The sequence below is a fragment of the Nocardia gipuzkoensis genome, from assembly GCF_021183645.1.
Lineage (GTDB): Bacteria > Actinomycetota > Actinomycetes > Mycobacteriales > Mycobacteriaceae > Nocardia > Nocardia abscessus.
Genome location: NZ_CP089225.1, coordinates 288,358 through 517,039 on the forward strand (window position 1 = coordinate 288,358; position 228,682 = coordinate 517,039).

Here is a 228,682-nt window from a genome sequence, read left to right on the forward strand (position 1 = left end):
CATGATCAGCTGCTCCGGTGGCCGCGTATCGCCCCGTGCTAGAGTCCACAGCGGTTCGGGCTCTGCAGTCTTGCAACGAGTACCGGCACGCACCGTCATCGAAAGTCGATCCAGCTGATGCCGATTCCCCCTGCCCGCACACTCCGTTCCGGCGCCCCCGCGACGAACGGTGACCCGGCACGGCCCGGCGTGGACCGGCCGCACACGGTGTCGGTGGTGGTGCCGGTGTACCGAGGCGAGGACACGATCGCGGGTCTGGTCGCCGAGCTGCACGATCTCACGCGTCCCGTCGAGACTCCCGGCGGCACCACGTTCACCGTCACCGAGATCATCCTGGTGCACGACCACGGCCCCGACCGTTCCGACGTGGTACTGCAGGAACTGCAGCGGACCTATCCCACGGTGCGCACCGTCTGGCTCAGCCGCAATTTCGGCCAGGACGCCGCGACGATCGCCGGGATGTCCGTCGCGGCCGGTGACTGGATCGTCACCATGGACGAGGACGGCCAGCACGATCCCCGTTTCCTCAGCACGTTCCTGGACACCGCGCTGGCGCAGCGCGCCGATCTGGTCTACTCCAAGCCGAGCAACACCAGGCCGCACGGATTTCTGCGCAATCTGACCTCGCGCGGAGCCAAGCTGGTGCTCGCGACGCTGTTCGCGTTCCCGGATTCCACCCGGTTCGAAAGCTACCGGCTGATCCGCGGCGACATCGGCAGGCAGCTCGCCGAGGTCGCCTCCAACGGCGTCTACCTGGATGTCGCGCTGACCTGGGTGGTCGGCGCCGTCGCGCAGGCCCCGGTGGTGTTGCGCGCCGAGGGCAGGGAGGACTCCGGTTACAACTACCGCCGCCTGTTCTCGCTGTTCTGGAAGATGGTGCTGTGCAGCGGCACGCGCGGGCTGCGGCTGGTGAGCCTGCTCGGCGTCACGCTGGCGCTGGCGGGCGGCGTGATGGCCGCGATCGTCGTGTTCGAAGCGCTGACCACCGACGGCTGGGCTCCCGAAGGCTGGGCCTCCACCATCGTGGTGCTGCTGCTGTGCTCCGGTGCGGTGCTGTTCTCCCTCGGGCTCATCGCCGAGTACCTCGGCGTCGCGTTGCACATCCTGGTGGGCAAACCGCTCTACCTCACCGTCGAGACGCCGACCCCGCGTCCGGCCGATACTTCGCCACTGACCGCCGCCACCGCCAGCAGGGGGACCGACCGGGTTGAGCACTGACCGCGTCATCTTCAGCCGCCCGTTCCGGGCGCGCCGGGAACTAGCGAACCTGGAGGCCGTGCTGGCCTCCGATCACAGCCACGGCGACGGCCAGTTCACCGCGGCGGCCACCGCGAAGCTGAAGGCGATCACGGGCGCACCGCACGCCCTGCTCACCACCTCGTGCACCTCCGCGCTGGAGATGGCGGGCCTGCTGCTCGAGCTGGGCCCCGACGACGAAGTGATCGTGCCCAGCTTCGCGTTCACCTCCACCGCCACCTCGATGGCCCTGCGCGGCGCCACCTGCGTCTTCGCCGACATCGATCCGGCCAACGGGAACCTGGACCCGGAGTCGGTGGCCGCCGTGCTCAGTGAGCGGACGAAGGCCGTGGTCGTCATCCACTACGGTGGCGTCGCCGCGGACATGGCCGGGCTGCTGGCCCTGGCGAACGCGCACGGTTTCGCCGTTGTCGAGGACAACGCGCACGGACTCGGCGGCACCTGGCGCGGCAGGCAGCTGGGCACCATCGGCACGATGGGCACGCTCAGCTTCCACGACACCAAGAACGTGCACTGCGGCGAGGGCGGCGCGCTGCTGCTCACCGACGAGATCCTGATGGCGCGCGCGGAGATCATCCGGGAGAAGGGCACCGACCGGGCCCGGTTCCTGCGCGGGGCAGTGGACAAGTATTCCTGGCAGGACATCGGGTCAAGCTATCTGCCCAGCGAGCTGAACGCAGCCGTGCTCGACGCGCAACTGGACGAGTTCGACACCATCCAGGCCGGTCGTCACCGGGTCTGGGACGCCTACGCCGCCGCGCTGCCGGACTGGGCCGAGCGCAACGACGTGCGCCTGATGTCCGTACCGGCCGATCGCGGGCACACCGCGCACCTGTACTACCTGCGCACCCCGACCGAGCGCCGCCGCGACGACCTCATCGCGCACTTGGCCGCACGGGGCATCTCCGCGCCGTTCCACTACATTCCGCTGGATTCCAGCCCGGCGGGCTTCAAGCTGGGCCGCACACCGCGGCCGTGCGCGCGCAGCGCCGAGTTCTCCGGAACCGTCATCCGCTTGCCGCTGTGGCCGGATCTCAGCGACGCGCAGGTAGCGCGCGTGGTCGACGCGGTCACCGCGTTCACCGTGTGACCGTGCCGTCGCGTTGCGCCGGTATCCGGCGTCACGCGGTGAGCACGTAGAGCTTCTCCCGGCCGCCCGCGATGAGGGACCGGCGGGCCACCCGCGGTTCGTACGCGGTGAAGAGCGTGTCCAGCGTCCGCTCGGTGAAACGGTGCGCCTGCTCGCCGTCGCCCGCGTCGGTGAACCGCTTGCCGATCGTGGCCAGGAGCGGGTTGTCGCTGGTCGCCAGGTTGCGGATCGGTTCGGCGACGATCACCTGCCGGGTGGCCGCGGCGAGCATCCGGTCGATGAGGGGCTGCGGCTCGGGGAGGAAGTGGTAGAGGCTGGCCTGCATGATGACGTAGTCGGCGGTGGGCAGCGCGTCCTCGGCACGCAGATTCCAGACTTCGCCCCGCCCGCCCGCTTCGTTCACCCGCGCGACGAAGCGCTCGTTGAGATCGAGCCCGGTGTAGTCGACCGACTTGTGCCGCAGATAGCGGGTGTACAGCGTGGCCGGTCCGCAGCACAGGTCGACCACGCTCGCTCCCTGCGGGACCAGTTCCGCGATGGCGCGATACCGAGCCGTGTAGTGCTTGCCGTACAACCCACGCATCAGGACCTCGTAGACGGTCCCGTTGCGGTAAATGAGGCTCGTTCGCACAGACACTCACTATGCCATCGGTCGGTGAATCCGGCGCTTCGGCAACGTGAATCGAGTCAGTCACCCAGCAGCGTGCGCGCCTGGTCGTCCGTGAGGATCTCGTAGGCGTCCGACGCGCGGTTGTACCACCAGGTGTCCGGCCCCGGCTCCGGACGGCCCGCCGCCTGCACCGCCCGCGCGGAGGGGCGGAAGGACGGGCTGCGCGGGATGTCGTCCACCACGTACACCAGGTCGGGCCGCTGATCCGGTTCCAGTTCGCGCAACGCCTCGGTCACGTCCTTCGGTTCCAGCCGGAAACCATCGCGCACGCTCACCGCCGCCACCGCGAGGCAGTGGTCGCCGACATTGAGTCCGAAGGTGACTTCCATGTCGACCGCGGTGATGTCGTTGAGCACGTCGACGATCGGCTGACCGAACACCGGCCCTCGGCGGGTGTGGATCACCGTGTCGGTGCGGTCGACCAGCCAGTAGTCGCCGTCGCCGTCGCGACGGAACAGATTCTCCGTCGGCATCCACGAGTCGCCCGCCGCGAAGACCCCGCGCAGGCCGCCCGCGGAGAGGTCGACGCCGTCGGAGGCTTTGCCGATCAGCAGACCCACCTCGTTGTCCGCGCAGCGCCGGGCGAAGCCGGATCCGTCGACCAGGATGCGTTCGGTGAGCGGGTCGAAGGCGACCAGCTCCACCTTCGCCGTGCCGGGAACCGGCCTGCCCTTGCACCCGCGCTTCACGCCGGCCACGTTCGCCAGCACCACGTCGCCTTCGATCGAGGCGTAGAACTCCAGCACCCGGGCGGGCTCGAACTGCTCGACGGTGCGCCGCCACAGCCCCGCGGGCATACCGGACCCGATGAACAACCGGATCGGGTGGCGATGGCCGGACGGGAACACCTCGGCGTCGAGGATGTCGCGCAGCATGGTCCAGGTGTAGGTGACCACGGTGACGCCGTAGCGGTGCACCTCCTCGGCGAAGCGCTCCGGGTCCAGCGACCTGGCCAGCGCGATCCGGCTTCCGCCCGCGACCGCCCCGCCGAGACTGACCAGCAACCCGGACGAATGATGCAGCGGCGCAAGGCAGTACACCGTGTCGCGGCGATCGAGATCGGCCGTGGTGGCGGTGCCGAAGGCCGACAGCGCCCAGCGATGATTGGTGATGTACTTCGTCTCCAGCCGCTCGCCGGTGCCGGTGACGAGCACGAACGCCAACTCTCGCGCCAGGCCCGGGTCGGGCCGGTACCACGCGGGCACCCGCACCCGCGCCGGATCGATCTTCTCGAGGTCGATCAAACGGTCGCTCGCGGGCAGCGCGAGTTCGCGTGCGTCGCCGCCGCCGAGCACCAGCACCTTGGCGCCGGTCGCGGCGGCCTGCCGCAGGTTCTCCGGATCGGAGATCAGGACCTCCACGCCGGTCAGCTCGATCGCGTGGCTCAGTTCGCTGTTCGGGGCCAGCAGTACCGCCACCGCGCCCAGTCGCGACAGCGCCGCGACGGAGGCCAGCGCGCTGGGCCGGGTCTCCATCACCACGCCGACCCGCATCGCGGGGCGCACGCCCACCGAGATGAGGCCGCGCACCACGTTGTCGATGCGTGTGTTGACCGCCGCGTTGGTGTGTACCCGGTCGTCGAACAGGAAAAGGTCGCGCTGCGGCGCGCGCCGCGTCTGCTCGGCGAGCAACCGGCCGAGTGATACCCGGGTGTGCGGCTGGATCATGCCGAGGCGGGTCAGCCTGGGCAGTGCCCGCGCGGCTTCGCCGGCCAGCTCGATCGATCCGCGCACCGTGTTGTTCGCTATGCCCTCGAGCGCCTTGCCCACACCGGTGCCTGCTTCCGCGAGCGTCGCGGCGGTGTGCACCACCCGGGTCGCCGCCGACCGGGGGCGATTGCTCGGCACGTGGTCGGTCATCGGCACGATCTCGGCGGGCAGCGGCTTGTCGCCGTTCATCCACTCGAGCCACTGCCGCACCAGCGGCCAGGTGTGGTTGGTGGCCGTGCTTCCGGCCACCAGTCCGAAGTGCCCGGCGACCAACGTCGCCTCGTAGACCTCCGCGTTCGGCGCGGCGCGCACGATGCCGCGCACCGCCGCGGGCTGTCCGATGTCGTCGACCTCGCCGACGAACGCCAGAATCGGGCATTTCAGCTCGGCCAGCGAGATCGGGTGGTCGCGGATCACGAAACCGCCGAGCATCAGCCGGTTGTGCGCGACGAACTGCTTGAGCAGATCCGCCGCGGCCGGGCCCGCGTAACCGACCCAGCCGTCACTGTTGAGGAAGCGACGCTGGCGCTCCTTCGGCAGCAGCGCCTCGCGGTCGTGCAGCTGCCGGAGGAAGTCGATCCTGGACTTTGCCGTCTTCACCGGGTCCAGCAACTGGAAGCCGATCCGCACCATGGAGTCGGTGATCGGCAGCCGGGTGACCACGTGGTCGGCCAGGAAGTCGGCGACGTCGGAGACCATGCCGTAGGGCAGTCCGAACGGCATGCCCGCGACGATGTCGACCGGGCTGCCGAAGGTCACGATGCTGTCCACGCCCTTGCCGTACCGGTAGGCGGCGGTCTGGTAGGCGAACATGCCGCCCTGCGAGTAGCCCATCAGATGCACGCCGCTGCCGGTGGCCTCGTTGACGGTGTCGATGGCGCTGTTGACGGCCAGCACGTGGTCGGCGAGGTCGCGTTGCCAGCCGCCCTCCTCACTCGCGGGCGAGCCGAAGTCGACGACCCAGCAGTCGACGCCGCCGCGGTGCAGGATGCCGACGGCGCCGTCTTCGGCGTTCACGTCCCAGATGTCGGCGTTCACCATCAGCGGCGGGACCAGCAGGGCCACCGGACGCCCCGGCGTGGTGTCGTCGGGGAAGTAATGGCGCAACCGGTACATGCGCCTGCGCTCCACCACCTCGAACGGAGACGACGCGACGTCGTGGGTCAGCCCGCCGAAGCGGATGACCTCCAGGCCGTTCTGCGCGGTCGCCATCAACCGCTGCACCGAGCCGACCACATCCTTCGCACTCAACTTCACCATCGCTCCTGGCCCCTACCCTAGAACGTGACCCGCATCACACGCTGCGAGGTGTTCAGACGAGCTTTCCATAACACCTGTCCATTATGTGTCCGCTGTGACACGTCACATGCCGGGTTGTCGCGGTCGGCCCATTCGTGACATCGACCCACGCACCCGGGAACTCCCCGGCATTCACACGGATAGTACGGGCCTCGTCAGCACGCCATGCCGCCCTGCGGCCGACCTCGCGCGCACAGCACGCGGACCGGCATCGGATCGGGACGTCGTGGACGCACTCGATCCGGGCGTGGTAGCGCGCCCCCGGCGCACCGGCTCGCGCTACCGCCTTCCGGTCGCGGTGGCGTTCACGGCGACGAGACGTCGCGGCGGTGCGGCGGTGGCGGTGCGGTCCGTCCGCCGCGGCCGTCGAACCAATTGATCCACACGCCCTGCCCCCGCGGGTGATGACACGCAGCTAATTTTCTGCGACAACAAGGCAATTCGGGTCGCCGGTTCCGGATGCCACCCAGCGTTACCGCAATCGATCGCGTGTCGTAACCATCCGCGGCGTCTCGCGGCGATCTTCGAAATTCTCCTGTGCGCATCCGCTTTCGGCGTCTACCATCGAACATTGTCTGGAACGCCATGGTGCGTAGGCAAATTCGTTCGATGAGCTCTCCGCGGGCATGCCCGCTGCTGTTTGATGTGAACACCCAGCGACTCTGAACTATCGACGCCTCTGAATTCACCCTGCCCCAAACCCGTCACCGAGTCTCGGTGGCCGTCTCGAGGTGAGGACCACGCATGACCATTGAAATGCCAGTCCAAACGGAAAACAACGCGCGCAAGAGCCTGAGTACCAGTACGGCCGGGCTGCTCGCGCACACCACCAAGTCCGAACCGCAGATGCAGGGCATCAGCTCGCGCTGGCTCACCCGCGCGCTGCCGTGGACCCAGGTCAACGGCGGTGTGTATCGAGTGAACCGCCGCCTGACCCACACTGTGGGCAACGGCGAGGTGGAGTTCGTCATCGACGGCGGCACCGCCAAGGTCATTCCCTTGGAATTGCAGGAGCTTCCCGCACTGCGCGGCTTCGACGACGAGGAAGTCTTGCGTGGCCTCGCAGAGCGCTTCGAGCAGCGCGATCTCGAACCGGGAACTGTCGTAGCGGAATTCGGCAATCCCATGGATCAGATCTTGCTGGTCGTGCACGGCAAATTGAGCAAGATCGGTTCGGGCGAGTACGGCGAGCAGACCAAGCTCGGCCTGCTCGGCGGCGGCGGCTACTTCGGTGACACAATCCTGACCGAGCCGTCCGCGATCTGGCCGGTGACCATCAAGACGGTCACGAAGACGACCCTGCTGGTCCTGCCGCGGCAATCGCTGACCGAGTTCGTCGACAGCACGCCGGCGCTGAGCGAGCAACTTTCCCGCGTCGCTTCCGCGCCCAGTCATCGCCAGAACACCAAAGGCGAGGCCGACATCGAGATCTCGTCGGGCCACGCCGGCGAGCCGCTGCTGGAAGGCACGTTCGTCGACTACGACGCCTCCCCCCGGCAGTACGAGCTCAGCCTCGCGCAGAGTGTGCTGCGCGTGCACACCCGGGTCGCCGATCTGTTCAACGACCCGATGAACCAGGTCGAACAGCAGCTGCGCCTGACCATCGAGGCGCTCTACGAACGGCGGGAATACGACCTGGTCAACAACCCCGATTTCGGTCTGCTGCACAACTGCGATCTGAAGCAGCGCATCTACACCGAATCCGGCGCGCCCACCCCGGACGACCTGGACGAATTGCTCAGCATGCGCCGCAGCACGAAACTGTTTCTCGCACACCCGAAAGCGATCGCCGCGTTCGGTCGCGAATGCAGCAAGCGCGGGCTCTACCCGGATCCGGTCGAGGTGGACGGCCACCGGGTTCCCGCATGGCGCGGCGTACCGATCTTCCCGTGCGGCAAGATCCCGATCAGCGACACCCAGACCACCTCGATCCTGGCCATGCGCACCGGCGAGAAGGACCAGGGCGTGATCGGCCTGCACCAGACCGGGATTCCGGACGAATACGAGCCGAGCCTCAACGTGCGGTTCAAGGGCATCGATGACCAGTCGATCATCTCCTACCTGGTCAGCTGCTACTACTCGGCGGCCGTCCTGGTGCCGGACGCCCTCGGCGTGCTCGACAACGTCCTGGTCGCCCGGCAAGCGGACTGACCGGGGTGATGAGCATGTCGGTGCTCTCTCGCGCCGCGGCGGTGCAGGCGACCGATGAGGTCGCCGCGACCGTCGTCGCGCTGCTCACCAACACCCGGACGACCGCCCCCTCCGAGCTGTTTTCGGCGGGCCCGGCGGACCTTCCGGCTCCGGACGAACAGGCGGGCGCGGAACCCAGCCGCCTGCTCGGTCCGTCCGGCCTCGGCGCTGCCGCGCTGCTGCTTCCGGTTCCCGGCGGGGCACCCGCCACCCACCCGGCCGCTGCGCGCACCGCTACTCCGCCTACCGCCACCGGCGGTCCGGGGACGGCGGCGGCACCCGGCGACGTAGCGGGATCGGTCGTCCAGGCGGGACGGCTGCGGTTACCGACGGCGCCGCGCATCCCCGCCGGGCCGACCGGGCTCGGCACGGCGTCGGCGTTCCTCGGAGCACCCGGCATCGCGGCACTCATTCCACGAACCGGCCGCACCGAACCGGAGTCCGACGGCGGTCCCGCTCGAATTCCACGAGGGCCGACCGGCCTGGGCACCACACCGGTGCACCACAATCGACCCGATCCGATCCCGCCGCTGTACTGCCCACCACCACTGCGTGACGATCCCGTGCTCGCCGAGGCGGTCAACACCGGAATCGTGGAGTGGGCCAGGGACATCGGATTGTACGAGGGGCGGCTGGACGAGTTGCGCGACGCCGACTTCGGCCGGTTGATCATGCTCGCCCACCCGGACTGCGACGACGCGGACAAGCTGCTGGCGGCGGCGAAGTGCGCGGTCTCGGAATGGTCCGTGGACGACTACTACTGCGAGGAGGATGCCGACGACCGGGCCCCGGACGGCACCCCCTCCAGCGCCGAGGCCGAATTGGGTCCCCGGCTGGAACTGGCCGCCGCCGCCATGGATCCGGTGCACCTGCCCGCGCGTTACGCCGTCCAACTCGAGGCGGCTCTGGAGGCGGACCCGATCCTGCGCGCGTTCCGCACCTCCTTCGACCATCTGGCTCGCTACGCCCGCCCGGCGCAACTGGCCCGGCTGCGCACCGAGATCGCGGGCTGGTTCATCGCGCTCGGTGCGGAAGCGGGCTGGCGGGCAGCGGGACGGATGCCGCCGGTCTGGGAGTACCTCACCAACCGGCAACCACACAGCTTCCTGCCGTGCATGGCGCCGACCGACGTACTCGGCGGCTACGAGTTACAGGCCGCGGAGTACACCGATCCCGCGGTCCGCCGCGTGGTCACCACCGCGGCCCTGGCCAGCCAGATGGTGAACGACCTGTATTCGATGGCGCGCGAGGACCTTTCGAACGGCAGGGAGTTCAATCTGCCGACCGTCCTCGCCGCCGAGGAGCGCTGCTCGCGTCGCGAGGCCGTGCTGCGCACGGCCGAGGTGCACGACGAGCTGGTGCATCGGTTCGAACGTGAGGCGGCGCCCTTGGCCGCGGCAGGTTCGCCGGAACTACGCCGCTTCCTCGCCGGCCTGTGGGCCTGGATGGGCGGCAACCGTGCCTGGCACGCCGACAGCAAACGCTATAGAGACCCGCACTGAAGCAAGAAAAGCAGTACCGCACCGAGAGAGGATGATCGCGCATGACCATGCTCAACCCGGAGACCGGGACCGTTCTGCGTACCAGCTACCAGAAATCCGTCGCCGCGTACTGGAACAACAACCCGAACGACGACCGGGTGAACACCAAACTCGGTGAGGTCGACGGGCTCTACCACCATCACTACGGCATCGGCGATCCGGACCTGTCCGTGCTGACCGGTCCGGAGGACACGCGTGAGGAACGCATCGTCGCCGAACTGCACCGCCTGGAAACCGCGCAGGCGGATTTCTTGCTCGACCACCTCGGCGACGTCCGCCCCGGCGACCGGCTGATGGACGGCGGCTCCGGTCGCGGCGGCACCAGCTTCATGGCCAATCAGCGCTTCGGCTGCCAGGTCGACGGCGTGACCATCTCCGAATACCAGGTCGGTTTCGCCAACGACCAGGCCGCCCATCGCGGCGTCGCGGACAAGGTGAAGTTCCACTTCCGCAACATGCTGGGCACCGGGTTCGAGACCGGTTCCATGCGCGGCATCTGGACCAACGAGACCACCATGTACGTGGACCTGTTCGACCTGTTCGGTGAGTTCTCCCGCCTGCTGGAACCGGGCGGACGCTATGTGTGCGTCACCGGCTGCTCCAACGACGTCACCGGCGGCCGCTCGTCCTCGGTCAGCTGGATCGATGCGCATTACGGCTGCATGATCCATCCGCGCAGCGAGTACTTCCGCGCCATGGCCGAGAACGACCTGGTGCCGATCGCCGTGACCGAACTCACCGCGGCGACCATCCCCTACTGGGAGCTGCGCACGAAATCCGAGCTCGCCACCGGTGTCGAGAAGCCGTTCCTGACCGCGTACCGGGAGGGCAGCTTCCACTACCTGCTCATCGCCGCCGATAAGGTGAGCAGGTGACCGACACCCTCGCCCAGCAGTGCACCGACCGCGAGGCCCTACCCGTCGAGCTCGTCGACGACGCGGGGCGCGCGGTCGGCGCGTGCTCGGTCGCGGAGGCCCACCTAGCCCCCGGACGACTGCATCGCGCGTTTTCCGTGTTGCTGTTCGACTCGGCGGGCCGGGTGCTGTTACAGCAGCGTGCGGCGGTGAAGACCAGATTCCCGTCGCTGTGGGCCAACACCTGCTGCGGCCACCCCGCGCCCGGCGAACCGGTCACCACCGCGGCGGCGGTTCGCCTGGCCGAGGAGATGGGCTTGGCCGGCACGCTCACCGAGGCGGGGATCTACCGCTACCACGCGGCGGACCTCCGCACCGGCCGCGTCGAGTCCGAATGGGATCACGTGCTGATCGGACGGCTGGATATCGGGACGCCTCGTCCGGATCCGGCCGAGGTCGCCGACTATGCCTGGATCCAGCCGGACGCCTTACGCGACGCGCTGGCCGACAATCCGACGGCCTACACGCCGTGGCTGGCCGGGGTCCTCGACGTCGCCGAGCACGCGTACGTCACGAAACCCTCGGCACCCTGATCGTCCGCGATTCCCGGTCCGAGGCAGCCGCGCGCATTCTCGGCTGCGCACAGTCGAGCGCGATGCCGACCCGGCTGCCTCGATCCGGCCCGCGACGTCGTTTCGGCTTCCTCTTCGCGGCTTGTTGTCAGTCGGCATCCGAGCCTTTCCACTATGGTCGGCGGGCAGATCACATCGATAGATGCGCATATCCGTGTAACACCATGGACAGAAACTGAGAGAACTCATAGGAACGGCACAGGCTTTGGCCAGGACCGTTCTGCATCGTTGAAGCTGAAGTAGTTCTCGGTGAAGTGAGGTGCGTGATGGTCGAGTTCGAGGTCACCGGAACGACGGTGACGGTGCACGTGCGCGGTACGCATCAACTGCTCGCGCTGCGTGATCAGGTCACCTTCGATTTGTCCGACATCACCGCGCTCGGCTTGGCCGGAGTCGACCGTCGCCCGCCGTGGGTGCGCGCGCCCGGCACGTTCTTCCCGGGCGTGATCGCGGCTGGGACGTTCCGCGGCAAAGGCCGCAAGGAATTCTGGGACACCCGCTTCGACGGACATGCCATCCGTATCGACCTGGCGGGCGCCGATGTCACACGGCTCGTGGTCGACGTGGCCGACCCGGACGCCGAGTTGCGCAAACTCGCCACCGCCGTGGCCGCCTGATCGCTCAGGCGCCGAACGATCGCAGCGAGCCGGTGTACGGCTTGAGCGGCGGTGTGGCGAACTCTCCCCAGCCGGACTTGCGGAGACCGAGCGTGAGCAGCGATTGAACGGTCAGCGTCGCCGCCGTCACGCCGTCCACTACCGGCACGCCGACCTCGGCGCGCACCTGCGCACACAGATCGGCCATGCCCGCGCAACCCAGGACGATCGCGTCGGACGCGTCCGCCTCGACTGCCTGCCGGCACGCCTCGATGACGATCTTGCGTGCGTCCGGATCGGCGTCGAGGGCGAGCACAGGAATCTCGCAGGCGTGGATACCGCGGCAGAAACGCCGCATCCCGTAGCGTTCGGCCAGATCGGCGGCCCGGCCGACGGTCCGGCTGAGCGTGGTGACCACGCTGAACCCGCGACCGAGATGGGCGGCGGTGCGCATGGCGGCCTCGGCGATCCCGATCACCGGTCCCCTGGCCAGCTCCCGGGCGGCATCGAGGCCGGGATCGCCGAAACAGGCGAGCACGTATCCGTCGACGCCGTCGGCCTCACCACGCCGGATCGCGGCGAGCACGCCGGGGACGCTCAGCGCTTCGTCGTAGTGACTTTCGATCGAAGCCGGTCCCATCTCCGAGGTCACCGCGTCGAGCACGGTGCCAGGACCGGTGACGGCCCTGGCACACTGCTCGATCGTGTCGGTCATCGCCCGGGTGGTGTTGGGGTTGACCACACGGATACGCATCAGGCCGCGCTCTCCCGCACCGCCAGCCGCGTGCGGGTGGCCAGCACGAAGTACGCCACGAACCCGAGGCCGCAGCCGATGAACCAGCTGTACTGCGCAGCGGTGTACATGCCGGTGACGTCCTTGGCCAGCACCGGGATCACGGCGACCAGCGCGCCGACCGCCGTCGCGATGACGGCGGCGGGGTTGTACCCCCCGCGATACCAGTAGCGTCCACTGCTGGACATGGTGAACAGGTCGTCCACCACGACACGCTGCTTGCGCACCAGGTAGTAGTCAGCGATGAGCACACCGAACAGCGGGCCGATGAAGGCGCCCAGCACTTCTAGCGTGTAGTGGATGACCTCTGGGTTGTTGTAGAGATTCCATGGCGTGATCAGCACCGACCCGACCGCGGCGATCATGCCGCCCGCTCGCCAGCTGATCCGCTGCGGGTTGACATGCGAGAAGTCGAAGGCGGGCGAGATGAAGTTCGCGACGATGTTGATGCCGATGGTGGCGACGGTGAAGGTCAGCGCGCCGAGCACGATCGCGAAGGTGCTGTCGATGCGCGCCACCGTGGCGACCGGATCGGTGATCAGCTCGCCGTAGACCGGCACCGTCAGCGAGGCGGTGATCACCACCAGCAGCGAGAACAACAGGAAGTTCAGCGGAAGGCCGAGCAGGTTGCCGCGCCGCACCGCCGCGAAGGACTTGCCATAGCGGGAGAAGTCACCGAAATTCAGCATCGGCCCGGAGAAGTAGGAGACCACGAGCGCGATGGCGCCGAGCATCACCGGCACCGAATCCCAGCCGGTGTACCGCACAGCGCCGAGGCTCAGATCGATGGCGCCCCAGCCCGCCTTCGCGATCAGGTATCCGCACAGCAGAAACATCACCACGTAGACCGCGGGTCCGCAGAAGTCGATGAATCGGCGGATGGACTCCATGCCTCGCCAGAAGACGCAGGCCTGCACCACCCACAGCGTCAAGTAGCTACCCCAGCCGAGCAGCGACAGACCGAGGAACCCGTAGTCCTCGGCCACCGCGTAGGGCGCCAGGGACGGGAAAAGCTTCACCAGGACGACATCCAGCGCCGCTGAAGCGAGGAACGTCTGAATGCCGTACCAGGCCACCGCGATCAGCCCACGGATGATCGCCGGGATGTTGGCGCCCAGCACGCCGAACGCGCTGCGGCAGATGACCGGATACGGCACACCGGTCACCTGGCTCGGCTTCGCGACCAGGTTGCAGAAGAGATACACCACGGTGATGCCGATCAGCAGGGCCAGGAGCACCTGCCAACTGGCCAGACCTAGTGCGAACAGGCTGCCCGCGGTGACATAGCCGCCGACGCTGTGCACGTCCGACATCCAGAACGCGAAGATGTTGTAGGAGCCCCAGCGCTGCTCGCGCAGCGGCGCGAGGTCCTCGTTGGTGAGCCGCGGATCGTAGTCGGCGGGGGTGGTGGTCGCCGGCGCGAGGCCCGGCGCCACCGGAGCGATGGTTTCGGTCATGGTGTTTCCCGTCCGAAGGGTGAAACTGTGATCGAAACGACGGTAGGAATCGGCTATTGCCCGTCCGTTGCACCGTTATTGCCCGGCTATTGCGCAGCAGATATATCTTCCGGCGCGAGCAGCCCGGTGTCGGTGGGCAGCGTCGCGATCACGGCCTCCAGCCTGCGATGGTGCTGTCCGGCGGCGAGCAGCAGGCGATCGACGTCCCGGGCGAGGAACGCATCCAGCATCAGCGCGTGATCGGTGTGCAACCGCACTCGGTCCGCCCGGCCGATGTGCACCATCGACTGCACCGGCTCGGTGACGTTCCACGCCGATTCGAGCATGTGCAGCAGCCGGAACAGTCGCGACGGCCGGGTCAGCGCCACATGGAAGCTGCGCGACCCGCGGTGGTAGGCGGCCGGATCGTCGTCGCGAATCGCCTGCTCGAGACTCGCGTTCACCTCCAGCAGTTCGGCGCGGTCTGCGGCGGAATGGTTCATGGCGGCCGCCGCGAGCGAAGCCGTCTCCAACGTCTCCCGGACGATATACATCTCACGCAGCTCGGCGGCAGTCAGCTGAGCCACCACGTATCCGGCATGCGGCTCGTGCGTGACCAGCCCCTCCCCGATCAGGGTCTTGAGCGCCTCACGCACCGGAATATGGCTGACGCCGAACAGTTCCGCCACCTCGCGCAGCGGAATGACGGTACGGGGTGGCACCGCACCGTCGAGGATCACCCGGCGCAGTTCGCCGAGGATGATCCGCGGGCGGCCGGGCGAGTCGACAACCAACCTCGCGAGCAGCGCCGAACGTCGTCTCGGGGGCATGGCAACACGCTAGGCGAAGGGTGTTGCGTTCCCGGTCCTCCGTGTGACGGTCAGGAAACGTCTCACAGTACCGACCGGTCGCGTGGTGAATGTGGTCGAACTGGGTGTTCTGGCGGGGCGCGCACCGGTTCGACCCCAGGTTCGCGCGAAGCGAGACGTGGCATTGCCTGTTCGCGGCCGACTCATGTCCGAGCAGCGGCCGCTGTCAGCTGAGCCCTTCGAAGTCTCACTCGGCACACGATCGGGATCCCGCGCGAGATGCGTCCCCAGACGATGACGTCACTGCCCACGACCCCGCGACACCGCACGCCGAGGGTCACGGCACGGCGCAAGCCCAGGTAGCGAGGTTACGGCCACCGCGCAAGCCCAGGTGGCGAGTTACCGCCGGACGCCACCACACAGGCCCAACCGCCGGTTTCGAGCGAAGCGAGACCTAGCATTGTTTGTTCGCGGCCACCAGGGGGCCGCGAACACCCAGCGCCGGAGGCGCTGGAAAACCAACACAGAGGTTTTCGATGACAGTTTCGGCAGGACAGTTCGTCGAGCGCCGGTTCGCACGATTGGTCGCTGAGTTCGACCGGCTGTTCCGGCGGCCGTCCGACGGCGGCGGTGCGCTGGCGATCTATCTGCACGGCGAGCCGGTGGTCGACGTCTGGGCCGGGTATGCGCATCCCGACGTCCCGTGGGCGCGCGACACCGTCGCGATGGCGTATTCGACCGGCAAGGGTATCGCCAGCACGGTGGTGCACCGGTTGGCCGAGCGCGGGCTGATCGATTACGACGAGCCGCTTGCGACGTACTGGCCCGAGTTCGCGGCCGCGGGCAAGGAGCGCATCAGCGTGCGGGACATGCTGACCCACCGGGCCGGGCTGCACCGGTTACGCGGCCTGCTGCCGGGACCGATCGAGCGATTCTTCGATGACGACGCGGTCACCGCGGCGCTCGCGGCCGCCGCTCCCGATCCACGGCACAAGGTGACCAGCGGCTACCACGGCATCACCTACGGGCACCTTGCCGCTGAGCTGGTGCGCCGGGTGACCGGAGCGGAATTCACCGATGTGCTGCGCACCGAGATCGCGCAACCGCTGGCGGCCGAAGAGCTCTGGTTCCGGGTGCCCGCCTCCGAGCGCGGGCGCGTCGCCACGAATTTCCCGCGCCTGACGGTCGCGGGCATGAGCTGGGAGCGTGGCTCGCAACTGCTCGCCCGCACCCGATTCGCGGCCGCCGCCGATACCACCCCGGTGGGGTTCGCCGAACTGGTGGCCGACCCGCGCCTGCACGATTCGGTGATGCCGGGCCTCAACGGCGTTTTCTCCGCCCGCGCGCTGGCCCGTGTGTACGGCGCGCTCGCGGACGGCGGACAACTGGACGGATACCAATTGCTGCGCCCGGACACCATCGAGCAGATGACCCGGCGGCACGTGTTCACCCCCGACTACGTGCTGGCATTCCGCATCCCCTGGGCCCTCGGTTACCACGGCGTGCCGATGAAACCGTCCAAGGCCGAACCGATCTCGGCTTTCGGCCATTTCGGGCTCGGCGGCTCCGGCGGTTTCGCCGATCCGGCGACCGGTATGTCGCTCGGCTTCGTCACCAATCGCCTCGGCAGCAGGATCACCCCGCTCGGTGACGCCCGTCTGGCCCGGTTGGGCGCGCTGGCCCACAACCTCGCCCGAGCCGCCTGACCCGGCGTGACCGAGTGGCAGCATGGCGGTATGGAGTCGGTCGAGAAGTCCCGGATCGAGGCGGCCGCGCGACTGCTGGCCCCGGTGATCCGGCGTACGCCGCTGGTGGCGTCGCGGGTGCTGTCCGAGCGCGTGGGCGCCGATGTGTGGTTGAAGTGCGAGAACCTGCAGCGCACCGGATCGTTCAAGCCGCGCGGCGCCTACAACCGGATCGCGAATCTGCCGCAGGAGGCACGGGAGCGCGGCGTCGTGGCCGCGAGCGCCGGGAACCATGCGCAGGGCGTCGCGTGGGCGGCGTCGTCGCTCGGCATCGCCTCCACGGTGTTCATGCCGGTCGGGGCGTCGCTGCCGAAACTGATGGCGACCAAGGCGTACGGCGCGCAGGTGCGCCAGGTCGGTGAGACGATCGACGAATCACTGGACGCCGCAGTGGATTTCGCCGACCGGACCGGTGCGACGCTGATCCACCCGTTCGACCATCCCGACATCGTGGCCGGTCAGGCCACTGTCGGCGTGGAGATCGGGGAGCAACTACCCGAGGTCGGCACGGTGCTCGTCCCCACGGGCGGTGGTGGGCTCTTGGCCGGAGTCGCGGTCGCGCTGCGACATCTGACGCCGAACGTGCGCGTCATCGGAGTCCAGGCGTCGGAAGCGGCCGCATGGCCGGATTCGCTGGCGGCGGGCCGTCCGGTCCGCGTCGAGCGGATGTCGACGATGGCCGACGGCATCGCGGTCGGGCAACCGGGCATGGTGCCGTTCGGCGAAGTGGCCCAGCACGTTTCGCGCATCGTGACGGTGGACGAAGAGGCGCTGTCGCAGGCGTTGCTGCTGTGCCTGGAACGCGCGAAGCTGATCGTCGAGCCCGCGGGCGCCGCGGCGGTCGCCGCGCTGATGAGTCACACGCCGGAGGAACTCGACCTGCGCGGGCCGGTCTGCGCGATCCTGTCCGGCGGCAATATCGACCCCTTGCTGCTGACCAGGGTGATCGGGCACGGTCTGAGCGCGGCGGGCCGCTATCTCGCCGTGCGCGTGACGATCTCCGATCGTCCGGGCGCGCTGGGAGCGCTGCTCGCGGTGATCGGTAAGACGGGCGCCAGTGTCGTGGACGTGGCGCATTCGCGCACCGGGACCTGGCTGGCGGTGGACGAGGTCGAAGTGGCGCTCACCCTGGAAACGCGCGGTTCCGGCCACCGTGACGACGTGCTCACCGCACTCGCGAACGCCGGATACGCGGTCCGCGTAACGGATTGACCCGGCCGCCCTCGGCGGGCACGCGCCGAGTGCGGCGCGGCGAAGTCAGTGCGCGCCACCGACTTCCAAGGCCAGCACGCCGAGGATCACCAGCGCTATGCCGCCGACCTGCACAAGCGTCAACCGCTCGTCCAGGAACAGCACGCCGATCAGCGCGATCGCCGCGACGCCGACCGCCGACCAGATGCCGTAGGCGACCCCGATCGGCATGCCCCGTTTCAACGCCTGGGCCAGGAAGAAGAACGCCGCGCAGTAACCGACGACCACCACGATCGAGGGGACGAGCTTGGTGAAACCCTCGGAGAGCTTGAGCGAAACGGTCGCGGTCACCTCGGAGGCGATGGCCAAAGCGAGCAGGAACAAGGTCATTTCCGCAGCGTAGCCAGAGCCGCGGCGCGCGCACAGCCGTAGCTGTCCGTGGGCACAGCCGCTCCCCAGCACGGGGAATCGCGTTCCGGTGGCCGCGGTCACCGCATCGATACGATCGGCCGATGCGTAGCTCGGCCGTTGCGGTAACCGGTTTTCCCTTCGATGAAGTGACCTGCAACGAGTTGCCGTATGCCGAGCGCGACGAACGGTATCGGCGTTTGCACGAGTGGCCGGAGTCCAGCTTTGCGCACCGGTCCGGGCTGCGCATGATCTGGAAATACGCCGATGTGCGCGAGGTGCTGGAAGCCACCACACCGGGCATCTCCACCGCGAATTCGCTGGACCCATTGGTCGGTTACGCACGTATCGCGGCGACACCGCGCGCCCTCCCGCATTTCGTCCGGCACCTGGTTCCGCCACCCGCGAAGGCCACCGCCAACCTGGCCGACGACCGGTTGCACAAGCGCGTGTGGAACACCATGGCCGGACCGTCCGGGCATTTCACCATCTCCCCCGCCGATCGGCCCGCCCGGATCGCGGCGATGGTCGAGCACTTCCACGAGGCAGTACGAGACGCGGGATTCCGGCCCGGCTCGTCGTTGGACGTGACCGCGCTATCGATCGGCTACGCCGCAAGGACCGTCGGTGCGGCGGTCGGCCTGCCCGCGGCGGACTGGCCGCACGTGGCCGCCTGGAGCGGAGCGCAATCGGGACTGCTCGGCCGGGTGCTGCGCGGACGGGAACTGGCCGACGCGGTGAGCGCGCTCGGCTGGTTGTTCACGGTGAGCGGCAAAGCGGTGCGGGAGGGCCGGGGCAGCGAGGCGCCCGGATTCGCGCGCAGGCTCCGTGACGCCGGGCTCTCCCATCGGATCGCGGTGTCGGCCATGGCGAATTCGCTTGCCGCCGGAGTGCACACGGTGAGCGGCAGCATCCAGCAGGGCGTCCAGCGATTGCTCGGCGATCCGGAGCGGGCCTGGTGGGACCTGCTCGCCGAAACGGAGGGCGGCGCACGGGTCACGGCGAAGATCCTGCAACTCGATCCCGGGCTGGTGGCGTGGAAGCGTCAGACCAGGAAGCCGGTCGTGCTGTCCAGCGGCACGCGGCTGCCCGCCGGGCCGGTGCTGGTGCTGTTCGCCGCGGCCAACCGCGATCCGGAGGTCTTCCCGGACTGCCTGGCACTGCACGGGACCGGGAAGCTGCCGTTGACCTTCGGGTTCGGCAGACATGTCTGTCCCGGCAAGAGCATGGCGACACTGGCCGTCGAGGTATTTCTCCGGCAGCTGCGCGAACTCGCGCCGGAAGCCGAGATCGTGCCGGATTCCGGTGGCACCGCCCGGCGTCGCCGCGATCTGCTGTTCAGCGGCGCCGACATCACCATCGCCGGATAGACCGATTCGCCACACCGGTTCGCGGCCGACGGCATCCGGCGAGCGGAGTGGATTCAGCCGAGCCAGTCCCGCGCCGCTGCCGCCGCCTCGCGTACTTCCGCCAGCTGCGCCGCGACCTGGACACCGGCAGTACCGCCCCGGGCGTCGCGAGACGCGATGGACCCCTGCACGGTGAGCACCTCGCGCACCTTTCCGGTCAGCGCCGGGTCGACGGCGGCGAACTCCTCATCGGTGAGTTCGTCGAGGCCGACGCCGCGAGCTTCCGCGGCGCGCACGCACGCGCCCGCCGCCTCGTGCGCGACCCGGAACGGAACGCCCTGGCGGACGAGCCATTCGGCGATATCGGTGGCCAGCGTGAAACCGGCGGGCGCGAGTTCGGCCATGCGGTCGGTGTGGAAGGTCAGCGTGGACACCAGGCCCGCGATCGCGGGCAGCAGGAGTTCCAGTTGCGCGACCGAGTCGAACAGGGGTTCTTTGTCTTCCTGGAGGTCACGGTTGTAGGCCAGCGGTTGCGCCTTGAGGGTGGCCAGCAGGCCGGTGAGGTTGCCGATCAGCCTGCCCGCCTTGCCGCGGGTGAGCTCGGAGACGTCCGGATTCTTCTTCTGCGGCATGATCGACGAGCCGGTCGACCAAGCGTCGGCCAGGGTGACATAGCCGAATTCCGGGGTGCTCCACAAAATCACCTCTTCGGCCATGCGGCTCAGGTCGACGCCGATCATGGCCAGCACGAACGCGGCTTCGGCGGCGAAATCCCGCGCCGACGTGGCGTCGATCGAGTTCGCGGCGGCCGCGTCGAAATCCAGTTCGGCGGCGATCGCCTCGGGGTCGAGTCCGAGCGAGGAGCCCGCCAGCGCGCCGGAACCATAGGGCGACACGGCCGCGCGGCGGTCGAAGTCGCGCAGCCGGTCGAGATCGCGCAGCAACGGATGGGCGTGCGCGAGCAGATGGTGGGCCAGCAGCACGGGCTGCGCCGCCTGGAGATGCGTCTTGCCCGGCATCACCGCGTCCGGGTGCGCGGCCGCCTGCTCGACCAGCGCGTCGACCACCGCCAGCACGCCCGCGGCCACCCGGCGCACGCCATCGCGCAGCCACATCCGGAACAGCGTGGCCACCTGGTCGTTGCGCGAACGCCCCGCCCGCAACCGGCCACCGAGCTCCGCGCCGACCCGCTCGATCAGGCCGCGTTCCAGCGCGCCGTGCACGTCCTCGTCCGACTCGGCGGGACCGAACGCGCCCGAGGCCACGTCCGCCGCGAGGCGATCCAGGCCGTCCAGCATGCCGCCGAGATCGGTTTCGGAGAGCAGGCCCGCCTTGTGCAGCACGCGCGCGTGTGCCTTCGAAGCACGGATGTCGTAGGGGGCCAGCGCCCAGTCGAAGTGCGTCGACTTGCTCAGCGCGGCCATGGCCTCGGCCGGTCCGGAGGCGAATCGCCCGCCCCACAGCGCGCCTTGGTTCGTACTGCCGCTCATGCTGCTGTCCGCCTCTCCGGGTATTCGGGCTCCCCCGCCTCTCCGCGCCTTCAGGCCGTACGAGTCGGGAACGGGTGATTTGCGTTCAGGTCTTGCGTGGGATGCCGCCCGGGTTTGGGGCGTACCCGGTGAACTACCCATGTTCTTACGAGATCAATTGTCGTGGTCGCCCTGGTGTGGCCCCGGCGAGGGTCGCCTGCCGGACTCGTGCACCGCGATGAACTCGACGGTGGACACCATCGGACGCTCGACGTCTTCCACGAGAAGCAGCGGCCCGGCGCGCCGGAGCGAACGCGCTTACGTCCTGCGTGCAGATCGTTGCGGGTGTCGCCCTGGCTGCCCTGTTCAACGCACATCACGAAGGCCGACTCGGAGACTTCGACGTCGAACAAACAGCGTGCCGGTGCGCAGGGGCACCGGCACGCCTGGCGGTTACTTCTGGTTCAGGTCGCGGCGGGCGGCGACCTTGGAGGACAGGCCGTGGATCTGCACGAAGCCCTTGGCCAGCGACTGGTCGAAAGTGTCGCCCTCGTCGTAGGTGGCCAGGTTGAAGTCGTAGAGCGACTGCTCCGAGCGGCGGCCGTTCACCACGGCCGAGCCGCCGTGCAGGACCATCCGGATGTCACCGGAGACGTGCTGCTGGGTGTCGCCGATGAAGGCGTCCAGTGCCCGCTTGAGCGGGGAGAACCACAGGCCGTCGTAGGCCAGCTCGCCCCAGCGCTGCTCGACCTGCCGCTTGTAGCGGCCCAGCTCGCGCTCGATGGTGACGTGCTCCAGCGCCTGGTGCGCGGTGATCAGCGCGAGGGCGCCCGGAGCCTCGTAGATCTCCCGGCTCTTGATGCCGACCAGGCGGTCCTCGACCATGTCCAGCCGGCCGATGCCCTGGCGGCCCGCGCGGTGGTTCAGCTCGACGATCGCCTCCAGCACGCTGACCTGGCGGCCGTCGATGGCCACGGGCACACCCTTGTCGAAGGTGACGATCAGTTCGTCCGGGGCTTCGAAATTGACGGTCGGGTCGGAGGTGTAGTCGTAGACGTCTTTGGTCGGGGCGTTCCACAGGTCCTCGAGGAACCCGGTCTCCACCGCGCGGCCCCAGACGTTCTGGTCGATGGAGAACGGCGACTTCTTGGTCACGTTGATCGGCAGCGAGTTCTCCTCGGCGAAGGCGATGGCCTTCTCCCGGGTCCACGCGTAGTCCCGGACCGGGGCGATCACGTTCAGGTCGGGCGCGAGCGCGCCGATGCCGACCTCGAAGCGGACCTGGTCGTTGCCCTTGCCCGTGCAGCCGTGCGCGACCGTAGTCGCGCCGTGGAACTTGGCCGCCTCGACCAGGTGCTTGACGATGAGCGGACGGCTGATCGCCGACACCAGCGGGTACTGGCCCATGTACAGCGCGTTGGCCTGGATGGTGGGCAGGCAGTACTGGTCGGCGAACTCGTCGCGGGCGTCGATCACGATCGCCTCGACGGCGCCGCAGTCCAGGGCGCGCTGACGCACCACGTTCATGTCCTCGCCGCCCTGGCCGAGGTCGATGGCCACCGCCACCACTTCGGCGCCGGTCTCCTTGCCGATCCAGCTGATCGCGACGGAGGTGTCCAGCCCACCGGAGTAGGCGAGTACGACGCGCTCGGACATGTTCTGTGTGCTCCTCGATGTTTCGTGTGCGTGATACGGACCGGCTTCCCGCCACAGCGGCCCGCACGTCCTGCAAATGATTATGCACGACGATGCAAGCCCATTCATAATCGGGTGGGGTGTCGCCCTGTGCTGGGACAACAGCTCCTTCTACACCCTCGCACAGACACTGTCCTCCGCGCTCGCGGCGCATGCCCGCGGGCGAAAAGAGGCGGGCGCCGCGACCCGGGCCCCAGGTGAGCGCGGCGAAACGCCGCTGACTCAGCCGGGTTCGAGTCGCGCACGTCGCCGGAGAAATTTCAGCGCACGCAGGTGCGCCGACGGGCGGGAAGCCGCCTCCGGTGCGCCCGCCTCAGGCGAGCCGTTCGATCTTCGCGGCCACCTCGGCCCCGGTCAGCGGCTCGCGGGCGATGACGGCGATGGTGTCGTCGCCCGCGATGGTGCCGACGATGTACGGCAGTGCGGCGCGGTCGAGGGCGCTGGCCAGGTAATGCGCGGCGCCGGGCGGGGTGCGCAGGACCGCGATGTTGCCGCTGGCGTCGGTGGAGACCAGCAGGTCGCCGAGCAGCTTGGACAATCGGTCGGTGCCGCCGATGACGCCGCGGACGGGGCTGCCGTCCTCGGGCACCACGTAGACGCCCGCACCGCCGTCGGCGGCGCGCAGCTTCACCGCACCCAGTTCGTCCAGATCGCGCGACAGCGTCGCCTGGGTGGTCTCGATGCCCTCGGCCGCGAGCAGCGCCGCCAGCTCGGTCTGGCTGCGCACCGCGTGCGCCGTCAGCAGTTCGATGATGCGCGACTGCCGTCCGGCGCGGGTGCGCGCGATGGCCGGACCGCTTCGTCCCGATTCCGACTGCGAGACGCTCACGACCGCGCCTCGCTGGGGCGCGGGATCGGCGTACGCGGGTGAGCGCTGTGCCCTCGGCGCACTCGCTGACACTCCCTCACCTCCGCACCTCGCCGGGAACCGATTCGCCCGTTGGGCACGACAAGCACGGGGCATACCGGTGATGCGCGCGCCCTCGCTCACGCCGCGCCCGAGCGGAGCCGGTCACGCTCCGCTGCCGCATCCCGGCCTGACCGCTCACGACGAGCCCCCTGATCGTCGCTCGAGCAGCCAGACCAGCAGCGCTTTCTGGGCATGCAGGCGGTTCTCCGCCTCGTCCCACACCACACTGTGCGGCCCGTCGAGCACCTCGTCGGTGACCTCGTCGCCGCGGTGCGCGGGAAGACAGTGCAGCACGACGACATCCGGCTTGGCGTGCGCGAGTAACTCGGCGTTGAGCTGGAACGGCCGGAACGGACCGACCCGGTCCAGACCGTCGTTCTCCTGCCCCATGGAGGTCCAGGTATCGGTGACCAGCGCGTCGGCCCCCCACGCGGCGGCGACCGGATCACTGGTCAGCGTGATGGCGGCGCCGGTCTCGGCGGCCCGCTTGCGCGCGGCCTCCACGACCCACGGCTGCGGCTCGAACCCGGCGGGTGACGCGATCGTCACGTTCAGCCCCGCGGTGACGCCGCCGAGCAGCAGCGAGTGCGCCATGTTGTTGGCGCCGTCGCCGAAATAGGCGAGTTCACGGCCGGTCAGGTCGCCCTTGTGCTCGGCGAGCGTCTGCAGGTCCGCGAGTACCTGGCAGGGATGGAATTCGTTGGACAGCGCGTTGACCACCGGCACCGTGGCGGTGGCGGCCATCTCGTCCAGCCGGGACTGCTCGAAGGTGCGCCACACGATGGCGTCGACGTACCGGGACAGCACCCGGCCGGTGTCGCCGAGCGTCTCCTCCCGGCCCAGCTGGGTGTCGCGGCCGTCGACGACCACCGCGTGCCCGCCGAGCTGGGCGATGCCCATCTCGAAGGAGAACCGGGTGCGGGTGGAGTTCTTCTCGAAGATCACGCCGACGCCGCGCGGGCCGTCCAGCGGGCGGCGCGCGAACGGCGCCTTCTTGAGTTCGGCGGCGAGCGCGAGGATCTCGGCCTGCTCGGCCGGGCTGACGTCGTCGTCGCGCAGGAAGTGCCGCACGGGCTCGGAGGTCATTGCGCCGCAACCCCTTTCGCGTCCGCGAGCACGCTGTCGAGGATCTCCGGCAGGTCGGCGACGAAGTTGTCGGCCTGGGTCTCGGTGAGCACCAGCGGCGGCGCCAGCCGGATCACGTCGGGTTTGGCCGGGTTGACGAGGTAGCCCGCCTCCCGAGCCCGTGCCTCCACCTGCGCGGAGACCTCGTCGGTGAGCACGATGCCCAGCAGCAGGCCCGCACCGCGCACCTGATCGATGAGCGGGTGCTCCAGCAGCTCGATGCCGTCGCTGAGCCGCTTACCGACCGACTCGACGTGCGAGAGCAGATCGGTCTCGTCGATCGTGCGCAGCACCGCGAGCGCCGCCGCCGCACACACCGGGTTGCCGCCGAAGGTGGTGCCGTGCAGGCCGGGGGTGAGCAGATCGGCAGCCCGCCCGTTTGCCAGTACCGCGCCGATGGGCAGTCCGCCGCCGAGCCCCTTGGCCAGGGTGATCACGTCCGGCACGATGCCGACGGCCTGGTGGGCGTAGAACTTTCCGGTCCGGCCGATGCCGGTCTGCACCTCGTCCAGCACCAGCAGCGCCCCCTTGCGGGCGGTGATCTCGCGTGCCTTGGCGAGGTAGTCGAACGGCGGTACCACCACACCGCTCTCCCCCATGATCGGCTCGAGGAACACCGCGGCGGTGTCCTCGTCGACCACGGCGTCCAGCGCCGCGGCGTCGCCGTAGGGCACGTGCACGACACCGGGCGGCATCGGTTCGAAGGGGGTCCGCTTGGACGGCTGGCCGGTGAGGGCCAGCGCGCCCATGGTGCGGCCGTGGAAGGCCTCCTCGCACGCGACGATCTTGTGCCGCCCGGTCAGCCGGGCGATCTTGAACGCCGCCTCGACGGCCTCGGTGCCGGAGTTGCAGAAGAACGCCCGGCCCTCGCCGTCGCCGAAGTGCGCGAGCAACCGCTCGGCCAGCTCGACGACCGGCTCGCTGGCATACAGATTCGACACGTGCCCGAGCGTGCCCAGCTGCTGGGTGACCGCCTCCAGGATCGCGGGATGGGCGTGACCGAGGCTATTGACCGCGATGCCGCCGAGGAAATCGACGTAGCGCTTGCCGTCCGCGTCGTAGACCACAGCCCCCGCTCCGCGCACCAGCGCGACCTTCGGCGTGCCGTAGTTGTTCATCAGCGCGGCGGACCACCGCTTCTGCAGTTCAGCTGTGCTCATTGTTTCGTTCCGTCCGGTGCGCCGGACCCGCTCGGGATGAGCGGGGCGGGAGTCACCATCGTTCCGATTCCTTCTCCGGTGAACAGTTCCAGCAGCACGGCGTGCGGGACCCGACCGTCGATGACGTGCGCGGTCGGCACCCCTGCCGACACGGCGCGCAGGCAGGCTTCCATCTTGGGCACCATGCCCGCATCCAGGCGCGGGAGCAACTCGGCCAGCGCCGCCGTATCGATGCGGGAAGTCAGCGAGGACCGGTCCGGCCAGTTCGTGTAGAGGCCCTCGACGTCGGTGAGCACCACCAGTTTCTCGGCGCCGATGCCCTCGGCGAGCGCCGCGGCGGCGGTGTCGGCGTTGATGTTGTGCACCACGCCGTCGGCGTCCGGCGCGATGGTCGACACCACGGGGATGCGGCCCGCGCCGATCAAGTCGAGCACCGCGTCCGGGTTCACCTCGGTGACATCGCCGACCAGGCCGATATCGGTGGGCTCGCCGTCCACCTCGACGGTGCGGCGGGTCGCGGTGAACAGTCCGGCGTCCTCACCGGAGATGCCGACCGCGTACGGGCCGTGCGAGTTGATCAGCCCGACCAGCTCGCGGCCGACCTGGCCGAACAGCACCATCCGCACGACGTCCATCACCTCGGGGGTGGTCACCCGGAAGCCGCCGCGGAATTCGCCCTGCAGGCCGAGCTTCTTCAGCATCGCGCTGATCTGCGGGCCGCCGCCGTGCACCACCACCGGGTGCACGCCGACCGTGCGCAGGAACGCCATATCGGCGGCGAAGGCCTGCTTCAGATGCTCGTCGACCATGGCGTTGCCGCCGTACTTCACGACGACGACCTTGTCCCGGAACTTCTGCAACCACGGCAGGGCATCGGCCAGGACGTGCGCCTTGTCCAGCGCGGAGAGCCGGTGCAACACCTCACTGGTCATGAGCTGTAGGCCGAGTTCTCTTCGACGTAACCGTGCGAGAGGTCCGTGGTGCGGATGGTCGCGCTCGCGGAGCCGACGTTCAGCTCGATCAGCACCTCGATGTCGGTGCCGGACAGGTCGACCGCGCGGGCGCCGGGCGCGCCGACCCCGTCGATGCACACCGGCTTGCCGTTGAACGACACCGAGATCCGGTTCGGATCGAGCGTGACCGGAGCCATGCCGACCGCGGCCAGCACGCGACCCCAGTTCGGGTCGGACCCGAACAGCGCCGTCTTGACCAAGCTGTCGCGGGCGACGGTGCGCGCCGCGGCCACGGCCTCGTCCTCGGTGGCCGCGCCCGCGACGGTGACCAGCACCCGCTTGGTGACGCCCTCGGCGTCGGCCATCAGCTGGGCGGCCAGGTCGTCGCAGACCGCGAGCACGGCGGCGTCGAGTTCCTCCTGGCTGGGGGTGACCTCGCTGGCGCCGTTGGCCAGCAGCAGCACCGTGTCGTTGGTCGAGCAGGAGCCGTCCACGTCGAGCCGGTCGAAGGTGCGCGCGGTGGCGTTGCGCAGGGCATGGTCGAGCTGGTCGGCGGTGACCGCCGCGTCGGTGGTGAGCACCACCAGCATGGTCGCCAGCGACGGGGCCAGCATGCCCGCGCCCTTGGCCATGCCGCCGACGTTCCACTTGTCGCGATGGTGGAACGCCGCCTCTTTCGGCACGGTGTCGGTGGTCATGATGGCCCAGGCGGCGTCGGAGCCGCCGGACAGGCCGCCACCCATCTCGTGCACGATCTCGGTGATAGCGGGGATGAGCTTGTCCATCGGCAGCCGGTCGCCGATCAGCCCGGTCGAGCAGACCGCGATCTCGCCCGCGCCGGTCTCGGTGCCCCAGTTGCTCAGGGCGGCGGCCAGTTCCTCGGCGGTCTGGTGGGTGTCCTGGAAGCCGCCCGGTCCGGTGCAGGCGTTGGCGCCACCGGAGTTCAGGATCACCGCGCGCAACCGCTTGCCGGTCAGCACCTGCTGCGACCACAGCACCGGAGCGGCCTTCACCTTGTTGCGGGTGAACACGCCCGCGGCCGGGTATTCCGGCCCCTCGTTGAACACCAGCGCCAGATCCGGCTTGCCGCTGGCCTTGATGCCCGCGGCGATGCCCGCCGCACGGAAGCCGAGCGGTGCGGTCACGCCCTGGGTCCGGACCAGCTTGCCGCTGGCGATGTCGGCTGTCGTCACGGTGCCACTCCTACGGTGGAAAGTCCTGCGGTCTCGTCGAATCCGAGGGCCAGGTTCATCGATTGCACCGCGGCGCCCGCGGTGCCCTTGGTCAAGTTGTCGATCGCGCCGATCACCACGAGCAGGCCCGCGTCGGCGTCCACCGCCACCTGCAGGGTGACGGCATTGGAGCCGAGCACCGAACCGGTCTGCGGCAGCGTGCCCTCCGGCAGCAGGTGCACGAAAGGCTCGTCGGCATAGGCCTTCTCGTAGACGGCGCGGGCCTGCGCGGCGTCCACGCGAGTCGGCGCGGTGCAGGTGGCGAGGATGCCGCGCGGCATCGGCGCGAGCACCGGAGTGAACGACACCGCGACCTCGGCGCCGCCCGCGGCCGCGAGGTTCTGCGCGATCTCCGGCGTGTGCCGGTGCGCGCCGGCGATGCCGTAGGCCCGCGCCGAGCCCATCACCTCCGACCCCAGCAGCCCGATATCCAGCTTGCGGCCCGCGCCGGACGCGCCGCTCACCGCGACCACGTGCACGGCGGGCTCCACGATGCCCGCGGCGACGGCGGGAGCCAGCGCGAGGCTGGCGACGGTCGGATAGCAGCCGGGGACCGCGATCCGGGTGGCGCCGCGCAGCTTCTCCCGGCCGCCGGGCAGTTCGGGCAAGCCGTAGGGCCAGCTGCCCGCGTGCGTGCTGCCGTAGTATTTCTCCCAGACCTCCGGGTCGGTGAGCCGGAAGTCGGCGCCGCAATCGATGATCACCGTGGACTCGGGCAATTCGGCGGCGATGGCCCCCGACTGGCCGTGCGGCAGGCCGAGGAAGACCACGTCGTGGCCGGCCAGTTCGGCGGCGGTGGTCGGCGCGAGCACTCGATCGGCCAGCGGCAGCAGATGCGGCTGCAACTCCCCCAGTGCGGTGCCGGCGTTCGAGCCCGCGGTCAGCGCCCCGATGACGAGGCGCCCGGTTCGGTAGGCCGGATGCCCCAGCAGCAGACGCAACACTTCGCCGCCCGCGTACCCGCTGGCACCGGCTACCGCGACCCGCACGACGGGCCCGGGCGGGCGGGACGCATCCGAGGAATCAACCATGTGATGATTATGCATGACCATGCAAGCTCATTCACAGCCTGGGTTGCCGCGCCCGGTCACGACCACCTGATACCCGCCGCCTGGCCCACCAAACCGCGCGACCGAGACACCGTCGGCGGCCCGTCCTAGCCGGGCAGGCGCCCTGCGGCTGGCCATCGCGAGCGACCGAGACACCCGGCGCGAGCGACGTATGCCACGGCTCAGCGCAGCACCGCCGGGTCGATGCCCAGCGCTTCGGCCAGCCCGGCTTCGCCCCGCGCGGTGACCCGCACGGCACGGCCGCTACCGACGCCCTTGATCCACTCCAACTCTTTCAGGCGGCGGCACAGCTGTGCGCCTGCCGAGCCGCCGAGATGCACGCGGCGCTCGGTCCAGTCGAGGCAGGGCCTGGCCACCGGGCGTCGCGTGCCGCGCAGCGCGGCAGGGTCGACGCCCATCGAGCCGGTGAGCCACGCCGAGCCGGAATCGGTGAGGGCGAACCCGCCGTCACCGCGGAGCAGGCCACGCGCGGTCATGGCGTCGGTGATCGCCACGCCGAGCCGGCCCGCGAGATGGTCGTAGCAGGTGCGGCCACGAGCCAGCGCGGCGGCGACCGTGGCGGTACGCAAGCCGGTCACCGGGCGGCCGGACGGGTCGAGATGAGCGACCATGCCCTCGAGCAGTTCCGCGACCTGCGGACCGGCCAGCTGGACGTAGCGGTGCCTGCCTTGACGGTGTTCGACCAGCAGACCGCCGTCGCGCAGGCGGTCCAGATGCTCGGTCGCGGTGGACGCGGCGACACCGGTGTGACGCGCGAGCTCGCCCGCGGTCCACGCCCGTCCGTCCAGCAGGGCGAGGCAGATGTCGGCGCGCGTGCGGTCGGCGAGCAGGGCGGCCAAGCCCGCCAGTTCGGCTCCTCTGGTCGGCACCACTTCATGATGGCGGCCCCTCGTTTCGGCGGGCGCCGAAACGTCCCGTGGCTACCGTCGCCGCATGACTTCGTCTTCTCCTGCGCCCGGCGCGGCCACCTCGCCGACCAAGTTCGAGATCTTCCGCGGTCTGCATCACCGTGACCGGCCCCTCGTCCTGCCCAACGCCTGGGACTTCGCCTCGGCCGCGCTGCTGGCGACCGAGGGATTCCCGGCGATCGGCACCACCAGCCTCGGCGTGGCCGCCGCGGCGGGGCTGGCCGATGGCGTGAGCCTCACGAAGGCGGAAACGCTCGCTTGCGCCCGTCGCCTGGCGCGACTGCCGATCCCCGTGACCGTCGACATCGAGGGCGGCTTCGACGAGCGGCCCGGCGCTGTCGCGGATTTCGCCGAACAGCTCGCCGCCTGCGGGATCGCGGGCGTCAACCTGGAAGACGGCTGTGCCGGATCGGCGCTGGCGGCACCGGGGCACCAGGCCACACTGATCGCCGCGATCAAGGAACGCGCGCCGGAGTTGTTCGTCAATGCCCGTATCGACACCTACTGGCTGGGTCTCGATCACGGCTCGACCCACGCCCGCGTGCGACGGTACGAAGCGGCCGGAGCCGACGGCGTCTTCGTGCCGGGTCTGACCGCCCCGGAGCGCATCGAGCGGATCGTGGCGGCGACCGAATTGCCGGTCAACGTTCTCGCAACCGCCGCCGGACCCGGCATCGCGACGCTGACCGGACTCGGCGTGCGCCGGATCAGCACCGGATCACTGCTCTACCGCTCGGCGCTGTCGGCCGCAATGGAGGTCGCGCGCGCCGTGCGGGACGACGCCCCCATTGCGTCCGGCATCGTGAGCTATACCGATATTCAACGCCTCCTGCCCGCGCACACCAGGCCGTGAGCAGCGATTCGTCCGGATCTCGGAGAAATTTCCGCGCCGCTGTCGATCCGCCCCGGCTTCGTTCGTATAGGTGGTGAGACCGGCGCCGGGCCGGTCGCGGAAGGAGCGGAGATGAGCGAGATCATCGTGGTGGAACACCTCACCCTGGACGGCGTCGTGCAGGCCCCGGGGCGGGCCGACGGGGACGCATTCACCCCCGGCGGCTGGGCGCACCGGTACGACAGCCCGGTGCAGGCCGAGATCATGGGAAGGCACACGACGGCCCACGGGTGGACCGGCACCGGTGTCATCATCACCACGTACCGGCGCGGATGAGGAGGACGAGGCGATGAAGCACTACCTGCTCAGCATCTACCAGCCCGACGGCGAAGGCGTCCCGGACAACCTGGACGAGATCATGCGCGATCTCGGCGCGCTGAACGACGAGATGCGGGCGGCGGGAGCGTGGGTGTTCGCGGCGGGCCTGCACGCGCCGGGCACCGCGACCGTGCTGCACGCCCGAGGCGACGACGTGCTGATCACCGACGGCCCGTACGTCGAGGGCAAGGAGCACATCGGCGGGTTCACCGTCATCCGCGCCGCGGATCTCGACGAGGCGCTGGAGTGGGGCCGCAAACTCACCAGCGTCCTCACGCTGCCCATCGAAGTCCGGCCGATCCAGGGCGAATAGTTGAGCAGGCCCGTGACCGGCTCGGTCATCGAAGCGGTCTTCGCCGAGCACTACGGCCGTGCCGTCGCGAGCCTGATCCGCGTCTTCGGCGACATCGGCGTCGCCGAGGACGCGGTGCAGGACGCGTTCACCGCCGCCGTCCAGCGCTGGCCCGCCGACGGTCTCCCGCCGAGCCCGCCGGGCTGGATCATCACCACCGCGCGCAACCGGGCGATCGACCGCCTGCGCCGGGAAGCCGCCCGCGCCGATCGGCACGCCCAAGCCGCCCTCCTGCACGCCGAGGACGAGACGGAGCAGCCGGTGAGCGCCGTGCGTGACGACTGCCTCCGGTTGATCTTCACCTGCTGTCACCCCGCCCTCGCGCTGCCCGCGCAGGTGGCGTTGACGCTGCGGCTACTCGGCGGACTGAGCACCGCCGAGATCGCCCGCGCGTTCCTGGTTTCCGAAACGACCATGGCGCAGCGACTGGTTCGCGCCAAAGGCAAGATCCGCGACGCCCGCATTCCCTACCGGGTGCCCGCCGACCCGGATCTGCCCGCCCGGCTGCGCGCGGTACTCGCCGTGGTGTACCTGATCTTCACCGAGGGGCACACGGCCACCTCCGGTGCGCGGCTGGCCAGGGGCGACCTGTGTGCCGAGGCGATTCGGCTCGGGCGCCTGCTGGTCGAACTCATGCCGGACGAACCTGAAGGCGCCGGGCTGCTCGCGCTGATGCTGCTGAGCGAATCCCGCCGGTCCGCGCGCACCGGCACCGACGGGTCTCCGGTGCCCCTCGCGGAACAGGATCGCAGCCGGTGGGACCGCGATCTCATCGCCGAGGGGCACGCGCTCGTCCGGCAGTGCCTGCGCCGCAACCGGCCCGGACCGTATCAACTGCAGGCGGCGATCAACGCCGTCCACGCCGACGCACCCGTCGCGGCGGCCACCGACTGGCGCCAGATCCTGCGGCTCTACGATCAGCTGACCGTGCTCACGCCCAGCCCGATCGTCGCGCTCAACCGCGCGGTCGCGGTCGCCGAAGTGGACGGCCCGGTAGCCGCACTGGCACTGGTGGACGCCCTGGCCCTGGACGGCTACCACTTGTTCCACGCCATCCGCGCCGATTTGCTGACCCGGCTCGGCCGCGCCGCCGAGGCCACCGCCGCCTACGACTCCGCCATCGCCTGCACCGAGAACGCCGCCGAGCGAACCTTTCTCACGCGTCGCCGAGACAGCCGAAGTCGCCCGTAAGCGCGGGGCTTCGCCCTCGGTCGTCGACGGCGAGTCCACTCCGGCTGCGGTGTCCGCGACGCCCGAGTCGGCGATGCCCCCGACGCGTCCGGCCGGAGCAGCGCCGTTTCCGCCGCCGAGTCAGTGCTTCTGCACCACGCGCTCTCCTTCGCCGGGCTTCCAGATGGTGATGTCGAGGTGGTCGCCCGCTACCTCCACCGTCGACGCCCCGGTGAGTTCGGCGACGTAGAAGTGGTCGAACTCCTGACCTCGGATGTCGAAACCGGTCTCGTCGAACAGTTGCTGGGCGAAGCGGGTGTGCACGTCCCGGTCGGGGAGGTCCACGACGGTGCCGAACAGTTTGGCGTCGCCGTCGGACACGTTCGTGTCGACGGTGGCGGTGTGCAGGCAGAAGCGCGGATCCCGGGCGAGGTCGCGGAACTTGGTGGTGCCGGGCATCCCCGCGATCACGAGCAACCCCTCGAAGACCCGCGGCTCGATCGGGCTGATCCGCGGGTAACCGTCGGAACGGAGGGTGCCGAGCATGCAGAGATTCCCCGCCGCGCGGTGCCTGCGCAGGAAGACCTCGGCGATGTGCGGCGCTTCTTCGGTGAATCGGCTCCAAGTGGTCATGCCGAGGACGGTACGGGGAAACCTTGCCGTCTCCTGTCAGGGTTTCCGGCTAGTGTCGCGGGCATGCGGGCGAGTCGACTGGTGCAACTGCTTCTGCTGTTGCAGACCCGAGGCCGCCTGACCGCGCCCGAACTCGCCCGGGAACTGGAGGTCTCGGTGCGCACCGTCTATCGCGACGTCGAAGCCCTCTCGGCGGCGGGCGTCCCGGTCTACAGCGAGCCGGGCCGCGCGGGTGGCGTGCGGCTGCTGGACGGCTACCGCACCCGGCTCACCGGCCTCACCACCGACGAGGCCGACGCGGTGCTGCTGGCCGGCTTGCCGGGCGCCGCAGCCGATCTCGGCCTGGGCACGGTGCTGGCCACCGCGCAGTTGAAGGTGCTCGCCGCGCTGCCGCCGGAACTGCGCGGACGCGCGACGCGCATCGCCGAGCGGGTGCACGTCGACGCGCCGGGCTGGTTCCACCGGCCGGACGAGACGCCGACGCTCGCGACGATCGCCGACGCGCTCTGGCACGACCGCACGCTGCGCGTGCGCTACGGCCGCAAGGACACGGTGGTCGAGCGCTTGCTGGACCCGCTCGGGCTGGTGCTCAAGGCAGGCACCTGGTACCTGGTCGCCCGGAGCGGGCGCACGCCCCGCTCGTATCGGGTGGGCCGGATCATCTCCGCCGAACCGACCGGCGAATCATTCACCCGCCCGGCCGAATTCGACCTGCGCGCGCACTGGAGCGACGCCGCCGACGATTTCGCGCGTTCGATGCTGCGCGTCCGGGCGCGCTGCCGGATCGCCGCCACCCATCTGCGGTTGCTGAGGCTGATGAACGATCCGGCAGCGGTCGCGGAGGCGCAAGCCTCCGCGGGGCCGCCCGATGCCGAAGGGTGGGTCGAAGTGATCGTGCCGTCCGAGTCCTTCGAGGTGCTCGCGCACGCACTTCTTCCGCTCGGCGAGTTCGTCGAAGTGCTGGAACCGCCGCAGCTGCGCGCACAGCTCGCGGCGACGGCCGCCGCCATGCACGCGCGCTACTGCGGAGGTTAGGTCCGTCGCGCCGTCCGCGTTCGGCTAGCGCAGGGTGCGGAAGAACTCGCGTACGTCCGCGGTCAGCAGGTCCGGCGCCTCCATCGCCGCGAAATGACCGCCGCGGTCGAATTCGGTCCACCGGACGATGTTGTGCGCGTCTTCGGCGAGTTTGCGGATCGAGAGGTCACCGGGGAACAGTGCCGCCGCGGTCGGCACGTCGGACTTCCGCACCGGCGCTCCCCAAGCCGCGGATTCGCTGTAGAGCCGCAGCGAGGAGGCGAAGGTTCCGGTGAACCAGTACAGGCTGACATTGGTCAGCAGCGCGTCCCGGCCCACCGCGTCCTCGGGCAGTTCGATCGCCGGATTCGTGTACTGCCGGAACAGGTCGGTGATCCAGGCCAGCAGCCCGGCGGGCGAGTCCTGGATGCCGATCGCCAGCGTCTGCGGACGGTTGGCTTGCAGCGTCGCGTAGTCGTAGCGCGCATAGCTCTCCGGACCGGTCAGCGTGGCCAGCTTCGCCTGATCCTCCGGGCTGTACTCGGCCTGCGCACCCGCTGCGGACCACTCGCCCGCAGCCGCCGATTCCTCCGCCCCACCCCACGATTCGGCCTCGCCGCTGTCCCAGGCGGGGATCGTGATCGGACCGTTCACGTGCAGGCCCGCGAGGTGCTCGGCGGCGATATGACCCAACCGAGCGGCGATGAAGTATCCCGCGTCGCCGCCTTGCACGCCGTAGCGGTCGTAGCCGAGGCGCGCCATGAGCGTCGCGACCACCTCCGCGAACCGATCGGTCGAACCCGCACCCGGGTCCGGGGACACCTCGGAGAACGCGAAGCCCGGCAGCGAGGGCACGACCAGGTGGAACGCGTCGGCCGGGTCGCCGCCGTGCGCGCGGGGATCGCTCAGCGGTCCGAGCACCTCCAGGAACTCGACGAACGAGGCGGGCCAGCCGTGGTTGAGCACCAACGGCAGCGCATCCGGCTCCGGCGAGCGGACGTGCAGGAAGTGCACCTGCTGCCCGTCGATGCCGGTCACGAAGTGGGGCAGTTCGTTCAGCTTCGCTTCGACGGCGCGCCAGTCGAATTCGGTGCGCCAGTACTCGGCCAGCGGACGCAGATAGGACACCCGCATACCCTTGTCCCACTTGGCGCCGGGCAGGTCGTTCGGCCACGACGTGGCGGCGAGGCGGCGGTGCAGGTCGTCGATCTTCTCCTGCGGGATGTCGATGCGGAAGGGGCGAATGTCCTGGTCGGTAGTCATGTCACCCACGGTAGGAAGCACTTAGGACGCGATCGTTCCTAAGTTTCCGGCATTCTGGCGGAGTGCTCGAAACGTCGGCTCGCCTGCTCAAACTGCTGGCCCTGCTGCAGACCCATCGCGACTGGACCGGCGCCGAACTGGCCGAACGGCTCGGCGTCACCGGGCGCACGGTGCGTCGCGACGTCGATCGGCTCCGGGAACTCGGCTACCCGGTCCACGCCACGCAAGGCGCCGCCGGGTACCGCCTCGGCGCGGGGGCCGCGCTGCCGCCGCTGCTGCTCGACGACGAGGAAGCCGTCGCGGTGGCGGTGGGCCTGCGCGGCGCCTCCGCGGGCACCGTGACCGGGCTCGAGGAGGCGTCGCTGCGCGCGCTGACCAAGCTGGAACAGGTGCTGCCGCCCCGCTTGCGCCACCGGGTCCGCACGCTGCGCGGCGCCACCTTGCGCGTCGGCGCGCCCGGCAGCGAGGTCCGTCCGGATACCCTCCTGTCCATCGCCGAAGCGTGCCAGCGCCACGAACGGTTGCGGTTCGACTACCGCGCGCTCGACGGCGCGCCCAGTGTCCGCACCGTCGAGCCGCACACCCTCGTGCACTTCAGCAGGCACTGGTACCTGGTCGCCTGGGACGTGGACCGCGCCGACTGGCGCACCTTCCGTGCCGACCGGATCACCCCGCGAATCCCGACCGGTCCGCGATTCGCACCGCGTGAGCCGCCGGAAGGTGATGTCGCGGCATATCTTTCGATGCGGCTGTCCACCCGGGCCTGGCCGCAGCAGGCGACCGTACTGCTGCACGGGTCCGCGGAGTATGCCGCCGACCGCGTGTGGCCCGGGATGGGCGTGCTGGAGGCCGTCGACGACCACAGTTGCCGCTTGCTCGTGGGCGCGGAAACACCTGAGCAGCTGGTGTGGATGATCACCTCGGTCGATGTCGACTTCACACTGCTGGCCGGTCCGCCGGAACTCATCGAAGCCCTACGGGCCCAGGCCTCCCGATGCGAGCGAGCGGTGCGCGCCTTCCCCGCCGTAGCGGCCGCGGCTAGCAGCTCCAATCCAGGACGGAGGCGAGCGATCTGAGCTGCACCGAGTCGGGTATCGCCCGCACCACGGCGTCACGGAGCGCGGCGGCGGGCGGAAACGACAGTTGCGCCGCCGCGCCGAGCCGGCGGGAACGGGACGCGATCATCCGGGTGCGCGGCCGACGCTCCCGGTCGTAGCCGGCCAGGCCGCCGCCCTCGGCGGCCACCCTGCTCAGCACCACCGCGTCCTCCAGCGCCTGGCAAGCGCCCTGCCCGAGAGTGGGCATCATCGCGTGCGCCGCGTCGCCGACGAGCGCGATCCGCCCTGCCACGAAGCTTTTCAGCGCGGGCAGGTCGTAGAGGTCGTGCTTCAGCACCTCGGCGTCCCCGACCGCGGCGAGCAGAGCGGGAATCGGCTCGTGCCATTCGCCGAACCGGGCGCGCAGCTCGGCCGACCCGCCGCTCGGCGTTGCCTCGGGCATGTTCGCGGTGGCGAAGCAGTAGACCCGGCCGTCCACCAGTGGGACGTACCCGAAACGCTCACCCCGGCCCCAGCTTTCGCCCATCTCGGTGACCGGCTGGTGCGGCGTGACGACCACCCGCCAGGCGGTGTAGCCGCCGTAGCGTGGCCGCACCTCGCCGCAGACCGCACGGCGCACGACGCTGCGGATGCCGTCGGCCCCGACGACGACATCGCCGCCGGACGTTCCGGCCGAGTGCACGACCGTGCCGTCGATTCTCGCCTCGGCCACGGTGACGCCGGTGCGCACCGCCGCCGCCGGGATCGCCGAACGCAGTACGTCTACCAGGTCGGCACGGTGCATCATGATCGGGCTGCCGTACCTGGCCCGGATCGCCTCGGCGTCCATCCTGGTCAGCCACCGTCCCGCGCGGTCACGGATGCCCGCCGCCCCTTGCTCGACCGCGCGAGCCCGCACCTGGTCGCCCACGCCGAGCGCGTCGAGGGCGCGAAGGGCGTTGGGCCACAGGGACAGCCCGGCACCGACCTCGGCGATCCCGGCGGCGCGCTCGAGCACTTCGACGCGCCATCCCTGCCGCAGGAAGGCCACGGCCGTCGCCAGACCGCCGATGCCACCACCCACGATGAGTGCCTCGGGCATGGATTCCCCTTTCTCCGGACCGCTCGGCGAGCAGCTGCCCCGGACGATACTACGAATGTAGTACCCATGCCGGGACTGTCACTCGTATCACTACCGCTGTAGTATCGAGAGATGTCCACCAAGCGCGAACTCGTCTTGGACGCGGCGATCGAACTGCTGGGCTCCCGCGGCACCCGCGCGCTCACCCACCGCGCGGTCGACGAGGTCGCCGGCATGCCCGCCGGGTCCGCCTCCAACTACTTCCGCACCCGCGAAGCGCTGCTGATCGGGATCGCCGAGCGTCTCGAGGCACGCGACTACGCGGACTGGGAGACGCTCAACCGGCAACCCGCCCCCGGCACGATCACCGAACTCGTCGACGGCATGGCGGCCTTCGTCGTCCACGCGGCGCGGACCGACCGGGTGCGGACACTGGCGCGCTACGCACTGTTCCTGGAGGCGCAGACCATGCCCGCGCTGCGCGACACCGTCCGGCGCGGCCAACGCAGGCTGACCGAGTGGGCCGCGGGCCTGCTGGCGGAAGTCGGCGGCGATCAGGCGACGACCCGGATCTTGGTCGGCCAGTTCGACGGAATCATCCTGCACCAATTGGCGAACCCCGCGCCGGACTTCGATCCGCGCCCGGCGCTGGACCGGTTGGTACACGCTCTGCTCGCTTCGAACAGCTGACGACCGCGGCACCTGGCCTCGATCACGAACGGTTCGCACCACCCTGCGCGCAAGGCGATCCGCCCATTTCGTACCGGAGCGTCAGAAGAACGTGTGCAGGAAATCGACCACCCGCGGCACCGGAGCGTCGGCGTCATCGATCACGGGAATGAGCCGCCATTTGTCGAAGGCGGTGCACGGATGCGAAAGCCCGAGGCGCACCACCGCGCCGATCGGCAATTCCGTGGCGGCGCCGCGCGGCAACCGGAGGAACGCGTGCTGGTCGTTGAGCGCCGACACCGTCGCGTCCCTGTCCAGCGCGCCGCCCCCCGGTCCCGCGACGCGTTGCGGAATCGGCATCCCCTCGTCGAAAGGCAGATCGCGTTTGCCCGCGTCGAGCAGGGCCAACCCCGGCTCCGGGCGGGAAATGGTGCGCGCCCAGCCGTGCATCGCCGAGCGCAGTGGCCGCGTGCACTCAGGCGACGCCAGCGGCGACATGCCGGCGTAGAAGCCGTCGTCGTGGATGACGTACGCCCCCGAGCGCAGGACGACCGTCGTCGCGACACCCTGCCTGCCCTGCTCGTCGGAGAGCGGGGCCAGGTACTCCACCGCCAATTCCGGATAGGCGCTGCCACCGGCGGTCACGATCGCCGGACATCGGTATCGCCCGGCCGCGGCGAGTTCGCGGTGCAGACGAGCGAGTTCGCCGAGGTAGTCGCGCACCGCGCGGAGGCCGGGCGCGGTGCGGTCGTGCGCGAGCGCGCCTTCGTAACCACCCACTCCGGCGAGCCTCAACCGGGACGCCGCGTCGATTGCCCGCGCCACGGCATGCGCCTGGTCCACCGTGCGCGCGCCGGTCCGGCCGTGCGGGCCGCCGAGTTCCACGAGCACCCCGATCCGCTCTTGTCCCGGAACCTCGCACAGGTGCGCGTCCATCAGCGCGACCGTTTCGAGGCTGTCGGCCCAGCAGACGAACTCGAAAGACGGGTCACGCTCCAATTCCGCCGCCACCCAGCGCAATCCGACCGGATCGACCAGCGCGTTGGCCAGCAGGATCCGCGCGACGCCGAAGGATCGCGCCACCTGCGCCTGCCAGACGGTGGCCAGGGTGATCCCCCACGATCCCGCGGCGAGCTGGTCGGCCCACAGCCGCGGGGCCATCGTGGTCTTGCCGTGCGGCGCCAGCCGCACGCCCGCCGCGCGCACCCACTCGGCCATGACCGCGATGTTCGCCGTCACGGCGGCTCGATCGACGGTGAGCACCGGCGTCTCCAGCTGGTCGAGCGTCGGTGCGGTGGTGAGGAATTCCCGCACGCTGCGGCCCCAGGACGCGGGTGGCATGCCCTTGTGCTCGGGACCGATCCGGCGGTCCGCGAGCGCCGCTACGGCTGATTCATCGATCGACACGACGTTCCTTCCTACCGGAACCGGCTCGGCGGCTCAGCCCGAGTTGCGCAAGGCGGTGGCCAGGCCGTTCATGGTCAGCAGGATGCCGCGCTTGACCAGTTCGGAGTCGTCACCGGCGCGGAGGCGGCGCAGCAGCTGCACCTGCATCTGGTTGAGCGGCTCCAGGTAGGGGAAGCGGTTGTGGATGGACTCGGCCAGCGACGGGTTGTCGGCCAGCAGGTGATCGTTGCCGGTGATCGCGGCGTGCATGCGGGCGGTCCGGGCGTGTTCGTCGCGGATCATGCCGAAGATCTGCTCCCGCAGCGCCACGTCGTCCACGAGTTCGGCGTAGCGTGCGGCGATGTCCAGATCGCTCTTCGCCATCACCTGAGCCAGGTTGGACAGCACCGTGCGGAAGAACGGCCACCGGCGGTACAGGTCCGCCAAGGTCGCCAGGCGCTGCGGGTCGCCGCCGATCCACTCCTCCAGCGCGGTGCCGGTGCCGTACCAGCCGGGCAGCATCACCCGCGCCTGGCTCCACGACATCACCCACGGGATGGCCCGCAGGTCCGCGACCGAATTCGTCGGCTTGCGGGACGCGGGCCTGCTGCCGATGTTCAGGTCGCCGACCTCCGTGACCGGCGTGGATTGGCGGAAGTACTCGACGAATCCCGGCGTTTCGTGCACCAGCCGCGCGTACGCCGCGCGGGCGCGAGCGGCCAGGTCGTCCATGATGCCGTAGGACGGCTCGGCGTCGGCGCCGAGGCCCTCCACGTCCAGCAGGGTCGATTCGAGCGTACCGGCGATCAGCGACTCCAGATTGCGGTGCGCCGCACCGGGTTCCGCGTATTTGGCCGCGATCACCTCGCCCTGCTCGGTGAGCCGCAGCGAGCCGCGCACCGCACCCGCGGGCTGTGCGAGGATCGCGTCGTAGCTACGGCCGCCGCCGCGACCGACCGTGCCGCCCCGGCCGTGGAACAGCCGCAGCCGGATGCCGGTCTTGCGGGCGACCTCGACCAGGTCCAGCTCCGCCCGGTACAGCGCCCAGTTCGCGGCCAGATACCCGCCGTCCTTGTTGGAGTCGGAGTAGCCGAGCATCACCTCTTGGCGCATCCCCTGCGCGGCCACCAGCTCGCGATAGACCTGGACCTCCAGCGCCGCGGACAGCGTCGCCGCTCCGGCGCCGAGGTCCTCGATGGTCTCGAACAGCGGGACGATGCCCACCGGGCAGCTCGGCGGCCCGTCCGGCTCCCCCGGGTCCAGCAGCCCGCCCTCCTTCAGCAGCAGGGCGGCTTCGAGCAGATCGCTGACCGACGTGCACATGCTGATCACGTAGTTCGGCACCGCCTCCGCGCCCAGCGTGTCCACCACCTCCCGCGCGGCGCGGACGATGTCGAGTTCCTTGACCGCGAGTTCGCTCAGCCGTGCGTGCGGGCCGAGCAGCGGGCGCCGAGTGCGCAGTTCGGCGGCGAGTAGTTCCACCCGGCCCGACTCCGGCAGGCTCGCGTAGTCGGGATGCACCCCGGCCCAGGCCAGCAGCTCGGCGACGACCTGCTCGTGCACCTCGGAGTTCTGCCGCATATCCAGGGCTTGCAGGTGGAAGCCGAACGTTTCCACGGCGTAGCGCAAGGCGGCGAGGCGATCGTCGGCGATCAGGCCGTCGCCGCTGCGCCGCAGCGAGGCGTCCATGGCGTCCAGATCGTCCAGCATCGCCTGCGGGGACGGGTAGGGCCGCGCCCCGGAGTCCAGGCCGTTCGGCGGAACCTCGCCCAGCGCGGAGAGCGCGGTAGCGGTCAGCCGGGCGCGAACATGATGCAGCGCACGGCGATACGGCTCGTCGGCGTGCGTGGCCGGATCCGGGTAACCGGTCTCGGCGAGGGCGGCGACCTCCGGCGTCACCGTGACCAGGCGGGCCGACAGCGACAGCGTCTTCTCCAGTTCCACCAGCTCGCGCAGGTAACGCTCGAAAGCCACACCGGCCGCGCGGTAGGCGGCCTGACGCACCACATCGGCGGTGACGTACGGGTTTCCGTCGCGGTCGCCGCCGATCCACGAGCCGGGACGCAGGATCGGGCGCGCCAGCAGCTCCACTCCGGGCCAGCGCGAGCGCAGCGCGGCGCGCACTTCGGCGTTGATCGCGGGGATCACGTCGAACAGGGTGAGGTCGTAATAGCGCAGGCCCACCGAGATCTCGTCCTGGATGCGCAAGCGAGCCAAGCGGATCAGCGCGGTACGCCACAGGCTCAGTACCTGGCGACGGATTCGCAGCTCCAGATCGGCCCGCTCCCGCTCGCTCTCGGCGTAGCGCTGGCGCAGGCGCATCAACTCGGTGATCCGGGCCTGCGCGTCGAAGACGGTGCGGCGGCGCGTCTCGGTCGGGTGCGCGGTGATCACCGGCGACACCAGCGCGTCGGCCAGCAGATCGGCGACCCGGTCTCCGTCCAGCGCCGCCGCGTCCAGCCTGCGGTAGGTGGCCGCGAGTGAGGACTCCTGCGGCGGTTCGCCCGCCGACTCGTGCGCGGCACGGCGGCGGTCGCGCTGGATGTCCTCGGCCAGATTGGCCAGCAGCACGAAATAGCTGAATGCGCGGATGAGCGGAAGGGCGACCGCGATGTCCACACCGTCCAGCATCTCCGCGACGGCGCTGCGCTCGACCTCCTCGCGGCGTATACGGAACGCCTCGATGCGCACCCGCTCGATGAGGTCGAAGACTTCCGGCCCCTCGTGGTCGCGAATAGTGTCGCCGAGCACGCCACCGAGGAACCGGATGTCGTCGCGCAGCGGCCGGATGGCGTCCTGTGGGGTCTCGCTCATCGTTTCGCCCATGATCAGACAGTATTGCCCTGCGGCCTGCGTGGGTATGCGACGCGGCCCACACCGGCCGGGCCCCGGATCAGCCCGGGAGTTCGGAGAAGCGCAGGTGGTTGCCCCACGGGTCGCGGAATCCGCAGTCGCGTACCCCGTACGGCTGCGAGATCGGCTCCTGCGTCACCTCGACCCCGGCGTCGCGCAGCCGGGCGAAGGTCGCGTCCACCGCGTCGGTGGTGAAGATCAGCGTGCCCTGCGCGCCGTTGGCCAGCCGAGCCCGCGCCGCCGCGCCGGCGGCCTCGTCCGGCACCATCTCCGGGGTCTCCAGAATGAACTCGATACCCGGCTGCTTCGCGGGGCCGACGGTCACCCAGCGCCCACCGGCGAACGGCATGTCCGCGCGCACCTCGAGTCCGATGACGTCGCGATAGAACTGCAGGGCCTTGTCCTGGTCACCGACCAGCACGCCGATGTGGGTGAGGGCGAGGTCCGCGCCGTTGCTCATGATGATGCTCCTTGTCGTCGTTCGGGACGGGCAACAGTACAGACGCCGGACGCGCGGAGAATTCATCGGCCCCGAGCGCATGTCTCACGCGGTGAGCTGATCCGGGCGGTGCAGCAGTACCTGTTCCAGCAGCGAGACCAGCACCTCTTTGACCGAATCACGAGACCTGGCATCGCACTCCAGAACCGGAATCCAGTTCTCCAGCTCCAGCGCCTCGCGGACCTCGCCGAGGTCGAAGTGCGCGCTGCCGTCGAAGCGGTTGACCGCTACGACAAAGGGCGTGCCGCGTTCCTCGAAATAGTCCAGCACCGGGTAGCAGTCGTCGACACGGCTGGTGTCCACCACGATCACCGCACCGAGCGCACCGTCGACCAGGTCGTCCCACAGGAAGACGAAGCGGTCCTGGCCCGGCGTACCGAACAGGTACAGGATCAGCGAACTGTCCAGGGTGATGCGGCCGAAGTCGAGGGCGACGGTGGTCTGTGTCTTGTCCGCACGGTGTGCGAGGTCGTCCACGCCGACGGCCATCTCGGTCATCGCCGCCTCGGTCACCAGCGGCTCGATTTCGGAGATGGCTCCGATGAACGTCGTCTTCCCGACGCCGAAACCGCCGCTGATCACGATTTTCACCGAGGACGGCATGGTCGGCGTTCGCATGTCAGAGTGCCCGGACAAGGTCCCTGATCCTCTCGATGGCAGCGGCGGTGAGCTGGTCGGCGGCGCGCACGGTCACGTGTCCGGTCGCGGCCAGGTCGCTGACGACGACCTTGGCCACCCCGATCGGAACCCGCAGCGCGGTGCCGATTTCGGCGATGGAGTGCGGCTGCTGGCACAGCCGGACCAGGGTGAGCTGCTCGAAGCGCAGCGGTGCGGACAGCGCGGCGGGCTCGGCCCGCACCAACGTCTCGATGCGCAACCCGTCCAGCAGTGGCGTGGTGCGTCCGGCGGTGACCACGAAGGGTCGCACGAATCGATCGTCGGCGGCGGATTCGCGTCTCATCGCCGCAGCGTCTCGCGCAGTTCGGCAATGAGCGCGGGATCCAGCAGCGCGCCCGCACGCTCGGCGAGCACCGCCATCTCGTACCCGACCAGGCCGACGTCACAACCGCTGTCGGCGATCACGCCCAGGCAGCTGCCGTCGCCCAGGGCGGAGACGAGCAGGAAGCCGCGCTTCATCTCGATCATGATCAGCTTCAGACCGTCGAAGGAGTAACTGCGCGAGGCGCTTCGGGCGAGCCCGACCAGCCCGGACACCATGGCGGCGAGCCGGTCGGCGGAGATGCGGTCCAGGCCGTCGGACATGGCGATGAGCAGGCCGTCCGAGGAGACCGCGACCGCCTCGCGGACACCGTCGGTCTCGCGGACGAAGTTGGCCAGCATCCAATTGAAGGTGTGCGGGTCGGCGCTCGATATGTGGGTGGTCACCGGATCTCCTCTGCCATGGTCGCGGCGGGCTGGAATTCGTGCGCCGTATCGGCGGCGCGGACGAGGTCGTCCCGCGGGGCGGCGGCGTGCCTTCCGGGCGCGCCACGCTGATAGCCCGAGCGGAAGGCGGACAGCATGCCGCGGATCTCCTCGGGTGAGCGCTCGACCGCGGGTGCGGGCTCCGATCGGGGCACCGCGCTGGGCCGTGCACCCGTAGCGGCCGCGCGAGCTTTCTTGTTGCGTTTGACCAAGCCGTTCTTGGTGTGCCGCGTCACGGGTTCGGAGTCCGCTGCCGGGCTGCGCGACTCGAGGGCGGCGATACTCGGCGCGGCCGCCGGTTCCGTCAGCGTGGCGACGACCGGCGTGTAGGCCGACGACCCGGCGTCCGCCCAGGATCGAGCCGGTGCGCGAGCCACGGTCGATTCGACGGCAGACGGACGTGGCCTCGGCGAACTAGAACCGATCGGGAGCGCGGCGGCGCGTGGCGCGGGCTCACTCGGGTCGTCGCGCTGTAGCTGTCCGGCGTCGAGCATGCCCGACGGCAGCGTCAGGCGCGCGACGATCCCGCTCACCGGCGAGACGCTCAGCTCGACGCCGATGCCGAGCCGCTCGGCGAGCCTGCCGACGACGTAGTGGCCGAGATGGCGGGTCGGCGCGACGACGAAATCCTGTTCGCCGCGCAGTCGTGCGTTGGCCTGGGCCAAATGGTCGGCGGGCATGCCGACTCCGTGGTCGACCACCGCGAGCAGGTATCCGTTCGGCCCGGCGCGCCCGTAGATCTCGACCTCGAGGTCCGGGGGGGAAAAAGCGAGTCCGTTCTCGATCAGCTCCGCGAGCATGTGGGCCAGCTCGCTGGCCGCCGCGCCCGTGACGAGCACCTCGTCCATCCGGCGCAGCACCACCCTGCGGTAGTCGTCCACCTCGGACAGGCCCGCGCGGATCACGTCGCTGAGCGGGATCGGTTCGGCCCAGCGGCGCGGACTCGCCTCGCCCACCAGCACGAGCAGGCTCTCGGCGTTGCGGCGCATTCGGGTGGCGAGATGGTCGAGTTCGAACAGGTTCGACAGCGCCTTGGGATCGAGTTCCTCCCGCTCGAATTCGCTGATCAGGCCGAGCTGGCGGCGCACGAGGTTCTGGCTGCGGCGGGCCAGGCTGACCATCGACTCGGTGGTGTTGCGGCGCACCAGCGCCTGCTCCGACGCGAGGTCGAACGCGGTGGACTGCACCCGATCCAGAGCTCGTGCCACGGCGGCGATCTCGACGCTCGCGCCCGCCGGTGTCCGCACCGGAGCGGGCGGGTCCGGCGGGCGGGTGTCGTCGCCGGTGCGCCAGGCCGCGATCACGTCGGGCAGCCGCCGGCTCGATACGTCGTCGGCGTCCGCGGCCAGCATGGCCAGCGGCCGGACGATCGCGCGCACCGCGGAGACGACCAGCGCCACTTCCACCGCGATCGCCGCCAGCGCGGCGAGTACGAACGCGCCGAGGACCAAGGCGGCGTTGCGGCGCAACACCTCCGCGCGCGAGCCGATGTCGGCGCCGACCGCCTGCTGCACGGTGCGCTGCTCATCGATGACCCCGGTCATCCTGGCCCACCAGGTGATCGGGTCGACCGGACGCACCAGCGGCCCTGCGCTGGAGGCGATCGCGATGTTCTCCGACTCCGCGGCCCGGACCGCGCTCTCGCTGTCCAGCACGGCGTCCAACCGCGCCTGCTGGGCCGCGGTGGCGTCGCGGGCGAACGCGGCAAGACCGGCCAGCTTGGCCGCTCGGATGTCGAGGAACTGCACGTACTCGCCCGGCCCGAAAGCGCCGGCGGCGAAGACGCCGTTGAGGAAGCCGCGTTCGCGCGCCGTCTGTTCCTTGGCTTCGCCCAGCGCGTACAACGCTTGCAGACCGTGCCGGACCGCCGGATCGGCGGCCTGGTCGAGACCGAGGGACAGGTGGTTCAGCGCGTCGATGGCGTCGGTGTAGTACTGGAAGGCCGCCTGCCGGGCCGTTCGCCGCTCATCGATCCGGGCACGGGTCGCGTCCAGGTCGGTCAGCGGCCGGGCGGCCGCGCGCACCCGGTCCGCGCCGGGCGGGTTCTCCGCCATCGCACCCCGCAACTCGCGCAGCGCGCGGTCGACCGCGCCGCGCTGGTCGGCCACGGGCTGGAGCAATCGCCCGTCACCGCCGAGCATGCCGTTGGTCAGGCCGCGCTCGCGCTGCGCCTCGTGCACCAAGTCCTGCACCGCCAGCGCCAGCGATACCGCAGTCGCCGTGTCCCGGCTCCCGCGGTACGCGTCGGCCTCCCGCGCGACCATCGCGCCCAGCAGCGCGAGCACCAGAACCAAGGAGACGACGAGGATTCGAGCCAACTGTCCGCGAATGGTGCGGGGGCGGACGATGCCGCTGCCCGCCCCCTGCCGTTCGCCGGGCGTGGACAACCGTGTGCCGCCGGATAATTCCGGTCGTCGACGTGACCGCACCACCTCTGCTCCTCCGATCGGCCGCCGTGACCGCTGCACGGCGAGGACACGGAAATCAGGGGCAAACTTTCACAGGGCCTTCCCGGTGTCAACGCGAAATTCGGACAAAACGGACACTGTGCGCACTTCTAAACACACTGGCAACCAAGGGTTACCGGGCGCGACGAATCCGGCCTCCGCTCGGGTGTGGGTAGACGCCGAGTCACGCTGTCTTTTACCCGAGTTCGCCCGCCGCGAAACCCCTCGGCGCGACTCTGATACAGTCCGGCGCGACACACCGGAGGCAAGAGGGCGGGATGGCGCACCGAATCACGTTGGTTCCCTTGGCAATAGCACTTGTACTCGGACTCGCCGCCTGCGGCGACGAGTCCAGCGGGTCACCGGCGACGACCACCACGCAGGCCGCCGCGGGAACCGCCGCCGCACTGTTCGATCCCTGCACCGGCATCCCCGACAACGCGCTGACCAGCGCCGGACTCGATCCGGCGAGCAAGCAGGTCGGCGTCGGCGGCGTCAAGCAGCCCGGCTGGGAGATCTGCGGATGGAAGGGCGCCGACTTCACCCTCGGGGTCTTCTCCAACAACTCGTCCGTAGCCGAGTTCGAGCGCAAGCCGGGCAATGTCGATTTCCAGGACATCACGATCGCCGGCCGCCCCGGACGCCAGTTCCGCGTCGACGACGCCGCCAAGGACCAGATGTGCGACGTACTGTTCCCCGCCCGCCAGGGACTACTGCAACTGACGCTGGTCAACAAGACCGCGGGCCAGAACCCCTGTGACCGCCTGACGAGCGTCGGCGAAGCGATCGTCCCCGCACTCCCGAAGTAGCGGAGCATCCGCGGGGGCACACACTCCCGCCCAGCCGGGCAGACATCCGAGCGCCCGCGCGGTGGTCACATCACGGCGAAGCCGCAAGTGCCGAACGTTCGACCGCCCGCCACACGAACGGCAAACACCAGGCGATCACACCGGCCCAGCCGAGCTTTCCAGCGAAGCCACCCCCAGTGGGCTGTCGGCTCACATCCGAGCCACCGCCGCCTAGACGACGAGCAAGCGGCGAACATTCAAACCGCCAGTCACACCACCGGAAAACATCAGGCGACACACGCCGCGCCCTACGCGACCACACCGGCCCAACCCCAGGTTTCGAGCGAAGCGAGACCGAGCATGCGCCGTTCGCGGCCCGGCTCGCGTCCGAGCGGCCGCCGCGTAGGCGACGAAGGAGCAAGCGGCGGTCGCTCGGACGCGAGCCACACGGGGGCCGCGAACACCCAGCGCCGCAGGCGCTGGAAATCAAATACAGATCAAACACTCAGGATGTCGAGAACGGCGTCCGAGGTGTAGAACGGTGCGAGGCGTTCGCGGATCAGCCCGGCGAGCACGCCTTCTCGCTTCGCGCCCTCGATAACCGCCGGGCCGTAGCGCAGGATCTCCCTGGCGATGTCGTCACCGGTGAGCCCGAGTTCGGGCAGCATGGCGGCCAGGGTGTAATCGCCGTACTTGGTGAAGAACACCTCGACGCACTCGTCCACGAGCAGGCCGAAGTACTCCTTCTCCCGGGTGGTGACCGCGATTTCGTAGCACAGCAGCGCCAGCTCGTTCAGGTCGGCCTGGGTGAGGTAGTCGCGCAGCCCGCTGACCGGTTCGTCGGCGTGCAGATCCCAGAACTCCATCGCGGCGTCGTGCACCGGCGCGTCGCGCAGCATTTCCCGGATGGCGTTGTTGGTGCGCTTGAGCGCGAACAGCGCGCCCTTGCCCGCCAGATCGCCGACGAAGGTGCTGTCGGCGGCGACCTTCTTGGCGCGGTTGGCCGCGGACTGGCCCAGCGACATCAGCGACGAGACGCCCGGGATCTTCTCGGCGCGCTCCCGGTTGGCCTGCATGAAGTCGTTGATCAGCTTGTCCACGAACTTCGAGGCGACGGTGGCCACCAGCGGGCTCTCGGTGAGCCGGTCCAGGATGCGCTCCTGCGCCTGGTGCATGCCGAAGATCTTCTCCAGCAGCGCCTCGACCGGCTCGCGGTCGACCACCTCGCCGAGCCGGTAGTCGTGGTTGGCGGCGATGTGGTCGTAGATGGAGTCGGCGAACACCCCGACCATGTCGGCGATCACCGGGCTGCCACCGATCAGCTCGACGATGGTGCGTACCGTCTGCTTGGCCTGCTCGATCTCGACGACGTCCCGGAAGACCAGCGTGTCGGCGACGGCGAGCACCGCTTCGGTGTCGCGTGCGATCACCTCGGCGAAACGCTCACCACTCACCTCGGCGAGCAGGAATTCCACCTGGGCGTCCAGTAGCCGTTCGGCGATCTCACGCGGCTCGCTCATCGAATTCCACCCATCACTGCTCGTCCGGCGCGACCGGCCGGGATCACGGCTGGTTCGGGTCGACTTCGTTGTCGCGCAACGATTTCCGTATCCGGTCCAGCCGCTCACGCGCGGCCTTCTCGCGCGCCTGCCATTGTTCGTCCACGCTGCGCCCCGCGGGAGTCTGCCGGTCGAGTTCGCCCATCCCCTGCGCGGTGCCGTAGCGCTGCTCGACCTTATCGCGAACTGACTCGAAAGTAGGAACGCCGGAGGCCGAATACCCGCCGCTCGCGGCGCCACCCGGCATACCCGGCGGCGGTACCGGTACCGCCGGTACCGTGGAACTGCCGCCGACCTGGCCGGATACCTCCGTCGCCTGCCCGGGAGGCACGGGCGCGCCGGGCAGGGTGGCAGGAGTCACATCCGGCGCGACGATCGCATCACCCGTCTCCAGCAGCCCTATCAGCGCCGCGTGGACCGCCGCGAACCCGGGGCGCGCCGCCGTCGCGACCAGCAGGACACCAGCCAGCTCCGCGTCGGACAGGCCGGCCAACCGGCTCACGATCTCGCTGTCGTCACTCATACCGCCAGGCTACGCAGCCGGGACCCGAGCGCACACGGTTCACGACCGCACCTGCGCACCCGCCCAGTCGCGCACGAGGTCGTACCAGGCCGAGCCGCCGACCACGATCAGATCGTTGTGCCCGGCGCCGGGAAAGACGACGAGCCGTTTCGGCTCCCGCGCCGCGGCGTAGAGCCGTTGCGCGTGCCGTAACGGCAGCAGTTCGTCCTGATCGCCGTGCATGATCAGGACCGGAGCGCGCAGCGCGCGGATGCGGCGTTCGTTCGGATAGGCGTTCGGGACCAGCGGTGCGGGCAGGAACGGATACACCGAGCGGGCGGCGTCGCGCAGACCGGTGAAGGTGGACATCAGCATCACTCCGGCGGGCGGATGGTGTTGCGCCAGCTCGAGGACGACGCCGCCGCCCAGCGACTTGCCCAGGTACAGCACCCGGGCGGGGTCGACCCCGGGCCGGGCCAGCAATGCCTCGCGCGCGGCGCGGGCGTCGAGGTAGGTGCCGCGTTCGGTGGGCTTCCCGGTACTGCGACCGTACCCGCGGTAGTCGAAGGCCAGCACGTCGAAACCGGCCTCGGTGAGCAACGCGAAGATCGGCACCCGGTCGCCGATGTTGCCCGCGTTGCCGTGCGCGAACAGGATGTGCCCGATCGAATTCCGCGCGGGCATCCACCAGGCGTGCACGATCTCCCCGTCCGAGGTGGGCAGGGAGAGATCGGCGTACTCCATGCCGAGCAGCGCCGGGGTCTGCAGCACGGTCCGCTGCGGCAGGTAGGTCAGCGCGTTGAGGATCGGATCGGCCGGGTGTCGCATGACCACGTTCTTACTCTTGCGCGAGCGAGACCGGATCGAGCGGGGTCGAGGCCGTGCACCCTTCCGGCCGCACGGCCTCTGTTGCCGCGAAGACCCGAGTCAGCCGCGCAGTACCGCACCCACCGCGTCGGCCGCCGCCGCGACGGCTGCGTCGCGCGCCGCACTGGCCTCGTCTTCGGTGAGGGTCCGGTCGGCGGCGCGGAAACGCAGGGCATAGGTGAGCGACTTGCGGCCCTCGCCCGCCTGGGCGCCCTCGTACACGTCGAACAGCGCGATGTCCTCCAGCAGCTCGCCGCCGCCGGTGCGCAGCGCGGCCTGCACGGACGCCGCCGGAACCGTCTTCTCGACACTCACCGAGACGTCCTGCAGCACCGCGGGGAACGGCGACACCGTCGGCACCGGACGGGCTTCCCGCAGCGGCAACGCGTCCAGGTCGAGCTCGACGGCGCAGGTGCGCGCGGGCAGACCGGAACGTTCCAGCACGGCGGGGTGCAGTTCGCCCGCGTAGCCGACGACCGTTCCGTCGACCACCAGCTCGGCGCAACGGCCGGGGTGCCAGGGCAGATGCGCCACCGGACGGCGCTCGACGGTCACACCCGCCGCGTCGGCGACCGCGTCGGCGAGGGCGAACGTGTCGGCGGCCTCGACCGCACGGCCCGGCCCCCACGGCCCGCGCGGCTCGCGGCGTCCGGTGAGGACGGCGGCCACGCGCACCGGCTGGTGGGGCAGCGAATCGAGCAGTTCGGCGATCTCGTCGTCGGTGGGACGCCGGTCCACCGGGAGCGGCTCGACCGCCCTGGTGTTCGCCCCGGGCAGCACGACCTGCGCGATGCCGTAGATGGCGAGATCGCGCGCTCCCCGCGAGATGTTGCGGGCGGCCACCTCGAGCAGACCGGGCAGCAGTGTGGTGGCCAGTTCGGAACGCTCCACGTCCAGCGGGTTGAGCACCTTGGTGGTGCCACGGCGCGGATCGTCGGCGTCCAGACCCCAGGTGTCGAACACCCCGGCGGGCAGGAACACCGGCGGCGGAACCTCCACGGCACCCGCGAACGCCAGCGCGCGGCTGACGGCGCGGCGCCGGCGCTGAGCCGGCGTGAGCCCCTGACCGGCCGGTGCGGTGGGCAGCACGGAGGGAATCTGCTCCAGGCCCTCCAGCCGCAGCACCTCTTCCACCAGGTCGGCGGGCTGGGCCAGATCGGGCCGCCAACTCGGCGGAGTCACCACCAGCTGACCGTGCCCGGCCTCGCTGACACCGACCTCGACGGTGCAGCCGATCTGGGCCAGGCGGCGGGCCGACGTCCCGGTCGGGTACGTGACACCCGCGACCCGATCGGCCAAGTCGATGTCCATGCGAATGGGCTCGGCCGCGGGGACCGGAATACGGATGTCGGTGAGCACCGGTTCCACGGTGCCCCCGGCGATGTCGGCGAGCAGGGCGGCCGCCCGATCGAGGGCGGCGACGTTGATCTCCGGATCGACGACCCGCTCGTACCGCTTGCCCGCCTCGGAGACCAGCTTGTGCCTGCGCGCGGTCCGGTAGACCAGCAGCGGATTCCAGGTGGCCGCCTCGAGCAGGATGTCGGTGCTCTCCGCGCCGACCTCGGTGCTCGCCCCGCCCATCACGCCGGCCAGCGAGACGACGCCGGAATCGTCGGCGATCACCACGTCCTCGGCGTCGAGGGCACGCTCCACGTCGTCCAGGGTGCGCAGCTTCTCACCCTTGTTCGCGGCGCGGACCACCAAGCCGCCCGACACCTTCGCCGCGTCGAAGGCGTGCAGCGGCTGGCCCAGCTCGAGCATCACGTAGTTGGTGACGTCCACCGCGGGCGAGATCGGACGCACGCCCGACAGCAGCAGCCTGCGCTGCAACCACCAAGGGCTGACCGCCTTCGGATCGATGCCGGTGACCCGGCGTGCCGCGAAACGGGTGCACTGCGAGTCCGGCTCGACCCGGATCGGCCAGGCCTCCTGCTCGTGATCGGGCAGGGCCCGCACCGCGGGGTCGGCGTACTCGAGATCGAAACCGCAGGCCAGTTCGCGGGCCAGGCCGCGCACGGAGAAGCAGTAGCCGCGATCGGGCGTGATGTTCAGCTCGATGACGGTGTCGTCGAGACCGAGCAGCGCGTTGGCGTCGGTGCCCGGCTCGGCGGTGCCCGGCTCCAGCACCAGGATGCCGGAATGGTCCTTGCCGATACCCAGTTCGGCGACCGAGCAGATCATCCCGTTGGAGACGTGGCCGTAGGTCTTGCGCGAGGCGATCTGGAAGCCGCCGGGCAGTACGCCGCCGGGCAGCACCACGACCACCAGGTCACCGACCTCGAAATTCCGTGCACCGCAGACGATCTCTTGCAAGTCGGGCTTGCCGATGTCCACCTTGCAGAAGCGGATCGGCTTCTTGAACTCGGTCAGCTCGGTGATCTCGGCCACCCGGCCCACTACCAGCGGCGACTCACCGCCCGCTTCCGCGGCGCTCCCCTGCGGGCCCGCGACGCGCTGGAGCTTGTCGACCTCTTCGACTTCCAGCCCGACCCGGACGAATCCGGCGTCGAGCTCCTCCGGCGTCACCGACCACTCCGGGTTGGTGCGCTGGATGATGTCGGTCAGCCAGGACTGCGCTACTCGCACTTGTCGTTTCGCTCTCTCGATCGAAGGGTGGGGTCAGGACCGGATACCGAAGGGCAGCGTGAAGCGCACGTCGCCCTCGACGATGTCACGCATGTCCGGGATGCCGTTGCGGAACTGCAGCGTCCGCTCCAGGCCCATGCCGAACGCGAACCCGCTGTACACCTCGGGATCGATCCCGCTGGCGATCAGCACCTTCGGGTTCACCATGCCGCAGCCGCCCCATTCGACCCAGCCCGCACCGCCCTTCTTGTCCGGGAACCACACGTCCACCTCGGCGGAGGGTTCGGTGAACGGGAAGTAGTTGGGACGCATGCGGGTGCGGGTGTCCGGCCCGAACAGCGCCCTGGCGAACGCGTCCAGCGTGCCGCGCAGATGCGCCATGGTCAGGCCCTTGTCCACCGCCAAGCCCTCGACCTGCGAGAACACCGGGGTGTGCGTGGCGTCCAGCTCGTCGGTGCGGAAGGTGCGACCCGGGCAGACCACATAGATCGGCAGGTCGCGTTCCAGCATCGAGCGCACCTGCACCGGCGAGGTGTGCGTGCGCAGCACCTGACGCGAGCCCTCCGGCGCGATGTGGAAGGTGTCCTGCATGGTGCGCGCCGGATGGTCGGGCAGGAAGTTCAGCGCGTCGAAGTTGAAGTGCTCGGTCTCCACCTCGGGACCTTCGGCGACCTCCCAGCCCATCGCGACGAACACGTCGGCGACTCGCTCGGAGATGACCGTGATCGGGTGCCGGGCGCCGACCGCCACGCGGCGAGCGGGCAGCGTCACATCGATCGCCTCGGCGACCAGCACGGCGGCATCGCGCTCGGCGAGCAACGTGGCGCGACGGGCCTCGAACGCCTCCGACACCCTGGACCTGGCGACGTTCACTCGTTTGCCCGCGTCGGCCTTCTCCGACTTGGGCAGACTGCCCAGCGCGCGCTGCGCCAGGGCCAGCGGCGCCTTGCCGCCGAGGTGCTCGGTTTTCGCGACCGCGAGCGCATCCAGGTCGGCGGCAGCGGCGAACGCCTTCTCGGCGGCCGCCGCGGCCGCGGCCAGTGCCTCCTCGGTCAGCGCTGCGTTCTGCTCGCCTGCGTCGATGTCGTCGGCCACGATGCTCCGTCTCTCCCCTGGGGATCGGTTCGCGGGCACAGCTGATCGCCGGCCCGCATTGCTGCTGGTCGCATCGTATTCGATGGCCCGGGCGCGATTCACGCGGATTACCCGCCTGGACAGACCAGACGGTCTGTCGAGCGGGACCGATCCGTGGCCCGCACGGCGTGACGATACGGAGACCGGAGCGGATCGCCGAGGTCGTCGGCGTTCCGCGAAGCGCCTCGGGACCAGCGGAACGGCCCGGTGGCCGCACATGCCCGGTGCGCCCCTCGCCGTGCCGGAGCACAGCGAGGGGCGCACCGATCGGATCAGCTCGCCGCGGTGACCCGTCTCGGCAATAGCAGCGAGGTCAGCGCACCCGCCGCCACGATCGCCGCGCCGACCCAGACCGCGGGCACCAGGCCGTCCACGAAGCTCTGCGGCCCGAGGTAGGAACCGGAGCCGGCGAACACCGAGGCCAGCACCGCCACGCCCATCGCGACGCCCACCTCGCGGACCGTGTTGTTGGTACCCGAGGCCATAGCCTGGTCCTCCGCCGTCGCGCTGGCCATCACGATGGTCGAGGCGGGCGCGAAGGTCAGCCCCATGCCGACGCCCGCGAGCAGGAACGGTGCCACGTACGCGCCGTAGTCGACCTCCACCGTGGTGATCGCGGCCATCCAGGCCAGCGCGGCGGCCAGCAGCACCTGCCCGGTGGTGATCAACGTGCGCGCACCCACCCGGTCGACCAGCAGACCCGCGATCGGCGCGACCACCATCGGCGCCATGGTCCACGGCATGGTGCGCACGCCCGATTCCAGCGGGCTGTAACCCTGCACCACCTGGAAATACTGCGCGAGCAGGAAGATCGAACCGAACACGCCGACCGAGAAGGCGAAGCCGACCACGTTGCTCACGCTGAACGCCCGGGAACGGAACAACCGCAGTGGGAGCATCGGCTCGGGCACGCGCAGTTCCCAGACGACCAGCGCGACCAGCAGCACGGCGCCGCCCAGCAGCGCGGACAGCACGCTCGCCGAGGTCCAGCCGTCGTCGGCGCCGTGGATGACGCCCCACACGATCGCGAGCACGCCGCCCGCCGACAGCAGCAGCCCGGCCGGATCGAGGCGGCGGCTGCGGCCGTGCGATTCGGCGAGCACCCGCGCGGCGAACGGCAGCACGACCAGCCCGAGGGGCACGTTCAGCCAGAAGATCCACTGCCAGCTCAGCCCCTCGACCACCGCGCCACCGACCAGCGGGCCGAGTGCGACGCCGAGCCCGGCGATGCCGCCCCAGATGCCGATGGCCGCGTTGCGCATCCGTTCCGGGACGGCCGCGGACAACAAGGTCAGCGACAGCGGCATCACGGCGGCCGCGCCGAAGCCCTGCACCGCCCGCGCCGCGATCAACAGGCCGGGTTCGGTCGCGAGTGCGCAGGCCGCGGACGCCAGGGTGAACAAGGCGATGCCGAGCAGGAAGATCCGGCGCCTGCCGAGCCGGTCACCGATCGCGGACGCGGTGAGCAGCAGCGAGGCGAACGACAACGTGTAGGCGTTGACGAACCACTGCAGGTCGGCCAGTGAAGCGCCCAGCTCGGTGCGGATCACCGGCAGCGCGTTCGTCACCACGAGGTTGTCCAGCGTGACCATGAACATCGGGATACCGACCGCGGCCAGTACCGCGGCGAGCCTGCGACCGCCGATCGTGGTCACGGGCGCGACGACGGGCGCCGTGGCGAGTGGGAGGGTCTCGGTCATGTCCAGTCCTTGTTGTAATCGACTGATAACTAATGCCCAGAACAGTATGCATCGACTGATAACATGTCAAGACACCCCACCGACCAGCCGAAATGGAGCACGATGGCGACCAGGACCAGGATGACGGCCGACGAGCGCGGCGAGCAGGTATTGCGCGCGGCGGTGACCGCGTTCGCCGAGTCCGGTTACGCCGCCACCCGGACCGACGAGATCGCCCGGCGCGCCGGTGTGTCACAGCCGTACGTGATCCGCCTCTTCGGGACCAAGCAGAACCTGTTCCGTGCGGCCTTGCACCGCGTGTGCGACCGGATCGAGGTGATCTTCCGCACCGCCCGCACCGAGGCGGCGCCCGACGCGGGCCCCGAGGAAGCCCTGGCCGCGCTCGGCAACGGCTATTCGGTCTTCCTCGCCGAACGAGAACTGCTCCAGCTGCTCCTGCACGGTTTCGCGGCCAGCGCGGATCCGGCGATCGGCGACCAGGTCAGGGCCCGGTTCGGCAAGATCTACCAGCTGATCCGGGAACTCACCGGCGCGCCGGATACCGAGACGCGGCGCTTCCTGTCCACCGGGATGCTGCTCACCGTCATGAGCGCGATGCAGGTGGCGGGTCCGGACGCGGTGCCCGCGGCATGGGCGGAAGAAATTCTCCAGAACCTGAACACGCAGGGCGATTGACGATCCGAGATCGCTCCGCGACAGCGCCATTTCCCACCGCGGTTGCGCCCCGCCACCACACCTGCCGTTGCGCCCCGCCACCACACCTGCCGAACCCGCCTCCCGAGCGAAGCATGACCGAACTTCCCCCGTTCCCGGCCCGTCGCGTTCGAGCGGGCCGTCGCTCCCCTTGGTGAACCACGAGTACCGGTCGACCCACTGCTCAGCCACTCCAAGCCACGCGCACCAAGTCCTGAACTCAACTGCCCCGCGCCCAGCACACCCCGACCCCAGGTTTCGAGCGCAGCGAGACCGAGCATGCGCCGTTCGGAGCCATACAGGGGCCGCGAACACCCAGCGCCGCAGGCGCTGGAAATCAAAAACGGACACGCGAGTTCGCGTACAGGCAGATCGCGGCGGCGGTGGCCAGATTCAGGCTCTCGGCGCGGCCGCGGATGGGGATGCGGATGCGGTGGTCGGCGCGGCGCGCGACAGCGGGGTCCAAGCCGTGCGCCTCGTTGCCGAACAGCCAGGCGACGGGGGCGGTGAACAATTCGTCGGCGTCGTCGAGGTCGACTTCGCCGTTCGCCGCCGTCGCCAGGATCGTGATTCCCGCCGCGGCGATCGCATCGAGCGTCTCGCCGACGTCGCGGTGCCGGGCGATCGGCACGTGGAAGATGCTGCCCGCGCTGGCCCGCACGCACTTGCCGTTGTGCGGATCGACGGTGTCACCCGCCAGCACCACGCCGTCCGCGCCCACGGAATCGGCCACCCGCACGAGCGTTCCCGCGTTGCCCGGCTCGGCCACCTCGACCGGAACGGCCAGCATCCGCGGCTGCACGTCGAGGATGTGAGCCAAGGGCACGTCGAGCAGATCGCAGACCGCCACCAACCCCGGGGCCGTCACGGTTTCCCCGAGGTGCTGTGCCGCGCGATCACTGACCAGCGTGGTGCGGACCCCCGTGGCCGCGGCCCCCGCGATCAGCGCGTGGTCGCGTTCGGCGGCGGCCTTCGAGTAGAACAGCTCGTGGACGCGCCCGGTCTCCAGCGCCGCCGCGACGGCGTTGGCGCCTTCGGCGAGAAATCGTCCCGCTTTGCGACGCTGTGCGCTGCGATGCAGCTTCACAGCGGAAACGACCCGCGGATTGCGCTCGCTGAGCGCTTCCACGGGCCGTTCCGAAAGTTGTCCGTGTGCCAACGGATGCGACTCAGGCAGCCGGCGCGTTGACATCCTGCGGCAGAGCTGCCTTGGCGACCGCGACGAGACCGGCGAACGCCTCGGCGTCCGACACCGCGAGCTCGGCGAGGATCTTGCGGTCCACCTCCACACCGGCGGCCTTCAGGCCCTGGATGAAGCGGTTGTAGGTGATGTCGTTGATGCGCGCGGCGGCGTTGATGCGCGCGATCCACAGCTTGCGGAAGTCACCCTTGCGCGCCCGGCGGTCCCGGTAGGCGTAGGTGAGCGAGTGCAGCTGCTGCTCCTTGGCCTTGCGGTACAGCCGCGAGCGCTGGCCGCGGTAACCCTTGGAGGCCTCGAGGATGGAACGGCGCTTCTTCTGAGCGTTGACGGCCCTTTTGACGCGTGCCACTGGTCAGTCCTGTTCGATCTGGGGGCGCGGGGCAGCGCCCGGAAATGGGTCGGGGGTGGCGACGGAGGTGCTCCGGTCGCGGGATGCCGGTCGGTCTGTGCGCAGGGCGCGATCAGATACCGAGCAGCTTCTTCACGCGACGGACGTCGGCGGGCGCGACTACTTCCACACCGTCCAGACGGCGAGTCCGGCGGGTGGGCTTGTGCTCGAACAGGTGGCGACGGTTCGCCTGCTGGCGAAGCAGCTTGCCTTTGCCGGACACCTTGAATCGCTTCGAGGCGCCGCTGTGCGTCTTCATCTTCGGCATGGATTCCTCTATCTGTCGTCCCGGCGGTCCTGCGGGACCGCCGGTGTTCTGATCGGTGTTACTGCGGGCCGGCCGTCTCGGCCTGCTCCGCGGCGGGCTGACCGGCCGGTGCGGCGCTGGGCGCCGGACGCGGGGCCGACTCCTGCTGCGCCTTCACCCGGGTCTTCGCGCCCTTGTGCGGGGCGAGGACCATGGTCATGTTGCGACCGTCCTGCTTGGCCGAGGTTTCCACGAAACCGAGGTCGGCGACGTCGGACGCAAGCCGCTGCAGCAGCCGGAAGCCGAGTTCGGGCCGGGACTGTTCGCGTCCGCGGAACATGATCGTCACCTTGACCTTGGACCCGGCCTCGAGGAAGCGAACGACGTTGCGCTTCTTGGTCTCGTAGTCGTGGTCGTCGATCTTCGGGCGGAGCTTCTGCTCCTTGATCACCGTCTGCTGCTGGTTCTTCCGAGATTCGCGCGCCTTCTGCGCCGTCTCGTACTTGAACTTGCCGTAGTCCATGATCTTGCAGACCGGCGGACGAGCATCGGGTGCCACCTCGACCAGATCGAGGTCGGCTTCGAGGGCGACGCGTAGTGCATCTTCAACACGCACGATCCCAACCTGCTCGCCGCCAGGTCCGATGAGCCGAACCTCGGGAACACGGATGCGATCGTTGATGCGGGTCTCAGTGCTGATGGGGCCTCCTAGGTCAAGCGGTGTCGTCGGACGACCGCGCGCAATAACTGCAACCCCTGTTCAACACGAAGGCCCCGGTGCGATATTCCGCACACAGGGCCCGATGTCGACCGATCGCCGACCGCGAGCGAACTCGGGTCGACTCTCGTGTTCCGGTTCTCCGCGAGAACTCGGCACGAGAAACCCGCCCTCATGGGGCGGGTGACCGGACCGCTGGCCGTACGATGACTCGTCGGCAGCGGTGGGAGTCGGGCTCCACTTATCAGCCCCGAGGCAAGCCCGGGGCGGTCGTCAGCGGAAAGTCTAACATTCCGTTCGGCTATCGCCGAATCGGCCCGAAAATCCCTTGCCCGGCCGCCTCCTGAGTGCCACGCTCCCCCGGTGCGCACACCATGCCGTGACCTGCTGCGCTGGCAGTTCGACCTGACCTGGTCGCTGGCCGGGATCCATCTCGAGGCGCTCACACCGGAGGACTTCCTCTGGGAACCCGCCGAACTCACCTGGACGGTACATCCCGATTCCGAGGGCGTGTGGCGGCCGGACTGGGCCGACACCGAACCCGATCCGGTGCCCGTCCCCACGATCGCCTGGCTCACCTGGCACATCGGCTGGTGGTGGGGCTCCGCCATCGACCATGCCGAAGGACTCACCCCGCCCGCGCGGGAGGACGTGCACTGGCCCGGTGACGGCGCCGCGGCCATCGCCTGCCTCCGCGATCTGCACACCGAGTGGGTGCGCGTTCTGGACGGGCTCGCCGAGACCGACCTGGACCGCCCCAGCGCCTACCCGTGGCCCGCCGACGCCGGGCTGACCATCGCGCACCTGGCGGGCTGGGTGAACGCGGAGCTCATGAAAAACGTCACGGAGATCGGCCACCTCCGAATGCTGCGCGCGGCGTCGCTAGCCTGAAGACATGACCGACGAGCTCGACGCTTCCGTACGCGAACTGGCCGACATCCCCGCGGTGGAGGTGATCAGCCGCGCCGCCGTCATGTTGATGAGCTCGGCGGCGGAAAAGCTCGGCTTGGCCGACGAGGACCCGGACACCAGCCCGCGCCGCGATCTGGACGAGGCGCGCCGCGTGATCACCGCGCTGGCCGGTCTCGTCACGGCGTCGGTGGAATACCTGGGCCCGCACGCCGGACCGATTCGCGAGGGATTGCAGTCGCTGCAGCGCGCCTTCCGTGAGTCCTCCGCTCATCCCGACGAGCCGGGCAAGGGCCCGGGCGAGAAGTACACCGGCCCGGTCTACTGACGTTCCACCCAGGATTTCGCACCGCAGCAGGAAATTTATGGGCGGAATACCGATGCGGGACAACGATGTTTATGAAATTTCCCAACGGGTAGGGCACAGTGAGCCCATGGCTACTCGGATTCTTCTCGCTCCCGGATTCTGGCTCGGTGCATGGGCGTGGGACGAAGTCGCGCCCGATCTGCGCCGGCGTGGCAACGAGGTGCTGGCGCTCACGCTGCCCGGCCTGGAGGCCACCGACCCCGATCGGTTGTCGGCCACCCTGGAGTCCCAGGCCGAGGCCATCATCGGCGCGGTGCCCGCGGGCGAGAGCGTCGTGCTTGTCGCGCACTCCGGTGGTGCGGCGCCCGCCTATCTCGCCATCGACCGTGCGCCCGAGCTGTTCCGCCGGGCGATCTACGTCGACAGCGCGCCGCTGCCGAACGGGTTCGTCATCAATTCCGCGCTGGACGCCGCCGTGCGCGAATGGAACCTGCCGGACTGGTCCGAGCTGGAGGCCGAGGGCAGCAGCCTGGCGGGCTTGGACGAGACCGCCTTGGCGCGCTTCCGCGAGCGCGCCGTCTCCGAGCCGGCGTCCATCGCGGCCGCGCCGCTGCGATTGAGCGATTCGGCCGCGCGGCTGGCGGTCCCCACCACCGTGATCTGCAGCAGCATGACCGCCGAGCTGGTCAAGAAGCTGCGCGACAACGGTGAAGCGGCGATCTTCGCCGAACTGGCCCGCATCGACGCCGAATACGTCGACCTGCCCACGGGGCACTGGCCGATGTGGTCCAAGCCGAATGAGCTGGCCGAACTGATCCACACCATCGCCAACCGCTGACCCGAGCGGCGCGGCCCGTGCGATCCGGGCCGCGCCGGGCGATGGTCAGCCGACCGGCGCCGTCTTCTTCGCCACCCGTTTGGTCGCCTTCGCCGCCGCCTTCTTCGCCGGAGCCTTCTTCGCGGCGCTCCGCGGCGCGGGCCGCGCGTCCAGCACCTCTTTCAGGAACTGGCCGGTGTAGCTGTCCGCGACGGCCGCGATCTCCTCCGGCGTGCCCTCGGCGACGACGGTGCCGCCGCCGGAGCCGCCTTCCGGGCCCATGTCGATCACCCAGTCGGAGGTCTTGATGACATCCAGGTTGTGCTCGATGACGATCACCGTGTTGCCCTTGTCCACCAAGCCGTTGATGACGTTGAGCAGCTTGCGGATGTCCTCGAAGTGCAGACCGGTGGTCGGCTCGTCGAGGATGTACACGGTGCGGCCGGTGGACCGCTTCTGCAGCTCGGCGGCCAGCTTCACCCGCTGCGCCTCGCCACCGGACAGGGTGGGCGCGCTCTGGCCGAGGCGCACGTAACCGAGCCCCACGTCCACCAGGGTCTTGAGGTAGCGGTGGATCGAGGTGACCGGTTGGAAGAACTCGGCGGCCTCCTCGATGGACATGTCCAGCACCTCGGCGATGGTCTTGCCCTTGTAGTGCACCTCGAGGGTTTCCCGGTTGTAGCGAGCGCCGTGACAGACCTCGCACGGGACGTAGACGTCCGGCAGGAAGTTCATCTCGATCTTGAGCGTGCCGTCACCGGAGCAGGCTTCGCACCGCCCGCCCTTGACGTTGAACGAGAACCGGCCCGGCTGGTATCCGCGCACCTTCGCCTCGGTGGTGGCCGCGAACAACGTGCGGATCTTGTCGAAGACGCCGGTGTAAGTGGCCGGGTTGGACCGTGGCGTGCGGCCGATCGGCGACTGATCCACCTGCACCAGTTTGTCCAGGTGATCGAGCCCGTTGACCCGGGTGTGCCTGCCGGGCACCTGCCGCGCGCCGTTGAGCCGGTTCGCCAGCACCGTCGCCAGGATGTCGTTCACCAGCGTCGACTTGCCCGAGCCGGAGACGCCCGTCACCGCGGTGAGCACGCCGAGCGGGAACGCGACGTCGATGCCCCTGAGGTTGTGCTCGCTCGCCCCCACGACGGTGAGCTGCCGCTTCTTGCCGACCGGGCGGCGCACCAGCGGCACCTCGATCCGCTCCCGGCCGGACAGATACGCTCCGGTCAGCGAGTTCGGGTCGGTGAGCAGCTCTTCGTAGGGCCCGCTGTGCACCACGGTGCCGCCGTGCTCGCCGGCGTACGGGCCGATGTCGACCACCCAGTCCGAGGCGCGGATGGTGTCCTCGTCGTGCTCGACCACGATCAGCGTGTTGCCGAGATTGCGCAGCCGCGTGAGGGTCTCGATGAGCCTGCGATTGTCCCGCTGGTGCAGGCCGATGGACGGTTCGTCGAGCACGTACAGCACGCCGACCAGGCCGGAGCCGATTTGGGTGGCGAGCCGGATCCGTTGCGCCTCACCGCCGGAGAGCGTGGCGGCCGCGCGCGACAGCGTCAGGTACTCCAGGCCGACGTCGAGCAGGAAGCCCAGCCGCGCCTGCACCTCCTTGAGCACCTGCCCGGCGATCGCCGCCTCGCGCTCGCCCAGGGTGAGCGAGTTCAGGAACGCCGAGCACTCGCCGATGGACAGGTCGCTGACGTCGGCGATGGACTTCTTCTCGCCCGCGGCGGCGATGGTGACGGCGAGGATCTCCGGGCGCAGCCGGGCGCCGTTGCACACCGGGCACGGGATGTCGCGCATGTACCCGTCGTAGTGCTCTTTCATCTGCTCGGACTCGGTGCTCTCCATGCGCCGCTGCAGGAACGGCATCACGCCTTCGAAGTCCGCGTAGTACGAGCGCTTGCGCCCGTAGCGGTTGGTGTAGGACACGTGCACCTGGTCGGCGCTGCCCTCCAGCACCGCCTTGCGCGCCTTCGGCGGCAGATCCTGCCACGGGGTGTCCATGGAGAAGCCGATGGCATCGGCGAGACCGGACAGCAGCCTGGTGAAGTACTCGGCGGTCTGGCCACGCGACCACGGCGCAATGGCGCCTTCGTTCAGGCTCAGCGCCGGGTCGGGCACCACCAGTTCCGGGTCGACCTCCTTGCGGATGCCCAAGCCGGTGCAGTCCGGGCACGCGCCGTAGGGCGAGTTGAACGAGAACGAGCGCGGCTCCAGGTCCTCGATGTCGAGCGGGTGACCGTTGGGGCAGGCGAGGCGCTCGGAGAAGCGGCGCTCCCGGTCGTGCGCGTGCTCGTCGCGATCGACGAAGTCGAGCACCACGATGCCGTCGGCGAGCCGCAGCGCGGTCTCGATCGAATCGGTCAGGCGCTGCTTGGAATTCGGCTTCACCGCCAGCCGGTCGACCACGACCTCGACGTCGTGCTTCTCCTGCTTCTTCAGCTTCGGCGGATCGGTGAGCGGATACACCACGCCGTCGACCCGCACGCGGGAGTAGCCCTGGGTGTTGAGCTGGTCGAACAGGTCGACGAACTCGCCCTTGCGGGTGCGCACCACCGGAGCGAGCACCTGGAAGCGGATGCCCTCCTCCATCGCCAGCACCTGGTCGACGATCTGCTGCGGCGTCTGCTTGGCGATCAGCTCGCCGCACACCGGGCAGTGCGGCGTGCCCGCCCGCGCGTAGAGCAGCCGCAGGTAGTCGTAGACCTCGGTGATGGTGCCCACGGTCGAGCGCGGATTGCGGTTGGTCGACTTCTGGTCGATGGATACCGCGGGCGAGAGACCTTCGATGAAGTCGACGTCGGGCTTGTCCATCTGGCCGAGGAACTGACGCGCGTACGCCGACAGCGATTCGACGTAGCGCCGCTGCCCCTCCGCGAAGATCGTGTCGAAGGCCAGGCTCGACTTTCCGGAGCCGGACAGACCGGTGAACACGATGAGGCTGTCGCGGGGCAGGTCGAGATCGACACCCTTGAGGTTGTGCTCCCGAGCTCCGCGCACAGTGAGGCGTTCCGCCACAGGTCGTCCCTTCTCCTTCGTGTTCGGCGTCCAGACATACCCCCGGCCGCCATGCTAGGCATGGGCACCGACAAGTTTCGCGGACCGCCCGTCACCTCGACGAATGGCGGGAACCCGGCGGCCGGACGTTACGGATCGAGCCGGGGAAACAGGCAAGGACGCCTCCGTAGCATCGCCCTCCCGGCGTCCCTGGTCAACAGCGGGACGGCCCTCGTCATTCCCCTGCCGCCCGCCGCGACGACCGCGCGGCCGGAGGCGTTGACCGCGGCAACAGTCACGGGTGACCGGCGGTTGTCCGAGGGCCGCCTCGGCGCCGGGTGCTCGAGGTCACGCTCCGACGCGTGTGAGGAAGAACATGGCCGGTACCGCCACGGCGGTCCGGGCACCGGCACAGCGCTGCCCGGGGGTCGTCCAGCGGTCGGCCTCGGTCGAACGACTTCGCCGCGTGCGCACCGCCTGCCGACTACACTGACCTCGCTGTGCGCATCCCACCGGCCTCCCCGACTCCTTCATGACGGACGTCACCCCCGCCCTCCCGTCAACGGTGCTCGACACCCTGCGCGCCCTCGTGCGCGCGGCCACTCGCCTGGTCGACGCCCGCTACGGCGCGCTCGGCGTCCGCGGACACGATCGTCAGCTGGTCGAGTTCATCTTCCAGGGCATCGACGACACGACGCCCGCCCATATCGGCCGGTCTCCCGAGGGGCAAGGCGTGCTCGGGCTGCTCTTCCTGCACCCGGAACCGATCCGGCTGGACGATCTGTCGAAACATCCCGCTTCCGTGGGCTTTCCGTCCAACCATCCACGGATGGGCAGTTTCCTCGGCGTCCCGGTGCGGATCGGCGAGGAGATCTTCGGCAATCTCTACCTCACCGAGAAGGCGGGCGGGCAACCGTTCACCGACGACGACGAGGCCATCGTGCTGGCGCTGGCCGCCGCGGCGGGCATCGCCATCGAGAACGCCAGGCTGTACGAATCCGCGCGGACCAGGCAGGCGTGGATCGAAGCCACCCGGGATATCGCGACCGAGTTTCTCGCGGGCACGGCGCCGGACCTGGTGCTCGCGCAGGTGGTCGCGCGCGCCCGCGCGCTGACCGGCTCGCAGCAGGCGTTACTGGCCGTGGTCGCGCCCGTGACGCCGCCTGACGAAGCCACCGAACTCGTTGTGGCGCAATGGTTCGGTCCCGGCCCGGGCCCGGAGCGGGTGCGCATCCCCGGCACCGCCACCGGCACGGCGTTCACCGAGCGTGCGCCGGTGCAGGTGACCGACGCCGGAGCGGTCGATCTCGGCGCTCCGGTCGGCTCGGCGGGGCCCGCGCTGGTGCTGCCGTTGCAGACCGCGGATCTCGTGCTCGGCGTGCTGATCATCGTCCGCCCACCCGGTAGTGCCCCGTATTCCGGCGAACTGATCGAGCTGACCGCCGCGTTCACCGATCAGGCGGCGCTGGCCATGCAACTGGCCGAGACCCAGCGCAGGATGCGTGAACTCGACGTCCTCGCCGACCGCGACCGCATCGCCCGCGATCTGCACGACCATGTCGTGCAACGGCTGTTCGCGGTCGGGCTCGGGCTGCGGGCCACCGCGGCCCGCACCGACGACCCGGAAGTGCGGCAACGGCTTTCGGCGGAGATGGACGGTCTGCAGGAGGTCGTGCAGGAGATCCGCACCTCGATCTTCGACCTGCACGGCGGCGACCCGCTGCGGCGTCGGCTCGAGGACGCGATCCGCCAGCAGACCGCCGACGGCGCGTTCCGCACCAGCGTGCGGTTCTCCGGACCGCTGTCGGTCGTGGGCGACGCGCTCGCCGACCACGCGGAAGCCGTGGTGCGCGAATCGGTGAGCAACGCGGTGCGCCATTCCGGCGGCAACCGGCTCGCCGTCGAGATCACCGTCGGCGACGAGCTGACCGTTCTCGTCGAGGACAACGGCAAGGGCATGCCCGCGGACGTGGTGCCGAGCGGACTGGCCAACCTCGCGCAGCGCGCGAACATGTCCGACGGCCACTGCACGGTGCGGCCGGCCGAGAACGGCGGCACCAGGGTGCACTGGTCCGTGCCGCTGGCCTGACGATCAGACGGGCGCCACCACGGCCAGATCGCCGTCGTGCCGCCGGTACAGCAACTCGCCACGTCCGCTGTCCGGGTCGGTGCGGAACAGGAACGGCAACCCTTTGCGGCACAACATGTTCGCCGCTTCGGCCGAGTCCAGGCAGGCGGCCGGTTCGGCGTCGACGACGATCGGCGGGGTGCCCTGAACCATCTCCGGCGACCAGATCGGCGGATAGGTCGCCCGCTGGCGGATGAGCCGCGCGCCCGGCGCCGCCCAGTGCACCACCGCGTCCTCGCCGGTGTCGGCGTCGGTGAACAGATGGGCCTCGTAGTCCATCGCGTCCAGGACCGCGACCGCGTCGGCGGGCGTGCGGGTGGCGAGGCCGACCTGCTTGCGGCGCACGATCGGACGCGGCTCGCCGACCCAGGCCAGCGGGGGTCGGGCCGGATCCGGCCAGGTGCGCGGTTGTCCCGCGGCCAGGCGGGCCAGCCTGCGGTCCAGGCGCTCGGCGGCGAAGGTCACCGCGAATCCGCGTGGCCCGGTGACCTGGACCCGGGTGACGACGTCCCGGTTGCGGACATCGACCTGCACCACCGTGGGCCGCTCCGCGTCGGGCGGTGCGGTGAGACGCACCCGGGCGGGCGCGTCGAGATGGTGCCTGCGCAGGACGCGACCGATGGCTCGCACCGCCCGCGTCACGTCGATGGTGCCCACGTCTCCGCACGTGGTCACCGCCACTTCCGGGTCCGCGGCCGTCGTCCATTGTTCCGCCGCGTATCGCAGCTCGGAGGTGACCATCTGTATTGCCCCGCCTTCCAGATCGATCCGTTCGCACTCCCATGCCAGCACCGCGCTGGTGTGGCGAACAGGGCCGAAAGTCCCCTGCGGCGAAAAGGACTGTGGTAGGCGCGATTCAGGCGGCCCCGAGCACCACGACGGAGTTGTTGCCGCCCATGCCGAGGGAGAGCTTCGCGGTGAGACCGCCCTCGAACGCCGCGGGGCCGTCCAGCAGCCGTGGATGCGCGGGCGCGACGATCGGCGCGGCGGGCACGATGCCGCGGTCGTAGCCCAGCGCGGCCGCCGCCACCTCGACCGCGGCCGCCGCACCTTGGCAGTGGCCTGCCAGCGGCTTCAGCGCGTAGATGTGCGGGCGATCGGCGAACAGCCGCTCCAGCAGATGGTGTTCGGCCACATCGCACTGCCGCGTTCCGGTGCCGTGCGCGTTGAAATAACTCACGTCCGCGGCGGCGACCCCGGCGTCGGCGAGCGCGCGCCGGACGCAGTCGAGGATCTGCTCGTGCGTCGGGTCCACCGAGACCACGTGGTAGGCGTCGTTGGACATGGCGCCGCCGAGGACCGCGGCATAGGGCCGTTCGGCCCGGCGGGTGAGGACGAACGCCACCGACGCCTCGCCCATGCTGAACCCGCGGCTGCCCTCCTGGAAGGGCCTGCACGCGTCCATCGGTTCGGCGTCCGCCACCGCGGCGCCGAGCCGGACGAAGTGTTCCACCATCTCCGGGGTGGCCGACAGGTCGGTCGCGACGAAGATCACGTCGTCGGCCATGCCCGCGTCCAGCCAGAGCTTCGCGGTGATCAGCGCGACGTTGGCCGAACTGCACGCGGCGGAGACGTTCATGGCCGGACCGTGGAAGCCGAACTCCTGCATCAGCATCGACACCGGCGTGGAGGGCAGCAGCCGCAGGTAATCCCTGGACCGGCGGTAGCCCTCGTCGGCGAGGTAGAACTCGCGCCAGTCCACCACGTCGCCGAGCACGATGGCGTGCAGCAAGCCGACCGTGCGGCCGGGCCGCCAGCCGCGGTCCCTGGCATCGGCGACGGCCTCCCGTGCGGCCTCGTGCACGGCGCGCCCGTAACGGCTCGTGCGCAGTCCGGGGTCCCCGCCCTCGGGCACCAGCGACACCCACGCGTCCTCGTCACGGCCCGGCCCGTAGCCGGATTGCAGGGCCGCCGCCGACTTGCCGCTGAGCAAGCCGTCCCACAGCCGCTCACGTCCCCATCCGTAACCGGTGATCGCGCCGATCCCGGCGATGGTCATATGATTCCGATGCCGCGGCGGATCGAATCTCGATCGCGCGGTGTTCGGGTCGGCACCCGGCATGTATCGCTCCTTCGCCGGCTTCCCCGGGCCGACCGAGCGGTCTGCCCTACCTCGACGCAGAAACCGGTCCCCCATGATCCCCGGATCCGGCCCGAGAACGTGCCGGTACTGTGATCGAAGCAATACCGTGGACGATGTGATCTTGTACACGTCGATACCAGAATAATCCCGTGTTCCAATGGCCATAATTGGGTCGATGATCGGGGGTTCGAGTGGGTGACGACAAGCTAGCCGCCGCGGTCGACGCCGCCGAACAGATGGCCGCGCGCTACCGCTCACTCGTCGAGCACACCCCGGACGGGATCTGCGTGCACGAGCGCGGCCTGGTCGTCTACGTCAACCCGGCGACCGTCCGGCTGCTCGCCGCCGAGAACGCCGACGAGATCGTCGGCCGTCCGCTGACCGACTTCGTCCACCCCGCCTCCGTCCCCGCGATGCTCGACCGCATCGCCACCCTCACCACCGCGGGCGCGGCCTCGATCCCCGCCGAGATGACACTGATGCGGGTGGACGGCGGCACCGTCCCCGTGGAGACGGTCTCGGTGCTGACCGCCTGGCACGACCGCCTCGCCTACCAGGTGGTGATCCACGACCTCACCGCCCAGCGCCACGCCGAGGCCGCGCAGCGCAGAGCCGAGCACTACTTCACCACCGTCGTCTCCCAGTTGGAGGAGGGCGTCGTGGTGATCGATCCGGAGGGCCGGATCGAGTCGATGAACCCGGCGGCCAAGCGCATCTTCGGGACCGAGGGCCCCGACGGGCAGGTCATCGGCCGCACCATCCAGTCGCTGCCGCTGGTGCTGCTGGACGCCAAGGCCCAGCCGCTGCCGCCGAGCCGCCATCCCGTGGCGCGCACGCTGGCCACGGGCGAGACCATCACCGGCTACATCTTCGGCGTCGACCGGGTTGATGGTCAGCGCCGCTGGTTGTCGGGCAGCAGCCGCCTGCTCAATCCCGGCGACCCGCGCTCGTCGGCGGTGTCCTCCTTCGCCGACATCACCGAATTCCGCGCCAGCCGGAGGCAGTTGGAGTACCAGGCCACGCACGACTCGCTCACCGGGCTGGCCAACCGCTCGCTGATCCTGTCCCAGCTGGCCGCCGCACTGGCCAGCACCGAAGAACTGCTGCCGGTGTCCACCGTGCTGTTCATCGATCTCGACGGGTTCAAGGCGATCAACGACACCTTGGGGCACGCCATCGGCGACACCGTGCTGCAGATCGTCGCCCAGCGGCTGCAGCGCGCGCTGCGCGGCGACGACATCGTCGGCAGGCTCGGCGGCGACGAGTTCCTGGTCCTGCTGTCCGGGCGCACCCGCCGCGTCGACATCGAAGCGCTGGTGAGCAGGCTGCGCTCCACCATGGCCGAGCCGATCATCGCGCGCGGGCACCGGATCGAGGTGAACGCCTCGATCGGCGTCACCGAACTCGGTGTCGGCGACCGGCGCAGCCCGGAAGCCGTACTGCACGACGCGGACCTGGCGATGTACCGCGCGAAGCCGCCCGGGCGCCGCGAAGGCACCGTCACCAAGGGCCGCAGGCCGAACAGCACCCACGCGTCCTGACCCGGAATCGCGCATGATCGTCGAACACGCCCTGCTGCCGGTCCGCCCCGAGCGCGCCGCCGAGTTCGAAGCCGCCTTCGCCGCGGCGCGCCCGATCATCGCGAGCATGCCGGGCTTCCGGTCGCTGTCGCTGTCGCGCGGCGTCGAGTCGCCGGGCAGCTATCTGCTCCGGGTGGAATGGGACAGTCTCGACGATCACGTCGTCGGATTCCGCGGCTCGCCGGACTATCAGCGCTGGAAGGACCTGTTGCACCACTTCTACGACCCGTTCCCGGTGGTGGAGCACTTCACGCCGGTCCCGCTCCGCCTGGACGGCGTCGCGCCGCCCGGGCCCTCACCTGGGGATACGGCGAGCCCTCCGCAACCCCAGTAGACTCGACAACTCTGCTTTCCGAGCGTTCGCCTGCCCGGCCCGGGTAGTGTGCTCGCGCCTGTGCGCGGTGACAAGGAGTTCAGTTTGCCCGACCTCACTCAGGATCGTGCCGCCAGCGACGGCGCCCCCGAGCGGATCCGCGAGACCGATCAGGAACAGGCGTACCTGTCGGTGCTGTACGAGCGGCTCGACGAGATGCGCGACTACGCGCGCAACCGGTTGCGCACCGTGCTGCTGGAGAACGGCGGCACCCCGCAGGCCCGCAGCGAACGGGAGTCCTTCACCCAGCTCTACTCCGAGGACCTGGCGAAATACGATGCCGCGGAGCACGGCCTGTGCTTCGGCCGCATCGACCTCGACGGTGCGCAGGAGGAATACCGCTACATCGGCAGGATCGGGATCCTCGACGAGAAGGACGACTACGAGAGCCTGCTGCTGGACTGGCGCGCCCCGCTGGCGCGGCCGTTCTACCTGGCCACCACCGCGGCGCCGGACGGTGTGACCAGGCGCAGGCACATCCGCTCGCGCAACCGCAAGGTCACCGCGATCAACGACGAGTACCTGGATCTGGAGGCCGCGCGCCGGGCCGGGGCCACCGACACCGATGGCGGTGTCGGCAGCGAGAGCGCGCTGCTGTCGGCGCTCAACGCCGCCCGCACCGGCCACATGAACGACATCGTCGAGACCATCCAGCACGAGCAGGACGCGATCATCCGCTCCGAGCACAAGAGCGTGCTCGTCGTCCAGGGCGGGCCGGGCACCGGCAAGACCGCCGTCGCGCTGCACCGCGCGGCGTACCTGCTCTACACCTACCGCCAGCAGCTGGCCAAGAGCGGTGTGTTGATCATCGGCCCGAACGCCACCTTCCTGGACTACATCGGCCAGGTGCTGCCGTCGCTCGGCGAGACCGGCGTCCTGCTGTCCACCATCGGCGACCTGTACCCGGGCGTGCGGGCGGTCCGGGAGGACTCGCTGCGCGCGGGCGAGATCAAGGGATCGCTGGCGATACTCGATGTGCTCAAGCAGGCGGTGCGCGACCGCCAGGAGGTGCCCGCCGAGCCGATCCGGCTGAGCTTCGACGGCTATCCGGTCACCCTGGACCGCAAGATCGCCACCAGAGCCCGCGGCCGCGCCCGCTCCTCGCGCAGGCCGCACAACCTCGCCCGGCCGATCTTCGCGAGCTCGGTGATCGACGCGCTGACCGACCAGCTCGCCCAGACCATGGGCGCCGACCTCTCCGGCGGCCCCAGTCTGCTCAGCTCGGCCGACCTCACCGAGATCCGCGACGAGATGCGCGCCGACCGGCAGATCCAGGCCGCGATCGCCGAGCTGTGGCCGATCCTGTCTCCGCAGGACGTCCTGGCCGACCTGCTCGCCGACCCGAAGCGGCTGGACCGGGCCGCGAGCTCGCTGACCCCGGCCGACCGCGCCGAGCTGCTGCGCTCGGACGACGGGCAGTTCAGCCCCGCGGACGCGCCGCTGCTGGACGAGCTGGCCGAACTGCTCGGGGTGGACGACGCCGAAGAACGCGAGCGCGCCCGCCGCCGCTGGCGCGCCCAGATCGCCGAGGCGCAGGACGCTCTGGACATCCTCACCGGCTCCGCGCCGCAGGATCTCGAGGACGAGCTGGACCCGGAGATCCTGATGGCCTACGACTTGATCGACGCCGGCCAGCTGGCCGAACGCCAGCACATTCGCACTCGCCAGACCACCGCCGAGCGCGCGGCGGGCGATCGGACCTGGACCTACGGCCACGTCATCGTGGACGAGGCGCAGGAGCTGTCGGAGATGGCGTGGCGCATGGTGATGCGGCGCATCCCGAACCGGTGGGTCACCGTGGTCGGCGACGTCGCGCAGACCGGCGACCCGGCGGGCACCTCGTCGTGGCGGCGGATGCTGGAGCCCTACGTCGCGTCCCGGTGGAAGCTGGCCGAGCTCACCGTCAACTACCGCACACCCGCCGAGATCATGGACCTCGCGGCCGACGTCCTCGCCGCGATCGACCCGACGGCCACCGCACCGCGTTCGGTCCGCGAAACCGGCGTCGCGCCGCGCGCCTACCGGGTCGAGCCAGGCGACGTGCACGCCGAGATCGCCCGGCTGGTCGCCGCCGAGACGGGGCCGGGCACCACGGCGGTGATCGCGCCGCACGGGCTGGTGGCGCGGCTGACCGACCTCGCGGGCGAGTCGGTGCGGGTACTGACCGTGCACGAGGTGAAGGGCCTGGAGTTCGACGCGGTCTACCTGGTGGAACCGCGGGACATCCTCGCCGAATCGCCGCGCGGGCTCAACGACCTCTACGTCGCGCTGACCCGGGCCACCCAGCGGCTCGGCGTCGTGCACAGTGCGGATCTGCCCGGCGTGCTCGCCCGGCTGCACTGAACCGGCTCCGGCACCGGGAACGACGAAAGGCTCCGTTGCGCATCGCGGTTCGCGACGGGCACGGAGCCTTTCGGGCTGGACGACAATCAGCGCACGGTGTGCACGATCAGCACGTCCGAGCGGGACTTGCGCGCCACGTCGGAGGGCACCGACCCGAGCAGCCGTCCGGCCAGGGTGTTCAGGCCCCGGTTGCCGACGACCAGCAGGTCGGCGTCGACCTCCTTCATCAGCGACAGCAGCGACTCCACCGGCTCGCCGACGATGGCGCGCTCGACGATGTCGGCCGCACCCGCGGCGATCGCCTTGTCCCTGGCGATGCGCAGGATCTCGTTGGTCGGCGCGGAACCGCGTACCTGGTAGGCCTCCTCCTTGAGCACGTCGGCCGCGGCGGCGACATCGCGGTCGTCGGTCGGGTAGTAAGCGCAGGCCACGACCAGGGTCGCGCCGGAGACGCCGGCCAGCGACCCGGCCTTCTCGACGGCGACGTACGACGAGTCCGAGCCATCGGTACCGACGACAATGGTCCGGTAGGCGGTCATTCTCTCCTCCAACTATGCGGTGGGTCCGGTGCTGCGCGCGGTGTCGTCCCCGTTGGAGGGGGCGTCGGCGCGGCGACTGGGCTCGACCATAGCGGCAAACGGTACGGAAATTTCAGAAATCGCAAGACATCACACTCGGGGTGTTCCGCCATTCCAGCCGCGGATTCGCCAGGGAATGCCGGAAATGCCTTACCAACCAGCGCAGACCCAATTCACCGGAACCAAACCTGTGATGTGCCACAACCGCCTCGAACAGTGTTGCAACCCTGGGATATTCGTCACAGAGCCAGGTCCGTCACAGGAAGTTCGGCCCGCCCGGCCGGAGGAATCACCAGCCGTGGCGGGCCGATCGGGCCCGGATCGGCCCGCCGCTACGGCCACTGCCGATAGTTTGCCCAGAATATGCCGAGAATCGCTCCGATGATGTCCATGGCTTCCTCTTCCTGCGGTAAAAGGACGCGCAAATATTAGCGCGCGGTCCAGGCTCCGCGGAGGGACTAGAGGTCGAAAAGCGGCCCGGTGATGGTCAATCCGAGTTCGTCCACGTGTGCGAAGAACGCGAACAGCATCAGGGCGGCGCCGCTCAAGGCGAGGTCTTTGTTGAACTGGATCATCTCGCCCTGCTTGCCCTGCGGGTCGCTCTCCTGCCAGAACCGGTGCATCACGACGGCGGTCGACAGCAGTGTGATCGCCAGCAGCAGCGAACCGAGATCGGCCCAGACACCCAGCAGCACGCTCAGGCCGCCGAGGCCGAACAGCACGCCCGAGCCGAGCACCGACGCCTTCGCCATCGGGATGCCTTTGCTCTGCGCATACCCCGCCATCACTTCGGTCCGGGTGAAATGCCCGACGGCGGAAGTCAGGAACAGCACCGCGAACAACACCCGTCCGATCAACACCACGATATCCATGTCCGGCTCCTCGTCGGCTGTCCGGCAACTAACGCCGCGTCGGCATGACCTTGGCAGTGACCTCGTTGCGGAAATGTAGCGAATTCTTGGCGTATTCCAGGGGTGCCATACCCACTTCCGCGGTGAATTCACGCGAGAAGTGTGCCTGGTCGAAATAGCCCAGTTCCGCGGCCAACGCGGCGAGATCCTCGATGCGGCCTTTCGCGAGCAGGTCCGCGCCGTCCTGCAACCGGTAGCGCCGCAGCACCCATTTCGGCCCGGCGCCGACGTACCGGCGGAACATGCGCTGCAGCGTGCGGGCGGGCACATCGAACCGCTCGGCGATCTGATCGACCCTGGTGAGCTCTTGGTCGGTGGCCATCGCCTCGACAATGCGCAGCACCAACCGGTAGGTCGGGTCCGCGGTCGCCGGACGTTTCGTGAGGTATTCCTCGACGACGCCGCGGCGCTGCTCGACCGTCGGCGCGTCGAGCACCCGCTCGGTCAGGCCCGCGGCCTCGGGCAGCACGTCGGCGATGGGCACAGCGCGGTCGCGCAACGAGCCGACATCGAGGCCGGTGAACGCGCCGAAGCCGCCCGCACGGAAACGGATGCCGAATGTCTCGCCGAGCCCGCTGAGTTCGCGGATGAACTTCGTGGTGGTCACGCCGTTGACGAATCCGCCGGTACGCGCGCCGGATCTTTCGAAGGTGATGTTCACGCTCGGATAGGACAGCACCTCCGCCCGGTACGGCGGCCTGCCCCGAAGATCCCAGCGCACCGCCCAGTACCACTCGACATAGCGGTCCACCGCCCGGCCCGGCGGCAACCTGACCAGCGAACGATGCTTGGCCTGTTCGTCCGGATGCAGGATTCCTTTGGTGTCGGTGGGCGCCAGTGGATTGCGAGCACGCGGCGGCTCGCCGGGCGACGATTCGGCGCTACCGGGCACGGTGTCGCTTTCTTACAAGACCCATCGCCCGCCACGGGCGAGAGTTGTGGTCATGACGAACACAGTGAATCCCATTGCCGACGGCTACCACTCGATCACTTGTTTTCTCGCCGTCGGCGACGGGAACAAGGCCATCGAGTTCTACACCGCCGTCTTCGGCGCCGAGGTGATCAGCCGCAACGATCTGCCCGACGGCCAGCCCGCGCACGCCGAGTTGAAGATCGGCGACTCGACCCTGCAGATGGGAATGCCGATCCCGGACAGCGGCTTGCTGGCACCGAACGGCGAATGGGTGCACACCTCGATCGTGCACTACTGCCCGGATGTCGACGCGGTCGTGCGCCGCGCCGTCGAACACGGTGCCCGCAACGTCGAGGAGCCGCAGACCTTCGTGACCGGCGACCGCTTCGGCGTCGTGATCGATCCGTTCGGCCACCGCTGGGCGGTGCTCACCAAGGTCGAGGACGTGCCGCGCGAGGAGGCCGAGCGCCGTGTGAACGAGTGGATGGCGACCCAGTCGTGACGCTCCGGCTGCCTCCGCGGTGACCCGGCTCCCGGTCCGCGGAGGCAGCGCCGGTGCGGCGCTCAACTCAATCCGGCGGCGTCCATGCCGCGCAGTTCCTTCTTCAGATCCGCGATCTCGTCGCGCAACCGCCCGGCGAGTTCGAACTGCAACTCACGGGCCGCGTTCATCATCTGCGCGGTGAGCTCCTTCACGAGATCGGCGAGTTCGGCACGAGGCATCGACTTGACGTCGCGGCCCTCGTACACGCCCGCGCTCACCGCGCGGCCGGGCTCGCCTTGCGCGCGCCTGCCGCGGCTGGCATTGCGCCCGGAGCCGCCGATCTCCACCTCGGTCTCGTCGGCCTCCCGGTACACCTGGTCGAGGATGTCGGCGATCTTCTTGCGCAGCGGCTGCGGATCGATGCCCATCGCTTCGTTGTAGGCGACCTGTTTCGCGCGGCGGCGCTCGGTCTCGTCGATGGCGAACTGCATGGAGTCGGTGACCTTGTCCGCGTACATGTGCACTTCGCCGGAGACGTTGCGTGCCGCGCGGCCGATCGTCTGGATCAGCGCGGTGGTGCTGCGCAGGAATCCTTCCTTGTCCGCGTCGAGGATCGCCACCAGCGACACCTCGGGCAGGTCGAGACCCTCGCGCAGCAGGTTGATGCCCACCAGCACGTCGTATTCGCCGAGCCGCAGCTGCCGCAGCAACTCGACGCGACGCAGGGTGTCGATCTCGGAGTGCAGATAGCGCACCCGCACCCCCAGCCCGAGCAGGTAATCGGTGAGGTCCTCGGCCATCTTCTTGGTCAGCGTGGTGACCAGGACGCGCTCGTCGCGCTCGGTACGCCCCCTGATCTCGTGGATCAGATCATCGATCTGGCCCTTCGTCGGCTTCACCACGACCTTGGGATCGACCAGGCCGGTCGGCCGGATCACCTGCTCGACCACCTCGCCGCCGGTCTGCCCGAGCTCGTACGGACCGGGCGTGGCCGACAGGTAGACCGTCTGCCCGATGCGATCGGCGAATTCCTCCCAGGTCAGCGGGCGGTTGTCCACGGCGGACGGCAACCGGAAGCCGTATTCCACCAGGTTGCGCTTGCGGGACATGTCGCCTTCGTACATGCCGCCGATCTGCGGGACGGTGTTGTGCGACTCGTCGATGACGAGCAGGAAGTCCTCCGGGAAGTAGTCCAGCAGCGTCGCGGGCGCCGAGCCGGCCGGGCGGCCGTCGATGTGGCGCGAGTAGTTCTCGATGCCGGAGCAGAACCCGACCTGGCGGATCATCTCCAGGTCGTACTGGGTGCGCATGCGCAGCCGCTGCGCCTCCAGTAGCTTGCCCTGGCGTTCCAGCTCGGCCAGCCGCTGCTCCAGCTCGGCTTCGATATCGCGCACCGCGCGCTCCATCCGCTCCGGCCCCGCCACATAGTGGGTGGCGGGGAAGATCCGCAGCATGTCGACCTGGCGGACCACGTCACCGGTGAGCGGGTGCAGGTAGTACAGCGCCTCGATCTCGTCGCCGAAGAACTCGATGCGGACGGCGAGCTCCTCGTAGGACGGGATGATCTCCACGGTGTCACCGCGCACCCGGAAGGAGCCGCGGGTGAACGCCATGTCGTTGCGGGTGTACTGCACGTCGACCAGCAGCCGCAGCAGCGCGTCCCGATCGAGCTCGGAGCCCACCTCCAGCTGCACCGACCGGTCGAGATACGACTGCGGCGTGCCGAGGCCGTAGATGCACGACACCGAGGCGACCACCACCACGTCGCGCCGGGACAGCAGGCTGGAGGTCGCCGAATGGCGCAGGCGCTCGACGTCGTCGTTGATCGAGCTGTCCTTCTCGATGTAGGTGTCGGTCTGGGCGATGTACGCCTCGGGTTGGTAGTAGTCGTAGTAGGAGACGAAGTACTCGACGGCGTTGTTCGGCAGCATCTCGCGCAGCTCGTTGGCCAGCTGGGCGGCGAGGGTCTTGTTCGGCGCCATCACCAGCGTCGGCCGCTGCAGCCGCTCGATCAGCCAGGCCGTGGTGGCCGATTTTCCCGTGCCGGTGGCGCCGAGCAGCACCACGTCGCGCTCCCCCGCTGTGATCCTGCGCTCCAGCTCGGCGATCGCGGCAGGCTGGTCGCCCGCCGGCTGGTGTTCGCTGACCACCTCGAACCGGCCGCCGACGCGCTCGATCTCGCCGACCGGACGGAACTCCGAGTGCGCGAGCGGCTGCTCGGCCGCCCTGTCCTCGAAGCCCTCCGCCGGAATCTCGGTTGCGAATGCCATGCTCACCAGCCTAGGCGGAGCCACCGACAGATTCCCGGGGGACGGTGGATGATCCCCGCCCGGCGATCACCGCGCGGGACGCGCGAGTGTGTCACCCCGTCCGCACAGCCCGCGCAGGCCCGCTGGGATGAGATGGTTACATGTCCGAAATGTCCGTTGCCGCAATATGTTTCGTGCTCGAGAACTCCTTTCCGTGAACCACGCGGCGACCCTGCGCCAGGTGTAACCTGATCTGGTTGTTCGGATGTGGTGAAGGACAAAGCCATGAGCGGTCTGCTTCCATTGCTCGTCGCCGTGCCGGCCGTGACCGGCCTCGCCGGGTACGTCGCCAGGGATCTCCGCGCGGCGGTTCCTTCCGTCACCGGCGCCCCCACAGCCGCCCCACCAGGGGCGATCGCCCCGGCCACCCCCGCGCCGCACCGGCCGCGAGTGGAGTTCTTCAATCTGGCCGAGCTCACCAATACCGACGCCAAAGGCTTCGTCCGCCCGGTCGACCGTTTCCACGTCGAACCGTGGGGCCTGTACATGGCGCGCGCGGTCGGCGGGCCGGACTCGCACTATCTCGAATCGTGGTTGCTGCCGGAACTCTCGTTGCGGGCGACATTGGCCAGGACCAATCCGGCGCACCACCGGGACCCGGTCTATCGGCTCGACATCGGCGAGTTCACCCGGATCGGCCCGAAGCGCTGGAAGGCGGTGGACCAGTACCTGGACATCGCCGTGCGTCCCGGCCGCAGCGCCGAACTCCTCGGCGTGAACGAGCTGCTCGCCGCGCACGCGGCCGGACTGGTCGACACCGCACAGGCGCACCGGGCCTTCGAGCGGGCCACTGCGGTACTGGACGGCTTGGCCACGCACGACCACTGCGTGGAGGACTGGCTCGCCACGCACGGCATCACCCTCACCTGGATGTAGCTCACCGGTTACCGCGCCCGACTCGACGCGTCGGGCGCGACGGTAGATTCTTAGTGCATGACGCAGCCACCCACCGTCGACGTGCACCGGCCCAAAGTGGAGTACTTCAACCTCGCGGATCTGACGAACACGGATCCGAAAGGCTTCGTGCGCCCGGTCGAGAAGTACCGCGTCGAGCCGTGGGGCCTGTACATGGCGCGCACCTCGGATCATCCGCAGTTCCACTACATCGAGTCCTGGTTGCTGCCGAAGCTGCACCTGCGCGCGACGATCTTCCACTACTTGCCCGCGCATCGGCGCGACCAGGACTACTACCTCGACGTCGGTGACTTCACCGTGGTCGGCCCGAAGACGTGGAAGTCCGTCGATCACTACCTCGACGTCGTCGTGCGCTCCACGCGCGACACACAACTGCTCGACGTCGACGAACTGATCGCCGCGCACGCCGCCGGACTGATCACTCTCGCCGACGCCGAGGCCGCCGTCCAGCACGCCACCGCCGCCATCGACGGCATCGCCGCCAACGGCCACACCCTCGAGGGTTGGCTCGACACCATGGACATCACGCTGACCTGGCTGTAGCCCCCGCCGGGACGGCTGGGACACAGCCTCGAGCGCTCGGCCGGTGACTAGGACGCCGGCGAGTCCCGCCAGGCCAAGGCCCTCGGGTAGGCGGCGTCGAACCACGGCTCCTTGACCTCGAGGTAGGCCGAGGTCGCCTCCGCGCCGGTCAGCCCCGCCGCCTTGGCCTCGCCCTCGCGCTTGACGGCGAGATACTCCGCGCGTGCGCCGGCGTCGGCGCGCAGCCACTCCCGCAGCAGTAGCGCGTATTGCTGGCCGGGTGAGCCCTCGACCCGGATGTGCACATTGGCCAACCGGCCAGGGTCGGCGTTCTGATGGAAACGCTTGACCCACAGTGCGGCATCGACGCCCGCTGGGTCCTGCGGCGTCGGCTTGGGATTGTCCTGGGTGACCTCCGGCCGCACCGGGAACCCCGCGGCGCCGAGGGCGTCGCGCAGGCCGTCGGCGGCGGCCAGGCCGGCCACCGTGATCTGGAGATCGATCACGTCCTTGGCGGGCAGCCCCGGCACCGAGGTGGAGCCGACGTGGTCGATGCGAGACGCGGCAGTGCCGCAGGCCACCCAGAGCCGGGCGATCAGCCGTTGCGCCTGCGCGGGCCAGTCGGGATCGGCGGGCACGAGCCGGATCTCCGTGCGGCGCGCGGGCGTCCCGGCCCGCAGGTTGCGCTCGAACGGCACCAAACGCTCGACCCAGAGTCGGCGCACCTCGGCTTCGACCGTGCCGGGCGCGCCACTGTTGTCCAGCAACACATCGGCAACGGCTCGCCGCTGTTCATCGGTGGCTTGCGCGGAAATACGCGCCCGCGCATCGGATTCGACCACGCCACGGAATTCCACCAGACGGCGAATTCGCGTTTCGGCGTCCACGTCGACGATGAGCACGAGATTCATCAACGGTGCGAGACCATTTTCCACCAGCAGCGGAATATCTTGCACGACGATCGCATCCGCGGGGGCGGCGGCGATCAATTCCGCGGTGCGCTTTCCGACGAGCGGATGCGTGATCGAATTCAGTTTCGCGCGTGCCGCGTCGTCACCGAATGCCTTGGCCGCCAACGCGGGCCGATCGAGGCTGCCGTCCGCGGCCAGGATGCCGGACCCGAACGCCGCCACCAGCGCGGCCAGGCCCTCGGTGCCCGGCTCGACGACCTCCCGTGCGATCAGGTCCGAGTCGATCACCACCGCACCGAGGTCGGCGAGTGCCCGAGACACCGTCGACTTGCCCGCTCCCATGCCTCCGGTGAGGCCGATTCGTAACATTCGACCAGTCTCGCATCCGGGAGCGGCGCGCGCGTCCGCCGCCCCGAGCGCCGCCGGGCCGCGTCACTCGCCGTGGGAGCAGCGGCGAATCGGCCGGACAGCGGGCGATCCTGCCGATTACCCGTTGCGCCCGCGCATTCCACCACTTACGCGTCCTTTTGCCCGATCCGTGACTGCGCCGAGACCGATTCGCAACAATTCCGGATGTTTGCGGTCGGGCCGACGCGCCTTTCCGACACGCCGAAGCAATTACTCGCGCAAAATACTCTGCCGAGCACTTTCGTTCCGCTAATCTTCGCCGTGGCGATCCAGGCCGACACCAGCGATGCAAAGGAACACCATTGGGCACCAGAATCAACCAGACGGGTCGCCACCGCCTGGGCATGGCGGGGCGAGTGCACTGCATTCAGATCCCTGCCGTCGCGGCGGCGCTCGCGGAGCACCGTCGCTCTTGGTTCACCGCGTTCATCAGTCCCGCGCGGCACAGTTTCGCTGCCATGCGGAACCGTCCGGCCGCACCCGCGGTCCGGTGGGTACCTGCTACCGCAAGCTGAACCCGAGTTCGAAGTGGCCCAGCCTCTCGCCAAGGCTGGGCCACTCTTTTGCGCGCACCACATCCTGATTCGATGCGCCACAAGGTGATCCGACCGACCCACAGGTCGATGCGTCGGTCGGCCGATCTCGGACATCACGGAAATGTAAGTACAGATGCAAGAACGGTCAGCGGGGGGTGAGGCCCCATCCGCCGGTCGTTACAGCACCTACCCGCGAATTCGATCGTCCGGAAATTCTCGCCTGCGCCCCGGTCAGAACCAGCACCTTCTCTGGCGCTCGCAGTATGGAGAATGCAGCCCGCACTCTCCGGTAGTTTCCGGCACGTCGGGCCCAGCGGTGCTGCGGTCGACCCGAACCGACACATGCATTGATCCCGGAGAGAATCGTACGGACCGGCCGGAAAGCGGTACGGCATGGAACCGCCGATTCACGAATCGAACCGAAAATCAGTGACGGCGATGGCGACGGTATGCGCGGAATCCGGATATCGGGCGCGGGCACACTGCCGGACATTGCCGATTCGCGACGTGGCGTATTCCCGGCAATCTCCCCTTCCACCGTCCGTCCGGCGAGGCAGCGGTCAGCATCGAGAGGCCGGGAGCAGGGCCGGATCACGTGGCCGCCGAGTGGAGCTGCCCAGGCGGATTCGGCAGCCAATGCCTTTCACGACATCGCCGACGGCCCCGCCGAGTCGGAGCCCCTCGCGGCGACACCACGGGCGGCGCTAGGTCCCCAGTTCCCGGTGTCGCTGCCAGGCCCCAGCATTCGCGCCGCAGTGACGGCGTGCCTAAAAGCCGAGCGAGCGAACAAGGTCGCGCAGCTCGGCGCGGAAAAGCTTTGCCGGATCCGGTGTTTGCGGACGCAAATGGCCGTACACCTCGAGCGCGATCAGTCCATGCATCCGGCCCCACATTCGCAGGGCGAGGGCGAGCGCGTCGGGAGGCAGATCGGGGAAGTCGGCCCGGACATGCTCGGCCAGGCTCGCGTCGAAATCGGACCACACGCAGTCACCCGTTGTCTGCGTAGCCGCGGCCCGTGGCCACGCGGCGGCCGCGAGACCGACCAGGCCGGTGCAGGCGCGTAATTCGGCCGCCGTGGCAGGCCCGCCCGGCGGTGGTCGATAGCCGGGCACCGGATCGCCGTAGATGAGGCGGAATTCGGCGGGCCGCTCGACCGCCCAACCGCGCACGGCCTCGGCCCAGGCCACGACGCGACCGGCCGGATCGTGCACCGCAACGGCATCTCGCGCCGCCTCGAGCCGGTCCACCAAGGTGGTGTACACGTCGGAGATGAGCGTGGAGATCAACTCGTCGCGGGTGGCGTAGTAGCCGTAGATCGCGCCCGCCGTCATCCCCATCTCACGGGCGATGGCACGCAGGGAGATCGCATCCGGGCCGCCCTCGGCGAGCAAGCGCATGGCGATTGTCTTGATGTCCTCCAGCGCCTGCGCGCGCAAGCGCTCCCGGCGACTCCTGACGATCTCGGCCACGGTTGACACTCTACAGCGTTGGGCTACTATCGCCCGTATCCTTTCTGAACGGCGTGTAGTAAATGAACGGCATTGAGGAGTAGTCGTGGACATCGGGGTTTTCGGAGCGACCGGCGTCATCGGTTCGCGGGTCGTCGCCGAAGCACTGCGGCGGGGGCACCGGGTCACCGCCTTCACTCGCGACGCGGGGCGGTTTCCCGCCGAACGCGGTGACGAGACGTGGGCGGTGGCCGACTGGCTGGACGCCGACAGCATCGCCGCGGCCGTCGCCGGGCTCGACGTCGTCGTGAGCGCGGTGAACGTCGGGCACGGCATCCCCGACACCATCGCCCACGCGGACGATTTCGTCGTGGGCGCGCGGGCGATGGTCGCCGCGCTCGACCGGCAGCCGCGGGTCCGGCTGATCGCGGTGGGCGGAGCGGGCAGCCTGGAGGTCGCACCCGGCGTGCAACTGCTGGACATCGGGGACGAGTTCACCCGCACCCTCACCGACGTGCTCGAGGTCCCGGCGGAATACGCCCGGGTAGTGCGCGCCCTACGCGACGCCTTGGACATCTACCGGTTGTCCAACCGCCATTGGACCTACCTGAGCCCGTCGTCGGGGCGGATCAATCCCGGCGAGCGCACCGGTCGCTTTCGGATCGGCGGCGATCAGCTATTGCTCGGCGGCGCGGACATCTCCGCCGAGGACGTGGCGGTCGCCCTGCTCGACGAAGCCGAGCAACCCCGCTTCCTCCAGCGCCGTTTCACCGTCGGGTACTGAGCGGCGCGCGGACAGCAACGGATTCACCGCGGTTATCGGACCGGGGCCGCACTTGGCGGCGTTTCTGTCGGACCCCTCCGGCACAATAGAACTTGCCGGACGTCGATCTGGTTGCCACGCAAAGTAATCCGCAACCCGAGAGATAGGGGTCCCCATGCCCGACGTTCAAGCTTCGACGCCCGACCCGGTCGCCGTGGACCACGAAGAGCTCGTGGCCTTCGCGGCGGAGATCGAGCGGCACCGCGCTCTGCTGCGCAGTGCCGCGGAGGACTATCGGTGGCGCGTGGCCCAGCGGGTCGAGCACTTGGACCCGTCGGACCAGGAGCCGTGGCTACGGCAGGCGGAGCAGTTCGTCGAGTCGCTGATGATCGACCCGATCCGGCACAAGACGCTGGACCTGGAGGCCTACCGGGCTGTCCGCGACGGCGTGCCCGTGCGGTACGACGCCGTACTCCGCAGCTACGTCCTGCCTCGTCCGGAACGGGACCCGCTGCCGATTCGCCCCGGCTTGCCGGAGCACCGGCTCGGCGTCATCGCCCGGCTGGCTTCGCTCGGTTTGCGGCTCGAGCAGATCCAGGTCGTCGCGCTCACCACGGCTCAGATGGTGGCGCCACACGAGGCGGCAGAGCCTCCCGAGGAGACTCCGGAAGTGCAGCGCGGGACGACGAAGCCTTCGCGGGGGATCCGGCGGCCGCATCGCCGTAAGCGCCCCGCGGGGCGTTGACGAGCACCACGAAAACGACTGTGCCCCAACCGGATTCCGGTTGGGGCACAGTCGGTCTAGCTATTGCCTATCAGGCGTTGCCGGACAGCTTCTCGCGCAGCGCCGCCAGCTGCGCGTCGCTGGCCAGCGAACCGCCGGCGGACTCGGCCTGGCTGGCGGAGGACTGCGAACCGCTCTCGGAGGAGTAGTTCGACGCGCCGCCGCCGTTCGCGGCCTCGGCCGCGGCGTCGGCCGCCATCTTCTCCATCTGCGCGGTGTGCATCTTGTGGCGACGCTCCGCCTCGGCGTAGCGGCCTTCCCACTCCTCGCGCTGCTTGTCGAAGCCCTCGAGCCACTCGTTGGTGTCGGGGTCGAAGCCCTCGGGGAAGATGTAGTTGCCCTGCTCGTCGTAGCTGTCGGCCATGCCGTACTTCGACGGGTCGAACTCGGCGTGGTAGTCCTCGTTGGCCTGCTTGAGGCTCAGCGAGATCCGGCGACGCTCCAGGTCGATGTCGATGACCTTGACCATCGCGTCGTCGCCGACGGCCACGACCTGGTCCGGCACCTCGACGTGGCGCTCGGCCAGCTCGGAGATGTGCACCAGGCCCTCGATGCCCTCCTCGACGCGGACGAACGCGCCGAACGGAACGAGCTTGGTGACCTTGCCCGGCACGATCTGGCCGATCGCGTGGGTGCGGGCGAACTGACGCCACGGGTCTTCCTGGGTCGCCTTCAGCGACAGCGAGACGCGCTCGCGATCCAGATCGACGTCGAGCACCTCGACGGTGACCTCGTTGCCGACCTCGACAACCTCGGACGGGTGGTCGATGTGCTTCCAGGACAGCTCGGAGACGTGCACCAGACCGTCCACGCCGCCCAAGTCGACGAAGGCGCCGAAGTTGACGATCGAGGAGACCACACCCTTGCGGACCTGGCCCTTCTGCAGCTGGTGCAGGAACTCGCTGCGCACCTCGGACTGGGTCTGCTCCAGCCAGGCACGGCGGGACAGCACCACGTTGTTGCGGTTCTTGTCCAGCTCGATGATCTTGGCCTCGATCTCCTTGCCGACGTACGGCTGCAGATCGCGGACCCGCCGCATCTCGACGAGCGAGGCGGGCAGGAAGCCGCGCAGCCCGATGTCGAGGATCAGGCCGCCCTTGACGACCTCGATGACGGTGCCCTTGACGGCCTCGTCCTTCTCCTTGAGCTCCTCGATGGTGCCCCACGCACGCTCGTACTGCGCCCGCTTCTTCGACAGGATCAGGCGGCCTTCCTTGTCCTCCTTGGTGAGAACAAGAGCCTCGACCTCATCGCCCACGGAAACGACCTCGTTGGGGTCGACGTCGTGCTTGATGGAAAGCTCACGAGAGGGGATGACGCCTTCGGTCTTGTAACCGATGTCGAGCAGGACCTCGTCGCGATCGACCTTGACGATGGTTCCTTCGACGATGTCGCCGTCGTTGAAGTACTTGATCGTGGCGTCGATGGCGGCGAGGAAATCCTCGGCGGAGCCGATGTCGTTGACGGCTACCTGCGGCGAGGTGACGGTGGTGGGCATATGTCGGTTTGCTCCGGACGGATTGTGGTCGGTTGCGGACATTGGAACTTTCGGTACGCTGCGATCTCACCGCGAGGTGTGAAGACGGACACTTAGGAACGTACCGCACGCGACGCGCGTGAAACTCAGCACGGTGTGAACTTCGGTACGGTTGTACGGAAGGCACTCGCGCCGTTCAGCGTACGCGACCTCGGTCCGGGCGGGCAAACCGGTCAGGCCGCCACGCCGATAGTCTGATCGGCGTGTCGGAAGATCGCCATGCGCAAGCAAACGCACTGCTCGGAACGTCGGGCATCGCCCGGACCCGGATCGGATCGGCGGCCAGCAGGATGGCCAGCCGGCGATGGTGGGACGCCGATGCCGCCCAATACCACGAGACGCACGCGGAGTTCCTCGGCGTCGACTCCCCCGGCGGCGAGTTCGTGTGGTGCCCGGAGGGCCTGCACGAAGGCGACATGCGATTGCTCGGCGATGTCACCGGCAAGCTGGTATTGGAGATCGGCTGTGGCTCGGCACCGTGCGCACGCTGGCTGGCCGGACAGGGCGCGCGGCCGGTCGGGCTCGACCTGTCGCGCGGGATGCTGGAACGGGGGCTGGCGGCGATGGCGCGCGGCGGCCCGCGGGTGCCGCTGGTGCAGGCGGACGCGGAGACCCTTCCGTTCCCGGACGCCTCGTTCGATCTGGCCTGCTCGGCATTCGGCGCCGTGCCGTTCGTCGCCGACTCGGCGCTGGTGATGCGGGAGGTGGCGCGGGTGCTGCGCCCCGGAGGGCGCTGGGTCTTCTCGGTGAACCACCCGATGCGCTGGATCTTCCCGGACGATCCGGGTCCGGCCGGTCTCACCGCCACCATCCCGTACTTCGATCGGACCCCTTACGTCGAGGTCGACGGCGACAACGTGCCCACCTACGTCGAGCACCATCGGACCATCGGCGACCGGGTGCGGGAGATCGTCGCGGCGGGACTGGTGGTGGAGGACATCGTGGAACCGGAATGGCCGGAATGGCTCGACCGCGAATGGGGGCAGTGGAGCCCGCTGCGCGGCGAGCTGTTCCCCGGTACGGCGATCTTCGTCACGAGGAAGCCCGGAGCGTGAGGCGCCGGTCCTCGACCAGTTCGAGGATAGCGACCTCATGACTGACCAGCAGCACCTGCGTCCGAGGCAGGTCGATGAGCTTGTGCAATCCGTCCCGGAACGCTTCGGCCTCCGCCATGGTGTCGAAATCCAGCTCGACGAGCACCCGGTTCGGGTTGTGCGTGAATCGCGCCACGCGGCAGTTGCGGGCTCCCGCCTCCGCGAAGTACTGCTCGAGACCGTCGAACGCAGGCTTCCACGTCTCGTAGTCGCGCACGGTGTCGTCGATGTGCACAATCGTGGTCATCACTTCCCCTTTCGCTGCGGACTGCCGGACATTTGCCGATTTCCATGCAAGTCTTCGCGCCCCGGGGCCGGGGCACCATCTCTGATCGGTATCGAGGTCGCGTCACTGCGACTTCGGTTTGCGCCCGGCCTGCTCCAGCGCCAGGCGCAGCGCGTACTCGATCTGGGCGTTGATACTGCGCAGGTCGTCGGCCGCCCACTTCGCGATGGCGTCGTGGACGGCCGGGTCCAGGCGTAGCAGCAGTTTCTTGCGCTCGGCCACGGGGCGCCGCCTCAGGAGTAGAGCGAACCGGCGTTGACGACGGGCTGGGTCGGACGGTCACCGCAGAGCACGACGAGCAGGTTCGACACCATGGCCGCCTTGCGCTCCTCGTCCAGCTCCACCATGCCCTCCTGGGCGAGCCGCTCCAGGGCCAGGCCGACCATGCCGACCGCGCCCTCGACGATCCGGGTGCGCGCGGCGACCACCTGGTTGGCCTGCTGGCGAACCAGCATGGCCTGGGCGATCTCGGGTGCGTAGGCGAGGTGGGTGATCCGCGCCTCCAGCACCTCGATGCCCGCCAGCTCGGTCCGCTCACGCAGTTCGACAGTCAGCTCCTCGGCGACCTCGGTTCCGTCGCGCAGGCTGGTGCGGTCGTCCTCGTGCGCGTCGTAGGGGTGCGTCGTGGCCAGGTGACGCACAGCCGCCTCGGACTGGGTCTCGACGTACTCCTCGTAGTCGTCGACGGCGAAGGCGGCCTTGAAGCTGTCCACCACCCGGTAGACGACCACCGCGGCGATCTCCACCGGATTGCCGTCGGCGTCGTTGACCTTGAGCTTCTGCGTCTCGAAATTCCGCACGCGCAGCGAGATGCTCTTGCGGTCGGTCAGCGGGAGCACCGAGAAGAAGCCCGGCTCGCTGACCGAGCCGATGTAGCGGCCGAAGAACTGCACCACCTTGGCCTCGTTCGGGTTCACCACGGTCAAACCGGTCGCCAGCAACAGCAGGACGACGACCACGACGATCGCCGCCACGGCGCCGACCACGAACAGCGCGTTGTCGTGGCGGGCGCCCGCGACGAAGCCGAGCGCCGCGCCGCCGCCGAACAGGACAGTGAGCACGAACCACCCCAGCAGCACCAGGAAGCCGTTGACGTGGAACGCGGGTCGAAACTGCATGACATCCTCCCAATATCAGAGTGATATCACGAAGATAGCATGGCGCCGCCGCACCGCACCAGGGCGCGGCGGCGGTGCGCTCACCCGGCGTCCGGTCGGATATTGCGGTTGAAGCGGAACAGGTTGCGCGGGTCGTGCCGAGCCTTGAGCGCGGCCAGCCGGGCGTAGGTGTCCGGCCGATATCCCGCGCGAGTCTGCGCCTCGTCCGCTTCGCCGCCCGCGCCGTAGAGGAAGTTCAAACTGTGCCCGAGAGTCCACGGCGTCAGCGCGGCACGGATATCGGCGCGGGCCGCGGCGTCCTCGGGGCCAGTGATGATCCGTACGAGGTAAGCGGCCTCGCGATGGTCCACCGCGATTGCGGCCTCGCCCGCGCGGGCCAGCGCGCCACCGAGATGCCGGACGTCGACAACCGCTCCGGCGCCGGAATCCGGGCCCGCGGCGGCCAGCAGCGCCGCCGCCGCTTCCGGCGTGAACTCGCCGAGCAGCGCGTTCGTGGCGGCATAGGCGTGCGGATGGTCCGGGTCGCTGTGAATGGTGTGCGACTCGGTGTATGGCATCGCGCGCAGGTCGTCCTCGAGTCGTTCGCCGACCGCCCGCAGCGGGGCGACCAATCGTTCCCCCTCCTCCGCCGGACCGCTGTACGCGATCCGGATCGACGCGACGTACCGGCCGCGCAGCGGCTCGGGCAGCTGCGGGATGTCCGGATAGGCGAGCATGGCGACCGTCGAGGTCAATTCCTCCGGCACGGTCGCGGTCCATTGTCGCCACACCTCCAGTGCCCGCTCCACCAGCGGCGTGTCGAACACCAGCTGCCCGCCGTACACCGCGGCGACCGGGACCAGGCCGACTTCCAGCCCGGTCACGACACCGAAATTGCCTCCGCTGCCGAGCACCGCGCCGAACAGCTCGTCGTCCGCCGTGAGCGTGCGCATCCGCCCGTCGGCGGTGACCAGCTCGATCGAGCGCACATGCTCGGCCGCGTACCCGAACCGGCGCGCGAGCAGCCCGACGCCACCGCCGAGCAGATAGCCCACCACGCCCACCGACGGCGACGAACCGTTCAGCGGCGCCAACCCGTGCTCAGCCGCCGCTTCGACCAGCGCGCCCGCGCGCACACCCGCGCCGACGTGCGCGGTCCGGCGGTCCGGATCGATCCGGATGGCGGTCATCCGCCGCGTGCTGATCAGCACGCCGCCGTCCGTGGCGACGGACAGCCCGTGGCCGGTGGCCTGCACGGCGATCGGCAGGTCGTGGCGCGCGGCGTACTCCACGGCGGCGCGCACATCCTCGGCGTGCGCGGCGCCGACGATCAACGCGGGCCGATGCGTGTAGGCGGTCTGGAAGCCGGCGATCTCCGCGTCGTAACCGTCCTCGCCAGGGCGGAAGACCGGGCCGGTGAAGATGTCGACGTTTGTTGCGGCGTTGTTTCCCATGGCTTCGACCTTGCTCCACCATCAGAAAGAAGTAAAACAGATAGCTCTTCTTGCTCCTATAATGAATAGTTATGGAATTGCGGCACCTGCGGTACTTCGTCACCATCGCGGAGGAAGCGAGCTTCACCCGCGCGGCGGCTCGGCTGCACTTGGCTCAGCCCGGTCTCAGCGCACAGATCCGGCAGCTGGAACGCGAACTCGGCCACCCGCTGCTCGACCGTGGCGGGCGCACGGTGACCTTGACCGAGATCGGCGCCGCCGTCCTGCCCCATGCCCGGGCGGCGCTCGCCGCCGCCGAGCGGGTCGCCCACACGGTGGACGAGTTCAGCGGGTTGCTGCGGGGTCAGGTCCGGGTCGGCCTGGTCTCCGGGGCGGCGGTCGAGGAATTCGACGTCGCCGCCGTGCTCGCCGATTTCCACCACGACCACCCCCGGGTCGGCATCAGCCTCACCGAGGACACCTCCGAGCGGATGCTGGCCGCCCTCGGCCGGGGCGAGCTGGATATCGCCCTGATCGGGATGACCGGCGCGGAGCTCGATCCCGGCATCGGCGTCGAAGTGGTGCTGGAGACCGCGGTGGTGGCCGCGGTCGCCGCGGGCGACCCCGGCTACGGCGCCGAGATTCCACTCACCGCGCTACGGGATCGTCCGCTGATCTGCCTTACCCACGGCACCGGAATCCGCGGCGTCTTCGAGCGGGCGTGCGCGGCGGCCGGATTCGAACCCGGCATCGCCTACGAGGCGGCGGCGCCCGCGCTGCTGCTGCGCTTGGCCGCACGCGGTCTCGGCGTCGCCGTCGTGCCCGAACTCACCGACGAGGAGGCCGCGGCTTTCGGGGTGCGGACGGTACGCATCGTCGAGCCGGAGCCGCGCGGGCGCCTCGCGCTGGCTTGGCGCACCGACCGGCCCGCGAGTCCCGCGGCCAAAGTGCTCCTGGGGCAACTGCGGATCGCTTTGCGCGCCGACAGGTGATGCGAGGAGCGCTCGGGCCACCGGCATCACTCGCGTCAACCGGACCGCCCGACACCGGGCCACCGCCGGATCTGGTCGATCGATCGGGCCGCGCGGCCGGTCGAAGAGCGGCCGCCGGACACCGAACGGTTCTCGCTCGGCCGGTGTGACGGCTGTGGCTCCCCGGGTCGGACCCGTGGCGCCGGTTCAGAGCAGTCGCGAGAGGAACGCCTTGGTGCGGTCGTGCCGCGGATCGGCCAGCAGCTCCCGGGGCGGTCCCGCCTCCACGACGACACCGGCGTCCATGAACACCAACTGATCGGCGACCTCACGGGCGAAACCCATCTCGTGGGTCACCACGACCATCGTCATGCCCGAGTGCGCGAGTTCCCGCATGACCGTGAGGACCTCGCCGACCAACTCAGGATCCAGCGCGGAGGTCGGCTCGTCGAACAGCATGAGCTTGGGATCCATGGCCAGCGCGCGGGCGATCGCCACGCGCTGCTGCTGACCGCCGGACAGTTGCGCCGGGTAGGCGTTCGCCTTGTCCGCCAGGCCGACCCGGTCCAGCAGTTCGCGCGCCCTGGTCAGCGCGTCCGCCTTGCGCACTTTCTTCACCTGGGTGGGCGCCTCGATGATGTTCTCCAGCGCGGTCCGGTGCGGGAACAGATTGAAGTGCTGGAACACCATGCCGATCTCGCGGCGCTGCTTGGCCGCCTCGCGCGGGTGCATCTCGTAGAGCTTGCCGCTCTTCTCCCGGTAACCCACGATCTCGCCGTCGACGTAGAGCCGGCCCGCGTTCACCTGCTCCAGGTGGTTGATGCAGCGCAGGAAGGTGGACTTGCCCGAACCGGACGGCCCGATCAGGCACAGCACCTCGCCGCGGCCCACCTCGAGCGAAACGCCCTTGAGCACCTGCAGCGCCCCGAAGTTCTTGCAGACCCGGTCCGCCACGATCATCGGAGCGGACGTGGTCTTCTGGACGTCCACGCTCATTTCGCCTTCTCCACCTGCTGGGCGTCGGCGAGCTCCTGCAGCTGCTTGGCGGTCAGGCTGCGGGAGACGCCGCGCGAGTAATAGCGCTCCAAGTAGTACTGCCCGACCATGAGCACGCTCGTGATCGCCAAGTACCAGGTGGCGGCGACCAGCAGCAGCGGAATGGGCTGGAAGTTCACGCCGTAGATGTCGCGCGCCCGGCCGAAGAGGTCGGTGCTCAGCGGGATGCCGGTGACCAGCGAGGTGGTCTTCAGCATGCCGATGAGCTCATTGCCGGTCGGCGGGATGATCACGCGCATGGCTTGCGGCAGCACCGTGCGGCGCATGGTCTGATTCCAGGACATGCCGAGCGCGAACGACGCCTCCCGCTGCCCCTCGCCGACGGAGTTGATCCCCGCGCGGACGATCTCGGCCATGTAGGCGGCTTCGTTGAGGCCGAGGCCGAGCACCGCGAAGGTGAACGCGGCCTGCAATTGCTGCACGTCGAGCTGGAAGAACTGCGGCCCGAACGGAACGCCCAACTGGATCTGGCTGTAGAGCGAGGGGACCAAACCCCAGAACACCAGTTGCACGAACACCGGGGTGCCGCGGAAGATCCACAGATACACCCACGCCGTGGCGCGCAGCACCGGGTTCGGCGACAGCCGCATCACGGCCAGCATCGTCCCGAGCGCGACCGCGATCGCCATCGCGCACACCGTCAGTTCCAGCGTCACGATGGCGCCCGCGGTGATCCGGCTGTCGAACAGGTACTTCCCGTAGGTGTCCCAGCGATAGGCCGGGTTCGTCGCGGCGCCGTAGACGAACAGCGCCACCAGGACGAGGATGACCGCCGCCGCTATCCAGCGCCCCGGCCTGCGCAGCGGAACCGCTTTGATCGGCTCCGGCTCCCGCGTCGAATCCGCTCCGCCGGGCCCGGGATCACCGGGCGCAGGCCGAGTGTCGTGGTCCGCCATCGATCAGCTCACGGCGCCGTTGATTACGGACGTGGTGATGGCGCCTTCCTGGACACCCCAGTTCTTCGTGATCTCGAGGTACTTGCCGTTGTCGATCAGGTGCTGGACGGCCTTCTGCAGTACGGCGGCCAGCGGCGCGCCCTTGGGCACCGCCCAGCCGTAGGGCGCGGAGTCGAACACCGGCCCCGCGGTCTCGATCTTGCCGCCGCTCTGCTTGATCGCGTACGCGGTCACCGGGGAGTCGGCCGACATGGCGTCGACCTGGCCGAGCACCAGTGCGTTGGTCGCGGCGCTCTGCTCGTCGAACGGCTTGATATCGATCGCGGGCTTGCCCTCGGCGACGCACTTGGCGCTCTTGGCGGGCACCTCGTCGGTGTGCTCCACGGTCGTGGCCTGAACGGCGACCTTCTTGCCGCAGGCGTTCTCCGGGTCGACCGGCTTGCCCTTCTGCTGGGCCCACTGGACGCCCGCTTTGAAGTACGTGGTGAAGTCGACCTGCTGCTCGCGTTCCTTGGAATCGGTGATCGACGACATGCCCACGTCGTAGGTACCGGCCTGGATCGCCGGGATGATCTTCTCGAAGGCCGACTCGACGTATTCGGCCTTCACGCCGAGCACGGAGGCGACCGCGTCCATCAGGTCGACGTCGAAGCCGACGATCCGGCCGCTGGCGTCCTTGTACTCGTTCGGCTGGTAGGGGATGTTCACGCCGACCACGAGCTTGCCGGACTGCTTGATCTTGTCGGGTAGCTGCGCGGCGATCTGGTCGACCTTGTCCACCTGCACCTTGGCCACCGAGGGGCCGGTTTCCTCGGTGTTGGTGGTACATCCGGTCAACACGAGTGCGCCCGCGGCGACCGCGCCCATGGCGGCTCGCAGGGCGCGCCTGCCGAGAAACAATCGATCAGACACAGCAGTCCTCCACATTTTTGCTCCACGCAACCCGGGCGTCACCACCCGTTTGGCAATCTAAGCGACCGGGACGCTCCGCGCTGGACAGTAATGCAACAGCAACACGAACCCGTTGCGACTCCCGTGCCGACTCACCGGCGGGACACCCTACCCCGACGCTAGCTGACCTGCGGGTTCGGGTTGCGGCTGGCGGCTCGGGGCACACCACCGCGCGTATGAGCATTCCGTCCCGGCGCACCCGCCCGGCCTACCTGCGATGCACCCTGGCGCACACCTGCTCGGTGAATTCACTGGTGGAGGCCAGCCCCCCGAGATCGGCGGTGGCGATGCCCGCCTCGAAAGTCGCGGCGACGGCCCGCTCGATCCGTTCACCCGCCCGCGCCAGACCCACCTCGGCGTCCCGGGCCGCCAACCAGCGCAACAGCATCGCCGCGGACAGCTGCAACGCCACCGGGTTCGCCCGGTTGTGCCCGGCCAGCGAGGGCGCCGCACCGTGCACCGCCTGGGCCATCGCCGTGGTGGCCGAGCAGTTGAGCGACGCGGCCAGCCCGAGCGATCCGCTCAACTCCCCGGCCAGATCGGACAGGATGTCGCCGAACAGGTTCTCGGTGACCAGTACGTCGTAGTCGGCGGCGGCGCGGACCAGGTGGGCGGCCGCCGCGTCGACGTGTTCGTCGTCCACCTCGACGCCCGGATACTCCTGACCGACCTCCCGGCAGACGTCGCGGAACAGTCCCATGGTCAGCGGCAGGACGTTGGCCTTGTGGACGATGGTCACCCGCTTGTGTCGCGTCGCGGCCAGCCGGAACGCCTGGTGCGCGATCCGCTCGCAGGCGGCACGGGTCACCAGGCCGACCGACATCGCGATATCCGGCGTCGGCCGGAACTCCCCCGAGCCGGCGAACATATTGCGGTCGGCGTAGAACCCTTCGCTGTTCTCCCGGACGATGACCAGGTCGATATCCGGCGCCGCCGCCTGCACACCGGCGAAGGCCCGCGCGGGGCGGATGTTGGCGTAGAGGTCGAAACGCTTGCGGATCACCCCGCCCGGCGCGACACGATGTTCGGCCGGATAGGACGCGTTGTCGTGCGGGCCGAGAATCCAGGCGTCGACCCCGGCCAGTTCCTCGAGCGTCTGCTCGGGCAGCGGGGTGCCGAACTCGGCGATGGCACGGTGCCCCATGGCCAGCGGCACCCATTCGACCGGCGCGGCGCCCGCCGCGGACAGCGCCTCGTCGACCACCTGCCTGGCGGCCCGCACCACCTCGGGGCCGATGCCGTCGCCGTCGATCAAGCCGAGCCGCAATGCCCGGTCTCCCCGGGGCTGGTTCGCGTCGTTCACCGGAACATCCTCCCGCCGGCGTGCCCGGCTGCCGGAACCGGCCCGCGGACACGCCGATTGCGGTTACCTTCGGGAGCCATGGTGCAGTCGGTCGAACTACTCCTCGACGAGGCCGCCGACGCCGAGATCCGCCGCCAGTGGCAGCTGCTCGCGGAGGCCGGTGTGGCGAGTCTCGCCGCGCGCACCGACGAGTCCAATCGCCCGCACATCACCGCCGCGGTGGCCAGGCAGATCTGGCCGCGCATCGAGCAGGCGCTGGACGAGCAGATCTTCTCGCCGATTCCCGTGCGGCTGGGCGGGCTGGTGGTCTTCGGCGCGCGCCGCCCCATCCTGGTGCGGCTGGTGGTCCCGACCGAAGCCCTGCTCGCCCTGCACCACCGGATCTTCCACACCATTTCCCCGTGCCCCGGTGTCCCGGCCAACGTGCATCCGGACGCCTGGACCCCGCACATCACCCTGGCCAGGCGGGTCCCGCCGCACCAACTCGGCGAGGCGATCCACGCCGTCGCCCGGGACCGTGATTTTCCGGCGACCGTGCTGGGTATCCGTCGGTGGGACGGGGATCAGCGGCGCGAGTGGCCGGTCGGCCGGATCCGCCGTGGAAGATAACCGGAGCAGCCCGCGTTGTAGCAGGCACACCGAAACGAGAGGACGTCATGGCCACCCAGACGCTGACCCAGCACAATTTCGATGAGGTAGTCACCGGAAACGACGTGGTACTCGTCGACTTCTGGGCCGATTGGTGCGGTCCGTGCAAGAGTTTCGCACCGACTTTCGAGGCCTCCTCCACCAAGCACCCCGACGTGGTGCACGGAAAGGTCGACACCGAATCCGAGCAGGGCCTCGCGGCGGCCGCCAACATCCGCTCCATCCCGACCATCATGGCTTTCCGGGAGGGCGTGCTGGTGTTCGCGCAGCCCGGCGCGCTGCCGCCCGCCGCGCTCGAGGATCTGGTGACCCAGGTCAAGGCACTGGATATGGACGAGGTGCGCAAGCAGCTCGCCGAGCAGCAGGCAGGCGCCGAGCCCGAAGCGTAATCGCACGAAACGGTAAGTCGCTCCGCCGCAAGACAATTCACTCGGGCCCGAACCCGGACACCGCGAGAGCCGCGGTGTGTGGCCGGGCCCGCTCCAGTTCCGGCGGAGTGCGTCCGACCGCGGAGGGCGCACTGCCTACCCGCGGTCGGACGCCCCGGATCAGGACATGCCGAGCAGGTTGACGCCCGCGATCATGGCGCGCACCGTCGACTCGGCGCCGTCATCCGCGATCGCCGCGCCCCAGCCGCGCCTGCCGTTGCATTCGCACTGCACGAACGTGGCGGTGCCGTCCGCGGTGCGCCGCTGGTGGAACTGCAGAATCTCCACCGGATAGCCCTCCTCGTAGAGCGCCGAGGTCATCGCCGCGACCGGGCTGCCGGTGGCGATGACGGTCCGCAGATGGCCGGCGAATTCCAGCGTGGCGGTGAACTCCGCGGTGCGGCTGCCCGCGGGCGACCACTCACCGAGGCGGATCGGACCGCCGTTCGCGCAGTAGCGGCTGTGGAACTGCGCTGAGGTCAGCCCCGCGGCTTCGGCGCGAAGGCCCTTGGGAGCGGCGGCGTGGAACATGTCTGTATCGAGAGTCAGGATGGTCATTGAAAGTAGGTCTTCCCGAAGAATGTCGTGGCTCAGTTGACAGAGGGGACCAGCACTAACAAGTCAAATCAGCCCGCAGCGAGGGGGCCGGTCCGAATCAGACCCCGCTGCGGCGGGCTACTACGAGGACTCGGGGACGCGGCGCCACCATCGCGATGAGCGGAAGTAGCTCGGCGCGAACCTCGGGCTCGAAGGCGGTAGCCTGCGTGACCACGGAGGACCCGGTGAGCGACGCCGAAAGCAGAGCGCTGTCGCGGTCTGCGACATGGAGCGCTGCGCTGCGGCGGTCGGCGGGATTCGGCACGGCATCGAGAATAGGGACAACGCGACGCAATAGCAACCACATCCGGTGCCCGATTTGTCTACTGGCGAGTACCATCCGCGCAGTTCAGGGCTTTGCGCGCGGGATGACGGTAGCGTCGGTGACATGGGTCTCCTCGTCGCCATGACCATCCCGGGCCTGGCCGTCCTGCTCATCCTGTTCGCCTTCGCCGAAGTGGTCTGGAACAGGCTCACCGGCAGCCGCGTGCTGCCCTGGACCCGCAAGCGGTCCGGCCGCCCCGTCGCGGCAGCGGGCTTCGAAGAGGTCACCGCGGTTTTCCAGGGCGGCAAACAGCACGAGTTCGAGCAGCGCAGGACCACGCTGATGCACCGGGAGGACGCGTCCGACGGCGCGCCGCCCCGCGACGAGGTGGACCTCACCGCCGGCTCGGCTCGTCTGGTGCCGCACCGCCTTTCGTGAAACACGTCACAGCGCAGTGAGATCCGGGCGAGAACATCCGGATCGCACTGCGCCGGGGCGGAATTCGTTCCGCGCTAGCGGGGAAGAACCTCGTTCAGCTTGCCGGTGGCGACGTCGAAGACGAAGCCGCGAATCGAGTCCTTGTGCGGCACGAACGGGCTGGCGACGATGCGCGCGATCGACTGGCGCACATCGGTTTCCAGGTCCGAGAACGCCTCGGCCGACCAGTCCGGCTCGATCCCGGTCTCCTCCTGGATGCTCGCCTTGAAGTCGTCGTCGGTGAAGGTGAGCATGCCGCAATCGGTGTGGTGGATCAGGATGATCTCCCTGTCCCCAGCAGCCGCTGACTGATCGCCAGCGAACGGATCTCATCGGCGGTGACCACGCCGCCCGCATTGCGGATGACATGCGCCTCGCCCTCGGCGAGGCCGAGCGCGCCGTAGACGTTGAGCCGCGCGTCCATGCACGCGAGCACCGCGACGCCCTTCGCGGGCGGCAGCGGCAGCGGGCCTCGGAAGGTGCTCGCATAGGCCGCGTTGTTCTCCAGGTACTCGTCGGTGACAGTCATGGGCCATCCCCTGCGCTCGGTATGCGTGAATCCCTATGTGCGACCAGCCCACGGTAGGTGGCCGCGCAACACGAGACACCGGTCCCGTTCACCGTGATTCGTTCACTTGCACGCGGCGGCCCGATAGTAGCTCTGCGGATGCCGGACGCCGAGCCCCTGCGGTCGGGCCCGGCATGTCCTCCTGCGGTGCGCCGGTCAGTGCGCGGCGGAATCCCAGCTGTGGCCGACGCCGACCGAGACCTCCAGCGGCACCGACAGGGCGATCGCCGCGGACATCTGTTCGCGCGCCAGCGCCTCGAGCGCCTCCCGTTCCCCGTCGGCGACCTCGAACAGCAGTTCGTCATGGATCTGTAGCAGCATCCTGGAGCGCAAGCCCGCCTCGCGCATCGCGCGGTGCACGTTGATCATCGCCACCTTGATGATGTCGGCCGCGGTGCCCTGGATCGGGGCGTTGAGCGCCATCCGCTCGGCCGATTCCCGGCGCTGCCGGTTGCTGGAGTCCAGATCGGGCAGGTAGCGGCGGCGCCCGAACAGGGTCTCGGTGTAGCCGACCTTGCGCGCCTGCTCGACCACCTCGTACAGGTAGTCGCGGATGCGGCCGAAGCGGGCGAAGTAGACCTCCATCTGCTCCTTCGCCTCGGTGGTGCTGATCTTCAGCTGGGCGGACAGGCCGTAGGAGCTCAGCCCGTAGGCCAGGCCGTAGGACATCGCTTTGATCCGGCGGCGCAGTTCCGGGCTGACTTCCGAGATCGGGATGTCGAACGCCTTCGACGCTACGAAGCTGTGCAGATCCTCACCGGAGTTGAACGCCTCGATCAGGTTCTCGTCCCCGGACAGGTGCGCCATGATCCGCATCTCGATCTGGCTGTAATCCGCGGTCATCAGCGACTGGTAACCGGGGCCGACCACGAAGGTGTCGCGGATCTGCCTGCCGGTGTCGGTGCGGATCGGGATGTTCTGCAGGTTCGGTTCGGTCGAGGACAGCCGCCCGGTGGCCGCGATGGTCTGGTTGAACGTGGTGTGGATGCGGCCGTCCTCGGCGACGCACTTGAGCAGTCCGTCGACGGTGACCTTCAGGCGGGTGGCGTCGCGGTGCGCGAGCAGATGTTCGAGGAAGGCGTGCTGGGTCTTCTCGTAGAGCGACTCCAGCGCGTCGGCGTCGGTGGTGTAGCCGGTCTTGGTGCGCTTGGTCTTCGGCATGTCCAGCTCGTCGAACAGCACCACCTGCAACTGCTTGGGCGAGCCCAGGTTGATCTGCTTGCCGATCACGTCGTAGGCCGCCTCGGCGGCCTCGGCGACCCGGTCGGCGAACTGGCGCTGCAGCGTCGCCAACTGGTCGGTGTCCACCGCAATGCCCGCCTCCTCCAAGGTGGACAGCACACCGAGCAGCGGCAGCTCCATGTCCGCCAGCAGCGGGGTGGACTCGATCTCGGCCAGTTCCCCGTCGAGCGCGTCGGCCAGGTCGGCGACGGCACGCGCGCGCAGCATCTGCGCCCGCGCCAGCTCGGCGTCGACGGTGTCCTCGTCGTCGAGCAGCGACAGCTGCGCGGTCTGGTCGGTCTCGGCGCGCAGCTCCCGGTGCAGGTAGCGCAGCGACAGGTCGTCGAGGTTGAACGTGCGCTGGCCCGGACGCACCAGATACGCGGCCAGCGCGGTATCGCTGGTCAGCCCGCCGAGCCTCCAGCCGCGGCCGCGCAACGCGTGCACCGCGGCCTTGGCCTCGTGCAGCGCCTTCGGCACGGCCGGGTCGGCGAGCCAGGCGCCCAGCGCGGCCTCGTCCTCCGGGGTGAGCACCGTGACGTCGATGTACCCGCTCTCGCCGTCGCCGGCCGCGATGGCCAGCGCGCGGACGTCGCCACCGGCCGGGGAACCCGTGCCGAGGATCGAGACACCATGGCGCACACCGGATTGCGCATGCTCGGCGAGCCAGGACGCCACCGCGCCGATCTCCAGCGCGCCGCCGCTGATCTCGAAACCCGCCTCCGCCTCCGGCTCCGGCGGGGCCAGCGTCTCGAACAGCCGGTCGCGCAGCACGCGGAACTCGAGATCGTCGAACAGCTGGTGGATCTTGCCGCGGTCCCACGGGCCCTGCGCCAGCTGATCAGGGGTGTACGGCAGCGGCACCTCCCGCATCAATTCGGTGAGCTGCCGGTTGAGCACCACGCTGCTCAGGTTCGCCCGCAGCGCGTCGCCGACCTTGCCCTTCACCTGATCGACCTTCTCCACCAGCGTGTTCAGGTCACCGTATTCCCGAATCCATTTGGCGGCGGTCTTCTCGCCGACCCCGGGGATACCGGGAAGGTTGTCGCTCGGATCGCCGCGCAGCGCCGCGTAGTCCGGGTATTGACTCGGTGTGAGGCCGTACTTGGCCAGCACTTCCCCGGGGGTGAACCGGGTCAGGTCGGAGACGCCTTTGCGCGGGTACAGCACGGTGACGTTCTCGTCGACCAACTGGATGGCGTCGCGGTCACCGGTGACGATGAGGACCCGGAAACCCGCGGCCGCGGCCTGGGTGGTGAGCGTGGCGATGATGTCGTCGGCTTCGAAGCCGTCGATCGCCATCACCGGGATGCCCAGCGCGCCGAGCACGTCCTTGGTGAGTTCCACCTGCCCGCGGAACTCGTCCGGCGTGGTGGTGCGGTTCGCCTTGTACTCCGGGTACGCCTCGGCGCGGAAGGTCTGGCGCGACACGTCGAACGCCGCCGCCACGTGCGTCGGCTTCTCGTCGCGCAGCAGGTTGATCAACATCGCGGTGAAGCCGTAGACGGCGTTGGTGGTCTGCCCGGTGACCGTCTTGAAGTTCTCCGCCGGTAGCGCGAAGAACGCGCGATAGGCGATCGAATGCCCGTCCAGCAACAGCAGCGTCGGCCGGTCTCCCGAGCCGGGATCGCTGGAGCCGGACGCGGGGGCGGGACGCGGAGCGGTCGTGGGTGAACTCACGCACCAGAGTCTAGGGACCGGCACCGACAAGGCGATACGCCGACACCCAGCCCGGACTCCCGGCCGTGGGGCGCGGTCGCCGACCGCGCCCCACGCCGTTCACAGCGTGGCGACCAGTTCGCGCAGCACGGGCAGGCTCACCGACCCGGAACCGAGCACCACGTCGTGGAAGGCCTTGATGTCGAAGTCCGCGCCGAGCCGTTCGGTGGCCCCCACCCGCTGGCGCAGGATCTCCAGCTGGCCGATCTTGTAGCCGACCGCCTGCCCCGGCATGGCGATGTAGCGATCGACCTCCACGGTGATCTCGGCGAGCCCGACCGGCGCGTTGGCCACCATGAAGTCGATGGCCTGCTGCCTGCTCCACCCCTTCGCGTGCAGGCCGGTGTCGACCACCAGGCGGCAGGAGCGCCAGGAGTCACCGGCCAGCATGCCCAGTCGCCCGAGATCGTCTTCGTACAAGCCCATTTCGTCGGCCAGACGCTCGGTGTAGAGCGCCCAGCCCTCGACGAAGGCGGTGTTCGCGAAGGATTGACGCTGGAAGCGGGGCAGGTGGTCGAGTTCGTTGGCGATGGTGAGCTGCAGATGATGGCCCGGAATCGCCTCGTGGAAGGCCACCGACGCGGTCTCGTAGCGGCCGCGGCCCGTGGGATGGTGCTGGTTGACGAAATACGTGCCCGGCCGTGACCCGTCGGCGGCGGGCGGGAAGTAGTACGCCGCAGGCGCATCCGCGGCCAGGAACTCCGGAACCGGGACGATGTCACAGGATTCCTTCGGCAGGCGCCCGAACCAGTTCCCCATCTCGGCGGTGGCCACGGCCAGCGCCCTGCGGGCGTCGAACATGATCTGCTCGGCGTCGTCGTAGCACAGCTCGGGATCGTCGCGCAGCCGTCCGAAGATCTCGCCGAGATCGCCGGTGCCGAACAGGCGAGCGCCCACCGTCGCGTACTCCTCGCGCAGCTTCGCCAGCTCGGCCAGGCCCAGTTCGTGGATCTCCTCGGCGCCGAGATCGGGCAGCGTCGTGTGGTGGTGCAGCTGCCGCCGGTAGATGTCCTCGCCGTCGGCGCCGAGCCAGCACAGGCCCGGCTTGTCGTCGGGGCGGGCGGCGGGCAGCAGTTCGTCGTAGAGCGCATCGCGGTAGACCTGGAAGGCGGGCCGGATGACATCCCGGGCCACGTCGGCCAATTCGGAGCGCCACGCGGACTCGCCGTCCCAGCCTTCCGGCCCGGAGAAGGTGACGAACGGGTCGGCGGCGATGTCGGAATCCAGATAGCCGTCGAGCTGATTGAGCGAGCGCTCGATGGTGATCCGCGCGGGCGCGCGCCCGGCGGCCAGGCCCGACCGGAACCGCTGCACGGCCTGGCCGAGCATGTCACCGAACTGCCGGTACCGGCGCACCAGCGCCAGCGCGTGCTCCGGCCGCGGCGCGTTCGTCTGCGGCGCCACCATGAGCACGCCCGCGTGCACGCCGCTCATCTGGTCGGAGGCCAGCTCCACCGGCCGCCATTCCAGGTGCTCGATCGCACCGCTCAGCTCGGTGCGCAGCAGGCTGCGGGTGACGCGGTCGGTCGGGTTCAACCGCTCGGCGTCGAGCGCGTCGACGGTGCGCAGCAACTCGCGCCAGGTCGACAGCGACCGCTGTTCCGCGTCGACGGACAGATCCTCGATCCGATCGTCGAAGCGGCGGTCGCCGAGCAGAGTCGCCTCGCTCGGCGCCGCCTCGAGCACACTGTCCCAATACCGCTCGGCCAGGCTCATCAGCTCGTCGTGACCATCCATGGTGACGATCATGCCTCGAGCCGGGCCGCGCGGCAGGCGACTAACCCACGCCCAGGTACGCCGATTTCACCGCGGGATCGGTGAGCAACTCGGCGCCGCGGCCGGTCTTGGTGACCTCACCGGTCTCCATGATGTAGGCGCGGTCGCTGCGGGCCAGCGCCTGCTGGGCGTTCTGCTCCACCAGCAGCACCGTGGTGCCCTGCTGGTTGATCTCGCTGATGATCCGGAAGATCTGCTGGATCACCATGGGCGCCAAGCCCATCGACGGTTCGTCGAGCAGCAGCAGGCGCGGTCGCGCCATCAGCGCGCGGGCGATGGCCAGCATCTGCTGCTCGCCGCCCGACAGCGTGCCGCCGACCTGTTTGCGCCGTTCGAGCAACCGGGGGAACAGCTCGAACACCCACTCCAGCGTCCGCTGGTACTCGGCCTTCTGCTTGAAACCGCGTCCGTAGCAACCCATGTCGAGGTTTTCCTGCACCGTCATGCCGGGGAAGACGCCCCGGCCCTCCGGCGCCTGGATCAGCCCGTGGGTCACCCGCTCGTGCGCCTTCATCCGAGTGATGTCGCGGCCCTCGAACAGGATGCGGCCCCGGGTCAGCGGCAGCAGCCCGGACATCGCGCGCATGGTGGTCGTCTTGCCCGCGCCGTTGGCGCCGAGCAGGGTGACCAGCTCGCCCTCGGCGACGGTCAGCGAGATCCCGTGCAGCGCCTGGATCCTGCCGTAGTTGACGACCATGCCCTCGACCTCGAGCAGCGGCGCGCCCGCGGCCGCGGGCTTGCGCGTCGCCTCCGGTTCGGTTACCGCGGCCTTGCCGAGCGGCACGGCACCGGGTTCCGGCCCGGTCGGCGCGCCGTCGCCCGCCTCGCCGTCTTCGTCTGCGGCAGGGCCGGATTCGATCGCCTCGGAATCCGGCACACCGAGGTACGCGGCGATCACGGCGGGATTGTCCTTGATGTCCGCGGGCAGCCCGTCGGCGATCTTGCGGCCGAACTCGAGCACCACGATCCGGTCGGTCACGCCCATGACCAGCCGCATGTCGTGCTCGATCAGCAGCACCGTGAACCCGTCGTCGCGGATCTTGCGGATCAGATCCATGAGCGCGGACTTCTCGCTCGGATTGAATCCGGCCGCGGGCTCGTCCAGGCACAGCAGCTTCGGCTCGGTGGCCAGCGCGCGGGCGATCTCCAGGCGGCGCTGGTCGCCGTAGGAGAGGTTGCGCGCCTTCTCCACCGCCCGCGGGGCGATGCCGACGAACTCCAGCAGCGCCATGCCGCGCTCGATCGCGTCACGCTCCTCGCGCCGGTGCCGCGGCGTCCGGAACACCGCGCCCGGCACCGAGGTCCGGTGCCGGGCGTCGGTGCCGACCACCACGTTCTCCAGCGCGGTCATCTCGCCGAAGAGCCGCACGTTCTGGAACGTGCGGGCGATGCCGAGCCGGGTGATCGCGTTGCGCTTGGTCTTGGTGAGCGGCTTGCCGTCGAAGGAAACCAGTCCGGAGGCGGGCTGGTAGACACCGGTGATCGCGTTGAAGCAGGTGGTCTTGCCCGCGCCGTTGGGCCCGATGAGACCGAGGATCTCGCCGCGGCGGATCTCGAAGCTCACCTGGTCCAGGGCGGTGAGACCGCCGAACTTCACCGTGAGGCCCTCGGTGCGCAACAGCGGCTCACCCACCGCGGTCTCGATCTCGCGGTGCGGGGCGACGACTTCGGCGACGGTCTCGGCGTCGGCGAGGTCGGGGATCACCTGGGTGACGTCGACCGTGCCCGCGGACTCGACCTGCGGCTCGGCCGCGTAGCCCGCGGCCATGTCCTCGTTGTCGAACAGCGCGTCACCCGCGCCGGGCCCGGTCATCGTCCCGCTCCGATCGGCTCGACCGCGGCCGGTCTGCGCACGGCCTGGTACACCTGCCTGCCGTAGGTGAGCAGCTTCTGCCGCACCGGGAACAGACCCTGTGGACGCAGAATCATCATCACCACCAACGCGATACCGAAATACAGATACTTGAGGTCGCCCAGCGACTGCGCTCCGCCCTTGCGGAACAGCAGCACGCTGCCCAGCAGCAGCAACGCCAGCACGCCGGTCGCCACCATGCCGGTGATCACACCGCGGCGCTGCCACACGCCCAGCCGGGCCGCCCACAAGCGCCAGGCGACGATCAGGGCGACGAACGCCGTGACATCGATCGCCAGCAGGACGTACCCGGTCGACTCGTTGCTCACCAGATTCACCGACTGCAGCCGTGCGGGCAGATAGGCGATGACGAACGCGCCGAAGATCACCCCGAGCTTGTTGCCCTGGCCGCCGATGACCACCGCGCACAGGAACAGCATCGAGTTGATGATGTTGAAGCCGGTGGGGTTGATGAACTGCACCTGCCCGGCGTAGATAGCACCGGACATACCGCCCACCGCGGCGCCGATCATGAACGCCCACAGCTTGAACTTGAACGTCGGCACACCCATGATCTCGGCCGCGTCCTCGTCCTCGCGGATCGCCACCCAGGCGCGGCCGACCCGGCTGCGCTCCAGATTGCCGACCACCAGCAGCACGACGACCACCAGCGCCATACCGAACCAGTACCAGTAGGTGCCGTAGCTGGCGCGGTCGAGGAGATTCGCGCTGTCGGGGTCGCCGCTGTTGCCACCGGAGAACACGCCCTCCGGTTTGCTCGCCGACTCGCCGACGTGCGGATATGCCACACCCGACAGGCCGAGGCTGCCGTTGGTGATCTCGGTGAGGTTCTCGGCGAGCAGCCGGACGATCTCACCGAACCCGAGCGTCACGATCGCCAGGTAGTCGCCGCGCAGGCGCAGCGTGGGCGAACCGAGGATCAGGCCGGAGACCGCGGTCACCGCGACCGCGATCGGCAGGCAGGCCAGCCACGCCCAGTCCGGATCGAGCCAGCCGCCGTCGGTCTGGTTCCACGGGCTGTTGGGGCTGGTGAGCAGGCCGACGGTGTAGGCGCCGACCGCGTAGAAACCGACGTAACCGAGGTCGAGCAGACCCGCCTGGCCGACCACCACGTTCAAGCCGATGGCCAGCAGCGCGTACATCGCCACCTGCGCCATCACCAGGCCGAAGTTGTAGGAGGGAGTGTTCAGCAGCGGCGGCGGGAACAACGGCAGCAGTGCCAGCAGGATGAGGATCGGGACGCCGACGCCCCACTGCGCGGGCCTGCTCAGGCCGTCCCACCAGGTGCGCAGCGCATCGCCGAGGCCGCGGCGCGCGTCGTCCGGCGCGGACGCCGTCTTGGTCGTTTCGGTCATGCGCGTGCCCTTCCGAGACTCTCGCCGAGGATGCCGGTCGGGCGAACCATCAGCACAAGAACCAGCACCACGAACGCGACCACGTCACGCCACTCGGTGCCGAAGAGGATCTGGCCGTACTGCTCCACCACACCGAGCAGCAGTCCGCCGAGCAGCGCACCGCGCAGGTTGCCGATACCACCGAGCACCGCGGCGCTGAACGCCTTGATGCCGAGGACGAACCCGCCGGAGTAGATGATCCCGTTCGGGATCTTCAGCGTGAACAGCATCGCCGCCGCGCCCGCGAGCACGCCGCCGATGAGGAAGGTCAGCATGATGACCCGCTCGCGCGACACGCCCATCAGCGTCGCGGTGTCCGGGTCCTGGGCCACGGCGCGGATGCCACGGCCGAACTTGGTCCGGTTGATCAGCACCTCGGTGGCGATCGCCAGCACCACCGCCGCCAGCACGATGAGCAGCATGATGTTGGTGACGTCCGCGCCGCCGAAACTGAACTGCACGGTGGGCTCGACCAGCCGGATCGGCTGCTGCGCGTTGGTGCCACCGAGATCGGGGCGGATCTTCGGCAGCACGAAGTGCACCAGTTCCTGCAGCACGAACGACATGCCGATCGCCGTGATCAGGAAGGCCAGCGGCTTCGCGCCCCGTTTGCGCAAGGGCCGGTAGGCCACCCGCTCCAACCCGACGGCCGCGCCGCCGGAGACCAGCATGCCCACGATCATCGCCAAACCCAGATAGACGACGGTGAGCACCACACCCTGGGTGTAAACGTCCGGACTCGCGACGAATCCGAAGATCATCAACCCGATCAATTGCCCGAACAACCCGAGCATGAAAATTTCCGAATGGGCGAAATTGATCAGCCGCAATACGCCGTAGACCAAGGTGTAGCCCACGGCGACCAACGCATAGATGGCGCCGTAGGTCACGCCGTCCACGGTCAGTCGCCAGAAACTATCGACCAGTCCCTCGTAGTTGAAGTCGATCGAACCGGCGGCGAGTTGTACCCCACCGGCCAATAGCGTTTGTTTCATTTATTTCTGCCCTCATCCTTTCGCCCACCGAACAACGGCACGTACGGGGATTCGGATGAACCCCCGTACGTGCCGTGCGCCCGGGATCCGGGGCTACTTGACCTCGTACACCCAGATCAGTGCGTTCGACAGTTCACCGTTCGGGTTCCACTTGTACTGACGCGCGAGGCCGGCACCGTCGTACGTCCGCACATAGTCGAGCAGGTCCGGGCGGGTGACCTTACCGCCGTCGATGCCCTTGGCCAGGATCGTGGTGAGGTCGTAGGCCTCGACCGAGTAGACGCCCGGCGCCTGGCCGTTGAGCGCCTCGTAGTCCTTGGCGAAGTTCTCCGGGGCGGGACCGCACGGGCACGACAGCTTCGCGCCCTTGGCGGCACTGCCCGCCTGGGCGACGAACTGCGGGTCGTTGGTGCCGTCGGCGGAGACGAAGACCGCCTTCACGCCACCGGACTTCAACTGCTGGGCCAGCGGCGCGCCCTCGGAGTAGTACCCGGAGTAGAAGATGGCGTCCGGGTTCGCGGCCGCCACCTTGGTGACCGTCGCGGAGAAGTCCTTGTCGCCCTTCTTGATACTGGCGGCGCAGGCCGGGTCGGCGGCCGCGCCGAGACCCTCGGTGATCGACTTCGCCAGGCCGGTGCCGTAGTCGGTGTTGTCCTGGATGACACAGACCTTCTTGAAGCCCGCGGTGTTGACCAGGTACTTCGCCACCGAGGGGCCCTGCACGTCATCGTTGGCCAGACCGCGGAAGAAGGTCGTCCAGCCGTTCTGGGTCAGCGTCGCGTTGGTCGCCGACGAGGTGACCGAGACCAGCCCGGCGTCGCTGAGGATCTTGCCGGTCGCCTTCGTCTCCCCGGAGAACGCGGGACCGACCAGGCCGATGATCGACCGGTCGTTGACGATCTGCGGGATCACCTGGGTGGCCTTCTGCGGGTCGCCCTCGGTGTCGAACTGCTTGAGCTCGATCTTGCAGCCGGGGTTGGCCTTGTTGTGCTTGTCGAGGGCGAGCTTGACGCCGTTGACGATGTTGATGCCGAGCGCGGCGTCCGGACCCGTCAGCGCGCCGGCCATCGCGACTGCCGTACCCGGCGCGCAGGTCGCCTTGCCGTCGCCCGCGGGATCGGCAGCCGCGGCCGCGTCGGCCTTCGGCACCTCCTTGCCCTGCTGGTCGACCTGCAGCACCGGCTGGATGGACAGGCCACCCGCGCCGTTGGTGCCCGAGGAATCCGAACCGCTGCTGGTGGATTTGTCACTACAACCGGTCAGCACCAGCGCGGCGGCGGCGCCGACGGCCAGGACACCGAGCGTCGAGCGACTGCGCCATGTCGAACTAAGCACGTTTCACCTCATCTAAGTTCTGTGCTCCCCCGGGGTCGCCGAGGAGGCCGACCATGTCAGCCCGGTCAGAACATAGCGTCGGTACGTTAGTTCCGCATCACATTCGGATCATGCGCGCGACATCGTTTCGAATTCTTGTTCACGATGACGTTTCGTCCGCGTAAATTTTCCCGCCGCCGCGGTCACTTGGGCGTCAGGTTCTCCAACACGACCTCCGCGACCGCCTTCATCGTGGTGCGACGGTCCATTGCGGTGCGCTGAATCCACTTGAACGCCTGCGGCTCGGAAAGACCCTGGGTCTGCATCAGAACACCCTTGGCGCGCTCGACCAGCTTGCGCGTCTCGAGCCGGTCGGCGAGATTCGCGACCTCGCTCTCCAGCGCGGTGATCTCATGGAAGCGGCTGGCCGCCAATTCGATGGCGGGCACCAGATCCGATTTCGTGAACGGCTTCACCAGATACGCCATCGCACCGGCGTCCCGCGCCCGCTCCACCAGGTCACGCTGGCTGAACGCGGTCAAGATCACCACGGGCGCAACGCGTTTCGACGCGATCTCGGCCGCGGCGTCGATGCCGTCGCGGCGCGGCATCTTCACATCCATGATGACCAGGTCCGGCCGGTGCTCGACCGCGAGATCCACCGCCTGCTGACCATCACCCGCCTCGCCGACCACCTGATAGCCCTCTTCGGTCAGCATCTCGACCAGATCCATGCGAATGAGCGCTTCGTCTTCGGCGACGACGACCCGCTTCGCCCCGGCGTCCCGTTTGGTGCCGGCGCCCCCAGCTGCTGTGCTCATAGGTAGACCCCTCTGGTTCCGATGCCCTGTACCCGATCAAACCGAAGGAAAGTCCGCGATCGCACCGGGCGACCGTGGGCCGACCATCGGGCTGTCGAGTGATGTAAAGAGTACCTTTCACTTCGGCGTAGAACGCATATACCCTGCGCAAACCGTGCGCTCGCGCCGCAACCCCGACCCATTCGCTTCCACACCACCCGACCCGCTATAGTTGCCATCCGGTGCGCCGGGTTGGCGGAACTGGCAGACGCGACGGTCTCAAAAACCGTTGTCCGAAAGGACGTGTGGGTTCGAGTCCCACACTCGGCACTCGCTTTTGGGTGTCCCCTGCTCGCGGAGAGCGCTCGCAGGGGGCGCTCGTCGTTTCTTCTGGGGGTGCAACCCCCAGGCCCCGCTCGGCGGGGCTTCGCCCCCCGAACCCCCCGGTGTGCGTGGTTGCGTTGGGAGCGGAACAGGATCCGCCCACCGGGCTCGCGCGGTTCAAGCCGTCGTCGCCTTGCGCGATCACCGGGACTCCGCCTGCGGCGGGGCCAGGGGACGGGCCATCGTCTCACACCTCGTGAGCGAATCCTTTTACTACGGCAGCGAATCGGGGTAGTCTGCGCACGCGTCATATCTCGGAGTAATCACAGAGCAGCGTTTGAATGTGTGCGCTGCGGGGTGAGAATCCCACCGCACCACTCCGCGGAGTGACGTACGTCGCAGGCCAGCGGCCGAAAGCGGCGAGCTGCGTGTACGGCGCGCTACGAGCAGATGAATATGTTGTTCCCACATGTGGGACTAACGACTTGGGACCTTCTGGTAGCTTCCGTGCCCCTTATCGTGTTCTGTATGCACGTCCTGTTCGTCTGCAACGGCAACGTTTGCCGTTCGGTGATCGCCGAGCGGCTCACGCGCGCCCTCGCGGTCGAATACGATCTCCCCTATCTCACCGCCGAGAGCGCCGGAACCCGTGCGCTGGTCGGATTTCCGGTCGAGCCGCTCGCCGCGCAGACCATCGCCGGGCTCGGCGCAGACCCGGGCAACTTCCGGGCCCGTCGCCTGAAACCGGAGATGATCGACAAGGCCGACCTGGTCCTCACGATGACCGAGCAGATTCGCGATCAGGTGATCGACCTGGCTTTCGGTGCGGGCCCGCGCACCTTCACATTGCTGGAGGCCCACCGCATCGCCCATGTCACCGGTGCGCGCACGGTCGCCGAATTGCACCAGGCGCGCAATGATCTGTCGCTGGTCGGCCGGGAGAACATCGCCGACCCGGTCGGGTTGTCCGCCCATGCCTTCTGCGAGGTCGGCGATCGGATCGCCGAGGCACTGGTGCCGCTGCTGCTGGCGCTCGCCCCGCACGAGCAGCCGCGCTGGCCCCACGACGAGCGCCGCGGACTGGTGATCCGTCCCGGCGGCGCGCCCGCACCGCTGGCGACCTTCCTCGCCGCCCAGCGCACCCGGTGATCGCAGGCGCGACCGCGGACAACCGCACGGTGTGACGCACCTCGACGTGTCACGCGTCAACCTGTTACCACTCGGCTATGTCCATTTCCGTCCCGGACGCACTAAACTCCCGCCGGACAACACTCTCCGCCGTTGCTGGTTCGACACAGGACAGGAATCAGACATGCCGAAACGCATTTCGGATGTTTCGCTCCATGTTTATGTGACACCGGAAATCCTCGAACGCGTCGTGGACACCGTGCGCGCGGTCGTCGACGACCACCTCACCGACCGCGACGTGTTCGCCTGGCGGTTCACCTTGCCGGTCGACGCCGACGACCCGGCCCACACGGCTCTCGAGCGCCGCTGCCACACCGATCCGTCCTGCGGTGGCGCGGGCGACCGCGGCACCTACGAGATCGCGCTCAGCCTGGTCGGGGCACCGGATCAGCTGACCGACGACCACATGGCGGCGCTGGAACGGCAACTGCTGCACGGAATCTCCGGGCTGACGCGAACCGAGCCGGGCGGTGGGATCCCGGTCTCGATCCGCGCCTCACAACGCACCGATGTCGATCTCGACATCGATCGCCACCACGAACTGCTGTAGTCCTAGCGCCGCGCGGGGAAGTGGCGGATGAGTCCCTCTTGCACCGTGGTGGCCAGCAGATCGCCGCTGCGGGAGTAGAAGCGCCCGGTCGCCAGGCCACGGGAGCCCGCGGCCACCGGTGACTCGGTGCAGTACAGCGCCCACTCGTCGAAACGGAACGGGCGGTGGAACCAGATCGAGTGGTTGACCGTGGCCGCGATGATGCGGTCCAGCCCCCAGGACAGCCCATGGGTGGTGATGATCGAGTCCAGCACCGTGGTGTCGGACGAATAGCCCAGCGTCGCCACGTGGATCAGCGGATCGTCGGGCAGCTTGCCGTCCGCGCGCATCCACACGCGGTTGTGGTTGAGCCGCTCTCCCGTGCCCTTCAGGATCCACGCCGGATCGTTGGTGTACCGCATGTCGATCGGATGCGGCGCCTTCACGAACATCTCCAGCTTGTCCTCCAAGCCTTCGAAGCTCTCCTCCACCCGCGGCAGCGTCTCCGGGTCCGGCACCTCCGGCTGGGCATGCGCGTGCTCGAGTCCCGTGCCCCAATCCTGGAACGCGGCGAGCATCACGAACAGCTCCTGGCCGTCCTGGCTGGCGGTCACCGTGCGGTTGGCGAACGCCCGGCCGTCGCGATGACGGTCGACCCGGTACTCGATCGGCTTCTTCACGTCGCCACCGCGCACGAAATGCGCGTTGACCGCGTGCACCGGACGGTCACCGACCGTCCGGCCCGCCGCGATGATGGCCTGCGAGACGAGCTGACCGCCGAAGGTCCGGCTCCACACCTTCTCCGGGTGCTGGCCGACGAACACATCCTCGTCCATCTGCTCGAGATCGAGCAGACCCAGCAGCACATCCAGGTCGGAGTGGTGCGCGGGCGGCTCCGCGACGGGGCTGCTCAGGGAAGCACTCACTAATGGTCCTCCTCACCGATTCGGTGAACGTGGATCAGGTTGGTGGACCCGACGGTACCGGGCGGCGACCCGGCCACGATGACCACCAGGTCCCCCTTCTGGTATCGGTCCATCGACAGAAGTGCTACATCCACCTGGTGGATCATCGCGTCGGTGCTGTCGACGGTCGGCACGATGAAGGTCTCGGTACCCCAGGTCAGCGCGAGCTGGCTGCGCACCTCCGGCAGCGGCGTGAACGCCAGCAGCGGCAGCGGTGTGTGCAGCCGGGCCAGGCGGCGCACCGTGTCGCCCGACTGAGTGAACGCGACCAGCGCCTTGGCGTTGAGCCGCTCGCCGATATCGCGGGCGGCGTAGGAGATCACGCCGCGCTTGGTACGCGGCACGTGGGTCAGCGGCGGCACCCGGGTGGACTCGGTCTCCACCGCGTGCACGATGCGCGCCATCGTGCGCACCGTTTCGATCGGGTACCTGCCCACCGAGGTCTCGCCCGACAGCATCACCGCGTCGGCGCCGTCGAGCACCGCGTTCGCCACGTCCGAGGCCTCCGCGCGGGTGGGGCGGGAGTTCTCGATCATCGACTCCAGCATCTGCGTGGCGACGATGACCGGCTTGGCGTTCTCGCGAGCCATCTGGATGGCGCGCTTCTGCACGATCGGCACCTGCTCGAGCGGGAGTTCGACGCCGAGATCGCCGCGCGCGACCATCACCGCGTCGAAGGCCAGGACCACGGCCTCCAGGTTGTCGATCGCCTCCGGCTTCTCCAGCTTGCCGATCACCGGCACCCGGCGGCCCACCCGGTCCATCACGTCGTGCACCAGCTCGACATCGGACGGGGACCGCACGAACGACAGCGCGATGAAGTCCACGCCGAGCTTCAGCGCGAATTCCAGGTCCTCGATGTCCTTCTCCGACAGCGCGGGAACCGACACGTCCATACCCGGCAGCGAGACGCCCTTGTTGTTGGAGACCGGACCACCCTCGGTGACCCGGCAGACCACGTCGTTGCCGTCGACGCTGGTCACGGTGAGCCCGACCTTGCCGTCGTCCACCAGCAGCCGGTCGCCGGCCTTGGCGTCCTGCGCCAGTTCCTTGTACGTGGTGGACACGCGGTCGTGGGTTCCGTCGATGTCGTCGACGGTGATGCGGACCTCTTCACCCGTCGCCCAGACGGTTTTGCCTTCCAGGAAGCGACCGAGGCGGATCTTGGGACCCTGCAGGTCGGCGAGAATGCCGACAGCCCGGCCGAGGTGGTCGGAAGCCTGACGCACCTTCTTGTAGTTCTCGGCATGGTCCGCGTGCTCGCCGTGACTGAAGTTCAGCCGAGCTACGTCCATACCGCTCTCGACGAGTTCGCGGATACGGTCCTCGGTGGCAGTGGCCGGGCCGAGCGTGCACACAATCTTCGTCCGTCGCATCACGGGTAGAGCCTAGTCCCGCTCGGTACCCAGGGCCCGCCGTGGTCATGGTGAATCCTTGGTGAAAAAAATGAACGACGGCGCGTAGCAGGTACAAACGGATACTCAGCGGGCGACATGACGGGCCAATCTCGTTTCCAGCCGGGTCTGCCCGAACCCGAGGATGAGGCAGATCACCCAGTAGTACAGCGCCGCGACCCCGTAGAGAGCGAAGAAATCGAAGGTCGGCGCGGCCGCGAGCTGGGCGACGCGCAGCAGTTCGGTCACCAGGATGGTCGAGGCCAGCGAGGTGTCCTTCACCAGGGCGATCAGCGTATTCGACAGCGGCGGCACGGCGATCCGCGCGGCCTGCGGCAGGATGATCGACCGCAGCATCATCGGGTACGACATGCCGAGCGCCTGCGCCGCCTCCCACTGGCCGGTCGCGACGCTGAGGATGGCGGCGCGCACCACTTCGGCCGCGTAGCCGCCGACGTTGAGGCTGAACGCGATCACCGCGGCGGGAAACGGGTCGATGACGATATCGAACTGCGGCAGCGCGTAGAACACGATGAACAACTGCACCAGCAGAGGTGTGCCGCGGATGATCGAGATGTAGCAGCGGGCCGCCGCCGACAGCGGCCACACCGCCGACATCCTGGCCAGCGCGACGAACAGCGCGAGGACCAGGCCGATGGCGAAGCTGATCGCGGTGAGCGGCAGGGTCTTGGTGAGGGTGGCCTGCAGCATCGGCCACAGGTTGTGCCAGATGAGATCCCGGGTGGCGGCGTCCATGAACGATGCCGGCTACCGGCTGACGTCGGTGCCGAAATACTTCTCGGAGATCTTCGCCAGGGTGCCGTCGGCACGCAGCTGGTTCAGCGCGTTGTCCACATCGGTGATCAGCGCGTCGCCCTTACGCGCGGCGAACGCCTGCTTGCTCTCCGATCCGGTGCGCCCCGCGATCCGCACGCTGGTGTCGCCGGTCTTCTCGGTGTATTCGGCGACGGCGAGGTTGTCGTTGACGGTGGCGTCGACGCGGCCGTTCTTCAGCAGCTGGACGGCCTGCACGAAGCCCTCCACGGCCTCGACCTTCGCGCCCGCCTCGGTGGCGACCTTGCTCCAGTTGCTGGTGGCCGACTGCGCGCAGGTCTTCCCGCGCAGGTCGGCGAGGCCGGTGATGGCGCTGTTGTCGGCGCGGGTGACGATCACGCCCGCCGAGGTGGTGTAGGGCGAGGACAACGCGTACTTGGCCGTGCGCTCCTCGCTCACGGTCACCTGGTTGGCCACCAAGTCGAAGCGCTTGGACTCCAGGCCCGCGAAGATGGCGTCCCACGGCGTCTGCACGAATTCGACCTTCTTGCCGAGTTTGTCGCCGACCGCCTGGATCACCTCCACGTCGTAGCCGGTGAGCTTGCCGTCGGAGCCCTGGAAGCTGAACGGGGCGTAGGTGCCCTCGGTGCCGACCTTCAGCACGTTCGGGTCGCTGTCGCCGCAGGCGCTCAGCCCGGTGGCGGCGACGATGGCGAGCACGGCGGCGGCGAACAGCTTACGACGCACGGAATCCCTCTCTACGGTGCGTGGAGCTCCACACACGGCACGCGAATCCGGTCATGCTACGCCCGGGTGCGCGCCGGCGACAGTATCGCGATCATCGTGCGCGAAAGCATTGTGCTGGTTGATGTCGTCCGAAGACGGCCGGAGGCGGGCACGGTTTCGTGCCCGCCTCCGGGTTCTGTCGATAGCGGCGCGTTCAGTCGCGCAGCGGGCGGCCTTGCGCGTCGGGAACTTTGCCGACCAGGATCATGATGCCGTCGATGAGACCCCAGATACTGCCGAGACCGCAGGTCACGATGGTGACCGCCAGCTGAGCGATGCCCAGCCCGGTGTAACCGAGGTAGAAGCGGCCGACGCCGAAACCGCCGAGGAAGATCTGCAGCAGGCCCGCGATGAGTTTCTGCTTGTCCGACAGCGGTACGCCGAAGGGGTCGCGGCCCCACGGCGCCTCCGGGTCGTTCGGGTTGTAGCCCTGGGGGCCGCCCGGGTACGGCGCGGGCGGGTAACCGCCCGGCTGCTGACCGTAGGCGTCAACGGGCTGGCCGTACTGGGGCTGGCCGTAGGGGTCCGACGGCGGGCTGTACGGCGGCGGGCTCTGCGCGTCCAGCGGCTTGGTCAGATCCGGGCCGGTGCCGGGCGGGCCGTACTGCGGTCCCCCGGTGCCCGGATTCTGCTGGTAAGGGTCGGTCACTCATGTCCTCCTCATTAGTGCGGGCACCCTCTTGTCGGCCCCCGGCCTAGCTGGACCGCCGAACTGTCGCTCGCGACGATCACGAGTCATTGTCACCGGGATCGACCGGGTTGTCGCCCCCGGAGCGTTCTGCCCCGCGAGTAGTTATCGCAGCGGATCGCCGGATCGTTGCCGTGGAGATGAATTCGCTGTCGGCGGCTACGAATCTCCCCCGAACGATCAGCTCTTGTCCGAAGCGGGCTTTTCCGAATCCGTCTTGTCCGAGGCGGTCTCGGTGGTCCCGGCCCCGGGCCCGGCGGCCTCGTCCGTGGACCGCCCGCCCGGCTCAGGAGCACGGGACTCGGCATCGGGCACCACGCCCTCGGACGCGGCGGTATCGGACCCGGTCTCGGATGCGGCGGTGTCCGAGGGCTTCTCGGCCGATGCCGCACCCGCGGCACGCAGCGCGCCGATCTGCCACGGCCATGGGCGCGGGCTCGCACCGGGCTGCAACTGCTCGGGCGTCTCGCGGCCCTTCGTCGCGAACACGAAGTAGGCGATCGCGCCCAGGAACACGACCGCGGAGGTGAACGAGTTGATCCGGATGCCCGCGATCTTCGTCGCCTCGTCCGCGCGCATCAGCTCGATGAAGAATCGGCCGAAGCAGTAACCGGCGACGTACAGCGCGAACAGTCGCCCGTGGCCGATCCGGAATCGCTTGTCCACGTACACCAGCAGCACGACGACGAGCACGTTCCACAGCAGCTCGTAGAGGAAGGTGGGGTGCACGACCTTCTCGACCACGCCGGTGGAGGCGCCGTTCATCATGTCGAGCCGGCCGTCGTCGCCCACCCGCCGGTAGATCTCCAGACCCCACGGCAGGTCGGTCTCCCGCCCGTACAGTTCCTGGTTGAAGTAGTTGCCGAGCCTGCCGAGGGCCTGGGCGAGCAGGATCGGCGGGGCCACCGCGTCACCCAAGGCGGGCAACGGGATCCGGTATATCCGGCAGCCGATCCACGCGCCGATGCCGCCCAGCAGCACCGCGCCCCAGATGCCGAGGCCGCCTTGGTAGATCTTCAGCGCGTCGACCGGATTGCCGTCCGCGCCGAAGTATTTCTGCCAGTCGGTGGCCACGTGGTAGAGCCTGCCGCCGACCAGACCGAACGGCACCGCGAACATCGCGACGTCCAGGATCGCGCCGGGCTTCCCGCCGCGAGCGCGCCAGCGCCGTTCGCCCCACCAGATCGCGACGACGATGCCGAGGATGATGCACAGGGCGTACGCCCGCAGCGGGAACGGCCCGAGTTGCCACACGCCCCGCGCGGGGCTGGGGATGTAGGCCAGCACGGCGCCGCTGACGCCGCCGTCGGCCAGGACACTGTCTGCGAGGACTCGTAAGGTCACGGGGCCACCGTAGCGGAGATGCCCGACCGCCCCGCCACCACCGCACTGCCCTCGTCGTGACCGGGCGCACCACCACCGGGCCGACACGCCCGTGGAGGTCGATCTCAGGTCAGGGTGCGGCCGGAGCGCGACCGCGCAGAACCCAGGGCGATCGACGGGCACGACCCGGCGGGTGACCGCGTTCATCACCGACGACAGCCACATCCGCTCGCGTGCCCTCGGTGAAGCGCAGCCCACGCTCACCATCGCCGAGGACCGCGGTGTCCGCGGGGCCACCGGGTGCGATCACATGGAGCATGCGGATCGGACGTCGAAGTTCCGCATCCGCTGAGACGGCGCGGCCGTGGGGCCTCGGCGCCGCGAACCGGGTGCTACGAGGCGACCGTTGCCGACCGCACGCCGTCGGCGAGTTCCGCCGTGAGTGCCCGCACCGCGTCCAGTCCCTGGCCCGCCGCGCTCACCAGCGCCGAGCCGACGATGACTCCGTCGGCGTAGGAGGCGATCTCGGCGGCCTGCTCGCCCGAGCGGACGCCGAGGCCGACACCGATCGGGATGTCGGAGTGGGCCCGGATGCGCGCGCACAGGGCGGGCGCGGCCGAAGACACCACGTCCCGCGCACCGGTGACGCCCATGGTGGAGGCGGCGTAGACGAAGCCGCGACTGGCCTCGAGCGTCTTCACCAGGCGCTCCTCGGTGGACGACGGCGCGACCAGGAAGATGCGGTCCAGATTGTGCGTGGACGAGGCGATGAACCAGTCATCGGCCTCCTCCGGAATCAGGTTCGGGGTGATGATGCCCGCGCCGCCCGCGGCGGCCAGATCTCGTGCGAAGCTGTCGACGCCGTACCTGAGCACCGGGTTCCAGTAGCTCATCACGACGGCCTTGCCGCCCGCTGCGGTGATCGCCTCGACCACGGAGAACACGTCACGCACACGCACGCCGCCGCGCAGCGCCTGTTCGGCGGCGGCCTGGATGGTCGGGCCGTCCATCACGGGGTCGGAGTAGGCGACGCCGACTTCGATGATGTCGCATCCGGCTTCGACCATCGCGCGCACCACCGCGATCGAACCGGCCAGGTCGGGGTAGCCCGCGGGCAGGTAGCCGATCAGCGCCGCGCGGCCCTCGGCGCGGCAGGCGGCGAAGGTGTTCGCCAGGCGGGACTGCTGGCTCACTGGTCGGCCTCCTGCGGCTCGGTGTCGAACAGCCCGAACCACCGTGCTGCCGTGTCCATGTCCTTGTCACCCCGGCCGGAGAGGTTCACCAGGATGATCGCGTCCGGGCCGAGTTCCCTGCCCAGTTGCAGCGCGCCCGCCACCGCGTGCGCCGACTCGATCGCGGGGATGATGCCCTCGCTGCGGCTGAGCAGCAGCAGCGCGTCCATCGCCTCGGTGTCGGTGATCGGCCGGTATTCGGCACGGCCGACGTCCTTGAGGTAGGCGTGCTCCGGGCCGACACCCGGGTAGTCCAGGCCCGCCGAGATCGAATGCGACTCGATGGTCTGGCCGTCCTCGTCCTGCAGCAGGTAGGAGTAGGCGCCCTGGAACGCGCCCGGCGTCCCGCCGGTGAACGTGGCCGCGTGCCGCCCGGTGTCGACGCCGTCGCCTGCCGCCTCGTATCCGATCAGCCGGACGTCGGCGTCGTCGAGGAACGCGTGGAAGATGCCGATGGCGTTGGACCCGCCGCCGACGCAGGCGACGACCGCGTCGGGCAACCGGCCGGTCGAGGCCTGGACCTGGACGCGGGCCTCCATGCCGACGACGCGCTGGAAATCGCGCACCAGCATCGGGAACGGATGCGGGCCCGCGGCGGTGCCGAAGCAGTAGTAGGTGTCCTCGGCGTTGGTCACCCAGTCGCGCAGCGCCTCGTTGATGGCGTCCTTGAGCGTCTGCGAGCCGGAGGTCACCGAGATCACCTCGGCGCCGAGCAGGCGCATGCGCGCCACGTTCAGCGCTTGGCGCGCCGTGTCGACCGCGCCCATGTAGATGACGCAGTCCAGGCCGAGCAGCGCGCAGGCGGTCGCGGTGGCGACGCCGTGCTGGCCGGCGCCGGTCTCGGCGATCACCCTGGCCTTGCCCATCCGCTTGGCGAGCAGCGCCTGGCCGAGCACGTTGTTGATCTTGTGCGAGCCGGTGTGGTTCAGATCCTCGCGCTTGAGCAGGATGCGGGCGCCGCCCGCGTGCTCGGACAGGCGCGTGCACTCGAACACCGGCGACGGACGGCCGGTGTAGTCGCGTTGCAGCCGGTCGAGCTCGTTGAGGAAGGAGTCGTCGAGCCGGGACTTCTCGTACTCGGCCGTGACCTCCTCGATGACGGCCATCAGCGCCTCGGGGACGTGCCTGCCGCCGTAGACGCCGAAGTGGCCGCCCGCGTCCGGCTCGTGGCCGCTGCGCTGGGCGACGCCGTCACTGGCCCTGGGTAGTGCCGTCACGTCCGTCACCGGCCCCGCCGCGCGGGCTTCGGGCAGGACGGGTGAGTGCCCGCGGTCACCAGTTCGGAGACCGCCGCACGCGGGTCGCCACTGGTCACCAGTCCCTCGCCGACGAGCACGGCGTCCGCGCCCGCGCCCGCGTAGGCCAGCAGGTCGGCGGTGCCGCGGATGCCGGACTCGGCGATCCGGATGACCTCGGTGGGCAGTCCGGGCGCGATCCGCGCGAACACGTCGCGATCGACCTCGAGCGTCTTGAGGTTGCGGGCGTTCACGCCGATCACCGACGCGCCCGCTTCCAGCGCGCGGTCGGCCTCCTCCTCGGTGTGCACCTCGACCAGCGCGGTCATCCCCAGCGACTCGGTGCGGTCGATCAGGGAGGACAGCACGTCCTGCTCCAGCGCCGCGACGATCAGCAGGATGACGTCCGCGCCGTGCGCGCGCGCCTCGTGGATCTGGTAGGGACCGACGACGAAGTCCTTGCGCAGGATCGGGATGTGCACCGTGGCGCGTACCGCGTCCAGGTCGTCGAGCGACCCGTTGAAGCGGCGGCCCTCGGTGAGCACGCTGATGATCCGCGCGCCGCCGTCTTCGTAAGCCTTGGCCAGGCTCGCCGGGTCCGGGATGTCCGCGAGCTCGCCCTTGGACGGACTTGCCCGCTTGACCTCGGCGATCACGCCGATGCCGTCCTCGAGCAGCGCCGCGCGGGCGTCCAGCGGCGCGGGCGCGGCCGCGGCGGCCGCCTTGACCGCTTGGAAGTCGAGAAGGGCTTCCCGAGCGGCCACATCCGCGCGGACCCCGTCGAGAATCGAGTCGAGTACCGTCATCTGGCTCGAATCCTTTCTGGGGAGACGGACTTGCTACCTGAGAATCCCCCCAGGCGCTGTCTCACCGATGCTGACAAAGAATAAATGGACCTACCGGGCGCGTTCGCGCCGGGGCTGGGGTTGAACCACGCGGAAGGGCTCGGCGCAAGGTGGTACCCGCCACATCCGCCGCGCGGGAACTGCTCAGCGGCCATGCCGGCCCGCCTCGCCGTGCCCCGGATCGTCCCGAGGCGGCTGCCCGGCCTCGGCTTCCTCGGTCGGGTCGGTGCCCGCGTCCAGCGCGTCCCACAGCACACGCTCGGACAGGTGCGGCGCGGACGGCTCGTCCGAGGACCGCGCGCGCCGCTGGGCGACCTCCGCCGTGGCGTCGGCGCGCCGGAAGACCGGATTGTCGTACTTGCCGGACAGCCGCGCCGCCTCGGCGGGCATGCGCGCCAGCAGCGCGCCCGCGCCGAATGCGGCGATCGCGCCGAGCAGCGCGAGCACGGCCGGGAACGCCGACGTGGTCGCCGTCTCGACCTGGGCGCGCGCCGGGAGTTCGGCGAGTGCCGCGGCTCGCTCGGCGGTCTTGCCGGAGCTGGTCAGCAGGGCGAACGCGGGCACCGCCGCCACCGCCGCGACCAACGCGATCAGCACGCCCACTACCCGGCGCAACCAGCCCCGGGTGGCCAGCACGGCCGCGATCGAGGCGAGCAGCACCAGCGCCAGCGGTGTCAGCGCGCCGAACCACACCCCGCCGTTCAGGTGATCGGTGCGCGGCTGGGTGAGACCGTCCGACGAGGACACCGTCACCCAGGTCATCCGGGACGAAGCCCACAGCGCCGCGGCGGCCATGGCGAGCAGCACGACCGGCCCGACGGGGTACTTCCGGCCGGAAACGCTTTCGGCCGGGCCTGGTTCGCCTTCGGGGTGGGCAGCCGTCATAGTGGTCCGCCGTTCGCCGCATCGGGCTGCGTGCCGTAGGCCCGCACCGTTCCGGCCGCCGCGATCGCCTTGAGCACCGCCATCGCCTTGTTGCGCGATTCCACGTCCTCGTACTCCGGATCCGAGTCCGCGACGACGCCCGCGCCCGCCTGCACGTAGGCCGTGCCGTCCTTCAGCAGCGCGGTGCGGATGGCGATGGCGGTATCGGCGTCTCCGGCGAAGTCCAGGTATCCGACCACCCCGCCGTAGACGCCGCGGCGGGTCGGTTCGAGCTCCTCGATCAGCTCCATCGCGCGCACCTTGGGCGCACCGGACAGGGTGCCCGCCGGGAAGCACGCCCGCACCGCGTCCAGTGCGATCCGGCCGGGCGCCAACCGGCCCGACACCGTCGACACCAGGTGCATGACGTGGCTGTAGCGCTCGATGTGCCGGTACTCGGTGACCCGCACGGTGCCCGGCTCGCACACCCGGCCCAGATCGTTGCGGCCCAGGTCGACGAGCATGAGGTGCTCGGCGTTCTCCTTCTCGTCGGCGAGCAGGCCCTTTTCCAGCAGCAGGTCCTCCTCCTCGGTGCCGCCCCGCCAGCGGGTGCCCGCGATCGGGTGGGTCGTCGCCACACCGTCCTTCACGGTCACCAGCGATTCCGGGCTGGAGCCGACGATCGAGAACGCCGTGCCGCCCTCGCCGTCCGGGATGTGCAGCAGGTACATGTACGGGCTGGGATTGGACGCGCGCAGCATCCGGTACAGGTCGATCGGCGCCCCGTCGTAGTCCATCTCGAAACGCTGCGACAGCACCACCTGGAAAGCCTCGCCCGCCTCGATCTCCTTGACCAGGCGGCGCACGCCGGCGCCGAACTCCTCGGTGGTGCGCCTGCGCCGGTAGCGGGGCTCGGGCTGGTCGAACACCGAGACGGTGGAATCGGCGGGCACGCCGAGCGCGGCGGTCATCCGGTCCAGCCGGGCCACCGCGTCGTCGTAGGCCTCGTCGACGCGCTCGGCGGTGCCGTTCCAGTTGACCGCGTTGGCGATCAGCGTGATGGCGCCCTCGTGGTGATCGAACGCGGCCAGGTCGGTGGCCAGCAGCAAGACCATCTCCGGCAGCTGCAGGTCGTCCAGCGCCAGGCTGGGCAGCCGCTCTATCCGGCGCACCGCGTCGTAGCCGAGGTAGCCGACCATGCCGCCGGTCAGCGGCGGCAGCCCGGGCAGGCGCTCGGTGCGCAGCAGCTCCAGCGTCTCGCGCAGCGCGACCAGCGGATCGCCGCCGGAGGGGGCGTCGGCCGGGATGCTGCCCAGCCAGGCCGCCGCGCCGTCGACGACGGTCAGCGCCGAGGGACTGCCCGCGCCGATGAACGACCAGCGCGACCAGGACCGCCCGTTCTCCGCGGACTCGAACAGGAAGGTGCCCGCCCGGTCGCCCGCGAGTTTGCGGTAGGCCGACAGCGGAGTCTCGGAGTCCGCCAGCACCTTTCGGGTCACCGGGACCACCCGATGCTCCGCGGCCAGCTGGTGGAACTGCTCGCGGGTCGTGGTGGTGGGAGTGGACGCGCCTGGCATGCACTCATCATCCCAGGCCGGGCCGATCGACCGGTGAGCGGTGCCGGTGACACGGCCACGGCCGCGACAAATCCGACAAATCAGGTCGACCGTCCGGTTCCCACGCGCCCGCGGGAGGTGTGGCGGCGCTCACTACACTCGCGCCCGTTCCACGTCGCATGCGGTATCCATCTCGAGAGGAAACAACTGATGTACCCCTCGCAATCGGTAGCGCCCGAGGGCCCTCGGCACGTCGCGGGCCAGAGTGTCCCGCACCTGCGCGCTCCACGGGCAGCGGGCACGAACGCCGCCCCGAGCAACGCGCTCGCGTCCTTCGTCACCTACGTCAAAGCACTGGAGTCCCTGGACAAGAACCGTTTTCCCGACGAGTACGCCGTCCACAGTCACCGCATCAAGGAGCTGAAGCCGTTCCTGCGGGCCCACGGCATCCTCGACGTGATGGCCATCAAGAATCCTGAGGTGGCAGCGCTCATCGGCGCGTAGCCGCGCCGCGCACCACCGGTTCGTGCCCGGCCACCGACGCGATCCGATCGCGGCGGCGCATCGACGGGCACGAGCACCGGGTTCGTCCGCCGCCGGCGAGCGAGGTACCCGATTCGACCAAGCGCCCGGTAGTGTTCCCGGGTATGCAGCAAGGACAGCTCGCCCCCGACTTCGAGCTTCCCGATCAGTCCGGCACCCTCCGCTCGCTCGACAAGCTACTGGCGGACGGCCCACTGGTCCTCTTCTTCTATCCGGCGGCCAACACCCCTGTGTGCACAGCCGAGGCCTGCCATTTCCGTGACCTCGCCGCCGAATTCGCCGCGATCGGCGCGACCTGTGTCGGCATCAGCACCGACAACGTGGACACGCAGGCGGGATTCGCCGAGAAGCAGCGCCTCGGCTACCCGCTGCTCTCCGACGCCGACGGCGCCGTCGCCGCGAAGTTCGGCGTGAAGCGCGGCCTGCTCGGCAAACTCGCGCCGGTGAAGCGGCAGACGTTCGTCATCGACACCGACCGCACCATCCGCAAGGTCATCACCGGCGAGTTGCGCGCGGCGGTGCATGCCGACGAAGCACTGAACTACCTGCGCACCAGGTAGCAGGCGCGACGCGCCGCCGTCGCGCAGCCGCTGTCCGGCGACGGCGCGGCCTAGGCTGGCCGCATGACTTCGACCGAGGTTCAGCCGGGCGGGCGCAAACCTACGGCAGCCGTCTGGCGTACACGGATCATCGGGGGCGCCGCGCTCTTGGCTGTCCTCGTCGTCCTCTACTTCCTGCTGTCCGCGTTCATCCCGCGCTGGTGGGCGCAGCGGGTGGGGTCGGCGGTGCACGGTAGCTTCACCAAGGGCATCGGCTGGGGTCTGTTCTATGGCGGAATCTGCACCGCCGTCACGCTTTTCCTGTTGTTGTTCGCCGTTCAGGTCTGGCGGCGCAAAGCGGGAAGGTTCCTCGCGGGCGCGGCCGCGATAGTCGCGATCCTGTTCGCGCTTCCCAATCTGATGACGCTGACCATCGTGCTCGGCAACAGCAGCGCCGCGCACGCGGGTGAGCGAGTTCTGGACGTCGACGCGCCCGCCTTCCGCGGCGCCGCGCTCACCGGCGCCGTCATCGCCACGCTGCTGTTCCTCCTGACGGTTGCGCTGTTGCTGCTGCGCAGATGGCGCCGCACCCACCCGTCCACACCGAAAGCCGAGGACACGCCACCACCGCACGTGTGAGTGAACTCACCTCACCCAGCATCTTTATGCCGGTCGAGCGAAGTCGTGGCAAACTCGATGTCGCGGGTGACTGTGCACAAGTTTTTCGACAATCACTAGGACTACGAACACAACCACGTCACTTGGCTCGAAAGAAGGCACACAGTGACGAAGTGGCTCGACCCGGTCGAACAACGAGCTTGGCGCTCGATCGTAGCGCTGATGACGCGGCTGCCAGGAGCCTTGGATACGCAGCTCCAGCGCGAGTCCGGCGTGACGCATTTCGAGTACTGGGTACTGACCCTGCTGTCGGAGGAACCGGGGCACCGACTGCAGATGAGTGAGCTTGCCCACAAGGCAAATGCATCGCTATCGCGACTGTCGCACGTGGTGTCCAAGCTGGAGCGGATGGGCTGGGCCCAGCGCTCGGCGACCGCCGGGCGGCGCGGCGTGCACGCCGTGCTCACCGACGAGGGATACCTGAAGGTCGTCGAGGCCGCGCCGGGCTATCTGGCGGCCGTGCGGCACTTGGTCTTCGACGGATTGGACGACGCGCAGAAGGCCCAGCTCGCCGAGCTCGGCGAGCTGCTGGCCGAGCGGCTCGTCGGCGCGCTCGACCAGCTCGGCGAACTCTCCCCGGCGAAGGCGAATCGGGACGACCACCGCCCGAACGGCGCCTAGCCCGGCGCGGGTCAGGACCGCGCGGCCAACAGCACGTCCGAGTCGAAGCAGGTGTGGGTGCCGGTGTGGCAGGCCGCGCCCTCCTGATCGACGACCAGCAGAATCGTGTCGCCGTCACAGTCGAGCCGTACCTCGTGCACGTACTGGGTGTGACCGGAGGTCTCGCCTTTGACCCAGTACTGCTGACGGGACCGCGAATAGTACGTCGCCTTACGGGTTTCCAGCGTGCGCGCCAGCGCTTCGTCGTCCATCCACGCGACCATCAGCACGTCACCGGTGGCGCGTTCCTGCGCGACGGCCGACACCAGCCCGGCGTCGTTGCGCTTGAGACGGGCGGCGATAGCGGGATCGAGACTCATAGCACCGTTATAACAGGGGCGGGCGCGAGCAGGCGCGCCCGGAGTACAGGTCAGCGCACGCGCGCGCGCCGCAGGTCACCGAGTACCTCCCAGGTGCGCCGCTGGTCCTGCGGGGTGGTCAGATCGGTCTGCGAGAAGACCACCTCCGTCGCGCCAGCCGCGAAGTACTCCGCGACGCGGGAGGCGATCAGCTCCTCGTCGCCGATCACCACGAGATCCGCCGCCCGCGACGCGCCGGACAGCTCGATCACCCGGGCATAGGACGGGATGTCGTCGTAGAACGCCGTCTGGGCGATGGCGGCCGCACGCGCGGCCTCGACGTCGGCGGTGACCACGCCGGGGACCAGGACGGTGATCCGCGGGGCGGGGCGGCCGGCCCGTTCGGCCGCGGTGGTGAGCGGCGCGACGACGTGCTCGGCCAGGGCCTTCGGGCCGATCAGGAAGAGCAGGGTGCCGTCGGCGAGCTCACCGGTGACGCGCAGTGCCTGCGGTCCCATGGCGGCCACCAGAATGGGCACGGCCGGGCGCGCCCCGGCCACCGCGGCGGGCAGCGGGGCGGCGGCGGTGAGCGTCTCGCCGTGGAAGTCCACCGTGCCGGTGTGCAGCACGGCGCGCAGCGCGGTGAGGAACTCGCGCAGCCGGGTGATCGGTCGGTCGAAGGAACCGCCGAACGCCGGTTCGGCGAAGGATTTCGCGCCGAGGCCGAGCCCGAGGGTGAACCGGCCGCCGGTGGCCGCCTGCGCGGTCTGCGCCTGACCGGAGATCAACAGGGGATGACGCGCCGTGATCGGCACCGCGGAGGTGCCGACCGCGAGTTCGGGCACCGCGCGGCCGACGATCCCGGCCAGCGCGATGGCGTCGTGGCTGAACGTCTGGCCGAACCACAGCGACGACACTCCGGCGGCGGCCGCCGACTCGCCCAGCGACACCGCCGCGTCCACGGCGTTGTCCGTGGCGTCGAGGGCGAACGGGGACAGCGCGATTCCGATGCTCATGCCCGATGCAACCGCACCGGTCCGGTCCGCCTTCCGACTCGGCGGATTCCCGCCAGTCGCTACCGGATGACGATCTTCTCCGCCCGCATCGAATCCTTGACCTGGCCGATGGTGAGGTCACCGAAGTGGAACACGCTGGCCGCGAGCACCGCGTCGGCGCCCGCGTGCACGGCCGGGGCGAAGTGCTCGACCGCGCCCGCGCCCCCGCTGGCGATCACCGGAACCGTGACGGCCGCCCGCACGGCACGGATCATCGGCAGGTCGAAACCGGCTTTGGTGCCGTCGGCGTCCATCGAATTCAGCAGGATCTCGCCGACCCCGAGTTCAGCGCCGCGCACCGCCCATTCGACCGCGTCGATGCCGGTGCCGCGTTTGCCGCCGTGCGTGGTCACCTCCCAGCCGGAGGGGGTGTCCGGCTGTCCTTCCGGGACGGTGCGCGCGTCCACCGACAGCACGATGCACTGGGAGCCGAATCGCTCGGACATCTCGCGCAGCACCTCAGGCCGCGCGATCGCGGCGGTGTTCACCGAGACCTTGTCCGCGCCCGCGCGCAGCAGGCGGTCCACGTCCTCGACGGTGCGCACCCCGCCGCCCACCGTGAGCGGGATGAAGATCTGCTCGGCGGTGCGGGTCACCACGTCGATCATGGTGCCGCGGTCGCCGGTGGAGGCGGTCACGTCGAGGAAGGTCAGCTCGTCGGCGCCCTGCGCGTCGTAGAGGGCGGCCAGTTCGACGGGATCACCCGCGTCGCGCAGGTTTTCGAAGTTGACGCCCTTGACCACCCGTCCCGCGTCGACGTCCAGACACGGGATCACTCGTACGGCCAACGTCATTGCCTCACCCTTCCTCCGCGGCCGCCGGATCGGCGACCGCGCAGATCATGTCGAGCAGTTCTTCGTGCACGCCGGGCGCGGCCGCGAGCACCGAGCCGGAGGTGATGGTCCACGGCCGGCCCACCAGATCGGTGACCACCCCGCCCGCCGCGCGCACCAGGGCGACGCCCGCCGCGTTGTCCCAGGGATGGTGCCCGAACACGATCGTGCCGCCGAGCACGCCGGACGCGGTGAACGCCAGGTCGATGCCGGTCGAGCCGTGCATGCGCACCCGGGAGGACAACCTGCTCAGCGGGCCCAGCAGGTCGAAGCGGAACTGTCCGGGGATGCGGCCGTTCGAGTCGACGTTGAACGTGCCGAAGCCGATCATGGCCTCGGCGAGCTTGCCGCGCGGCAGCGGCGGCAGCGGCTTCCCGTCCAGCAGCACGGGGCCTCCGGTCATGGCGGCATAGCGGCGGCCGAGCAGCGGCAGCCAGGTCAGGCCGAGCACCGGTTCCCCGTCGCGCACCAGCGCGAGCAGCATGCCCGAGAGCGGATGCCCGGACGAGTAATTGAAGGTGCCGTCGATCGGGTCGAGCACCCATGCGGTGCCGGAGGTGAGCTGCGGGCCGCCGAACTCCTCACCGTGCACCTCGATGCCCGTGCGCCGCCGCAGCTCGGCGGAGACGGTGCGCTCCAGTTCCAGATCCAGCTCGGTGGCGAAGTCGTTGCGACCCTTGGCGACCGCGCTCGGCGCGCCGATACCCTCGATGAACCGGGAACGTACCGAGTCCAGGACCTCGCTCGCCTCCGCGAGCAGTCTCGACAGCTCCTGGGTCATCTCACCGCGGCCAGCGCCTCGGGCAGGGTGAACCGGCCCGCGTAGAGCGCCTTGCCGACGATCGATCCCTCGACGCCGTCCGGCACGAGTTCGGCGATCGCGACCAGGTCCGCGATGGTGGACACGCCGCCGGAGGCGATGACCGGGGCGTCGGTGGCCGCGCAGACCTCACGCAGCAGGTCGAGGTTCGGGCCGGTGAGCGTGCCGTCCTTGGTCACGTCGGTCACCACGTACCGCGAGCAGCCGTCCCGTTCCAGGCGCTCGAGTACCTCCCACAGATCGCCGCCGTCGCTGACCCAGCCGCGGCCGCGCAGCCGGTACTCGCCGTCGATGATGCGCACGTCCAGACCGACGGCGATGCGCTCGCCGTGCCGGGCGATGGCCTTCGCGCACCACACCGGGTCCTCCAGCGCGGCGGTGCCGAGGTTGACCCGGGCGCAGCCGGTGGCCAGGGCCGCCTCCAGGCTCTCGTCGTCGCGAATGCCGCCGGACAGTTCCACCTTGACATCGAGCTCACCGACGACGCCCGCGAGCAGCTCCCGATTCGAGCCGCGCCCGAAGGCGGCGTCCAGGTCGACCAGATGCACCCATTCCGCGCCGGCTTCCTGCCAGGCCAGCGCCGCCTCGCGAGGCGAGCCGTAGCTGGTTTCGCTTCCGGCCTCTCCTTGCACGAGGCGCACGGCCTCTCCGTTGGCGACATCGACGGCGGGTAGCAGCACAAGACTCACGAGAGCAGCCTAGTGGTTACCCGGTCGCGTCCGGGTGCAGGGCCTGGGCGAATGGGACCTCGATCACCGGCGCCGGTCAGCCGCGGTGGGCGTCCAGGATGCGGGTCAGCAGGGTGACCAGGGTGCGCCGGTCCCCCGTGGAGAAGCCGGCGAGCAACTCGTCCTGGGCGACCGCCAGGCGCTGGTCGAGCTCGTCCAGGTGCCGGGCGCCCGCGGTGGTGAGGGTGACGATGTTGCGGCGCCGGTCGGCGGGATCGGAGCTGCGCTCGACCAGCCCGCGGGCGGCGAGATCGTTCACCGCCGCGACCACGTCGCTGCGGTCGATGCGGGTGCGCCTGCCCAGCTCCGCCTGGCTGGCCGGACCGAACTCCCCGAGCGTGGCCAGCAGCGCGTAGTGGTGCCGCCGGGAGCCGGTGGGCTCCAGCGCCCGCTCGGTCGCCCGATTCGCCACGAGCGCGACCTGATTGACCAGCCTGGTGGGCAGGACCCGGAGCCGTCCCGCCGCGCCTTCGTGCGCGATGTCCATGCGGCCACCCTAACAAGACTTGTTGGCGTCCCCCACGGTTTGATAAGTTGGCAACACCAACGTTGGAGTTGCCAACGTTCTGCTCGAAAGGCTACCTCGATGCGCAAGATTCGCTCGGTCCTCCCTGTGCTGGCCCTCCCCTTGGCCGCCCTGACCGCCGCATGCACCTCCGCCTCCGCGACCCCTGCGCCAGAGGTACGCGAGCTGCTGGACCGCCAGCAGATCACCGCTCTGGTCGACCGGCTCGGCCGCGCCTTGGACGAGGGCCGCTTCGACGACCTCCGGGCGATCTACACCTCGGACGCGACCGCGAAGACCCCCGGCGGCACCGCCGAGGGCCGCGACGCGCTGATCGCCCAAGCGAGCCGAAACCACGGCGACGACAAGCGAATCCAGCACGTCATCGGCAATGTGCTGATCGATCTGCGCGGCGACGCAGCCGATGTCCGGGCCAACCTGATCGCCACCTTCGCGCCCGCCTCCGCCGATGGGACGATTCCGCAGCCGCGATACACCCTCGGCGAGATCTACCGCTTCGACGCGGTGCGCACCGCAGAAGGCTGGCGCCTGTCCCGGGTACAGACCACCCCGATCTGGTCCACCGGCACCCGGCCGTGATCAGCGGGCGGCGAGCACGCGTACGCGGTAGCACGCCAGGGCGGCTAGCACCGCGCACAATGCCGTCACCGCGGCGGCCGCGATCCGCAGGCCCTGTCCGATCTGGAACTCCGCCGCCGCGCGTTCGATCTCGGCGAGCGTGTGCGCGTTCCGGTCGTCGAACAGGATCGACGCGCGCGGCCACAAATAGAGGATCGACAGCAGGAACTGCCCGCTGAGCAGAGCGGCGAGCGAGAAACCGAGCCATCGGCGTCCGACCCGGTAGGCCAGCGACACCGCGCCCGCGATCAAGGCGCACAGCGTCAGCGCCGCGCCGAGCGGGCGCATGACGTCACCGACGGCGACGGTGCTCATGAATCGCTCGGTCAGTTCCAGCGATGCGGGAATGTCGTGAAAGATGTTGGGATACAGCAGCAGCGTCTCGGCCGCGGTCGTCCCGAAAGCGAAACACGCGACGACAGCGTACCCGGTGATTATCGTCAGCGGAACAGTGGCGCTTCTCATATCGACCTCCTCCCCTCGACCGTAGGTCCGGGCCGCAACTTGCGGATCCGGAGCGAGCCCCCATAGACGGGTCAGGGTCTACCCGGGAACTGCCGGCCCGGTCGTCGGCCGGAGTTCGAACACCCGACTCGGATGGAGGCGCCGGGTGCGCCGCAATCGGCCCTGAACTCGACCACTGGCTCTCCGTAGCGAGCGCGGTGATTCGTCGCCTGCCCGACCGGGAGCGCGGCGGATGCTCGCGCCGCGAAACCGGCAGGAGCAACGTGGCAGCGGGAGCCGTGCCCGTCGCCGGTCCGAGTTGTAGCGCGGCGGATGCTCGCGGCGAGAGCACCGAGGTGAAGCCCGCCGCGAGATCGCCGCGGCACGGGCGGCGCGGGCGGTATCGTCTCCGCTCGGCGATCACCTCCGGTCGCCGCTTCCACCTCGCACCGAGGAAGTGCATGTCACGATCCACAATCGCTGCCGCCCTGTCGCTTTCGGCAGCAGCCTGCTCCGCGGCCTTCGTCGCCGCACCCGCCGCCACCGCCGCCCCGCCCGAGGAGGCGCGCCTGGCGGGATGCGAATTCGGCTCCGCCGCGGCGACATACGACTACGCGCGGTTCGGCGAACACGCCCGCCGGATGCTCGACCTCAGCACCGGAGAGTTCCGCGCCGAGTTCGAGAACTTCCGTGGCAATATCCAGTCGAGCGCGGAGGCCGCGCACATCCGCGCCGAGGCCAACTCGGCCGACTGTCGTGTCGTCTCCGGCGACGACAACCGGGCCGAGGTGGACGTCGACGTGGTCCGGACCGTGACCAGCGACGAAACCGATGGTCTCCCGCAGACCAGCCGCATGGCCATGACCGTGACGGTGGACAACGTCGACGGACGCTGGCTGGTCAGCAAGGTTCGCTCACGCTGACCCGGCAAGTCCCGCGCGCCCCCGGTGCGCGGGATTCGCCCTACAGCGAGTTCACCCAGTTGCGCAGCAGGTGCGCGCCCGCGTCACCGGACTTCTCCGGGTGGAACTGCGTCGCCGACAGCGCGCCGTTCTCCACCGCCGCGAGGAACGGCACGCCGTGTTCGGCCCAGGTCAGTTTGGGCGCGGCGAAGTGGTCACTGGGCGGGAGATCCCAGGTCTGCGCGGCGTAGGAGTGCACGAAGTAGAAGCGGGTGCCGGTGTCGAGGCCCGCGAACAGGACGCTGTCGGACGGAGCGGAGACGGTGTTCCAGCCCATGTGCGGCAGCACCGGAGCGGACAGCCGTTCGACCGTGCCGGGCCATTCGGCGCATCCGTCGGTCTCCGCACCGAACTCGACACCCCGTTCGAAGAGGATCTGCATGCCGACGCAGATGCCGAGGACCGGACGCCCGCCCGCCAGACGCTGACCGATCAGACGCTCGCCCCGCACCCCGCGCAATCCCGCCATGCAAGCGGCGAACGCGCCGACGCCCGGCACGACCAGACCGTCGGCGGCCAGCACGACCTCCGGGTCGGCGGTCACCTCGACGCGCGCGCCCACCCTGGCCAGCGCCCGCTCGGCCGAGTGCAGATTGCCGGAGCCGTAATCCAGCAGCGCCACCGATTTCGCGGTCACAGCGTTCCCTTCGTCGACGGGACCCCGCTCACCCGCGGGTCGGGTTCCACCGCGGCGCGCAGTGCGCGTGCCACCGCCTTGAATTCGGCCTCGGTGACGTGGTGCTGATCGCGTCCGTAGAGCACCCGGACGTGCAGGGCGATGCGCGCGTTCAGCGCGATCGACTCGAATACGTGACGGTTGAGCACGGTGGAATACGGCGCACCGGGACCGGAGCCGGGGATCACCGTGTGGACCAGGTGATCCGGCTCGCCGGTGTGCACGCAGTAGGGGCGGCCGGACACGTCGACCGCGGCGTGGGCCAGTGTCTCGTCCATCGGGATGTAGGCGTCGCCGAACCGGCGGATGCCCGTCTTGTCGCCCAGCGCCTTGCCGAGTGCCTGACCGAACACGATCGCGGTGTCCTCGACGGTGTGGTGCGCCTCGATCTCGATGTCGCCCTCCGCGCGCACGGTCAGGTCGAAGCTGGCGTGCGCGCCGAGCGCGGTCAGCATGTGGTCGTAGAACGGCACGCCGGTGGCGATCTCGGTCTTACCGGTGCCGTCCAGATCCAGCTCCACGAGGATGCTGGATTCCTTGGTGACCCGCTCCACCCGGGCGGTCCTGCTCATGCTCATGTCCAATCGGGGTTGTCGCCGAGGGTTTCCCGGCGCTGGTTCATCGCGGTGCGCGGTCGGTGCCCGCCAGCAGGCCGCTGACCCGCAGCAGTTCGTCGTTCTCGGCGGCGAGGCCGATGGTGGTGCGCAGGTAGCCGGGGATGCCGACGTCGCGGATCAGCACGCCGTGATCGAGGTAGCGCTGCCAGGTGCGCGCGGCGTCGGCGAAGCGGCCGAACAGCAGGAAGTTGGCGTCGCTGGGGATCACGTCGTACCCCTGCTCCCGCAGCGCCGCCGCCACCCGGTCGCGCTGCGCCGCCAGTTCGGCGACGCTGCCGAGGGTCTCGTCGGCATGCCTCAAGGCCGCGCGGGCGGCCACCTGGGTGACCACCGAGAGGTGGTAGGGCAGCCGCACCAGCAGCATCGCCTCGATCACCGCGGGCGCGGCGACCAGGTAGCCGAGCCGCCCGCCCGCGAACGCGAACGCCTTGCTCATCGTCCTGGTCACCACGAGTTTCGCCGGGAACCGCGCGATCAGCCCGATGGCGCTGGGCTGTGCCGAGAATTCGCCGTAGGCCTCGTCCACCACCACGATGCCGGGCGCGGCGGCGAGGATGCGCGCCAGATCGTGCTGCGGGATGCTGTGCCCGGTGGGATTGTTCGGACTGGTCACGAACACCACGTCGGGCCTGCGCTCGGCGATGGCGGCGAGTGCGTGGTCGATGTCGAGGGAGAAGTCGGCGCTGCGCTTGGCCTCGATCCACTCGGTGTCGATGCCCTCGGAGATGATCGGGTGCATCGAGTAGGAGGGCACGAAACCCAGTGCGCTGCGGCCCGGCCCGCCGAAGGCCTGCAACAGCTGCTGCAGGATCTCGTTGGAGCCGTTGGCCGCCCAGACGTTGCCGGTGTCCAGCGCGATGCCGGTCTGGGCGGTGAGATACCGCGCCAGGTCGGTGCGCAGCGCGACGGCGTCGCGGTCCGGGTAGCGGTGCAGGTCGGCGGCGGCGGCGCGGATCGACTCGGCCACGTCGTCGATCAGCGCCCGGCTCGGCGGGTGCGGGTTCTCGTTCGTGTTCAGCTGCACGGGAACCGTCAATTGCGGTGCGCCGTAGGGCTTCTTGCCCCGCAGGTTCTCCCGCAGCGGCAGTTCGTCCAAAGTCAGCTCCGCGCCGGGCGCGCTCACCGCGCGCGTCACGACAGCGCCTCGAAACGCGCCTGCACGGCCTGGCCGTGCGCGGGCAGGTCCTCGGCGTTCGCCAGCGCCACCACGTGGCCCGCGACGTCCTTCAGTGCCGCTTCGGTGTACTCCACGACGTGGATTCCGCGCAGGAAGGTCTGCACGCTCAAGCCGGAGGAGTGCCGCGCGCAGCCCGCGGTGGGCAGCACGTGGTTGGAGCCCGCGCAGTAGTCACCCAGGCTGACCGGCGCGTACGCGCCGACGAACACCGCTCCGGCGCTGCGCACCCGGGCCGCGACCGCGGGCGCGTCCGTGGTCTGGATCTCCAGGTGTTCGGCGGCGTAGGCGTTCACCACGCGCAGGCCCTGCTCGATGTCGTCGACCAGGACGGTGCCGGACTGCTTGCCGCGCAGCGCCTCGCTCACCCGGTGGGCGTGCTTGACCACGGTCAGCTGCGCGGTCAGCGCCGCGTCCACCGCGTCGGCCAGCTGCTCGCTGTCGGTGACCAGCACGCTGGCGGCCAGCACGTCGTGCTCGGCCTGGCTGATCAGGTCGGCGGCGACGTGCACCGGATCGGCGGTCGCGTCGGCGAGGATGGCGATCTCGGTGGGGCCCGCCTCGGCGTCGATGCCGACCAGGCCGCGGCACAGCCGCTTCGCCGCGGTGACGTAGATGTTGCCCGGCCCGGTGATCAGGTCCACCGGCTCCAGCTGCGCGCCGTCGGTGTCGACGCCGCCGTAGGACAGCAGCGCGACGCCCTGGGCGCCGCCGACCGCCCACACTTCGTCGACGCCGAGCAGCTGCGCGGCGGCCAGGATGGTGGGGTGCGGCAGCCCGCCGAACTGCGCCTGCGGCGGCGAGGCCACCACCAGCGAGCCGACGCCCGCGGTCTGCGCGGGCACCACGTTCATCACGACGCTGGACGGGTAGACGGCGTTGCCGCCCGGCACGTACAGGCCGACCCGCTCGACGGGCACCCAGCGCTCGGTGACGGTGCCGCCCGGCACCACCTCGGTGGTCTTGTCGGTGCGCCGCTGGTCGGCGTGCACCTTGCGCGCCCTGGCGATGGACTCCTCCAACGCCGCGCGAACCGCCGGGTCCAGCCGCTCCAGCGCGGCTTCCAGCTCGGCCGCGGGCACCCGCACCGTCGGCGGGATCACTCCGTCGAAGCGCTCGCTGAACTCCAGGGCCGCCGACACACCCTGATCACGGATCGCCTCCACCACCGGACGCACCTGATGCAGCACCGAGTCCACGTCGACTCCCCCACGCGGCAGCGCGGCGCGCAGCTCGGCGACGGAGGGAGTACGACCGCGCAGATCGACGCGGGCGAGCTCGATGCGGGTTGTCATGTGGTGTCGGTCCTTGTCTCCAGCGGATTCCGCAACAGGAAAGTTGCAGCTACCAGCCTAATGGGCCGACGCCAACCGTTATCCGCGTGGTCCGGGGCGGCGAGATTCATCGCGGCTTCATGCCCCCACAGCGAACCCGGGCGTTCGGCAGCCGCTTCCGGCTGCACCTCAGAATTCGGACGCCGGCGTCAATGCGTGTCGCTGTCGATCAGAACAGATCCGTTGCCGGGATTGATCACCCGAAGCGTCACGGACTTGGTCTGGCCACCATAGGTCACGCTGGCCACATTGACGTCCACCGAACCGTCCGCGTTGGTACCGCTACCGCCACCGACCGTGTCGACGGTGTTGAAGCCCGTGACCCGGTTCTGCGTCCAGTAGGTCTCGAAGGCTTGCTGACTGCCGTACACCTGCTGGGCTGCGGGGGTCAGCTGTTTCCACGCGGCGGAGAAGCTCAAGTACGTCAGATTGTTGAAGAAGTCCACCACGTAATCGATGGATTGCCGTGGGTCGGCCTTGCCGACACTCTTCGTCTCCCCCACCGGGGCCGCGGCGGACGTCGTGTTGCCGCCTGGACGGGTCGAGGAGACCACCGACGACGTGCTGTCCTGCGCTGCGTTGGTGGTCGAACCCGACGAACTCAGCGTGTTCACCAGAATTGCTCCGGCCACGACGACCGCGCCGATCAGCGCACCGATCAGCACCGCGCGCCGTTTCCCTCCCGAGCCCTGCCTCGGCGTCGGGCGCGGCTGCGCCATGGTGCGGGGATGGGCCGCGGTGTCCGGATGGGAATTGGCCGGCCGCGCGGGCGTGGGACGGGGACGCGGCTGGCGCTCGGTGGGCGTGTAGGGCGCCGACGCCATCGCCGACGGCCGCAGCGTGCGGGTCGCCGATTCGGAGTCGCCCGCCCTCGGCCGCGCGAACGCTTCGCTGGCAGGCACGAACCCGACGGAAACCGGCGCGGGACCGGCGTCGGCGAACGCGGCGAGGTGGTCGCGCGCCGCCCGCATGCTCGGGCGCTCGGACGGCTCCGGGCTGAGCAGGTCGAGCAGGAAATCCGTCGCGGGGCCCGCGTTGCGCGGTTCGCTCAGCTGGCCGTTGGCGGCGGCGTAGAGCACCGCGAGCGGATTGGAGCCGGCACCGTAGGGCGGTTCGCCCTCGAGCGCGTGGAACAGCGTCGCGCCCAGCGCGAACACGTCGGAGGCCGGACTGGGATCGGAGCCGCGGGCGACCTCGGGCGCGAGATAGGCGGCGGTGCCGCAGATCAGTCCGGTCTCGGTGAGCGTCACGTCGCCGGTCGCGCGGGAGATGCCGAAGTCGGTGATCTTCACCGTCCCGTGATCATCGAGCAGGATGTTGCCCGGTTTCACGTCACGGTGCACGATGCCCGCCTGGTGCGCGACGATCAGCGCCGAGGCGACCTGCTCGCCGATCCGCGCGACCTGGGTCAGCGGCAAGGTGCCCTGGGCGCCGATCACGGCGGCCAGGCTCTTGGACTTCAGGTACTCCATCACCAGGCAGGGATCGCCCTCGTGCTCGGTGATGTCGAACACGACGATGGCGTTCGGATGCTGGAAACGGGCGGCGTTGCGGGCTTCCCGGATCGCGCGTTGGCGCACCACGATGCGTTCGGCCTCGGGCAAGCTCGGTTGGATGTGAATCTGCTTGACGGCCACGGAGCGCTGGAGGCGTTCGTCGACGGCACGCCAGACCACGCCCGTGCCGCCGCTACCAATCCGCTCGACCAGGCGGTAATGCTCCGCGATCAACTGACCGGTATCGATGGCGCCTACTCCGAACCTTCTCGAAATCGTGACATCCCGCATATTGATTACTCACGCGGTCCCGGGGATGAGTGTAGCGGGCTCCCGGCGGCTCGCACGCGCCAGCCGGGCCATGCCGCGGGCCAGAATCGCCCGAAACGGACTATTCGCGAGCGCGCAGCATCCGGCCCGCCGCGTCCACCGCGGGCGCCGAACTGCTCGCATCGCTGATGAACACGGCAAATGCCAGGTCGCCGTCGATACCGACGAACCAGCCGTGCGCGTGAGTGTCATCGATGTACTCCGCGGTGCCGGTCTTGCCGAGCAGCCCGGGAATGTCGCGCAGTTGCGTCGCGGTGCCGTCCGTGATCGTCTCGCGCATCATGGCTTTCAGCTGGTCGTCGACCTGCGGCGGCAGTGCGTCCGGAGCGCGGTCGGGGGTGCCCGGCTTGCCTGCGACGAGGGTGGGCGCGGGCGCGGCGCCACGCGCGATGGACGCGGCGACCATGGCCATACCGAACGGCGACGCTGTCACCTGCCCTTGACCGATCGCCGACTCCACCCGCAGCGCGGAGGTGCCTGCCGGGGGCACCTTCCCGGTGACAGTTGTCAGGCCCGGTGTGACGTAGTCGATCCCGAGGCCGAGTTGTGCGGCCGCTTTCGTCAGCGCGTCGGCGGGCAATTGCACGGCGAGGGAGCCCATGGTGGTGTTGCAGGAGCGGGCGAACGCGGTGTGCAGCGGGACCGAGCCCAGATCGAAGTTGTTGTCGTTGGGGATGCGGCGGCCCTCGATGTTCGCGGTGCCGGGGCAGGGCAGCACGGTGTCGGGTGTCACCGTTCCCGCCTGCAGCGCGGCGGAGACGGTGACCGTCTTGAACGTCGAACCCGGCGGGTAGAGCCCGGTCAGCGCGATCGGGCCCTGCGCGTCGGCGGCGGCGTTCTGCGCGATCGCGACGACCTCGCCGGTCGACGGCCGCAGGGCGACGATCGCGGCGGGCTGGGCGACCGGGACGAGGGCGGCCTCCGCGGCGCGCTGCCAGCCGAGGTCGAGCGTGGTCGCGATGTCCGCGGTGGGCGTCGGGTCCGTCCCCGCGACGCGCTGGGTGCCCTCCGGCGTCTGGGCGCGCACCGCCCACCCCGCGCTCGCGTCGGCGGACTCCTGCCACAGCTCGGCCAGTCCGGACAGGGTCGGTGCGGCCAGCGCCTTGTCGGTCGTCAGCAGGCGGGTCTGCGGGGCGAGGACGACGCCGGGCAGCGCGGTCAGACGATCGCGGACCGGGGCGAGATCGCTTTCGCGCAGGGTGATGGCGGTGATCGATTTCCCTTGTGCCGCGGCCAATTCCGCTTGCAGCGATGGCGCGGTGAGTCCGGGCGCGAGCGGGCCGAGCAGGTCCGCGACGGCGGCGAGGTCGGCGCCGGGGCCGACATTCACCAGCGTGACGATCTGCTCGGTCATCAGTTCGCCACCGGTGGAATCGAGGATGCGGGCCGGTTTCGGATAGACCCTGCTGTAGCTCAACGGCCCTGCGGCCAGCCCGGGGGCGACCGTGGCGGGGTCCCACTTCACCCGCCACCCCGACCCGTCGTCGCCCGCGGTGCCGTTGGTGGTGTAGGTCCACTCGGACTTGCCGTCGCCGCCCAGCTTCCAGGTGGCCGCCAGCGCGAAACCGTTCTCATCGACCGAGCGGACCTCGAAGCGCACGTCCTTGCCGAGCCCTTCGTAGAGCGCGCCGAGGGTGTCCGCGGCCAGGGCCGGGTTGTCGGTCAGCGCGGCCGCCGCGGCGACGTCGTCGCGGTTGAGCGCCTCGGCGAACTGCCCGGCGACGGTGTCGGGCTGGTCCGGTCCGGACGAGCAGGCGGCGAGCACGAGAATCGGTGCGGCGAACAGGACGAGGGACTTCCGGTTGGTACGCACGCCGACGACCCTATCGGGCCGGGCGTCGCGCCGAGCGGATCACGAGGTCAGTCGCCCGACCATGGGGCCTGCGCGAGCGCGGCGGCGTCGGCGTCGGTGAGGTCGATGTCGAACACCTCGGTGAGGATCTTGGGCAGCTCCGCGGGTTCGAGTTCCCTGGTGTCGCTCGTGCCGTCGGGGTACTCGGTGACGAGCGTGGTGCCGTCCAGCACGTGGTGCACATCAGGGCGGAAGCGCTGCGCGTACGGCCGGGTGGTGAACGGGGAACGCGGCGAGGTCGATACGAAGTGGTTGCCGACCGCGTAGTCGATGCGGTACTGCGGATTCAGGGTGAAACTGTGCCGGTCGACCCACCCGTCGCGGCCGTATTGGTGCAGCACCCACAAGTCGGAACCCAGCTCGCCGCGCGTGCTCTCCAGCCGGAACTTCCATTCGCCCGCGGCGAATTCGCCGGTCTCGGCGGACAGTTCGAACGGCACGAGCGGTCCGGCGCCGAAGCCGACGTCGCACAGCCAGACCCGATCGTCGTCGGCGGTGGTCACGCGCAGCAAAGCGTGGGTGGCGGGCCGCAAGGCCGTGCCCGCGCCCATGCTCACGCGCCCGCTGAGGCCGGTGACGCCGAACCCGAGCCGTTCCAGCGCGGCGGCGAACAATCCCACGTTCTCGTAGCAGTAGCCACCGCGCCGCCGCCGCACGAGCTTGTCCTGCAAGGTCGCCAGATCCAGCGGAATCGACCGGCCCAGGATGATCTCCAGGTTCTCGAACGGGATCTCGGTGGTGTGCGCGCGCACCAGCTCGTGCAGCGTCCGGACGGTGGGGGCGCGCTCGCCGGCGAATCCGATCCGGGCCAGATAGGCGTCCAGGTCCAGCTCCGCTCCGTTCCAGTGGTAGGCCGGGTCGGTCGGCTTGCTCATCACGTCCTCGCTTCGTCGTCGGTCTTCTCGGTCAACCGCGCGGAAACACGATCATGTTCCCGTCCGACCGCTCACGCCGCGCACTTCGCGCCCGGCGGGGCGGGCGGTGCGGTGACGACGCCGTGCGCGACGTCCACCAGGTAGTCGCGGTCCGGGCCGTCGACCGGTTCCGCGCCGAGCAGCAGTCGCTCGACGACGCAGCCGCCCTCGAAGAAGGCCGGTCCGACGCTGTGGTCGCCCGCGACCACCCGCCCGTTCAGATCGCGCCCGGTGACGACGGTGTACATCGAGGTGGGCCGTCCCGCGGCGCGCAAGCCCGCGCGCATCTCGATGCTGGTGGCGTAGGGCACCACGTCGTCGGCGGTGCCGTGGACGAGAAACGCGCGCCGTAGGTCCATCCGTTCGGCCAGCAGTGCGGGCGAGCGTTCGACATAGGCGAGCGGGCACACGGTGGGCGGGCAACCACCCGCGTCGCGCTCGATCTGCGCGGGCAGTGCCGGATCCACCGCCACCGCGCCCAGCCACATGGTGAAATCGTCGGCGGGACCGTAGTTGTCGACCCAGTAGTCGAACATCCCGCGCGGTCCGTGCGCCACCGCGAGACCGCTGGTGATGCCGCCCTGGCTCCACCCCCACAGCACCGTGCGGGCGATCGAGGGGTTGGCGTCCCGGTACCACGCGGTCGCGGCGACGATGTCGCGCCAGCCCGCCCACAGATTCCACTCCCCGGTGCGCCACACGCTGCCGTCGGAGCGCAGGTCCATCGACAGGATCGGGGTGGCGGTGCGCCGCGCGATCGAATCGAGGTATCCGGCGAAATCCGCCGACGACCCGTCGTGCCCGTGCACCGCGACCACGAGCGCCTGCGCGGCCGCGTCACCCTGGGCGCACCGATAGGGCTCGTAGACCCGCCCGGTCGCCGTCTCACCGTCCACGGTCAGCGAAACCGGGCGCACCGCCACCCCGGGGATGCACGGCGCATCCGCCGAAACGCGCGGCGCCACAAGAGTTCCCGTTACGAGCACGCCGGCCAGCGCGCAGCACAGTAGGAGTACCGGATATGCCCGTCGCATACTCGGATGATGTCACGGCGTCACCGTCGTGTCCGGGTGCTGCGCGAAGCGGACGTCACCCACGGCGGCGCTACCGACCGGAACGTCGCAGCCAGGTCCGGGTCGGCGATCTCGAAGCACGCTTTCCCGGCCTGCTCGACCCGGTCCGCGCCTGGGAACCGAGGACCGATCCCGATTTTTGGGGGCAGGACCAGGCGTGCGGGTCCTGTTACGGTCCGGATATTCATTTCGAGTCCGGACGGCACGGGTCCGCGCGTTCGGACGTCTTCTCATGGAGTCCGCCATGGCCTACGTACCCCGCCTCACCCCCGACGCGACCCTGATCAGCACGCTGGCGCAGAACGCCGCGAGGTGGCGCGAACAATTGCTGGCCGAGCGGAACGCACTGCGCGGCGGAACTTTTCGCGATGCCGCCGTCGCCCTGTGCGCGCTGGTCGCGATGGGCGACGGCGCGACCGAGGCGGCCGACCGCGCCGCCGTCGCCGAACTCGTCACGGCCGACCCGGTCCTGCGGAACTTCCCGGTCGACGACTTGCGCGCCCTGTTCGAGGACAACTGCAATCGGCTGGCGAACGACCATGTTCGCGGTTGCGCGCACGTGCTGCGGCAGATCGCCAAGGCCGGGGCCGAGCCGGTCGAAGCGGAGGCGGTGATCCGGATCGGCATCCTGACCGGCAGCGCGTCCGGAGTATGCGGCCCGGCCACGGTCGAGGCCGTCCGTGACGCCTGCCGGACGCTGCGCTTGGCGCCGGAGCGCTTCGGCCTCTGAACCCCGGTGGCGAACGCTACGATTCGCCTATGCGTTCGATTGATGCCGCCGAGCGGCGCGCTCGGCTGGCGGTGCGGCACCGGCTGGCGGCGCCGGAGCGGTCCGGGCGGGTCGCCGACATCGCCCGCTCGATGGTGGCCCTGCACGCGACCGATCCGGCGACCGTATTCCTCTCCGTCGCGGCCCGTGCCGAGGGCCTGCGCCCCTCGGATGTCGAACAGGCGATCTACGAAGACCGTTCGCTGCTGCGGATGCTCGCCATGCGCCGCACCATGTTCGTCGTGCCGGTGGATCTGGTCCCGGTTCTGCAGGCCTCGTGCGCGGACGCGCTGGCACACAAGCAGCGGCGCACCTATGGCAAGTACCTGGCGCAGGCCGGCATCGGGGACGGCGACACGCCGGGCTGGTGGGCCGAGGTGGAAGCGGAGACGCACGAAGCGTTGCTGGCCCGCGGCGCGGCGACCGGCGCACAGCTGAGCAAGGACGTCCCGCGGTTGCGCACCCAGGTGAACACCGCGCCGGACAAGGCGTACTCGAAGCCGACGAACATCACCACCTGGGTCCTGGTGACACTCGGTTGTGAAGGCCGCATCGTGCGCGGGCGGCCGAACGGCAGCTGGGCCAGCAGCCAGTACACCTGGTCGCCCGTCGAATCGTGGTTGCCCGACGGCGTCCCCACGCTTCCCGCCGCCGAAGCCCGCGCCGAACTGGTCCGCCGGTGGTTGCGCGCGTTCGGCCCCGCGCCGGTGTCCGACGTCAAGTGGTGGACCGGGTGGACGCTCGCCGAAGTGCGCGCGGCGCTCGGCGCGCTCGAGCTGGCCGAGGTCGACCTGGACGGCGCGACCGGTGTGCTGCTGGCCGACGACGTGGAACCGGTCGCCGCCCCGGAGCCGTGGGCGGCGTTGCTGCCCGCCCTCGATCCGACGCCGATGGGCTGGCAGGCCCGCGAGTGGTATCTCGGCCCCCACGCCCCGAAACTGTTCGATCGCAACGGGAATGTCGGCCCCACCGTCTGGTGGGACGGACGAATCGTCGGCGGCTGGGCACAACGTAAGGACGGCGAGATCGTCTACCGCCTGCTCGAAGACGTCGGCGCGGACGCCGAAGCGCTCATCTGCGCGCAAGCGCAACGGATCGCCGAATGGTTCGGCGAGGTACGCACCATCCCCCGGTTCCGCACCCCACTGGAACGCGAGCTCACCGCCTGAACCACTGACCGGATCGGCCGCCCGGTACCGGGTAGCTTGGGCGGCATGGAGATTCGCGGGTTCACCGAGAGTGACCGGGCCGCACTGCGCGCCTTGTTCGTTCGGGCCGGGGCGGGTTCGCCGAGCGAGTCGCTGTGGGGGCATCCCGAGTCCGAGGCGGCGATCTATCTGGAGCCGTATATGGATCTGGAACCCGAGTCGCTGTTCGTCGCGGAGTCCGGGGGTGAACTGGCCGGGTATCTGACGGGCTGCGTGGACAGTGCTGCCTTTCCCAGCGAGAGCGAGCGGATCGAGCAGGCGATCCGCCGCTATCGCCTGATTTTCCGCCGCACGTCGGCCGGGTTCTTCGCACGCAGCATCGCCGACGTCGCCGGTGCGGCGATCCGCCGGGCCCCGACGGCGGGAGATTTCCATGACGAGCGCTGGCCGGGCCACCTGCATATCAACGTCGCGCCGCGGGCGAGGGGCACCGGGGCCGCGGATCGGCTGATGCTCCGCTGGTTCGAGCGGCTCACCGAAGCCGGCTCACCCGGTTGCCACTTGCAGACACTGGTCGAAAATATCCGCGCGGTCCGGTTCTTCGAGCGCATGGGCTTCACCGCGCACGGCACCGCGCCCTTGGTCCCCGGCCTGCGCTACCACGGCCGGCGGGTGCATCAGCGCACCATGGTGCGCGACATCTGACGCCGCCTACATGTCCAGCCCGAGGTCGAGCACCCGGACCGAGTGGGTGAGCGCGCCGACCGCGAGGTAGTCGACGCCGGTGCGGGCGTAGTCGGCGGCGACGTCGAGGCTCAGACCCCCGGAAGACTCCAGTTTCGTCTGCGGGGACGCGGCGTTGCGGCGCTGCACGGCCGCCTGCGTCTGCCAGAGCGGGAAGTTGTCCAGCAGCACGAGTTCCACGTTCTCGGCGAGCACGGCGTCGAGCTGTTCGAGGCTGTCCACTTCGACCTCGCAGGCGATGTCGGGAGCGGCGGCGCGCACCGCGCGCAGCGCCTCGACCACCGACCCCGCGGCGACCACGTGGTTGTCCTTGATCAGCGCGGCGTCACCGAGACCCATGCGATGGTTGACACCGCCGCCCACACGCACGGCGTATTTCTGCAGCGCGCGCAATCCGGGCAGCGTCTTGCGACTGTCCCGGATGCGGCAGTGGGTGCCCGCGACGGCGTCCACCCAGGCGGCGGTCGCCGTGGCGATGCCGGACAGGTGGCACACCAGGTTGAGCATGGTGCGCTCCGCGGTGAGCAGCTCCCGCGTCGGCGCGATCAGGGTCAGCACGGACTGCCCCGGCGACACTCGGGTGCCATCGGCGACGCGATCGGTGATCTCGTAGTCGCTCGCGCCGATCACCTCGTCGAGCACCAGCAATCCGGCGTCGATTCCGGCGACGGTGCCCGGCTCCCGCGACACCACCGAAGCCTTGATCACCGCGTCGGCGGGCACGGTGGCCGTCGTGGTGACGTCGGGGCCGTAGCGCAGGTCCTCGTCCAGCGCCGCGCGAATGATCCGCAGCACCTCGTCGCGATCCAGGGCGGCATCCAAAGCCATCGAAGTGTTCCTCTCTCGCCGAGCGGGGTCGGCGGTCCTGCCGGAATCCTGCTCGGCGGCTGTGTTCAGGAGATCGGGGCGTACTCGGGCACGCCGTCGTCGTTCAGCCGGATCGGAAGGCTGTGGCGGAGTTCGCGCACGGCCTCCGGGTGATCCGACCGGGTGTGACAGCCGCGGCTCTCGGTGCGGGCGAGCGCGGCCAGCAGCAGGGCGCGTGCCGCGAGGGTGAGCGCGGCGTCCTCGATCGCGGCGATCGGGTGCGCGTCGGCGGTGCGCGTGTCGCGGCGGGTGACCACGTCGTCGAGCCGCTTGAGCGCTTCGGCGAGACCGGCGCGGTCGCGGACCACCGAGGCGTGCGTGGTCATCAGGCCCTGCACCACGTCGCGGGTGGCGTATGCGGCGGCGCGAGCCGGGATCTCGCTCACCCCGGCCCGCTCACCGAGCCGCTCGGCGGCGGCGGCCCCCGCCCGCTCGCCGACCACCAGTCCCTCCAGCAGGCTGTTGGACGCCAACCGGTTCGCCCCGTGCAGACCGGTGCGCGCGACCTCACCGGCCGCGTACAGGCCGGGCACTCCGGTACGGCCGTGCGTGTCGGTCACGACTCCCCCGCACTGGTAGTGCGCGGCCGGTGCGACCGGGATCAGATCCGTGCGCGGATCGATGCCCGCCGCCAGGCACGAGGCGGTGATCGTCGGAAACCGTTGCGGGAAGCCGTCGATCGATCGAGCGTCGAGGTAGACGTGCTCGGCGCCGAGCGCGCGCATGCGCGCCGCGATGGCACGGGAGACGACGTCGCGGGGTGCGAGGTCGCCGCGCGGATGCACCCCCGCGGTCACCGCATTGCCTTCGGTGTCCACCAGCGTCGCACCTTCGCCGCGCACCGCTTCGCTGATCAGCGGCCTGCGCCCCACTCCGCCAGGGGTGTAGAGCACGGTCGGGTGGAACTGCACGAACTCGAGATCGGCGACGGTCGCTCCGGCCCACAGCCCGAGCGCGACGCCGTCGGCGGTGGCGCCCGGCGGATTGGTGCTCAGCGCGTACAACTGTCCGAGCCCGCCGGTGGCCAGGAGCACGGCGGGTGCGTGGACGACGCCGAATCCCTTCTCCGACACCGCGACCACGCCCCGCACACCGTTCGGCCCGGTGACGATCTCACCGGCCGCGGCTCCGAACAGCACCGGCAGACCGGCCTCGTTCAGCGCTCGCTGCACCTCCGCGCCGGTGGCGTCGCCACCGGCGTGGATGATCCGGCGGGTGCTGTGCCCGCCCTCGCGGGTCCGCGAGATCTGGCCGTCGCGTCCGAGGTCGAACACCGCGCCGAGGTCGGTCAGCGCGGCCACCGCGGCCTGCCCGCCCTCGACGATGGAGCGCACGGCGTCCACGTCGCACAGTCCGGCGCCCGCCTCCACCGTGTCGTGCACGTGCGATTCGACCGAGTCACCGTGCGGCGCCACCACCGCGATGCCGCCTTGGGCGTACTGGGTGGACGTGTCGGTCGGACCGCCTTTGCTGAGCGTGAGCACCCGCAGGCCACGCAGTGACGCGGTGCGCGCCGCGGTCAGTCCCGCGACGCCGCCGCCGATCACGACCAGGTCGGCCTCGGCCTCCCAGTCGATCGAAACCCGGGATGTCATCGGCCCGCGCCTCTCTGGCTCTCTGTCTTGCGATCGGCGTCGGTGCTCCCGGCGCGGGCGCGATGGTCAGCGCTCCCACCGGCGACACCGCCCTCCGCCGGAGGCCGACCCACCGGGGTCGAGCTCATTCACCGCCGCCGGGATTGCCGATCGCGATCATCCGCTGCACCGAATTACGGCCCAGCGCAGCGGTTTCCGGATCGACGTGCACTTCGTCGCGACCTTCGACCAGGCAGCGAAGCAGCGCCGCGGGGGTGATCATCTTCATGTACTTGCACGACGCCCGGTCGTTGACGGCCTGGAAGTCGATACCCGGGGCGGCCTTGCGCAGCTGGTGCAGCATGCCTACCTCGGTGGCCACCAGCACCTGATTCGACTTCGCCGCCTTGGCCGCGTCGATCATGCCGCCGGTGGACAGGATGTGCACCCGGTCGGCCGGGAACGACCCCTCGCCCGCCAGATACAGCGCCGAGGTGGCGCAGCCGCATTCCGGGTGCACGAACAGCTCCGCGTCGGGATGGGTGCGCGCCTGCTCGGTCAGCTCGTCGCCGTTGATGCCCGCGTGCACGTGGCATTCACCCGCCCAGATGTGCATGTTCGCCCGGCCGGTGACCCGCTTGACGTGCGCGCCGAGGAACTGGTCCGGCAGGAAGAGCACCTCGCGATCCGGGTCGATCGAGGCGACCACGTCGACCGCGTTGGACGACGTGCAGCAGATGTCGGTGAGCGCTTTCACCTCGGCCGTGGTGTTCACGTAGGACACGACCACCGCGTTCGGGTGCTCGGCCTTCCAGGCGCGCAAGTCGTCGGCCGTGATCGAATCGGCGAGCGAACACCCGGCGCGCTGATCCGGGATGAGCACGGTCTTCGCCGGGCTCAGAATCTTGGCGGTCTCGGCCATGAAGTGCACGCCGCAGAACACGATCGTGTCCTCGGGCGCCTCGGCCGCGATCCGCGACAGCGCCAGCGAATCCCCGACGTGATCGGCCACGTCCTGGATCGCGGGCAACTGATAGTTGTGCGCCAGAATCGTCGCGTTGCGCTCCCTGGCCAGTCGCTTGACTTCCTGCGCCCACTCCGGCGTTGCCTCGACACCAGCGAACCCCGATGGCCCGTCGAACACCTGCCCCATCAGCGGAGGCGCCAGTTTCGCACCCGTCGTCGCCATGGATGGCTCCCTTCCTCGTGCGCTCGGATACTCGGCCGATTCGCACCAAACCAGGTTTTCGACTTATAATCGAAAACGTGGCCCATAGTAGCACCATCCACGAATCGCTCACCGCGGTGTTCCAGGTTCGTCGCTTTCCGAGCCGCATCGTCGCAGGTCACGCCCCAGCGGAGGGGCCAGAGGGCATGCTGCGGCGTTGCCCGCCCGACCAGCGGACGGAACTGGCGGTGTTGCTGTGGGAACGCGCGCTCGACCCACAGAAGGGCACCTGGTCGCTGCCGGGCGGCCGGCTGCGCGACGACGAGGACCTCGACACCTCCGCCCGCCGCCAGCTCGCCGAGAAGGTGGACGTGCGCGAGCTGAGCCACCTGGAGCAGCTCTCGGTGTTCAGCGCCCCCGACCGGGTGCCGAGCCCGCGGCGCATCGCCTCGGCCTATCTCGGCCTGGTGCCGCTGACCGCCGACCCCCAACTGCCCTCGGACACCGCCTGGCACCCGGTCTCGGCGCTACCGGACATGTCCTTCGATCACCGCACGGTGGTCGATCACGCCCGCACCCGCCTGGCCGCGAAGCTGTCGTACACCAATATCGCCTTCGCTCTCGCGCCGGACCGGTTCACCATGTCCACTCTGCGCGAAATCTACTGCGCGGCGCTCGGATACGACGTCGACACGACGAACCTCCAGCGCGTGCTCTCGCGCCGCAAAGTGATCACGCCCACCGGAGCCACGGCCGCCCCGGGCCGCGCGGGCGGGCGCCCCGCCGCGGTCTACCGCTTCACCGACTCCGGCCTGCGAGTGACCGACGAATTCGCGGCGCTGCGCCCGCCCGGCCCTTCCTGAACCGTCGAACGAAGGGGCAGTCCCACACCCGCTTGCCTCCGCACCGCCGGGCGAATACGCGTAAGACCGAGCCGGGAACCAGCGGTGGAGACTGCGGCGAGGCGTGCAGGTTGCGGCGACGGGGTGGAGAGTGACGCTTCGAGTCAGTAGGCGGTGTCCGCTTTGCCGTGCTTGGAGCGGCGGCGATACTGCCGCTTGCTGGGTATCGGACGCGCAGCGTTGCTGCGCCGCAAGGCATCCCGCCGCCGCCAAGCCGCTAGATCCGCGCGGTCCCGCGCCACAGGAGGCGTCTCGGGCACTACTGGATCTCGAGGCATGGCCGGCCTCCTTTCGACACGTTCTCGGCTGCTTCGGCCGCCCACCATATCCCCGCCACCGGTCCACCTCCACTTGTTTTCCGTGCGGATGACAGGGTTCCCCGACCACCGCGGGGCTTCCGCGTCGGCAGGCCGGAGACGACCGGCCCGAAGCCGCCGGACTAGGCGATTCGGCCGCCGTCAAGGCCCGATCCGGAGAGTCACGTTGCGGGATCGGCGGGGACCGCTCGTGTCGGTTGGCTCACAAACGGGGCTGAGCGGTATCGGAAAGCGCCGGATCGTGGCAGGGTGGACCACTGAGATCAGGTAATCAATGTGTTCGCCTGGCTCATCTACAGAAAAGATTGAAGTAAAGCAATGGCTCAAGGCAGTGTGAAGTGGTTTAACAGCGAAAAGGGCTTCGGCTTCATCGCGCAAGATGGTGGCGGCGCCGACGTCTTCGTTCATTACTCCGCCGTGTCCGGCTCGGGATTCAAGTCCCTTGAAGAGGGGCAGCGCGTGGAGTTCGAGATCGGCCAAGGACAGAAGGGCCCGCAGGCTCAGGACGTCCGCGCGATCTGATCGACGTAGCTAGGTAGGAGCCCCGCACCATAACGGTGCGGGGCTTTTGCGTGCACGGGGGGTGGTGCGTGCCGACCTGCGCAGGCGGCGGACCGCGGGTTCGAGCGCGCCTGGTCCTGAGTACCAGGCAGCCCCGCTCGTTGCGGTCCCGAGTTCAGCGGGGTCTCGCACGCACCTTGCCGGTGGTCGAGAACGCGGGCCGCGGGATCATCGCATGTCGGCAAGCTCCAGTTCGGCTACCTTGACCAGCCCCTCCTGCGACTGCGCGGTTTCCAGTGTGAACCGGGCGGAGCGGCCCCGGACGACGAGGGAGGCGATCGAGTTGCCGAAATGCGGGCCGCTGAGTTTCCGCCATCGGACCGGATCGGGTGAGATCCCGCGCCGATCCGCGAGCCACCGCAGCGCCGACGCGATCGGCGCCGTCCACGACAGCGCGAACGCCGGATGGAACATCTTGGGCGGTTCGTTGTGCACCGGTGAGCACACCAGTTGCAGCACTTGGGATTCGGTCGACTGCGCGAAGGTGGCTCTCGCGACGTAGCTGTGGTGCACGTCCCCGGACAGCACACAGATCGTGGCGGGCGCGTCCGGCGCACTGCCCAGCCGATGGATCAGGCGCGACAACCGTTCGAAGGACGCGCGGAACGCCGGCCAGTGCTCCAGATCCGCTGCCTGCCTGACCTTCTCGCCGAGCCGGCCGCGCCATCCGGGCAGATTCGCCGCACGCTCGTTGAGCGATTGGAAGTGGCTCAGCGCGGGCGGCATCAGCCAGGGCAGCGACGATCCGATCAGCAGGTGGTCGAAGTCGCCCGCGGCGTTGCGCTCGATCCAGTCGAACTCCTCCGGCCCGACCATCAGCCGCTCCCCGTCGAGGATTCGGCCGCCGCGGGTGTCGATCACCAGCAGCCGGATCCGGCCGAAGTCGCGGCGGTAGCTCCAGCGAGCGGGTTTGCGGCCGTCGACCTCCTTGTCGGCCTGCTCGGCGAAATCCTCCAGCAGGTCCCGCACGTCCTCGCCCGCCGTGGTGACCTGGCGGTAGAGCGGGTCACGCGCGAGCTCGTCCGGGCCGAGGTTGCCGATGTGCTGGTACACCCAGTAGGACGCGAGCCCGGCGCGGATGCGCTTGCGCCACCACGGCTTCGCCGCCATCTGCTCGCGCCACGCGCGCGAGGTGTTCCAGTCGTCGCGCACGTCGTGGTCGTCGAAGATCATCGACGTCGGCACGGTCGACATCAGCCAGCGGATCTCCGGGTCCGCCCACGATTCGTGGTAGAGCTCGCCGTACTCGCGGAAGGACACGACCTCGCCGCGGGGCTCCTGCCCGCCGCGCCGCCGCGCGAGCCATTCCGCCATCCGCGGTGTCGGCTCATCGGCGTAGACCTGGTCACCGAGTAGCAGCAGTGCGTCCGGCCATTCCCGCTCGGGCGAGCCCATCATGCGCAGGGCGTACGCGTCCAGCGCGTCCACCCCCAACTTGTCGGCCTCCAGCACGCCGGGCGCGGCCTTGGCCGCCCGGCACGACCCGAACAGGATCTTCTCGACGGTCCGCGTGCGAATGCGGCAGGGCGGCTGCTCCGAGTCCGGCTCCGGCCACACCGGCACACCGTCGAGCCGCACCTGGTAGGGAATCGACGCGCCGGGTTCCAGTCCGCCGATCGAGACCAGCGCGAAGTGCTGTTCCCCCACCTGGAAGGTGCGGGCGAGCCGCCCCAGAACGTCCACCTCGCACGCGTCATCGGTTTCCACCCAGACGGTCGCCGAGGTCGCGTCGACGTGCCGCAACACCGGCCCCAATACCAACTCCGCCATACCCGAACGCTACGTGGTCGATCGCCCGCGGGAAATCGAGATCAGCGGCACATCGCTGCGGCATCCGCCGAGAAGGGCTCTCGACCATGTGCCGTTGATCATGAAGGGGCGTTGATGAAGGCGAGTATTTCGGGGAGGGCGGGGTGGTAGGTGGATGTTGTGTCGACTTCGAGGGTGGGGGCGTCGAGGGCGATTCGCTCGAAGGCGGCGGGTGGTGGGGTGGGGTGGTCGGGGTCGGAATGGGCGCGGCGGCGTGGATCGTCCCGGCGGCGCTGGGCGGTGCGGGCGGCCGCGAGAACCGGGTCGACCGCGCAGTGGACGACGCGCAGCCGGGCGTGCGCCTGCAAGGGCGTCAAGCCGGGACGCCACAGCCGGTCTTGGAAGGCGGCTTCGGCGACGACCGTGACGCCCGCCCGCAGCAGCAGTTCGAGCGTCTCGAAGAACACCGGCAGGGTGCGGAGGTTCAGCTCGTCCCGCGGGCCCGGTGCGAAGTCCGGTGTCGCGTGGACCATTCCCTCTTTGATCTCGTCTCGGCAGATAGCCGGGCAGCCGATCGCGGCGGCGAGGGCATGGGCGAGCGTCGTCTTGCCGGACCCGGGAGGGCCACTCACGACGACGAGGGTGGGAAGCCTGTGCGGATCGTCGGCCATTCCCGCACCGTAGCTCGTGTACCGCCCGGACCGCGAAACGCGTCCGCGCCGCGCCGCGAAAGCGCCGTGGGACAAGGGCTTTCGGCGTGACCGGTCAGGCGGTCTTCATCTGCGGGTCCGGCGGCGGGGCTTCGGTCCGCTGCGCCACCCGCGCTACGGCCCAGAAGACCAGCTCCACCAGCCAGAACAGCACGAGGAACACCGTCACCACGGTCGCGGGGACAGCCAGGAAGAACACCGAGGGAACGGCGACGACGACGAACCGGGCGACATCGCCCGTGCTCGCGCCGCGCAGCCGGTGGGCCGCGCGCACGGCCGCCCACATCATCCAGCGCCGCGGCAGCGACACCCCGAGTTCGTGCAGGCACCGGCGGAAGATGCCGTCGGCGTCGGCCACGCTCACCGCGTTCGAACTGAGCAGGTAGTCGTGCAGGATCGCGGCGCGGGTGTAGTTGCCGTACCGCGGAATCAGCCAGACCAGCGCGCGCGGCACCGAGGCGAAATCGGTACGGAAACCGGCGGGAACCACGAATTCCTCGGTCGCGCCGCGATAGACGAGCGGTTCGGTCACCCGCCAGAACCTGGCGTCGAGCTCTTCTACGACCGGACCGCCACCCACAAAGGCCACGTCCCATTCCTTCCCGCACAGCCGTTTTCCGACCCCAGGGTGGTTCGGAACGCCTTCCGATCGCGGCGACGCGTCAGCGCCGTGGGCGGTACTCAGGCATCGAATACCCTTCCGCGGCAGGCTCGTAGCCACGATAGGGCAGCTCTCCCCCGCTCGCAGCCGCACCGTAGGGCGGGAAAGCGCCCTGGGCACCGAAGGCATCTTCCCCGCGCCGGGCGGTGCGGCGGCCGCTGCCGAGATCCTCCGAAGTACTGAGCGCGGCGAGGAACAGCATCACGAACGAGGCGATCAACGGCTGCACGATCAGCGCGAGCGAACTGCCCAGCTCGATCGGCAAGGCGACGATCTGCCCGACCGGCGGGTCGTGCGGGCGCGTATGCAGCCATTCGGCGACCTGCTCCCCCACGCGCGCCATCACCACCGCGCCCACGCCGGAACCGGCCAGCAAGCCGAGTTGCAGCAGCGGCCCGCGCGCCGAACGCCACCGCCATACGGCCAGCGCCGAGAGCAGACCGAGCACCGCACCCGCGAGTACGAACAACGCCAGCGCGTCGAACTGATGCGCGCTCTCGCCGGTCAACGCGACCCCGCGCCCAGGCTCGACCACCAGCAGCCGCTCGGTCGGCGCCAGCAGGCCCCATCCGGCACCCGCGATCGCGCTGACCGCCACCACGGCGACGGTGGCCAGCGCCACCGCTCGCACCTCGTCCCGGGACGGCGCCGCCACTAGCGGCGCTCCAGTTCGGCCGAGTCGAGGACGCCGTGCCGCGAGCACTTCGCCCACCAGCCGTCCGGGCTCACCTGCACGATCATCCGGCGGCCGCACTGTTCGCAGAAGCGCGGCGGCTCCAGGCCCAGCGCGGCGGCGGCCGGGATCGCGTCGTCGAGGCCCGGCACGATTCGCTTGCCGGTGAACGGGTTGTAGCGCTCGTCCATGTTCATGACAGTACCCATGCTCGCCTGCCTCCTCGTCGCAACCGAGTCGGGTCAGAGTGTTTCGTTGAGCGCCTTGATCGGCATCTTCAACTCACCGAGCAGATCCAGGTCCTGTTCGGCCGGACGGCCGAGGGTGGTCAGGTAGTTGCCCACGATGACGGCGTTGATCCCGCCCAGGATGCCCTGTTTGGCGCCCAGATCGCCCAGGGTGATCTCGCGGCCGCCCGCGAAGCGCAGCATGGTGCGCGGCAGCGCGAGCCGGAACGCGGCGACGGCGCGCAACGCGTCGGACGCGGGCAGCACCTCGAGGTCGCCGAACGGGGTGCCCGGCCGCGGGTTGAGGAAGTTCAGCGGAACCTCGTCGGGTTCGAGTTCGGCCAGGTTCGCCGCGAACTCGGCGCGCTGCTCCAACGTCTCGCCCATGCCGAGGATGCCGCCGCAGCAGACCTCCATGCCCGCTTCGCGGACCATGCGCAGGGTGTCCCAGCGCTCTTCCCAGCTGTGCGTGGTGACCACGTTCGGGAAGTAGGACCGGGAGGTCTCCAGGTTGTGGTTGTAGCGGTGCACGCCCATGGCGGCCAGTTGGTCGACCTGCTCCTGGGTGAGCATGCCCAGCGAGCAGGCGACCTGGATGTCGACCTCGTTGCGGATCGCCTCGACGCCCGCGGCCACCTGCGCCATCAGGCGCTCGTCCGGGCCGCGCACGGCGGCCACGATGCAGAACTCGGTGGCGCCGGTCTTCGCGGTCTGCTTGGCGGCCTCGACCAGGCTCGGAATGTCCAGCCACGCGGCGCGCACCGGGGACTGGAACAGGCCCGACTGCGAGCAGAAGTGGCAGTCCTCGGGGCAGCCACCGGTTTTGAGGCTGATGATGCCCTCGACCTCGACTTCGGGCCCGCACCACTTCATGCGCACCTCGTGAGCCAGGGCGAGCAACTCCTCCAGCCGGTCGTCACCGAGGCGTAGCACCTCGAGGGTCTGCTCCTGGTTCAGCCCCTCTCCGCGCTCGAGCACCTGCTCGCGGGCGATCGACAGAATGCCGGTGTCTACCGGTGCCTGGGTCACTGCACGAATCCCTTCGTCCGGCCGAGGTGGCCGTGCAACTTGAACGGTGTTCAGGCTAGGGTAGCGGTAGGAGTGAGTCAAAGCACGACGGGAAGGACATCGAGTGCAGCTGCACCGGGCGGACGTGGTCGACGGCGCCATCGCGATTCTGGACCGATACGGCCTGGCCGACCTCACCATGCGCAGACTGGCCGGCTCGCTTCAGGTCCAGCCCGGAGCGTTGTACTGGCACTTCCCCAACAAGCAAGCACTGCTCGGCGCGGTTGCGGACAAGATTCTCGCGCCCATGGAGGACCCGATCGAGGCCGAGGAATGGTCCGGGCAGATCACCGAACTGGCCCACCGGCTGCGCGACTGCCTGCTGGCCTATCGCGACGGCGCCGAATTGGTCTCGGCGACCTACGCTTCCCGGCTCACCACCAGCAAGGGCCGAGAACGTCTGGTGAGCGCGGTGATTCGCGCGGGCATGCCGCGCCAGGAGGCCGAACTGACGGCGTTCACCCTGCTCTACTACGTCCTCGGCGAGACCGTGGACGAGCAGTCGAGGATGCAGATGGACTCCGTGGGCGCCCTGCCCGACGACGCGTCGCCGCTGGCGGAAACCCCCGACGCCACAGCCCGATTCGACTTCGGCCTGCAACTATTCGTCGCGGGCGTGCGCCACCTGCTCGGCACCCGCGTCCGCTGACCCTGCCGCCGATCCGCGATCTACCGCCGATCCGCGATCTACCGCCGATCCGCGATCTACCGCCGATCCGCGAACTGCCGCCGGTCTGTGTAGCTGCGGCCGGTCTGCGAGCTTCCGCCAGTGTGCGAGCTGCCGCCGGTCTGCGAGGTGCCGCCGGTCTGCGAGGTGCCGCCGGTCTGCGAGGTGCCGCCAGTGTGCGAGCTGCCGCCGATCCGCGATCTACCGCCGATCCGCGATCTACCGCCGATCCGCGAACTGCCGCCGATCCGCGAACTGCCGCCGATCCGCGAACTGCCGCCGATCCGCGAACTGCCGCCGGTCTGTGTAGCTGCGGCCGGTCTGCGAGCTGCCGCCGGTCTGCGAGCTGCCGCCGGTCTGCGGAGCCGCCGCCGGTCTGCGGAGCCGCCGCCCACCCGTGGAACCACCGCCCATCCGTAGAGCCGCCGCCCATCCGTGGAACCACCGCCGATTTGCGAAGTGCCGCGGACAGGGCGCGCACCGACTCCCGCCGTCACGCAAGAGATCACTTGGCTTCGGCCGCGATGACCCGGTGCAGCGCCTACCCGGTTTCCGCGTGAGACCGCGGCTGGACAACGCCGGGGAACCAGCGGTGCATCGCGTACGCGCCCGCGGCGGCGGTGAGCGCGAGCGCGACGGCCGCCCCGCCGAGCACGGTCAGGGCGCTGATCGCGCCGACCGCCACCGGACCGGCGAACATCCCGATGTCGTGGGTGAGCCGCCAGGCGCCGAGGAACTCCGCGCGCTGCCCGTCGGGTGCGACATCGGCGCCGACCGTCATGATCAGCCCGTTGCTCACTCCGTTGGCGAGTCCCAGCAGCACGGCGGCGCAGCCGAGACCGAGCACCGAGGACGTGAACGGCAGCGCGCCGAAACCGAGGGCGAACAGGATCATCGACGGCACGCCGGTAGCGCGCCTGCCGTACCGATCCAGCCACACTCCGGCCGGGTAGGACATCAGCACGTCCACCGCTCCCGCTACACCGAACAGCAGACTGGTGGTCGACGCGCTCAACCCGATGGACGCCGCCCACAGCGGCAGCAGCGCCAGCCGCGCCGCCCGTGCCGCGCCGACCAGCAACGCGGCCAGGCCGAGCGTGCCGAGGGTTCTGCGGTGCTCGATCACGACCGCGCTCAGCGCATGCCGCGCGCCCACCCCGCCCGACCCGTCGGGCGATCGGATCGCCGCCATGGCCGCGCCGGAAATCACCGTGGTCACCAGTTGCAACCACAGCGCACCGTTCGGTCCGAGCGAGTGCACCACGGCCGCACCGAGAAACGGTCCGCAGAAGAAGCCCAGCCGCATCGAACCGGCCAGCGTCGACATCGCGCGCCCGAGATCACCCACGGGAACCACGGCCACCAGGTAGGACTGGCGAGCCAGGCCCCACACCGCACCCGCCGCGCCGTTGAGCAGCATGCCCAGCGCGAGCACACCGACATTCGGCGCGACGATCGCCGCGAGCACCCCGACGGCCCCGAGCACCGAACCCACCGCCAACGCGCCGCGTTCCCCGATGCTCGCGACGACCCGTCCCGCGGGCAGGTCGGTGAGCACCATGCCCAACCCGGACAGCGCGACGATGACCCCCGCCAGTCCGGCCGAGGCGCCCAGGTCCAGCGCGCGCAGCGCGTACATCGGCGCCGCCGCGCCGGACCCGATGCCGTACACCACCATCGGCACGAAAACGGTCCAGGTCAGCGACCGCAGCCGCACCCGGCCCGCGATCTCACCGACCACGGCGGATCACTCGTTCACCGCCGCGCCGCCGATCGGCGGCAACCGCCCGGAACGTCCCGAGGCCGCCCGCCGAGCGCTGCCCCGACCGGTCGCCTGCCGCCGAAGCCGCTGTCGGGGCGGCAGGCCGAACGCCGTCCGCCATCCCGGCGAAGACCGCGCCGCCGGAACGAACGGAGTCAGCTCGTCCGCAGGACGACCCGCGCCTACCGACCGCAACGGCAGCAGCCCGCCGCCACTCGGCACGGCGTCGCGCGGTGACCGCCGCCCCCCACACAACTTCATTTGCGGCCGCCCCTTGCATGATTCGGCGACAGCCCATAGCAACCCGCGATATTCGGGCACGCCGCAGCCGGTCATCCGCGTGATCCGGGACGCGGCGCCGGTCGACCACGCATCGGGCGCGTGTACGGCCCGTGGTGCGCACCGGCTTCGCCGGTCGTCGACCGGCTCGGTGCGCCGGTGATCGGCTGGGACAGTCGGTGTCGGCGGTGCCGCTCACCGGGTGAGCGCGGGCTGCTGGGCGAAGCGGCTGTCGGGGCGGGGCAGGCCGAAGTGGTCACGCAGCGTGGTGCCGGTGTACTCGGTGCGGAACAGCCCGCGCTCCTGCAGGATCGGCACGACCGTCTCGGCGAAGATCTCCAGTCCGCCCGGGTAGTACGGCGGCATCACGTTGAAGCCGTCGGCGGCGCCGCCCCGGAACCATTCCTCGATGGTGTCGGCGACCTGCTCGGGTGTTCCGGCGAACACGCGGTGCCCGCGCGCACCGGCGAGACGGTGCAGCAGGCCACGCACGGTCGGCCGTTCCCGCTGCACGATGCCCGCCACCACCTGCAACCGGCTCTGTCCGTTGTCGGTGACATCGCCTGCCGCGTCGAACAATTCGACCGGAATCGGCTCGTCCAGCGGCAGGTGCCGCAGGCTGATGCCGACGATGCTCTCGAGTTGCGTCAACCCGTACTCCGGCACGGTGAGTTCGTTGAACTCCCGTTCGAGCTTCTTGGCCGCCGCCTCGGTGTCGGCGATGAACGGGCTGATCCCGGGCAGGATCTTGACGTGCTCGGGGTCGCGCCCGAAGCCGCGGGCGCGCCCCTTGATGTCGGCGTAGAACGCCTGAGCGTCGCTGAGCCGCTGATGCGCGGTGAAGATCGCCTCGGCGTACTTGCCCGCGAACGCCCGGCCGTCGTTCGACGAGCCCGCCTGCACGAGCACCGGGTGACCCTGCGGGGTGCGCGGCGCGTTGAACGGCCCGCGCACCCGCAAGTACTCGCCTTCGAAGTCGATCCGGTGGATCTTCTCCGCGTCGGCGTACACGCCGGAAGCTCGGTCCAGGACGATCGCGTCGTCCTCCCAGCTGTTCCACAGCGCGATCACGGCGTCGACGAATTCCCGCGCCCGCGCGTACCGTTCGGCGTGGTCGGGGTGTTTGTCCAGGCCGAAGTTCGCCGCGGCGAGATCGGTGCCGGTGGTGACGATGTTCCAGCCCGCCCGGCCGCCGGAGATGTGGTCCAGCGTGGAGAACAGTCTGGCCAGGTTGTAGGGCTCGTAGTAGGTGGTCGACGCGGTGGCGATCAGGCCGAGATGCGTCGTCGCCGTGGCGATCGCGGTGAGCAGGGTGATCGGCTCCAGGCCGGCGGCCGCGTTGTGCTCGACCTCGGTGCGCAGGGCGGGGCCGTCGGCGAAGAACACCGCGTCCAGCTTCGCGGCTTCGGCGGTGCGGCCGATCTCCTGGTAGTAGGCGACGTCGTAGATTCGCTCCGGGCTGCTCCACGGATGCCGCCAGGCGGCTTCGTGGTGGCCGGAGGGATAGATGAAGGCGTTGAGGCTGAGTTGGCGCGGTGCGGTCATGAGGCTTTCTTCTCGTCGGTAGGCGCGTCCGCGGCGTCGACACCCAGGCTGGCCAGCAGCAGGGATCGGTGCCGCAGGAACGCGGGATCGCCATGGTGGCGGGGACGTTCCAGATCGATGCGCTGGTCCACCGCGATGCGCCCGTCGTCGAGCACCAGGACGCGGTCGGCGAGCAGCACCGCTTCGTCCACATCGTGGGTCACCAGCAGGACGGCGGGCCGGTGCTTCGCGCACAGGTCCTCCAGCAGCGCGTGCATCTTGATCCTGGTCAGCGCGTCCAGCGCGCCGAACGGCTCGTCCGCCAGCAGCAGTTCGGGCTCGCGGACCAGCGAACGCGCCAGGGCGACGCGCTGTTGCTCGCCGCCGGACAGCTCCTTGGGCCAGGCTTTCTCCCGTCCGGCGAGCCCGACTTCGGCCAGCGCCGCGCGACCGCGACCGGCCGAGTCCGCACCGCCGAGGCCGAGGGTCACGTTCTCCAGCACCCGCACCCAGGGCAGCAACCGGGAGTCCTGGAACACCACGGAGCGCTCGGCGGGCACGCTCAATTCACCGGAACCCGGTACGTCGTAGTCCAATTCGGCCAGTGCCCGCAGCAGCGTGCTCTTGCCCGAACCGCTGCGGCCGAGCAGCGCGACGAATTCGCCGCGGGCGATGTCGAGGTCGAGGTCGCGCAGCACGACCCGGTCGCCGAAGCCGCGGCGCAGCCGCCGGGCGCGCACGACGTTCAGTCCCCGAGTGTCTGTCGCCATGACAGCGCCTTCCTTTCCGCGGCGCGCACCAGGATGTCGCCGAACAGGCCGAGCAGGCCGTAGATCACCAGGCCGACCACGATGATGTCGATCTGGCCGTAGGTACGGGCCTGGGTCATGAGGTATCCGATGCCGCTGGTGGCGTTGACCTGCTCCACCACGACCAGCGCCAGCCACGAGATGGTGACGGCCAGCCGTAGGCCGGTGAAGAAGCCGGGCAGCGATCCGGGCAGCGCGATCCGGCGGACGAACCCCCACCGCGACAGCCCCACCGTCTGCGCGAGTTCCACGTATCTGGCGTCCACGCTGCGCAGGTGCGCGTGCGTGTTCAGGTAGATCGGGACGGCCACGCTGGTGGTGATCACCAGCAGCTTCATTTCCTCGCCGATGCCGAACCACACGATGAACAGCGGGATCAGCGCGAGCGTGGGAATGGCGCGCTTGATCTGGATCGGCCCGTCCACCAGGGCTTCCCCGAGCCGGCTCAGCCCGGCCAGCAGCGCCAGCACCAGGCCGATCGCGACGCCGAGCCCGAGCCCGATCGCGGCGCGCTGCACCGAGGTCAGCAGGTTGCTCTGCAAACGGCCGTCGGCGAGCAGGTCACCGGCGGTTCCAGCGACCGTCCAGGGCGCGGGGAGGGTTTCCGGATCCACTGTGCCCGAGGCGGAACCGGCCACCCACGCGGCGATCAGCAGCGTCGGCCCCAGCGCAATGCCGAACGGGATCGGACGGCCCGGCCCCAGGCGCGGCCGGGCCGGTTTGCGCTCGGCCAGTACCGGCTCCGCTCCCGAACGGCCGAGGCCGATGCGGCGCAGCACCGCGGCGTCCAGGGTCGCCATCAGCGTGCCTTCGGCTCGAACGACGCGCCGCTCGCGGTGACGGCCTCGGTGACCGCGGCGTCGAAACGCAGGTCGAAGCCGTTGGACGCCCGCACCTTCTCGGGCAGCTCACCCGCTTCGGCGATGGCGTCGATGGTGGCCTGCTGACGGTCGACGAGCTGCTGGTCCAGATGCGGGAACACGTAGGTGCCCAGCGATTCCACGATGCGCTTGGCGTCGTCGGCGCTGACCTTCTGGTTCTCCACGTAGTACCGGCGCGCCCACTCCTCCGGGTGGGTGTTGGCCCACTGGTAGGCCCGGACGAACGCACCGACCAGCGCGCGGGTGGCGGCCGCCTTGGCCGGGTCCCGCACGACGGCGCGGCGGGCGTACAGGTAGGCGAGGCCGCCGTAGATGCCCTCGGTCTCGGCGTCCGGGACCAGCGAGGTGCCCGGCGTACGCAGGAATCGGGTGACGTTCGGTTCGATCAGCGGCGCGACGTCGACCTGGCCGGTGCGCACGGCGTCGAGGAACTCGGCCAGTTGCAGCCGGACCAGCTGCACGTCGGAGGTGGTGAGCCCGGCTTTGTCGATGGCGCGCAGCACGGCCGCCTGCTGGGCCGTGCCCTCGGCGTAGGCGATCTTCTTGCCCTTCAGATCCGCCAGCTTCGGCACCGATCTGCCCGGCGCCACCGCGAGTTTCAGGGCGGTGGTGCTGGTCTGATAGGACGCGATGATGGGGACGTCCTGCCCGGCCACCAGCGCGTGGATCGGCGGGACGTCGCCGACCTGGGCCACGTCGGCGGCGCCCGCGCGGAACGCCTCGAGGATGGCGGGCCCGCCGACGAAGTTGGCGAACTCCACCTTGAACGGGAGCTTGTCGAGCTCACCGGAGAAGCGCAGAACGGACTGCAAGCGCTCGGACTGGTCGGCGGCCACCAGGGTGGTGCCTGCGGGGATCTCGGTCGGCAGTGGTCCGTCGGCAGTGGGACCGACCGGCTCGTCGTCCTTCGTGCAGCCGGTGAGTCCGAGTGTCGCAACGGTTGCCACGGCGAGCAATGCGGCGGTCGTGCGGCCATGGCGGCCGGACCGGAACGTGCTGGGTCGGAACATAGGCGAATTACAGCAAGCCCGGACCGGCCGGAGAACGGTTTGTCTCAGCCTGGTTCGAATCCCGTCAGCGGGGCGGCGCGGCCACCATGGTCGACCGGACCTGCTCCTGATAGCGCTGCACGAACGGCAGGATCTGCTGCTCGATCACCGTGTTGTATTCCCGGGGGCGCTGCATCGGGTTGGCGTGCCCGGTGTTTCGCGCGAGCACCACCAGCAGCGTGCCGTCCACTCCGCCGGACCGCTCGATCAGCACGCGATGGGAGTGCTCGACGTCCACCACGCGATCGGCGCTCGCGTCGCGCGGGCGGATGAAAACGATGGCGGGCGGGGGTTTCCCGGCCACCGGTTCGGCCAGGGTGCGCAGATCGTCCGTCGCGCCACCGGCCACGATGGCGGTGAATTGCGACTCGATCAAACCGTTGCTCGCGGCATCGCGGGAGACGATCTTCTCGCGCATCACCTGCCCGAGCACCGCGCCCAGCTTGCCGAGCCGGATACCGGGCAGCCCGTAGCCGCGATCGAGGAACTGGTCCCGGCGAGCGTAGGTCTCCACGGCCAGCCGCAGCGTGCGGCTCTCCCTGGCGCCGGGCAGCCAGCCCATCCAGCGCAGCATGTCCTCACCGCGGCCGCGGCTCTCGGGGCGCACGGCGTTCAGGTCGACCGGCGTGCAGTCCAGGATCACCCCGACCAACCGCCGGTCGCTCTCGCGGTGGATGTGCTCGGCGACCTCCAGCGCGATCACACCGCCCATGCTGTGCCCGACGAGCACGACGTTGCGCAGCCCGGACAGCTCGGCGGCGCGGACGACGAGGTCGGCGATCACCTTCGTGTCGAGACCTCGGTTGTCGTAGCGGATCGCCCACACCATGCCCATCCTGCGCAGTGCGGGCAGCGCGGCGGCGGTGTCACTGGCGTCGAGCCCTCCGAGCCCGACCAGGTCCACCACGACGGTGTCCCAGTTCTGCGGGTCAACCGGCGGGGCGACGGGCAGGATGGCAGGCTCGGTGCGCGCCAGCCGCGCCTGTTCCGGCGCGACGTCGTACTTCAAGTACTGCGCGAACACCACGAGTCCGGCCAGCAGCAGTGCGGCCACCCGAAGCAGCGTCACCCTGGTGCGGCGCAACGTCTCCCACCCGTGCCCCGGGCTCGTGTCCCGCAGCCGAGTTCGGCGTCGCGCGTCGTCCCAGTCGGAGACGGTGGACGGGTGCCTCTCGTCCATCGGCGGCATCCATCCCACTGTAGGCACGGGTGCAGATGGTCGCCATCACCCCGCTACCGATCAGCGTGCCGCCTCGCTATGTCCCGCGCCAACCGGCTACCTCGACACCGCCGTACCCGGCACCGAGTCGATCGGTTCAGCGGCTGAGTCCAGCGACGTCGATCGAGGTCGTCCGCGCTGATGGCGGCATAGTCGTTTATATGTCTAGTCGCGGATACGACTATGAGATAGCTCAGGCGGTTCGCGGATCAGGACATCATCGGTGACTAGCCGACCCCGGGCCATCGCAGATCGTGCATGACAGCGGTGAAGTAAGTGCGCTCGTGGACGAGCGGCTGAAGATTGCCGGTGAGCGACTGGCCCGGTCTGGAATGTGGGCGCTTGCTACTGCACCCGTATCGTGTCTACGATTAATAGTAACTTTGTTGAGTATTCATAGATGCACTGTGGTCTGCTGATCCAGCACGGTGCTGCGTCATGAAAGGTCTTCATGGGTCACTACAAGAGCAATGTCCGCGACCTGCTGTTCAACCTGTTCGAGGTGATGGACCTTGACGCCATCCTGCGATCCGGAAACTTCGGAGATTTGGACTCCGCCACCGTCCGCTCGATGCTGTCGGAAGCTGCGCGGCAGGCCGAAGGTCCGGTGGCCGCCTCGTTCGTCGATGCCGACCGGAATCCGCCGGTCTTCGATCCGGCAACACATTCGGTCGCTCTGCCGGACAGCTTCAAGAAGTCGTTGTTGACCTGGCAGGACTCGGAGTGGTTTTTGCTCGGCATGTCCGAGGAACTGGGAGGCACTGCCGCCCCGTGGGTGGTGACGTGGGCGATCAACGAACTGCTGCTCGGCGCCAACCCTGGTGTCTTCTTCTACATGCTGGGGCCTGTGATGGCCGACGTCCTGTTCCGGGTCGGCAATGACGAGCAGAAACGCTGGGCGAAGATCGCCGTCGATCGCCGGTGGGGCGGGACGATGGTGCTGACCGAGCCCGATGCCGGGTCCGATGTCGGCGCCGGCCGCACGAAGGCGATCGAACAAGCCGACGGCAGCTGGCACATCGAAGGTGTCAAGCGCTTCATCACCGGAGCCGAGTCCGACGATCTGGCGGAGAACATATTCCACCTCGTTCTCGCACGTCCTGAGGGTGCCGGGCCGGGCACCAAGGGGTTGAGCCTGTTCTTCGTGCCGAAGTTCCATTTCGATCCGCACACTGGGGAACTCGGCGAGCGAAACGGAGTGTTCGTCACCAATGTCGAGCACAAGATGGGTTTGAAGGTGTCGGCAACCTGCGAACTCACCTTCGGCGGCCACGGGATTCCCGCCGAAGGCTGGTTGGTCGGCGACGTACACAACGGCATTGCCCAGATGTTCAAAGTGATCGAGAACGCGCGGATGCAGGTGGGTACGAAGGCAATCTCTACTCTGTCCACCGGCTACCTCAACGCACTCGAGTACGCTAAGACCCGGGTGCAAGGCCCTGACCTGACGCAAATGGCCGACAAGACCGCCCCGCGCGTGGCAATCGTTCGCCATCCCGATGTTCGTCGCAGTCTGATGGTGCAGAAGGCCTACGCCGAGGGTTTGCGCGCTGTCTACCTGTATACGGCCGCGCATCAGGATCCGGTCAGCGCCGAGCAAGTCTCCGGCGCGGATGCCGATCTCGCCCGCCGGGTGAACGACCTGCTGCTGCCGATCGTCAAGGGCGTCGGCTCCGAGCGCGCCTATCAGTATCTGACCGACTCGCTGCAGACCTTCGGGGGCTCGGGCTACCTGCAGGACTACCCGATCGAACAGTACATCCGCGATTCGAAGATCGACTCACTGTACGAGGGCACCACCGCCATCCAGTCACTGGACTTCTTCTTCCGCAAGATCGCCCGCGACCAAGGCGCCGCTCTGGCGCACCTGCAGGACCAGATCTCGGACTTCCTCCAACGGGACAACGGTGACCCACGCCTGAGCGAAGCGCGCGTCGCTTTGGCCACGGCACTCGGCGACGTACGAGCAATGACCGAATGCCTCATCGGCTATCTCATGGCGGCCCAGGAACAGCCGCGTGAGCTGTACAAGATCGGGCTCGGCTCGGTGCGGTTCTTGTTGGCATTCGGCGATCTGATGATCGGGTGGCGATTGCTCGAACAAGCCGAGATCGCGCTCGCCGCGCTCGCCGGCGAACCATCCCAGGAGGATCGAGCCTTCTACGAAGGCAAGGTGGCTGTAGCCGACTTCTTCGGCAGGACCGTACTGCCGGATCTGTCCTCCGCACGGCGAGTGGTGACATCTGTGAGCGGGACACTCATGGATTTGCCCGACGGCGCTTTCTGAGTACCCGAACATCCGGCCCCTCGCGGGCTCCTGACGGTTTCACACTCACATTCAAGGGGCGAGGTTTTCGCTCCGCCGGGAGGAAACTCGTGGCTTCAACAACCACAATTCAACGCAGTGTCGTCTTCGTCGACGGCGTGCGTACTCCGTTCGGGAAGGCGAGCCCGAACGGCATCTATGCCGAGACCCGTGCTGATGACCTCGTCGTCAAGACCATTCGAGAGCTGCTGCGCCGCAACCCTGGACTCGACCCCGCTCGCATCGACGAAGTCGCCATCGCGGCGACCACGCAGACCGGTGACCAGGGCCTGACCATCGGCCGCACATCCGCGATCCTGGCCGGGCTGCCCGAGACCGTGCCGGGCTTCGCGATCGATCGGATGTGCGCCGGAGCGATGACCGCAGTCACGACCACCGCCTCCGGCATCGGCTTCGGCCAGTACGACGTCGTGATCGCCGGAGGTGTCGAGCACATGGGCCGTCACCCGATGGGGGAGGGCGCTGAACCGAACCCGCGGTTTTTGACCGACCGGCTCGTCGATCCCAGCGCCTTGGTCATGGGCAACACCGCCGAGAATCTGCACGACCGTTTTCCGGACATCACCAAGGCCCGCACCGACACCTACGCGGTCGCGAGCCAAAACAAGTACGATGCCGCGAAGAAGGCGGGCTGGATCGCCGAAACCCTTGTGCCCGTGGCTACTCGGTCGGCGCACGGTTGGGGTCTGGCCATCGAGGACGAGCCGCCGCGGCCCGGCACCACGCTCGAGCACCTCGCCGAACTCAAGACCCCGTTCCGGCCCGCCGGTCGCATCACGGCCGGAAACGCCGCCGGTCTCAACGACGGCGCGACGGCGTGCATCCTCGCCGATGAGGACACCGCCCGCGAGTTCGGCCTGCAGATCGGGATGCGGATGGTCGGCTTCGCTTTCCAAGGAGTCGACCCGGCCGTCATGGGCATCGGTCCGGTGCCGGCGACCGAGAAGGTCCTCACCCGTACCGGCCTGAGCATCGACGACATCGGCCTGTTCGAGATCAACGAGGCCTTCGCTGTGCAGGTACTGGCCTTCCTCGAGCACTTCGGTATCGACGACCACGACCCGCGGGTCAACCAGTGGGGCGGTGCGATCGCCTGCGGCCACCCCCTCGCCTCGTCCGGTGTGCGCTTGATGACCCAGCTCTCGCGCCAGTTCGCCCAGCATCCCGAGGTGCGTTACGGCCTGAGCACCATGTGCGTCGGTCTCGGCATGGGCGGCACCGTGATCTGGGAGAACCCGAACTACGAGGGAACGAACTGACATCATGAGCGACATTACTTCCGTGTTCGCTGACGAAGTCGTCACCAACGCCTACACCAAGATCATCACCGTTCCCGGCATCGACGGCCCCGTCGCGCTGATCACACTCGACAACGGGCTCGATCACATCAAACCGAATTCCTTCGGACCCGCCGGTCTACTCGCGTTCGACGAGGCGCTGGATGAGGCGTTCGCCGCCGAGCCCGCCGCCGTCGCAGTCACCGGCAAACCCTTCATCTTCGCCGCCGGCGCCGATCTCAAGGGTGTGCCCGCGATCACCACACGGGAGCAGGGCGTGGAGCTGGGCCGACTCGGCCACAGCGTGCTGCGCCGCCTGCGCGATTCGACGGTGCCGACATTCGCCTTTGTCAACGGCTTGGCTCTCGGCGGCGGTCTCGAGGTCGGCCTGCACTGCCACTATCGGACCTATGCCGACAATGTGCCCGCCCTGGGCCTGCCCGAGACCATGCTCGGACTGATCCCCGGCTGGGGCGGCACACAGTTGCTGCCGAATGTGATCGGTCCAGAGGGCGCGGTCACCTTGATCCTGGAAAACCCGTTGAACAACGGGAAGGTCATCCGCGCCCGGCAAGCCGCCCAGCTCGGCCTCGCCGACGCTGTGCTCGACTCCGCTGATTTTCTCGAGCAGTCGCTGGCCTGGGCCGCCAAGGTCCTCTCAGGGCAGATCATTCCGACTCGGCCGCAGATCGATCGCGGCGCCGGCTGGGATGCGGCGATCGAGCGCGCCAAGATGATCGTCGCGGCCAAGACACGAGGATTCGCCCCCGCTGCGGCCCGCGCGGTCGACCTGCTCGAGCTGGCCCGCCACACCGACATCACCGACCCCGAGTCGCTGTCGAGCGGCTTCGCCGCGGAAGACGAGGCACTCGCCGACCTGCTGATATCCGATGAGTTCCGGGCCGGGCTGTACGCCTTCGACCTTGTCAACAAGCGTGCTAAGCGCCCCGCAGGCGCACCGGAGAAATCACTGGCCCGCAAGGTCACCGGAGTCGGCGTCGTCGGTGCCGGCCTGATGGCCACGCAGCTCGCCCTGCTGTTCGTGCGCCAACTGCAGGTCCCGGTAGTCATCACCGATATCGACCAGCAGCGCATAGACAAGGGTGTGGCCTACGTGCACACCGAGATCGACAAGCTGCGGGGCAAAGGCCGACTGTCCGTCGACGCCGCGAACCGTCTCAAGGGTCTCGTGTCCGGCTCGCTGGACAAGGCCGCCTTCGCGAACACCGATTTCGTTATCGAGGCGGTCTTCGAGAGCATGGACGTCAAGAAACAGGTGTTCGCGGAGGTCGAGCAGTATGTCTCGCCGCAGGCCGTCCTGGCGACGAACACATCGTCGCTGTCCATCACCACAATGGCTGCGGACCTGAAGCACCCCGAGCGCGTCGTAGGCTTTCACTTCTTCAACCCCGTCGCAGTGCTGCCGCTACTCGAGATCATCCGAGGCGCGCAGACCGACGACGCGACCCTCGCGACGGCGTTCGCCCTCGCCACGGCGCTGAAGAAGTCCGCCGTGCTGTGCGCCGACCTTCCGGGATTCGTCTTCAACCGACTCATCACTCGCACCCTGGGCGAACTCGTAGCCGCCGTGGACGAGGGCACTCCATTCGAGGTAGCAGACAACGCCGTCGAAGCGCTGGGCATGCCCATGTCGCCGTTCGCGCTGCTCGCGCTTGTCGGACCGGCCATTGCGCTGCACACCGGGGAGACCCTCCACTGCGCATACCCGGACCGCTACGCCAGCTCTCCGGGCCTGCAGGCACTCGTCCAAGCCGGCAAACCCGGCGTGTGGACCTACCTCGACGGCAAGCAAGCCATCGATCCGGAGGTCGCCGCGCTGTGGCCGCAAGCCGATACCCCGTCGAGCGCCGGACAGGTGCTCGAGCGGACCAGGCGGGCGATCGCCGAGGAGATTCGGATCATGCTCGAGGAGGGCGTCGTCGCGGCCCCGGAGGACATCGATCTGTGCCTGATCCTCGGTGGTGGCTTCGGGTTCTGGAACGGTGGGATCACCCCATACCTGGACCGCACCGGCACCGCCGAGGCGGTCAACGGCGCCCGTTTTCTCGCGGCCGGCGTGGCCAGCGTCAGCCGGTAGTTCGCCAATGAATCGTGCTGCACGGGACCGGCATGTCGGCAGCAAGTCGATCAACTCCTTGCTCGCAACAACAGGCACGGACTCAGCCGTCAGGCATTCGTCGAATGTTGTGGATGGAGGTGATGAGCATGCCGAGCCCGCTCGCGGTCACTGGCCCGTTTCGCCTCGGCGGCCACTGAAGCTGCGGCATGGGTGACAGGGCGGGCACCGCTGCTGCCTGCGTGCGGCGCGCTGGCTGGCGAACGAGGAGATCTTTCTACCGGCATCGGGCCCAGCCAGGCATTCCGAAGCGAGAGGTGAGCCGAGTCCCGCGCAGGATGTCTTGGTAGGGCAATTAAGTGATTAATCGCAATGATGTTACGGTAGGCTGATGGCGCTACGGGACGCGGTGCTGGCCGCTCTGCTCGATGGCGAAGCTTCCGGTTATGAGCTGGCGAAGGGCTTCGACGTCTCGATGGCCAATTTCTGGATGGCGACTCCTCAGCAGCTCTACCGTGAACTCGAGCGGATGTCCACCGAAGGGTTGATCGAAACCCGTGTGGTGCAGCAGGAGCGCCGTCCCAACAAACGGCTGCACTCCATCACCGAGGCCGGCCGCGAGACGCTGCGGCACTATATCGCCCAGCCTGCCAAGCCGGCCGCGATCCGCGACGAACTGCTGGTCAAGGTTCAAGGCATGACCGACGAGGACAGCCCGGTCGTCCATGCCGCAGTGATCGAATTCGGTGAATGGTCGGCCGCGAAATTGGCCCGCTACGAACGCCTTCGTATGCGTTGGCTCGACGGTCGCAGCGAACAGGCATATCTGGCCGAGGCCAAGCGTGTCGGTCCATACCTCACGCTGTTGCGCGGCATCTCCTTCGAGCAAGAGAACATTCGATGGGCCAAGTTCGCCATCGGCATCATCGAACGACGGACGGCCTCGGCCACATCCTGACGGTTTCACCGACACCGGAGCGTCCGGCTCTCGATGTCGACCGCAGTGTAATCCTGCGGTCGAACTGACGCCGTCCCTGTCTCGGGGCAAGTTTCCGGCTGCCACCGATTACGAATCGGTCATGCCCCAGTCCTTGCCACGCATGATGTCACAGCTGGACATCGGGCGAGGCGACCGTATAACTTTGAGTAGTCAAATAATTGCCTAATGGAGTCGATGATGAACTTTGTGGCGTATCCGAATTTGCTGCAGCCTCTCGACCTGGGATTCACCATCCTGCGCAACCGCGTGCTCATGGGGTCCATGCACGTGGGTCTGGAAGAGGCGCCCAACGGTTTCGACCGGATGGCTGCGTTCTACGCCGAGCGCGCACGCGGTGGGGTCGGCCTGATCGTCACCGGCGGTATTTCTCCCAACGAGGAAGGTCGGCCATACCCGGGCGGTGCCATGCTCACCACACCGGCCGAGGCCGCCAGCCACCGAGTTGTCACCGATGCAGTCCACGCCGAAGGCGGCAAGATCGCGATGCAGATCCTGCACTTCGGCCGCTATGCCTACCACCCGAACCTGGTCGCGCCCAGTGCAATTCAGGCACCGATCAGCCCGCACATCCCCCATGAACTCACCGCCGCGCAAGTCGAGCAAACCATCGCCGACTACGTTCACTGCGCGAGCCTGGCCAAGGCCGCCGGATACGACGGCGTCGAGATCATGGGCTCGGAAGGCTACCTGATCAACGAGTTCATCGCCGCGCGCACCAACAAGCGGACCGACGAATGGGGCGGCCCCTACGAGAACCGCATGCGCTTTCCGGTCGAGATCGTTCGCCTTGTCCGCGAAGCTGTCGGCACGGACTTCATCATCGTCTATCGCCTCTCGATGCTCGACCTCATTCCGGACGGTTCAACCTTCGACGAGGTCGTCACGCTGGCCGAGGAAATCGAGGCGGCTGGCGCCTCCATCATCAACACCGGCATCGGCTGGCATGAGGCACGCATCCCTACCATCGCCACCTCCGTGCCGCGCGGTGCCTATGCGTGGGTCACCAAGAAACTGATGGGAAAGGTGTCGGTGCCCTTGGTCGCGAGCAACCGCATCAACACCCCCGAGAAGGCCGAACACCTGCTGGCCGAAGGGTATGCCGACATGGTGTCGTTGGCCCGGCCGTTGCTCGCGGACCCCGCGTTCGTCGGCAAGGCCGCGGCCGGGGCCCCGGAGTCGATCAACACCTGCATCGGCTGCAACCAGGCGTGCCTGGATCACACCTTCTCCCTGAAGATCACCTCCTGTTTGGTCAACCCCCGCGCATGCCATGAAACCGAACTGGTGCTCACGCGGACCAGCTACGTCAAACAACTCGCTGTGGTCGGCGCGGGCCCGGCAGGCTTGGCGTTCGCGGTCAACGCCGCCGAGCGCGGCCACCGCGTGACGCTGTTCGATGCCGCCGAGGAGATCGGGGGCCAGCTCAATGTGGCGCGGAAAGTGCCGGGCAAGCAGGAGTTCGACGAAACGTTGCGCTACTTTCGCCATCAGCTCGCGAGCACCGGCGTCGAAGTCCGGTTGGGAGCCCGAGTGGACGCCGACGGCCTGGCGGGGTTCGACGAGGTCGTCGTCGCCACCGGTGTTACCGCGCGTGTCCCTGACCTGCCTGGCGTTGGCCATCCCAAGGTGCTGGATTACCTGGCCGTCCTGCGCGACAAGGCGCACGTGGGTGATCGTGTGGCTATCCTCGGCGCGGGCGGCATCGGCTTCGACGTCGCCGAGTTCCTGACCGATCCGGGCGACAATGCCAGCCACGACATCGCCACCTTCCTCACCACCTGGGGCGTCGACAGCGAGCACACCAACCCGGGCGGCCTGGACACCCCTCGGCGACAGCCGTCCCGCCGCACCGTGACACTGCTGCAACGCAAGACCACCAAGGTCGGTGCCGGCCTGGGCAAGACCACCGGCTGGATCCACCGAACCGAGCTGAAGCACCGGGGTGTCTCGATGGTCGCCGGCGCTGTATACCACCGGATCGACGACGAAGGTCTGCACTACATCCTGGATGGCGAAAAGCATGTCCTCGACGTCGACAACGTCATCCTGTGTACTGGGCAGGAGCCCAACCGAGGGCTGTACGACGAACTGACATCGCGCGGCATCCCAGCCCATCTCATCGGCGGTGCGGACGTGGCAGCAGAACTCGACGCCAAACGCGCCATCGACCAAGGCACCCGCCTCGCGGCGCAATTATGAACGAGAAGAAACCACTCCGCTAAGTCGCGCTCGGCGACGACTGGTTTCGGCCAGGCCCGCGCCGACGAGCTCGTTGCCGCGCTCCCGGCCCGAGCCCGGCAGCGGATCTCGGCCGGTGCCGGCGCACGGACCCCGCGACTACGACTGGGCGAAAGTCCCGATCCGCATCGGCTGGAAGCCCTGGCGAGGGCACTGGGTGCTGGCCCGGCGCAGTGTCTGCGCCCCTGCCCAGATCGCCTACCAGGTCTGTTACGGGCCGCGCCGGTCCACGATCGCTGATCTGGCGTGGATCGCTGGGGCTCGGTGACGGATTGAGGATTGCTTCCAGCAAGCCGAGAACGAAGCCGACCTGGACCACTACCAGGTCCGCAGCTGACGGGCCTGGTATGCCCACATCACCCGGTCGATGCTCGCCCTGTCCTAGCTCGCCGGAACGAAAGCGATTGCCGCAAAAGGGGAAACAGCGACAGCGATCAAGACATGATCGCACTCACGCTACCGGAGACCCGACGCCTCACCACCGCCCTGCTCCTACCCGCCCTCCGCTGCGCCCACCGCGTCTGGGCATGGTCGAACTGGCGACGCCGCCGACAACACCAAGCCCGCCTATCCCACTACCGACGACGCGGACACCCACTCACCTGACTGCCGTTGCAGCACTAGGCCATGGCCGTGAGTTCGCCCAGCGAGATCCGCAGGCCAGGTTCGTTGTCTTCGGGCGCGATCGCGTCCGGCGGCCCGTCGTGCACCGCGTCGACATCGGCGCCGGCCTCGGCGTCGGGAAGGGTGGAGGTGATGGTTTACTCGCCAGCCGACGCGGGCTCGCCGGTCTCGAACTCGAGGATCCGCACCACCCGCTCGTGCGGGACCAGCCGAATGAACCGACCGTGGTAGGTGTCACTGACAGCGCAAGGGTGACCAAGCCGGGTCGAACCAGCCCGGGGCGGCGGCGGTGAACCGCGCCCGGTCCCAGCCGCCCGCGCCTTCCGGCACCGAGCCCACCAGGTCGACGCCGGTGACGCGGGGCAGATCGGTGCGGTTGCACTCGGCGGCCAGGTCCGGTTCGGCGGGCCAGGACCCGATCACCAGGCCCGTGCACCGCACCCCGGCGGATTGCAGTGTGCGGGTGGTCAATTCCGTGTGGTTGAGAGTTCCCAGCCCGGCGGCGGTGACCACCAGGACGGGCGCGCCGAGTTTCTGGGCGAGGTCGAGCAGGGTGAAATCGCCCAGGCGCACCAGCAATCCGCCCGCGCCCTCGACCAGCACGAGATCGGCGTCGGCCAGCGAGTCGACGGCGGCGGCGGTTTCGGCGAGCGTCAGCTCCGGCAGGCCGGCTCGGCGCGCGGCGGTGTCGGGCGCCAGCGGGTCCGGGTAGCGGGCGAGTTCGAGCGTCCGGGTGACGCCGGACAGGCGCTGTGCCGCCGCGAGGTCACCGGGTTCGCCGACCGCCACACCGGTCTGGCCCGGTTTGCACACCGCCACCGAGCGCCCCTCGGCCAGCGCCACGGCGGCCACGGCGGCGGTGACGACGGTCTTGCCGACGTCGGTGGAGGTTCCGGTGATCAGCAGGACGGTCATGCGGGCACCGCGCCTCGCGCCTCGGCCAGAACCTCACCCAACACCGTTGCGATGGAGTCGAGTTCGGCCGCGGTGAGGTTCGCCCGCGCGGTCAACCGCAGGCGCGAGGTGCCCTCCGGGACCGTCGGCGGACGGAAGCAGCCCACGTCCAGCCCGCGCGCCCGGCACGCCTGGGCCGCGTCGAAGGCCACCTGCGCCGGACCGAGCACCACCGACACCACCGCCGAATCCGGCGCGGGCACACCGGCGAGCCGGGCGATGTCGGCGGCGCGTTCGAGCACCCGCCCGGCCAGCTCGGGTTCGCAGCGCAGCAGGCGCAACGCGGCCCGCGCGGCGCCGACCGCGGCGGGCGCGAGACCGGTGTCGAAGATGAACGTGCGCGCCGCGTCGATCAGGTGGGCGCGCACCCGCGCACTGGCCAGCACCACACCCCCCTGCGCGGCAAGCGATTTCGACAATGTCGCGGTGACCACCAGATCCGGCGCCCCGGCGAGGCCCGACTCGTGCACCAGCCCGCGGCCGCCCGCGCCGCGCACGCCGAGCCCGTGCGCCTCGTCCACCACGAGCACCGCCCCGTTGGCCCTGGTCACCCGGTGCAGTTCGGTCAGCGGCGCGAGATCGCCGTCGGCGCTGAACACCGAATCGGTCAGCACCAGCGCACGTTCCTCGGCGCGCTCCGACAGCAGCCGGTCCACCGCCGCGACGTCGCGGTGCGGCGCGATCTCCACCCGGGCGCGGGACAACCGGCACGCGTCCACCAGCGACGCGTGACTGCCCGCGTCGGAGACCACGAGCGAGCCGCGCCCGGCGAGGGCGGTGACCGCGCCGAGATTGGCCGCGTACCCGGAGGCGAACACCAGTCCGGCTTCGGCGCCGACGAATTCGGCCAGCTCGGCTTCCAGCAGTTCGTGCTCGGCGGTGGTGCCGGTGACCAGGCGCGACCCGGTCGACCCCGCACCCCAGCGGCGCACCGCCTCGATCGCGCCCTCGATCACCTCGGGGTGGCGGACCAGACCGAGATAGTCGTTGGAGGCGAGGTCGATCGACGGAGACTGCGCGGCGCGCGGGCGTAGCTCACGGCGCAGTCCCGCGGCCACCCGCGCGGTGGCGCGCTCGTCCAACCAGCTCAACGGATCGGTAGTCACAGCTCCGCAGCATACTTGAACACCGTTCAATGCACCCACCCGCCGGCCCGCTGGTACCGTTGAGCCCATCGTTGGTGATGTCACCGGCCTGCGGTGACGAAGCTTCACCGGGGAGGAATACGGCCGGATGCCGCGGTGGGCGATAGTCGTCGAGGAAACTACGGGCTCGGGCGATCAAAAGCGCTGGTCACCCCGAATTCTCGCGGAAGTGGTCGGCACGCGCGCCCAGGCACTGGCGAAGCTGGCCGGCGTACTGCCCACCTACACCCCCGAGCACCCCAAGCTGCGCGGACGCCGCATCGTCCTGCGCGACGGCGATACCTACCTGCTGATGGTGCGCGGCTGGTCGGACGATTACCACTGCATCTTCCGAGTGTGGGAGATGGTGTCCGACAGCGACCGTCCGGGGAATTCCGACACCCGCGGCGCACCCGGCCGGCTCACGGACCGTTGAACCAATTCGGCGTATCGAGCCGGAACACCTCGCCCGGCGTCAGCACGCGCAGATCGCGCTCCAACTCGGCGAGCCGGTCCGCACCGAGCAGATCCGCCCAGCGAGCGTGGATTCGGTCGAAAGCGCGCGCCGATCGGGTCAGCACATCCTCGGCGCGGCCGGTGAGCGTGTAGACCTTGCGCCGCGCGTCGGTCGGATCCTGCCCACGCCGCAGGTAGCCCAGCCGCTCCAATGCCTCGATGTGCTTGCCCGCGGCCTGTTTCGAGACGCCGAGCGCGCGCCCGAGGTCGGCGGCCGTGCAGCCGTAGGGACCACCGCAGCGGCCGACCGCCTGGAAGACGAAGCCGTGCAGGGGGCGCAACTCGGCGTGACCGTGCTCGGCCAGTTCGGCGTGCACCTCATCGACCACGGCGCGGAAGCCGAGCAGCATGCGCATCGGCAACTCGTATCCGCCCGCGTCACTTGACATGATGGACAACCTCGTTGACTATATGGACAACCATGTTGTCTATCTTAGGTGGTAACCCCATGACCGTCATCCGACACTCCGACACCCGGCGCACCGAGACCCCCGGCGGTGTCATGACCACGCTCGCCTCGCCCACCCAGGGCGGCTCGCAGCTCGCGCTGTGGCGGGTCGACGTGCCCGCGGACACCACCGGTCCGCTGCACTTCATCGACACCGAACAGATCTGGACCGTCCTCGCCGGGCGGATCGACGTCGCCATCGACGGCGCGGAACTCAGTGCCGCCGAAGGGGATACCGTGATCCTGCCGCCGAACGTCCTGCGGCAGGTGAGCACCGCAGGCGGCTTCACCGCCATCGTGACCGCACCGGCGGGCGCCCGGGCCGGAAGGCCCGACAGCGACGGCACCATCGTCCCGCCGTGGATCGCCTGACCGGTCAGCCACCGGTCTGCGCGGCCACCGCAGCGCGCATACCCGCGGTGATCGTCGCGATGTCGCCGGACGTGCTGATGAACGGCGGCATGGCGTACACCAGGTTGCGGAACGGACGCAGCCACACCCCGGCCGCGACCGCCGCCTCGGTCGCGGCGCGCATGTCGACCGGACGGTCCAGCTCGATCACACCGATCGCGCCGAGCACCCGCGCCTCGACCACGCCGGGCAGACCGCGCACCGCATCGAGACCCGCCGTCAATTCCGCCTCGATGCGGGCCACTTCGCCGCGCCAGTCCCGCGAGCGCAGCAGCTCGATGGACGCGACGGCGACCGCGCAGGCCAGCGGATTGCCCATGAAGGTGGGCCCGTGCATGAGCCCGCCGTGCGCCGCGCTGATCGTCTCGGCGATCCGCGCGGTGCACAGCGCGGCGGCGAGCGTGAGATAACCGCCGGTCAGCGCTTTGCCGACGCACATCACATCCGGGCTCATCCCGGCGTGCTCGGCCGCGAAAAGCGTTCCGGTGCGGCCGAATCCGGTCGCGATCTCGTCGAAGACCAGCAGCACGCCGTGTTCGTCGCACAGCCTGCGCAGGTCGGTCAGATAACCGGGGTGGTGCCAGCGCATCCCGCCCGCGCCCTGCACGACCGGTTCCACGACGACCGCCGCGAGTTCGCCCGCGTGCGCGGCGAACAGGTGCTCGAGTTGCGCCACGTACTCCGGCAGATACTCGCTCGGTGGCACCGGCGCGAACACCTGGCGTGCCAGGATGTCGGTCCACAGCGAGTGCATGCCGCCCTCCGGGTCGCACACGCTCATCGGTGTGAAGGTGTCGCCGTGATATCCGCCGCGCCAGGTGAGCAATCGACGCTTCTGCGGCTTGCCCAGCGAACGCCAGTACTGCAAACACATCTTCACCGCGACCTCGACCGACACCGAGCCGGAGTCGCACAGGAACACCTTGTCCAGTCCGGCGGGTGTCGATTCGACCAGTAGTTCGGCCAGCCGGGCCGCGGGCTCGTGGGTGAGCCCGCCGAACATCACGTGACTCATGCGCCGCGACTGGGCGACGAGCGCGGCGTCGAGCACCGGATGCCGGTAACCGTGGATGGCCGCCCACCAGGAACTCATGCCGTCGACGAGCTCGCGCCCGTCGGCCAGGGTGAGCCTTGTCCCCGCGGCGGCGGCCACCACCAGCGGTTCGGTCGTCGCGGGAAAGCCGCCGTAGGGATGCCAGACGTGTTCGGCGTCGAGGGCGGTGATCTCGTCGGGGGTCAGTGCCACAGGAATCCTCGCGTCACGGCCCCGGCCCGCCGGGGCGGCTTGAACGCCGTTCAAGTTAGCATCCGAGCTGCGCGGTCCCGAAGGGCGCCTGGAGGAGTACGGGCATTTCGCACCCGACGCCGCGGCGGGCCGATATTCTTTGACGAAGTCAAAGATTGGAGCCGCCGTGACCGCTGCCCCCGCCGACATCGCCGCCGTCCGCGAATTCAACCGCCACTACACCCGGGTGATCGGCGTGCTGCGGGAAGGACTGCACGACAGCCGGTACTCGCTCACCGAAGCGCGCGTCCTGTTCGAGCTGGCGGCGTCCGACGCGACCGAGGTGGTCACGCTGCGGCACGCCCTCGACCTGGACGCGGGCTACCTCAGCCGCATCCTGGCCCGGTTCGAACAGTCCGGCCTGGTGCGACGCAATCGCTCCGGCAGCGACGGCCGCCGTCAAGAGGTCCGGCTGACCGAGCGGGGCAGGGATGTCTTCGCCACGCTCGACCAGCGCTCCAGCGACGAGGTCGGCGCCCTGCTCGACGCGCGTCTGCCCGCGACCCGGGCCCGTTTGCTCGACGCGATGCGGACCATCCAGCAGATCCTGGACCAGCCCGCCGACACGCCGACGCTCACGCTGCGCGCCCCGCGTTCCGGCGACTACGGCTGGGTGATCCAGCGCCACGCGGAGCTCTACGCGAACGAATACGGCTGGGACGCGACCTACGAGGAACTGATCGTGCGCATCGTGGCCGACTACCTGAGTTCCCGCGACGATCAACGTGAGCGCGTCTGGATCGCGGAAGCCGACGGCCGCCCGGTCGGCAGTATCTTCTGCGTCCGCGAGGACGACACCACCGCGCGGCTGCGGCTGCTCCTGGTCGAACCCACCGCGCGCGGCCTCGGCGTCGGCTCGGCGCTCGTCGACGAATGCCTGCGCTTCGCCACCGCGGCGGGATACCGGGAGATCGTGCTGTGGACCAACGACGTGCTCACCGCCGCACGGCGCGTCTACCAGCGCGCGGGATTCGAGCTGGTCGAGCAGAGCCCGCATCACAGTTGGGGCCACGACCTGGTGGGCCAGACCTGGCGGCGGTCACTCGCGCCCGCGGACTGACCGCCCGGGTAGCCGACCGGTCTTCGGGCGGCGGATCGTCGCCGACCGCCGACCACTCGGCGCGACCCGTTCGCCCTCGCCCTGTCGTGGGACTTTCAGGACGGCTGTCCGGCGGGCATCCCGGTGTTGCTGCGGTGTGCCGTGCTCGGCGGTCCGGCACGCGTCGCGGTACGCCCCGGCTATCCGCGACGCCGGCCGGAAAACGCCGCCGACCTCCCCTGATCCACCCAGCCAGAACCACCCGCGCATCCGGACGCCCGGCTGCCGCTACTGTCGTTGCCATGGCTCAGCCCGACGCAGCGCCCGGCGACGCGACACCACTGGGTGTCTGGCCCGGCACCGCCTATCCCCTCGGGGCCACCTACGACGGCGCTGGCACCAATTTCTCGGTGTTCTCGGAGGTTGCCGACGCGGTCGAACTCTGCCTGGTCGACGGGGACGGCGCCGAGACCAGGATCTCGCTCGACGAGGTGGACGGCTACGTCTGGCACGCGTATCTTCCCGGGGTCGATCCCGGTCAGCGCTACGGATTCCGGGTGCACGGCCCCTACGACCCCGATCGTGGATTGCGCTGCGACGCGAGCAAGTTGCTGCTCGATCCGTACGGCAAGGCCTTCGACGGCGACTTCGACGATCATCCCTCGCTGCACACCTACGGACTGGATTCGCTCGGCCACACGATGACCGGCGTGGTGATCAACCCCTACTTCGACTGGGGCGCCGACCGCGCGCCGAACCGGCCCTACCACGAGACCGTCATCTACGAGGCGCATGTCAAGGGCATGACGATGACCCACCCCGAGGTGCCCGAGGAATTGCGCGGCACCTACTCCGGCATCGCGCACCCGGCGATCGTCGAGCATTTGAAGGGGTTGGGCGTCACCGCGATCGAGCTGATGCCGGTGCACCAGTTCCTGCACGACCGTGTGCTGCTCGACCAAGGGCTGCGGAACTACTGGGGGTACAACAGCTTCGGCTACCTCGCGCCGCACAACGGGTACGCGGCGATGGACCGCGCCGGCTCGGCGGTCACCGAGTTCAAGGCGATGGTGCGGGCGCTGCACGCCGAGGGCATCGAGGTGATTCTCGACGTGGTCTACAACCACACCGCCGAGGGCAACCACCGCGGCCCGACGATCGGCTTCCGCGGCATCGACAACGCCGCCTACTACCGCTTGGTCGACGACGACCCCTCGCACTACATGGATTACACGGGCACCGGCAACAGCCTCAACGTGCGCCACCCGCACACTTTGCAGCTGATCATGGACTCGCTGCGGTACTGGATCCTGGAGATGCACGTCGACGGATTCCGTTTCGATCTGGCCGCGACGCTGGCGCGCGAACTGCACGACGTGGACCGGCTGTCGACCTTCTTCGACCTGGTGCAGCAGGATCCGGTGGTGAGCCAGGTCAAGCTCATCGCCGAACCGTGGGACGTCGGCGAGGGCGGCTACCAGGTGGGCAATTTCCCCGGCCTGTGGACGGAGTGGAACGGCAAATTCCGCGACACCGTGCGCGACTACTGGCGCGGCGAACCGGCGGCCCTGGGCGAGTTCGCTTCTCGGCTCACCGGCTCCTCGGACCTGTACGAGGCCACCGGGCGCAGGCCGAGCGCGAGCATCAACTTCGTCACCGCGCACGACGGATTCACCCTGCGGGACCTGGTGTCCTATAACGAGAAACACAACGAGGCCAACGGCGAGGACAACCGGGACGGCGAGAGCTGGAACCGCTCGTGGAACTGCGGTGTCGAAGGGCCGACCGACGACCCGGAGATCCTCGCGCTGCGCGCGCGGCAGAGCCGCAATCTGCTGGCGACGCTGATGCTCAGCCAGGGTGTGCCGATGCTCGCGCACGGCGACGAGATGGGCCGCACCCAGCACGGCAACAACAACGTCTACTGCCAGGACTCGCCGCTGGCCTGGATGGACTGGTCGCTGCGCGAAGAGAACGCCGATCTGCTCGAATTCACGCGTGCGGTGATCGCGTTGCGCACCGAGCATCCGGTCTTCCGGCGCCGCCGCTTCCTGGCGGGCGGCCCGATCCGTTCGGCGGACGACGCCCGCGACATCGCGTGGCTCACCCCGTCCGGTGAGGAGATGACCGAAGCGGACTGGGACAGCGGATTCGGCAAGTCGATGGCGGTCTATCTCAACGGCGAGGCGATCCCCGAGCCCGGCCCGCGCGGCGAGCGGATCACCGACGATTCGTTCCTGCTGTGTTTCAACGCCCACGACGCGGCTATCGACTTCGTGCTACCCCGCACCAGCGAGGGCGCGGAATGGTCGGTGGCACTGGATTGCTCGACGCCGACCGGCCTGGCCGACGCCGGTTATGCCGGGGGCGCGACCGTCACCGTCCGAGCCCGCTGTCTCCTCGTCCTCCGCCAGGCCACCTGACCCGAATGCCGATGAACGCACCCGACTCCTCCGAGATATACGTGACCGACCCGGTGTCCCTCCGACGCAAGCCCGCCCGCCAGACCACGATCCGCAGCACCTACCGGCTCCAGCTGCGGCCGGACGCACTGACCTTCGCCGAAGCGCGCGCCATCGCGGAATATCTTCAGCAGCTGGGCATTTCCCACCTGTACCTCTCGCCGATCCTGACCGCGGCGCACGGCTCGACGCACGGCTACGACGTCACCGACCCGACTACGGTCTCCGCCGCCCTCGGCGGACCGACCGGACTCAAGGCTCTCGCCGACGAGGTGCGCAGCCGCGGCATGGGACTGATCGTCGACCTGGTGCCCAACCACGTCGGGGTCGCCGATCCGCGGCAGAACGCCTGGTGGTGGGACGTCCTGCGGAACGGCCAGGAGTCGAGGTTCGCGCCGTACTTCGACATCGACTGGAGCCCGGGCAACGGCGCGGGCGGCCGCCTGGCGCTGCCGGTGTTGCAGAGCGAGAACGACCCGGCCGCCTTGACCGTCGACCGCTCCGGCGCCGAACCCATGCTCGCGCTGCACGACCTGCGTTTCCCGATCGCGCCGGGCACCGACGGGGACAACGCGCTGCGCATCCACGACAAGCAGCACTACCGCCTGGTGAGCTGGAAGGCCGGGCTGTGCACCTACCGGCGTTTCTTCGCGGTCAGCAGCCTGGCCGGGATCCGTCAGGAGAGCCCCGAGGTCTTCGAGGTCACCCACCGCGAACTCGCCGCGTGGTGCGAGCACGACCTGATCGACGGCGTACGGGTCGACCATCCGGACGGTCTGTCCGACCCCGCCGGGTACCTCACCCGGCTGCGCAGGGTGATCGGCCCGCACCGGCTGCTGCTGGTGGAGAAGATCCTGGCCAACCGCGAGCCGCTGGACGCGACGCTGCCGATCGACGGCACCACCGGCTACGAGGCGCTGGCCGATTTCGGCGGCGTGCTGGTCGATCCGCGCGGCGAACACGCGCTCACCGAACTGTCACGGCGAGTCGCCGGGCACGGCAGCGACCGGGCCTGGATCGGCGAGACCGAGCACCGGATCAAGCGGGCGGTCGCGGAAAGCGTGCTGGCGCCGGAGGTCCGGCGGCTGGTGGCCGCGATCAAACAGGACGCGAACGCCGAGAGTTTCGACACCATGGCGCTGACCAACGCCACCATCGAGGTGCTGGCGTTCATGCCGGTGTACCGGGCCGACTACGCGCCGCTGGCCGGGATGGCCGGTGCGGTGATCGCCGAGGTGGAAAAGCGCAACAGCGAGCTCACCGCGCCGCTGGCGGTCCTGGTCGCGGCGCTGGCCGCCGACGGGGGCGCGGCGGTGCGCTTCAGCCAGGTCTGCGGCGCGGTGACCGCGAAGGCGGTCGAGGACACCATGTTCTATCAGGCCGCGCGGCTGGTCTCGTTGCAGGAGGTGGGCGGCAATCCGGCGCGCTTCGGCCACTCGCTCAACGAGTTCCATCTGTCCAACAGCCAGCGCGCGCAGCTCTGGCCCGCGACCATGACGACGCTGTCCACGCACGACACCAAGCGCGGCGAGGACGTGCGCGCCCGCATCGGCGTGCTGTCGCAGGCCGCGGAGACCTGGGCACGCAATGTCGACTCCTGGTTGGAGACCACTCCCGCCCCGGACGGCGCGACGGCGCTGTTCCTGTTGCAGAACATGTTCGGCGTGTGGCCCGCGGACGGGCGACCGGCCGCGTCGGTGCCGGGCCTGCGCGAGCGCCTGCACGCGTTCGCCGAGAAAGCGATGCGGGAGGCGAACACCAAGACCTCCTGGGAGGAGCCCGACGCCGAGTTCGAGTCCGCCGTGCACGCGTGGCTGGACGCGGTGATCGACGGACCGGTGGGCTCCGAACTCGGCGACCTGGTGCACGAGCTGGCGCCGCACGCCTGGTCCGACGCGTTGTCGCAGAAACTCCTGCAACTGTGCGGCCCGGGCATCCCGGACGTCTACCAGGGCTGCGAACTGTGGGAGGACTCCCTCGTCGACCCGGACAACCGCAGACCGGTGGACTTCGCCGCCCGCGCGGGCATGCTGCAATCGCTCACCGGCACACCGGCGCTGGACACCACCGGCGCGGCGAAGATGTGGATCGTCGCCTATGCCCTGTGGTTGCGCCGCGAACGTCCCGACTGCTTCGTCGGCGGCGCCTACCGCCCGCTGTTCGCCACCGGCGACCACGCCGCCAAGGTGGTCTCCTACGCCCGCGGCCGCACGGGCGAGGCGCCCGAGGTCATCGTCGCCGCCACCCGCCACAGCGTGGGGCTGGCCGAGAGCGGGTGGGGCGACACGTTCCTCGACCTGCCCGCGGGCAGCTGGACCGACCGGCTGACCGGCCACACCTTCCAGGGCCGGGCGAGGCTGGAGAAGATGTTCGGCCGGCTGCCCGTCGCGCTACTGGTGCGCTGACAGCTCGAGCGGGGGCGCGTCGGCCACCGCGGAAGCGCGCACGATCTCTTTGGCGAACACCCCGCGGATCTGCTCGAAGGTCTTCTCCGGGATCACCCCGCCCAGCTCCTCGCGCCAGCGCCGCAGGTTCGCGGGATGGTAGTCCAGCGCGTCCTGGGTGCTGGTGGCCAGCCGGACCCCTTGGTCGGTGGGCGTGGATATCCGGCGCCAGGAATCCCAGTGGAAGCGGCGGCTGCGCGGATTGCGCAGCGTCCGGAGCACATTCAGGATGCGGTAGCCGATGCCCAGGGAATCGTGCAGCCGCATGTGGTCCCCGTTGGTGGCGTCGCAGCGTTCGGACAACTTGGCCAGCCGATCGCGATCGAAGGCCAGCCCCACCGACTCCGCCTCGCGGACCATCCACTGCAACGTCGCGTCGGACAGGCCGCATTCGGCGTAGCCGCCGCCGATATCGCTGTGCACACCGGGGAACCACACCTGCTTGACCCGCTCGAACCCGCGCCGGTACTTCACGGTCGGCTCGACCGGAACCTCCCACAGGGACGGTTCGAAGTTGCGCCGCCGCTCATCGATGGCCAGCGCTTGACGGGCGCAGTGCACGTGGCGAGAGAGCTTGACATCGTGGAACCGGTGCCGCAGCGAGGTGACGCCCGGCACGCCGAGCGCGCCGACGGTATCGAACACGCCGAGGAAATCGATCTTCGCTCGCCTGCAGTTCTCCCGGCGGAACTCCCGCCACTGCTCGGGTTCGGGCGGGTCCGGGTTCTCCGGCGTCGGCGCGGGCGGGCGCTGCCGGTAGATCCGCAGGGCCTCCGGGTACTTGCCCGCGATCATCGCTTCCGGGGTCATGATGCCGATACGGCTGATCAGGCCGGCCAGGCTGCGCGCGGTGAAGGCGCCGCGACTGAAGCCGAAGATGTAGATCTCGTCGCCCTTTTCCCAGTTCAGGGCCAAATGCCAGTACGCGGACGACAGGTTCGCCTCGAGCCCGAGGCCGAACGCGCCGCCGACCAGCCGATCGGTGAGAAAACCGCGGGCGCCGGGACCGGAGACGTAGGTGACCCACTGCTGGATCGTCTCCCCCTCCGGTCCCGGCGCGTCGAACCGGATCGTCTGCGCGATTTTGACAATGTTCGAAACCGTGCTGCTCGACTCGGCCTTCCAGGTGCCGTCGCAACATACAACCAGGCGTTTCATGCGCTGATCCTCTCGCTGGTGTCCCACCGAAACCCGCGTACTCGACTACTCGAATTCATCGCGGAACGGACCGGACAGCGTTAATGGCATTGCCGGAATACGCGAGTCGGCGCGCGGGCGAAGCGCTGCGACCCGGTGACGCCGAACGAGTTACGGGTGCTCGCACACCGTCGAACGAGGATTCGGGTAGCCGGCGAGGCCCCTGATCGCGCTCGCTACGAGTGCCGTTGACCCGGCTCATCGCGCCGCACGGAGGCCAGCCCGATCAGCCAGCGCGCCGCACCGAGCGCGGCCGCGACGAGCACCGCGATCTGCAGAGATCCCGTGATCAGCGCCAGGACGAGAAAAGCCGCCAGCCCGACGAACAGCGCGTCGAGCTTGTAGACCGGCCACGCGCTGCCGGCGATATCTATCGTGGCGCTGCGGGCCGGAGGATGGACGACTGCCATCTCCTCAGGGTAGTCGGAACCGGAAGTTCGGGCCAGCGAACTTTTGTCGCCGGGAACACAGTGGATCGGCGCGGCGTTGCCGCAGACATGCCACTGACAGGTGAATACGAACCGAGTACATCCGACTGGGCACGGGAACAAGCCGAGAAGTACGAGAACTCCGGCGGCACCGAGGGTGCGACTTTGCAGGGCAAGCCCATCATCCTGCTCACCACCAAAGGCGCTAAGACCGGCAAGCTGCGCAAGACACCGCTGATGCGGGTGGAGCACGACGGGGAATACGCCGTGGTCGCCTCGCTGGGCGGTGCGCCGAAGCACCCGGTCTGGTACTACAACATCAAGGCCGAACCGCACGTCGAGCTGCGCGACGGCACGGTCACCAAGGACTACACCGCGCGCGAGGTCTTCGGCGAGGAGAAGGCCCAGTGGTGGGATCGAGCGGTCCAGGTGTGGCCGGACTACGCGAACTACCAGACCAAGACCGACCGTCAGATCCCGGTCTTCGTCCTCACTCCCCGGTAGCTCCGGCGCAGGTAGCACGGGTTTCACTGCCACCCGCCGCACTCGACCGGCGCGGCGGGTGGCAGCATGTTCGGGGTGTCCGATCCGCTTGATGTCCTCGACGCACTGTCCGCTTCTCGTCCCGCGCTCACCGCGGACGAGATCGATGCTGCCGCCAAGCGAATTGCCGACGTCATCGAGCCGACCCCGCTACAGCGCAGCGAGCGACTGTCCAAACTGACCGGGGCGAACGTCTACCTCAAACGCGAGGATCTCAGCGCGGTCCGCTCCTACAAGCTGCGCGGCGCCTACAACCTGGTGGTGCAGCTGACCGAGGACGAGCGCGCCGCGGGTGTGGTCGCGGCCAGCGCGGGCAACCACGCGCAGGGCGTCGCGTTCGCGTGCCAGGCGATGGGGATCAAAGGCCGCATCTACGTGCCGACCACGACGCCGAAGCAGAAGCGCGACCGCATCCGGGTGCACGGCGGCGAGTTCGTCGAGCTGATCGCGGTCGGCGAGACCTACGACGCCGCCGCCACCGCCGCCGCGGCCGATGTGGAGCGCACCGGCGCGACCATGGTCCCCCCGTTCGACGACGCGCGCACCGCGGCCGGTCAAGGCACCATCGCCGCGGAGATCCTGGAGCAGCTCGCCGACCCGCCCGACCTGGTGATCGTGCCCGTGGGTGGCGGCGGCTGCCTCGCCGGTATCGGCACCTACATGCGTGCGCGCTCGCCCCGCACCGCCATCCTCGGCGTGGAGCCCGCGGGCGCGGCCTCGATGACCGCGGCCCTGGTGGCAGGCGGTCCGGTCACTCTGCCGGAGATCGACCCGTTCGTGGACGGGGCCGCGGTGCGCCGGGTCGGCTCCGTGCCGTACGCGGCGGTGTCCGGGTTCGGCGGGCGAGTGGTCTCGCACGCCTCGCTGCCGTTGCTGACCATCACCGAATCGCCCAGGGGCGCGGGCGCTTTCCAGATGATGCAGGTCGACGAGGGCGCGATCTGCACGACCATGCTCGACCTGTACCAGAACGAGGGCATCATCGCCGAGCCCGCGGGCGCGCTCACCACCACGGCGCTCGCGGAGATCACCGTGGAGCCGGGCTCGACGGTGGTGTGCCTGGTGTCCGGCGGCAACAACGACGTGTCCCGCTACGGCGAGATCATCGAGCGCTCCCTGGTCCATCGCGGCCTCAAGCACTATTTCCTGGTGGACTTCCCGCAGGAACCCGGCGCGCTGCGCCGCTTCCTCAACGAGGTGCTCGGCCCCGACGACGACATCACCCTGTTCGAGTACGTCAAGCGCAACAACCGCGAGACGGGCGCGGCGCTGGTCGGCATCGAACTCGGCGCGCCGGACGGGCTCGGGCCGCTGCTGGAACGGATGCGGCATTCCCCGATCCAGTGCGAGCGCCTCGAGCCGGATTCTCCGGCGTACCGCTACCTGACCTGACCTGTATTTCGGCACCTCAGGGGCCCTGGGTTCCTGACCCGAGCCCGGATATCCGCGCGTCAGGCAGCCTCGGTACCCGACCCGAGCTCAGATGGCTGCGCGTCCGGCGATCCCTGGGCTCCGGATCCGAGCCCAGAAATCTGCACGTCAGGCCGCTTCGAGCACCTGACCCGAACCCGGACATCCGCGCGTCGAGCGGCCTCGGGGTACCTGGCCTGAACCCGGATTTCCGCGCGCCAGGCGACCTCGGTTACCTGACCCGAACCCAGAAATCCGCACGTCAGGCCGCCTCGAGTACCTGACCCGAACCCGGACATCCGCGCGCCAGGCCGCCTCGAGTACCTGACCCGAACCCGAAGTTCCGCGCCTCAGGCAGCCTTGGGCGCTGCCGTGGCCGGTATCCGGCGCCGGTTCGCGCGCAGGCAGTTCAGCAGCAGGGGCAGCAGCCAGAAGGCCGCCGACTGGTCGTAGCTGAGCTGAGCGGCGGAGAGCCGGTTGTGCACGAAGCCGACCGACAGGCCGAGCCGGGGTTCGGCCCAGCCGAAGGAACCGCCGAGGCCGATGTGCCCGAACCCGGCGTGGGCGCCCGGCATCGGCAGGGAGTGGTAGCCCAGTCGCCACATCATCGGCAAGTAGAACAGCGCGCGATCGGGCTGATAGGTCTCGATGCGGCGCAGTGCCTTCATGGTGTGGCCGCCGAGGTACTTGCGGCCGCCCAGCATGCCGTCGTTGGCCAGCGCGCCGTACATCTTCGCCAGCGCGGGCGCGGTGCACACCCCGTTGCCCGCGCCGAGTTCGGTGTCCAGGATCGGCGGGCTGACGCCCTCGAGGATGCCTTCCAGACCGGGCAGGAACAGGCAGCGCGTCGCGGCGCCGAGCGCGCCCGGAATCCGGTGGCTGCGGCCCAGAACCGCGGCGCCGAGCGGCTTGCCGAGCAGGCTCAGCTGGGTGCCTGCCAGCGGCGCGTAGGTGATCGGCGCGTCGGCCGGCGGCCTGCCCAGGTACAGGCCCTCGATGCCGAGCGGCTCGGCCACCTCGGTACGGAACAGTTCGCTCAGGCCGGCGCCGGTGATCGCGCGCGTCAGGCCGCCGACCAGCCAGCCGAAGGTGAGCGCGTGGTAGGTGGGAACGCCGAGCAGGCGGTCGGGCTTCGCCCCGGCCAAGCGACGCTCCATGAGCTCGTGGTCGAGCACGTCGGCGAGTCCCCCGGTGGCGATCGGGGCCAGCGCGGACAGCCCCGCCCGGTGGGTCAGCAGCTGACGCACCGTGATCTTGCGCTTGCCGTTGAAGCCGAATTCCGGCCAGTACTCCGCGACCGGGGCGGAGTAGTCGAGCAAGCCGCGGTCGGCGAGGCGGTGCACGACGGTGGCGGCGATCCCTTTGGTGGCGGAGAAGATGATCGTGCCGGTATCCCTGGTCCACGGAGCGTCACCACCAGAGCCGACCCAGATGTCCACCAGCGGCTCTCCGTGCCGGTGCAGCGTGAACGCCGCGCCCGCACCCCGGCGATTGCCGAACGTCCGTGCGAAAGCCCGCACGAACGGTGCGAATTCGGCGGCGGCGCTGCCGCCCATCCCCGGGGGAAGAACCGCGAGGTCCCCGGAAGCGACGTTGCTCATCTCTCCACGGTAATGGCGCGGACCGATTCCGGCAAAGCGCCTGTCTCGGACAGTTGTACGGCCGTTATCCGGCGCCGCCGGTAAATCGCCGGAAAAGACCGCGTGGAGTGGGTATCCCACGCCCTCAACGCGGGCCGGGCGGCGCCGTCTCCAGCAGCGCGAACGAGTGGCCGGGAACGGTTGTCGCCGAAGGCCCGATCGTCGGGGGTTCCCAGTACAGCAGAGGGATGCCCGCGATGGGCACCGCGACCTGGTCCTCGCCCAGGTTGCACACCAGGGCCAGCGTGCCGCGATGCACGACGATCCACCGCGCGGCCTCGTCGTAGTCCACCGAGACGTGCGTCAGCCAGGGATCGCTGAGTTCCGCCCGGCCGCGGCGCAGGGCGAGCAGGGCGCGATAGCAGGACAGCAGCCGCGCGTGCGCGGGCTCGTCGGGTTCGGTCCAGTCGAGCTTGGAGCGCAGGAAGGTCTTCAGATCCTGCGGGTCGGGCACCTCACCGGCGGGCCAGCCGTGTGCGGCGAACTCCTTCTTGCGCCCGGATGCGGTGGCGGCGGCGACCTCCGGGTCGGTGTGCGAGGTGAAGAACTGGAATGGCGTGCCCGCGCCCCACTCCTCCCCCATGAACAGCATCGGCGTGAACGGCCCGCACAGCACGAGGGCGGCCTTGACGGCCAGCTGCCCGTCGGTCAGATAGGCGCTCGGCCGGTCGCCGAGCGCACGGTTGCCGATCTGGTCGTGGTCGCAGGTGTAGGCCAGCAGCGCGCTTCCCGGGATCAGGCCACGGTCGATCGGGCGGCCGTGCGTCCGGCCCCGGAAGCTGGAATACGTTGCGGCGTGGAAGAACCCGTGCTTCAGCGTCCGCGCCAGGCAGCGCAGCGAGCCGAAATCGGCGTAATAACCCTGCCGCTCACCCGAGACGGCGGTGTGCACGGCATGGTGCAGGTCGTCGTTCCACTGCGCGGTCAAGCCGTAGCCACCGGCCGCGCGCGGGGTGATCAGCGTCGGATCGTTGAGGTCGCTCTCCGCGATCAGCGTCAGCGGCCTGCGTACGTGGGTGGCGAGGCGCTCGACGGCGACCGACAGGTCGGCCAGCAAGTGGGTGGCGGTGCGGTCGACCAGGGCGTGCACCGCGTCCAGGCGCAGCGCGTCGATGTGGAAATCGCGCAGCCAGCGCAGTGCGTTGTCGATGATGTAGGCGCGCACGTGATCGGACTGCGGCCCGTCGAGGTTGAGGCTCCGCCCCCAGGTGTTGTGCCCGTCGGTCAGGTAGGGCGCGAAGCGCGGCAGGTAGTTGCCCGAGGGCCCGAGATGGTTGTAGACGACGTCCAGGCAGACCGCCAGCCCACGGGCGTGACAGGCGTTCACGAACCGTTGCAGGCCGTCGGGCCCGCCGTAGCTCTCCTGCACCGCGTACCAGAGCACGCCGTCGTAGCCCCAGTTGTGCGTGCCGTCGAAGGCGTTCACCGGCATCAGTTCCACCACGGTGACGCCCAGCGCGACGAGATGATCGAGCCGCTCGATCGCGGCGTCGAAGGTGCCTTCGGCGGTGAAGGTCCCGATGTGCAGCTCGTAGTAGACCGCCCCGGCCTGCGGCCGCCCGGTCCAGCCCGCGTCGGTCCAGGCCGCCGGATCGAGGGTGTGCAGGGCCGAGCGAGCGTGCACGCCGTCGGGCTGGCGGGGTGAGCGGGGGTCGGGCAGCACGGTCGGATCGTCGTCCAGCAGGAAGCCGTACCTGGCCCCGCTCGCGGCGGGTAGGTCGGCGCGCCACCACCCGTCCGGCGACCGCCTCATCGAGTGGACGACACCCTCCAGATCCAGCCGCACCGACCCCGGTCGCGGCGCCCACACCTCGAACACAGCCACCGCGCCAGCATCGCACAGGCACGCCCGGCCCGCCCGACACGGACACCGGCCCCGGGAGCAGGCCCGCCCTCCGGCTCCCTCTGGTTCCCGGGGACGATTCCTGACAGAGTGGAGATCATGGGCGTTTATGCCGAGCACGTGGTGCCGCGGATCGTCAACCTGGCCTGCGGGATGCGGGACTTGGACCCGCTGCGCGAGCGGGCGTGCGCCGGACTGCACGGACGGGTCGTGGAACTCGGTTTCGGTTCGGGCCTGAACGTGCCGTTCTATCCGGCGCCGGTAGCGTCGGTGCGCGCGGTCGAGCCCGCCGATCTGGGCTGGCGGCTGGCGAGCGGCCGCGTCGCCGCCGCCACCGTGCCGATCGAGCGGGCCGGACTGGACGGCCAGGCGCTGCCTTTCTCGGACAACACCTTCGACTGCGCGTTGTCGACCTGGACGATGTGCACCATTCCCGACATCGCCGCCGCGCTCGCCGAGGTGCGCCGGGTGCTCGTTCCCGGCGGAACCCTGCACTTCGTCGAACACGGGCTGGCGCCGGACGAGAAGGTGCGGGTGTGGCAGAACCGGCTGAACCCGGTCCAGAAACGACTGTTCGGCGGCTGCCACCTGAACCGCGACATTCGCGGCTTGGTGGCAGGCGCCGGTTTCGAGATCCGCGACGCCGAGTCGTTCTACGGGGAGAACGCTCCCCGCTTTCTGGTCGCCCAGACGCTCGGTGTCGCGGTGTCGCCGTGAGAATCAGACGATGCGCACCGACAAGGTGTAGGTCGCGTTGCCTCGGCTCGGTTCCACCGAGATGGTGTAGTAGCCGCTTCGCGGCAGGGTGATCCGGCTCCAGGTCTCCTCGAGGCACAGGACGCTCCCGTCCGGGGCGGTGGTGGTGAACCGCGCGTTGCCTTCGACCGAGGTGAGCTCGGTGATCAGCGTCTGTCCCGCGCGCGCCTCGAACGCATAGGTGTCGGCGTCGCCACGGACCACCGCTCCGTCGATCGACGCGCGATCGCTTCCCGGCGCGAACTTGATCTCGTAGACCGAACCCGCGTTCGCGGCGCCCGCGCCGACCGTCGCGACGGCGAATGCGGCCGCGAGCACCGTCACGCCGAGTACGAGCAGACGCAGGCTGCGGAAGATGGCTTGCATGATGATCCTCGTTTTCCTTGGTGGACAACCTTGTCCCAGCACTGTCCGCGATCCCGCCTATCGAATGCTTAACAGCCGCTTGGAAATCGAGACAGCGACTGCCTCCGACAGTATTGGAACGATCTGTTCAAAACTGTGCTAGCCTGAGTCCGTGGCACGACCCAGGTTGTTCGACGAGGACCGCGCGGTGGACGCGGCGATGAACGCGTTCTGGCGCGCGGGATACGAGGCGACCTCCACCGAGGACCTCTGCGCCGCGACCGGACTGGGCCGCAGCAGCATCTACAACACCTTCACCAGCAAGCGCGACCTGTTCGGGCGCGCCCTGCGCCACTACATGGCGACCAAGAACGCCGCCACGTTCGACCTGCTCGACAGCCTGGCCGAGGGGCGGGCCAAGATTCGCGCACTGCTGTGGCAGATCGTCGAGGCCCCGGAGGAGGACCCGCTCGGCTGTCTCGTGGTGAACTCGACGATCGAACTGGCCCCGCGCGACCCCGAACTGGCCGCCGTGCTCGCCGCCGACCACGAGCGACGGCTCGCCGTGCTGACGGACGTGTTCGAGGCGGCCAGGCGCGCGGGCGAGATCGCGGCGGACAAGAACCCGTCCGCGCTGGCTCACTTCGTGATCGCCACGATCGGCGGCATGCGGGTCGCCGCACGCGGCGGCGCGGACCGCGAGACGCTGGCCGCCATAGCGACCACCGCCCTCGACGCTCTCTGAGTCAAGCCTTTTCGGCGACGGTTCTGCCGCGCCCTCATTTTGGATAGATCAGTACAAAACAAGGAGGTACCGATGCCCGTGGCGATCTATGTCCTGGGTCTGTCGATCTTCGCCCAGGGCACCTCGGAGCTGATGCTCGCGGGCCTGCTCACCGAAATGGCCGGAGACCTGGGCGTCTCCGTGCCACGCGCGGGCCTGCTCATCTCGGCGTTCGCCCTGGGCATGCTGGTGGGCGCACCGGTGCTGGCGGTGGTGACGCTGCGCTGGTCGCGGCGCACCGCGCTGCTGGCCTTCCTCGCGGTCTTCGTCGGCACCCACGTGGTCGGCGCGCTCACCTCGGACTACTGGGTCCTGTTCGCGACCAGGGTGGTCGGCGCGTTCGTCTACGCCGGGTTCTGGGCGGTGGCCGCGACGACGGCGATCAGCCTGGTGCCGCCCACCGCGCGCGGCAAAGCGATGAGCATCGTCGCGGGCGGGCTGACCTTGGCCATCCTCATCGGACTCCCCGCCGGCACCGTGATCGGCCAGCAACTGGGCTGGCGTGCGGCGTTCTGGGCGGTCGCGCTGCTGTCGGCCGTCGCGATGATCGGGGTGCTGGCGAAGATCCCCGGCGGACGCCCCGCCGCACCGCCGCGGCTGCGCACCGAACTGCGCACGATGCTGCGCCCCGAGCTCTGGCTGTCCTACGCCACCACCGCGCTCGCCATCGCCGCGCTGATGGTCACCTTCGCCTACCTCGGCGCGCTCCTGTCGCGCGCCACGGGCCTGGCGGACGGCTGGATCCCGGTGGTGCTCGGCATCTACGGACTCGGCTCCCTGCTCGGCATCGCCATCGGCGGACGTACCGCCGACATCCGCCCGCTGACCAGCCTGTACGTCGGCATCACCGGCGGCGTGCTCACCTCCGCGCTGCTGGCCCTCACAACCGAGCACGCCGTGCCCGTGGTCGTGCTGTCGTTCCTGTTGGGTGCCTTCGGTTTCGGCATCAACCCGACCTTGAACAGCCGCGTCTTCACCCTCGCGGGCGACGCGCCCACCCTGGCGGGAGCCACCAACATCTCCTCGTTCAATGTCGGCATCACCGCAGGCCCGTGGCTCGGCGGCCTGGCGATCGGCGCGGGCCTCGGTTACGACGCGGTCGCCTGGATCGGCGCGGTGCTCGGCATCGCGGCGCTGGGTGTCGTCGCATGCAGCCATGCCCTGCACCGCAAGCATGCGATGCGGGCTACGGCCGATTCACCCGCCCCCGCACTGGTCGAAGCGGTCCGGTAGCTCCCTCGCGCACAGGCAGCGGCCCTGGCTCGACTACGCGCAGATCGGATGCAGGGCCGCTGCTGTGGTCCGGCCGTGATCTCGTTCAGGCCAGCGGATCATCAGCGCGGTCGAGCCAGAACACCCTCGGCGGCCGCTAGCGCAAGTGCGTCGCCGCGGTCGCCGTGCCGATCGAGCGGACGGATCGGCCACCACCGCATCCGGGCAGCAGGCGGCAAGGACTTCCGGACACGAATAAGGCCCGATCCGCTAGCAGACCGGGCCTACGTTCATGCAACCGGATGCCTACGAGCGGTCGAACTCACCACTGTGCGCACCAGCGACGAAGGCATCCCACTCGCCGGGTGTGAACACCAATGCCGGGCCGCTGGGGTTCTTGGAGTCTCGCACGCCGACCATGCCCCGGTCGAGGAAGGCGACTTCCACGCAATCCTTAGCTCCCCCGCTTCGGGTGCTCTTGAACCAGCGGGCACCGGACAGGTCGATCATTTCATCAGCTCCTTCATGCTCGCCAGCACCAAATCTCTAGATGCTGCTTCGGGTAACGCTACCTGCGCCAGCCTATGGATGACGTCCGCGTACTGAGCCACTTCGACGTCGCGCTCCAGATAGAGATCCCCAACGTAACCCTCGATGTAGACGACCGGCGGCTCGACCTGCCTCGACGTCGGCAGCGGCGGAAAATCGAACATGACAAACGGCGATCGAGGGATATACGCAACCGGGGTCTGGGCATCGAACGGCACGATACGCAGCGAGACATTCGACATCTCGGACAGCTCGACCAGATGCCGGAACTGATCCGAGGTGACCCCCGGTCCGCCCACCAGATAGCGCAAGACGGCCTCAGAGAGAATTGCGTCGAAATGGAAATCGCTGTCGTTCAACAGATCTTGCCGCTTCATTACGAAGTCCAGCACACGCTCTACCTCCTCCGACGGCACGTTCGGACGCTCGGCCCACACAAGCGCACGACGGTATTCGCGGGTCTGCAACAGCCCCGGTATCAAGATCGTTTGCCACGTGACGATGCGGCGCGCAGCCTCCTCCAGCGCCAGATAGTGATTGAAAGCTTTCGGGATCACGTCCGCGTGGGCTCGCCACAAGCCGCCTTTGGACGTTGGGGCCTCTCGGATTTCCTGGGCGAGGTCCAGCAATAGTCTGCGTTCCTCGTCGCTGGCGTTGAATGCATTGGCTAGGGCGTTGATGATCAGATCGGTGGTCTTGGTGACCTTGCCGTCCTCCAATCGACCATACGTCTGAGGTGACGTCTCGATGATCCGCGCGGCTGCGTTTTGCGAGATGACGTTGCGCTCCCGCAGTTCTCGCAGTTGGCGGCCCAAGGCTCGCCTAGGCAAGGTAGATCCAGCGGTCATTTCGTTCCCCCTTGCTAACTGGATGCATGAAATATGGCATGCCCCACGGTGGAATGCCTTGTCATGAAATGGTGGCGATTCCACCGCAGATCTACCACGATAGCCCTGCGAATGCCGGTGTGGCTCACATCTACTGAGGAAGCGCCCGGTGCAGGCCAGCCCCTATAGCACTGGGGGACATCGCCTGGAGGCCCGGAGAGCCAAGCAGCGATGGTCCGGTATCTCGGAGACGGTCATCTCGCCGGACCCTGCACCGGGCGCGTACCAAGACTAGGCCAGGAGCGCGCTATGCCTACGGCGATCATCTTTTTGCGAGCCGATCTGTTCGGCAAGGTAGAGACTCGGGACGTACAGGAACTTCACTGCGGCAGACTCGCTTCGGCCTACGGGCTCCAGGTGGACCGGACGATCATCGCCGACAGAGCCGACCCGATCCCGTGGACGCTCAAGGAAGCGGTCGGCCTGGGATACCAAGTGCTGATCACCTACTCACTGGCGCACATCGACTTCAGAGCCCCGGAGATCGTGCAGCGATGCGGATTGCTCGTCGGGCACCCCTACGGCTGGTATCACAAGGGCCACACCGGAATCATCGTGGGCATGTCGATGGCGCCTTCGCGGCGCTGAACCGGAAGCCCCGGAGTTGGGAACTCTCCGGCTCCGGGCTTCGCGGCGATGATGGTCGGACAGACTGGAAGACTCGCTGCATCACGCTCAGTTCGGTGATCGCGTGGTCAAGCAGTCAGACAACCTGGTCCGAGCAGTGCCTTGAGGTCGCCCATCAGTGCCGAGGACGGTGAGACGCGCAAGCGTTCATCGAGTTTCAGCAGCGTGGTCTTGTCCCGGGCGCCGACATGCCGGATATGGACATCCGACGTGCCGGGGTGCCTGGACAGGACCCGCTTGAGTTCACCGATCTTGTCCGGTGTGCACATGCGGGTGGTGACGGTGACCGCGAGCGGCTTGGCCACCCCGACGGCGGACAGGTCGGGCACGGCGAGATCGTTGGCGATCAACGAGATCCGGTCGTCGCGGACCGAGACGCGGGCCTTGACCAGCACCACGGCGTCCTCCACGACGTCCATCCCGTACACCGAGTACGACTGCGGGAAGAACAGCACCTCGATGCCACCGGTGAGGTCTTCCAACTGGGCCGAGGCCCAGGCCAGGCCGTTCTTGTTGATGCGCCGGTTCACCGAGGCCAGGATGCCGCCGACGGTCACCTGGGTGCCGTCTTTGATGTCGCCTTCCAGGATGGCGGGGATCTGCGTGTCGGCCTGCGCCGCGAGCACGTGCTCGACGCCGTTGAGCGGATGCCCGGACACGTACAAGCCGAGCATCTCCCGCTCCAGAGCGAGCCGATGCTTGGACTCCCACTCCTCGTCGGGCACCTTCACGTTGAACACCGAGGTCACCGATTCATCCGCGTCCAAGCCGCCGAACAGGTCGAATTGACCTATCGCCTCGGCCTTCTTGGTGGCCATCACGGCGTCGATGGCGTCGGAGTGGATCAGCATCAGGCCCTTGCGGGGATGCCCCAGAGAGTCGAATCCGCCCGCCTTGATCAGCGATTCGGTGACCTTCTTGCTCGCGGCGATCGCGTCGATCTTGTTCAGGTAGTCGGAGAAATCGGTGAACTTCGACTTCTCCTTGCGTGCCTGGATGATCGAAGCGACGACGTTCGCGCCGACGTTGCGCACCGCGCCGAGCCCGAAGCGGATGTCCTTGCCGACGGAGGCGAAGTTCTGCTCGGACTCGTTGACGTCCGGCGGCAGCACGGTGATGCCGAGGCGGCGGCAGTCGGAGAGGTAGACGGCGGCCTTGTCCTTGTCGTCGCCGACGGAGGTGAGCAGACCCGCCATGTACTCGGCCGGGTAGTTGGCCTTGAGGTAGGCGGTCCAGAAGGAGACGAGGCCGTAGCCCGCGGCGTGCGACTTGTTGAACGCGTAGCCGGCGAACGGAAGGATGGTGTCCCACAGGGCTTTCACCGCGGCCTCGGAGAAGCCGTTCGCGGTCATGCCCTCGTGGAAGCCCTTGTACTCGGCCTCGAGCACCTCGAGCTTCTTCTTACCCATGGCCTTGCGCAGCGCGTCGGCCTTGCCCATCGAGTAGGAGGCGACCTTCTGCGCGATGAACATGATCTGCTCTTGGTAGACGATCAAGCCGTAGGTCTCGGCGAGGATCTCCTTGAGCGGTTCCTCCAGCTCCGGGTGGATCGGCTTGATCGGCTGCCGCCCGTTCTTGCGGTCGGCGTAGTCGTTGTGCGCGTTCATGCCCATCGGGCCGGGCCGGTACAGCGCGAGCACGGCGACGATGTCGTTGAATCCAGTGGGCTGCATGCGGCGCAGCAGGTCGCGCATGGGGCCGCCGTCGAGCTGGAAGACGCCGAGCGTGTCACCGCGCGAGAGCAATTCGTAGGTCGCGGGATCGTCCAGCGGCAGGTTGTCCATGTCCAGGTCGATGCCGCGGTTGGCCTTGATGTTGTCCAGCGCGTCACCGATCACGGTGAGGTTGCGCAGACCGAGGAAGTCCATTTTCAACAGGCCGATGGCCTCGCAGGACGGGTAGTCCCAGCCGGTGATGATCGCCCCGTCCTGGGGCCGCTTCCACACCGGGATGGCGTCCATCAACGGCTCGGAGGACATGATCACCGCGCAGGCGTGCACACCGGCGTTGCGGATCAGGCCCTCGAGGCCGCGGGCGGTCTCGTAGATCTTGGCCACGTCCGGGTTGCTGCCGATGAGCTCGCGCACCTCGGCGGCTTCCTTGTACCGCTCGTGGTCGGGGTCCATGATGCCCGACAGCGGGATGTCCTTGGCCATGATCGGCGGCGGGAGCGCCTTGGAGATCTGGTCGGCGATCGCGAAGCCGGGCTGGCCGAACTGGACGCGCGCGGAGTCCTTGATCGCGGCCTTGGTCTTGATCGTGCCGAAGGTGATCACCTGGGCGACCCGGTCGGTGCCCCACTTCTCGGTGGCGTAGCGGACCATCTCACCGCGGCGGCGATCGTCGAAGTCGATATCGATATCGGGCGCGGACGGGCGCTCCGGGTTGAGGAACCGCTCGAACAGCAGGCCGTGCGGCAGCGGGTCGATATTGGTGATGCCGAGCGCGTAGGCCACCAGCGAACCGGCCGCCGAACCACGGCCGGGGCCGACCCGGATGCCGACTTCCCGCGCGTGCTTGACGAGGTCGCCGACGACGAGGAAGTAGGCGGGGAAGCCCTTCTGCTTGATGACGTCGAGTTCGAAGTAGGCGCGGGTGTAGTACTCCTCGGGCACCCCGTCGGGGAACCGGCGCGCCAGGCCGCGGTCGACCTCTTTGCGCAGCCAGGAGTCCTGGTCCTCGCCCTCTGGGACGGGGAAGACCGGCATGCGGTCCTTGAAGGCCCACACGTCGTCGTAGGACTGCACCCGCTCGCCGATCAGCACCGTGTTGTCGCAGGCGCCGGGCACCTCGGCGTCCCACAGCGCGCGCATCTCTTCGGCGGACTTCAGGTAGTAGCCGTCACCGTCGAACTTGAACCGCGTGGGGTCCGACAGCGTCTTGCCGGTCTGCACGCACAGCAGCGCCTCGTGGTTGCTCGACTGATCCTTGGTGACGTAGTGGCAGTCGTTGGTGGCCAGCGCCGGAATGCCCAATTGCTTGCCGACGTTCAGCAATCCCTCGCGGACCCGGCGCTCGATGGACAGCCCGTGGTCCATGATCTCGAGGAAGAAGTTGTCCTTGCCGAAGATCTCCTGCCACTTGGCGGCGGCCTCCAGCGCCTCACGGTCGTGGCCGAGGCGCAGGCGGGTCTGCACCTCGCCGGAGGGGCAACCGGTGGTCGCGATGATGCCTTCGGCGTACTGGGCGATGATCTCCGCGTCCATGCGCGCCCACTTGCCGAGCTGGCCTTCGATGGAGGCCAGCGAGGAGAGCTTGAACAGGTTGCGCAGGCCGGTCGCGTTCTCGGCGACCATGGTCATGTGGGTGTAGGCGCCGGAGCCGGAGACGTCGTCGCCCTTCTGGCTCGGATCGCCCCACTGCACGCGCTTGGTCTCGAACCGGGAGGCGGGCGCGATGTAGGCCTCGATGCCGATGATCGGCTTGATGTCGGCTTTCTTGGCGGAGTTGTAGAACTCCGAGGCCCCGTACATGTTGCCGTGGTCGGTCATCCCGACCGCGTTCATCCCCAGCCGTTTCGCCTCCGCGAACAGTGGCGAGATCTTGGCCGCACCATCGAGCATGGAGTACTCGGTGTGGTTGTGCAGATGGACGAACGATCCGGACGAGGCGGCCAAGACGGTCCTTCCTCCCAAGGTCTCGACGGGGGTTGGCTGGACCGATTCTAGGCGGGCCCACCGACTGCTTTGGACCGGCACGCGGGCACGACTCAGGCGACCGGCGTGTCGGTGGGGAAGATCACCGGCGCGTCCTGGGGACTCGCCGCAGGACGACCGATTTCCGCGAGTGTCGGAAGCTTGCCGAATGCCGAAAGGCGCGAACGGTGGCCGCCGGGCGGCGGTAGGCTCTGCTTCCCTCCCCACGACGACGTCGAGCGCTTGTCGGGGACGGATGAGCATGGCAGGCAAGGATTTTCCCGAGATCGTGGAGGTGTCGATGAAATCGACGACAGCGCTGTTGCTCGCTCCCGCCGCCGTGGTGGCCACACTCGTCGCGACGGCCGCGCCCGCCGCGGCGGCCCCCGCCGCGTTCGCCACCGTGTACACCCTGGCCCAGGGGCCGTGCGTGGGCCAGGTGGAGATGTCGGTCAACGGCAACGCCTATCCCAACCAGGCTGCGTTCACCGTGGGCACGACCCTGGTCGGCGCCGGACCGTGCACGCTGCCGCTCACGCTGAAGTGGCGCAACGTCGACACCGGTCAAGAGGGTGCGTTCCAGGTGGTGGCACACGGCCCCGGCTATTGGGGCAACAGCGGCCACTCCGCACTGTTCGTGCCCGGCATCGGCAAGTTCACCGCGACGGTCGACATCGGCGCGGCGCACTTCCCCGCCCCCGGAACCGTCGAGTTCTCGGTGCCGAAGTACCAGGGCTGAGCCACCGAACGGACCGCGCCGCCCCGGTGACGGCGCGGTCCGTCCGTTCCTGGCCGGATCTCGGCCGCAGACCCGCCGCTCTCAGCGACCGTCGGCATCGGACCGACCCGCTGCCCCGGCGCCCGAGTCCACCGCGCCCGACCCGCGCCGCCGTCCGGATACGGTGCGGTCCCGCCGTTCGCGGCCGGATCTCGGCCGCAGACCCCCGACCGTCGGCACCTGCGCAACGCACCTGCCCTGCACCTGGCACCTCCGAACCGGCGGAATCCCAGTACCAGGGCTGAACCATCACCGGCCGCCCCGCGCCGCCGCCCGGATACCGTGCGGTCCCGCCGTTCGCGGCCGGATCTCGGCCCTAGACCTGCCAGCGTGCCGCGCGGGATCCGGCCGACGCGATAATCGGCCCATGCAATCCGTGCGCCGACGCCTACCATGACCACCGCGCTCGCCGTCGTCGCCGCGGCGGCGCTGATCGCCGGTGCGCTGCTGATCTGGTCGCGCACCCGCAGAGTGGTGACCACCCCCGCCGAGCGGGCGGTGCATTCGGCGCTGCACACCGCGTCGCTGGCGGCGGTACCGCTGCGGCGGGGGCTGACCGAGCAGTCCGCGCGGGAGGCGGCGCCGCACCTGCGCGCGCTCACCGGCGCCGAAGCGCTCGCGCTGGCCGATCCCGACGGCACCTTGCTCGCTTGGGACGGCCCGCACGCCGAACTGGCCGAGTACTTCGGCGAAGCCGCCGCGCGCGCCGTCGCGGGCGAGCGTCCGGTGCTCGTCGCCGGACCGGGCCGGGGTGAACACGCGGGACGCACGCTGATCGCGCAACCGCTGCTCATCGAATCCAACGGTGTGGCCGGTGTCCTGGGCGTGGTGAGCACCGGACAGCCGGGACCAGGCCGCCTCGGCGCGGTCGCCGAGGTGGCGCGTTATGCCTGCGGCCAGCTCGAATTGGCCGAACTGGACGCGTCGCGGGCCCGGCTGGACCGCGCCGAGGTGCGCGCGCTGCGCGCGCAGATCAGCCCGCACTTCATCTACAACGCGCTCAACACCATCGCCTCGTTCGTGCGCACCGACCCGGCGCGGGCCCGCGAGCTGATCCTCGAATTCGCCGATTTCACCCGGTACTCCTTCCGCGCCGCGGGCGAGTTCACGGTGCTGTCGGACGAACTGCGCAACATCGAGCGCTACCTCGCGCTGGAACGCGCCCGCTTCGGTGACGCACTGCAGGTCCGGTTGCGGATCGCACCGGAGGTGCTCGGCGTGGTCCTGCCCTTCCTCGCGCTCCAGCCGCTGGTGGAGAACGCGGTGCGGCACGGGCTGGCGGGCGCCGCCCACGGCGGCACGGTCAGCATCGTCGCCACCGACGCGGGCACCGACTGCGTGATCAGCGTCGAGGACGACGGCGTCGGCATGGACCCGGACCTGCTGCGCTCCGGCGCGCTGGACGCCGTCGCGGCCGGGCCCGCGGGCTCCGGCGAGTCCGCGCACGTCGGCCTGGCCAACGTCGACGACCGGCTGCGCGCGGCCTTCGGCGACGACTACGGCTTGGTCGTGGAGACCGCACCCGGCGCGGGCACGAAGGTCAGCCTGCGCGTCCCCAAATTCCGCGCGGGCATCCGAGCATGAGTTACAACGCCCGAAAGCAGAGCTGACACCCGCTGGTCACGCCGACCGCCACGGCAGGAGCCGACGAACCGCCTTTCGTCCCGAGGTGATGTGCGGGGGTTGCGACATCAGGGAATCCTTGCCCCGAATACACCACCCGAACGCCACCCACCGGTCGTCGTCATCGGTGATCACATACTCTTCGGCGCCCCCGAGAATGATCGCCTCGACCGCCGCGGCCGCCTGGGACGGCTTGTCCTCGAATTGGATTTCGTAGTCGGCGATGGCGCGGACGCACCAGCCCGTTTCGATGCGCACCGCGGCGTCGCCCATATCCACCAGTTCGATGTGTGGATTGGCCCCGCGCACTTCGGCTTCCGTGGACGAGGATCCGCTGGAGAGCACCAGGGTGCCGGGATTCGAAAACGTCTGGATGGCGTAACGCTCGGCGATGGCAAACACCTCCGAGCAGAACATCTCCCATTCCGTCCCACTCACCCCGGCCTCCCAGCCCACTCGCAATCTTGCCCCGCCTCGCCACTACTTACCGCACGGATTCACCACCGTGTCCGAGTACTTCCACGCCGAGGATTGCGAAGGTACTTCCCCGTACACGCCACCCCCGCGAGCAGCCGTCCGGTACTCGGCCAAGTCCTTCGAAATAGTGGAACCCCGAAACCTCTGAGTAAATGAAGGGTCGGACGAATCGGAAGTTCGCCCGCATCGAGTGTGGCCACGGCTGGCGCGGTTGCACCGGCTACGGTTGATCTCGCGGCGGCTGGTCAGGTCGAGTTCGTGGCGCGACACACCGCCGCGGTCACGTGCCAGGTGGTCGTTCATGGCGGCGAGGCCATCCGGTACATCACCGGCACCGGCACCGGCAAAACGAAGCCGGCGGCGGGCGCGGCGGCCGAGAAGGACGCCGATCGGCCGGTACCGCAGGGGCACTACAAACGGCACTGGACCCCGCTCTCCTGGCATCCGGGCATGAGGAGGCAGCGCGCGGCGCCCGCAGGCAGCGCGGCCATCCGGACATGAGGATGCAGCGCGCCGACGCCGGAGAGCGGAGCTGGTCGCGCCGGGGGCATGCTGTTCGCGGCCCGACGGCGGGCCCTTACGATGGAGCGATTGTGACCCGCGCTACCGGCAGACCGGCGGGCGCGCTGCGCGTGCTCGCCGTGGACGACGAGAAACCCGCTCTGGACGAGCTGGTGTATCTGCTGCGCGCGCGGGCGGAGATCGGCGAGATCCACCCGGCGGGCGACGCCACCAGCGCGCTGCGGGTGCTGCGCGCCCATCCGATCGACGCGGTGTTCCTGGACATCAACATGCCCGGCCTGGACGGGATGGAGCTGGCGGGCATCCTCTCGGAGTTCGCCAGCGCGCCCGCCGTGGTCTTCGTGACCGCCCACGACGACCGGGCGATCGCGGCGTTCGACCTGGGCGCGGTGGATTACCTGCTCAAGCCGCTGCGCGAGGCACGGCTCGCGGAGGCGGTGCGGCGGATCGCCGCCGCGCGCACCGCCCCGCACCCGCCCGCCGCCGCGGCGCGCACCGATCCGAGCGAGGTCATTCCCGTGGAGTTGGGCGGGGTGACCACGTTGGTGCCGAGGTCCAGCGTGAGCTGGGTGGAAGCCGACGGGGACTACGCGCGGCTGCACACCAGCGGCGGATCGCACCTGGTGCGGATTCCGCTGTCGGCGCTGGAGGCCCGCTGGCACGACGCAGGCTTCCTGCGGGTGCACCGGTCGTATCTGGTGGCGCTGCGGCTGGTCACCGGGCTGCGCACGGTGGGCTCCGGAACGGTGGTGTGCCTGCGGGCCGAGGGTGACGCGCAGGCGGTCGAGTTGCCGGTCAGCCGAAGACAGGTGCGCGAGCTGAAACATCGGCTGGTGCACCCACCCCGGCAACGCTGGGGCAATCAGTGACCGGGCCGCAGCGCCCGGTACGCGCACGCGTCGTGCTCTCCGAGCGGCGGGGCGCGCGGCGGGTGCGCACGAGAGTCGAGGTCGCCGAGCAGACGGAGTTCGGCGAAGCGCTCATCGGTGGTCTGATCCGCGCGCAACTCGGGCTCGCGCTGCGCGTCGGCTTGGTGAGCATCGCGCTGCTGTGCGCGCTACCGGTGCTGTTCCGCACCGGCTCGATCGGCTCGATCACGGTGCTGGGCATCCGGTTGCCGTGGCTGCTGCTCGGCGGGGCCGTGTACCCGTTGCTGTTCCTGATCGGCCGGACGTATGTGCGCCTGGCCGAACGCAATGAGCAGGACTTCCTCGAACTGGCCGAGGACTGACGATGCGCCCGGCCGGAGTACCTTCCGCGGTGCGGACGATCGGCTTCGCCCGCACGAACGTGGGATCTGATCAAACGTGCGGTCCGACCGGCGCGCATACGCGCCGGTTACCCGGCCGAAGCGGGGGGATCCGGCGTTCGCGGCGAACTCCCTCGGGCACAGGCGCCTCGACCACATCGGCCACCCGGGCAGCATCGCCCACCGAACCGCTTCGCACACCCACCACCCCAGATACCGCGAGGACCGGGTACCGCACCGACCCGGCCGCACCCGACAAGAGCTGCGGGATCCGGCGTTCGGCGCGAACTCCCTCGGACCTAGGCGCTCCGACCACACCGACGACGCGGGCCGCATCACCCATCGAACCGTCCCGCGCGCCCGCCTGCCGATATGTCGCGGGTACGAGGGATCGCGTGGATCCGGCCGACCTGCCCGCGGGTGCGCCGTGACGTCGGGCGCGGCGCCCGCGCTGACAGTGGCGGCGCTCGTCCTCGCGGCGCTGGCGACCGTCGCGATCGGCGCGTACGGCGTGCGGCTGGCCCGCACCACCTCCGACTTCCTGGTCGCGTCGCGCAGCGTGGGGCCGCGCTGGAACGCGGCGGCGATCTCCGGCGAATACCTCTCCGCGGCATCGTTCCTCGGTGTCGCCGGATTGATCGCGAAATACGGAGCGGACGCGCTGTGGTACCCGGTGGGCTTCACCGCCGGATACCTGGCGCTGCTGCTTTTCGTCGCCGCCCCGCTGCGCCGCTCCGGCGCGTACACGGTGCCCGACTTCGCCGAATTCCGTTTGGGCTCACTGCGTTTGCGCAGGCTCGCGGCCACCGTCGTGGTGCTCATCTGCGCGGTCTACCTGATCCCGCAATTCCAGGGGGCGGGCCTGACGCTGCACATCCTGCTCGGGGTGCCGGACTGGGTGGGCGCGGTGGCCGTGGGCGCGATCGTGCTCGCCAACGTGGTCGGCGGCGGGATGCGCTCGATCACGCTGGTCCAGGCGTTCCAGTATTGGCTGAAACTGACCGCTGTGGCCCTCCCGGCGCTGGTGCTGCTCGGGCACTTCCTCGCCGACGAGCGGGAACTGGGCGCGCCCGCGCCGCCGGTGGTGTCCGAACGCACCACGGTCGACGTGACCACCGACGTGGTGGTGCGGGTCGGCGCGCCGCAGCAGGTGTCGATCACGGGAACCCTCGACGATCGCGCGGTCGACGGCCCGGTGCCGCTGACACCGGGCACGCACGAGCTGGCCGCGGGCACGCGGTTGGAGCTCGAGGCGGGGGCCGCGGTGCCGGTGGTCGCGGGCGCACCCGCGGACGGTGCGGGCTGGCTGGCGGCGGGCGGCGGGCTGGGCGGACCGCATCCGACCTATCAGGTCTATTCGCTGATCCTCGCGACCTTCCTCGGCACCATGGGCCTGCCGCACGTGCTGGTGCGCTTCTACACCAACCCCGACGGGCGGGCGGCCCGCGCCACGGCGCTCGCCGTGATCGGCCTGGTCGGGTTGTTCTACCTGTTCCCGGTCCTGCTGGGCGTTTTCGCGCGGCTGTACGTGCCGCAACTGCTGATCACCGGAACCTCCGACGCCGCGGTGGTACTGCTGCCCGGATCGGTGGTCGCCGGGCTGGGGGGTCAGCTGCTCGCCGCGCTGGCCGCGGCGGGCGCGATCGCCGCGTTCCTGTCCACCTCGTCCGGACTGCTGGTGAGCATCGCGGGTGTGCTCAGCACCGACATGCTGCGTGGGCGGATTCGCGACTTCCGCACCGCGGCGCTGGCCGCCGGGGCTGTCCCGCTGGCGCTGTCGCTGACCGTGGTGTCGCTGGATCTGTCCCGCACCGTCGGCCTGGCCTTCGCCGTGGCCGCCTCCACGCTGTGCCCGCTGCTGGTCCTCGGCATCTGGTGGCGTGGACTGACCGCGGCGGGCGCGGCGGCCGGTCTGGTCGCGGGCGGGCTGGCGGCGGGCACCGCGACCGCGGTCTCGGTCACCGGCGGGTTCTCCGACGATGTGGCGGGCGGCTGGCCCGCGGCGCTCCTGAGCTACCCGGCAGCGATCAGCGTGCCGTTGGCGTTCGCCACCATGGTGCTGGTGAGCGCGTTCACCCGGCGGCTGGACGCCAGGGCCGTGAGCCGGATCTTCGTCCGGATGCACGCGCCGGAACGACTGGGCATGGGCGCGGACCGCGAGCGGAGCCTGCGCTCGGACTGATCGGCGACCCCCGCGCCCGCCACCGGGGCCGACCGTTCGTCGCGCCGCATCGACCGCTCACCGCAGATTCGGCCACCTTCACGGAGTGACCCACACCACAGCCTACTGGCGGCCCGTATGCCTGGCTTACCGTCCCCGAGAAGTAAGCCACGTCACTCGGTAGGACCATCATGACCAGTATCGACCTCGACGGCACCGCACCGCGGCGCGCGCCGAGCGCAGCAGAATTCGCTGAAGTCCAGGCGAGCCCCCAATTCCAGGAACTGCGAACGCGCCTGCGCCGCTTCGTGTTTCCGATGACCGCACTGTTCCTGCTCTGGTACCTCGGTTACGTGCTGCTCGGCGCCTACGCGCACGACTTCATGAGCCGCCAGGTGTTCGGCGAAATCAACGTCGGATTGCTGCTGGGCCTCGGCCAGTTCGTCTCCACCTTCGCCATCACCGCGCTGTACGTCCGGTTCGCCAACCGGGAACTGGATCCGCGGGCGGCGAGCATCCGCGCCTACCTCGAGGGAGACCGCGCGTGAACACCGTGCACACCTACGCCGCGGCGGCCACGGTCGGCAACCCGGTCGCCAATATCGCCATCTTCGGCGTCTTCGTCGCGATCACGATGATCGTGGTGATCCGGGCCAGCCGGAACAACGCCACCGCCGCCGACTATTTCACCGGAGGGCGCGGCTTCTCCGGCCCGCAGAACGGCATCGCCATCGCGGGCGACTACCTCTCGGCCGCGAGCTTCCTCGGCATCGCGGGCGCCATCGCGGTCTACGGCTACGACGGGTTCCTCTACTCCATCGGATTCCTGGTCGCCTGGCTGGTCGCGCTGCTGCTGGTCGCCGAAATGCTGCGCAACACCGGCAAATTCACCATGGCCGACGTGCTCAGCTTCCGGCTCAAAGAAGGCCCGGTACGCACCGCCGCCGCACTGTCCACGCTGACGGTGTCGCTGTTCTACCTGCTCGCGCAGATGGCGGGCGCGGGCGGTCTCGTCGCACTGCTACTGGACATCTCCGACAAGACCGGGCAGTCCGTGGTGATCGCCGTGGTCGGCGTGTTGATGATCGTGTACGTGCTGGTCGGCGGCATGAAGGGCACCACGTGGGTGCAGATCATCAAGGCGGTGCTGCTGATCGTCGGCGCGGCGCTGATGACCGTGATGGTGTTCGCCAAGTTCGGTTTCAACTTCTCCGACATTCTCGGCGGCGCGCAGGAAGCGGTGACCGGTTCGGCGAACAAGGCGGTCGCCGCGCGCGACGTGCTCGCTCCCGGCGCGCAGTACGGCGGCAGCGAGACCTCGAAGCTGAACTTCCTGTCCCTCGGCCTGGCACTGGTGCTCGGCACGGCGGGCCTGCCGCACGTGCTGATGCGCTTCTACACCGTGCCCACCGCCAAAGAGGCGCGGCGATCGGTGGTCTGGGCGATCGGCCTGATCGGCGCGTTCTACCTCTTCACCCTGGTGCTCGGCTACGGCGCGGCGGCGATCGTCGGGCCGGACCGCATCCTGGCGGCCGCGGGCGGGCAGAATTCGGCCGCGCCGCTACTGGCCTTCGAACTCGGCGGCGTGGTGCTGCTCGGCGTGATCTCCGCGGTCGCCTTCGCCACCATCCTCGCGGTGGTCGCCGGCCTGACCATCACGGCGTCGGCGTCGTTCGCGCACGACATCTACGCCAGCGTCATCAAGCGGGGCAAAGCCGGTGAGCGCGAACAGGTCCGGGTCTCCCGCATCACCGCGGTGGTGATCGGCGTGCTGGCCATCGCGCTGGGCATCCTGGCCAACGGACAGAACGTCGCCTTCCTGGTGGCGCTGGCGTTCGCGGTCGCGGCGTCGGCGAACCTGCCGACCATCCTGTTCTCGCTGTTCTGGCGGCGCTTCAACACCACCGGCGCGCTGTGGAGCATGTACGGCGGCCTGATCTCGACGATCGTGCTGATCGTGTTCTCCCCCGCCGTCTCCGGCTCCAAGTCCGCCATGCTCCCCGGCTCGGACTTCGACTGGTTCCCGCTGTCCAATCCGGGCATCGTCTCCATCCCGCTGGCGTTCGTGCTCGGCGTCATCGGAACCTTCGTCGGCGGCAAGTCCGAGGATACGGCCAAGGCGGCGGAGATGGAGGTTCGTTCGCTCACCGGCGTCGGCGCCGAAAAGGCGGTGGCGCACTGATCGCTGCCCGGCATTCCTCGTCCCCCTCGCTCTTTCGTTAGGAGATATCGCGTGACCAGCGCAACCACCGATGACCGCGACACCACCGCCTACCCGCCCGACCCGGAGTTCGCCGCGGCGGCGAACGCGGGCGCGGCGTTGTACGACCGGGCGGCGGCCGATCGGCTGGAGTTCTGGGCCGAGCAGGCCCGCAGGCTGCACTGGGAGCAGCCGTGGACACAGGTGCTGGATTGGAGTGAGGCGCCGGTGGCGAAGTGGTTCGTCGGCGGCACACTCAACGTCGCCTACAACTGCGTGGACCGCCACGTCCTGGACGGACACGGCGACCAGGTCGCCATCCACTGGGAAGGCGAACCCGGCGACTCCCGCGCCATCACCTACCGCGAACTCCACGACGAGGTCTGCCGGGCCGCCAACGCCCTGACCGCACTCGGCCTCACCACCACAGACCGGGTCGCGATCTACATGCCGATGGTGCCCGAAGCCATCATCTCCATGCTCGCCTGCGCCCGCCTGGGCCTGACCCACTCCGTCGTCTTCGCCGGCTTCTCCCCCACCGCGCTGCGCCAACGCGTAGACGACGCCGGCGCACGCCTGGTCATCACCACCGACGGACAATGGCGACGCGGCAACCCCGCCCCCCTCAAAGCCGCCGTCGACGAAGCACTCGGTGATGACCCCACCACCGTCGAACACGTCCTGGTCGTGCGCCGCACCGGCATCGAGGTCCCCTGGACCCACGGCCGCGACCTGTGGTGGCACGACACCATCACCCCCGCCTCACCCACCCACCAACCCCAACCCTTCGACGCCGAACACCCCCTGTTCATCCTCTACACCTCCGGCACCACCGGAAAACCCAAAGGCATCCTCCACACCACCGGCGGCTACCTCACCCAAACCGCCTACACCCACCACACCGTCTTCGACCACAAACCCGCCCAAGACATCTACTGGTGCACCGCCGACATCGGCTGGGTCACCGGACACAGCTACATCGTCTACGGCCCCCTCGCCAACCGCACCACCCAGATCGTCTACGAAGGCACCCCCAACTACCCCGACGAACACCGCCACTGGCAGATCATCGAAAAATACGGCGTCACCATCTACTACACCGCCCCCACCCTGGTACGCACCTTCATGAAATGGGGCCGAGAAATCCCCGCCGCCCACGACCTGTCCAGCATCCGGCTCCTGGGCTCGGTCGGCGAACCCATCAACCCCGAAGCCTGGCGCTGGTACCGCGAAGTCATCGGCGCGGGTCGCACCCCCATCGTGGACACCTGGTGGCAGACCGAAACCGGCGCCATCATGATCTCCCCACTACCCGGCGTCACCGCCACCAAACCCGGCGCCGCCATGACCCCACTACCCGGCATCTCCGCCCAAGTCGTCGACGAAGAAGCCACACCAGTACACCGCGGCGAAACCGAAGCCAACGGCTACCTCGTACTCGACCAACCCTGGCCGTCCATGCTGCGCGGCATCTGGGGCGACATGCAACGCTACAAAACCACCTACTGGGAACGCTTCGCCGAACAAGGCTGGTACTTCGCAGGCGACGGCGCCAAACTCGACACCGACGGCGACCTGTGGATCCTCGGCCGCGTCGACGACGTCATGAACATCTCCGGCCACCGAATCTCCACCGCCGAAGTCGAATCCGCCCTCGTCGGCCACCACACCGTCGCCGAAGCCGCCGTCGTCGGCGCCACCGACCCCACCACCGGCCAAGGCATCGTCGCCTTCGTCATCCTCACAGCCGAAACACAAAACACCGGCACCACACTCATCAACGACCTCAAAAACGAAGTCGCCCGCGAAATCAGCCCCATCGCCCGACCCCGCGAAATCCACATCGTCCCCGAACTCCCCAAAACCCGCAGCGGCAAAATCATGCGCCGCCTCCTACGCGACATCGCCGAAGGACGCGAACTCGGCGACACCTCCACCCTGGTCGACCCCAAGGTGTTCGAATCGATCGCCCGCGGGTAACCACACCGGAGCGGCGGACCCGGCCACAAAGCAGATGAGGGGGTCCGGGTCCGCCGCACCCTCCTCGGCCGCGCCGCTGTCCCCAGACACGCCCGGTAGCGACGGATGAGCACACCGGAGTGAACCGTAGGGCTGCCCTACTCCGTTGACGAGGCGAAAGCGGCACCGACACAATGTCGGCCGCGCCTTCGAGGAGATCCGATGAAGCGACCCGACATGACCTTCGACGAACAACCCCACAGCCGCCGCGCTGTGGTTGCCGCCGGTGCGGGCGTCGCCGCCGCTGCGGCGCTCGCCGCCTGCGCCACGCCGAATCCCGCTCCCGCCGCTCCGGCAGACCGGCCGGCCGACGCGGGCCGGCCCGCGAACGCGCTCGCCAGAACGGCGGACATCCCCGTCGGTGGCGGCGTGATCGTCGGTGACACCGTGGTCACCCAGCCCAGCCCGGGCAGCTTCCTCGGGCTCTCCTCGGTGTGCACGCACGCGGGATGCAAGCTCGCCTCGGTGTCCGGGGGCACCATCAACTGCGCCTGCCACGGCAGCAAGTTCGCGCTGGACGGCTCAGTTGCCAACGGCCCGGCCACCAAACCCCTCTCCCCGCGAAACATTCGGGTCGACGGTGATTCGGTTGTCGCGGGGTGAATCGAACGGCCGGGTTCAGGCGCCGCCGAACAACTCGGCCATCCGGCGGTCCATCTCGTCGGGCGGCACGTCCTCCACGTGTGTGGCCACCGTCCAGCGGTGACCCCACGGGTCCTCGAAGGCGCCGCTGCGGTCGCCGTAGAACTGCGTGGTCACGGGCGTGAGTTCCCTGGCGCCCGCGGCCAGCGCGGCGGCGAAGGCGGCGTCGGCATCCTCGACGTACACGTACAGGTTGACGGGGGTGCCGCCCACCGTCTTCGGATCGAGGAAATCCATATCGGGCGCGGGATCGCCGAGCATGACGACGGAATTGCCGAACATCAGCTCGCAATGCGCGATCTTGCCGCCCGGCCCGGGCATTCGCATGCGCTCGGTGGCGCCGAGGACGTTCTTGTAGAAATCGATCGCCGCCGCCGCACCGTCGATCGCCAGCCCGGGCGAGACCACCGGATATCCATCGGGGATGGGTTTGACATCAGACATGGGGAACCTCCGGTCGAGGCTTGTGTCGGACCATGTCGAGCCTATTCCCGCGACCGCCGCAGGTGGCCGGATCGTCGGAAATCACGGACCCGCCACACCGCGCAGCCGACGCACCTGGGCCGCGGTGAGCGCGCTGAGCACACCGGGGTCCACCGACTCCGGTGCGGTCACCGCGACCTGCACCAACGTGCTTCCCACCTGGACGATCGTCACCGACGACCCGAGCGTCAGGTCGTCGCTGGTGGTGCGCACCTGGAAGGGGGCGCCCGCATCGCCCGCGGACGGCTGGTCGAGCCCGCCGATGCGGTAGACCACCGGGATGTCGGAGTCGTCGGCGCTGGCATAGTGCGCGCAGCGACGCAGCATTTCCTGCACGTCCGAAAATGCGGCCCCGACAGTGTCCGGCGAATAACTGGCCGCGTCGATATCGATGCTGGAGAAATTCGGTCCGGCGAATTGCGTGGATGCCTGTGCGAGCGCGCCGGTGCGTTGCGTCCCGATCGGGGCGAGCACCTTCCCGCATTCCGCCGGATTCGTCGGTGCGGCGCCGATAGCGCCCCCTTCGGCGTCGGCGGGCGGCGGGAGCGCGGTGAAGCCCGCGGGTAGGTCGGCGTCGCCGAGCAAGCGATCGCGCAGCCGTGCGGAATCGGTCTCGGGGCCCGTGGTCACCGGGGCCGCGGCCACCACCGGCCCCAGCGCCGGAAGATCGGGCGGCCCGGCCGCCGCATGGTCCTGCGAGCCGCATCCGGCGACGACCACAAGGGGCGCGAGCGCCGCCAACAGGCCGCGGGCAGGGATCATTCGGTCCACGACACCTGCGTATCGATCGTCTGCCGCAGCGTGCTGCCGCTGTTCGGGTCGCGGTAGGCCTGATGACCGCCGACGGTGATGGACCCCGCCACCGGCAGGGGCAATCCGAGGTCCACCGTGATGGTGCCCGCGCCCTGCATCACGTAGTCCCGGATGTCCAGGGTGCCCGCGTTGTTCGGCAGGTTCCACGCCGGCGACTTGGGCTTCTGCGTGACGTGCAGTTCGATGGTGAGCCGGTCTCCCTCGCGCTTGCTCAGCGTCGCGGTGGTCACCTGGTCGAGCAGCACGCCGCCGGTGACCTCCTGGCGCACCGTCCACACCGCGCCCTCGCCGACGGGCTCGTCCGGAAAGGCGATCGAGCGATAGACGGCCTGGTAGAACGCTTGCTCGAGGGCGGCGCGAGCGGTGTTGGACGCGTCCGGAGCAGGCTCGAGCCGCAGTGCGGTGATCGTGCCCAGATCGCTGAGATCGAACCCGGCGTGCGAGCCGCCGATCTTGGTCAGCGCCTTGGCCAGCGTCGGGTCCGGCGAGGTGACCGTGCCGAGAGTCAGATCGATGCCCTCCGCGGTTGTCTGCGCGGTCATCGGAATGGTCAGCGCGGGGGTGGAGAAGTCGCGCTTCGGCTGTTCGTCGATCTGCTGTTCGATGTGGTGCGCGGTGTACAGCGTGACCCGCTGCGCGGTGCCCGCCGGATACTCCGGCCGCAGCAGCGACCTCGGCTCGGCACCGGCCGATTCGACCGTGGCTACCGCGGCCGCGATCGGCACCGTCACTTCCTTGCCGATTCCCAGCGGCTCGGTTCCGTCGGGTTCGCCGAGCGATTCGGCGCCGTCGCCGCAACCGACACCGAACGCCGAGAGCCCGACCGCGAGCACCATGAGCAGCACACCCGAGCGCGCGATCCGAGGAAGGTGGGGGGAAGACAACACCGTCACGTGCATCAGGGTACGACCGCTTCCTGAGCGTGGGCTGGGACATGCGGGCACGCGCCGGTCGGCGTGCCGCGCGACCACGACCGCCGGCCGCGGACCGCGGCAATCGGACGGCGCGCACCGGGCCTGATCACGCTCGAGAGATGATGGTCGGCGTGAGTGACGACCGGCCGCCCGAGGAAAGCCCTGCGAACACCGCCGATCCGACGACCTCGTCGGCTCCACCACAGCGCTTGCGGACGCTGCTCGTCCTCGCCGCCGTCGTGCTCGGCCTGGACCTGCTCACCAAGACCCTCGTGGTCGCAAACCTCACACCGGGCGATCCGGTGCCGATCATCGGTGATTTCGCGCGCCTGAGCCTGGTGCGCAATCCGGGCGCGGCGTTCTCCATGGCCACCGGCATGACCTGGTTGCTGACCCTGGTGGCCGCCGCCGTCGTCGTCGGTGTGGTGCGCATCGGCCGCACACTGCGCTCGCTGGGGTGGGCCATCGGCCTGGGCTTGGTGCTCGGCGGCGCGCTCGGCAACCTGATGGACCGGCTGTTCCGTGCGCCCGGCCCGCTCCAGGGACACGTGGTGGATTTCGTCGCGGTCGGCTGGTGGCCGGTGTTCAACGTCGCCGACTCGGCCATCGTGTGCGGGGCGATCCTGCTGGTGGTGCTGACCGTCTTGGGTTTCGAACCGAACGGCACCCGGGTGGGCCACGACAAGCCCGGCGCAGCGAGCGAGGGCAGCGCGGCATGAGGGAAACCAGGACCATGCCCGTCCCCGACGGGCTCGACGGTATGCGCGTGGACGCGGGCCTGGCCCGGCTGCTCGGCCTGTCCCGCACCGCGGTGGCCGCGCTCGCCGAAGAAGGCTCGGTGCAACTCGACGGCCTCGCCGCGGGCAAGTCCGACCGGCTGACCGCGGGCGCCTGGCTCGAGGTGGTCTTCCCCGAGCCGAAGCGGGAACTGACCATCGAGGCCGAACCGGTGGAGGGCATGAAGATCCTCTACGCCGACGACGACATCGTCGCGGTCGACAAACCGGTCGGCGTGGCCGCGCACACCGGCGTCGGCTGGAGCGGGCCGACCGTCGTGGGCGGGCTGGCCGCGGCCGGGTACCGCATCTCCACCTCGGGCGCCCACGAACGGCAGGGCATCGTGCACCGCCTCGACGTCGGCACCTCCGGAGTGATGGTGGTGGCGCAGTCCGAGCACGCGTACACGGTGCTCAAGCGCGCCTTCAAGCAGCGCACCGTGGACAAGCGGTATCACGCGCTGGTGCAGGGGCATCCGGACCCGAGCAGCGGCACCATCGACGCCCCGATCGGCCGGGCCCGCGGCAACGACTGGAAGTTCGCGGTCACCGCCGACGGTCGCCCGAGCATCACGCACTACGACACCGTCGAGGCGTTCCAATCGGCCAGCCTGCTGGACATCCACCTGGAGACCGGGCGCACCCATCAGATCCGGGTGCATTTCTCCGCGATCCGCCACCCCTGCTGCGGCGATCTCACCTACGGCGCGGACCCGCGCCTGGCCGAGCGGCTCGGGCTGCAACGCCAGTGGCTGCACGCCCGGGCGCTGAGTTTCCAGCATCCCGCGGACGGCCGCTACCTGGAGATCACCAGCGAGTACCCCGACGACCTGACACACGCGCTGGACGTCCTGCGCGATGCCTGAGCGCCGGGTGCCGCCGTGGCGCCGGGTGCTCCTCGGCGCGGCGGCGGTCGCCTTGGTCGCGTTGGTCTTCGCGCTCGGGGCGCTGAATCCGCCGTACCGAGCCCCGGTGTCCACCGACCGGCTGGGACCCGACCGGGGCGAGCAGGTCGCGGATTACCTTGCCCGGTCCGGTGATTCGCTGACCGCGCGGGACGACGAACAGCATTGGGCGCTGGTGTCGTTCACCGAACCTTTGGTCCCCGCACAGATTCCCGCGCACAGCGGCGGATTGCGCATCGCCCAGGTGCTCTACCGGGTGCCGATTCCCCGCGTGCAGACGCCCCTGGTCGTCGTGCCGGTCCCGCAAGGCATTGCCGCGGCGGTGGATTCGGCGCCGTACGCGGCCTGGCTGCTACCGCGACCCGCCGACGACCGCTCCGCGCGGGTGGTCGAAGTCTCCGCCGCACGACTGCGGGGCGGCTGCGCCTGCGTCGTCGGGCTCGTCGTGCGAGGTACCCCGGCGCAACTGCGGAACCTGGCCGTCCAGAACGGTATCCGCGCGGTCCAGGCGCTCCCCCCCGACGCCGTGGCGGGCAGCTTCGCGGTGGTACCGCTGCTGCCCGACTACCGCGACGTGGTCCTGCCAGGCCCTGACGACGGGCCTGTCCCGGAGCCGTGAGCGTCGCTCGCCGGTCTCAGTCCGGCAGGGTGACGACTCCATCGAGGTAGCGGCGGCATCGTCCGAACAGGAGCACCCGGTCGCCGGTCAGTTCGCACCGCAAGCTTCCTCCGCGGCGCGAGAGCTGCCTGGCCCGCAGTTCGGTGCGGCCGAGCCGCTCGCTCCACAGCGGAACCAGCTGGGCGTGCGCGGAGCCCGTGACCGGATCCTCCGGGACGCCCACGCCGGGGGCGAAGAACCGGGAGACGAAGTCGACCGAGTCGCCGGGCGCGGTGACGATTGTGCCGCGCGGCAGCGCGGGGAACGCCGAGAGCACCGGCGCGATATCGCGCACCTCCTGTTCGGTCGCCACGACGAGCACCTCGTCGGTGCCGGAATACGCGCGCACCGGGCGCACCCCGAGCGCCGCGACGAGCGCCGGATCGGGCTGCACCGGAATGCTCGGCACGGCAGGCAGATCGAGGACGAACTCGTCGTCGTCGGTGCGGTCGACGTGCAGCCAGCCGCTGCGGGTGTAGAAACTCACCCGGTCCTCGCCGGGATGCATGTCGACCAGGATCTGCGCGGCGCTGGCCAGGGTGGCGTGCCCGCACAGGGCGACCTCCACCCGCGGTGTGAACCACCGGAGGTGAAAAGCGGGCCACTCGCCCGGCGGCACGCCCGCCTCGGGAGGTAATTGCGACGTATAGAACGCGGTCTCGGCGAGGTTGTTCTCCTCGGCCAGCTGTTGCAGCAACGCATCCGGCAGCCACGACGGGAGCGGCATCACCGCGGCCGGGTTGCCCGAGAACGGTGCGTCGGCGAACGCGTCGATCTGGTGCAGCAGTACCTCCATAATCTCCAGAAGGTACTCCAACTCTGAATGGTCGCCTCGCACAAGGCTTCTCGTGGCGCGCCGAGTCAGGCGTCCAGTCTGTCAGGCGGCCCCGCCGGGCGAGCTCGGCAACAGTTGCCGCTCGTCTCCGCGCAACCTCGCGCTCACCCACCAGACGGCCTCCACGAGCACGATGCCGACCAGGCCACAGACCACCGCCGCACCGGTGAGCGCGAGGTTGGAGGGGTCGAGTTTGAAGAACTCGCGGGTGAACGGAACGGTGAACAAGAAGACGTATGCCGCCACCGACACCGCGATCAGCACCACCTTCCACCAGACGTACGGCCGGGCGACGATGGCCAGCACCCACACCGCGATCATGATCAGCGTGATGAGGGCGGTGGTGCCCGCCTGCACCTTCTGCTCCTCACCGGCGTTCGGCCCGGCGTAGGCGATCAGGTACGCGACGAAGGTGGCCCCGCCGATCACCACGCCCGACGGGATGGCCAACCGCATGACCCGCCCGACGAACCCCGGACGGGCGCGCTCGTTGTTGGGCGCGAGCGAGAGGATGAACGCCGGAATGCCGATGGTGAACCAGGCCGCGATCGTGACGTGGCGCGGCAGGAACGGGTAGCCGATGGGCTCATAGCCGAAGATCTGCGAGCCGACCCCGGCGGCGCCGACCAGAAAGGCGAGCAGCACGGAATAGACGGTCTTGGTGAGGAACAGGTTCGACACCCGCTCGATGTTGCCGATCACCCGGCGCCCTTCGCCGACCACGTACGGCAGCGTGGCGAACTTGTTGTCCAGCAGGACGATCTGCGCCACCGCCCTGGTCGCCGGGCTGCCCGCGCCCATGGCCACGCCGATGTCCGAATCCTTCAGCGCGAGAACGTCGTTGACCCCATCGCCGGTCATCGCCACGGTGTGGCCACGCGATTGCAGAGCCGACACCATGGCGCGCTTCTGGTCCGGACGGACGCGTCCGAAGGTGGTGTTGCGATCCAGCACGTCGGCCAGTCCGTCGCGGTCCTCCGGCAGCTCCCGCGCGTCGATCGGACGGTCGCCGCCCGGCAGGTCGAGCGAGGAGGCCACCGCGCCGACCGACACGGCGTTGTCGCCGGAGATGACCTTGATCGACACATCCTGGCTCGCGAAGTAGTCGAGCGTGCCGCGGGCGTCGGGCCGGACCTTCTGCTCCAGCACCACCAGGGCGGCGGGCCGTACCACGCCCGGCGCGTCCGGCGCGTCCACCGGACGGTCGCCGCGGGCCAGCAGCAGGACGCGCAGACCGGAGGCGCCGAGTTCCTCCGCGACTCGCGCTTCCGCGGAGTTCGGGTCGAGCAGCACGTCCGGCGCGCCGAGCAGCCAGTCGCCGTGCTCGCCATAGGAGCAGCCGCTCCACTTCTTGGCCGAAGAGAACGGCGCGACGGCGGTGCGCTGCCAGCCGGGACCGTCCGGCAGCTGTTCCGCGATCGCCTGCACGCTCGCGTTGGGCCGCGGATCGTCGGCGGCCAGCGCGGCCAGCGCGGTGCGGACCTCGCCGTCGTCGAAGCTCGCCAACGTCTTGATGTCCGACAGCCGCATGCCGTTCTCGGTCAGCGTGCCGGTCTTGTCCGCGCACACCACGTCGACGCGGGCCAGCCCCTCGATCGCGGGCAACTCCTGGACCAGGCACTGCCGCCGCCCGAGCCGCACCACGCCCACCGCGAACGCGATCGACGTCATCAGCACCAGTCCCTCGGGCACCATCGGCACCAGCGCCGCCACCATGCCGGTGACCGCGGGCCGCCAGGTCTCCTCGCTGGAGACAAGCTGGTTGTAGATGCTCAGCAGCCCCGCGGGAATGAGCAGGTAGGTGATGAACTTCAGGATCTTGTCGATGCCGCTGCGCAGTTCGGAGTGCACCAGGGTGAACTTGCTCGCCTCCTCGGCCAGCTGCGCCGCGTAGGCGTCCCGGCCGACCTTGGTGGCGCGATAGGCGCCGGACCCGGAGACCACGTAGCTGCCCGACATCACCGTGGCGCCGATCGCCTTGTCGATCGGATCGGCCTCGCCGGTGAGCAAGGACTCGTCCACCTCGAGCTGCGCGGACTCCTCGACCGTGCCGTCCACCACGATCTGGTCGCCGGGACCGAGTTCGATCAGGTCGTCGAGCACGACCTCGTGCGGCGCGACCTCGACGGCCGCGCCGTCGCGGCGGACGGTCGGCTTGGCCTGGCTGACGATGGCCAACCGGTCCAGGGTGCGTTTGGCCCGGATCTCCTGGATGATGCCGACCGCGCTGTTGGCGACGATCAGCAGGCCGAACATGCCGTCGATGATCGATCCCGTGGCCAGCACCAGGACGAAAAGGACGCCGAGGATGGCGTTGATCCTGGTGAAGACGTTCGCGCGGACGATGTCGCGAACCGAGCGGCTCGCCCGATCCGGGACGTCGTTGGTCCGCCCGTCACGGCGGCGTTGCTCGACCTCGGCGGCGGTGAGTCCGGTGGCGCCCGAGGCCTGCAGGGTAATCGACATGACCGCAAGGCTACGTGACAACTACGTTCGTCCTCGTGCGGCGAAGCAGGTCCATCCCCGGTGTGACGTTCGGAACGAGCGCGTACTTCCTGTGGGGATTGTTCCCCGCGTTCTTCGGTTTGCTGGCGTTCGCGAGCCCGAGTGAGGTGGTGGCGCAGCGGATCATCTGGACGCTGGTCGTCGTGCTCGCGGCGCTCGCCGTGAGCGGGCGCCTACGCGAGTTGCGCGGCATCAGCGGCCGGGTCTGGAGCCTGGCGGCCGTCGCCTCCGCCGCGATCGCGCTCAACTGGGGCGTGTACGTCTACGGCGTCATCTCCGGTCACATCGTGGAGTGCGCGCTCGGCTACTTCATCAACCCCTTGGTCACCGTCGCGTTCGGCGTGGTGATCTTCCGCGAGCGGCTGAGCGGGGCCCAGTGGGCCGCGCTCACGCTCGGCGCGACCGCGGTGGCCGTGCTCACGGTCGACTACGGCAGGCCGCCGATCATCGCCCTGGCCTTGGCCTGTTCCTTCGCCACCTATGGTCTGGTGAAGAAAGTGATCCCGTTGGACGCGCTGCGCGGCATCGCCGCCGAGGGCATCGTCGCCGTGCCGTTCGCGCTGGCGTTCGCGATCGGGCTCGCGGTCACCGGGCACAGCGAATTCACTTCCAGCCCCGGGCACACCGCGCTGATGGCGGCCACCGGACCGGTCACCCTCGTTCCGCTGCTGCTGTTCGCGGTGGCGGCCCAGCGGGTCGCGCTGTCCACCATGGGCCTACTGCAGTACCTCACGCCCGCACTCCAGATGGCCTGGGGCGTCGCCATCGCGCACGAACCGATGCCCGCCTCCCGGTGGGCCGGTTTCGCCCTGATCTGGGCCGCGCTGGCGATCTTCACCACCGACGTGCTGCTACGAACCCGGCGAGCACGCCGCGCATCGCACGATGTCACCGAATCCGACCCACACGCGAACGATGCCGAGTCCATACCATGAGCCACGTCCGACGGCTTCATTTGCTACGCCCGTAGCGGATAGCTACGCTTGTAGCATGACTGCGCTGCCCGCTCGTGAACTGCGAAATCACACCGCCGAGGTGTTGCGCCGCGTCGAGGCCGGCGAGGAGATCGAAATCCTCAAGGACAACCGCCCGGTCGCCAAGATCATCCCGCTGCCTCGGCGGCGGCAGTGGGTGCCCGCATCGGAAGTCCTCCGAGAACTGGTTCGTCTCGGCCCGGATACCACGGGCCTGCGGGAGGAACTCCGCGAGACGTTGACCGACACGACGGACGACCTGCCGTGGTGAACATGCAACGCGCACTGGCGGACACATCGATATTCATCGGCATCGAGGCGGAGCGCTTCGATCCGACCCGGTTCGACGGGTACGAATGGGGCGTGTCGGTCGTCACCCTCGGTGAACTACGCCTCGGAGTGCTGCGAGCTTCGAGTCCCGAAGTGTCGGCCCGCAGGCTGGCGACCTACCAGCTGGCCCAGCGGTTTCAGCCACTCGAGCTGGATGAGGCCGTCGCGGAATACTGGGCCCTGCTGGTAGCACGCCTCCGGGCCGCCGGACGCAAGGTCCCGATCAACGACAGCTGGATCGCGGCAACCGCGCTGGCACACGATATTCCGATCGTGACCCAGGATGGCGATTACGACGCGATGCCGGACCTGAAGGTACTGAAGTTGTAGGCGACCGCGCGAAGACGGGCCGGCCGCCGAGACGAATCCCGGCGACCGGCCCGACCGGTCGTGCGAAATCAGCTGCAAGCCGCCGACTGCTGGCCGAGGTTGGTCAGCATGGTGCAAGCCCATGCCTTCTGGATCTTCCACTTGCCGTTGTCGGCGACGAACGGCACGTCGACGATGTTCTCCTGGCCGTTGAGGATGAACTTGGCCTTCGCGTTCACACTGTCGCCGAACGAGGTGACGTCGGTGACCTCGATCTTCACGTCGGCGCCCGCCGCGGCCTGGGACAGGCGGTCCGGCAGCGTCGGATCGACTTCGGCGCCCTGGACGTTGTCCAGCTTCTCGGAGGCGGGCACCGCCGGGTCCAGCGCACGGGCGAGGGCGGTGTTCAGCTCCGCGGGGGTCGGGACCGGCGGCAGGTTCGCGCTCGCGGCGGCCGACGCCTTGGCGCTGGTCGACGTCTTGGCGGCGGGCTTGCTGTCCTTGTCGTCGCCACCACAGGCGGTCAGGCCAAGCGCGGCGACGATGGCCAGTCCGGCGATCGCGATGCGTCCAGTCTTACGAAGCTTCAACTGCTCGTCCTTTGCGTTCGAGAGGTGCGTGTCGGTTCCACCGTGGCAGCCGCCACCCGAACCGGCGGCGCTGCACGAGGTCCCAGGCTACCGGCACCGGGCGGCGCCGCCCGGATCCACACGGAACCGACGAATGTCGTCGGCAGCGAACGTACGCGTCGGGCGGGGGTATGTCGAGCCGTCGGCACGGCTGCGTCAGAGCAGACTGCCCAGCGGATCGGCCCGGGTGAGCGCGGCATCGTCGGCGGCGAAGGTGCGCGCGGGACCCGGACCGGTGGAACGGGTTTCGAAGCGCACGGTCACGACACCGTGCCCGGCGCCCTGCACCCAGCCGTGGCCGTGCTCGGGATGTGTCACGTCCATGCCGGGATGCCACACGACGACGGGCAGCGTGGGCGCGACGGTGCGCGAGGCCTCGCCGAGGTCGGCGGGCAGCGCCGGTTCCGGTTCCGGTTCCGCGACGGTGCTCGCGGCGGCCGGGCCGCGATCGAGTTCGGGGAACAGCGACTCCTGGCGGACTGTGGACAGGCCGCCGTAGCCGACCCCGACGAGCCGGATCGGCCCCAGTTCCCTCGGGTCGAGCGCCGACCGCTGCGCGGCGGCCGTGAGCGTGGCCAGGTCCTCGGTGGCGTACGGCAGGGTGAAGGAACGGGTGACGATGCTCATATCGGATTTCCTCAGTTTGAGCACCACCGTGCGGGCCGCCCGGCCGTCACCGGTCAGGCGCCGGTGCGCCGCGGCGGCCATGTCCTCGATGGCCGGGCGGAGCTGGTCGAGGCTGACGATGTCGGTTTCGTACGTGGTCTCGGCACTGATCTGTTTCGCCTCGGTGCGTTCGGCGACCGGGCGGTCGTCGATGCCGCGAGCCAGCCGGTGCAGCGCCGCGCCCACGCTGCCGCCGAGGATCGACATCGCCTCCGATTCCGGCAGGGCGGCGAACGCGCCGACGGTCTCGATGCCGAGGGAGCGCAACCTGCTCTCCGCGACCGGCCCGATCCCCCACAGCTTGCGCACCGGAAGACCCGCGAGCAGACGGGGCTGCTCGACCGGCGAGATGACCCGGATTCCATCCGGTTTGGCCAAGCCGGAGGCGATCTTCGCCAGTTGCTTCCCGGTTCCGGCGCCCACCGAGGCGGTCAGACCGGTCCGTTCCCGCACCACCGCGCGCAATTCCGCGCAGAACGCGTACACCTGCGCCACCGTCGCGCCGGCCAGCTCGGCCGGTTCGCCGAACGCCTCGTCGAACGACAGCGTCTCCAGCACCGGGATCCGGCTGCGCAGCGCGTCGAAGACCTGGCCGCTCACCACGCCGTAGACCGCCCCGCGCGGCGGCACCACCACCGCGCCGACGCCGACCAGCCTGCGCGCCTGATGCATCGGCATCGCCGAGCGGGCGCCGTACACCCGCGCCTCGTAACTGGCTCCGGCCACCACCCCGCGCCCGCCGGTCCCCCCGACCAGCACCGGCCTGCCACGCAAGGTCGGCCGGGTCAACTGCTCGACCGAAGCGAAGAACGCGTCCATATCGATGTGCAGCACCCATCGCCGGGCGGCGCTGTCGGCGTCGGCGAGGGCGGGAGGATGCTGCTCGCTCACCGCGATGTCGCCGTGCGGGCCGGTCCGGGTCGCCGCCGCCGGCGCGCGCTCGACGCTCGGGTTCTCGGTACGCACGGCTGCAATGTACGCCCGGCCACCGACAGCTCGGGGCAGGCGGTGACGCTGTCCGGTGGCTGTGCGCTAGCTGTCGGTTCCCTGCCGGTGGCGGCGCCCGCCGCGTCCGGTCCCGGCAACGCCTTCCCGTTCGCCTCCGTGGCCTTGATCTGCCCTTTTCCGCGCCGAGCCGGGTACTGGACCGTCCTGGAAACAAACGCCGACGTACCGCGGGGACGGAGCCGGACCGGCGGTCCGATATGTGATGATCGGACTCATGAATATCCGCAAGGCCGTCATCCCGGCCGCTGGTATCGGCTCCCGGTTGCTTCCGCTGACCAAGGCCATCCCCAAGGAGATGCTGCCCGTCGGTGACAAGCCGGTGATCGAGCACACCGTCCGCGAGCTGGTCGCTTCGGGCATCACCGACATCACCATCGTGGTCAGCGGCGGAAAATCATTGATCCAGGACCACTTCCGTCCCAACCCCGCGCTGGTGGACCAGTTGCGCGCGGACGGCAAGACCGCCTTCGCCGACGCGGTCGAGGAAGTGGGCGAGCTGTCCCGGCTCGGCCACATCACCTACCTCGACCAGCACGGGCCGTACGGTAACGGCACCCCGGTGCTCAACGCCGCCCGCAATCTCGGCGACGAGCCGATGCTGGTGCTGTGGCCGGACGACGTGTTCGTCGCCGAGGTGCCGCGCGCCCAGCAGCTCATCGACGCCTACGAGGCCACCGGAGCCCCCGTCCTCGCGCTGATGCCGATGGACCCGTCCGAGTCGCAGCGCTACGGCGTGCCGGTGGTGGCCGACGACCACGGCAACGGCCTGCTGCGCATCACCGGACTGCGGGAGAAGCCGAAGCCGAAGGACGCGCCCTCGTCCTTCGCCGCGATCGGCGGCTACGTCGTCACTCCCGGCATCATCGAGGAGCTGCGCACGCAGACCGAAGCGTGGTACGAGCACCGCACCGGCGAGGTGTACCTCACCGACGCGATCAACGTGCACGCGGCCGCCAATCCGGTTTACGGTCAGGTGATCCGCGGCCGGTGGTACGACACCGGGAACCCGGCCGACTACCTGGTCGCGCAGTTCGCCTCGGCCCTGGCGCATCCGCAGTACAGTCCGCTGCTGCGCACCCTCGCCGAAGATCTCGGCGACTGACCGGAACCGGGGCCACGCACCTCGCCCGAGTACGTTCGGCGCCACCGCGGCCCCGACCGGGTGCACGGATCGGGGCCGCTGCCATCGTGATCGAGTAACGCCGTCGCGCACCGGCACTTCCCCGGCCGGTGCGCGCTCAGAAGCGGCGGATGGCGTAGATGTCGAATTCGGTCAGTGGAGTGAATCCGACCGGCACACCCCAGTCGTACGCGTTGAGTACCTGTCCGCCACCGGCGTAGATGCCGACGTGCGAGCCGTCGCTGTTCAGCACGACCACGTCGCCGGGTGACAGGGCGGCCCGCGGAACCGGCGTGCCCGCCTTCGCCTGCTGCCAGGTAGTCCGCGGAATGCTCACTCCGACCTGACGGTACGCCCACTGCACGAGACCCGAGCAGTCCCAGCTGGAGGGGCCGGTCCCGCCCCATTCGTAGGGCTTGCCGATCTGCGTCGTCGCCGCGGCAAGCGCGCCGAGACCGTACACACTGGGCACCGGCAAGGCGGCCGAGCCGCTGGCGCTGCCGGATTCACTGCCGGGGCCGCTGCCCGAGGCCGAACCGGAGGAGGCGCTGCCCGGCCCGCTGCCGGAGGCGCTGCCGGTGTCGGCCCAAGCGGGTCCGGCGAGCAGGAGGATGGCGACGATCGAGAGCAGGAATCCGAGCGCGATGCGGTGCAACGATTTTCTCGGCACGTACTCGCCCCTTCCATGGGCGCGGTTGACTGACCACCGATCGGCGGCCTGGCTAACACATGGCATCAGCAGCGGTCACCGATGTGAAACCGCGGCTACCCGCGCCGGACGCGTTACCGGCACGGCCGATTTCCCAAGTAAGACATGCCAGAAAGAGGAACTGCCGCCCCCAGAAAGCGCCTGGGTCACAGCAGCGACATCGCAGATTGTGCCTGGGATTTCGGCGAATTGTCGGGAATCAGCAAATTCTCAGCATGTGATCTACATCACTACACTGGGTGCCGTTTCCGCTGGAGGGAAGTGAGTTCGACCGACGACTTCGAGTGGACCCGGGTCGGCCGCAGAACATGCGGCGCGGTGGTCACTCGCAAACAGCAGCCGGGGCGGGACCTTTCGGTCCCGCCCCGGCTCGCTCGGTATCCGGCGCTCAGGCCTTGGTGATCCTCGCGCGCACGCCGCCGACCAGATCGGCGGCCTCCGGCCCCGCGTCGCCGAAGGTCAGCGTGGTGGCGAGGATTTCGCCCGCGATCAGGTCGCGATGGGTCTCGGCCCACACGGCCCGGTCCGCGGGCACGTCCAGCACCACGGTGATGCGGTCGGAGACGTCCAGCCCGGCGGACTTCCTGGTCTCCTGGAGGTCGCGGATCAGATCCCGCGCCCAGCCCTCGGCCTCCAGTTCCTCGGTGACCACCGAATTCAGCACCACGAGACCCGCGTTACCGGGCAGCGCCGCGGTCGACTCGGGTTCGGCGGCGACCAGGCGCTGGGTGTACTCCTCGGGCAGCAGGGCGATTCCGGCCGCCCGGACGGTGCCGTCGGCGTCCTCGGACCACTCCCCGGCCTTCACCGCCTTGATCACCGTCTGCACGTCCTTGCCCAGGCGCGGACCCGCGGCGCGGGCGTTGACCACCAGCTCGAACCGGCCGTGCGAGTCCACGTCGGTGGTCAGGTCCACCTTCTTGACGTTGACCTCGTCGGCCACGATGTCGGCGAACGGGGCCAGCCGCTCGGCGTCGGCCGCCGCGATGGTCACCTCGGCCAGCGGCAGCCGCACCCGCAGGTTCTGCGCCTTCCGCAGGCTCAGCACCGTCGAGCACACCACGCGCACCTCGTCCATGGCGGCGACCAGCTCCGGATCGTCCGGCAGTTCACCCTCCTTCGGCCAATCGGCCAGGTGCACCGAGTCGCCGCCGGTCAGCCCGCGCCAGATCACCTCGGTGATCAGCGGCAGCAACGGCGCCGCCAGCCGGGTGACCACCTCGAGCACCGTGTGCAGGGTGTCCACCGCGTCGCGGTCCTCGCTCCAGAACCGCGACCGCGAGCGCCGCACGTACCAGTTGGTCAGCGCGTCGGCGAACGAGCGCAGTTCCTCGCACGCGCCCGCGATGTCGTAGGCCTCCAGCGCCGCGGTGATGACGTCCCTGGTTCGCGCCAGCTTCGCCAGGATGTAGCGATCGAGCACATGCGGCGAATCCGTGCGCCACACCCCCGGCTTCGAGGCGTACAGCTGCAGGAAGGTCCACGCGTTCCACAGCGGACGCAGCGCGTGGCTCACTCCTTCCCGGATGCCGCGCTCGGTGACGATGAGATTGCCGCCGCGCAGGATCGGCGAGCTCATCAGGAACCAGCGCATCGCGTCCGAGCCGTCCCGGTCGAACACCTCGTTGACGTCCGGGTAGTTGCCTTTGGACTTGCTCATCTTCAGGCCGTCGTCGCCGAGCACGATGCCGTGCGCGGCAACGGTCTTGAACGCCGGGGAATCGAACAGAGCCGTCGCCAGCACGTGCAGCGTGTAGAACCAGCCGCGGGTCTGCCCGTTGTACTCGACGATGAAATCGCCGGGGAAGTGGCTGTCGAACCACTCCTTGTTCTCGAACGGGTAGTGCACCTGGGCATACGGCATCGAACCGGATTCGAACCAGCAGTCCAGCACCTCCGGCACCCGGCGCATGGTCGACTTGCCGGTCGGGTCGTCGGGATTCGGCCGGGTGAGCTCGTCGATCATCGGGCGGTGCAGATCGGCCGGGCGCACACCGAAGTCGCGCTCCAGCTCGTCCAGCGAGCCGTACACGTCGACGCGCGGATAGGCCGGATCGTCGGACACCCACACCGGGATCGGGCTGCCCCAGTAGCGGTTGCGGCTGATGTTCCAGTCCCGCGCGCCTTCCAGCCACTTGCCGAACTGGCCGTCGCGGATGTGCTCGGGCACCCAGGTGATCTGCTTGTTCAGCTCGACCATCCGCTCACGGAACTTGGTGACCGCGACGAACCAGGACGGCACGGCCATGTAGATCAGCGGCTGCCCGGAGCGCCAGCTGTGCGGATAGGAGTGCTCGATCGTCTCGTGCCGCAACAGCTTTCCGGCGGCCTTGAGATCCTTGATGATCACCGGATTGGCGTCGAACACCATCATGCCCTCGTACGGCGGCACCATCGAGGTGAACCTGCCGCCCGCATCCAGCGGCTGCACCAGCTCGATGCCGTGCGTGGTGGCGACATCCATGTCCTCCTCACCGAAGGCAGGCGCCAGATGCACGATCCCGGTGCCGGAGTCGGTGGTCACGTAGTCGGCGTTGAGCACACGGTGCGCGTTGGGGTGGCCGAGGAAGAAGTCGAACGGCGGCGCGTAGGACAGGCCGGCCAGCGCGGCGCCGTCGAACTCGCCGAGCACCTGCGGGTCCTCGCCGAACTCCCGCGCGTAGTGCGAAACACGTTCGGCCGCGAGCAGGTAACGCTTGCCGTCGGCCGCGCGCAGGTGCACGTAGCGGACGTCGGGGTGCACCGCGATCGCCAGGTTCGACGGCAGCGTCCACGGCGTCGTGGTCCAGATCAGCGCGTTGGCACCGTCGAGTTCGTGCAGCGGATGCTCCGCGGGCACGCGCAACGCGATGTCGACGGTGACCGCCGGATCCTGGCGCATCTTGTACGCGTCGTCGAGGCGGGTTTCCTGATTCGACAACGGCGTCTGCTCATACCAGCTGTAAGGCAGCACCCGGAAACCCTGATAGATCAGTCCTTTGTCGTACAGCGACTTGAACGCCCACATCACCGACTCCATGAAGTCGGTGTCCAGCGTCTTGTAGTCGTTGTCGAAGTCGACCCAGCGAGCCTGGCGCGTCACGTAGTCGCGCCATTCCCCGGTGTAGCGCAGCACCGACGACTTACAGGCCGCGTTGAATTCCGCGAGGCCCATCGCATCGATCTGTGATTTGTCCGTGATACCGAGCTGCTTTTCGGCTTCGATTTCCGCGGGCAATCCGTGGCAGTCCCAACCGAACCGCCGATCGACCCGCTTGCCGCGCATGGTCTGGAAACGCGGAACGAGGTCCTTGACGTATCCGGTGAGCAAATGTCCGTAATGCGGCAGACCGTTGGCAAAGGGCGGCCCGTCGTAGAAGACGAATTCCGCTGCGCCGGAACGGTTTTCGATGCTCGAGCGGAAGGTGTCGGCGGCCGCCCATGCGTCGAGCACGCGGCGCTCCATCTCGGGGAACGACGCCCCGTTGCCGACGCTCAGGTCGACGCGCGGGTACGCGCTGTTGCTGGAAGTGTGGTCCGCCATGGCGGATGCGTCTCCTCGTGCCGTGTTCGTTGGCACGGGGACGATGACGGCGCCCGGTGCGCCGAAACCGCGGTACCACCCCGCTTGTCCGGCTTGGAGCACCGGACCTCTCGTTCACGAGCTGTGACGGGCTCACCCGTTCGGTTCTACTGAGCGGCCGCCCCGCAGGCCGTGCCGCCGTTCTTCCGAAGGCTCCCCGGTGATAGCCGGATCGACGCCGTATTCATGTTTGATTCTAGCCTCAGCGGTCAACTCATTTGATGAGGCGGGTCAGCGCTGAGCCGGCGCGGACGCCTTCACCGTTTGGCATGACGACCGGGAGGCGGCGGAGCATCACCATCCGGACTCCGCATGGACAACGCGCTCACCAGCAAGAGCATCGCACCGATGACGCACACCACGATGCAGCCCCACGCCCAGATCACCGATCCGGTCGTGAGCGCGGCCACGAGCAGGGCGAAGCCGATCGCGGCAAGGACGAGTGTCAAGACGAGCATGGTGACCCCCAAGGCATGCCGGGCGGCTCGACAGTTCCTCTAACGGTATGCGAACTGCTGTGCTGGGGCGAGGCGCGTTACTTACCGCCCTTGGCGAAGGAAGCCGGCGCCAGGTTGTTCGCCGTGTTGGCATCCGCGAAGGCTTCGCCGCCGTCGACCGGAACGGCCGAGCCACGGTTCTCCAGCTCCTCGAGCTGCGACTCCAGGTACGACTTCAACCGCACCCGGTACTCCCGCTCGAACGTCTTGAGCTGCTCGATCCGGCTCTCCAGCACGCTGCGCTGCTGGGTGATGGTCGCCATGATCTCGGTGTGCTTGCGCTCGGCGTCCGCCTGCAGCGCGTCGGCCTTCTCCTTGGCCTGGCGCAGCTGGCTGTCCGAGCGGGTCTGCGCGTCCGACAGCATCGCGTCCGACTTCTGGCGAGCGTCGGCGATCATGGCCTCCGACCGCGTCCTGGCGTCTCCGACCAGTCGCTCGGAATTCGCCCGGGCATTCGACAGCAAACTTTCCGCTTCGGACTTCGCGTCGCTGGTCAGCCGATCCGCCATCTCCTGGGCGAGGCTGAGCACCTTGGCCGCCTGCAGGTTCGCGTCCGCACCGGGCGCGTCCTTGGCCACCGGCGCGGCCGGCATCGGGGCGGGCGGCGCCGCGGGAACCGGAGGCTTGATCGGTTCCGGTTGCGGCGGCGGAGCCTGCGGGACCGGCGGTTTCGCGGCGTTCACCAGGCCAGGACCGCGGTTCTTCTTGGCATCGGCCAGCTCCGCGTCGAGTTCGGCGACCCGCTGGCGCAGATCCGCGTTCTCCTCGATCAGACGCGACAGCTCCTGCTCGACCAGATCCAGG

Annotated in this window: 213 protein-coding genes, 1 tRNA gene and 3 pseudogenes (1 of these 217 cut by a window edge); 87 read left to right on the forward strand and 130 right to left on the reverse strand. The window is 69.3% G+C overall.

The genetic code is table 11. From position 1 onward, the window contains the following. The first annotated feature begins 117 nt into the window (after nt 1–117). Both LTT66_RS01285 and rffA read left to right on the forward strand, forming a co-directional pair. On the forward strand, nt 118–1,218 hold the full coding sequence (locus tag LTT66_RS01285) for a glycosyltransferase (protein WP_195068634.1): 1,101 nt from the start codon (nt 118–120) through the stop codon (nt 1,216–1,218). Further along, nucleotides 1,208–2,347, forward strand: coding sequence for a dTDP-4-amino-4,6-dideoxygalactose transaminase (gene rffA, locus LTT66_RS01290; protein WP_233063324.1), 1,140 nt, complete (start codon nt 1,208–1,210; stop codon nt 2,345–2,347). The genes LTT66_RS01285 and rffA overlap by 11 nt, the downstream gene beginning before the upstream one ends. Before the next feature lie 31 nt (nt 2,348–2,378). Here the strand turns inward: rffA and LTT66_RS01295 are convergent, their stop codons facing one another. Further along, the gene (locus tag LTT66_RS01295) at nt 2,379–2,978 is read right to left on the reverse strand and encodes a class I SAM-dependent methyltransferase (protein WP_233063325.1); all 600 of its coding nucleotides are present in this window, start codon (nt 2,976–2,978) and stop codon (nt 2,379–2,381) included. A 56-nt stretch (nt 2,979–3,034) separates the two neighbouring features. Next, nucleotides 3,035–5,986 carry an acyl-CoA synthetase gene (locus LTT66_RS01300; protein WP_233063327.1) on the reverse strand — a complete coding sequence of 984 codons (2,952 nt, stop codon included), beginning with the start codon at nt 5,984–5,986 and terminating at the stop codon, nt 3,035–3,037. Nucleotides 5,987–6,769: 783 nt separating this feature from the next. Here LTT66_RS01300 and LTT66_RS01305 point away from each other — a divergent pair. The 5 genes from LTT66_RS01305 to LTT66_RS01325 all read left to right on the forward strand — a co-directional run bounded on the left by LTT66_RS01305 (nt 6,770) and on the right by LTT66_RS01325 (nt 11,859). Then, nucleotides 6,770–8,176, forward strand: coding sequence for a family 2B encapsulin nanocompartment shell protein (locus LTT66_RS01305; RefSeq protein WP_233063328.1), 1,407 nt, complete (start codon nt 6,770–6,772; stop codon nt 8,174–8,176). A 14-nt stretch (nt 8,177–8,190) separates the two neighbouring features. After that, complete coding sequence (locus tag LTT66_RS01310) at nt 8,191–9,717, forward strand: family 2 encapsulin nanocompartment cargo protein terpene cyclase (RefSeq protein ID WP_233063329.1); 1,527 nt, start codon at nt 8,191–8,193, stop codon at nt 9,715–9,717. A 41-nt stretch (nt 9,718–9,758) separates the two neighbouring features. Next, on the forward strand, nt 9,759–10,631 hold the full coding sequence (locus tag LTT66_RS01315) for a geranyl diphosphate 2-C-methyltransferase (protein ID WP_233063330.1): 873 nt from the start codon (nt 9,759–9,761) through the stop codon (nt 10,629–10,631). Further along, nucleotides 10,628–11,203, forward strand: a complete 576-nt coding sequence (gene idi, locus LTT66_RS01320; RefSeq protein ID WP_233063331.1) for an isopentenyl-diphosphate Delta-isomerase — start codon at nt 10,628–10,630, stop codon at nt 11,201–11,203. The genes LTT66_RS01315 and idi overlap by 4 nt, the downstream gene beginning before the upstream one ends. A 305-nt stretch (nt 11,204–11,508) precedes the next feature. Next, nucleotides 11,509–11,859, forward strand: a complete 351-nt coding sequence (locus LTT66_RS01325; RefSeq protein WP_181725340.1) for a hypothetical protein — start codon at nt 11,509–11,511, stop codon at nt 11,857–11,859. Nucleotides 11,860–11,863: 4 nt separating this feature from the next. On the opposite strand, the gene LTT66_RS01330 is transcribed toward LTT66_RS01325, so the two are convergent. The 3 genes from LTT66_RS01330 to LTT66_RS01340 form a co-directional block, all read right to left on the reverse strand. Further along, on the reverse strand, nt 11,864–12,592 hold the full coding sequence (locus tag LTT66_RS01330) for an aspartate/glutamate racemase family protein (protein WP_233063332.1): 729 nt from the start codon (nt 12,590–12,592) through the stop codon (nt 11,864–11,866). Then, on the reverse strand, nt 12,592–14,088 hold the full coding sequence (locus LTT66_RS01335; protein ID WP_233063333.1) for an NCS1 family nucleobase:cation symporter-1: 1,497 nt from the start codon (nt 14,086–14,088) through the stop codon (nt 12,592–12,594). The genes LTT66_RS01330 and LTT66_RS01335 overlap by 1 nt, the downstream gene beginning before the upstream one ends. An 86-nt stretch (nt 14,089–14,174) precedes the next feature. Then, on the reverse strand, nt 14,175–14,897 hold the full coding sequence (locus tag LTT66_RS01340; protein WP_233063334.1) for a GntR family transcriptional regulator: 723 nt from the start codon (nt 14,895–14,897) through the stop codon (nt 14,175–14,177). Nucleotides 14,898–15,412: 515 nt separating this feature from the next. Here LTT66_RS01340 and LTT66_RS01345 point away from each other — a divergent pair. Both LTT66_RS01345 and ilvA (LTT66_RS01350) read left to right on the forward strand, forming a co-directional pair. Next, entirely contained in the window at nt 15,413–16,582 is a 1,170-nt protein-coding gene (locus LTT66_RS01345) for a serine hydrolase domain-containing protein (protein WP_233063336.1), read from the forward strand. A gap of 30 nt (nt 16,583–16,612) precedes the next feature. Next, entirely contained in the window at nt 16,613–17,833 is a 1,221-nt protein-coding gene (gene ilvA / locus LTT66_RS01350; protein WP_233063337.1) for a threonine ammonia-lyase, read from the forward strand. A 45-nt stretch (nt 17,834–17,878) separates the two neighbouring features. Here ilvA (LTT66_RS01350) and LTT66_RS01355 read toward each other — a convergent pair whose 3' ends face one another. Next, on the reverse strand, nt 17,879–18,202 hold the full coding sequence (locus LTT66_RS01355; RefSeq protein WP_233063338.1) for a DMT family transporter: 324 nt from the start codon (nt 18,200–18,202) through the stop codon (nt 17,879–17,881). A gap of 122 nt (nt 18,203–18,324) precedes the next feature. On the opposite strand from LTT66_RS01355, the gene LTT66_RS01360 reads away from it, so the two are divergent. Next, nucleotides 18,325–19,590, forward strand: coding sequence for a cytochrome P450 (locus LTT66_RS01360; RefSeq protein ID WP_233063339.1), 1,266 nt, complete (start codon nt 18,325–18,327; stop codon nt 19,588–19,590). A 53-nt stretch (nt 19,591–19,643) separates the two neighbouring features. Here the strand turns inward: LTT66_RS01360 and argH are convergent, their stop codons facing one another. The 9 genes from argH to LTT66_RS01405 form a co-directional block, all read right to left on the reverse strand. Beyond that, nucleotides 19,644–21,059, reverse strand: a complete 1,416-nt coding sequence (gene argH, locus LTT66_RS01365; protein ID WP_233063340.1) for an argininosuccinate lyase — start codon at nt 21,057–21,059, stop codon at nt 19,644–19,646. A gap of 432 nt (nt 21,060–21,491) precedes the next feature. Continuing rightward, nucleotides 21,492–22,694, reverse strand: coding sequence for an argininosuccinate synthase (locus LTT66_RS01370; RefSeq protein ID WP_233063341.1), 1,203 nt, complete (start codon nt 22,692–22,694; stop codon nt 21,492–21,494). Nucleotides 22,695–23,046: 352 nt separating this feature from the next. After that, complete coding sequence (locus tag LTT66_RS01375) at nt 23,047–23,562, reverse strand: arginine repressor (RefSeq protein ID WP_233063342.1); 516 nt, start codon at nt 23,560–23,562, stop codon at nt 23,047–23,049. A 216-nt stretch (nt 23,563–23,778) separates the two neighbouring features. After that, the gene (gene argF, locus LTT66_RS01380) at nt 23,779–24,729 is read right to left on the reverse strand and encodes an ornithine carbamoyltransferase (protein WP_233063344.1); all 951 of its coding nucleotides are present in this window, start codon (nt 24,727–24,729) and stop codon (nt 23,779–23,781) included. After that, on the reverse strand, nt 24,726–25,928 hold the full coding sequence (locus LTT66_RS01385) for an acetylornithine transaminase (protein WP_195034104.1): 1,203 nt from the start codon (nt 25,926–25,928) through the stop codon (nt 24,726–24,728). Before LTT66_RS01385 ends, argF begins: the two co-directional genes overlap by 4 nt. Continuing rightward, the gene (argB, locus tag LTT66_RS01390; protein WP_195034103.1) at nt 25,925–26,860 is read right to left on the reverse strand and encodes an acetylglutamate kinase; all 936 of its coding nucleotides are present in this window, start codon (nt 26,858–26,860) and stop codon (nt 25,925–25,927) included. Before argB ends, LTT66_RS01385 begins: the two co-directional genes overlap by 4 nt. Continuing rightward, nucleotides 26,857–28,074: a bifunctional glutamate N-acetyltransferase/amino-acid acetyltransferase ArgJ gene (gene argJ, locus LTT66_RS01395; protein WP_233063346.1), complete on the reverse strand. Its 1,218-nt coding sequence runs from the start codon at nt 28,072–28,074 to the stop codon at nt 26,857–26,859. Before argJ ends, argB begins: the two co-directional genes overlap by 4 nt. Continuing rightward, nucleotides 28,071–29,144, reverse strand: coding sequence for an N-acetyl-gamma-glutamyl-phosphate reductase (argC, locus tag LTT66_RS01400; protein ID WP_233063347.1), 1,074 nt, complete (start codon nt 29,142–29,144; stop codon nt 28,071–28,073). Before argC ends, argJ begins: the two co-directional genes overlap by 4 nt. 200 nt (nt 29,145–29,344) lie before the next feature. Next, nucleotides 29,345–30,052 (reverse strand): ArsR/SmtB family transcription factor, encoded by a 708-nt coding sequence (locus LTT66_RS01405; protein WP_233063348.1) that lies wholly within the window; start codon nt 30,050–30,052, stop codon nt 29,345–29,347. Nucleotides 30,053–30,116: 64 nt separating this feature from the next. Between LTT66_RS01405 and LTT66_RS01410 the strand changes: the two genes are divergently transcribed. From LTT66_RS01410 to LTT66_RS01425, 4 genes are all read left to right on the forward strand, one after another. Then, a complete protein-coding gene (locus LTT66_RS01410; protein WP_233063349.1) occupies nt 30,117–30,944 on the forward strand; it encodes an isocitrate lyase/PEP mutase family protein in 828 nt (275 codons plus the stop codon). A 111-nt stretch (nt 30,945–31,055) separates the two neighbouring features. Beyond that, nucleotides 31,056–31,259: a hypothetical protein gene (locus LTT66_RS01415; protein ID WP_233063350.1), complete on the forward strand. Its 204-nt coding sequence runs from the start codon at nt 31,056–31,058 to the stop codon at nt 31,257–31,259. A gap of 13 nt (nt 31,260–31,272) precedes the next feature. Further along, nucleotides 31,273–31,614 (forward strand): YciI family protein, encoded by a 342-nt coding sequence (locus tag LTT66_RS01420; RefSeq protein ID WP_233063351.1) that lies wholly within the window; start codon nt 31,273–31,275, stop codon nt 31,612–31,614. Then, entirely contained in the window at nt 31,615–32,844 is a 1,230-nt protein-coding gene (locus tag LTT66_RS01425) for an RNA polymerase sigma factor (protein ID WP_408638726.1), read from the forward strand. Between the two features lie 120 nt (nt 32,845–32,964). On the opposite strand, the gene LTT66_RS01430 is transcribed toward LTT66_RS01425, so the two are convergent. After that, nucleotides 32,965–33,456 (reverse strand): pyridoxamine 5'-phosphate oxidase family protein, encoded by a 492-nt coding sequence (locus tag LTT66_RS01430; RefSeq protein ID WP_043689729.1) that lies wholly within the window; start codon nt 33,454–33,456, stop codon nt 32,965–32,967. A gap of 63 nt (nt 33,457–33,519) precedes the next feature. On the opposite strand from LTT66_RS01430, the gene LTT66_RS01435 reads away from it, so the two are divergent. Next, nucleotides 33,520–34,491 (forward strand): helix-turn-helix transcriptional regulator, encoded by a 972-nt coding sequence (locus LTT66_RS01435; protein WP_233063352.1) that lies wholly within the window; start codon nt 33,520–33,522, stop codon nt 34,489–34,491. Nucleotides 34,492–34,515: 24 nt separating this feature from the next. On the opposite strand, the gene LTT66_RS01440 is transcribed toward LTT66_RS01435, so the two are convergent. Further along, nucleotides 34,516–35,733 carry an epoxide hydrolase gene (locus LTT66_RS01440; RefSeq protein ID WP_233063353.1) on the reverse strand — a complete coding sequence of 406 codons (1,218 nt, stop codon included), beginning with the start codon at nt 35,731–35,733 and terminating at the stop codon, nt 34,516–34,518. Nucleotides 35,734–35,795: 62 nt separating this feature from the next. On the opposite strand from LTT66_RS01440, the gene LTT66_RS01445 reads away from it, so the two are divergent. After that, nucleotides 35,796–36,809: a helix-turn-helix transcriptional regulator gene (locus LTT66_RS01445; protein ID WP_233063355.1), complete on the forward strand. Its 1,014-nt coding sequence runs from the start codon at nt 35,796–35,798 to the stop codon at nt 36,807–36,809. On the opposite strand, the gene LTT66_RS01450 is transcribed toward LTT66_RS01445, so the two are convergent. After that, nucleotides 36,772–37,872, reverse strand: a complete 1,101-nt coding sequence (locus LTT66_RS01450) for an FAD-dependent monooxygenase (RefSeq protein ID WP_233063357.1) — start codon at nt 37,870–37,872, stop codon at nt 36,772–36,774. The genes LTT66_RS01445 and LTT66_RS01450 overlap by 38 nt on opposite strands. Before the next feature lie 111 nt (nt 37,873–37,983). Between LTT66_RS01450 and LTT66_RS01455 the strand changes: the two genes are divergently transcribed. Beyond that, on the forward strand, nt 37,984–38,541 hold the full coding sequence (locus LTT66_RS01455; protein ID WP_233063358.1) for a TetR/AcrR family transcriptional regulator: 558 nt from the start codon (nt 37,984–37,986) through the stop codon (nt 38,539–38,541). 81 nt (nt 38,542–38,622) lie between these two features. Here LTT66_RS01455 and LTT66_RS01460 read toward each other — a convergent pair whose 3' ends face one another. The 7 genes from LTT66_RS01460 to LTT66_RS01490 all read right to left on the reverse strand — a co-directional run bounded on the left by LTT66_RS01460 (nt 38,623) and on the right by LTT66_RS01490 (nt 47,115). Then, nucleotides 38,623–39,861 carry a type III PLP-dependent enzyme domain-containing protein gene (locus LTT66_RS01460; protein WP_233068945.1) on the reverse strand — a complete coding sequence of 413 codons (1,239 nt, stop codon included), beginning with the start codon at nt 39,859–39,861 and terminating at the stop codon, nt 38,623–38,625. 99 nt (nt 39,862–39,960) lie between these two features. Then, entirely contained in the window at nt 39,961–42,720 is a 2,760-nt protein-coding gene (gene ppc, locus LTT66_RS01465) for a phosphoenolpyruvate carboxylase (RefSeq protein ID WP_233068946.1), read from the reverse strand. Nucleotides 42,721–42,799: 79 nt separating this feature from the next. Then, nucleotides 42,800–43,219, reverse strand: coding sequence for a VOC family protein (locus LTT66_RS01470; protein WP_233063359.1), 420 nt, complete (start codon nt 43,217–43,219; stop codon nt 42,800–42,802). A gap of 84 nt (nt 43,220–43,303) precedes the next feature. Beyond that, a complete protein-coding gene (locus LTT66_RS01475) occupies nt 43,304–43,861 on the reverse strand; it encodes a GTP-binding protein (protein WP_195068654.1) in 558 nt (185 codons plus the stop codon). 16 nt (nt 43,862–43,877) lie between these two features. Continuing rightward, entirely contained in the window at nt 43,878–44,219 is a 342-nt protein-coding gene (locus LTT66_RS01480) for a DUF742 domain-containing protein (protein ID WP_181720049.1), read from the reverse strand. Beyond that, complete coding sequence (locus tag LTT66_RS01485; protein WP_233063360.1) at nt 44,216–44,644, reverse strand: roadblock/LC7 domain-containing protein; 429 nt, start codon at nt 44,642–44,644, stop codon at nt 44,216–44,218. The genes LTT66_RS01480 and LTT66_RS01485 overlap by 4 nt, the downstream gene beginning before the upstream one ends. Further along, nucleotides 44,641–47,115 carry a sensor histidine kinase gene (locus LTT66_RS01490; RefSeq protein ID WP_233063361.1) on the reverse strand — a complete coding sequence of 825 codons (2,475 nt, stop codon included), beginning with the start codon at nt 47,113–47,115 and terminating at the stop codon, nt 44,641–44,643. The genes LTT66_RS01485 and LTT66_RS01490 overlap by 4 nt, the downstream gene beginning before the upstream one ends. A 320-nt stretch (nt 47,116–47,435) precedes the next feature. Here LTT66_RS01490 and LTT66_RS01495 point away from each other — a divergent pair, with 320 nt between their 5' ends. Next, nucleotides 47,436–47,939 carry a DUF3558 domain-containing protein gene (locus tag LTT66_RS01495; protein ID WP_233063362.1) on the forward strand — a complete coding sequence of 168 codons (504 nt, stop codon included), beginning with the start codon at nt 47,436–47,438 and terminating at the stop codon, nt 47,937–47,939. A 476-nt stretch (nt 47,940–48,415) separates the two neighbouring features. Here the strand turns inward: LTT66_RS01495 and LTT66_RS01500 are convergent, their stop codons facing one another. The 6 genes from LTT66_RS01500 to LTT66_RS01525 form a co-directional block, all read right to left on the reverse strand. Beyond that, nucleotides 48,416–49,438 (reverse strand): hypothetical protein, encoded by a 1,023-nt coding sequence (locus tag LTT66_RS01500; RefSeq protein WP_181720055.1) that lies wholly within the window; start codon nt 49,436–49,438, stop codon nt 48,416–48,418. 43 nt (nt 49,439–49,481) lie between these two features. After that, nucleotides 49,482–50,000, reverse strand: coding sequence for a PspA/IM30 family protein (locus LTT66_RS01505; RefSeq protein WP_233063363.1), 519 nt, complete (start codon nt 49,998–50,000; stop codon nt 49,482–49,484). Nucleotides 50,001–50,039: 39 nt separating this feature from the next. Beyond that, complete coding sequence (locus LTT66_RS01510) at nt 50,040–50,807, reverse strand: alpha/beta hydrolase (RefSeq protein WP_233068947.1); 768 nt, start codon at nt 50,805–50,807, stop codon at nt 50,040–50,042. A 99-nt stretch (nt 50,808–50,906) separates the two neighbouring features. Further along, nucleotides 50,907–53,432, reverse strand: a complete 2,526-nt coding sequence (gene pheT / locus LTT66_RS01515; RefSeq protein ID WP_233063364.1) for a phenylalanine--tRNA ligase subunit beta — start codon at nt 53,430–53,432, stop codon at nt 50,907–50,909. 33 nt (nt 53,433–53,465) lie between these two features. Next, a complete protein-coding gene (gene pheS, locus LTT66_RS01520) occupies nt 53,466–54,527 on the reverse strand; it encodes a phenylalanine--tRNA ligase subunit alpha (protein WP_051168722.1) in 1,062 nt (353 codons plus the stop codon). A 311-nt stretch (nt 54,528–54,838) separates the two neighbouring features. After that, nucleotides 54,839–56,266, reverse strand: coding sequence for a DHA2 family efflux MFS transporter permease subunit (locus LTT66_RS01525; RefSeq protein ID WP_233063366.1), 1,428 nt, complete (start codon nt 56,264–56,266; stop codon nt 54,839–54,841). Between the two features lie 63 nt (nt 56,267–56,329). On the opposite strand from LTT66_RS01525, the gene LTT66_RS01530 reads away from it, so the two are divergent. After that, entirely contained in the window at nt 56,330–56,941 is a 612-nt protein-coding gene (locus tag LTT66_RS01530) for a TetR/AcrR family transcriptional regulator (RefSeq protein WP_233063367.1), read from the forward strand. Between the two features lie 355 nt (nt 56,942–57,296). On the opposite strand, the gene LTT66_RS01535 is transcribed toward LTT66_RS01530, so the two are convergent. The 4 genes from LTT66_RS01535 to infC all read right to left on the reverse strand — a co-directional run bounded on the left by LTT66_RS01535 (nt 57,297) and on the right by infC (nt 59,540). Then, on the reverse strand, nt 57,297–58,088 hold the full coding sequence (locus LTT66_RS01535) for a TrmH family RNA methyltransferase (RefSeq protein WP_233063368.1): 792 nt from the start codon (nt 58,086–58,088) through the stop codon (nt 57,297–57,299). Nucleotides 58,089–58,128: 40 nt separating this feature from the next. Then, nucleotides 58,129–58,509: a 50S ribosomal protein L20 gene (rplT, locus tag LTT66_RS01540; RefSeq protein ID WP_039797323.1), complete on the reverse strand. Its 381-nt coding sequence runs from the start codon at nt 58,507–58,509 to the stop codon at nt 58,129–58,131. 112 nt (nt 58,510–58,621) lie between these two features. Next, nucleotides 58,622–58,816: a 50S ribosomal protein L35 gene (gene rpmI / locus LTT66_RS01545; protein WP_043689645.1), complete on the reverse strand. Its 195-nt coding sequence runs from the start codon at nt 58,814–58,816 to the stop codon at nt 58,622–58,624. 58 nt (nt 58,817–58,874) lie between these two features. Further along, nucleotides 58,875–59,540, reverse strand: coding sequence for a translation initiation factor IF-3 (gene infC / locus LTT66_RS01550; RefSeq protein WP_083887487.1), 666 nt, complete (start codon nt 59,538–59,540; stop codon nt 58,875–58,877). A 336-nt stretch (nt 59,541–59,876) separates the two neighbouring features. Between infC and LTT66_RS01555 the strand changes: the two genes are divergently transcribed. From LTT66_RS01555 to LTT66_RS01565, 3 genes are all read left to right on the forward strand, one after another. Then, nucleotides 59,877–60,404 (forward strand): DinB family protein, encoded by a 528-nt coding sequence (locus LTT66_RS01555; RefSeq protein ID WP_195101233.1) that lies wholly within the window; start codon nt 59,877–59,879, stop codon nt 60,402–60,404. 4 nt (nt 60,405–60,408) lie between these two features. Further along, the gene (locus LTT66_RS01560) at nt 60,409–60,750 is read left to right on the forward strand and encodes a DUF1844 domain-containing protein (protein ID WP_039797319.1); all 342 of its coding nucleotides are present in this window, start codon (nt 60,409–60,411) and stop codon (nt 60,748–60,750) included. A 106-nt stretch (nt 60,751–60,856) separates the two neighbouring features. Beyond that, on the forward strand, nt 60,857–61,567 hold the full coding sequence (locus LTT66_RS01565) for an alpha/beta fold hydrolase (RefSeq protein WP_233063369.1): 711 nt from the start codon (nt 60,857–60,859) through the stop codon (nt 61,565–61,567). A 45-nt stretch (nt 61,568–61,612) separates the two neighbouring features. Here LTT66_RS01565 and uvrA read toward each other — a convergent pair whose 3' ends face one another. Beyond that, complete coding sequence (uvrA, locus tag LTT66_RS01570; RefSeq protein ID WP_233063370.1) at nt 61,613–64,564, reverse strand: excinuclease ABC subunit UvrA; 2,952 nt, start codon at nt 64,562–64,564, stop codon at nt 61,613–61,615. A gap of 511 nt (nt 64,565–65,075) precedes the next feature. Here uvrA and LTT66_RS01575 point away from each other — a divergent pair. After that, nucleotides 65,076–66,632, forward strand: coding sequence for a GAF domain-containing sensor histidine kinase (locus tag LTT66_RS01575; RefSeq protein WP_233063371.1), 1,557 nt, complete (start codon nt 65,076–65,078; stop codon nt 66,630–66,632). Between the two features lie 3 nt (nt 66,633–66,635). Here the strand turns inward: LTT66_RS01575 and LTT66_RS01580 are convergent, their stop codons facing one another. Together LTT66_RS01580 and LTT66_RS01585 are read right to left on the reverse strand one after the other, a co-directional pair. Continuing rightward, the gene (locus LTT66_RS01580) at nt 66,636–67,412 is read right to left on the reverse strand and encodes a sigma 54 modulation/S30EA ribosomal C-terminal domain-containing protein (protein ID WP_233063372.1); all 777 of its coding nucleotides are present in this window, start codon (nt 67,410–67,412) and stop codon (nt 66,636–66,638) included. Nucleotides 67,413–67,527: 115 nt separating this feature from the next. Continuing rightward, a complete protein-coding gene (locus tag LTT66_RS01585; protein WP_233063373.1) occupies nt 67,528–68,670 on the reverse strand; it encodes a beta-ketoacyl synthase N-terminal-like domain-containing protein in 1,143 nt (380 codons plus the stop codon). Between the two features lie 275 nt (nt 68,671–68,945). Here LTT66_RS01585 and LTT66_RS01590 point away from each other — a divergent pair, with 275 nt between their 5' ends. From LTT66_RS01590 to LTT66_RS01600, 3 genes are all read left to right on the forward strand, one after another. Further along, nucleotides 68,946–70,295 (forward strand): diguanylate cyclase domain-containing protein, encoded by a 1,350-nt coding sequence (locus LTT66_RS01590; RefSeq protein WP_233063374.1) that lies wholly within the window; start codon nt 68,946–68,948, stop codon nt 70,293–70,295. Nucleotides 70,296–70,308: 13 nt separating this feature from the next. Continuing rightward, the gene (locus tag LTT66_RS01595) at nt 70,309–70,668 is read left to right on the forward strand and encodes an antibiotic biosynthesis monooxygenase family protein (RefSeq protein WP_233063375.1); all 360 of its coding nucleotides are present in this window, start codon (nt 70,309–70,311) and stop codon (nt 70,666–70,668) included. Between the two features lie 84 nt (nt 70,669–70,752). Then, a complete protein-coding gene (locus LTT66_RS01600) occupies nt 70,753–73,050 on the forward strand; it encodes a HelD family protein (protein ID WP_408638728.1) in 2,298 nt (765 codons plus the stop codon). Between the two features lie 86 nt (nt 73,051–73,136). Here the strand turns inward: LTT66_RS01600 and LTT66_RS01605 are convergent, their stop codons facing one another. From LTT66_RS01605 to LTT66_RS01615, 3 genes are all read right to left on the reverse strand, one after another. Continuing rightward, entirely contained in the window at nt 73,137–73,589 is a 453-nt protein-coding gene (locus LTT66_RS01605; RefSeq protein WP_195068594.1) for a universal stress protein, read from the reverse strand. 497 nt (nt 73,590–74,086) lie between these two features. Further along, nucleotides 74,087–74,500 (reverse strand): DoxX family protein, encoded by a 414-nt coding sequence (locus tag LTT66_RS01610; RefSeq protein ID WP_233063376.1) that lies wholly within the window; start codon nt 74,498–74,500, stop codon nt 74,087–74,089. A gap of 28 nt (nt 74,501–74,528) precedes the next feature. Then, a complete protein-coding gene (locus LTT66_RS01615; protein ID WP_233063377.1) occupies nt 74,529–75,431 on the reverse strand; it encodes a helix-turn-helix domain-containing protein in 903 nt (300 codons plus the stop codon). 52 nt (nt 75,432–75,483) lie between these two features. On the opposite strand from LTT66_RS01615, the gene LTT66_RS01620 reads away from it, so the two are divergent. Further along, nucleotides 75,484–75,954, forward strand: coding sequence for a VOC family protein (locus tag LTT66_RS01620; RefSeq protein ID WP_233063378.1), 471 nt, complete (start codon nt 75,484–75,486; stop codon nt 75,952–75,954). A 62-nt stretch (nt 75,955–76,016) separates the two neighbouring features. Here LTT66_RS01620 and uvrB read toward each other — a convergent pair whose 3' ends face one another. Next, nucleotides 76,017–78,206: an excinuclease ABC subunit UvrB gene (uvrB, locus tag LTT66_RS01625; protein WP_220135087.1), complete on the reverse strand. Its 2,190-nt coding sequence runs from the start codon at nt 78,204–78,206 to the stop codon at nt 76,017–76,019. Nucleotides 78,207–78,470: 264 nt separating this feature from the next. Here uvrB and LTT66_RS01630 point away from each other — a divergent pair, with 264 nt between their 5' ends. Then, nucleotides 78,471–79,121, forward strand: a complete 651-nt coding sequence (locus tag LTT66_RS01630) for a DUF402 domain-containing protein (RefSeq protein WP_233063379.1) — start codon at nt 78,471–78,473, stop codon at nt 79,119–79,121. Between the two features lie 57 nt (nt 79,122–79,178). Next, nucleotides 79,179–79,703 (forward strand): DUF402 domain-containing protein, encoded by a 525-nt coding sequence (locus LTT66_RS01635; protein ID WP_233063380.1) that lies wholly within the window; start codon nt 79,179–79,181, stop codon nt 79,701–79,703. A 47-nt stretch (nt 79,704–79,750) separates the two neighbouring features. On the opposite strand, the gene coaE is transcribed toward LTT66_RS01635, so the two are convergent. Beyond that, nucleotides 79,751–80,962 carry a dephospho-CoA kinase gene (coaE, locus tag LTT66_RS01640; protein ID WP_233063381.1) on the reverse strand — a complete coding sequence of 404 codons (1,212 nt, stop codon included), beginning with the start codon at nt 80,960–80,962 and terminating at the stop codon, nt 79,751–79,753. Nucleotides 80,963–82,304: 1,342 nt separating this feature from the next. Then, complete coding sequence (locus tag LTT66_RS01645) at nt 82,305–83,006, reverse strand: TetR/AcrR family transcriptional regulator (protein WP_233063382.1); 702 nt, start codon at nt 83,004–83,006, stop codon at nt 82,305–82,307. Between the two features lie 85 nt (nt 83,007–83,091). Here LTT66_RS01645 and LTT66_RS01650 point away from each other — a divergent pair, with 85 nt between their 5' ends. Both LTT66_RS01650 and LTT66_RS01655 read left to right on the forward strand, forming a co-directional pair. Further along, complete coding sequence (locus LTT66_RS01650) at nt 83,092–83,769, forward strand: NAD(P)-dependent oxidoreductase (RefSeq protein ID WP_233063383.1); 678 nt, start codon at nt 83,092–83,094, stop codon at nt 83,767–83,769. Between the two features lie 154 nt (nt 83,770–83,923). Next, entirely contained in the window at nt 83,924–84,493 is a 570-nt protein-coding gene (locus tag LTT66_RS01655; RefSeq protein WP_233063384.1) for a hypothetical protein, read from the forward strand. 70 nt (nt 84,494–84,563) lie between these two features. Here LTT66_RS01655 and rpsA read toward each other — a convergent pair whose 3' ends face one another. Then, nucleotides 84,564–86,030 carry a 30S ribosomal protein S1 gene (gene rpsA, locus LTT66_RS01660; protein WP_195034069.1) on the reverse strand — a complete coding sequence of 489 codons (1,467 nt, stop codon included), beginning with the start codon at nt 86,028–86,030 and terminating at the stop codon, nt 84,564–84,566. A 242-nt stretch (nt 86,031–86,272) separates the two neighbouring features. Here rpsA and LTT66_RS01665 point away from each other — a divergent pair, with 242 nt between their 5' ends. After that, nucleotides 86,273–87,124, forward strand: coding sequence for a class I SAM-dependent methyltransferase (locus tag LTT66_RS01665; protein ID WP_233063385.1), 852 nt, complete (start codon nt 86,273–86,275; stop codon nt 87,122–87,124). Here LTT66_RS01665 and LTT66_RS01670 read toward each other — a convergent pair. From LTT66_RS01670 to LTT66_RS01685, 4 genes are all read right to left on the reverse strand, one after another. Further along, on the reverse strand, nt 87,102–87,410 hold the full coding sequence (locus LTT66_RS01670) for a hypothetical protein (RefSeq protein WP_233063386.1): 309 nt from the start codon (nt 87,408–87,410) through the stop codon (nt 87,102–87,104). The two genes, LTT66_RS01665 and LTT66_RS01670, sit on opposite strands and share 23 nt — an antisense overlap. A gap of 102 nt (nt 87,411–87,512) precedes the next feature. Further along, a complete protein-coding gene (locus LTT66_RS01675; RefSeq protein WP_168434213.1) occupies nt 87,513–87,671 on the reverse strand; it encodes a toxin-antitoxin system HicB family antitoxin in 159 nt (52 codons plus the stop codon). 11 nt (nt 87,672–87,682) lie between these two features. Next, entirely contained in the window at nt 87,683–88,567 is an 885-nt protein-coding gene (locus tag LTT66_RS01680; RefSeq protein WP_233063387.1) for an SPFH domain-containing protein, read from the reverse strand. Nucleotides 88,568–88,647: 80 nt separating this feature from the next. After that, entirely contained in the window at nt 88,648–90,000 is a 1,353-nt protein-coding gene (locus LTT66_RS01685; RefSeq protein ID WP_233063389.1) for an FAD-binding oxidoreductase, read from the reverse strand. A 71-nt stretch (nt 90,001–90,071) separates the two neighbouring features. Between LTT66_RS01685 and LTT66_RS01690 the strand changes: the two genes are divergently transcribed. Continuing rightward, nucleotides 90,072–90,971 (forward strand): LysR family transcriptional regulator, encoded by a 900-nt coding sequence (locus tag LTT66_RS01690; RefSeq protein WP_233063390.1) that lies wholly within the window; start codon nt 90,072–90,074, stop codon nt 90,969–90,971. Nucleotides 90,972–91,157: 186 nt separating this feature from the next. Here LTT66_RS01690 and LTT66_RS01695 read toward each other — a convergent pair whose 3' ends face one another. The 4 genes from LTT66_RS01695 to LTT66_RS01710 form a co-directional block, all read right to left on the reverse strand. Further along, complete coding sequence (locus tag LTT66_RS01695) at nt 91,158–91,910, reverse strand: amino acid ABC transporter ATP-binding protein (protein WP_233068949.1); 753 nt, start codon at nt 91,908–91,910, stop codon at nt 91,158–91,160. Between the two features lie 32 nt (nt 91,911–91,942). Beyond that, the gene (locus LTT66_RS01700; protein WP_233063392.1) at nt 91,943–92,902 is read right to left on the reverse strand and encodes an amino acid ABC transporter permease; all 960 of its coding nucleotides are present in this window, start codon (nt 92,900–92,902) and stop codon (nt 91,943–91,945) included. Nucleotides 92,903–92,905: 3 nt separating this feature from the next. Then, nucleotides 92,906–93,769, reverse strand: a complete 864-nt coding sequence (locus LTT66_RS01705) for an ABC transporter substrate-binding protein (protein WP_233068950.1) — start codon at nt 93,767–93,769, stop codon at nt 92,906–92,908. A gap of 292 nt (nt 93,770–94,061) precedes the next feature. Continuing rightward, the gene (locus LTT66_RS01710) at nt 94,062–95,156 is read right to left on the reverse strand and encodes an isocitrate/isopropylmalate dehydrogenase family protein (protein WP_233063393.1); all 1,095 of its coding nucleotides are present in this window, start codon (nt 95,154–95,156) and stop codon (nt 94,062–94,064) included. A gap of 78 nt (nt 95,157–95,234) precedes the next feature. On the opposite strand from LTT66_RS01710, the gene LTT66_RS01715 reads away from it, so the two are divergent. Together LTT66_RS01715 and trxA are read left to right on the forward strand one after the other, a co-directional pair. Continuing rightward, a complete protein-coding gene (locus LTT66_RS01715) occupies nt 95,235–95,765 on the forward strand; it encodes a 2'-5' RNA ligase family protein (protein WP_233063394.1) in 531 nt (176 codons plus the stop codon). A 47-nt stretch (nt 95,766–95,812) separates the two neighbouring features. Next, entirely contained in the window at nt 95,813–96,193 is a 381-nt protein-coding gene (gene trxA, locus LTT66_RS01720; RefSeq protein ID WP_181720088.1) for a thioredoxin, read from the forward strand. Between the two features lie 159 nt (nt 96,194–96,352). On the opposite strand, the gene LTT66_RS01725 is transcribed toward trxA, so the two are convergent. Together LTT66_RS01725 and LTT66_RS01730 are read right to left on the reverse strand one after the other, a co-directional pair. Beyond that, complete coding sequence (locus LTT66_RS01725; RefSeq protein WP_233063395.1) at nt 96,353–96,790, reverse strand: 2-isopropylmalate synthase; 438 nt, start codon at nt 96,788–96,790, stop codon at nt 96,353–96,355. A 97-nt stretch (nt 96,791–96,887) separates the two neighbouring features. Next, the gene (locus tag LTT66_RS01730; protein WP_233063396.1) at nt 96,888–97,094 is read right to left on the reverse strand and encodes a hypothetical protein; all 207 of its coding nucleotides are present in this window, start codon (nt 97,092–97,094) and stop codon (nt 96,888–96,890) included. A gap of 123 nt (nt 97,095–97,217) precedes the next feature. Between LTT66_RS01730 and LTT66_RS01735 the strand changes: the two genes are divergently transcribed. Beyond that, the gene (locus LTT66_RS01735) at nt 97,218–97,532 is read left to right on the forward strand and encodes a DUF6191 domain-containing protein (protein WP_181720090.1); all 315 of its coding nucleotides are present in this window, start codon (nt 97,218–97,220) and stop codon (nt 97,530–97,532) included. Between the two features lie 74 nt (nt 97,533–97,606). On the opposite strand, the pseudogene LTT66_RS01740 reads toward LTT66_RS01735, so the two are convergent. From LTT66_RS01740 to LTT66_RS01780, 9 genes and pseudogenes are all read right to left on the reverse strand, one after another. Next, nucleotides 97,607–98,100: pseudogene (locus LTT66_RS01740) on the reverse strand (beta-class carbonic anhydrase). Nucleotides 98,101–98,295: 195 nt separating this feature from the next. After that, on the reverse strand, nt 98,296–101,040 hold the full coding sequence (gene polA / locus LTT66_RS01745) for a DNA polymerase I (protein ID WP_233063397.1): 2,745 nt from the start codon (nt 101,038–101,040) through the stop codon (nt 98,296–98,298). Nucleotides 101,041–101,139: 99 nt separating this feature from the next. After that, nucleotides 101,140–102,828 carry a DUF885 domain-containing protein gene (locus LTT66_RS01750; RefSeq protein WP_233063398.1) on the reverse strand — a complete coding sequence of 563 codons (1,689 nt, stop codon included), beginning with the start codon at nt 102,826–102,828 and terminating at the stop codon, nt 101,140–101,142. A gap of 28 nt (nt 102,829–102,856) precedes the next feature. Beyond that, the gene (locus LTT66_RS01755) at nt 102,857–103,552 is read right to left on the reverse strand and encodes an ABC transporter ATP-binding protein (protein ID WP_227955049.1); all 696 of its coding nucleotides are present in this window, start codon (nt 103,550–103,552) and stop codon (nt 102,857–102,859) included. Between the two features lie 165 nt (nt 103,553–103,717). Continuing rightward, nucleotides 103,718–104,668 (reverse strand): annotated as a pseudogene (locus LTT66_RS01760) (ABC transporter ATP-binding protein); the annotation flags it as partial. Next, entirely contained in the window at nt 104,665–106,083 is a 1,419-nt protein-coding gene (locus tag LTT66_RS01765; protein WP_233063399.1) for a branched-chain amino acid ABC transporter permease, read from the reverse strand. The pseudogene LTT66_RS01760 and the gene LTT66_RS01765, both read right to left, overlap by 4 nt. Continuing rightward, nucleotides 106,080–107,117 (reverse strand): branched-chain amino acid ABC transporter permease, encoded by a 1,038-nt coding sequence (locus tag LTT66_RS01770; protein ID WP_195068573.1) that lies wholly within the window; start codon nt 107,115–107,117, stop codon nt 106,080–106,082. Before LTT66_RS01770 ends, LTT66_RS01765 begins: the two co-directional genes overlap by 4 nt. 93 nt (nt 107,118–107,210) lie before the next feature. Further along, a complete protein-coding gene (locus tag LTT66_RS01775; protein WP_408638729.1) occupies nt 107,211–108,452 on the reverse strand; it encodes a branched-chain amino acid ABC transporter substrate-binding protein in 1,242 nt (413 codons plus the stop codon). A gap of 182 nt (nt 108,453–108,634) precedes the next feature. After that, nucleotides 108,635–109,252, reverse strand: coding sequence for an ANTAR domain-containing response regulator (locus LTT66_RS01780; RefSeq protein ID WP_040777220.1), 618 nt, complete (start codon nt 109,250–109,252; stop codon nt 108,635–108,637). 225 nt (nt 109,253–109,477) lie between these two features. On the opposite strand from LTT66_RS01780, the gene LTT66_RS01785 reads away from it, so the two are divergent. The 3 genes from LTT66_RS01785 to LTT66_RS01795 all read left to right on the forward strand — a co-directional run bounded on the left by LTT66_RS01785 (nt 109,478) and on the right by LTT66_RS01795 (nt 111,293). Beyond that, nucleotides 109,478–109,561: transfer RNA gene (locus LTT66_RS01785), tRNA-Leu, on the forward strand. A gap of 522 nt (nt 109,562–110,083) precedes the next feature. Beyond that, nucleotides 110,084–110,704 (forward strand): arsenate reductase/protein-tyrosine-phosphatase family protein, encoded by a 621-nt coding sequence (locus LTT66_RS01790; protein WP_233063401.1) that lies wholly within the window; start codon nt 110,084–110,086, stop codon nt 110,702–110,704. A gap of 202 nt (nt 110,705–110,906) precedes the next feature. Beyond that, complete coding sequence (locus tag LTT66_RS01795) at nt 110,907–111,293, forward strand: hypothetical protein (protein ID WP_233063402.1); 387 nt, start codon at nt 110,907–110,909, stop codon at nt 111,291–111,293. A gap of 2 nt (nt 111,294–111,295) precedes the next feature. Here the strand turns inward: LTT66_RS01795 and LTT66_RS01800 are convergent, their stop codons facing one another. The 6 genes from LTT66_RS01800 to lgt all read right to left on the reverse strand — a co-directional run bounded on the left by LTT66_RS01800 (nt 111,296) and on the right by lgt (nt 117,223). Further along, on the reverse strand, nt 111,296–112,108 hold the full coding sequence (locus LTT66_RS01800) for an acyl-CoA thioesterase (RefSeq protein ID WP_228782459.1): 813 nt from the start codon (nt 112,106–112,108) through the stop codon (nt 111,296–111,298). A gap of 89 nt (nt 112,109–112,197) precedes the next feature. After that, on the reverse strand, nt 112,198–113,616 hold the full coding sequence (pyk, locus tag LTT66_RS01805; protein WP_233063403.1) for a pyruvate kinase: 1,419 nt from the start codon (nt 113,614–113,616) through the stop codon (nt 112,198–112,200). A gap of 102 nt (nt 113,617–113,718) precedes the next feature. Further along, nucleotides 113,719–114,387 carry an amino acid ABC transporter permease gene (locus LTT66_RS01810; RefSeq protein ID WP_233063404.1) on the reverse strand — a complete coding sequence of 223 codons (669 nt, stop codon included), beginning with the start codon at nt 114,385–114,387 and terminating at the stop codon, nt 113,719–113,721. A 12-nt stretch (nt 114,388–114,399) separates the two neighbouring features. Continuing rightward, entirely contained in the window at nt 114,400–115,152 is a 753-nt protein-coding gene (locus LTT66_RS01815; protein ID WP_233063405.1) for an amino acid ABC transporter substrate-binding protein, read from the reverse strand. Between the two features lie 193 nt (nt 115,153–115,345). Continuing rightward, entirely contained in the window at nt 115,346–115,840 is a 495-nt protein-coding gene (locus LTT66_RS01820) for a TM2 domain-containing protein (protein ID WP_233063406.1), read from the reverse strand. Nucleotides 115,841–116,059: 219 nt separating this feature from the next. Then, nucleotides 116,060–117,223 (reverse strand): prolipoprotein diacylglyceryl transferase, encoded by a 1,164-nt coding sequence (gene lgt / locus LTT66_RS01825; protein WP_233063407.1) that lies wholly within the window; start codon nt 117,221–117,223, stop codon nt 116,060–116,062. A 172-nt stretch (nt 117,224–117,395) separates the two neighbouring features. Here lgt and LTT66_RS01830 point away from each other — a divergent pair, with 172 nt between their 5' ends. Beyond that, the gene (locus LTT66_RS01830; RefSeq protein WP_233063408.1) at nt 117,396–117,554 is read left to right on the forward strand and encodes a hypothetical protein; all 159 of its coding nucleotides are present in this window, start codon (nt 117,396–117,398) and stop codon (nt 117,552–117,554) included. 40 nt (nt 117,555–117,594) lie between these two features. On the opposite strand, the gene trpA is transcribed toward LTT66_RS01830, so the two are convergent. From trpA to LTT66_RS01855, 5 genes are all read right to left on the reverse strand, one after another. Next, complete coding sequence (trpA, locus tag LTT66_RS01835; RefSeq protein WP_233063409.1) at nt 117,595–118,395, reverse strand: tryptophan synthase subunit alpha; 801 nt, start codon at nt 118,393–118,395, stop codon at nt 117,595–117,597. After that, the gene (gene trpB / locus LTT66_RS01840) at nt 118,392–119,660 is read right to left on the reverse strand and encodes a tryptophan synthase subunit beta (RefSeq protein WP_233063410.1); all 1,269 of its coding nucleotides are present in this window, start codon (nt 119,658–119,660) and stop codon (nt 118,392–118,394) included. Before trpB ends, trpA begins: the two co-directional genes overlap by 4 nt. After that, a complete protein-coding gene (gene trpC / locus LTT66_RS01845) occupies nt 119,657–120,475 on the reverse strand; it encodes an indole-3-glycerol phosphate synthase TrpC (RefSeq protein WP_043689564.1) in 819 nt (272 codons plus the stop codon). Before trpC ends, trpB begins: the two co-directional genes overlap by 4 nt. 183 nt (nt 120,476–120,658) lie before the next feature. Continuing rightward, on the reverse strand, nt 120,659–121,399 hold the full coding sequence (locus tag LTT66_RS01850; RefSeq protein ID WP_233063411.1) for a TIGR02234 family membrane protein: 741 nt from the start codon (nt 121,397–121,399) through the stop codon (nt 120,659–120,661). Continuing rightward, nucleotides 121,396–122,955 carry an anthranilate synthase component I gene (locus LTT66_RS01855; RefSeq protein ID WP_233063412.1) on the reverse strand — a complete coding sequence of 520 codons (1,560 nt, stop codon included), beginning with the start codon at nt 122,953–122,955 and terminating at the stop codon, nt 121,396–121,398. Before LTT66_RS01855 ends, LTT66_RS01850 begins: the two co-directional genes overlap by 4 nt. A gap of 189 nt (nt 122,956–123,144) precedes the next feature. Here LTT66_RS01855 and LTT66_RS01860 point away from each other — a divergent pair, with 189 nt between their 5' ends. The 4 genes from LTT66_RS01860 (at nt 123,145) to LTT66_RS01875 (ending at nt 125,315) form a co-directional block, all read left to right on the forward strand. Then, nucleotides 123,145–123,438: a hypothetical protein gene (locus tag LTT66_RS01860; RefSeq protein ID WP_181720105.1), complete on the forward strand. Its 294-nt coding sequence runs from the start codon at nt 123,145–123,147 to the stop codon at nt 123,436–123,438. Nucleotides 123,439–123,581: 143 nt separating this feature from the next. After that, entirely contained in the window at nt 123,582–124,037 is a 456-nt protein-coding gene (locus tag LTT66_RS01865; protein WP_181720106.1) for a peroxiredoxin, read from the forward strand. 63 nt (nt 124,038–124,100) lie between these two features. After that, complete coding sequence (locus LTT66_RS01870) at nt 124,101–124,655, forward strand: permease (protein WP_233063413.1); 555 nt, start codon at nt 124,101–124,103, stop codon at nt 124,653–124,655. A 201-nt stretch (nt 124,656–124,856) separates the two neighbouring features. Further along, nucleotides 124,857–125,315: a MarR family winged helix-turn-helix transcriptional regulator gene (locus tag LTT66_RS01875; RefSeq protein ID WP_233068952.1), complete on the forward strand. Its 459-nt coding sequence runs from the start codon at nt 124,857–124,859 to the stop codon at nt 125,313–125,315. Between the two features lie 11 nt (nt 125,316–125,326). Here the strand turns inward: LTT66_RS01875 and hisI are convergent, their stop codons facing one another. The 6 genes from hisI to LTT66_RS01905 form a co-directional block, all read right to left on the reverse strand. Beyond that, nucleotides 125,327–125,674 (reverse strand): phosphoribosyl-AMP cyclohydrolase, encoded by a 348-nt coding sequence (hisI, locus tag LTT66_RS01880; protein ID WP_040777184.1) that lies wholly within the window; start codon nt 125,672–125,674, stop codon nt 125,327–125,329. A gap of 50 nt (nt 125,675–125,724) precedes the next feature. Further along, the gene (locus LTT66_RS01885; RefSeq protein WP_233063414.1) at nt 125,725–126,669 is read right to left on the reverse strand and encodes a TIGR03564 family F420-dependent LLM class oxidoreductase; all 945 of its coding nucleotides are present in this window, start codon (nt 126,667–126,669) and stop codon (nt 125,725–125,727) included. Between the two features lie 59 nt (nt 126,670–126,728). Then, nucleotides 126,729–127,502: an imidazole glycerol phosphate synthase subunit HisF gene (hisF, locus tag LTT66_RS01890; RefSeq protein ID WP_181720109.1), complete on the reverse strand. Its 774-nt coding sequence runs from the start codon at nt 127,500–127,502 to the stop codon at nt 126,729–126,731. Between the two features lie 4 nt (nt 127,503–127,506). After that, the gene (locus tag LTT66_RS01895) at nt 127,507–128,322 is read right to left on the reverse strand and encodes an inositol monophosphatase family protein (RefSeq protein WP_181720110.1); all 816 of its coding nucleotides are present in this window, start codon (nt 128,320–128,322) and stop codon (nt 127,507–127,509) included. Continuing rightward, the gene (gene priA / locus LTT66_RS01900; protein WP_043689526.1) at nt 128,319–129,050 is read right to left on the reverse strand and encodes a bifunctional 1-(5-phosphoribosyl)-5-((5-phosphoribosylamino)methylideneamino)imidazole-4-carboxamide isomerase/phosphoribosylanthranilate isomerase PriA; all 732 of its coding nucleotides are present in this window, start codon (nt 129,048–129,050) and stop codon (nt 128,319–128,321) included. The genes LTT66_RS01895 and priA overlap by 4 nt, the downstream gene beginning before the upstream one ends. 76 nt (nt 129,051–129,126) lie before the next feature. Further along, nucleotides 129,127–129,576, reverse strand: a complete 450-nt coding sequence (locus LTT66_RS01905) for a MarR family winged helix-turn-helix transcriptional regulator (protein WP_233063415.1) — start codon at nt 129,574–129,576, stop codon at nt 129,127–129,129. A gap of 99 nt (nt 129,577–129,675) precedes the next feature. On the opposite strand from LTT66_RS01905, the gene LTT66_RS01910 reads away from it, so the two are divergent. After that, nucleotides 129,676–130,194, forward strand: a complete 519-nt coding sequence (locus LTT66_RS01910) for a nuclear transport factor 2 family protein (RefSeq protein ID WP_233063416.1) — start codon at nt 129,676–129,678, stop codon at nt 130,192–130,194. On the opposite strand, the gene LTT66_RS01915 is transcribed toward LTT66_RS01910, so the two are convergent. Further along, the gene (locus LTT66_RS01915) at nt 130,195–130,698 is read right to left on the reverse strand and encodes a hypothetical protein (RefSeq protein WP_233063418.1); all 504 of its coding nucleotides are present in this window, start codon (nt 130,696–130,698) and stop codon (nt 130,195–130,197) included. A gap of 440 nt (nt 130,699–131,138) precedes the next feature. On the opposite strand from LTT66_RS01915, the gene LTT66_RS01920 reads away from it, so the two are divergent. Next, nucleotides 131,139–131,600 carry a hypothetical protein gene (locus LTT66_RS01920; RefSeq protein WP_181720113.1) on the forward strand — a complete coding sequence of 154 codons (462 nt, stop codon included), beginning with the start codon at nt 131,139–131,141 and terminating at the stop codon, nt 131,598–131,600. Between the two features lie 40 nt (nt 131,601–131,640). Here LTT66_RS01920 and hisH read toward each other — a convergent pair whose 3' ends face one another. The 8 genes from hisH to LTT66_RS01960 form a co-directional block, all read right to left on the reverse strand. Further along, the gene (hisH, locus tag LTT66_RS01925) at nt 131,641–132,276 is read right to left on the reverse strand and encodes an imidazole glycerol phosphate synthase subunit HisH (RefSeq protein WP_233063420.1); all 636 of its coding nucleotides are present in this window, start codon (nt 132,274–132,276) and stop codon (nt 131,641–131,643) included. Continuing rightward, entirely contained in the window at nt 132,273–132,893 is a 621-nt protein-coding gene (gene hisB, locus LTT66_RS01930; protein ID WP_174377682.1) for an imidazoleglycerol-phosphate dehydratase HisB, read from the reverse strand. Before hisB ends, hisH begins: the two co-directional genes overlap by 4 nt. Nucleotides 132,894–132,933: 40 nt before the next feature. Continuing rightward, nucleotides 132,934–134,067: a histidinol-phosphate transaminase gene (locus LTT66_RS01935; RefSeq protein ID WP_233063421.1), complete on the reverse strand. Its 1,134-nt coding sequence runs from the start codon at nt 134,065–134,067 to the stop codon at nt 132,934–132,936. Further along, on the reverse strand, nt 134,064–135,401 hold the full coding sequence (hisD, locus tag LTT66_RS01940) for a histidinol dehydrogenase (protein WP_233063422.1): 1,338 nt from the start codon (nt 135,399–135,401) through the stop codon (nt 134,064–134,066). Before hisD ends, LTT66_RS01935 begins: the two co-directional genes overlap by 4 nt. 188 nt (nt 135,402–135,589) lie before the next feature. Then, a complete protein-coding gene (locus tag LTT66_RS01945; RefSeq protein ID WP_408638730.1) occupies nt 135,590–137,170 on the reverse strand; it encodes a serine/threonine-protein kinase in 1,581 nt (526 codons plus the stop codon). 157 nt (nt 137,171–137,327) lie between these two features. After that, nucleotides 137,328–139,079 (reverse strand): penicillin-binding transpeptidase domain-containing protein, encoded by a 1,752-nt coding sequence (locus LTT66_RS01950; RefSeq protein ID WP_233063424.1) that lies wholly within the window; start codon nt 139,077–139,079, stop codon nt 137,328–137,330. A gap of 47 nt (nt 139,080–139,126) precedes the next feature. Further along, nucleotides 139,127–139,993, reverse strand: coding sequence for an arylamine N-acetyltransferase family protein (locus tag LTT66_RS01955; RefSeq protein WP_233063425.1), 867 nt, complete (start codon nt 139,991–139,993; stop codon nt 139,127–139,129). A 71-nt stretch (nt 139,994–140,064) separates the two neighbouring features. Continuing rightward, nucleotides 140,065–141,066, reverse strand: a complete 1,002-nt coding sequence (locus LTT66_RS01960) for an alpha/beta hydrolase family protein (RefSeq protein ID WP_233063426.1) — start codon at nt 141,064–141,066, stop codon at nt 140,065–140,067. A gap of 283 nt (nt 141,067–141,349) precedes the next feature. On the opposite strand from LTT66_RS01960, the gene LTT66_RS01965 reads away from it, so the two are divergent. From LTT66_RS01965 to LTT66_RS01975, 3 genes are read left to right on the forward strand one after another with little or no spacing between them, the layout of a single operon-like run. Continuing rightward, nucleotides 141,350–141,835, forward strand: a complete 486-nt coding sequence (locus LTT66_RS01965; RefSeq protein WP_233063427.1) for a TerB family tellurite resistance protein — start codon at nt 141,350–141,352, stop codon at nt 141,833–141,835. Between the two features lie 29 nt (nt 141,836–141,864). After that, entirely contained in the window at nt 141,865–143,043 is a 1,179-nt protein-coding gene (locus LTT66_RS01970; protein WP_233063428.1) for a winged helix DNA-binding domain-containing protein, read from the forward strand. 45 nt (nt 143,044–143,088) lie between these two features. After that, complete coding sequence (locus tag LTT66_RS01975; RefSeq protein WP_233063429.1) at nt 143,089–143,727, forward strand: GNAT family N-acetyltransferase; 639 nt, start codon at nt 143,089–143,091, stop codon at nt 143,725–143,727. A 6-nt stretch (nt 143,728–143,733) separates the two neighbouring features. Here the strand turns inward: LTT66_RS01975 and nadC are convergent, their stop codons facing one another. The 3 genes from nadC to nadA all read right to left on the reverse strand — a co-directional run bounded on the left by nadC (nt 143,734) and on the right by nadA (nt 147,396). Then, nucleotides 143,734–144,594, reverse strand: coding sequence for a carboxylating nicotinate-nucleotide diphosphorylase (gene nadC / locus LTT66_RS01980; RefSeq protein WP_233063430.1), 861 nt, complete (start codon nt 144,592–144,594; stop codon nt 143,734–143,736). Nucleotides 144,595–144,659: 65 nt separating this feature from the next. Beyond that, nucleotides 144,660–146,228 (reverse strand): L-aspartate oxidase, encoded by a 1,569-nt coding sequence (locus tag LTT66_RS01985; RefSeq protein ID WP_233063431.1) that lies wholly within the window; start codon nt 146,226–146,228, stop codon nt 144,660–144,662. 124 nt (nt 146,229–146,352) lie between these two features. After that, nucleotides 146,353–147,396 (reverse strand): quinolinate synthase NadA, encoded by a 1,044-nt coding sequence (nadA, locus tag LTT66_RS01990; RefSeq protein WP_195034021.1) that lies wholly within the window; start codon nt 147,394–147,396, stop codon nt 146,353–146,355. Nucleotides 147,397–147,473: 77 nt separating this feature from the next. Between nadA and LTT66_RS01995 the strand changes: the two genes are divergently transcribed. Continuing rightward, on the forward strand, nt 147,474–148,238 hold the full coding sequence (locus LTT66_RS01995; protein WP_269821992.1) for an NUDIX hydrolase: 765 nt from the start codon (nt 147,474–147,476) through the stop codon (nt 148,236–148,238). 143 nt (nt 148,239–148,381) lie between these two features. On the opposite strand, the gene LTT66_RS02000 is transcribed toward LTT66_RS01995, so the two are convergent. Then, nucleotides 148,382–148,555 carry a hypothetical protein gene (locus tag LTT66_RS02000; RefSeq protein ID WP_233063432.1) on the reverse strand — a complete coding sequence of 58 codons (174 nt, stop codon included), beginning with the start codon at nt 148,553–148,555 and terminating at the stop codon, nt 148,382–148,384. Nucleotides 148,556–148,912: 357 nt separating this feature from the next. Here LTT66_RS02000 and LTT66_RS02005 point away from each other — a divergent pair, with 357 nt between their 5' ends. Then, the gene (locus tag LTT66_RS02005) at nt 148,913–149,116 is read left to right on the forward strand and encodes a cold-shock protein (protein WP_040741190.1); all 204 of its coding nucleotides are present in this window, start codon (nt 148,913–148,915) and stop codon (nt 149,114–149,116) included. A 207-nt stretch (nt 149,117–149,323) separates the two neighbouring features. Here LTT66_RS02005 and LTT66_RS02010 read toward each other — a convergent pair whose 3' ends face one another. From LTT66_RS02010 to bioB, 6 genes are all read right to left on the reverse strand, one after another. Beyond that, nucleotides 149,324–150,925: an alkaline phosphatase D family protein gene (locus tag LTT66_RS02010; RefSeq protein WP_233063433.1), complete on the reverse strand. Its 1,602-nt coding sequence runs from the start codon at nt 150,923–150,925 to the stop codon at nt 149,324–149,326. 98 nt (nt 150,926–151,023) lie between these two features. Further along, nucleotides 151,024–151,536 carry an AAA family ATPase gene (locus LTT66_RS02015; protein WP_233063434.1) on the reverse strand — a complete coding sequence of 171 codons (513 nt, stop codon included), beginning with the start codon at nt 151,534–151,536 and terminating at the stop codon, nt 151,024–151,026. Nucleotides 151,537–151,669: 133 nt separating this feature from the next. Further along, nucleotides 151,670–152,203: a DUF1353 domain-containing protein gene (locus LTT66_RS02020; RefSeq protein WP_233063435.1), complete on the reverse strand. Its 534-nt coding sequence runs from the start codon at nt 152,201–152,203 to the stop codon at nt 151,670–151,672. A 73-nt stretch (nt 152,204–152,276) separates the two neighbouring features. Beyond that, nucleotides 152,277–152,930, reverse strand: a complete 654-nt coding sequence (locus LTT66_RS02025) for a DUF2567 domain-containing protein (protein ID WP_233063436.1) — start codon at nt 152,928–152,930, stop codon at nt 152,277–152,279. After that, complete coding sequence (bsaP, locus tag LTT66_RS02030) at nt 152,930–153,157, reverse strand: biotin synthase auxiliary protein BsaP (protein ID WP_233063437.1); 228 nt, start codon at nt 153,155–153,157, stop codon at nt 152,930–152,932. Before bsaP ends, LTT66_RS02025 begins: the two co-directional genes overlap by 1 nt. A 33-nt stretch (nt 153,158–153,190) precedes the next feature. Then, nucleotides 153,191–154,204 carry a biotin synthase BioB gene (bioB, locus tag LTT66_RS02035; RefSeq protein WP_043689484.1) on the reverse strand — a complete coding sequence of 338 codons (1,014 nt, stop codon included), beginning with the start codon at nt 154,202–154,204 and terminating at the stop codon, nt 153,191–153,193. A 103-nt stretch (nt 154,205–154,307) separates the two neighbouring features. Here bioB and LTT66_RS02040 point away from each other — a divergent pair, with 103 nt between their 5' ends. Continuing rightward, nucleotides 154,308–154,892 (forward strand): TetR/AcrR family transcriptional regulator C-terminal domain-containing protein, encoded by a 585-nt coding sequence (locus tag LTT66_RS02040; RefSeq protein ID WP_233063438.1) that lies wholly within the window; start codon nt 154,308–154,310, stop codon nt 154,890–154,892. Nucleotides 154,893–155,012: 120 nt separating this feature from the next. Then, nucleotides 155,013–155,330, forward strand: a complete 318-nt coding sequence (locus tag LTT66_RS02045; protein ID WP_233063439.1) for a hypothetical protein — start codon at nt 155,013–155,015, stop codon at nt 155,328–155,330. Nucleotides 155,331–155,451: 121 nt separating this feature from the next. Here the strand turns inward: LTT66_RS02045 and LTT66_RS02050 are convergent, their stop codons facing one another. From LTT66_RS02050 to LTT66_RS02075, 6 genes are all read right to left on the reverse strand, one after another. Next, nucleotides 155,452–156,651, reverse strand: a complete 1,200-nt coding sequence (locus tag LTT66_RS02050) for an MFS transporter (protein WP_233063440.1) — start codon at nt 156,649–156,651, stop codon at nt 155,452–155,454. A 495-nt stretch (nt 156,652–157,146) separates the two neighbouring features. Next, nucleotides 157,147–158,496 (reverse strand): LLM class flavin-dependent oxidoreductase, encoded by a 1,350-nt coding sequence (locus LTT66_RS02055; protein WP_233063441.1) that lies wholly within the window; start codon nt 158,494–158,496, stop codon nt 157,147–157,149. Beyond that, nucleotides 158,493–159,245: an ABC transporter ATP-binding protein gene (locus LTT66_RS02060; RefSeq protein ID WP_233063442.1), complete on the reverse strand. Its 753-nt coding sequence runs from the start codon at nt 159,243–159,245 to the stop codon at nt 158,493–158,495. Before LTT66_RS02060 ends, LTT66_RS02055 begins: the two co-directional genes overlap by 4 nt. Then, the gene (locus LTT66_RS02065) at nt 159,221–160,084 is read right to left on the reverse strand and encodes an ABC transporter permease (RefSeq protein WP_233063443.1); all 864 of its coding nucleotides are present in this window, start codon (nt 160,082–160,084) and stop codon (nt 159,221–159,223) included. The genes LTT66_RS02060 and LTT66_RS02065 overlap by 25 nt, the downstream gene beginning before the upstream one ends. Then, nucleotides 160,084–161,175: an ABC transporter substrate-binding protein gene (locus LTT66_RS02070; RefSeq protein WP_233063445.1), complete on the reverse strand. Its 1,092-nt coding sequence runs from the start codon at nt 161,173–161,175 to the stop codon at nt 160,084–160,086. The genes LTT66_RS02065 and LTT66_RS02070 overlap by 1 nt, the downstream gene beginning before the upstream one ends. Nucleotides 161,176–161,239: 64 nt before the next feature. Then, entirely contained in the window at nt 161,240–162,403 is a 1,164-nt protein-coding gene (locus LTT66_RS02075) for an alpha/beta fold hydrolase (RefSeq protein ID WP_233063446.1), read from the reverse strand. Nucleotides 162,404–162,884: 481 nt separating this feature from the next. Between LTT66_RS02075 and LTT66_RS02080 the strand changes: the two genes are divergently transcribed. From LTT66_RS02080 to LTT66_RS02105, 6 genes and pseudogenes are all read left to right on the forward strand, one after another. After that, complete coding sequence (locus LTT66_RS02080; RefSeq protein WP_233063447.1) at nt 162,885–164,720, forward strand: acyl-CoA dehydrogenase; 1,836 nt, start codon at nt 162,885–162,887, stop codon at nt 164,718–164,720. Between the two features lie 89 nt (nt 164,721–164,809). Next, the gene (locus LTT66_RS02085; protein ID WP_233063448.1) at nt 164,810–166,018 is read left to right on the forward strand and encodes a thiolase family protein; all 1,209 of its coding nucleotides are present in this window, start codon (nt 164,810–164,812) and stop codon (nt 166,016–166,018) included. Between the two features lie 4 nt (nt 166,019–166,022). Continuing rightward, on the forward strand, nt 166,023–168,134 hold the full coding sequence (locus LTT66_RS02090; RefSeq protein ID WP_233063449.1) for a 3-hydroxyacyl-CoA dehydrogenase NAD-binding domain-containing protein: 2,112 nt from the start codon (nt 166,023–166,025) through the stop codon (nt 168,132–168,134). A gap of 370 nt (nt 168,135–168,504) precedes the next feature. Further along, nucleotides 168,505–169,071: a PadR family transcriptional regulator gene (locus tag LTT66_RS02095; RefSeq protein ID WP_233063450.1), complete on the forward strand. Its 567-nt coding sequence runs from the start codon at nt 168,505–168,507 to the stop codon at nt 169,069–169,071. A gap of 207 nt (nt 169,072–169,278) precedes the next feature. Next, the gene (locus tag LTT66_RS02100) at nt 169,279–171,312 is read left to right on the forward strand and encodes an oxidoreductase (RefSeq protein ID WP_408638731.1); all 2,034 of its coding nucleotides are present in this window, start codon (nt 169,279–169,281) and stop codon (nt 171,310–171,312) included. A gap of 57 nt (nt 171,313–171,369) precedes the next feature. Next, nucleotides 171,370–171,736 (forward strand): annotated as a pseudogene (locus tag LTT66_RS02105) (IS701 family transposase); the annotation flags it as partial. 473 nt (nt 171,737–172,209) lie between these two features. Here LTT66_RS02105 and bioD read toward each other — a convergent pair. After that, on the reverse strand, nt 172,210–172,890 hold the full coding sequence (gene bioD / locus LTT66_RS02110) for a dethiobiotin synthase (protein ID WP_233063451.1): 681 nt from the start codon (nt 172,888–172,890) through the stop codon (nt 172,210–172,212). Beyond that, complete coding sequence (locus tag LTT66_RS02115; protein ID WP_233063452.1) at nt 172,887–174,035, reverse strand: 8-amino-7-oxononanoate synthase; 1,149 nt, start codon at nt 174,033–174,035, stop codon at nt 172,887–172,889. The genes bioD and LTT66_RS02115 overlap by 4 nt, the downstream gene beginning before the upstream one ends. A 127-nt stretch (nt 174,036–174,162) precedes the next feature. Between LTT66_RS02115 and LTT66_RS02120 the strand changes: the two genes are divergently transcribed. Then, nucleotides 174,163–174,489 (forward strand): hypothetical protein, encoded by a 327-nt coding sequence (locus tag LTT66_RS02120; protein WP_233063453.1) that lies wholly within the window; start codon nt 174,163–174,165, stop codon nt 174,487–174,489. On the opposite strand, the gene LTT66_RS02125 is transcribed toward LTT66_RS02120, so the two are convergent. Beyond that, complete coding sequence (locus LTT66_RS02125) at nt 174,476–174,958, reverse strand: MarR family winged helix-turn-helix transcriptional regulator (protein WP_233063454.1); 483 nt, start codon at nt 174,956–174,958, stop codon at nt 174,476–174,478. The two genes, LTT66_RS02120 and LTT66_RS02125, sit on opposite strands and share 14 nt — an antisense overlap. A 59-nt stretch (nt 174,959–175,017) precedes the next feature. Here LTT66_RS02125 and LTT66_RS02130 point away from each other — a divergent pair, with 59 nt between their 5' ends. Next, nucleotides 175,018–175,389, forward strand: coding sequence for a cupin domain-containing protein (locus LTT66_RS02130; protein WP_181720142.1), 372 nt, complete (start codon nt 175,018–175,020; stop codon nt 175,387–175,389). 4 nt (nt 175,390–175,393) lie between these two features. Here the strand turns inward: LTT66_RS02130 and LTT66_RS02135 are convergent, their stop codons facing one another. Continuing rightward, entirely contained in the window at nt 175,394–176,674 is a 1,281-nt protein-coding gene (locus tag LTT66_RS02135) for an adenosylmethionine--8-amino-7-oxononanoate transaminase (RefSeq protein WP_233063455.1), read from the reverse strand. Nucleotides 176,675–176,840: 166 nt separating this feature from the next. On the opposite strand from LTT66_RS02135, the gene LTT66_RS02140 reads away from it, so the two are divergent. The 3 genes from LTT66_RS02140 to treY all read left to right on the forward strand — a co-directional run bounded on the left by LTT66_RS02140 (nt 176,841) and on the right by treY (nt 182,619). Beyond that, nucleotides 176,841–177,773 carry a bifunctional helix-turn-helix transcriptional regulator/GNAT family N-acetyltransferase gene (locus LTT66_RS02140; RefSeq protein WP_233063456.1) on the forward strand — a complete coding sequence of 311 codons (933 nt, stop codon included), beginning with the start codon at nt 176,841–176,843 and terminating at the stop codon, nt 177,771–177,773. A gap of 281 nt (nt 177,774–178,054) precedes the next feature. Beyond that, nucleotides 178,055–180,175 carry a glycogen debranching protein GlgX gene (glgX, locus tag LTT66_RS02145; protein WP_233063457.1) on the forward strand — a complete coding sequence of 707 codons (2,121 nt, stop codon included), beginning with the start codon at nt 178,055–178,057 and terminating at the stop codon, nt 180,173–180,175. An 11-nt stretch (nt 180,176–180,186) separates the two neighbouring features. After that, a complete protein-coding gene (gene treY / locus LTT66_RS02150; RefSeq protein ID WP_233063458.1) occupies nt 180,187–182,619 on the forward strand; it encodes a malto-oligosyltrehalose synthase in 2,433 nt (810 codons plus the stop codon). Here treY and LTT66_RS02155 read toward each other — a convergent pair. Beyond that, nucleotides 182,605–183,816, reverse strand: coding sequence for a DUF2235 domain-containing protein (locus LTT66_RS02155; protein ID WP_233063459.1), 1,212 nt, complete (start codon nt 183,814–183,816; stop codon nt 182,605–182,607). The two genes, treY and LTT66_RS02155, sit on opposite strands and share 15 nt — an antisense overlap. Nucleotides 183,817–184,031: 215 nt before the next feature. Then, nucleotides 184,032–184,265 (reverse strand): hypothetical protein, encoded by a 234-nt coding sequence (locus tag LTT66_RS02160; RefSeq protein WP_181720148.1) that lies wholly within the window; start codon nt 184,263–184,265, stop codon nt 184,032–184,034. A gap of 87 nt (nt 184,266–184,352) precedes the next feature. On the opposite strand from LTT66_RS02160, the gene LTT66_RS02165 reads away from it, so the two are divergent. Together LTT66_RS02165 and ilvA (LTT66_RS02170) are read left to right on the forward strand one after the other, a co-directional pair. Continuing rightward, nucleotides 184,353–184,787: a nitroreductase family deazaflavin-dependent oxidoreductase gene (locus LTT66_RS02165; RefSeq protein ID WP_181720149.1), complete on the forward strand. Its 435-nt coding sequence runs from the start codon at nt 184,353–184,355 to the stop codon at nt 184,785–184,787. A 75-nt stretch (nt 184,788–184,862) separates the two neighbouring features. Then, nucleotides 184,863–186,218, forward strand: a complete 1,356-nt coding sequence (gene ilvA, locus LTT66_RS02170) for a threonine ammonia-lyase IlvA (RefSeq protein WP_233063461.1) — start codon at nt 184,863–184,865, stop codon at nt 186,216–186,218. A gap of 368 nt (nt 186,219–186,586) precedes the next feature. Here ilvA (LTT66_RS02170) and LTT66_RS02175 read toward each other — a convergent pair whose 3' ends face one another. Then, complete coding sequence (locus LTT66_RS02175) at nt 186,587–187,837, reverse strand: serine hydrolase domain-containing protein (protein ID WP_233063463.1); 1,251 nt, start codon at nt 187,835–187,837, stop codon at nt 186,587–186,589. A 124-nt stretch (nt 187,838–187,961) separates the two neighbouring features. Then, complete coding sequence (gene treZ / locus LTT66_RS02180) at nt 187,962–189,701, reverse strand: malto-oligosyltrehalose trehalohydrolase (protein ID WP_233063465.1); 1,740 nt, start codon at nt 189,699–189,701, stop codon at nt 187,962–187,964. Nucleotides 189,702–189,818: 117 nt separating this feature from the next. Between treZ and LTT66_RS02185 the strand changes: the two genes are divergently transcribed. After that, complete coding sequence (locus tag LTT66_RS02185; protein WP_233063467.1) at nt 189,819–190,436, forward strand: class I SAM-dependent methyltransferase; 618 nt, start codon at nt 189,819–189,821, stop codon at nt 190,434–190,436. A 3-nt stretch (nt 190,437–190,439) separates the two neighbouring features. On the opposite strand, the gene LTT66_RS02190 is transcribed toward LTT66_RS02185, so the two are convergent. Next, complete coding sequence (locus LTT66_RS02190; RefSeq protein WP_181720154.1) at nt 190,440–190,841, reverse strand: hypothetical protein; 402 nt, start codon at nt 190,839–190,841, stop codon at nt 190,440–190,442. Nucleotides 190,842–190,992: 151 nt separating this feature from the next. Between LTT66_RS02190 and LTT66_RS02195 the strand changes: the two genes are divergently transcribed. Together LTT66_RS02195 and LTT66_RS02200 are read left to right on the forward strand one after the other, a co-directional pair. Next, nucleotides 190,993–191,565, forward strand: a complete 573-nt coding sequence (locus tag LTT66_RS02195) for a TetR/AcrR family transcriptional regulator (protein WP_233063468.1) — start codon at nt 190,993–190,995, stop codon at nt 191,563–191,565. A 72-nt stretch (nt 191,566–191,637) separates the two neighbouring features. After that, nucleotides 191,638–192,837, forward strand: a complete 1,200-nt coding sequence (locus LTT66_RS02200) for a Cmx/CmrA family chloramphenicol efflux MFS transporter (RefSeq protein WP_233063469.1) — start codon at nt 191,638–191,640, stop codon at nt 192,835–192,837. Nucleotides 192,838–193,122: 285 nt separating this feature from the next. Here the strand turns inward: LTT66_RS02200 and LTT66_RS02205 are convergent, their stop codons facing one another. After that, nucleotides 193,123–193,326, reverse strand: coding sequence for a DUF397 domain-containing protein (locus tag LTT66_RS02205; protein WP_233063470.1), 204 nt, complete (start codon nt 193,324–193,326; stop codon nt 193,123–193,125). Further along, complete coding sequence (locus LTT66_RS02210) at nt 193,323–194,213, reverse strand: helix-turn-helix domain-containing protein (protein WP_233063471.1); 891 nt, start codon at nt 194,211–194,213, stop codon at nt 193,323–193,325. The genes LTT66_RS02205 and LTT66_RS02210 overlap by 4 nt, the downstream gene beginning before the upstream one ends. A gap of 288 nt (nt 194,214–194,501) precedes the next feature. Between LTT66_RS02210 and LTT66_RS02215 the strand changes: the two genes are divergently transcribed. Continuing rightward, nucleotides 194,502–194,840, forward strand: a complete 339-nt coding sequence (locus LTT66_RS02215) for a hypothetical protein (RefSeq protein WP_233063472.1) — start codon at nt 194,502–194,504, stop codon at nt 194,838–194,840. A 107-nt stretch (nt 194,841–194,947) separates the two neighbouring features. Here LTT66_RS02215 and dnaE read toward each other — a convergent pair whose 3' ends face one another. Beyond that, nucleotides 194,948–198,442 (reverse strand): DNA polymerase III subunit alpha, encoded by a 3,495-nt coding sequence (gene dnaE, locus LTT66_RS02220; protein WP_233068956.1) that lies wholly within the window; start codon nt 198,440–198,442, stop codon nt 194,948–194,950. Between the two features lie 334 nt (nt 198,443–198,776). On the opposite strand from dnaE, the gene LTT66_RS02225 reads away from it, so the two are divergent. Both LTT66_RS02225 and LTT66_RS02230 read left to right on the forward strand, forming a co-directional pair. After that, nucleotides 198,777–199,253, forward strand: a complete 477-nt coding sequence (locus LTT66_RS02225; protein ID WP_233063473.1) for a hypothetical protein — start codon at nt 198,777–198,779, stop codon at nt 199,251–199,253. A gap of 432 nt (nt 199,254–199,685) precedes the next feature. After that, nucleotides 199,686–200,876 (forward strand): sensor histidine kinase, encoded by a 1,191-nt coding sequence (locus tag LTT66_RS02230; protein ID WP_233063474.1) that lies wholly within the window; start codon nt 199,686–199,688, stop codon nt 200,874–200,876. Between the two features lie 36 nt (nt 200,877–200,912). Here LTT66_RS02230 and LTT66_RS02235 read toward each other — a convergent pair whose 3' ends face one another. Then, nucleotides 200,913–201,353 carry a hypothetical protein gene (locus LTT66_RS02235; protein WP_233063476.1) on the reverse strand — a complete coding sequence of 147 codons (441 nt, stop codon included), beginning with the start codon at nt 201,351–201,353 and terminating at the stop codon, nt 200,913–200,915. A gap of 297 nt (nt 201,354–201,650) precedes the next feature. Between LTT66_RS02235 and LTT66_RS02240 the strand changes: the two genes are divergently transcribed. The 8 genes from LTT66_RS02240 (at nt 201,651) to LTT66_RS02275 (ending at nt 210,146) form a co-directional block, all read left to right on the forward strand. Continuing rightward, on the forward strand, nt 201,651–201,893 hold the full coding sequence (locus LTT66_RS02240) for a hypothetical protein (protein WP_233063477.1): 243 nt from the start codon (nt 201,651–201,653) through the stop codon (nt 201,891–201,893). A gap of 92 nt (nt 201,894–201,985) precedes the next feature. Continuing rightward, nucleotides 201,986–202,783 (forward strand): LytR/AlgR family response regulator transcription factor, encoded by a 798-nt coding sequence (locus LTT66_RS02245; protein WP_233063478.1) that lies wholly within the window; start codon nt 201,986–201,988, stop codon nt 202,781–202,783. Next, nucleotides 202,780–203,145, forward strand: coding sequence for a hypothetical protein (locus LTT66_RS02250; protein WP_233063479.1), 366 nt, complete (start codon nt 202,780–202,782; stop codon nt 203,143–203,145). The genes LTT66_RS02245 and LTT66_RS02250 overlap by 4 nt, the downstream gene beginning before the upstream one ends. A gap of 445 nt (nt 203,146–203,590) precedes the next feature. Then, nucleotides 203,591–205,345 carry a sodium/solute symporter gene (locus LTT66_RS02255; RefSeq protein WP_233063480.1) on the forward strand — a complete coding sequence of 585 codons (1,755 nt, stop codon included), beginning with the start codon at nt 203,591–203,593 and terminating at the stop codon, nt 205,343–205,345. Nucleotides 205,346–205,515: 170 nt separating this feature from the next. Then, nucleotides 205,516–205,872 (forward strand): DUF485 domain-containing protein, encoded by a 357-nt coding sequence (locus LTT66_RS02260; RefSeq protein WP_181725726.1) that lies wholly within the window; start codon nt 205,516–205,518, stop codon nt 205,870–205,872. Beyond that, complete coding sequence (locus LTT66_RS02265; RefSeq protein ID WP_233063481.1) at nt 205,869–207,506, forward strand: solute symporter family protein; 1,638 nt, start codon at nt 205,869–205,871, stop codon at nt 207,504–207,506. Before LTT66_RS02260 ends, LTT66_RS02265 begins: the two co-directional genes overlap by 4 nt. A 51-nt stretch (nt 207,507–207,557) precedes the next feature. Then, nucleotides 207,558–209,504, forward strand: coding sequence for an acetate--CoA ligase (gene acs, locus LTT66_RS02270; RefSeq protein WP_233063482.1), 1,947 nt, complete (start codon nt 207,558–207,560; stop codon nt 209,502–209,504). Between the two features lie 201 nt (nt 209,505–209,705). Continuing rightward, nucleotides 209,706–210,146 carry a QcrA and Rieske domain-containing protein gene (locus LTT66_RS02275; protein WP_233063483.1) on the forward strand — a complete coding sequence of 147 codons (441 nt, stop codon included), beginning with the start codon at nt 209,706–209,708 and terminating at the stop codon, nt 210,144–210,146. A 15-nt stretch (nt 210,147–210,161) separates the two neighbouring features. Here LTT66_RS02275 and LTT66_RS02280 read toward each other — a convergent pair whose 3' ends face one another. The 3 genes from LTT66_RS02280 to LTT66_RS02290 all read right to left on the reverse strand — a co-directional run bounded on the left by LTT66_RS02280 (nt 210,162) and on the right by LTT66_RS02290 (nt 212,380). Further along, nucleotides 210,162–210,629 carry a VOC family protein gene (locus LTT66_RS02280; RefSeq protein WP_233063484.1) on the reverse strand — a complete coding sequence of 156 codons (468 nt, stop codon included), beginning with the start codon at nt 210,627–210,629 and terminating at the stop codon, nt 210,162–210,164. 81 nt (nt 210,630–210,710) lie between these two features. Next, on the reverse strand, nt 210,711–211,430 hold the full coding sequence (locus tag LTT66_RS02285) for a hypothetical protein (RefSeq protein WP_233068958.1): 720 nt from the start codon (nt 211,428–211,430) through the stop codon (nt 210,711–210,713). Continuing rightward, nucleotides 211,427–212,380, reverse strand: a complete 954-nt coding sequence (locus LTT66_RS02290) for a hypothetical protein (protein WP_233063485.1) — start codon at nt 212,378–212,380, stop codon at nt 211,427–211,429. The genes LTT66_RS02285 and LTT66_RS02290 overlap by 4 nt, the downstream gene beginning before the upstream one ends. A gap of 134 nt (nt 212,381–212,514) precedes the next feature. Here LTT66_RS02290 and lspA point away from each other — a divergent pair, with 134 nt between their 5' ends. From lspA to LTT66_RS02305, 3 genes are read left to right on the forward strand one after another with little or no spacing between them, the layout of a single operon-like run. Further along, the gene (lspA, locus tag LTT66_RS02295) at nt 212,515–213,114 is read left to right on the forward strand and encodes a signal peptidase II (RefSeq protein WP_233063486.1); all 600 of its coding nucleotides are present in this window, start codon (nt 212,515–212,517) and stop codon (nt 213,112–213,114) included. Further along, a complete protein-coding gene (locus LTT66_RS02300; RefSeq protein WP_233063487.1) occupies nt 213,111–214,037 on the forward strand; it encodes an RluA family pseudouridine synthase in 927 nt (308 codons plus the stop codon). The genes lspA and LTT66_RS02300 overlap by 4 nt, the downstream gene beginning before the upstream one ends. Then, complete coding sequence (locus tag LTT66_RS02305; RefSeq protein ID WP_233063488.1) at nt 214,030–214,695, forward strand: hypothetical protein; 666 nt, start codon at nt 214,030–214,032, stop codon at nt 214,693–214,695. Before LTT66_RS02300 ends, LTT66_RS02305 begins: the two co-directional genes overlap by 8 nt. Nucleotides 214,696–214,711: 16 nt before the next feature. On the opposite strand, the gene LTT66_RS02310 is transcribed toward LTT66_RS02305, so the two are convergent. Continuing rightward, nucleotides 214,712–215,530, reverse strand: coding sequence for a PhzF family phenazine biosynthesis protein (locus LTT66_RS02310; RefSeq protein ID WP_195065132.1), 819 nt, complete (start codon nt 215,528–215,530; stop codon nt 214,712–214,714). A gap of 81 nt (nt 215,531–215,611) precedes the next feature. Beyond that, a complete protein-coding gene (locus tag LTT66_RS02315; protein WP_233063489.1) occupies nt 215,612–218,035 on the reverse strand; it encodes an HAD-IC family P-type ATPase in 2,424 nt (807 codons plus the stop codon). 35 nt (nt 218,036–218,070) lie between these two features. Between LTT66_RS02315 and rarD the strand changes: the two genes are divergently transcribed. The 3 genes from rarD to LTT66_RS02330 are packed head-to-tail and all read left to right on the forward strand — an operon-like array spanning nt 218,071 to nt 219,708. Beyond that, nucleotides 218,071–219,009, forward strand: coding sequence for an EamA family transporter RarD (gene rarD / locus LTT66_RS02320; RefSeq protein ID WP_233063490.1), 939 nt, complete (start codon nt 218,071–218,073; stop codon nt 219,007–219,009). 55 nt (nt 219,010–219,064) lie between these two features. After that, entirely contained in the window at nt 219,065–219,319 is a 255-nt protein-coding gene (locus LTT66_RS02325; protein ID WP_233063491.1) for a type II toxin-antitoxin system Phd/YefM family antitoxin, read from the forward strand. After that, complete coding sequence (locus LTT66_RS02330; protein WP_233068960.1) at nt 219,316–219,708, forward strand: type II toxin-antitoxin system VapC family toxin; 393 nt, start codon at nt 219,316–219,318, stop codon at nt 219,706–219,708. The genes LTT66_RS02325 and LTT66_RS02330 overlap by 4 nt, the downstream gene beginning before the upstream one ends. A gap of 68 nt (nt 219,709–219,776) precedes the next feature. Here LTT66_RS02330 and LTT66_RS02335 read toward each other — a convergent pair whose 3' ends face one another. Both LTT66_RS02335 and LTT66_RS02340 read right to left on the reverse strand, forming a co-directional pair. Next, complete coding sequence (locus LTT66_RS02335; RefSeq protein ID WP_233063493.1) at nt 219,777–220,277, reverse strand: hypothetical protein; 501 nt, start codon at nt 220,275–220,277, stop codon at nt 219,777–219,779. A 195-nt stretch (nt 220,278–220,472) separates the two neighbouring features. Next, nucleotides 220,473–221,801 carry a DNA polymerase IV gene (locus tag LTT66_RS02340; protein ID WP_233068961.1) on the reverse strand — a complete coding sequence of 443 codons (1,329 nt, stop codon included), beginning with the start codon at nt 221,799–221,801 and terminating at the stop codon, nt 220,473–220,475. A gap of 403 nt (nt 221,802–222,204) precedes the next feature. On the opposite strand from LTT66_RS02340, the gene LTT66_RS02345 reads away from it, so the two are divergent. Further along, nucleotides 222,205–223,092 carry a UTP--glucose-1-phosphate uridylyltransferase gene (locus LTT66_RS02345; protein WP_181724539.1) on the forward strand — a complete coding sequence of 296 codons (888 nt, stop codon included), beginning with the start codon at nt 222,205–222,207 and terminating at the stop codon, nt 223,090–223,092. Nucleotides 223,093–223,228: 136 nt separating this feature from the next. On the opposite strand, the gene LTT66_RS02350 is transcribed toward LTT66_RS02345, so the two are convergent. The 4 genes from LTT66_RS02350 to wag31 form a co-directional block, all read right to left on the reverse strand. After that, the gene (locus LTT66_RS02350; protein ID WP_233063495.1) at nt 223,229–223,780 is read right to left on the reverse strand and encodes an NlpC/P60 family protein; all 552 of its coding nucleotides are present in this window, start codon (nt 223,778–223,780) and stop codon (nt 223,229–223,231) included. A 427-nt stretch (nt 223,781–224,207) separates the two neighbouring features. Then, a complete protein-coding gene (gene ileS / locus LTT66_RS02355) occupies nt 224,208–227,342 on the reverse strand; it encodes an isoleucine--tRNA ligase (RefSeq protein ID WP_233063496.1) in 3,135 nt (1,044 codons plus the stop codon). Nucleotides 227,343–227,638: 296 nt separating this feature from the next. Further along, the gene (locus LTT66_RS02360; protein ID WP_083899262.1) at nt 227,639–227,839 is read right to left on the reverse strand and encodes a hypothetical protein; all 201 of its coding nucleotides are present in this window, start codon (nt 227,837–227,839) and stop codon (nt 227,639–227,641) included. A gap of 77 nt (nt 227,840–227,916) precedes the next feature. Further along, nucleotides 227,917–228,682 carry the 3' portion of a DivIVA-like cell division protein Wag31 gene (gene wag31, locus LTT66_RS02365; RefSeq protein ID WP_233063497.1) on the reverse strand. It continues 92 nt past the right edge of the window, so only the last 766 of its 858 coding nucleotides appear in the window; the start codon falls outside the window, past its right edge — the gene reads right to left on this strand; it ends in the stop codon at nt 227,917–227,919.

Excerpts from the sequence above, each read along its gene's own strand:
- LTT66_RS01500 (WP_181720055.1), bottom strand. The coding sequence starts at position 49,438 with ATGAGCGAGCCGCGTGAGATCGCCGAACGGCTACTGGACGCCCAGGTG.
- hisD (WP_233063422.1), bottom strand. The coding sequence starts at position 135,401 with ATGACAACCCGCATCGAGCTCGCCCGCGTCGATCTGCGCGGTCGTACT.
- LTT66_RS01860 (WP_181720105.1), top strand. The coding sequence starts at position 123,145 with ATGTACCCCTCGCAATCGGTAGCGCCCGAGGGCCCTCGGCACGTCGCG.
- LTT66_RS01725 (WP_233063395.1), bottom strand. The coding sequence starts at position 96,790 with ATGACCATCCTGACTCTCGATACAGACATGTTCCACGCCGCCGCTCCC.
- LTT66_RS02260 (WP_181725726.1), top strand. The coding sequence starts at position 205,516 with ATGACCAGTATCGACCTCGACGGCACCGCACCGCGGCGCGCGCCGAGC.
- LTT66_RS01985 (WP_233063431.1), bottom strand. The coding sequence starts at position 146,228 with ATGACATCCCGGGTTTCGATCGACTGGGAGGCCGAGGCCGACCTGGTC.
- LTT66_RS02285 (WP_233068958.1), bottom strand. The coding sequence starts at position 211,430 with ATGATCCCTGCCCGCGGCCTGTTGGCGGCGCTCGCGCCCCTTGTGGTC.
- LTT66_RS02210 (WP_233063471.1), bottom strand. The coding sequence starts at position 194,213 with ATGACCGCTGGATCTACCTTGCCTAGGCGAGCCTTGGGCCGCCAACTG.
- LTT66_RS01920 (WP_181720113.1), top strand. The coding sequence starts at position 131,139 with ATGTCACGATCCACAATCGCTGCCGCCCTGTCGCTTTCGGCAGCAGCC.
- hisF (WP_181720109.1), bottom strand. The coding sequence starts at position 127,502 with ATGACGTTGGCCGTACGAGTGATCCCGTGTCTGGACGTCGACGCGGGA.
- LTT66_RS01505 (WP_233063363.1), bottom strand. The coding sequence starts at position 50,000 with ATGAGTGACGACAGCGAGATCGTGAGCCGGTTGGCCGGCCTGTCCGAC.
- LTT66_RS01855 (WP_233063412.1), bottom strand. The coding sequence starts at position 122,955 with ATGCCAGGCGCGTCCACTCCCACCACCACGACCCGCGAGCAGTTCCAC.
- LTT66_RS01480 (WP_181720049.1), bottom strand. The coding sequence starts at position 44,219 with ATGAGACGCGAATCCGCCGCCGACGATCGATTCGTGCGACCCTTCGTG.
- argH (WP_233063340.1), bottom strand. The coding sequence starts at position 21,059 with ATGAGCGGCAGTACGAACCAAGGCGCGCTGTGGGGCGGGCGATTCGCC.
- LTT66_RS01595 (WP_233063375.1), top strand. The coding sequence starts at position 70,309 with ATGATCGTCGAACACGCCCTGCTGCCGGTCCGCCCCGAGCGCGCCGCC.
- LTT66_RS02125 (WP_233063454.1), bottom strand. The coding sequence starts at position 174,958 with ATGTCAAGTGACGCGGGCGGATACGAGTTGCCGATGCGCATGCTGCTC.
- treY (WP_233063458.1), top strand. The coding sequence starts at position 180,187 with ATGAACGCACCCGACTCCTCCGAGATATACGTGACCGACCCGGTGTCC.
- ppc (WP_233068946.1), bottom strand. The coding sequence starts at position 42,720 with ATGAGCGAGACCCCACAGGACGCCATCCGGCCGCTGCGCGACGACATC.
- LTT66_RS02225 (WP_233063473.1), top strand. The coding sequence starts at position 198,777 with ATGGCAGGCAAGGATTTTCCCGAGATCGTGGAGGTGTCGATGAAATCG.
- bsaP (WP_233063437.1), bottom strand. The coding sequence starts at position 153,157 with ATGGGTACTGTCATGAACATGGACGAGCGCTACAACCCGTTCACCGGC.
- LTT66_RS01340 (WP_233063334.1), bottom strand. The coding sequence starts at position 14,897 with ATGCCCCCGAGACGACGTTCGGCGCTGCTCGCGAGGTTGGTTGTCGAC.
- LTT66_RS01755 (WP_227955049.1), bottom strand. The coding sequence starts at position 103,552 with ATGGTCGTCAACTACGGCAGGATCCAGGCGCTGCACGGGATCTCGCTG.
- argB (WP_195034103.1), bottom strand. The coding sequence starts at position 26,860 with ATGACCAGTGAGGTGTTGCACCGGCTCTCCGCGCTGGACAAGGCGCAC.
- ileS (WP_233063496.1), bottom strand. The coding sequence starts at position 227,342 with ATGGCGGACCACACTTCCAGCAACAGCGCGTACCCGCGCGTCGACCTG.
- argF (WP_233063344.1), bottom strand. The coding sequence starts at position 24,729 with ATGACCTCCGAGCCCGTGCGGCACTTCCTGCGCGACGACGACGTCAGC.
- nadA (WP_195034021.1), bottom strand. The coding sequence starts at position 147,396 with ATGGCGACGACGGGTGCGAAACTGGCGCCTCCGCTGATGGGGCAGGTG.
- LTT66_RS02080 (WP_233063447.1), top strand. The coding sequence starts at position 162,885 with ATGGGTCACTACAAGAGCAATGTCCGCGACCTGCTGTTCAACCTGTTC.
- LTT66_RS01865 (WP_181720106.1), top strand. The coding sequence starts at position 123,582 with ATGCAGCAAGGACAGCTCGCCCCCGACTTCGAGCTTCCCGATCAGTCC.
- LTT66_RS01305 (WP_233063328.1), top strand. The coding sequence starts at position 6,770 with ATGACCATTGAAATGCCAGTCCAAACGGAAAACAACGCGCGCAAGAGC.
- LTT66_RS01610 (WP_233063376.1), bottom strand. The coding sequence starts at position 74,500 with ATGGATATCGTGGTGTTGATCGGACGGGTGTTGTTCGCGGTGCTGTTC.
- LTT66_RS01750 (WP_233063398.1), bottom strand. The coding sequence starts at position 102,828 with ATGATCGTCACCATGGATGGTCACGACGAGCTGATGAGCCTGGCCGAG.
- LTT66_RS01905 (WP_233063415.1), bottom strand. The coding sequence starts at position 129,576 with ATGGACATCGCGCACGAAGGCGCGGCGGGACGGCTCCGGGTCCTGCCC.
- LTT66_RS01670 (WP_233063386.1), bottom strand. The coding sequence starts at position 87,410 with ATGACCACGATTGTGCACATCGACGACACCGTGCGCGACTACGAGACG.
- LTT66_RS01810 (WP_233063404.1), bottom strand. The coding sequence starts at position 114,387 with ATGGACGCCGCCACCCGGGATCTCATCTGGCACAACCTGTGGCCGATG.
- LTT66_RS01875 (WP_233068952.1), top strand. The coding sequence starts at position 124,857 with ATGACGCGGCTGCCAGGAGCCTTGGATACGCAGCTCCAGCGCGAGTCC.
- rpsA (WP_195034069.1), bottom strand. The coding sequence starts at position 86,030 with ATGCCCACCACCGTCACCTCGCCGCAGGTAGCCGTCAACGACATCGGC.
- LTT66_RS01300 (WP_233063327.1), bottom strand. The coding sequence starts at position 5,986 with ATGGTGAAGTTGAGTGCGAAGGATGTGGTCGGCTCGGTGCAGCGGTTG.
- LTT66_RS01850 (WP_233063411.1), bottom strand. The coding sequence starts at position 121,399 with ATGACGGCTGCCCACCCCGAAGGCGAACCAGGCCCGGCCGAAAGCGTT.
- LTT66_RS02175 (WP_233063463.1), bottom strand. The coding sequence starts at position 187,837 with ATGAGCAACGTCGCTTCCGGGGACCTCGCGGTTCTTCCCCCGGGGATG.
- LTT66_RS02205 (WP_233063470.1), bottom strand. The coding sequence starts at position 193,326 with ATGATCGACCTGTCCGGTGCCCGCTGGTTCAAGAGCACCCGAAGCGGG.
- LTT66_RS02130 (WP_181720142.1), top strand. The coding sequence starts at position 175,018 with ATGACCGTCATCCGACACTCCGACACCCGGCGCACCGAGACCCCCGGC.
- LTT66_RS02360 (WP_083899262.1), bottom strand. The coding sequence starts at position 227,839 with ATGCTCGTCTTGACACTCGTCCTTGCCGCGATCGGCTTCGCCCTGCTC.
- LTT66_RS01695 (WP_233068949.1), bottom strand. The coding sequence starts at position 91,910 with ATGATCGTGGCGGACCGGGTCTGCAAGAACTTCGGGGCGCTGCAGGTG.
- LTT66_RS02345 (WP_181724539.1), top strand. The coding sequence starts at position 222,205 with ATGAATATCCGCAAGGCCGTCATCCCGGCCGCTGGTATCGGCTCCCGG.
- LTT66_RS01780 (WP_040777220.1), bottom strand. The coding sequence starts at position 109,252 with ATGAGCACAGCAGCTGGGGGCGCCGGCACCAAACGGGACGCCGGGGCG.
- LTT66_RS01620 (WP_233063378.1), top strand. The coding sequence starts at position 75,484 with ATGACGAACACAGTGAATCCCATTGCCGACGGCTACCACTCGATCACT.
- LTT66_RS01385 (WP_195034104.1), bottom strand. The coding sequence starts at position 25,928 with ATGAGCACAGCTGAACTGCAGAAGCGGTGGTCCGCCGCGCTGATGAAC.
- LTT66_RS02340 (WP_233068961.1), bottom strand. The coding sequence starts at position 221,801 with ATGGACGCGTTCTTCGCTTCGGTCGAGCAGTTGACCCGGCCGACCTTG.
- uvrB (WP_220135087.1), bottom strand. The coding sequence starts at position 78,206 with ATGGCATTCGCAACCGAGATTCCGGCGGAGGGCTTCGAGGACAGGGCG.
- LTT66_RS02005 (WP_040741190.1), top strand. The coding sequence starts at position 148,913 with ATGGCTCAAGGCAGTGTGAAGTGGTTTAACAGCGAAAAGGGCTTCGGC.
- LTT66_RS01885 (WP_233063414.1), bottom strand. The coding sequence starts at position 126,669 with ATGAGCATCGGAATCGCGCTGTCCCCGTTCGCCCTCGACGCCACGGAC.
- LTT66_RS01580 (WP_233063372.1), bottom strand. The coding sequence starts at position 67,412 with ATGGTCACCTCCGAGCTGCGATACGCGGCGGAACAATGGACGACGGCC.
- lspA (WP_233063486.1), top strand. The coding sequence starts at position 212,515 with ATGATGGTCGGCGTGAGTGACGACCGGCCGCCCGAGGAAAGCCCTGCG.
- LTT66_RS01560 (WP_039797319.1), top strand. The coding sequence starts at position 60,409 with ATGACCGACGAGCTCGACGCTTCCGTACGCGAACTGGCCGACATCCCC.
- LTT66_RS01680 (WP_233063387.1), bottom strand. The coding sequence starts at position 88,567 with ATGCAGTTTCGACCCGCGTTCCACGTCAACGGCTTCCTGGTGCTGCTG.
- LTT66_RS01345 (WP_233063336.1), top strand. The coding sequence starts at position 15,413 with ATGACAGTTTCGGCAGGACAGTTCGTCGAGCGCCGGTTCGCACGATTG.
- LTT66_RS02070 (WP_233063445.1), bottom strand. The coding sequence starts at position 161,175 with ATGTTCCGACCCAGCACGTTCCGGTCCGGCCGCCATGGCCGCACGACC.
- LTT66_RS02155 (WP_233063459.1), bottom strand. The coding sequence starts at position 183,816 with ATGAAACGCCTGGTTGTATGTTGCGACGGCACCTGGAAGGCCGAGTCG.
- LTT66_RS01410 (WP_233063349.1), top strand. The coding sequence starts at position 30,117 with ATGACTTCGTCTTCTCCTGCGCCCGGCGCGGCCACCTCGCCGACCAAG.
- LTT66_RS01285 (WP_195068634.1), top strand. The coding sequence starts at position 118 with ATGCCGATTCCCCCTGCCCGCACACTCCGTTCCGGCGCCCCCGCGACG.
- LTT66_RS02215 (WP_233063472.1), top strand. The coding sequence starts at position 194,502 with ATGCCTACGGCGATCATCTTTTTGCGAGCCGATCTGTTCGGCAAGGTA.
- LTT66_RS02075 (WP_233063446.1), bottom strand. The coding sequence starts at position 162,403 with ATGCCGCCGATGGACGAGAGGCACCCGTCCACCGTCTCCGACTGGGAC.
- LTT66_RS01415 (WP_233063350.1), top strand. The coding sequence starts at position 31,056 with ATGAGCGAGATCATCGTGGTGGAACACCTCACCCTGGACGGCGTCGTG.
- LTT66_RS01530 (WP_233063367.1), top strand. The coding sequence starts at position 56,330 with ATGTCAAGACACCCCACCGACCAGCCGAAATGGAGCACGATGGCGACC.
- LTT66_RS01800 (WP_228782459.1), bottom strand. The coding sequence starts at position 112,108 with ATGGACGAGGATGTGTTCGTCGGCCAGCACCCGGAGAAGGTGTGGAGC.
- LTT66_RS01360 (WP_233063339.1), top strand. The coding sequence starts at position 18,325 with ATGCGTAGCTCGGCCGTTGCGGTAACCGGTTTTCCCTTCGATGAAGTG.
- LTT66_RS01630 (WP_233063379.1), top strand. The coding sequence starts at position 78,471 with ATGAGCGGTCTGCTTCCATTGCTCGTCGCCGTGCCGGCCGTGACCGGC.
- LTT66_RS02280 (WP_233063484.1), bottom strand. The coding sequence starts at position 210,629 with ATGTCTGATGTCAAACCCATCCCCGATGGATATCCGGTGGTCTCGCCC.
- LTT66_RS01870 (WP_233063413.1), top strand. The coding sequence starts at position 124,101 with ATGACTTCGACCGAGGTTCAGCCGGGCGGGCGCAAACCTACGGCAGCC.
- LTT66_RS02095 (WP_233063450.1), top strand. The coding sequence starts at position 168,505 with ATGGCGCTACGGGACGCGGTGCTGGCCGCTCTGCTCGATGGCGAAGCT.
- LTT66_RS01655 (WP_233063384.1), top strand. The coding sequence starts at position 83,924 with ATGCCCGACGTTCAAGCTTCGACGCCCGACCCGGTCGCCGTGGACCAC.
- LTT66_RS01770 (WP_195068573.1), bottom strand. The coding sequence starts at position 107,117 with ATGAAACAAACGCTATTGGCCGGTGGGGTACAACTCGCCGCCGGTTCG.
- LTT66_RS01975 (WP_233063429.1), top strand. The coding sequence starts at position 143,089 with ATGGAGATTCGCGGGTTCACCGAGAGTGACCGGGCCGCACTGCGCGCC.
- LTT66_RS02090 (WP_233063449.1), top strand. The coding sequence starts at position 166,023 with ATGAGCGACATTACTTCCGTGTTCGCTGACGAAGTCGTCACCAACGCC.
- LTT66_RS01315 (WP_233063330.1), top strand. The coding sequence starts at position 9,759 with ATGACCATGCTCAACCCGGAGACCGGGACCGTTCTGCGTACCAGCTAC.
- LTT66_RS01310 (WP_233063329.1), top strand. The coding sequence starts at position 8,191 with ATGTCGGTGCTCTCTCGCGCCGCGGCGGTGCAGGCGACCGATGAGGTC.
- LTT66_RS01685 (WP_233063389.1), bottom strand. The coding sequence starts at position 90,000 with ATGGGAAACAACGCCGCAACAAACGTCGACATCTTCACCGGCCCGGTC.
- LTT66_RS01370 (WP_233063341.1), bottom strand. The coding sequence starts at position 22,694 with ATGTCCGAGCGCGTCGTACTCGCCTACTCCGGTGGGCTGGACACCTCC.
- LTT66_RS01735 (WP_181720090.1), top strand. The coding sequence starts at position 97,218 with ATGGGTCTCCTCGTCGCCATGACCATCCCGGGCCTGGCCGTCCTGCTC.
- rpmI (WP_043689645.1), bottom strand. The coding sequence starts at position 58,816 with ATGCCGAAGATGAAGACGCACAGCGGCGCCTCGAAGCGATTCAAGGTG.
- LTT66_RS01565 (WP_233063369.1), top strand. The coding sequence starts at position 60,857 with ATGGCTACTCGGATTCTTCTCGCTCCCGGATTCTGGCTCGGTGCATGG.
- LTT66_RS02290 (WP_233063485.1), bottom strand. The coding sequence starts at position 212,380 with ATGCACGTGACGGTGTTGTCTTCCCCCCACCTTCCTCGGATCGCGCGC.
- LTT66_RS02000 (WP_233063432.1), bottom strand. The coding sequence starts at position 148,555 with ATGCCTCGAGATCCAGTAGTGCCCGAGACGCCTCCTGTGGCGCGGGAC.
- trxA (WP_181720088.1), top strand. The coding sequence starts at position 95,813 with ATGGCCACCCAGACGCTGACCCAGCACAATTTCGATGAGGTAGTCACC.
- LTT66_RS01525 (WP_233063366.1), bottom strand. The coding sequence starts at position 56,266 with ATGACCGAGACCCTCCCACTCGCCACGGCGCCCGTCGTCGCGCCCGTG.
- LTT66_RS01715 (WP_233063394.1), top strand. The coding sequence starts at position 95,235 with ATGGTGCAGTCGGTCGAACTACTCCTCGACGAGGCCGCCGACGCCGAG.
- LTT66_RS01470 (WP_233063359.1), bottom strand. The coding sequence starts at position 43,219 with ATGAGCAACGGCGCGGACCTCGCCCTCACCCACATCGGCGTGCTGGTC.
- LTT66_RS02230 (WP_233063474.1), top strand. The coding sequence starts at position 199,686 with ATGACCACCGCGCTCGCCGTCGTCGCCGCGGCGGCGCTGATCGCCGGT.
- LTT66_RS01460 (WP_233068945.1), bottom strand. The coding sequence starts at position 39,861 with ATGCCACCCGCGTCCTGGGGCCGCAGCGTGCGGGAATTCCTCACCACC.
- LTT66_RS02185 (WP_233063467.1), top strand. The coding sequence starts at position 189,819 with ATGGGCGTTTATGCCGAGCACGTGGTGCCGCGGATCGTCAACCTGGCC.
- bioD (WP_233063451.1), bottom strand. The coding sequence starts at position 172,890 with ATGACCGTCCTGCTGATCACCGGAACCTCCACCGACGTCGGCAAGACC.
- hisB (WP_174377682.1), bottom strand. The coding sequence starts at position 132,893 with ATGAGCATGAGCAGGACCGCCCGGGTGGAGCGGGTCACCAAGGAATCC.
- argC (WP_233063347.1), bottom strand. The coding sequence starts at position 29,144 with ATGGTTGATTCCTCGGATGCGTCCCGCCCGCCCGGGCCCGTCGTGCGG.
- LTT66_RS01955 (WP_233063425.1), bottom strand. The coding sequence starts at position 139,993 with ATGAGCAAGCCGACCGACCCGGCCTACCACTGGAACGGAGCGGAGCTG.
- LTT66_RS02275 (WP_233063483.1), top strand. The coding sequence starts at position 209,706 with ATGAAGCGACCCGACATGACCTTCGACGAACAACCCCACAGCCGCCGC.
- LTT66_RS02060 (WP_233063442.1), bottom strand. The coding sequence starts at position 159,245 with ATGGCGACAGACACTCGGGGACTGAACGTCGTGCGCGCCCGGCGGCTG.
- glgX (WP_233063457.1), top strand. The coding sequence starts at position 178,055 with ATGGCTCAGCCCGACGCAGCGCCCGGCGACGCGACACCACTGGGTGTC.
- hisI (WP_040777184.1), bottom strand. The coding sequence starts at position 125,674 with ATGAGTCTCGATCCCGCTATCGCCGCCCGTCTCAAGCGCAACGACGCC.
- LTT66_RS02065 (WP_233063443.1), bottom strand. The coding sequence starts at position 160,084 with ATGGCGACCCTGGACGCCGCGGTGCTGCGCCGCATCGGCCTCGGCCGT.
- LTT66_RS01335 (WP_233063333.1), bottom strand. The coding sequence starts at position 14,088 with ATGACCGAAACCATCGCTCCGGTGGCGCCGGGCCTCGCGCCGGCGACC.
- dnaE (WP_233068956.1), bottom strand. The coding sequence starts at position 198,442 with ATGCTCGATGGTGCGGCCAAGATCTCGCCACTGTTCGCGGAGGCGAAA.
- LTT66_RS01325 (WP_181725340.1), top strand. The coding sequence starts at position 11,509 with ATGGTCGAGTTCGAGGTCACCGGAACGACGGTGACGGTGCACGTGCGC.
- LTT66_RS02310 (WP_195065132.1), bottom strand. The coding sequence starts at position 215,530 with ATGGAGGTACTGCTGCACCAGATCGACGCGTTCGCCGACGCACCGTTC.
- LTT66_RS01690 (WP_233063390.1), top strand. The coding sequence starts at position 90,072 with ATGGAATTGCGGCACCTGCGGTACTTCGTCACCATCGCGGAGGAAGCG.
- LTT66_RS01420 (WP_233063351.1), top strand. The coding sequence starts at position 31,273 with ATGAAGCACTACCTGCTCAGCATCTACCAGCCCGACGGCGAAGGCGTC.
- LTT66_RS02120 (WP_233063453.1), top strand. The coding sequence starts at position 174,163 with ATGCCGCGGTGGGCGATAGTCGTCGAGGAAACTACGGGCTCGGGCGAT.
- LTT66_RS02325 (WP_233063491.1), top strand. The coding sequence starts at position 219,065 with ATGACTGCGCTGCCCGCTCGTGAACTGCGAAATCACACCGCCGAGGTG.
- LTT66_RS01510 (WP_233068947.1), bottom strand. The coding sequence starts at position 50,807 with ATGCGACACCCGGCCGATCCGATCCTCAACGCGCTGACCTACCTGCCG.
- LTT66_RS02300 (WP_233063487.1), top strand. The coding sequence starts at position 213,111 with ATGAGGGAAACCAGGACCATGCCCGTCCCCGACGGGCTCGACGGTATG.
- LTT66_RS02305 (WP_233063488.1), top strand. The coding sequence starts at position 214,030 with ATGCCTGAGCGCCGGGTGCCGCCGTGGCGCCGGGTGCTCCTCGGCGCG.
- LTT66_RS01765 (WP_233063399.1), bottom strand. The coding sequence starts at position 106,083 with ATGACCGAAACGACCAAGACGGCGTCCGCGCCGGACGACGCGCGCCGC.
- ilvA (WP_233063337.1), top strand. The coding sequence starts at position 16,613 with ATGGAGTCGGTCGAGAAGTCCCGGATCGAGGCGGCCGCGCGACTGCTG.
- LTT66_RS01970 (WP_233063428.1), top strand. The coding sequence starts at position 141,865 with ATGCGTTCGATTGATGCCGCCGAGCGGCGCGCTCGGCTGGCGGTGCGG.
- LTT66_RS01700 (WP_233063392.1), bottom strand. The coding sequence starts at position 92,902 with ATGGCGGACCACGACACTCGGCCTGCGCCCGGTGATCCCGGGCCCGGC.
- LTT66_RS01455 (WP_233063358.1), top strand. The coding sequence starts at position 37,984 with ATGTCCACCAAGCGCGAACTCGTCTTGGACGCGGCGATCGAACTGCTG.
- LTT66_RS01585 (WP_233063373.1), bottom strand. The coding sequence starts at position 68,670 with ATGACCATCGCCGGGATCGGCGCGATCACCGGTTACGGATGGGGACGT.
- LTT66_RS01790 (WP_233063401.1), top strand. The coding sequence starts at position 110,084 with ATGCACGTCCTGTTCGTCTGCAACGGCAACGTTTGCCGTTCGGTGATC.
- LTT66_RS01915 (WP_233063418.1), bottom strand. The coding sequence starts at position 130,698 with ATGAGAAGCGCCACTGTTCCGCTGACGATAATCACCGGGTACGCTGTC.
- LTT66_RS01430 (WP_043689729.1), bottom strand. The coding sequence starts at position 33,456 with ATGACCACTTGGAGCCGATTCACCGAAGAAGCGCCGCACATCGCCGAG.
- LTT66_RS01635 (WP_233063380.1), top strand. The coding sequence starts at position 79,179 with ATGACGCAGCCACCCACCGTCGACGTGCACCGGCCCAAAGTGGAGTAC.
- LTT66_RS02200 (WP_233063469.1), top strand. The coding sequence starts at position 191,638 with ATGCCCGTGGCGATCTATGTCCTGGGTCTGTCGATCTTCGCCCAGGGC.
- LTT66_RS01435 (WP_233063352.1), top strand. The coding sequence starts at position 33,520 with ATGCGGGCGAGTCGACTGGTGCAACTGCTTCTGCTGTTGCAGACCCGA.
- nadC (WP_233063430.1), bottom strand. The coding sequence starts at position 144,594 with ATGGCTTTGGATGCCGCCCTGGATCGCGACGAGGTGCTGCGGATCATT.
- LTT66_RS01965 (WP_233063427.1), top strand. The coding sequence starts at position 141,350 with ATGGCCTACGTACCCCGCCTCACCCCCGACGCGACCCTGATCAGCACG.
- LTT66_RS01475 (WP_195068654.1), bottom strand. The coding sequence starts at position 43,861 with ATGCCGTCCTCGGTGAAAATCGTGATCAGCGGCGGTTTCGGCGTCGGG.
- LTT66_RS01960 (WP_233063426.1), bottom strand. The coding sequence starts at position 141,066 with ATGCGACGGGCATATCCGGTACTCCTACTGTGCTGCGCGCTGGCCGGC.
- trpC (WP_043689564.1), bottom strand. The coding sequence starts at position 120,475 with ATGACGGTACTCGACTCGATTCTCGACGGGGTCCGCGCGGATGTGGCC.
- LTT66_RS01575 (WP_233063371.1), top strand. The coding sequence starts at position 65,076 with ATGACGGACGTCACCCCCGCCCTCCCGTCAACGGTGCTCGACACCCTG.
- LTT66_RS01440 (WP_233063353.1), bottom strand. The coding sequence starts at position 35,733 with ATGACTACCGACCAGGACATTCGCCCCTTCCGCATCGACATCCCGCAG.
- LTT66_RS01895 (WP_181720110.1), bottom strand. The coding sequence starts at position 128,322 with ATGACCCAGGAGCTGTCGAGACTGCTCGCGGAGGCGAGCGAGGTCCTG.
- LTT66_RS02190 (WP_181720154.1), bottom strand. The coding sequence starts at position 190,841 with ATGCAAGCCATCTTCCGCAGCCTGCGTCTGCTCGTACTCGGCGTGACG.
- LTT66_RS01330 (WP_233063332.1), bottom strand. The coding sequence starts at position 12,592 with ATGCGTATCCGTGTGGTCAACCCCAACACCACCCGGGCGATGACCGAC.
- LTT66_RS01355 (WP_233063338.1), bottom strand. The coding sequence starts at position 18,202 with ATGACCTTGTTCCTGCTCGCTTTGGCCATCGCCTCCGAGGTGACCGCG.
- LTT66_RS01910 (WP_233063416.1), top strand. The coding sequence starts at position 129,676 with ATGCGCAAGATTCGCTCGGTCCTCCCTGTGCTGGCCCTCCCCTTGGCC.
- LTT66_RS02315 (WP_233063489.1), bottom strand. The coding sequence starts at position 218,035 with ATGTCGATTACCCTGCAGGCCTCGGGCGCCACCGGACTCACCGCCGCC.
- LTT66_RS02165 (WP_181720149.1), top strand. The coding sequence starts at position 184,353 with ATGCCACTGACAGGTGAATACGAACCGAGTACATCCGACTGGGCACGG.
- coaE (WP_233063381.1), bottom strand. The coding sequence starts at position 80,962 with ATGTTACGAATCGGCCTCACCGGAGGCATGGGAGCGGGCAAGTCGACG.
- LTT66_RS02055 (WP_233063441.1), bottom strand. The coding sequence starts at position 158,496 with ATGACCGCACCGCGCCAACTCAGCCTCAACGCCTTCATCTATCCCTCC.
- LTT66_RS02010 (WP_233063433.1), bottom strand. The coding sequence starts at position 150,925 with ATGGCGGAGTTGGTATTGGGGCCGGTGTTGCGGCACGTCGACGCGACC.
- LTT66_RS01705 (WP_233068950.1), bottom strand. The coding sequence starts at position 93,769 with ATGGGCGCGGTCGCCGCGGGCGCACTCGTGTTGACCGGATGTACCACC.
- LTT66_RS01605 (WP_195068594.1), bottom strand. The coding sequence starts at position 73,589 with ATGACCGCCTACCGGACCATTGTCGTCGGTACCGATGGCTCGGACTCG.
- LTT66_RS02160 (WP_181720148.1), bottom strand. The coding sequence starts at position 184,265 with ATGGCAGTCGTCCATCCTCCGGCCCGCAGCGCCACGATAGATATCGCC.
- LTT66_RS02100 (WP_408638731.1), top strand. The coding sequence starts at position 169,279 with ATGGAGTCGATGATGAACTTTGTGGCGTATCCGAATTTGCTGCAGCCT.
- LTT66_RS01450 (WP_233063357.1), bottom strand. The coding sequence starts at position 37,872 with ATGCCCGAGGCACTCATCGTGGGTGGTGGCATCGGCGGTCTGGCGACG.